The following is a 230,686-nucleotide window of genomic DNA, read 5'->3' on the forward strand; positions in this document are numbered from 1 at the left end:
TTTGCAAGGAACTGCAGCTTTAGGTGAAGCAGTAGCTCGTGATAATAAAGGAATTGGATATGGTGGTGTTGGTTATTTTGCAGTTAGAACAGACGTTAAAATTCTAAAAGTAAAGGCAGACGAAACTGCAGAAGGAATTGCCCCGGCACAAGAAGGAAAAGTTAATTATGAGGCAATTTGGAATGGCACTTATTCTATTTCAAGATATTTATATTGCTACACAAATGGTACACCAGATAAAAAAGTTCAAGATTTTATGGATTTTATATTATCAAAAGAAGGTCAAGATTTAGTTAAGCAAATGGAATATATTCCTTTACCTCAATAAAAAATTATATGGTTGATACTACTAAATCTGTAGATAAAATTAAAAATGAAGATTCTGAATTAAGTAAATCAGAGTCTTCTCTTTATGGAAAAAAGATTTCAATAAATGTTAGAATTAAGGAAAAAATTATTGAATATTTTTTTGCGGCAAATGGAATTGTAGCATTAGTTTTTATTATTCTAATTTTTGTTTTTTTGTTTAGAGAAGGAATACAGGCACTTAACAATGTTGGCATTTTAGACTTTATTTATTTTGATCAAATTCAAATTGATAAATCTGTACAAAGATTATATGAATGGTATCCAACATCAAGTGAAGAACGTTATTCACTTTTACCATTAATTGTGGGAACACTGCTTACTGCAATTCCCGCTACATTAATTTCAACTTTTTTTGGAGTTGCTGCCGGAGTTTATTTATCTGAAATTTCAAATCCCAAAGCCCGAGAATTTTTAAAACCAATGATTGAATTATTTGCAAGTATTCCCACAGTTGTTTTAGGATTTTTAATGCTTGTTGTCGGAGCCTCGGTTTTTGATGATTTATTTCATCCATCAAATAGATTAAATGCATTTATAGCTGCACTGGGTTTATCCTTTGTAATAATTCCAATAATTGCCTCAATGACAGAAGATGCATTACGATCAATTCCGAATGATTTGAGAATGGCATCTTATGGTTTAGGCGCAACAAAATGGCAAACAATTAGCCGGGTAATAATTCCAGCCGGATTTAGCGGAGTTTCCGCAAGTATAATATTAGGTTTCGGCAGAGCAATTGGTGAAACTATGATTGTTTTAATGGCTGCAGGAAATGCTTCAAACATTACAACCGATTTATTTTTAAGCGTTAGAACAATGACAGCAACAATTGCAGCGGAAATGGGTGAAGTTTCACAAGGTTCCGATCATTATTATGCATTATTTTTTATTGGGATAATACTTTTTACGATAACGTTTTTTCTTAATCTTATTGCCGAAATAATAATTAATAAAATGCGAAAGAAAAATATTTTTTAGGTGATTTTTGGATATTTCAAAAAAACATAAAGATTTAACCGGGCAATTTTTTATAGGCTTTACAAAATTTATTTTTTTTCTATTAGGTTTTGTACTTTTACTTGTTCTTGGCAAAATAATTTATGAAGGTATTGGAATAATATCTTTAGAATTTATACTTGATGAACCAAAAAATAATATGACTGAAGGCGGTATTGGTCCAGCAATTTTTGGTACATTAGCTGTAACTACAATTATGGTATTATTATCTGTTCCGGTTGGTGTTTCTGCCGCAATTTATCTATCTCAATATGCAAAAGATACATTCTTTACAAGAATTATTAGAACTGCCGTAAATAATTTAGCTGGTGTTCCATCAATTGTTTTTGGGTTATTCGGTTTAGGTTTTTTTATTTTGTTCATTGGCAGAAATTTAGATGAAGTTTTAGAAACCGGATTATTATGGGGACAACCTTGCTTACTTTGGGCTGCAGCAACTCTTAGTGTTTTAGTTTTGCCTATTGTAATAGTATCAACTCTTGAAGCACTTATAGCAGTACCTAAAAGTCATATTGATGCTTCGTTCGGACTTGGAGCAACAAAATGGCAGACAATTAAAAAAGTTGTAATCCCTCAAGCTAAACCCGGAATTTTAACCGGAACAATTTTAGCAATTAGCCGAGGTGTTGGTGAAACGGCACCCATTTTATTTTTAGGTGCTGCATTTTTTCTCCCAAATTTACCAATTGTTGATTTATGCATTGGCGATTATTGTATTCCGATGATAAATCCATCAGAACAATTTATGTATTTGGCATATCATATTTTCATATTAGCAACGCAGTCATCAAATCCAACTTTAACAATGCCAATTCAGTACGGATCAACATTAGTATTAATTGCTATAACTTTTTTATTAAATATTACTGCTATAATTTTAAGATATAAATACAGAAAGCAATTAGGAAAAATTTAAATTAGAGAAATGTTAAGATGAAGAATACCAAAATATTCACTAAAGATTTATGTTTATATTACGGTGATAAACAAGCGCTAAAAGATATTTCATTGCAGATTCCCGAAAAGCAAGTTACCGCATTTATTGGTCCATCTGGCTGTGGAAAATCTACATTTTTAAGAGTGTTAAATAGAATGAATGATTTAATAGGAAATGTTAATATTACCGGTGAAGTAAATATTGATGGAATTAATATTTATGATAAAAATATAGATGTTGTAAATTTACGTAAACGAATTGGAATGGTTTTCCAAAAATCAAATTTATTTCCAAAAACAATTTATGAAAATATAATTTACGGGCCTTCGATAAACGGAATTAGAGATAAGAAAAAACTGGAAGAAATTGTTGAAAAATCTTTAAAGCAATCTGCAATTTGGGAAGAAGTAAAAGATAGATTGCATGAATCGGCACTAAGTCTTTCCGGCGGGCAGCAGCAGCGTTTATGCATTGCACGTGCATTAGCTGTAAAACCGGATATAATTTTAATGGATGAGCCGGCAAGCGCTTTAGATCCAATTTCTACCGCAAAAATTGAAGAATTGATTCATGAACTTAAAGAAAATTATACAATTGTAATTGTTACACACAATATGCAGCAAGCAGCACGCGTAAGTGATAAAACTGCATTTTTCTATCTTGGTGAATTAATTGAGTTTGACGGAACATCTAAAATTTTTACAAATCCATCAAAAAAACAGACAGAAGATTACATAACCGGTAGATTTGGTTAAAAAAAATTTGAGGCAAAAATGGAAAGACAATTTGAAATTCATCTCGGAAAATTAAGAACGCGAATTATAAAAATGTCAAGTTTGGTTGAAGACCAAATGGAATTGGCAATTCGTGCAATCAATGAAGAAAATCTTGAATTGACAAATTTAATAATTGAGCGTGAAGATAAAATAAATAAGCTTGATAGAAAAATTGAAAAAACATGTCAGAAAATTATTGCACTCAGTCAACCGGTTGCAATTGATTTGAGATTAGTTTTATCTGCATTAACAATAAATACAAATTTGGAAAGAATTGGCGATTTGGCAAAAAATATTGCAAGAAGTTTTCAAAATTTGAAAAAAAAACCAGCATTTATAAATTCTACGCATTTTCATGATATGACAATTATTGTTAAGAAAATGTTAAAAGATGCAATTGATTCATTCAATAATAACGATGCGGAACTTGCTAAAAAAGTTATTGAATCTGACGTTAAACTTGATAATTTATTTGCAGAAAATAGAAAATTGCTAATTAATATTATGAAAGAAAATTCAAATAATATTGATGAAGCTTTAAGTATTTTAGAAATTTGTCGTCATTTAGAAAGAACCGGTGATCACTCTACAAACATTGCTGAAGATGTGTACTTCATTGTTGAAGCTCAACTTATAAAACACAAATATGAAAAGTATATATATTCGGAAATTGAAGATGAAGATGAAGACGATAATTAAATTTTGCAATTTTTAATAAAATTTAATATTTGACAATATTTATTCATTTCCGTACTTTTACAAGTCTAATTAAGATTTAATGGAGAAAAAATGTACGCAGTTGTTGATATTTTAGGACAACAATTTAAAGTTGAAGAAAAAGCTAAATATTATGTACCTAAATTAGATTCTGAAGTTAATAAATCTATTACTTTTGATAATATTTTACTTTTTTCTGATGGAAATACTACATCAATAGGAAATCCATCTGTAAAGGGTGTGAAAGTTAAAGCAAAAGTTTTAGAACATTTAAAAGATGAAAAAGTTATTGTTTTTAAGAAAATAAGAAGAAAATCATACAAATTAAAAAATGGTCATAGACAACAGCTTTCAAGAATAGAAATTACGAATATTTCTACGACCAAATCCAAAGCTGCTGAAAAGGAGAGTGAATAATGGCTCATAAAAAAGGTCAAGGTTCAACCAGAAACGGAAGAGATAGTAATCCTCAGTATCTTGGTGTAAAAAGATTTGGCGGTGAAAAAATTACAGCAGGTTCTATTTTAGTTAGACAAAGAGGAACAAAATTTCATCCCGGTAACAATGTAAAAATTGGAAGTGACGATACATTATTTTCTGTTATCGATGGATTTGTAAAATTTGAAGTAAAAAGAAATAATAGAAAATATATCAGCGTTTACGAAAGTTTAAGTTAAATTTTAATGTTTATCAGAAAATTAAACCCCTCATTTGAGGGGTTTTTTGTTTTTAAAGTTTTTTAAGAATCTAATAAATATTCTTAAAACATTACATATTTTAAAATGTGAAGTTTAATAAAAATTAAAATCCCAATCTATCCATATCTGCAACTAAATCAGTAACTGCTTTAACTGAATTATTAAATAAAGTTTGCTCTTCATCATTCAACGTAACTTCAAGAATTTTTTCGCATCCATTTTCACCTAAAACTGCAGGAACGCCAACATAATATCCATTAACACCGTAATCACCATTTAAGTAAACGCATGATGCTAAAACTCTTTTTTGATCACCTAAAATAGATTCAGCCATTGCAATTGCTGCAGAAGCTGGTGAATAAAATGCTGAACCGGTTTTTAATAATTTCACAACTTCACCGCCAGCCATTTTTGTTCTTTCAACCATTGCATTCATTACTTCTTTGGCTTTTGCAGAATTATTATATTTCCTTTCCAATAATTCCATTACCGGAACGCCGTTTACATTTGCATATCTAACTAGTGGAACCATTGTGTCTCCGTGTCCGCCTAAAACCATAGCATTTACATCTTTTACCGAAACACCTAATTCCCATGCGATGAATGTTGAAAATCTTGATGAATCTAAAACTCCGGCTTGACCAATCACTTTATGATGTGGAAATCCGGAAACTTTTTGGAAAAGTGTAACCATTGCATCTAATGGATTAGAAATAATAATCACAATTGAATTTGGTGCAAATTCTTTAACACCTTCTGCAACAATTTTCATTATTTTTGCATTAGTAACTAATAAATCGTCTCTGCTCATTCCGGGTTTACGAGGTAATCCAGCGGTAACAATAACTAAATCAGAGCCAGCAATTTCGCTGTATTGATTTGCGCCTTTTAAACTTACATCAAATCCATCAATGCGAGATGCTTCCGCAATATCAAGTGTTTTGCCTTGCGGCATATCTTCAACTATATCAAATAAAACAACATCTGCTAATTCTTTAAATGCAATAAGTTGGGCTAAAACGCCACCAATTTGTCCGCCACCAATAAGCGCAATTTTTTTCTTAGCCATTGTGTTCACTCCTTATATTATTTTTAATAAAACCTTACTATCCTAAAATAAGAATTTGTTGTTATAATTACATAATAAAATACTTTAAATATTTGATGAAATTTATTTGGAATAATTTTATTCGAATGGATTTATAAATTAAACGATAGAATTAATTCAGTATTTTCCTTTAAAAACTTATATTCAACATCGTCTGCCAAAGACTTCATAATAAATAAACCGCGTCCGCTTCCTTTTAAAATATTTTCCGGAATTGTTGGATCTGGAATATCTTTCGGATTAAAACCGTTTCCTTCATCCTTAATTGATATTTTAATTTTTCGTTTTAAAATTGAGATGCTTACAAAAATATTTTTATTCGGATTTGAATTATTTCCATGAATAATACTATTTGCAGCAGCTTCAGCAATTGCCATTTCGATGGAATTCTTCTTTTCTTCACTAATATTAATTTCACTTTGAATTGAGTCTAAAATGAAACTTTCTATTTTAGGGAGAAGTTCAGGATTACTCTTAAATTTATGTTTAAAACTTTTACTCACGAGCAATAAAATTCATTTAAATATTGTAAAAAAAATACTTTTTATTGTTAACAATTGCAATTTATTAAATCCGCCAATTTACCGAAAAATATAGATTTGCTAATTCACGTTTTACATTTTCTTCGTTTGAAATAAATTCATACCAGCCGTATAAACCTAAATCTATATTTTGCATTCTAACTAAAAAATTTGTAATAGGTCCCACGCTATTATATTTTGTTGTTAAATATTTTTTATTATCGGCATTGTATCCAAATGTTTGAAGACTAAATAATCTTAAACCAACGCCAATTTTTATTTGAGAATATTTTATGTTGAAAATCGGTTCTAAAAAATATTCAGCTAAATATCTTTCGGGATTATTTGTGAAATTTGACCAAACAAAATCTCCTTGTTCAGAAAGTTTTACATAACCGGAAAAATCCGCAAAAACTTTTTTATATAATTTTAGCGACGTTGAATCTTTTGCAGTAAACTGACGAAATGAAAAACTTTTAATATTTGGAATTACATCTTCAAAATCGTACGATGTATAATTTGCAGAAACTTCAAAAGTATTTTTAGAATATAAATTTGTTCCTAAATATTCTCCGCCCGAACTCAGTTTAATATTTCTTCGTGTATTATTGTTAGAACTTCTTTCGGCAAAAATGTAAACTATGTGATTAATACTTCCCTCAATATTTAAGAAAAAATTAAAAAGGTGATTAAAAGATTTTAAATATGATAAACGCAATATTGATAAAAGCTCGTCACGATCATCAAAATTATCTTCACTCGGAGTATCATAAATTAATTTTCTATGAAGCAATGTAAAAAGTAAATTATCAGAATTTGTGATTGAATAATTTCCTACTGCAGAAATTGTTGTGTACTGCGAATTATTATTTTTTCGTTTTTCAAGCTGAGTGCGTTGATCAAAAATAATATTATTTGAATTTAAAATTTTCTTAGCGGAATATTTTTCATCTCTTTCACTATAATCAATTTTAATTCTACCAAAAAAACTTTCGCTGTTATATTCTGTTATGCCCGAAAAATCGAGCCGAAATTCATTTATCTGCGAATCAAAAGTTGATAATTCAATGTTTGTTAGATTTTTAAATTTTGTAATTCTATCAATATTTCTATATGATGCGCGTCCGCTTAAATCAAAATAAAAATCTGAATTAAATCTTGAATTGAAAATTCTTTCTTCAATAAAATATCTGTTTTCAATTCTGCTTTGAATATTCTTCGAAATATTATAAATGTTTGAAGTTAAAGAATCAGCTTCAAAATAAAAATCTTTTCGTACATTACTGTAATCTCCAGAAATTAAATTTGTTAAGTTTAAATCAAAATCATTTTTAACTTTTATTGATACAAGTCGGTTATAATTTTTTCTTGGAGAAATATCTTCATTTTGAAAATTTAGATTAGATGAAATTTGAAATTCATTTAAATTATATTTTTCTAACAAAATATTTGAACCATAAATTGCACCGCGGTCATCTTCATTTACTTGTTTATTAATTGAATAACCGACGTATGGAATTACTTTAAATTGATCGATCGGAGAATATTTTGTATAAATTGTAGAATGCAAAATTGATGCTTCGTTAATAGCAATTTTTCTGTCGTTGGAATAAATATTATTTTGAGTTAAAACACCAATTTGAAAAGTTGGAACATATTTATATTCTCCAATAAGTGAAAGCGATTGTTCATCTTTAATATTTTTTATTGTTGAACTAACAAGTGAAGAAAAATAATTTTCGTTTAATCCAAAGAAAAAATTATCCGAGTTTTGTGCAATAGCCAATCCGGAATTAAGATCAAGCGTGTTTAATCTTTTTGAAAATGACGTTCTAAAAATATTCCTTTGATATTTAGAATAATTAAAATTTAAACTGTCGCTAATAGTTTGAGAAAACAAGATTGCTGGAAACACCAAAATTAACGCAGATATTTTATTGAATATTTTCACAAAATTATTTTGCACATTGTTTAATCCAGTACAAATACATCACCTTTATCTGGAATTGTAACTTTAGCAAATCCGTTTTCTAAAATTCTATTCTTAAATATTTCTTGCTGATCCAATTCGCCGTGAACAAGAAAAATATTTTTCAACATTTTTTTATCAAAATTATTAACATAAGTAATAAGTTCATTTTCATCGGCGTGTGCACTAAATGAATTTAAAACAATTACTTCTGCTTTAAGTTTATATTCATCGCCAAAAATTTTCACATATTCGTTTTTATCCATTATTTTTCTACCTAATGTATCTTGCGCAGAATAACCAACCATTAAAATTATGTTGTTTGGATTTTCAATATTATTTTTTAGATGATGCAGAATTCTTCCAGCTTCAGCCATTCCGGAGCTTGAAATAATCATTAATGGTCCATTATATGAATTTAATTCTTTGGATTCAGAAACTTCAGAGATATAATTTAATTGATTAAATCCAAATGGATCTTTATTCTTTAAAATAAATTCTTCGGTTTCATTATCAAAGCATTCAGGATGAAGTCTGAAAACTTCAGTTGCATTTACGGAAAGTGGACTATCAACATAAACCGGAATTTTTGGAGCATCGCCTCTTTGAAAAATTCTATGTAAAGCATAAACTAATTCTTGAGTTCTTCCAACACTAAAAGCTGGTACAATAATTTTTGCATTTCGTTGTGCTGCACGGTTAATAACTCTCGCTAGTTGATGTTCAGAATCCTTTGGATTATCATGACTTCTACCACCGTATGTACTTTCGCAAATAAAATAATCTACATCTCTAATTTTTTCTGGATCTCGAAGAATAGGCAAATTTGGTCGTCCCAAATCTCCGCTAAATCCAACTTTAATTTCTTTTCCATTTTCATTTATTGTTAAATGCGAAACTACTGAGCCCAGAATATGTCCGGCATCTGCAAAATATAATTTAATATCAGGAGTAATTTCAATTTCATGATGATAATTTAATCCAACAAAAAGTTTTAAAGTTTTTGAAACATCACTGGGAGTGTAAAGGGGTTCAAATAAATTTTTACCTTGTTTGGATCTTGCTTTATTTACAAACTCAACATCTTTTTCTTGAATATGTGCACTATCTCTAAGCATTATTGTAACTAAGTCTCTTGTAGCAAAAGTCGAATAAATTTTTCCTTTAAATCCCTTACTAACTAGTGTGGGTAAATTTCCAGAGTGATCAATATGTGCGTGAGTTAAAATTACAAAATCAATTTCTTGTGGATCAAAAAAATGAAAATTTCTATTTATTTCAAAAGCCTCTTTTCTTTTCCCTTGATATAATCCGCAATCGACTAAAAATTTTGTGCTTCCGGTTGTAACTAAATGCATTGATCCAGTTACAGTTTTTGCTGCACCAATAAATTGAATTTCCATAAATTTCCCTAGAAAATTTGTTTAAGAAAATATTTTGCTTAAAATAACAAAATTTGAAAATATATTTATAATTAAGTGAATTTCGATTTTATTATATTTAGGTAAAATAAAAATTAAAAATGGATAGTTATGGCAGATTTAAAATTAATTGAAGAAATCAAATCAAAAGCAAAAAATTTAAGAAGAACAATTGTACTTCCCGAAGCACATGATGACAGAGTATTAAAAGCAGCTCAAAAACTAACAAATGAGGGAATTGCAAAAGTTATCACACTTGGAAATGAAGATAAAATTCGTTCAAGAGCAAGAGAATTGGAATGCGATCTTTCCGGAGTTAGAATTATTGATTATGAAAAATCAGAAATGTTTAGTGATTTTTCCAACATATTTTATAATATGAGAAAACACAAAGGTGTTACAATTGAGCAAGCAAGAGAAACTTTAAAGCGCGATTTATTTTTCGGTGCAATGATGGTAAAAGAATCAAAAGCAGATGGATTTGTTGCTGGCTCAACTGCATCTACCGGAGATGTATTACGAGCAGCTTTGCAATGTGTTGGAATGCCTGAGGGGATTTCAATTGTATCAAGTTTCTTTTTGATGATTTTTCCGGAAAGAGTTTTTTCTTTTGCGGATTGTGCAGTTGTTCCAAATCCGGATGCTGCACAGTTAGCTGATATTGCAATTACAACCGCAGAAAATCATAAAAAATTAACCGGAGAAGAACCTTATGTTGCCATGCTTTCTTTCTCAACAAAAGGAAGTGCAAATCACGAATTGGTTGATAAAGTTTTGGAAGCTACATCAATTGCGAAAAGTAAAAAACCGGAATTAATGATTGATGGCGAACTTCAATTTGATGCGGCAATTGTTGAATCGATTGGAAAGAAGAAAGCTCCTGAAAGCAATGTTGCCGGTCGTGCTAATGTTTTGGTTTTCCCGGATTTACAAGCCGGAAATATTGGTTACAAAATTGCACAAAGATTGGGCGGCGCAGAAGCTGTTGGCCCGGTTGTACAAGGATTGAAAAAACCACTATTTGATTTAAGCCGCGGATGCAGTGTTGATGATATCGTTAATACTTCTGCAATTGCTGCTTTGATGGCATAAATAATCTTATGATTTTTAAAATAATGCCGAATTTATTTCGGCATTATCATTTTAAATTAAATCAAAAAATATAATTTCTATAACGAATCTTTTTGTGCAGAAAACCAATTTGCTAAATAATTTTTTTGATCATCTGTAAGTTCTGCTTCGGAATGCATCATAACATAACCTTGCATCGGCATTTCACCGGATTTTACCATTTCAATACATTCATCTAATTTATGCAATTTCTTTTCATTATCATATTCATTCCAAGTTGAAAAATTTAAATGACGTCTTCCCTCATCAATATGATTTTTCAACAGCCAAGAAACTGGCGCAATTTCTGCATACCAAGGATATTTTGTTTCGTATGAATGACAATCATAACATGCATTTTTTAACATTGTTTTTATTTCCGTTGTTGGATTCGAAATTCTAAAAATATCATTTGTGTAATTTATATCCGGAACAGATTTATCAATTCTAATGAATTGAATTACAACAAAAATTCCTAAAATTATTAAAATAGTTTTCTTCATTTGATTCCTTTATTTAATAATTATAAACCTAATTCTGTTTTAACTTCAAGTTTTGCAGCAATTCTGTCTTTATGGGTTAGAAATAAATTATTGCATATTTTTTTGATGTAATGTTCTTCATACATATCCAAATTTCCATCGGCAAAAGCAATTTGCCAAAGATTTTTAATTAGATTGTACTTTTCATTACTATCAAAATTTTTGTTAACAATTTCTGTAAACTCATAAATACTTACAGATTTTTTTACTTCTTCTTTAGATTTGGAAATAAGCAAAGCAATTTCATCATCAGAAAGTTTAAAATTATTTCTCATAATATTAATAATTTTTTTTTCTTCACTTTCGCTAATATTATCATCAATATTTGCAACTTCCAAAAATAATGCGCATGCCGCAACTTTTAGTGCATGTTTTTTTGAAGTTTCATCAGAATTAATTTTGCTGGTATTTAGTGCATTTAAAATAAATTCAAGCATAAGTTTCCTATTAATTCCATAATTATTTTTCTTTAATTCCTTGTAATAATTGTGTTTCTGATTTTACTTTATTTCGTTCATAAAGTTCAACAAGAGATTTTAAATATAGTGAAAGATTTGGATTTACTTGATTCCATTCAAATCTCCAAGTCCAATTTCCGCCTAATTTTCCGGGGAAATTCATTCTTGCTTCTGTTCCTAATCCCAAAATATCTTGCATTGGAATTACAACAAAATTTGCGACTGAAGCATATGCAGTTCTGATTAATTCTTGGGTTAAATTATCGCCATAATAATTTAAATATTTTTGTGTCCACTCATAAACTCCAGTATTGTTTTCTCTTTCTTTCTCAAAAAATCCGGTTGTAGTATCATTATCATGTGAACCTGTATAAACAACACAATTTTTAACATAATTGTGAGGGAGAAAATTTTTATCACCATTTGGTCCAAATGAAAACTGCAAAATTTTCATTCCCGGAAATCCGAAATCATCTCGAAGTTTTTCAACACCAGGTGTAATAACTCCCAAATCCTCTGCAATTATTGGAAGATCTCCAAGATCCTTTTTAATTTCATTAAATAATTCTCTACCCGGAGCTTTTACCCAGCGACCGATTTGTGCAGTTGGTGCGTCACCGGGAATTTCCCAATAAGCTTCCAAACCTCTAAAGTGATCGATTCTTATTATATCAACTAATTCTAACGTTTTTAAAATTCTTTTCTTCCACCAGTTGAAATTATCTTTTTGGATTTCATCCCATTTGTAAAGTGGATTTCCCCAAAGTTGACCGGTTGCTGAAAAATAATCTGGTGGAACTCCAGCTTTAGTTTCAAGTTTTCCATCTTCAGCAACAGAAAATAAATTTTTATTTGCCCAAAGATCAGAACTGTCATAAGCAATAAAAATTGGAATATCACCGACTATTTTTATCCCTTTAGAGTTTGCATAATTTTTCAACTTTTTCCATTGTGAATAAAAAGTATATTGCAGAAATTTTTGGAAATTAAACCGATATTCCAATTTATCTTTCCATTTCTCAACTGAATTATTATTTCTGAAGGCAATATCTTGTTCCCATTCCGTCCATAATTTACCGCCGTGAAATTCTTTAACTGCCATAAATAATGCATAATCATCAAGCCAATATGCATTTTCATTACAGAAATCTCCGCAATTTTGTGAAAATATTTTTCCGGAAATTTTATAATTCTGAAAAGCGATTGAAAGTAATTGAAATTTCACTTCAATAAGTTTTCCAAAATCAATATTATTTTTTTGAAAATGCGGGATACTTTTTAAATCATTTTCAGAAAGCAATCCGTCTTCTTTAAGAAAATCCAAATCTATTAATAATGGATTTCCGGCAAATGTAGAAAAAGATTGATATGGCGAATCTCCATAACCGGTTGGACCTAAAGGGAAAATTTGCCAAAGTTTTTGTCCAGATTCAGCTAAAAAATCAACAAAATGGTAAGCATTTTTTCCAATTGTGCCTATACCGTAATCTCCAGGCAGAGAAGTTGGGTGAAGTAAAATTCCGGCGCTTCTTTCGAATTTCATAATATTTCCTACTTTTATTAAAAAAAATGAAAATTAATATTGAGTTTAATAAATTATTTTTTATTTTCTGTCCACAAAATTTTGGAACTGAATAATAAATTCCGAGCTTAATTTTTTAAATTTTTTATTTGAAATAATTAATCATTTGTTTAATTTTCGTGCCCGATGTTGTCAGTCTTATTCCTACAAATTCATCGGCAAAATTAAAAATACTTTTCAATAACTAATTGACAATCTGTTCATTTTATAAAATTTGAGGCTTTAATGAAAATTAGTCGTTACTATACTGTCGCTAATCAAGATCCTTATTCTACGATAGAATTTGTTAAAAGAACTTCAGAAATCAAAAACCCAAACGGAACCAGTGTTTTCAAAATGGAAGATGTAATGGTTCCAAAATCTTGGTCGCAAGTTGCAACCGATATTATAACTCAAAAATATTTTAGAAAAGCCGGCGTTCCAAAGTTAATAAAAAAATTGAAAGAAAAAGGTGTTCCAAAATGGCTTCAACCATCAGTTGCAGATGATGAGCTATTAAATGAATTGCCGGAAAAAGATAGATTCGGTGGTGAAACTGATTCTCGTCAAGTTTTTAATAGATTAGCTGGAACTTGGACGTATTGGGGTTGGAAGGGAAACTATTTTGATACTGAAGAAGACGCGCAAGCCTTTTATGATGAATTATGTTATATGCTTGCAAATCAAATGGCGGCACCAAATAGTCCGCAGTGGTTTAACACAGGTTTAAATTGGGCTTACGGAATTAACGGTCCGGCACAAGGTCATTATTATGTTGATTATAAAACTGGTGAATTAACTCAAGCTGAAGATGCTTACACACATCCCCAGCCGCATGCGTGTTTTATTCAATCGGTTAAAGATGATTTAGTTAATGAAGATGGAATAATGGATCTTTGGGTTCGTGAAGCAAGATTATTTAAATATGGGTCAGGAACCGGAACAAATTTTTCTAAAATAAGAGGAGCAGATGAACCGTTAAGCGGTGGTGGAAAATCTTCGGGATTGATGTCATTTCTTAAAATTGGTGATAGATCAGCCGGTGCGATAAAATCTGGTGGCACAACACGAAGAGCGGCAAAAATGGTAACTCTTGATATTGATCATCCGGATATTGAAGAATTTATTGATTGGAAACAACACGAAGAACAAAAAGTAGCTGCAATTGTTACTGGATCAAAACTTTGTAATTTACATTTAAATAATATTGTAAAAGCTTGCTATGCGGAACATCCGGAAAATGACAGATTTAATAGAAAAAGTAATAAAAAATTAAACGCAGCAATTATAAATGCAAGAAGATCACAAATTCCGGATAATTATATAGAAAGAGTAATTCAACTTGCAAAATTGGGATTTACTTCAATTGAATTTCCTGAATATAATACTGATTGGAATTCTGAAGCTTACGCAACAGTTTCAGGACAAAATTCAAACAATTCTGTTAGAGTTACAAATGATTTTATGAAAGCTGTAATTGCAGATTCAGATTGGAATTTACACTGGCGAGTTGAATTGAAAAAAGCAGAAAAAGAACAAAGATTGCCTCGAGCATGCAAAACTATAAAAGCACGCGATCTTTGGGCACAAATTGGTTATGCCGCTTGGGCTTCAGCAGATCCGGGACTGCAGTATGATACAACAATAAATGAATGGCATACTTGTATAAATGATGGAAGAATAAATGCATCAAATCCTTGCAGCGAATATATGTTTCTTGATGATACTGCATGTAATCTTGCTTCAATGAATTTAGTTAAATTTTACGATGAAGATAAATCTGTATTTAATATAAAATCTTACCGACATGCGACACGATTATTAACGATGGTTTTGGAAATCAGTGTACTAATGGCACAATATCCAAGTAAATCAGTTGCACAAAATAGTTATGATTACAGAACTTTAGGATTGGGTTATGCAAATTTAGGTTCACTTCTCATGATTCAAGGAATTCCTTATGATAGCAAAGAAGGACAAGCAATTGCTGGAGCATTAACTGCAATTATGCACATGAAAGCATATGCAACATCAGCAGAAATGGCAAAAGAATTAGGACCATTTATTAAGTATGAGAATAATAAAGAAAATATGCAGCGGGTTATAAGAAATCATAAAAGAGCTGCATTTAACGTTCCAGAAGAAGAGTATGAAGGTTTATCAATATACCCAATGGGAATAGATCCAAAATTCTGTCCATCAGATTTGCTCAAAGCTGCACAACAAGATGCAGTAAATGCAGTTGATCTTGGGAAAAAATATGGATTTAGAAATGCACAAGTAACTGTTATTGCTCCAACCGGAACTATTGGTTTGGTAATGGATTGCGATACTACCGGAATTGAACCTGATTATGCTTTAGTGAAATTTAAAAAATTAGCTGGCGGCGGATATTTCAAGATTATTAATCAATCAATCCCTCCGGCATTAAGAAATTTGGGATATAATCAAGAACAAATTAATGAAATTGTGAAATACGCAAAAGGAACTGGCTCATTAGCTGGCTGTCCATATATAAATCCCGAAACATTAAAAGCAAAAGGTTTTACTGAAGAAATTTTGAAAAAAATTGAATCAATGCTTCCATCTGTATTTGAATTAAATTTTGCATTTAACACTCACACAATCGGAATAGATTTTTGCAGAAATGTATTAGGTTTAACTGAAGAACAAATAAATGATTTCAATCTAAATTTACTTGAGCAAATAGGTTTTAAGAAACAAGAAATAGCTTTAGCAAATGATTATGTTTGCGGAACAATGACAACCGAGGGTGCACCTTTCCTAAAGCATGAGCATTATCCGGTTTTTGATACTGCAAACAAATGCGGTAAACGTGGAACAAGATTTATAAAAGCTCATGCTCATATAAATATGATGGCTGCAGCTCAACCATTCATTTCCGGCGCAATTTCAAAAACAATAAATTTACCAAACGAAGCAAAAATTTCTGATATAGAAGATGCATATATGACCTCGTGGAAAATGGGATTGAAAGCTAATGCACTTTATAGAGACGGATCAAAATTATCTCAACCACTGAACTCAACAACAGACGACGCAATTGAAGCAATTGAAGAAGAGGAAGAGAACAATAATGAAATTATTAAAATTGCAGAAAGAATAATTCATAGATATATTGCAAAAAGAAGAAGACTTCCGGATAGAAGAACTGGTTATACGCAAAAGGCAAAAATTGGTGGACAAACAGTTTATATAAGAACCGGAGAATATGAAAATGGTCAACTTGGTGAAATATTTTTGGATATGCATAGAGAAGGCGCTGCAGTAAGAAGTTTGTTGAATAATTTTGCAATTGCAATTTCTCTTGGATTGCAACATGGAGTTCCACTGGAAGAATTTGTTGATGCATTTGTGTTCACAAAGTTTGAGCCAAGCGGCATGGTTACCGGAAATAGAAGAATAAAAATGGCAACTTCAATAATAGATTATATTTTTAGAGAATTAGCTGTAACATATCTTGGAAGAAATGATTTATCACATGTTGAAGAAGACGAATTAACACGCGGTAAAAGTTATGGAAATTTAGTTGAACCAGAATTTATCAGTGAAGAAGTAATAAGTGAAAGAATGATTCATTTGGATCATTCGATTGAAAGAAATTCTCAATCAACAGCAATTTCAAGTAGTGGTAACGGTAACGGAAATGTAATTCATAATCAAGTTGCTCAAATTACAAAAAAGGTTCAGGAGGCACGGATATTAGGTTATACCGGTGATATTTGTCCCGAATGCCAAAGTATGACAATGGTTAGAAATGGCACTTGTCTAAAATGCGAAACTTGTGGGTCAACAACCGGCTGCAGTTAATCCAAATATCCAAAATTGAAAGGGGCGGAAACGCTCCTTTTTAATTTGTAATAATTTCAAAAAAAATATGAATAATATTCAAGAAAATATTGCTTTTATTAATCAAAAAATATTAGAAAAATGTTATGAAATTGGTAGAAATCCGTCAGAAATAACTCTTGTTGCAGTTTCAAAATTACATTCCGTTGAAGAAATTGAAATTGTAAATTCAAAAGGAATTTTAAATTTTGCTGAAAATAAAGCTCAAGAACTTGATGAAAAAAATAAGTTAATAGATAATAAAATAAAATGGCATTTCATTGGTCATCTGCAAACTAATAAAGTGAAAATTGTTGTCCCAATTGCAGAATTTATTCATTCAGTAGATTCAATAAAATTAGCAGAAGAAATTAATAAACGAGCCCAATTTGCAAATAAAATTCAAAGAATTTTATTAGAAGTAAAAACATCTGATGAAGATACAAAATATGGAATTTCTAATTTTGAAGATTTAGAAAAAATTGCAGATTATTGCAAAAAACTTCAAAATATTAAATTGGTTGGATTGATGACAATGGCTCCATACACCGAAAATGAAATACTTATTAGGAAATCATTTAAAAAATTAGCCATTTTTAAAAGCAAATTAATTGATAAAGGAGTTGAAATTCAACACTTATCAATGGGAATGACAAACGATTTTGAAATTGCAATTGAAGAAGGGGCAACAATTTTAAGAATTGGAACTGCAATTTTTGGTGAACGAAATTATTCTCTCAATAAAGTTTAGAATTACTTAAGTTTACAATTCAAAATTTTTGAATAATATGACTGAGCTTTTGCAAAAAATAAATGAAACAATTTCTGAGTTGAGAAAATATAGTTCAAAGGAATATCCTATTGGAATTATATTAGGAACCGGACTTGGCGGATTGGTGAATGATATTATTATTGAACACACAATTGAATATGAAAGAATTCCCCATTTCCCAATTTCAACTGTTGAATCGCATTCTGGTAAATTAATTCTCGGAACAATTAACGGAAAAAATATTGTTGCAATGCAAGGAAGATTTCATTTTTATGAAGGATACAGCATGCAGCAAATTACATATCCGATAAGAGTAATGAAATTTCTTGGAGTGAAAACGTTATTAGTCTCCAATGCTTGCGGAGGAATGAATCCAATTTACAAAAAAGGTGATTTAATGATTATGCATGATCATATAAATCTTCTTGGAGATAATCCTCTAATTGGAAAAAATGAAGATTCTTTAGGACCAAGATTTCCGGATATGAGCGAACCTTACGATAAAAATTTAATAGAACTGACTGAAAAAATTGCATTGGAAAATGGAATAAAAATTCACAAAGGAGTTTATGTTGCAGTTCCTGGACCAAATTTAGAAACAAAAGCAGAATATAGATTTTTACGTGCAACCGGAGCAGATGTTGTTGGAATGTCAACAGTTCCCGAAAATATCGTAGCAAATCATATGGGAATAAAAGTTTTAGGAATTAGTATAATTACGGATGAATGTTTTCCGGATTCGTTAAAACCAGTTGATGTTAATGAAATTATTGAAACTGCAATGAATGCCGAACCAAAAATGACAAAAATATTAAAAGAAGTAATTAAACAAATATGAGTGTTAAAAAATTAAAATATTATTTATCACCTTTACTAATTGCATTACTGATATTTTTATCAAATTTTTTAAATACCCAACTTTTTGGTTCTGAGATTATTAATTTTGTTGTCTGGTTTATTTTATCATTATTTATTTTTGGAGTTGGCTGGTTTACAAATAATACATTAGGCTGGGTTCATGGTGGAAAGATTGTATTTGCAGTAATTGTTGCAATGGCAATTTTAAGCTCTTTACTAATTTCTTTTTTAATGATTATTTTCTTACAGAAAATTTATTATTTGAAAATGTAATTCTTTATTCATTAAGAATAATAATGCTTGGAGTAATGGCATTTTTTGGAATGTCAATTTCAGAAATTTTTACAAAGCAAAAAGAAATTGAAAATCTTAAAAAGCTTGATCACGAAAAAGAAATTTTGGAAGTTAAAAGAAAATCAGAAATGATTGTTAACGAAGCAAATTTAAAAGCAGAAAAAATAATTTTCGAAGCAAACAAAAGAGCATCTGAAATTTTAAACAAATAATTATAAAATTAATGTATGTGTAATTAGAAATTATTTATTCAAGTTATGGAAAAGTACAAACAATATTCAGGTAGTTTAAATTATTCAAAAATTGAAGAAGAGATTTTAGATTTTTGGCAGAAAGAAAATATATTTCAGAAAAGTATTGAACTTAGAGAAGGAAGCAAACCTTTTACATTTTTTGAAGGACCTCCGACTGCTAACGGTAAACCCGGACTTCATCATGTAATGGCAAGAACTTTAAAAGATTTAGTTTGCCGTTATAAAACTTTGCAAGGTTTTAAAGTTAATAGAAAAGCCGGCTGGGATACACACGGACTTCCCGTAGAAATTGAAGTTGAAAAACAATTAGGAATAAAAAGTAAAAGTGAAATTCCGGAATTTGGAGTTGCAAAATATAATGCCGCTTGCAAGGAATCGGTTTTTACTTATAAAGATCTTTGGGAAAAAATGACAAACCGTATGGGATATTGGCTCAGCTTGGAAGATGCTTATATCACTTGCACAAATGAATATATTGAATCAGTTTGGTGGGCGTTAAAAACTTTATTTGATAAAGGATTAATTTTTAAAGATTATAAAATTGTTCCGCAATGTCCGAGATCTGAAACAGTTTTGTCTTCTCACGAACTTGCTCTAGGCTATCGAGATACTAAAGATCCATCAGTTTATGTTTTAATGAAACTTGAAAATTCTGATTTTGCTAAAGACGGAGATACATATTTTTTAGTATGGACAACAACCCCATGGACGCTAATCTCGAATGTGGCATTGGCTGTTGGACCAAATATCGATTATGTGAAAATTAAAACTGAAGGTGTTCACTTAATTTTAGCAAAAGAAAGATTATCCGTAATTCGTGAAGAATATGAAATTATTGAAGAACTAAAAGGTTCGGAACTTGCTGGAATTAGTTACCAACAATTATTTCAATATTTAAAAGTTGATAAAAAAGCATTTTACGTTACAGAAGCAAATTTTGTAAGCACGGAAGACGGTTCCGGAATTGTTCATATTGCCCCGGCTTTTGGTGCAGATGACTATGAATTATCTAAAACTTATAATTTGCCATTTCTTCAGCCGGTAACACGCGGCGGATTATTTACGGAAGAAATTACAGATTATGCCGGAAAATTTGTTAAAGATGCTGATCAAGAAATTATTCAAGCATTAAAATCAAAAGGTCAACTTTATAAAAAGGAAACAATAACTCACTCGTATCCATTCAGTTGGAGATTTGATAATGTTCCCGTAATCTATTACGCTCGCGAATCTTGGTTCATAAAAACAACAGCAATTTCCGATAAAATGGTTGAGTTAAATAAAGAAATAAATTGGTATCCGCCGGAAGTTGGTTCGGGAAGATTTGGTAATTGGCTTGAGGAAAATAAAGATTGGGCTTTATCACGAGATAGATTTTGGGCAACGCCTTTACCAATTTGGGTTACAGAAGTTGGTGAAATGTTTGCTGTTGGAAGTATTGATGAATTAAAAGAAGGATTTGTTGAAAGAAACGGAAATAAAATAAAAGTTTCAGATTTACCAAATGAAGAAATTGATCTACACAAACCTTTTGTTGATGAAATCAAATTTGAGAAAAATGGAAAAATTTATTTTAGAACTCCAGAATTAATTGATGTTTGGTTTGATTCCGGTGCGATGCCATTTGCTCAACATCATTACCCGTTTGAAAATAAAGAGTTATTTGAAAATAATTATCCCGCAGACTTTATTTGTGAAGGAATTGATCAAACTCGCGGATGGTTTTATACTTTACATGCAATTTCAACAATGTTGTTTGAAAAAGTTGCTTTCAAAAATCTTATTGTAAACGAATTAATTTTAGATAAAAACGGAATGAAAATGTCAAAGTCAAAAGGTAATGCTGTTGATCCTTTTGAATTATTTGACAAATACGGAGCTGATGCAACAAGATGGTATTTGGTTACGGGAAGCCCGCCTTGGAGAACTACACTTTTTGATGAAGACGGAATTGTGGAAGTTCAGCGTAAGTTTTTTGGAACGTTAATTAATACTTATTCATTTTTTGCACTTTATGCAAATATTGATAATTTTGATTTTAGTCATGAATTTATTCCGTATGAAGAAAGATCGGAAATTGATAGATGGATAATTGCAAAACTTTCTTCAGTAGTTGAAGATTATCAAAATTACATGGATAATTATGATGTAACAAAAGCCGCAAGATTAGTAAGTGATTTTACTATCGATGAATTATCTAATTGGTATGTAAGAAGAAGCAGACGTAGATTTTGGAAATCGGAAATAAATAAATCAAAAATTTCAGCATACCAAACTTTATATGAATGTTTGATTACTGTTGCAAAATTAACTTCTCCGTTTGCTCCGTTTATTGCGGAAGAAATTTTCCAAAATTTAAATAAAGTTTCAAAATCGGAAATCAGAAAATCTGTTCACTTGGTTGATTTCCCAACCCCGGTTTATAGAAATATCGAACTTGAAGAAAAGATGGAAATTGCTCAAAAAGTTGTATATCTTACACGCGCAATGCGAGCAAAGAATAATTTGAAAGTAAGACAACCATTAAGAAAAATGATGATTGCCGTTGAACCAAAAAGACGTGACGCTGTTAGAAGCATGGGTGATGTAATTCTTGAGGAAGTTAATATTAAAGATTTGGAAGTTTTGGAAGATGATTCCTCGATAGTAAATAAAACAGCTAAAGCTAATTTCAAATCACTAGGTCCCAAGTATGGAAAAATGATGAAATCGTTAGCTCAGCGAATTAAAGATTTTACTAAAGATGAAATAAAGAATCTTGAAAATGAAAAATCTTATACATTTACTTTGGAAGGTAATGAAATAAATCTTACTTTAGATGATGTTGAAATTATCAGCACAGAAATTGAGGGCTGGGTCGTTGAATCGGAAAATGGCGTTACCGTTGCAATTGATAGTGAATTAAATGAAGAATTAATTGGCGAAGGATATGCAAGAGAATTTGTCAATAGAATACAAAATATGAGAAAAAGTGCCGGATTTGAAGTAACAGATAGAATTTCAATAGTTTATTCAACTGATAAAGAATTAAATTCATATATAGAAAATTTTGTGGAATACATAAATAATGAAGTACTCGCAGATAGTTTAATAAACAAGAATGATGGGGGAAATGGTTATAACGAAGAATTGACAATTGGTGAATTTAAATGTAATATAACCATCAATAAGGTAATGTAATATTATTGAGGAGAATTAACATGGCAAAGAAAACAACCGTTAAAACGAAACCATCTTCAGCAAAAGCTGCAAAAAAAACTAAAGATGTTAAAGTAAAAGATACGGCTAAAAAAAATTCGAAAGCAAAAGTTGTTGCTAAGGAAGTTAAAAAATCTGCCGGTAAAACTGATGCAACTAAAAAAAGTGCATCCAAAAAAACTGTGCCGACTAAAGAAACTGTAAAAAAAGTTAGCGCTCCAAGTTTAAAAAAAGGATCAGCTAAAACTCCAACAAAAACAAAAACGGGAAAGAAAATTGAAGTTGTTGTTACTCCGGTAAAACCAAAAGTTCCTAAAAAAATTGTTGGTTATTCTAAAAAAGAATTGGATGAATTTAAAACTGTAATTCTTGATAAAAGAAAAGAAATTATTGAGCAGTTGCAAAATTTAAAAGAACAAATGATGGATGAAACCACTGGACAATATGTAAATGAAAACTCTCCATATTCGTTACATATGGCAGAACAAGGAACCGATGCACAAGAAAGAGAAAAATTATATTTGTGGGCTCAGCGCGAAACAAAATTTTTAGGTTATTTGGAAGATGCACTTCAAAGAATTGATAACGGAACTTACGGAATTTGTATTGATAGTTTGGAATTACCGGAAGGTCCCCACTTAATTCCAAAGAAAAGATTATTAGCAGTACCACATACTCAGCACTGTGTTGATTGTAAAAATAAAAAATCATAAAACTTTTTAGAGAGAATTTTTGAGAGTAATTTTTATTTCATTAATTGTTGTACTTTTAGATCAAATAACAAAATTATTAGTTAAAGGTATTTCAATTCCAAGTTTGGGAATAGATCATCAAGGCATGAGATATGGTGAAAGTATTAATGTAATTGGTGATATTTTTAAATTTACTTTTGTAGAAAATCCCGGGATGGCTTTTGGTATTGAGGTTGATGGTTATGCTAAATTATTACTTTCAATATTTTCGTTAATCGCAAGCATTGGAATAGCAATTTACATATTCAAAGTTAGACGCGAAAAATTGTTATATCGATTTTCACTTGCATTAATTTTGGGCGGTGCAATTGGAAATTTAATTGATAGATTTTTTTACGGCGTAATTTATGAATATGCTCCTTTTTTATATGGTAGAGTTGTTGATTTTCTTCATGTTGATACTTTTGGATTTACAATTTTTGGTAAAACTTATGATAGTTTTCCCATTTTTAATGTTGCTGATTCTGCAGTAACAATTGGAGTTGCAATCATTTTAATTTTCCATAAAAGTATTGAAACAAAGAAAGATTCTCAAAATTCTGAAAATGAAATTAATTCTGATAAACTGGAAACTCAATTAGAGTATGGCAATAGTAACAGAGAAGATAATAAACTTAGTAATAACTGAGGGACAAAGAAAACAAAGGATTGATACTTATTTAGCAAATTGTTTAGAAAATACAACCCGCTCAAGAATTCAAAAACTTATCAAAAATAATTTGATAACCGTAAATGGAAATCTTATAAAATCAAATTATACAATCACTCCCAAAGACGAAATAAAAATCACAATTCCAGTTTCACCAAGACCAGATAAGATCGAACCCGAAGACATTCCTCTAAAAATAATTTATGAAGATGACTATTTAATTATTATTGATAAACCCGCGGGAATGGTGGTTCATCCTTCTTACGGAAATTACACTTCAACAATGGTTCATGCATTACTTCATCACACAAAAAATTTGAGTTCATTTAACGGCGATTATAGAGCTGGAATTGTACACAGAATTGATAAAGACACAACGGGATTATTAGTAATTGCTAAAAGTGAAGAAGTTCATTCTCATTTGGCAAAGCAGTTTGCCGCAAAAACTACGGAAAGAGAATACTGGGCAATTTGCTGGGGAAAGTTTAAAGACTCAACCGGTGAAATTATTGCAAATATTGCAAGAAGTAAAAGTGATAGAAAACTATTTTCTGTTTCTGAATCTGATGGAAAAACTGCTCACACAATTTATACGGTTTTAGAAGAATTTGATTTTTTAAGTTTGATAAAATTGAAATTAATGACCGGAAGAACGCATCAAATACGAGTTCATTTAGCTCATGTAAAACATAATATTTTTGGCGATCACACATACTGTGGAAGAAGAATTAATTATGGTTTCGAACTTCCTAAAATAAGAGCACGTGTAAATAATCTTTTGGAAATAATTGATAGACAAGCACTTCATGCAAAAACTTTGGGATTTATTCATCCGATTTCGAACGAGAAAATGACATTCGTTTCAGAACTGCCGGAAGATTTTAATAATTTATTAATTGAATTAAGAAGTCAGCAACAATAATTTATAAATCTGGAATTATTTTTATTGTTCCTTCCTTTGGGAAACTAATTTTATAATTTTTTTTCTGTTTATTAGTAAGAAAATTTTCTCTCAACCATGGATTATACAATTTCAAAATTTTGTAATTAATTCCGTTAACTTTTGCGAAATCAGCCAAGTTTGAAATTGAGCTATCAACATTTATTTCATATGTTTCAAAAGGTTTGTACAATTCATCATCTTTAATATCAAAGCCATATTCTGTCGGTTTATTCATCATAATTTTTGTTGCAATTACTCTAAAAACATATCTTGAAGTTTCCTCATTCAAAACTAAATTGTAGTAATTATTTGTCTTTTGACGAGAAATTTGTTCATCAATTCCGGTCTTTCCCATATTGTACGAAGCTGCAGCCATTGTCCAACTTCCAAATTTATTATATGCCGACTGCAAATATTTGCATGCCGCTTCGGTTGATTTTTCAACGCTGTATCTTTCATCAACTTCATCATTAATTTCCAAACCAAGTTCTTGTCCGGAACTTTTTATAAATTGCCAAAACCCAACTGCGTTTGATGGTGAAACTAAATTTAGCAAAGTACTTTCGGTAACGCATAAAAATTTAAAATCATCCGGAATATTATTTTTTTTCAAAATTGGTTCAATAATAGGGAACCATCTATTTGCTCTTTTTATTGTAAGAATCATTAATGAATGCCAATAAGTATTTACAATAAATTCTCTATCCAATCTTTCGTAAACTTCAAAATTTTCCAACGGAACTTTTTCGCCGCAGAATTCTAATTCATCCGGAATTTTTGGAGAAACAATTTTATATTCTTTTGGAAATTCTTCTTTTGAAATTATTGAATCTTTCGGGATAAAATTTTGAAAAAGTAAAATTGGAATTGCAATACCAAGAATTATTAGAATTACAGTTTTTAATATTTTAGATTTTTTTATATTATTTTCATTCATATTTCAGTCTCAATAAATTGAAATGCAAGTTTAGTTTTTCATTTTGCAAAAAGCAATTTTCAATTCTTCAATTAGTAGGTTTTATTATCGATTTGCAAATCGGTAATTTAAAATGAAAGCAAAAATTATTAAAATTGAACCAAAACTTAATTGAATAAAATTTGTTTCTTCACCAATTAGAGTAAAAGCAAATAAAACTCCGAGCGGAATTTTTAAATTATTCATAATTGCTAAAATTCCGGTTTCGACTTTTGTAACGCCAATATTCCAAAGAAAAAATCCTATTCCCGATGCGACAATTCCTAAGTAAAGTAATGCTAAAATTTGACTTGAATTAATTTGTAAATTTTTAAAATCTGTGGAAGCTATTGAAAAAATTCCCGTAATTAAAATTGCTCCAAAATATAAAAGTGCAAAAGTTTGATGAGGTTTAATATTAAAATTTTTCTCAATTATTTTTTTATAATAAACTTGTCCAAGTGCAAAACAAAAATTTGAAATTTGAACAAGTAAAATTCCTTTCCAAAATCCGAAAGAAAAATTTTCTTTGTAAACTATTATAAACGATCCGGCAATTGTTAATAAAGCAGTAATCCAATGAAAATAATTAATTTTCTTTTCCCAAATGTCCATGATTAGAACAATAAAAAACGGCGTAAGCAAAGTTAAAATGGCAACTTCGTAAGCTTTCAAAAATTGGAAAGAATATATGTAAGTTAAATACATAATTCCGTATTGAATAATTCCAATAAAAATTAAATGAAAATTAATTTTTGATGAAATATTTTTGATTCGTAAAAATGGAAGAAAAATCAAAAATGAAATTAACAATCTAATAAATGCAACAAAATTTGAATCAAGGGAACTTAAATTTCCCTTAATCAAACTGAATGAAAGCGCCCAAATTATGGAAACAATTATTAAATAGATCATGCGCAAATATAAGTTAAAAATAGTTTATGTTAATTGGTGATTTGAAAAGCGTATAACAATTTTGAAAAGTGAAATTTATTATATTTGTTCTTCAATTATGGAGTTCTAATGTTAATTTATAATACGCTGACAAAAAAGAAAGAAGAATTTATTCCTTTAAATCCGCCAAAAGTTACAATTTATGTTTGTGGTCCAACAATTTATGATTTTTTTCATATCGGAAATGCACGAACTTTTGTTTCTGCAGATATTATTAGAAGATATCTGGAATATAAAAAATATGATGTAAAGTTTGTGATGAACCTTACGGATATTGATGATAAGCTGATTAAAAAATCCAACGAAGAAAATTTACCGGTTGAAAAAATTGCCGAGAAATATGCAGAAGCTTTTTTTGAAGACATTACAAAATTTGGAATTAAGAAAGCAAACATTTATCCCAAGGCAACCGAACACATGCCGGAAATTATTGATTTAATTCAAAAACTTGTTGATAAAAACTTTGCATATAATGTTGATGGAAATGTTTTTTATGATGTAAATAAATTTATTGAATACGGAAAATTAAGTGGAAAAAATTTAGCTGATTTGGAAGCCGGCGCAAGAATTGAAATTAATGAACAAAAGAAAAATCCGTTAGATTTTTCATTGTGGAAAAAAGTTAAACCAAATGAGCCGTATTGGGAAAGTCCTTGGGGAAAAGGAAGACCCGGCTGGCATATAGAATGTTCCGCAATGAGCATGAAACATTTGGGACAAACAATCGATATTCACATTGGCGGAAATGATTTAGTTTTTCCGCATCATGAAAATGAAATTGCGCAAAGTGAAGCTGCTTGCGGAAATGAATTTGTAAAGTATTGGATCCATTGCGGATTTTTAAATATCAACCAAGAAAAAATGTCAAAATCACTTGGTAATTTTTTTACTGCAAGAGAAATTCTTAAAAAATATAATTCTAATGCAATTAGATTCTTTTTCAGTCAAACTCATTTTTCAGGACCTTTAAGTTTTTCGGAAGATTTAATTGAAGGTGCAGAAAAAGGTTTGGAAAAAATTCTAAATCTTGCGCAAAAAATTGAAAATTCAAAACCATCAATTGAGTTGGATTTAAATCCTTTTGAAATTGACAGATATTTGTTTGCGTTTGAAAGTGCGATGGATGATAATTTTAATACATCGCAAGCGCTTGCCGCAATTTATGACTTTGTTAGAGATTTCAATAAATTTTTAACCAAGAATGAAAAAATTTCTAAAGAAGTTTTAGCAAACGCAAAAGATTTTCTAAAATCAACTTTAACAGATGTTTTGGGAATTGAAATATTTACTGAAAATTCTGCAAGAAATTCCAAAGAAGATGAATTGATAAAATTATTTATTGAGTTTAGAACTAAAGCCAAACTTGATAAAAATTATAAACTCGCAGATGAAATTAGAGATAAGTTGAAAGATTTGGGAATAATTTTGGAAGACAGCAAAGAGGGAACTTCCTATAAAATTCTAAGTAAATAAAATTTGTGAAAAATATTTTGATAATTTCTGCAATTGTAATTTTTGCAATTTTTCTTTCTCTTTTAATTTGGAATTATTTTTTCTCTATCTACGAAGTTAAATTTTCCACAAGTTTTCAAAATTCAATACTTAAAACTGATTCTGAAAATTTTATTGAATTTTACGGAATAAATTCATTCGGACAAAATCTTAGTTTTAGAAACTTGGAAATGACATTTGAAATTCTTGAAGGTAAAGAATTAGTGAATGAAATTAAAAAAAAATCTAACAAAGTTTTTATTTCAACAAATCAAATTGAAGGAAAAGTTGTTCTAAAAGTGAATTCAAAATTTTCACTTAATCCGACAATTATTTCAATTAATATTAAAAATTTATAGTAATCGTAAAGAAAAATTTGTCTATTAAATTATACATTGAGTTTACTAATTTGTACAAAATCTTTGAAAATTGATTAAAAAAAGGAAGAAATACATACTTTTTTTGGCTCAAAATTTGAGTTTATAGTTTTGATTTAATACAACGAGGTAAAAAAATGAAAACATATATTTATTTAGCAATCTTCGTTTTTACTTTATCTTTAACCGGATGTTACACAGAAATCGGTTATGATTATGAGCGTGAAGCATATTGGGATAAAGTGGAAAAAAAACAACCGGTTCAATATGAAGAAGATGATACAACACAATATGTTGATGAAGAATTTTCAGATTCAACTGATTATTACTCAGATGAAAATTATGATGGAGAAAATTATAATAACGAAGAATATTATGATGATTCTAGTTATGATTCAAGACCTTACAGATTTTACGATTATTACTATCCCGGTGTAAGCTATAGATTTTATACAAGATATTATGATCCTTGGTGGGATGGATGGTGGTCATGGAGATATTATACATATGATCCATTCTATTTTTCATATTATCCGATTTATAGAAATTATTACTACGGATGGTACGGCGGTGGTTATTATGATTATTATTATCATTATCCGGTAACACATTATTTCAGTAAAACAAAACATAGAACAAATTATGATTCAAGGTTGAGAGATAATAACGGCGGTAGAAATTATATTTCTGATAGAGCAACCAGAAGTTCAGGAACTGCCAACAGAACAACAAGTCTATCAAAAAGTAGAGAAAATATTTCCATAAATAAGGAAAGATCAACAAGAAATTCTTCTGATATAAATATTTCGCGTGAAAGAACGTCTAAATCTTTTGATTCAAAGATTGATTCTAGAAAAATTTCTAGATCTGATAGAAATACAACAAATGATCAAAGTGTAAATAAAAGATCAAGTTCTAAAAATTATGAGAGCAAAAATTCCACAAATGTGGAAAGAGAAAATTCCGTTAGATCAAATTCAGGTGATAGAAGTTCATACAGAACTCAGAAAAGTTATAAAACAAAAAATAGTACAATGAGCAAACCGAATGTTAGGTCATATGATAACAGATCAAGTTCTAATAAAAGCAGCGGCTCAAAAAGTTATTCATCACCTTCAAGATCAAGTAATTCCGGAAGTTCAAGTTATTCAACTCCATCAAGAAGCAGTGGATCAAGTTCCGGCAGCTATTCATCTGGAAGTAGATCAAGCTCTGGAAGTAGTTCATCAAGCGGAACTTCATCAAGAAGCAGTGGAAGTTCAAGTGGCGGAAGCGGAAGAAGAAGATAAATATAGTTTGAATTTCTGTTTAGAATAATGAATTTTTTTGGAGAATATTGTAATGAGAATTAAAAAATATATTTTTATCGGAATTTTGTTGCTCAATTTCTCGAATTTTATTTTTGCACAAAATTATAACGATGCTTATAGATTGAGCGAGCAAACAATTGATTTTGATGCAAAAACTCTTGCTTTTGGAAACAGTTCAATTGCATCATTCGGAAATTTTTCAAGTGCACTTATAAATCCAGCCGGACTTGCAACTATTAAAAAAAGTCTTTTAAATTTTGGAATTAATACAAATTCATTTAAGAATAATGGAGTAATGTTTAATTCTTCAATTGGATCAGAAAAAAGTAACAACAACACAAATCAATTTGGATTAGTATTTCCTCTTCCAACAAAAAAAGGAAGTGCGGTAATTGCTTTTGGATACAACCAAGCTAATGATTATAACGCATTTGTAAAATTTGATGGATTTAATTCCGGCACAAATTCAATGATTCAAGAATTAACAAATGATAATGATGATTTGGCTTATGAATTATATTTAAGTTATCCTACTTATAAACCTAATGGTGATTATGATGGTGATGAAACAAATATTAATGGAAGACTTAATCAAAGCGGTTCAATAGATGAACAAGGAAGTTTAAACAGTTGGGTTATGTCTGGTGCATTTGAAATTTCTAAAAATGTATTTATCGGCGGTACATTAAATTTACTTTCCGGAAATTATAAACGAAACAGATCTTATTGGGAAGACGATGTAAATAATTTTTACAACGGATATTTAGATCCGCAAGATTCAAGTACTTTTGATTTTCAATCATTTTATTTAAATGATATTGTTGATTGGGAAATTAGCGGATATGATTTTCGATTAGGATTACTTTATAAAATGAACGAAATGTTAAATTTTGGTGCAACTATTAAATTCCCAACAAATTATACAATTTCGGAAGTTTATTCGGTTTACGGCGAATCAGAATTTGCTGATGCGGGATATTATGTTGAATATCCCGGTAATGAATATGAATATGGAATTTCCTCTCCAATGGAAATTAGCGGAGGAGTTTCGGCTTCCTTACCTTTTGTAAATCTGAATGCCGGATTGAAATTTATCGATTATTCACAATTGGAATTTACAGACGGTTTTGATGATAATGATCTAGATGATAAAAATGCTGAAATAATTGAATATTTAGAAAATGTTGTGAACTATAATTTCGGTGCAGAAATCACTTTACCATATCCGGCAATGAAATTAAGAGGTGGATTTATTTATCATCCCTCACCATTTATTGGAGATGTTTCAGATTATGATAAAAAATATTTTACAGCCGGTATTGGGTTACCTCTTTCTAAAAACTTAATTATTGATTTTGCATATTTGCACGGATGGTGGAATAATTTCGGAGATAACTACGGAACTAATCTTTCAAGATTTAATCAAGAAATTACACTCAATAAATTTGGAATAACAATAAATTATATATTTATGTAAAATAATTTCTCTTTGATTTGTAAACAAAAGCACCTTATTTTCTTGGGTGCTTTTTTTATTAATAGGAGAATTTTTATAAAAGGAAGAATTGTTAAAATAGAAAGTAAAGATTACTATGTACAAATTTCTGATAACGAATTTTTAAGATGTTCTTTACGCGGAAAATTTAAAAAGGAATTTAATTTAAAAAAAGATAAACTTCTAACACTTGATTTTGCCTCACTTGGTGATTGGGTTGAAGCAAGTAAAATTTCTGATGGAATTGGAGTAATTGAATCAATTTATGAAAGAAAAAATTATTTATCGCGTAAAGCCGGAAAACTAAGAGGATCATTAAAAAGAGGAAAAAGATTAGAGCAAATAATAGCTTCAAATATTGATCAACTTTACATTGTTTCAAGCATAACTTTTCCGGATTTTAATAATAGATTTATTGATAGAGTAATTGTTGCCGCAGAAAGTGCAAATATTGATTTTACGATAATTATTAATAAAATAGATTTAGATATTAATAATTTCTCTAAACACTGGGAACAATTTTATAAATCAATTGGTTATAGCGTTTTAAGAGTAAGTGCAAAAAACGGTGAATCAATTCAGGAATTAAAAGAAAATCTATTAGGAAAAGTTAATTTATTTTGGGGACAATCCGGAGTTGGAAAATCTTCAATATTAAATTCTATGTTTCCGCATTTGGATTTTCGTGTTGGTGAAGTTAGCAATTATTCACAAAAGGGAATTCATACAACCGTAACCGGCGAATTCAAAAAAGTTTCTGAAAATACTTTTATTGTTGATACTCCGGGAATTAGAGAAATAGATCCGTATGGAATAAAGAAAGAAGATTTATCACATTACTTTTTGGAGTTTAAACCTTTTTTGCATAACTGTAAATTTAGCACTTGTAATCATGATCATGAACCGGATTGTGCAATAATTGAAGCTGTTGAGAAAGATTTGATTTCTTTGGAAAGGTATCAGAGTTATTTAAACATTCTCAACACAATAGAAGATGATATGTTTTATTAAGCAAGTTTACATTTCATTTAATAATTTTACACGTATTAATTTTTATAATAATTAGGCAAAATTTAATTGATAAAATACATTTATTTTTTACTGGTAATTTTCATCCTTTCTTGTTCATCCCACGTTGAAAAGGAAGAACTTAAAAAAGAAATTGTTCAAAACAAAACTTCTAATGCTGATAAAGAAACTGCTGCACAATTATTTATTGATGCCTCAATGATGGATATTGAAGGGAAATATGCAGAAGCAATTTTGGATTATCAAGAAGCATTAAGATTAGACCCAAGTGCTGGGATTTATTATGCTCTTGGAAAAGATTTTTTGCGTTTGAGTAAAATTCCTCAAGCGTTACTAAATACAAAAAAAGCTGTTGAGTTAGAGTCACAAAATGTTGAATATCTAACTTTGCTTGGAACTATTTATTCATTTAGCAGAAATATAGATTCCGCAAAAGCTGTTTTCGAAAAAATTGTTGTTTTAGATCCTCAAGATGTAAATGCAAGATTTAATTTAGCTCAACTTAATGAAGCAAACCAGCCACTAAAATCCTTGGAACTTTATAAAGAAATTTTAGCAATTACTGGTCCGGAATGGAATGTTTTATTAAAAATTGCTGAACTTAATGATAGACTTGGTCAAACTGATCAAACTGTAAAAACTGTTGAAGAACTTTTGGAACTTAATCCTTCAAGTTTAGAATTGCAGAAAATGCTTGCTGAATCATACATCAAAACAAATCAATATGAAAAAGCATTAAGTACAGTTAATAATTCTCTGGAAATATTTCCTGATGATATAAATCTAATTGAACTTAAAGGAAATGCATATGTAAAAATGAAAGAATGGGATAAAGGTTCGGAAGAGTATAAAAAGATTTTAACTAAACCAAATATTCCGTTCGAAATTAAAATGAGAATTGGAGCAGCATTTTATGCTGAAAGTTTAAATGATTCTTCACTTTTACCAATTGCGTTTAATGTTCTTGAACAAATTGATAAAGATACAGCCGATTGGCAAATTAATGCTTTTATGGGAGAAATTTGCAATAAGCAAAAAAATGATTCTTTGTCTCAAAAATTTTTTAGAAAAGCAATTGAACTAGCTCCATTAAACAGTGATTTAAGAATTAGGTTTGGACAAATTTTATTTGAAAATGGTGAATACTCAATAGCCGCAAGCGAAATGGAAGATGCTGTTAAAAAGTTTCCAAATGATTTTGTAATTAATTTTATTCTCGGATTATCTTTAGCACAAAGTTCGGATCATACCGGCGCAATTCCATATTTAAAGAAAGCTGTGGAAATAAATCCTAATGATTTGAATTCTACAATGTCATATAGTTTTTCTTTACATCAAGCAAAACAAAGTGATGAAGCGTTGAAATATTTGGAAAGAGCTTTGCGAATTGATTCAAAAAATATTCAAGCGCTAAGCTTAATGGGAATGATTTATGAAAATAGAGATATGTTTCAAAAAAGTGATAGTATTTATGACAAAACTATTTCTATAGATTCTACCGATATTTTAACTTTAAACAATTTTGCATATTCACTTGCAGAGCGTGGAGTTCAATTAGAAAAAGCATTGAAAATGGTAAAAGTTGCAGTTGAAAAAGATCCGGAAAATTCATCATATCTTGATACAATTGGGTGGGTTTATTTTAAGATGAATAAATTTGAAGATGCCAAATATTATATTGAAAAAGCAATTGAATTTGATAATAAAAATGCAACTTTACTTGATCATTTGGGAGATGTATATTACAAACTTGAAAATAAGGAAAAAGCAAAAGTACTTTGGCAAGATGCGCTTAAATTAGATCCCAAAATAGAAAACGTTGAACAAAAAATTTTACAAGGATTGGAGTGACAAACAAGAAAAATTTTATCCTTTACATTTTGCTTATTGTTTCAATTATTAGTTGTGTCCCAAGTAAACCAACTTATGAAGAAGAAATTTTAACAGCAGATAGATTAATAAAAAAGTTAGAAGCGAACAGAAGAAAAATTAAAACGTTTCAAGGTTACGGAATTATTAATGTTGAATCTGAAGAACTTGAAGCAAAAGCAACTTTTGAAGTTTATCTTAAAAAACCCGATTCGCTGAAATTTATAATTTACGGTCCGTTTGGGATTGATCTTGCGCAAGCATTAATAACTTCATCTGAATTTGAATTTTATGACGAGATGAAAAATGTTTTGTACAGAGGTAGAAATGATAATACAATTCTTAATAAAATTTTTCATATTGATTTGAGCTTTAGTGAATTATTTGATGCTTTTGCCGGAGCTGTTAATCTAACAGATAAATTAAGAATTGAACCTGATATTTATAAACTTACGGATGAAGAATATCATTTAACTTACTTGGATACTTTAAATAACAAGCAAAGTTTGTATCAAATACAAATTGGGAATCTCGCAATAAATAATTTTAAACTTTTTAAGAATAAGAAAACATTATTGTTTGATGGTGAATACAAAGATTTTGAAATATTTGATAATGTTGCAATTCCATCAACAGTAATAATTCAGAATAAAGTTAATAACCAAAAAGTTACAATTGATTACCGAAATATTTCCGTAAATGAAGATTTAGGTAATCTTCAACTTGAATTACCAAAAAATGTTAGCGTAAAAATATGGTAAAAAAAGTTCTCCTAATATTTTTATTAATTCCGTTACTCATATTTAGTCAAGATGAAAATAAAATTGGTGACAAAAGTAGTGAGTTGAAAAACATACAAAACCAAATCCAATCTCTTGAAGGTGAACTTTCCGAATTAGCAAAAAAAGAAAAAAATAATCTTTCAGTTTTAAAAAAGTTAGATCAGCAGAATTTACTTTTGAATAAAAGTATAAAAAAACTTGAGAAGGAAGAAAAGCAAAAAGAGCAAAATATTTCTGAACTAAATTATCAGATTCAAAAACACAAATCACGAATTAAAGCATTGCAGAAAGAATATGGTAGTTATTTAGTTTGGATTTATAAACAAGGTGATAATTCTACACTGAAATATTTATTCAATTCAGATTCGTTCAATCAACTTTTAATTCGCTATAAATATTTGGATTACGTTCATAAGGAAAGTGAAAAAAATGTAAATGAATTGCGTGATAATCAGATAAAATTGAATGAAGCGAAAAATTTAGTTGAAACAGAACTTTCTGAAAAAGTAAAATTGAAAAATCAGAAATCATCTGAACAAAATGTTTTAAACAAAAAAAGAGAAGATAAAAAAGTTTTATTAGCTTCGTTAAAAAAAGATAAAAAAAATGTAAATGTTGAAATTGAAGAAAAAAGAAAAATTGAGATCAAAATAAAAAAAATGATTGCAGATTTAATTGAAAAGGAAAGAGAAAAGGAAAGACAATTACGTACTGCAAAATTGAAGGGTGAAATTAAAGATTATGATTTTGATTTCAATTACAGCAGTTTCCAAAATTTTGCACAACTAAAAGGTGTTTTAAGCTGGCCGATTAAATCTCCAAAAGTTGGAAGAAATTTTGGTGAAAACAAAAATGATAAAACAAAAACCGTAACATTAAATTACGGAATTGATATTATTGCAAAAGACGATAGTGAAGTATATGCCGTTGCAGAAGGTGTTGTAAGCGCAATTGAATGGATTCCGGGTTATGGAAGTGTTTTAATAATTACACACAGAGATAACTACAGAACAGTTTACGGTCATATTACAGATATAAGCGTTTTGGAAGGAAATAAAGTTAAAGCCGGCGATTATATTGGAAAAGTAAATGAAAGTCTTGAAGGAAATATTCTGCATTTTGAAATTTGGAATGAAAGAAATTATCAAAATCCGCAAGAATGGCTTGTGAAAAAATAGATGAATATTAATGATTTTATCAAAATATTTATTCAAAAAAATAAAACTTTATTAAGAAATTTTTCTTCCTTAACGGCTCTTCAAATTTCGCAATATATTTTCCCGATTATTACATTTCCTTATTTAGTTAGAGTTTTAGGTCCCGAAGGTTACGGACTTGTATCATTTGCAAATGCATTTATAGGATACTTTACTGTAATTACAGATTATGGTTTTCATCTTTCAGCAACTAAAGATATTTCTATAATAAGAAAAAGTAATCCAGAAAAACTTGAGGAAATTTTTAATTCGGTTCTTGGTGTAAAACTTTTGCTTTTTCTTCTAAGCATTTTGATGATTATTCCGATTCTATTATTTATCCCAAAATTTAATTTCCATGCAATGATTTATTTTGTGTCGTTTCTTGCTGTATTTGGAACAACAATTTTTCCCATTTGGTTTTATCAAGGAATTGAAGAAATGGGATACATTACAAATATCAGCATTGCAGTTAAAGTACTTTGGGTAATATCAATTTTTCTATTTGTGAATTCAAAGGATGATATTATAATTCTTGTAACATTGAATGCAATCAGTTCAATAGTAACTGGAATTATTGGTTTATGGATTGCAAAAATAAAATTTAATTTAAAATTTAAAATCCCTTCAATTGAGCAAATTAAATATCAGCTTACGGATAGCTGGCATTATTTTATTTCTAATGTATCAATAAGTTTATATACAATTTCAAATATTTTTATACTTGGAATTTTTACAAACGATACAATTGTAGGATATTTTTCTGCTGCGGATAAAATTAGATATGCGGTGCAAAATGTTACATCAACAGCAGGAAGAACAATTTTTCCACATTTATCATCAGAATTTCTTAGATCATTAGAAGCCGGATTTAGTTTTATTCGAAAGTATATTTTTTCCATGGGAACTATCGTTTTAGTTTTAAGCATTTTACTATTTGTTTTTTCGGAACAAATTGTAATTTTAGTTTTGGGCATTGAATATCTAAAATCAGTAATAGTACTTAAGGTTTTATCATTTTTACCATTTATAATTTTTGCAAGTAACGTTGCCGGAATTCAAACAATGATTCACCTTGGCTACAAAAAAGAATTTGCAAACATTATAATTGTTGCGGGAGTTTTTAATATCATTTTATCATTTATAATTGTTCCAATTTATTTTGAATTTGGAAGCGCCGTAGCAGTTGTAATTACCGAATTAGTTGTAACTACAAAAATGTTAAGTTTTCTAAAACGAAAAAATATTAATGTTTTTAAGAAAGCAACTTCTGAGTTATGAAATATGATTATTTAATTGTAGGAGCTGGATTTGCCGGAAGTGTTTTTGCAGAAAGAATTGCAAGTCAATTAAATAAAAAAGTTTTAATTGTAGAAAAAAGAAATCACATTGGCGGAAATGCTTATGATGAATTTGATGAACATGGCATTTTAGTCCATAAATACGGTCCGCATATTTTCCACACAAATAGTAAAAAAGTTTTTGATTACCTTTCTCAATTTACGGAATGGAGATTTTACGAACACAGAGTTTTAGCAAAATTAAATGATGAACTTTATCCAATTCCGATAAACAGAACGACAATAAATAAATTATATAATAAAAAATTTACGACTGATGAAGAAGTTGCAGAGTTTTATAATTCGGTTAAAGAAAAAAGATATCCAATAAAAAATTCAGAGGATATAATTGTCAATCAAGTAGGTATTGATTTATACGAAAAGTTCTTTAAATTTTACACAAAGAAACAATGGAATTTGGATCCGGCGGAATTATCACCAACAGTTTGCGGAAGAATTCCGGTAAGAACAAATGATGATGATAGATATTTTACAGACAAATATCAATTTATGCCCAAAGATGGATATACTAAAATGTTTGAAAAAATGTTAGATAATAAGAATATTGAGATTTTACTAAATACAGATTATAAGAAAATTGTAAATGAAATTGATTTTATTAAAATGATATACACCGGACCAATAGATTATTTTTTTGATTATAAATTTGGGAAATTACCGTATCGTTCCATTAAATTTGAGTGGGAGAATTTTAATAAGGAAAAGTTTCAAGATGCTGCAGTTGTAAATCATGTTGATAAAAGCGAGGATTTTACAAGAGTTAGTGAATATAAATATTTAACTGGACAAGAAAAATCTACTACAACAATTAGTAAAGAATTTGCTCAAGTAAATGGAGAACCTTATTATCCAATTCCCACAAATCAAAATGAAGAATTATATAAAAAATATAAAACTGAAGCAGAAAAAATTGAAAATGTATTTTTCTGTGGAAGATTAGCTGAGTATAAATATTATAATATGGATCAGGTGGTTGCCAACTGTTTTTTGGAATACGAGAAAATTGTATGAATGAAACTATAGCGGCTGTTGTTGTAACACATAACCGAATAAAACTTCTTCAAGAATGCATTGAAGCTTTAAGAAATCAAACCAGAAAATTAGATGAAATAATTGTCGTAAATAATGATAGCCAGGATGGCACAAAAGAATGGTTGGATGAACTAAGAGATTTAACAAAAATTCATCAAGAAAATTTAGGCGGTGCAGGAGGTTTTCATAATGGAATGAAACTAGCTTATGAAAAAGGTTATGACTGGATTTGGACTATGGATGATGATTGCTTGCCGGAATTAAATGCTCTTGAAAATTTATTAACAACTGAATTTAAAACTAATGTTATTCTTAATTCAGTTGTTATTGCGAAAACAAATCCTCAACAACTCAATTTTGGTTTGGAAGATTATAAAAATAAAAAATTCTTCAAGACTATTTCAGAAATAAAAGACACAAATATTATTTATGGTGCTAATTTTTTTAATGGTACTTTAATTCATAAAGATGTAATCATAAAAATTGGTTTTCCAAATAGTCTATTTTTTATCTATGGAGATGAATATGAATATTACCTTCGAATTAAAAATTCAAATATTCCAATTTTAACTATTTTATCGTCGTGTGTTAGACATACTGCACAAGTGCATAGATATATCGGGAGAGGAAAATTTTTTTTTAGGTTAAACGAATTTAATAAATTGAGTGTAAAATATGTGCCAAGAAATCTTTTTGTTATTTGTCAATTATTTAAAGAGTACACTTTTAGAAGATTAATAAAAACCTATATATTTGATTTATTAGGCATTATTTTAATTCAAAAAAGAATTTATCTTGCAATTTACTACATTATTTCAATTTTCAATGGAATTTTTCTTTTAAAAAAAATTAAACAAACTGAAAAAGTCTAGGAGAGAAAAGTGATAAATTTTATTTCAAAAATATTTTATTTTTAAGTCAAAAGTGAAACGTTGAAGCTGATTCACTACATAAAGAATTATACTGAAATATTTGTTTTTCAATTTCTTAAATTTTCTCTTCCAAAAGTTAAAAAGCACAAAAACTATTTATTACTAATAAATACAGGTTATATTGGAGATCTTATTGTATCGTCTATTTTACTGGAGAATCCTAAAATATTTAAGGAATATAATAAAATTATATTTCTTATTAAAAGTCAATATTTAGATTTATTTACTAATTATGAAGGGGATATTAAATTTTTTGGCTATAATGAAAAAAAATATCGTTTTTCTATTTTGTATAAATTCAAATTACTTTCCTTATTAAGAGCTGAAGCATTTAAAACATGTATTCAGCTCACAGCAGCAAGGGGAATTCTTAATGAGGAAATTACTCATTTATCTGGCGCTAAGGAACTTATTGCACTAAATTCATTTTGGGAATATCTTGGAAAACACTTAGGTACATATTTCGATAGTAAGTACACTTCAATTATTGCAAAAAAAACTTTAAACGAATATCAGAAACATTTTGAATTGATAGAGGAATTTAATCATGATAAAGTGGAAATAGCTTTTAATAATGGAATTACTTTTGCTGAAAATAAATTATTAAAATTTAACGAACAACTTAATTTGTCAAATTACATTGTAATATCACCATTTTCATCTCAAATGAATAGAGAATGGAAATCAAATTATTTTAAAGAATTAATTGATTATCTGAAAATTGATTATCAAATTGTATTAATTGGATCAAGAAATCAGAAAAACAAAATTGAAAGATTAATTACTGATAAAGGAAATGTATTTAATTTAGCAGGTGAATTGAATTTAAATGAGATTCCAAGTTTATTAAAATACGCAAAATTATTTATTGGTATGGATTCAGGTATGACTCACCTTGCGCTTAAGTTAAATACTCCACTCATTTCAATTATTGGTGGAGGTGAGTTTGGCAGATTTTTTCCGTTCAAATCTACAAATAAAGTAAAATATCTCTATAATAAAATGGATTGTTTTCTATGTCACTGGGAATGTATTAAAAGTGAAATGTTTTGTTTAATTGAGATTACTCCACAAATAGTAATTAACGAAGTAAAAAAAATTTTGTTGGAAAGACATGCTGTTTAAACTTGAAACAATTAGCGAGGATATAGTTGGAAAAAAACTATTTAAAATAAAAAAGAACGATTTCCCATTTGTCATTCAGTACTTAGATTTTAACGTTGCTAATTATTTTTATGAAAAAAATATAGATATGAATTACTTGAATAATTTATTTTTATATCCAGACTCAGCAGCTCTATATTTTTATATAAAATTATTCGTAAATAGAAAATTTAAGAAAATAATTAGCACAGACTTTCAAGAAAATATTTTAAAAGAAATTAATAAAAAGAATGTAAATGTTTATTTATTTGGAGACAAAGAATCTATATTGTATAATGCCATTAAATCTATTAAAAAAAAATATTTTAATATAAATATAGTTGGCTTTTGCAATGGATACAATTTTAGTTCAAGTGAGTTAATAAATGAAATAAACGATTTGAATGTGGATCTATTATTTGTTGGGTTAGGTGTTGGAAGACAAGAGAAATGGATATTAGAAAATTATAAGGAATTGAAAGTAAAAATTGTAATTAGTGTTGGCGGATGGTTTCAATATTTAGCTGAAAATAAAAAACGAGCACCTCGGTTGATTAGGAAATTAAATTTAGAATGGTTGCACAAATTAATTTTTGAATTCCCGCGTGTATGGAAAAGATATTTGATAGGGGTTCCGTTATTTTATTTTAGAATAATTACAAAGAAAATTGTTATAAATTTGGTTGAAAAATGAAAATCCTTTTTATTAATGAATCAACAGTAATAAAAGGCGGTATTGATATTGTTTTAGAAACTGAATTTGACGGATTAAAAAAAAACGGAATTGATGTTGAATTGTTAGATTTCTCACATAAGGATTTTTTAAATAACAGTATTTTAAATAAATTCAAACATACAATTTTATATTTCTCCGAAAGTGAAAGAAACAAAGTCATTGAGCATAAATTAAAATCCTTTAAACCAGACATTATTCATTTTCATAATACATATCCTATTTTAAGAAAACCCTGGTGGATGGAAAAAAAATCTAAAAATTTAAAAGTAGTTCAACATTTACACAACTATTATCCATTTTGCTTAAACTCATTTTTTTTTATTGATGGAAAAATTTGTACCGATTGCTTTATCAATAATAATTTTTCAGATGGAATTCGGAAATCATGTTATGATTATTCTAAATTCAAATCTTTTTTTGCTTCATTTAATCGCCCAGTTCCACATGAATGGATCAAATATTCAACTAATGTTGATCTGTTCTTAGGAGTCAGTAATTTTATTGTTGATAAATATATTGAGTTAGGACTTGATGAAAAAAAAATAAAAAGAATATATAATGGAATAAATATTGAGCAAAATAATCTAGTTTCTAATAATGGCTCTTATGTATTATTCTTGGGGAATATTGTTTATGCAAAAGGCATAAATATTGTATGTGAATTAGCTAAACAAAATCTTGATATTGAGTTTGTTATTGCTGGTTTAGGGCGTGATTTACAATCAGTTAAATCTAAATACAATTTTTTGTCTAATCTGAAATTTATGAATTACTCAGAAGGAGTAAATAAAAAAGAATTACTTATGAATAGTAAATTCTTATTACTTCCTTATTTGAGTTGGGAATCATTCGGGTTAGTAAATATTGAAGCTTTAGCATATGGCAAACCAATTATTACTTCGGGCTTAGGGGGAACCTCAGAATTAATAGAGGATGGTAAAACTGGTTTTATAGTTAAAGGAAATAATTTAAACAGCTATCAAGATGCTGTTAGAAGATTATGGGAAAATAAATCTCAATTTAAAATCGATGAACTTAAACAAAAAGAAATATTGTCTAAATTTTGCGCAGAAAAACATATTGCCAATTTAATTAAACAATATAATTCAATTATATAATATTCGCATAAATTTATGAAAAAGGTAATTATATTTTTAACAATTGTTTTCTGTTCCATTCTTAATGCTCAAGTATTATTAACTAATTACTTTGAAGCTGATAGTGAACTAAGAATGAAATTAAAACTAAATGCAACAGAACTATTGCCCCGGAACGAAATGAAAGGTTTTTTTGACGAAAGCAAAAATGGATATTTTGCATTGCCGTCTAAATCTATAATAATTGGAATTCCGTTTAGTGAAAAATACAGTATTACTTCTAAAGTACTTAACGAAGAGAAGAAAAGATTTGTTCTCGGAGTTAACCCCGAAGTTGTTAAAAATAATAATGAAGAACTTCAATATAATTTTATAAGTCAAAAGATTTATAAGGGAAAACCAAAACCAACAATCGAGGTTAAGGGTTACTTTTGGCTAGGTGAAATTTACTGCGTTAATTTGGAAATAAACCAATATAGTTATGATGATAAAACTTCAATAATTTCACAAATTAATGAGATCGAAATTAAAATAGAATTCAAAGGAAGTAAGAATCTTTCTAAATTCGCATATACTCAAAGTATTCATAATCTAAATTCTTTGATTAACGCAAAATATGCTATCAAATATTCTGGTAAACCTAATAAAATCTTAATTGGAAATGATACTACAAATAACTGGATAGATTACACAAAACAATATTTAAAAATTGGGACTTTAGTAGATGGAATTTATAGATTAACAAAAGATCATCTTGAGCAAAACGGGTTAATAGTACAATCAATAAATCCAAAAACATTTAAACTTTTCTCAAAAGGGAAAGAAATTCCTATTTTTGTTGAAGGTGAGAATGATTTATCTTTTGATAGTGATGATTATATTGAATTTGTTGGTTTAAGAAATTTGGGAGGAAATCATAGAATTGTAAGTAAATATGATGAACCTTATAATGAATATTTAGGACGATATACTGATACTACTATATACTGGCTAACATGGGATGGGGTAGCTGGAAAACGTGTTAATGTTTTTGGGGACAGTGAGGTTACTAATGCTGATACATTAAAGTCTTATACTCAAATCGACCATTATGAAACAAATATTTGGTTCGATTTTGCAACAGTTGATCAAGTGAGAAGAGAAAGTCCATTTTGGAGTGAAAATAAAACATGGAACGAAGGTAACCTTAATATAGGAATTCGTAATAAAAATTTTGTTGTATCTGATATTTATCCAAACAAACCATTTCATATTTATGTAAAGTTACAAGACTTTGCGTCTGATATTTCTAAAAATGCACATTTATTGTCACTCGGATTAAATTCATATGAAAGATGGAGCGATTCAATTTATATTGATAAGTATGAGCAAATTGTACTTGATGCAGAATTTAATTCAAATTTACTTAATTCCGGAAACAACACATTAAAAATAAATTCAATAGCTACTGAATCTTCTATAAATCTTTGTGTTTTTGACTGGTTTGAAATAGAATATGAAAGATATCTTAAGCCAATTGATAATTTCTTAAATTTTTCATTTTCATTTCTTAAAAACAAAGTTGCATATATAGTCATGCTCCAAAATATTTCTGCTGATAATTTTACAATATGGAAATATGGAGACAGTTATAAAAAATTCACATTAAAAAATATTGAAAATGCAATCGTATTTTCTGATACGATTTCCTCTTCAGATAAATACGCTTACTCAAATATTACAAAAATTTTAACTCCAAAAATTTATTACAAAAAACAATTTATAAATCTTAGAAGACCGGATAATAAGTCAGATTACTTGGCTATTACTCATAAAAAATTCTTAACTAAGGTTATAGAATATTCAGAATTTATTTCAAATAGTTATAATTTGTGTACCAGTGTTATTGATATTGATGATATTTATGATGAATTCTCTTACGGCCTTTTTAATCCAGAAGCTATAAAATCCTTTCTTCAATCTACTCATAATTATTGGCAAAATCCTAAACCAAAATATGTTGTTTTGATTGGAGGAGCAACTTACGACTATTATGGGAATAAATTTAAAAATTTGTCATCCGTGAAAGAACGTGTTATTAATTATGTCCCGTCTTTCGGCGCTCCGGTTAGTGATAATTGGTTTGTTACTTGGGATACTACTGGCACTTATATCCCTCAAATGAATATTGGTCGTATCCCCGTTACAAATAATGATGAACTTGAATGGTATTTTGATAAACACAAAACATTTGTAGAGCAAGGGTTTGATGATTGGAATAAAAGATATATATTTTTCTCTAGTGGAGATGCAAAAAATATTTCAGAACTTTCACAATTGAAGGAATCTAATCAGTTTGTTATTGATAATTTTATAAATACAAGACCGATTGGTGGAACCTCGACTCACTTTTACAAAACTGTCGAACCTAAAACTAATTTTGGCCCGTATTCTGAAGAATTTTTTCAAAGTGTAATTGATAAAGGGGCAATGTTTATCTCGTATTTAGGTCATAGTGGAACTCAAATCTGGGATAATACAATTGTTTCTCCTCTACAGTTAAAAAATACTAGAAATAGATATCCAATTGTTTCGGATTTTGGTTGTTCGACTGGAAAATTTGGTGAGCCTGATATCAAGTCTTTTTCGGAATTGTTTACAGTTAACCAAGATGGACAAGCATTAGCATATATTGGAAATACCTCACTTGGATTTTTATCTACCGCAATTAATGCGCCTAAAATATTCTATAAGAAAATATTGCGTGATAGTGTTTATAATGTTAGTGAAGCACTTAATAGGTCAAAACTTGAAATGTTACAAGATTTTGGTTCCACAGGAGTTTATAAATTATTCGCATTGACAAATACTTTGATTGGCGATCCAATAATTTCTTTATCGGTTCCCCAAAAACCAAACTTTGTCATCGAAGAAAAAGATGTTGAAATAAATACTCAATTTCTAAATGATTTACAGGATAATGTTGGAATTAAAATAAAATACCATAATTATGGAAGTGCAATCAATGATTCAATTCACATACAGATTGAGAGTGAATTCAATAACATTAAAAATATAAATAGTTTTAAAGTTGATATTCCCAATTTTGAAGACTCAATTCAACTGAATATTCCAATTAAAAACAAAGCTGGCAGTCATTCGATAAAAGTAAAATTGGATGAATATGATGCATTCGACGAAATATCTGAAAGTGATAATATTTTGAATTTTACATTTAATGTTGGTAGTTCATTAATACGTCCGATTATTGAATATCAGTATGTAAATGGCATTGATAAAAAAATTACTTTTATAAATCCAACTTCCAAACCAAAGGAAGAAATAATAATTTTTGACATTTCTAATAATCTTTCATTTATAAGTTTTTCAAGCCATGAAATTCATTTCGATTCTCTTTTTACAATATATAGTTTTGAAAATATAGAAAAAAATAAAAGATATTTTGGAAGAACAAAAATAAAAGGAGGGAATAATTTTTCAGCTTCATTTTCATTTTTAAATTCTTCTCCAAAATATTTACTAGCTGATAGTGTTAGTTTTTCAAGTTCTATATCAAATAATTTGCATTTTCACAACAATTCAAATTTACTTGACTCAAGTTATGTAACATTTGAGTTATTTTCTGCTGGTTTTGATGATGGTCAAGCTGCAATTATTTCAAGAAATGGTGTGAATTATGTACCAACTCCATTAGTTGGACATCATATAGCTTTATTTAATTCCTTACCTCCTTATGAATTTATCGAATATAAATATTTTAATACTTTAGAAGGTGGGATAAATACTTCAAATTATATACATTTTTTGGATACTTTGACTAATGATTATTTGGTAGCAATTGCAATTTCTGATGAAGGCTCGCCAAGAAGTGATGAATTGAAAGCACAAATTAAATCTTTAGGAAGTCAATTTATTGATCAAGTTGGTTGGAGAAGTTCTTGGGCATTCATTGGTAAAAAAGGAGCAATAATTGGTAGCATGCCTGAAGCTATTTCAAAATCTGGTGACGGTCCAGTTACAATTGATTCAACATTATCATATATTACTGATAATGGAAAATTAATTACAAATATCATCGGTCCCTCCACAAACTGGGAAAATTTAGTTGTTCAAGATTCACTACCGAACAATTCCCAAATTATTTATAAACCAATTCTAATTTCCCAAGTTGATAATTCTGAAGATACGCTTGATGCGTTAAATATTGTTAATGGTGAAGCATCCTTAAGTTTTATCGATGCAAAAAAATATCCTTACATTAAATTTTTAGCTGAATTTAAAGCTGGTGATAATAACACTTCTCCGGTTCTAAAATCTTTAGGTGTTGATTATGATGGAATTCCAGAACTGGCAATCAATTATCAAGTTGTTTCTGTGGAAAATGATACAATCCAGCAAGGTGAAAATGCTAATCTGCAATTTTATGTTTATAATGTTGGCGAATCAAAAGCTGATAGTGTTAAGGTAATTGTTGAAGTTGTAAATTCGGATAATTCAAAAGAGAAAATTTTTGAGCAAATTATTGATTCACTTGGTTCAGAAAAGAGACAGAAATTTAATTTATCTTATAATACTTCAAACTTTAACGGAGCTAAAACTTTTTCAATATCAATTGATCCCGAAAATAAAATAACCGAATTATATGAAGATAATAATTATTTCAACATTCCATTTACAGTAATTGGAGATACGACAAAACCCACACTGGCATTGAGTTTTGACGGAAATGAAATTTTCGATGGTGAATATATTTCCAGTAATCCAAATATAAAAATAGAATTAAATGACCCGAGTTTGGTGCCAATTTCAGATACAACTTCTATTGCAGTTTTTCTGAATAATAAATATGTAAGTTATTTTTCAAATCCAGAAATCCTAAAAATAAATTATTCATCTTCAAATCCAAAAGTTACAGTTGAGTATAATCCAAAATTGGAAGACGGAGAATATATTCTAAAAGTTTTAGGGAAAGATGCTTCGGGAAATTCTGATCAAAATTCCGGCATTACCAAATCATTTAATGTTTTAAGCGAACCGAAATTATTAGAAGTTTATAATTATCCAAATCCGTTTAACAATGATACTTACTTTACTTTTAAGTTAACTCAAATTCCCGATGAAATTAAAATTCGTGTATTTACAGTTGCGGGAAGATTAATTAAAGAAATCAATCTTTCCGGTAATCAGCTTAATTATGATATGAATAAAATTTACTGGGATGGAAAAGATGAAGACGGTGACCCAATCGGCAACGGAGTTTACTTGTATAAAGTAATAATGGATGTAAACGGTGAAAAACAAGACATCACACAAAAATTAGCTGTTGTAAGATGAAAATTATTTTTCGATAATATGTAAAATATTTTAGTATTGTAATTTTATTCTTATTCTATTAGTTATTATTCCATGAAAAATAAATTATTCATTTTATTTTGGATTTCATTTTCAGTATATACTTCCGCACAAATTTTTAGACCAAGTCCAAACGAAGGATTTATTGGCGGTGCTGCCGGTTTAACTTGGATTGATGGAGAACCTTTTTATTCAGTTCATCTTTTCCCGGAACTTTCATTCGCAAAATTTGGAATTGGTTTAGACCTCAATTTGGATTTTGATAAAAACGGAAAATTACGCAATGAGAATTTTAATGAAACTTCAGATTATTTAAGCTTAATACGTTATGTTAGATACGGACAAAAAAGTGATCCTTTTTACTTAAGATTAGGAGCTTTGGACTTTGCTACAATCGGTCATGGAAGCATAATGTATTTGTACAATAATAGTCCAAGTTTTGACTCAAGAAAAGTTGGTTTGGAATTTAACATTGATTTTAATTTTTATGGAGTTGAAGCTGTTTACAGTACTTTTGCAGAATCTGGAATTATTGGATTAAGAACTTATACTCGACCGCTTTTGGCAACCGAAATTGGTGATGTTCCAATTATTGGAGCGTTTGAAATAGGAGCAACTTACACAACGGATTTTAATAAAAATGCCGGAGTTATTGAAGTAAATTATAATCCGGAAAATGATGAATATAAATCAACAAAAAATTTAGGCGCAACTGAAATTATTGGATTTGATTTTAGTCTTCCATTGCTTAGAACTAGTATTGTTAATTCTGATATTTATTATGATTATGCAGAAATTTTAGATTTTGGCAACGGTAGAAGTGCCGGAATTATTCTTGATTTTTATGGTTTAGGTTTAGTTGATGTAAGAACAAAACTTGAAAGAAGATGGAACGGGGTAAATTATTTGCCATCATATTTTAATTCTTTTTATGAATTAGAAAGGTTTCAAATTAATGAAACATCCCATTCAGTAAATAGTAAAATTCAAACTTTACATAATGGAATTAAAGTTGGGAATGGATATTACGGTGAATTGTTAATTTCCGTAATAAATTCGTTTTTTGTTTTCGGAAGTTATCAACGGTATGATAAAAATCCGGATAGCGGCGCATTAAATTTACGAACAGAAATTTCTCCGGAAAATGGAATTTTTGTTGCGCGGGCCGGTTATGATAAATTAAATATCAAGAATGAAAAAGATTTGTTTACATTGGATAACAGATCATTTTTATTTGCAGAAGTTGGCTATAAATTAAATCCTTATATATTGGTTTCAATGGTTTATAATTGGACTTTCACACCAATTAGAGATTTGGATGATAATTTTATAAGATACAAACCGCAAAGAAAAATTGAACCAAGAATTTCATTTATTTATCCATTTAATTTTCAGCAGTAATCCATTTCACAAAAACCGTCAAGATTTATCATTTTCAACTCAATTGGAAATTGCCTTATCAATAAGTATATTTCTTAGCTAAATTTTAAAAGATATAATGGAAAATATTAGAAATTTCTGCATAATTGCTCACATAGATCACGGTAAATCAACTTTGGCAGATATGCTTTTGGATGTTACGGGAACTGTATCTAAAAGAGAAGCCAAAGCCCAGCTTTTGGATGATATGGATTTAGAGCGTGAACGCGGTATTACAATAAAATCTCACGCTATAAAAATGAATTACACGCATTCAGATAATAAATTATATAATCTGAATTTGATTGACACACCCGGACATGTAGATTTTTCCTATGAAGTTTCAAGATCGCTTGCTGCATGTGAAGGTGCTTTACTAGTTGTTGATGCTGCTCAAGGTGTTGAAGCGCAAACAATTAGCAATGTTTATTTAGCTGTTGAAGCCGGACTTGAAATAATCCCAATTATAAATAAAATTGATTTGCCGAGTGCGCGTGTTGATGTTATTAAAAATCAAATTATTGATTTAATTGGCTGTGAAGAAAGCGATATAATTTTGGCAAGTGCAAAAGCAAGAATTGGTTTTGATGAAATTTTAGATGCAATTATTAATAAAATTCCTCCACCGAAAGGTGATCCGAATAAACCTTTACAAGCATTAATTTTTGATTCAGTTTTTGATTCTTACCGCGGTGCAATTGCTTACGTTCGAATTGTAAACGGTGTGCTTAAAACTAAAGATCAAATTAAGTTTTTTGCTAGCAATGCAGTTGTTCAAGCTGAAGAAATCGGAATTTTAGGTTTGAAAAAAATCAAAACTGAAGAATTAAGCACCGGCGATGTTGGTTACGTCATTGGAAGTATTAAAGATGTACACGATACCAAAGTAGGCGATACAATAACTCACGCAAGAAACGGAGCAGAAGCTCCGCTTGCCGGATATAAGAATATTAAACCAATGGTTTTCTCCGGATTGTATCCTTCTGATTCGGACGATTATGAGGACTTAAGAGATGCAATTGAAAAACTTCAACTTAATGATGCATCATTGGCTTTTATTCCGGAAACATCAGCTGCATTGGGATTTGGTTTCCGTTGTGGATTTCTTGGAATGCTCCACATGGAAATTATTCAAGAAAGATTGGAAAGGGAATATAATCAAACAATTGTTACAACTTTACCAAACGTTGAATATCATGCATATAAAAGAAATGGCGAAAAAGTAATTGTAGATAATCCTGCAGAACTTCCACCCGTTGGAGATATTGAAAGAATTGAAGAACCTTATGTAAAATCTCAAATTGTTGTTCCAAGTGAATATTTGGGAAACATCATGAAATTAGCAATGGAGAAAAGGGGAATTTATAAAAATACAACATATATTGATCCAACCAGAGCAGATGTGGAATTTGAATTTCCACTTTCAGAAATTATTTTTGATTTTTTTGATAAATTAAAATCCACAACTCGCGGTTATGCTTCATTTGATTATGAATATATTGGATATAGAACTTCCGATTTAGCAAAGTTGGATATTATGTTAAACGGAGATGTTGTTGATGCGCTTTCGATTATTGTTCATAAAGATAAAGCTTATGATTGGGGGAAAAAAGTTTGCACAAAACTAAAAGATTTAATACCGCGACAAATGTTTGAAATTGCTGTGCAAGCTGCAATTGGTAATAAAATAATTTCGAGAACAAATATTAAAGCTCTCAGAAAAAATGTTCTTGCGAAATGTTACGGCGGAGATATTACAAGAAAGAGAAAACTTCTTGAAAAACAAAAGGAAGGAAAAAAGCGAATGAAACAAGTTGGAAATGTGGAAATTCCCCAAGAAGCATTTCTTGCCGTACTTCAAATTGATGACTAATTTAAAGAGTACGCTTTTACATTTGTTTGCCAAAAAGATTATCTTTACACTTCAGAGGGAAAAAATCGCACTAAATTATTTGAAACAAAAAAAGTAAAATCAACTATAAATAGCTGAAGAATTTTAATTTGGGAAAAAATATGTTTTCAAAAGATGATAAAAACAAAGAAAGGCAAAATAAAAATCGGCACAAAACACCATTAGTTAAATTTTTGGATTTTTGGAAGAATTTATTTTATGCAGCGCTTGCGGCACTATTTATCAAAACATTTTTTATTGAAACTTCAAGAGTACCTACTGGTTCAATGGAACAGACAATAATGGTTGGTGATTTTTTATTTGTAAATAAATTTATATACGGAGCTTCAACACCAAGAAATATTCCTTTTACAAATGTTGTTCTTCCGTATTATCAGTTCCCCGCAATTGATGAACCTGAAAAAGGTGATATTTTTGTTTTTGAATATCCCGGTGATAGAGATGTTATTATCCCGACCGAGGTTTTAAGTTATGTTAAAAGATGCGTAGCAGAACCCGGCGATACAATTGTAATTAAGAATAAAGTAATTTATGTTAACGGAACAGAATTGCATCGTCCGGCGAATATTCAGTATTTGGTACCACAAATTTTACCGAAAAGTTATACAAGACCGGATATTTTTCCAAAAGGAAGCGGATGGAATAAAGACCAATACGGACCGCTTGTAATTCCTAAAAAAGGTGATGTTATTAAATTAACTCCGGAAAATATTGAAACTTATAGAACCCTTATAAATAGAAATTATAAACGAGATGTTGTTAAAGTAATGGCTGGCAAAGTTTATATTGATGGAAAATTAACTTCAGAATATGAAATTCCTCAAGATTATTATTTTGCAATTGGTGATAACAGAGATGATAGTTCCGATAGCAGATATTGGGGATTTGTTCCCAGAGAAAAAATTGTTGGGGAAGCATTAATGATTTATTGGTCTTGGAATCCCGAAATTCCATTTAGTAATTTCTTTAAACTTTTAGGTTCAACAAGATTTAATAGAATTGCAAAATTAGTTCATTAATAAAGTTAAGCGATGAAAAATTTATTAATATTATTTTTAATTGTATTTACAAACGAAATTCTATCTCAGGAAAAATATTTTATTTACTTTAAAGATAAAGGTGATGTTCTTTCCAAAATTGCGGATAAAGAAAAAATTTCAGAGAAATTTCTCTCAAAAAAAAGTATCGAAAGAAGAAAGAAAAATTTAGGAGAAAATTTTTTAACAATTTCCGATATTCCAATTCACCAAGAATATATTGATATTATTCAAGAAAATAAAATAAAAATTTTTCGAAAACTTAAATGGCTAAATGCAGTTAGTGCAAATCTTACACAAAATGAATTTAATCGAATTAAAAATTTTCCTTTCATATCAAAAATTGAAAAGGTTAGAAAATTAAAATCAGAAAAACCTATAGAAAAATCATCAGAAAAAATTCAAACTTTATCAAAATCAAATCAAACATATTCTCTTGATTATGGATCATCTTTAACTCAGAATGAATTGTCAGATATTCCAAAAGTTCATGATATGGGGATTTCTGGTGAGGGTGTAATAATCGGAATTCTTGATACCGGATTTGATTGGAAAACTGTAAAATCATTAAAAGATAAAAATGTAATTGCGGAGCATGATTTTATATTCAACGATAGTTTAACTGCAAATGAAACTGATGAAGATGTAAGTTCACAACATAGCCACGGTACAAGTGTATTTTCAATATTATCCGGATTTGATGAAGGAAAAATTGTTGGACCAGCTTATAATTCGTCGTTTATTTTGGCAAAAACTGAATATGTTCCTTCGGAAACTCATGTTGAAGAAGATAATTACGCAGCTGCTTTAGAATGGATGGATTCAATTGGAGTTGATATTACAACTTCATCTTTAGGATATAGTGAATTTGATAAAACTGAATTTTCTTATACCTATGCAGATATGGATGGAAAAACCACAATTGTAACAAAAGCTGCAGAATTAGCGTTTGAAAAAGGGATCACAGTTATTACTTCTGCGGGAAACGAAGGCAACAGCCTTGGGATTGATTCTATATCATGGTATTATATAACTGCTCCCGGAGATGGATTTAATACTTTAACGATTGGAGCTGTTACAAGCTCAAACGTAATTGCATCATTTAGTTCACGAGGTCCAACTTCAGACGGCAGAATTAAACCGGAAGTTGTTGCACAAGGAGTTTCAGTTTTTCACTCAAATGCGGGAAGTGAAAGTTCTTATTCTTTTGGGAACGGGACATCTTATTCTGCGCCAATTGTTGCGGGAATTGCCGGACAATTATTATCTGCTTTCCCTCATTTATCAAATAAACAAATTAGAGATATAATTATCAAAAGTGGGGATAATCAAGTTAGCCCAAATACAAGTGTTGGGTATGGTTTAGTTTCTGCGCTCAAAGCAATATCCTATCCGAATTTAGAATTTATTGATGATAAATATTTCATAAATAAAATTATTTCAGATTCAATAAGCATTCAAACGAATACTGTTGAATTGATTTCTGAAGGTGGGAATAAATTTTCCGTAAATCAAAAAAGTGGAATTTATTATCAAATCGAATTACCAAATGAAATTTCTTCATCAAATAATAGAATTTATTTTACTTATAAAGATGCACAGAACAATACAATTAGAGATCCGAAAGAAGGATTTTACGAAATCTATTTTGGTGAATTAATTAATGACACAACCGAAGAAATTCCCCAGTCTTTTGAACTTTTACAAAATTATCCTAATCCTTTTAATCATGGTACAATAATTAACTATTCAATTGCGAATGAAAGATTTGAAAATGTTCAGCTAAAAATTTATGATGTTTTAGGAAGAGAAGTAAAAACTTTGGTAAATGAGAATAAGTTGAAAGGGAAATACTCAGTTTATTTTGATTCTCAAAATTTTGCTTCAGGAATTTATTTTTACACACTTCGAACTTCAAATTTTTCTGTTACGAAAAAAATGATGCTTTTAAAGTAAACATGCCAAATATTTTATTTCCAGAACAAATAAGTTATTTAGAAAATTCTCTAATTAAAGTTGATCCATTAATTGAAGAAATGGAAAGGTTTGCAGCAGAAAATAAAATTCCAATTTTGGAAAAGATTTCCGCAAATTTTTTAGAACTTCTACTACATATTTATAGTCCAAAAACATTCTTAGAAATTGGTACAGCCATAGGATGCTCTACAATTAGAGTCGCCAAAATATTACAAAATGAAGAGAAAATTGATTCAATTGAATTAAGCAAAGATAATATCAAACTTGCCAAAGAATTCATTTCCAAATTTGGTTTATCAGAAAAAATTAATTTAATTGAAGGAAATGCATTAGAGATTATTCCAAATTTGAAAAAAGTTTATGATTTTATTTTTCTTGATTCAGATAAAGAAGATTATGAAAAATTATTGAAATTGTGTTATATGAAATTAAAACTTGGAGGAATAATTTTAATAGATAATTTACTATGGAAAGGATTTACAGCTTCAAAAGAAATCCCGGAAAAATTTAAAACCAGTACTGAAAATATTAGAAAATTCAATAAATATTTTTTGAATTTTCCGGGATTAAAATCATCAATTCTGCCAATTGGAGACGGCTTAGGATTAGCCGTTAAAATCAGCGATAAATAATATCACACTTTTCTTTTAAGTGTTTCTGTGTATTCTTCGGCAACTTCTCTTACTGATTTACTTGAAATTAAGAAATGAATATTATCTCTTAATTTGCTCCACTCATCATGCAAGGGACAAGGATGTTCATCGGAGCATTCTTTTAAACCGGTAACACATTTTAAAGTTATAACCGGTCCTTCAATTCGTTCAACAATTTCCAATATTGAACTATCTAAAGCAAGTTTAGTAATTTTAAAACCGCCTCCTCTTCCTTTGTAAGAATCAACATAACCATATTTTGCCATTCGCTGTAAAATTTTTGCCAAATAATGTGAAGGAATATCTTCCTTTTTTGCAATATCGGATGACATAACCAACAAATCGCTCGATTGACGTGCAAGGAATAGAATTGCTCTAATAGCATATTCACCGGTTTTTGTGTAAATCATTCTTAACCTCTTTAAGAAAAATTTTAAATAATTTTATAATTATAAAAATTTATAAGGAGTTTAATATCCGAAAATGAATTTAAGTAAATCGGAACTTTTTATCAAATTAAATTTTGATTTTTGTAAGTTCTAAATAAATCTCTTCATTTTGAGCGGTTAAACTAACTTTCCCTTTAGTAAGATTCTCAACTTCATTTTTAAATAATTCAATTTTATAAGGTTCAATAAAGCAATTAATTTTTGGAGTTCGGTCAAATTTCTCAATGATTTTTTCGCATTCAAATTTTCTGGTTAAATGATGTACTTTACTTGAATCTTCATAATTATAAATAATTTCAATTTTCTGAAATTTAGTAAATTCAATAATTTTCGAAGTTTTTAACACATCAAACGCACATGTTGAATATGCTTTTCCCAGTGGACCAACTCCGAGTTTTACTCCGCCAAAATATCTTACAACAACAACTAAAATATTTGTCAAATTAAAATGATTTATTGCGTTAAAAATTCGTAAACCCGCTGTTCCATTTGGTTCTCCATCATCTGAGTATTTTTCTTCTCCGGAATTTATTTTATATGCATAACAATGATGAGTTGCATCGTAATAATTTTTTTTTAGATTTTTTAATTCATAATTTACATTTTCGTTTGAAGAAATATTAAACGCAAATCCAAAGAAAGAAGATCCTTTTTCTTTAAACTTACTTTCAGAATTTTTAGCAATTGTCAGCATTTTTTCTGAGTAATTCATTGTATTAAATTTTATAAATAATAAAAATTGATTTTCAGCTAACCTTTAACTAATATAATTGTTTGAACAATTCCAAATTTATTTAATGATACAAGATAAAATAATTATTAGAGGTGCAAGAGAGCACAATCTAAAAAATATAAATTTAGAAATTCCGCGAAATTCTTTAACCGTAATTACTGGTTTATCCGGTTCGGGAAAATCTTCATTAGCATTTGATACAATATTTGCCGAAGGGCAGCGAAGATATATTGAATCACTTTCGGTTTATGCTCGGCAATTTTTAGGTCAAATGGAAAAACCCGATGTTGATTTAATTGAAGGATTGAGTCCGGCAATATCAATTGAGCAAAAATCCTCCGGTGGAAATCCAAGATCAACAGTTGGTACGATTACGGAAATTTATGATTTTCTAAGATTACTTTATGCACGTGTAGGAACAGCACACTGTTACAATTGCGGGAATGAAGTTAAGAAGCAATCAAGTGATCAAATTATTGATAAAATTTTAGAAAATTTTGATGGTAAGAAAATTATAATTCTTGCACCGGTTGTACGAGGAAGAAAAGGACACTATCGCGAACTTTTTGAAGATATTCAAAAAGATGGATTTTTAAAAGTTCGTGTTGATGAAGAAATTATTGAACTTACAAAAGAATTTAAAGTTGATCGATATAAAATTCATAATATTGAAATTGTAATTGATAGACTTCAGATTTCGGATAAATCAAGATTTAGATTATCAGAATCGATTGAAGTTGCGTTAAATTTTGGGAATGGAATATTAATAATAAATTCTGAAAGCAAAGATTATGTTTTTAGTCGCCACTATGCTTGTGCAGAATGCGGAATAAGTTACAATGAACTTGCACCAAATTCATTTTCGTTTAATTCGCCTTATGGCTCCTGTACCGAATGCGATGGATTAGGTGAAAAGAAAGATTTAGATGTAAAATTGTTAATTCCAGATTTTGACAAAACAATTAATGAAGGTGCATTAGAACCAATTGGGAAGCCGAGAAAAATTTGGTTTTACAATCAGCTTGAAGCAGTTGGTAAATTTTTCAATTTTGATTACGATACAAAAATCAAAGACTTAACTGATGAACAATTAAATTTAATTCTGCATGGAAGTAAAGAAAAAATTCCTTTTGCGTACACTTTTGGGAATGGGAAAACTGCAAATTATATGCACAAATTTTCCGGTTTGAAAAAGTATGTGCAAAATTATTTTGATAATACTACTTCACCTAAAATTCGAGAATGGGCTGAATCCTTTATGAATTCTCAAGTCTGTTCAACATGCAATGGCGGTAGATTAAAAAAAGAATCTCTTGCGGTAAAAATTAATGGTTTAAATATAAGTGAAGTTTCAAATTTATCAATCGTAAAAACAAAACAATTTTGTGAGAATATTAAACTTGAAGGAAATGCAAAAATTATTGCAAATCAAATTATTAAAGAAATAAATTCCAGATTGGTTTTTCTGTTAAATGTTGGATTGGAATATTTAACGCTTGATAGATCAGCGCGTACACTTTCTGGAGGAGAATCTCAGAGAATTCGTCTCGCAACTCAAATTGGTTCACAGCTTACCGGAGTTCTATACGTTTTGGATGAACCCAGTATTGGTCTTCATCAAAGTGATAATATTAAATTAATTAAATCTCTGCAAGAATTGAGAAATTTAGGAAACACCGTAATTGTTGTTGAGCATGATAAAGAAACTATAATTCACTCTGATTACATTGTGGATCTTGGACCAAAAGCTGGAATTCATGGCGGGGAAATTTGTTTTCACGGAGATAGAAACAGTTTAAGTAAATTTGAAAATAGTAATTCAATTACAATTTCATATTTGTTAAATGAAAGATCAATAAAAACTCCGCTAACAAGAAGAAATAACAGCGAACTTTTTTTAGAAATTATTGGAGCTTCAGGAAATAATTTAAAAAATGTAAATCTGAAAATTCCACTTGGAAAATTTGTTGCTGTAACAGGAGTTAGCGGTTCCGGAAAATCTTCTTTAATTAATGAAACATTAGTAAGAATTTTGATGCGGAAAATTTATAATTCCAAAACTATTCCGCTTGATTATAAAGAAATAAAAGGTTTGGAATATATTGATAAAATAATTGAGATTGATCAATCACCAATTGGTCGAACTCCGAGATCAAACCCGGCAACTTACACAGGATTATTTACATTCATAAGAGATTTGTTTTCACAATTACCGGAATCAAAAATTAGAGGATATTCTCCGGGAAGATTTAGTTTTAATGTTTCCGGAGGAAGATGCGAAGAATGTCAAGGCGATGGATTGAAAAAAATTGAGATGAATTTTCTTCCGGATGTTTATGTAATTTGCGAAGAGTGCAACGGAAAAAGATACAATAGGGAAACATTGGAAGTATTGTACAAAACAAAATCTATAAATGACGTTTTGGAAATGACGATTGAATCTGCTTTAGAATTTTTTGAAGAAATGCCGCGAATAAAAAGAAAATTAAAATCTTTAAATGATGTTGGTTTGGGTTATATAAAACTTGGTCAACAAGCCACAACACTTTCCGGTGGAGAAGCACAAAGAGTAAAATTGGCAACGGAATTAAGCAAAGTCGGAACTGGAAAAACAATTTATATTTTAGATGAACCAACTACCGGACTTCATTTTGAAGATATAAATATTTTGCTTGGAGTTTTAAATAAACTTGTTGATAAAGGAAATACGGTTGTGGTTGTTGAACATAATTTGGATGTGATTAAAGTTGCGGATCATGTTATTGATTTGGGTCCAGGCGGTGGTGAATTTGGTGGAAACATAATTGCCGAAGGTACTCCGGAAGAAATAGTAAAAGACAAAAATAGTTTAACTGGTAAATTCCTTGAACAAGAATTGCAATTAAATTAATTCTAATGAAAAAGATTATTATTCCGAAAAATATTTTAACTGTTGATGAACAAAATAGAATAATTTACAATCACGCTGTAGAAATTGAGAGAAATAGAATTATTAATATTTTTCCAGCTAAAGAAATAGATTTTCAAAAATATGATGGTGAGATTTATAAGTTTTCAAATTTAACTTTAATTCCCGGATTTGTTCAAACCCATGTTCATCTTTGTCAAACAATTTTTAGAGGTTTGGCTGAAGATATGGAACTTCTTGACTGGCTTCAGAAAAAAATATTTCCTTACGAAAATTCACATAATAAAAATTCACTAAGACTTTCTGCACAATTAGGAATTCATGAATTACAAAAAGGCGGAACTACAACAATTTTGGATATGGGAACAATAAATCATCATGAAATAATTTTTGATGAATTAATAAAATCTAATATGCGCGCAATATCCGGCAAATGTATGATGGATATAAATTCACTTTTTCCAAAATTTATTGAAAGCACTGAAGATAGTTTGAATCAATCATATCAGCTTGCAAAAGAATTTCACAATTCAAATAATGGAAAAATTAAATACGGATTTGCGCCAAGATTCGTTTTGTCTTGTTCAGAACATTTGCTGAAAGAAACAAAAAGTATGATGAAAGATTTTTACGGTTCAATTTATCACACGCATTCATCAGAAAATAAAAGTGAAATTGAAGCCGTTAAACACTTGCACAATATGGAAAATATAGAATATTTTGATTCGATAAATATTCTTGGAGATCATACGGTTTTAGCTCATGGAATTCACGTAAATGAAAAGGAAATTGGATTGTTGAAAAATTCTAAAACAAGAATTGCACATTGTCCTTCATCAAATTTAAAACTTGGTTCGGGAATTGCAGATATTCCCAGATATTTAAATGAAAGTATTTCGGTTTCGCTTGGTGCCGATGGCGCGCCGTGTAATAATAATTTGAGTCAATTTACAGAAATGCGATTAGCATCATTAATTCAAAAACCAAAATATTCGCCAACTGCGATGGATGCTTTAACAGTTTTTCGTTTGGCAACAATTGAAGGTGCGAAAGCTTTAAATCTGCAAAATGAAATTGGAAGTATTGAAATGGGTAAAAAAGCCGATTTAGTTTTTTTGGATTTGGAGAAACCAAATCAAACATTAATTGATGAAAATATTTATTCAACAATTATTTTTTCTACGAATAATGAAAATGTAAAAGAAGTAATGATCGACGGCGATTGGGTTGTTCGCAATGGAAAATCTTTAAATTATTATGAAGCTGAATTATACAAAAAAGGTAAAATTGAACTGAATGAATTATTAAAAAGAGTAGAGTTAAATTAAATGAAAATAATTTTTGCAACCGGAAATAAAGGGAAATTACAAGAGGTAAAAGATATTTTTTCTGATACGAAATTTGAAATTATTTCTATGGAAGAAATTGGTTTTACCGATGAAATAATTGAAGACGGAAAAACTTTCGAGGAAAATTCATTTATTAAAGCAGATAGAATTTTTAGTGAATTTAAAATTCCGGTTATTGCAGATGATTCGGGTTTGGCAGTTGATCAGTTAAATGGTGAACCGGGAATTTATTCTGCGCGTTATGCCGGTGAAAGTGTTTCTTATTATGATAACAACATTAAATTGTTAAATGAACTTAAAAATTTTCCCGAACCGCATTTGGCTAAGTTTTTATGTTGTGCAGTTTATGTTGATGAAAAAAATAGAATTTCTGTTTTAGGTGAATTGCCGGGAAAAATTATAAATGAATTTAAAGGTGCACATGGATTTGGTTATGATCCAATTTTTCAACCTGAAGGATTTGATTTAACTTTAGCTCAAATGAATTTGGAAGATAAAAATAGAATTAGTCACAGAGCAAACGCCTTTAATTTTCTGAAGAAGAAAATTGAAGAAGTGAAATCGTTGAGATGTAAAAAAGTGGAAACGTAAAAAGTCAAAAAATAAATTCGTCATAAGTGGATAAGTTTAATCCAATAAATTCATCGTGATTATTATTTTTCAGCAATTACAACTTGAACAATTCCAAAAGTAAGAGAATTTTTTTCAATATTTCTGAATCCAACTTCACTTAAAATTTTTTCCAAACTAATTTTTGAATCAAAAATATTAACTGATTCCGGAAGGTAAGTGTAAGCTTCATTATCTTTTGAAATTAGTTTTCCTATAAGCGGAAGAATTTTCTGAAAATAAAATTGGTAAAGATTTTTAATTAAAAAGTTTTTCGGTAAACGAAATTCCAAAATTGTGACTTTCCCATTTTTTTTGAGAACTCTTAAAAATTCTTCAAATCCTTTCTTAATATCATAAAAATTTCTAACACCAAATGCTACTGTTATATTAGTAAAGTTTTCACTTTTAAGTGGAATTGCTTCAGCAACAGATTGAATTAAATTACCTTTACTCCATTCAACTTTTTCAATAAAATGCGAAAGCATATTTTTGCTAAGATCAACACCAATAATATTTTTTACGCCAAACTTATTTGCAGAAATAGAAAAGTCACCGGTTCCGCAAGCAATATCTAAAAGAATTGCATCCGAAGAAATTTTTGTAAGTTTTAACGCTTTCTTCCTCCAATAAAAGTCTATACCAATACTCAAAAAATGATTAAGAAAATCATATCTATGTGAAATGCTATCAAATATTCTTTTTACTTGTAATTTTTTTTCAATCATAATTTTAGTAATTAATAACTTCGTTGCCCGTATTTTTCTGCCACCAATTAAATAAATATTTTCCAGTTAAAATAGTGAAAATCATAAATACTGCGCCGCCAATTATATCAATAACATAATGATATCTTAAATAAACTGTTGCAATAATTAGAAGAGTTCCATCAACTAAAAAAAATAATTTATTATTGGATTTTAATTTTACCGAAAGAAACATTACGAGCAATGTCATTTGTGTATGTCCGCTTGGGAAAACATCTCTCTGCACAACTTCAAATGGATTTGTAGTTCCACTTGGAATTGATTCTCCGGTATTTATAACTTCTCGAAGAAAATTTGTTAATAATAATCCGGGTAATTCTAAATTTGTTGTTTCAAAATTATGTAAAGTAAATCGTGGACCAACAGCCGGGAGTAAAAAATATCCAACGTATGAAAGTAAAAATCCATATACAATTATAAAAATTATAAAATTGAATTCAGTTGATTTATGTTTTAATTGATATTCAATTCCAAGAATAATTGGAAGAAAGAAAAAAGTTCCATATGCAATTTGTAGAATTTCCGTGAGAACTGGATTTGCAAATTGAAATAGAAAAACTGTAGGATCAAATCCAAATAAAAATCGATCAGCAGCAATTAGCAAATAATCAAAATCTTTTGCATGGATTGAATGGAGTAAAATATAAACTTCTTTGAACGAAAGAAAAATTAATGGAACAACGTAATAGAAATGAATATTATGCCAAATTTTACTTTTTGTAGTTTCAGCTTTATAAGCCAAATAAAAAACTGTAAAAATTAGCAAAAAATTAATAACAACATATAAAAACCAATTTTCAATTGATTGATGAAAAACAAAATTTATAAGTATTAGAAATACATAAAAAAATATTACAACTAGATCTGTTGCATTCAGAAATTTTAGAAAACATTTTTGGAAGTTTATCATTAGGAAATAAATAAAGTTAGAAGTGAAAAATATATTATTAAACCAACAATATCGTTTGTAGTTGTTACAAATGGTCCGGTAGCTATTGCGGGATCGATATTTAATTTATCTAAAATGACCGGAACAATTGCACCAACCATTGTTGCATTAACCATGATAATAAATAGCGATGCAGAAAGAATATATGCAAAATTCAAATCGACTTTAAAAACAAAATAAGTAATTAACAAAAGTGAAACTGTACAAATCAATGAATTTACAAATGCAACTCTCAATTCTTTAAATAATCTTTTGAAAGTATCATTTTTCCAAATATCACCGGCATTAATAGCTTGAACCATTACAATTGCCGATTGGCTTCCGGCACTTCCGCCCATTGCCATTACAATTGGAATAAAAAAACTCGCAATAATTATTTGCTCAATTGAAGCTTGGAAAGATGCTAAAACAACAGCGCTTAGTAATTCACCGGCAAGTGAAACAAATAACCACGGAAGTCTGTTTCGCGAGATTCTAAATGTTGAATAACTAATTTCTTCTTCTTCAGTTAAACCGGCAATTTTCTGAATATCTTCAGAAGCTTCTTCGTGTATAACGTCTTGAATATCGTCGAATGTAATTCTGCCCAACATTCTTCTATGTTCATCAACAACGGGAATTGCAACCAAATCATATTTGTGCATTATATTTGCAACTTCTTCTTGATCCATTTCCGGTGTTACAAATATCAAATCTTCTTGAATAACAGATTTTATTTTCAAATTTAAAGGATTTACTAAAAGAGATTTTAATGTTACAATTCCCAATAATTCATCATTTTCTTTTAAAACATAAATGTGATAAATATGTTCGAATTCTTCGGCATTTTTTCTTACTTCCTCAATTGCATCTTTAATTGTTGCGTTGCTGTTTACGTAAACAAAATTGCTTGTCATAATACCACCGGCAGAATCTTCAGGGTATTTCAGCAATTCTTTTAATTCTTCAGAATCTTCTTTATCTATATTCTTTAAAACTTGCCGGGCAATTGTTTCCGGAAGATCGCTTACAATATCTGTTGCATCATCTGAATAAAGTTCTTCAACAATGTTAGAAATTGTTTTTACATCAATATCTTTAAGAATTTTTTCTCTTAAACTTTCATCGATTTCTAATATTACTTCACCGGCAGTTTCTGTATCAAGTAAAGAAAATGCATATTTTGCGCTTGCCAAATCCAATCGATTTATAATTTCGGCAATATCAGCAGAATGCAAATCAGCAAAAATATTTAATAAACTTTTTTCGGCTTCATTTTCTATTAAACCGGTAATGCTTTCCAAAAGTTCATTATCAACTTGCAGAACAGTTTTTACATTCGATATTTCATTTTCTATTGGCATTTTCTTTTTGAACGAATTCTGTTAAAGTTAGATAATCTTTTACTTCCAATTCCTCAGCACGTTTTTCCATTGGAAAATTATTTGATGAGAAATTATAATTTGCAAATATACTATTCCTTAGTGAATTATTTAAAGTTTTTCTCCTATTTCCAAATGCTGCTTTTACAACTTTTATGAAGATATTTTTATCAATTCCGGTTAATTCTGTTTTATCAAAAATAATATGAATAATTGCCGTTTCTACATTTGGTTTTGGGTAAAATACATTTTTTGAAACTTTTGAAACAATATTAATTGATGAAAAATAGTTGAATATAATTGTTAAAGCTCCATATTCTTTTGTTCTTTTTTTTGCAGTTAATCTTTTTGCTATATCAAGCGGAATTATAAAACAAGCTTCTTTCACAATTTCTTTTTCATCAAGAAGTTTAAATAATATATCTCCGGTAAGATTAAATGGAATATTCCCAATTATTTTTACTGGAGGTTTTATTTTCAATTCATGAAAATTGATTTTTGTAAAATCTGAATTAATAATTTCAGCTTTTGGAAACTGAAATTTCAATTCATCTATTACTCTTGTATCAATTTCTATAGCGCAAAAATTTTCAATTTTTTTATAAATTTCTTTTGATATAAAACCTTTCCCCGAACCAATTTCCAAAACAGAATCTGAGCTTTGAATTTGCAGACATTCTAGCATTTTATCTACAACATTCTTATCAGTCAAATAATTTTGACCAAATTTTTTTAAAGGTTTTATTGGCATCTTTCTTTGATGATAAAATTTACTTTTTTAACTTATAATTATAAATGATAAAATTTATTTACTCCGCACAAAATAACAATAAAAATTAATTTAGAGGAATAACTTGGGAAAAGAATATATAATTTCGGTCGATTTGGGAGGAACAAAAATTCTTTCCGCGTTAATTAATAAAGACAAACAAATTATTGATAGAACCAAAGTTTCCACCGATGTTAAAAAAGGTCCGGAAAATCTTGTACAATCTGTTGCGGAAAGTATAAAAGAATTGCTTGCAAAAGTTGGAATTGATGAAACAAATATTAAAGCTATAGCTTTGGGTGTTCCGGGAACTGTTAATCCGGAAAGTGGAATTATTTCTGTTGCCCCAAATTTGCAAATTGAAAATTTTAACATAAAAAAAGAAATGGAAAAATATTTTAATATTCCTTTACTTTTAGAAAATGATGTAAATATGGCTGCACTGGGAATTAAATATTTTGAATACAAGAATACAATTCAGAATGGATTGGTGGTTTTTCTTGGAACCGGAATTGGAGGTGGATTAATTTTCAACGGACAATTTTACAGAGGTTCATCATTTTTTGCGGGTGAAATTGGACATATGAAAGTTAGATCAAATGGATATTTAGATGGAGACGGAGAAAAATCTACTTTTGAAAATCTTGCGAGCAGAACAGCAATTGTTAATAATATTATTAAAAAATCGGAAAAGAGAAATACTGTTTTGAAAAAAATTATTAAAGAAAAGGAAAAAATAAAAAGTAAGAATCTTCAAAAGGCAATTGAGCAAAAGGATGAATTGGTTATTGAAGAAATTGAAAAAGCTTGCAAAATTGTTGGAACAGTTTTAGGAAGTATTACAACATTGTTAAATTTAGATACAATAGTTTTAGGCGGCGGATTAATTGAAGCAAATGAAAAATTTATGATGGAAAAAATAGATAAAGCATTTAACAATGCTGCAATTAAAGATGCGGCAAAAGTTGTAAATTTAAAAGCTACAAAATTAGGCGATGACGCACCACTATACGGCGGATATGCTTTAGTTGAGGAGTTTATAAAAGATGAAAATTAAATTAATTTTTCTGCTAATTTTATTTATTACCAATTTTTGTTTTGCTCAAACTTCAATAAAAGAAATCAGCCCAAAATTTTTCGTTAAAAATGAATGGAAAAAATATTTTGAAAATGTAAATGTTGATGGAACTTTTCTTTTATATAATTCAACAAAAGATTCGACTAATGTTTATAATTTAGAAAGAACCGAAAAACAATTTCTTCCGGCTTCAACTTTTAAAATTCCTAATTCATTGATTTCATTAGAAACAAAGGCAATTAAAGATGAAAATGAAATTATAAAATGGGATGGCGAAAAAAGATTTATTGATAACTGGAATCAAGATCATAATTTAAAAACAGCAATTAAATATTCTGTGGTTTGGTTTTATCAAGAATTGGCAAGAAGAGTTGGTTTTGAAAAAATGCAAAAATTTCTAAATGAAATTAATTATGGTAATAAAAGACTTGGTGATAAAATTGATACTTTTTGGCTTGAGGGCGAAATTAGAATTAGTGCGGTTGAACAAATTTTATTTTTAAATAAATTTTTAAAAAATGATTTACCGTTTTCTAAACAGAATATGGAAATTGTAAAAAATATTATGCTTGTTGATTCGACAGATTCTTATAAATTGTATGCAAAAACCGGTTGGTCTGCTAGAGTTAAAAATGATAAACAAATCGGCTGGTATGTTGGATTTGTTGAAACAAAAAATGATACTTGGATTTTTGCAATAAACATTGATATAAATAGTGAAAATGATTTACCGCATAGAATAAATATTTGTAGAGAAATTTTGAAATCGGAAAGAATAATAAATTAAGATAAAATAGTTATTCACTTTTACTTACTTCATTTGCAATTCTTTCTAATTCCTCGTTTGATTGTGTCCAATCTATATAACAATTTTCAAGATCAACTTTTACTTTTTCATAATCAAGTTTATTTTGCTTTGCCAAAATAGGATTTGAATAAACTTCTTCTTTCATCATGTCCAATTCTAAATTTGTTTTCAAGGTTTCCAATTTTTCAATTTCATTTTCTACTAAATTAATTTTTGTCTTTAAACTCTTTGTTGCGTTATGAAATTTTTGTCTTCGTTCAGCTTCAAATCTTTTTTGATCTTTTCTAGTAAGTTTGTTCGTTTCATCTAAATTTGCAATTTCATTTTTTTCTGCAGTATCAATTTCTTCCTTTTTTGATAAGTAATAATCAATTCCGCCATAAAAAACTTTTAAGTTATGATCTCTAACTTCAATTACTTTAGTTACAATTGGCTTAAGAAAATCAACATCGTGAGAAACAATTATTAAAGTTCCATTAAATTGAATTAAAGCATTTTGCAAAATTTTCTTTGAATCAAAATCCAAATGGTTTGTAGGTTCATCAAGAATAATTGTGTTTGCTTTTGTAAGCAAAACTTTAGCTAGTCCAACTCGACTTTTTTCACCGCCGGAAAGAACTTTTATTTTTTTGAAAACTTCATCACCGTTAAATAAAAATGCACCTAATAAAGTTCTAAGCTGCCCAATTGTATTTTCAGAATCGCTCTCAAATAATTCTGTGATTATATCATTTTCCAAATTCAAATTATCAACAACATCTTGTGCATAAAAAGAAATTAAAGTGTTGTGACCAAATTCCAAATTTCCAGAAGTTGGTTCAATTCTTTTTGATAAAATTTTGGAAAGTGTAGTTTTGCCAGCACCATTTGGTCCCACTAATGCAATTTTTTCGCTACGTTCAATATCCAAATTAATATTTTCTAAAACATTTAAAGTTCCGTAAGATTTAGAAATATTGTTGATTTTAATCGGTACAACTCCACTAGGCGTAGTATCAAAAAAACGGAAATGAATTTTACTTTCGGTTTCAACCAATTCAATTCTTTCAATTTTATCAAGCTGTTTTATTCTGCTTTGCACTTGTTTAGCTTTTGTTGCTTTATATCTGAATCTTTCAATAAATTGTTCTGTCTGTTTAATTTTTTTTTGCTGTTCGGCAAATTCTAATTTTAATCTTTCAGCGCGTTCTTCTTTAAAATTTAGATACTCATTATAACTGCCTTTGTAAAAGGTTACATTCTTATTATAAATTTCTAGAGTTTTATTGCAGATATTGTTAACAAAATATCTATCATGACTAACAAGAATAATAGCACCTTTATAAGATTTTAGAAATTTCACGAGCCATTGAAGTGAATCAATATCTAAATGGTTTGTAGGTTCATCAAGTAAAATTATATCATTATTTGAAGCTAATATTTTTGCAAGCTCAACTCTCATTTGCCAACCGCCGGAAAGCTCTGAAGTTGATTTTTCAAATTGTTCTTTTGCAAAACCCAATCCCATTAAGATTTTTTCAATATTGGAATTTATTTCATAATAACCAATTTCTTCTTTTTGATGATTTAATTTCCCGATTTGATTAATAACGTCATCATGTTCTTTTCCATGCGATGGAAATTGATGTAGTTTTTCTTGAAGAAAACTCTCTCTTTTATCAATATCAATTATTTGTGGAAGAGAATTTCTAACATCATTAAAAATTGTAGAATTATAAATAGAAATTAATTCTTGGGGAAGGTAGCCGATCTTCAAACTTTTTTTATATAATATCGTTCCGCTTTCTTGAGATTGTTTCCCAGAAAGCATTTTTAGAAAAGTTGATTTTCCGGTACCGTTAGAACCGACCAAAGCAATTTTATCTTGCGGAAGAATTTTGAGATTTACATTTTCAAATAAATTCTCGCCGGTAAATTGTATTGAAAGGTTGTTAATGTCTATCATTTAAGAATTGAAAATTATTTTCGCAGTATTGCAACTTTTGTGTGTCCAATTTGATTTACTTCCATGTCATAAGCAACGATTATGTAAATTCCAGATGAGACTAAATTACCAACTTTATCTTTACAATCCCAATAAGTTGATTTACCGCCAATTGAACGAAATTCTTGAATAACTTTTCCGGAAATATCTAAAATCTTAATTTCAGAATCTTCAATTAATCCATCAATGATTAAATCAACATCGTTTTGTTTTGTAATCTCAATTGGATTTGGATAAACTGAAATATTAGTAAAGTTCTCATTAGGTTTTATAAACATTGTATTAATGGCAGTTAGTCCAAAATCAGTTCCAACATAAACGATTCCATTATTTTCATCTATGGTTATATCTTTAATTATATCAGAAGGAAGCGGTGAATTATTTGTATTATAATTTGCTAATAAAGTTGAACCATCAGCACTCATTAAAAAAATTCCTTTTGCGGTGCCTATCCATTTTTGATTGATTGCATCAACAGAAATTGCATTAATTGTTTCTGATCTAATTGCAAAATATTGATCATTTCTTAAAGAGTTTGGTGAAGATGGATCCGGAATAACATCAATTCCGCTGCTTGTTCCAATAATTATTTCGCCAAATTTATCAATTACTAAATCTCTTATATCTTTACTTCTTAATCCTATGTTTTCAGTAATTCTTCCCCATGTATCATCAGATAGATTTTCTAATGTTCCGTTGTCATTAAAGTAGTAAATTCCTTCTGTAGGTGAATCTCCGCCAATATCTCCGGAAAACCATTTTGTATTATATTGATCAATAACCAATTCTTTTACACTTATAATTGATGAAGTTAGCGGACTTCCTAATTCATAACTAATAATTGAGCCATCACTTTTTAGAACACTTATTGGTTTTTTATCTGCTGCCCAGTAATTTAAAATCCATGTATTTCCATTATCATCTTCCTCAATATCGTTTATTACTAAAAATTCATTTGAATTTGGAATCCCAATTATTCCGCTATTTACTGCATCAAATCTTTGAAATTTTCCATTACTAAATTTTAAAAAACCTCGTCCCCAGCTTGAAAAATAAACAGATTTACCTGATGCGGAAACTCTATGAAAATCATTGAAAATTATTTCCTCTGTATTACTAATATTATAAAGTGACCATTGAGAATTATCAAATTTCATAACTCCAATTCCAGAGCCGTTTTTACCGGTTGCCGACCATAAATTATTTTCATGATCAACAGCTAAAAATATAAACCCGCTTGTTGCTGGACTATTAGGTATAATTGTTCTATTAATTTGCGATGAATAATTTAACAATCCTTTATTACTGCTTACGTAGAAATTATTTTGCTCATCTATTTGAAAGGATTTAAAATCCGCATTGCTTTCATTCACAAAAATATTATCGCTTCCATCATATTTTCTAATTGTGTTTTTGAATAAAGAATAAATTATTTGTTCTCTTGTAATAACTTCCAAAACTTCCGAATTATTATATAGAAAAGTTGACCAATTACCACTTGAATATTTCAACAATCCTTTATCAGTTGCTGCATAAATTTCATTATTAAATTCAGTTAATGCATTTACTTCATTTGCTGGAATCTGTGCAGTGATTGTAATATTTTGCCATGATTCCGGCGCTGTTAAATTTGTTGCTCCAGATTTTTTAATTGCAATTCCGGCTTGAGTGATTACAAAAATTGAACTTCCCAAATAAACTTTTTTTACGGGAGTTTCACTTGCAAAATTTCCAAATTTAAGTATGCTGTCAAAAAAGGAAAAATCAATTGTATTAATTAAAGTTAAACCAAATGCTGTTGATACAAATGCCGTATCATTTCTGAATGAAATATTATTTATACTTTTTATTGATTTATCAGTTTTGAATATTTCCAAAATTGTTTTAATCTCTCCGGTAGAAGGAGTATAAATTATTATGTAACCTTCATTTGTTCCAAGCCATAATTTTTTATTTTGATCACAATTTATTGAAGTGATGTTTTGACTCATCAATCCATCAGATTTTGTCAAAGTTTGATATGAACTATCGGAAAGTGAAAACCCAAAAATTCCACCATCGGTTGATGCCCAAATTGTATTATCAATTTTGCAAGATTGAAATACATTTTTAAACGAGGAATAATTTTGCCAACTTTTTATTGTTTGTGAATATGTTATAATATTTAAGAAAAAAAACAACAATAATTTTTTCATCTGCCACTCAATTCTGTTCTGATTCTGAAAATATATGAATTTAAAAATTTTCATAAAGTCTAAATTTTTCTGACCTATAAAAGAGTAATTATAAATAACGATTTGAAGTTAAGGAATTTTTGATATTATTTAGAATCGATTCATTAACAAAATATTTTCCAAAATTTGCTTCATCATTTCTTAAACCGCCGTGAAAATCTGAACCACCGGAAGCAAGTAAACAATATTCATTTACAATATCCGCATAAAATTTTTGCTGAAATTTTTTATGTGATGAATGAACAACTTCAATTCCGTCAATTCCAAGTTTGATTAATTTATTTAAAATTGATTCTTTCATTTTTCCCGGATGAGCAATAAATGAAAGTCCGCCAGCATCATTAATTATTTTAAATGCACTTTGAGGGGATACGTGAATTTTTCTTTCAAAAGCCGGACCATCATCGCCAATATATTTTTGAAATGCTTGTAAAAAATTTTTTGTAATTCCTTTTTTTAGCAAAGCTTTGGCAATATGAGGTCTACAAATAGGTGAATTTTTAGAAAATTCTAAAACATCATCTATGGTTATTTCAACATTAATTTTGTTTAATTTTTTAATTATTCTTTTGGCGCGTTCAAAGCGTTCATCTCTAAAAAATTTCAAAACTTTATTTAATTCTTTGTCTTTGTAATCAATAAAATATCCTAAAATATGAATTTCAGCACCTTCAATATCAGTGCTAATTTCTACACCGGGAACAACTTCAATCCCAATTTTTCTTCCATATTTTATAGCTTCTTCAATTCCATTAACAGAATCATGATCTGTAATTCCAACAACTGAAATTTGTTTTTTGTGAGCTAAATCTAGCAACTCTTGAGGCGATAGAGCCCCGTCTGAATATGTTGTATGAGTATGTAAATCTGCTTTAATTTTCACAATGAAATATTGGATAGAGTTGCAAAATTTTAGATTGAAAAGTAATGAATTTTATATTAGAAAACATATGAATCGCTAAATTCAAATCTTATGAAAATGAATAATATTTCATTGATTTGATAAATTATTTATGATTTGTGAAAAATTTTCAAATTTTAATGTAAAATAGTGAAAAATATTTTCTTACGTTTTTACATTTAAACATGAAAATTAGATTTTTATAAGACTTACACATCTTCATTTTGTAATTGAACTCTTAAAATATTATCTTTGACAATTATAAATTTATTTATTCATAAACATTAGAATTAAAGGAGAAAAAATGGCTATAAAAGTTGGTATTAATGGTTTTGGAAGAATTGGACGTCAAGTTATCAACGTTCTCGCAGAAAAAGGAATGCTTGGTAAAGAAGTTGATGTTGTAGCTGTAGTTGATGTTAGCACAGACGCGAAATATTTTGCATATCAGTTAAAATATGATTCAGTTCACGGCAAATTTAAAGGTGAATTGGGCAGTGCAAAAAGTGATCCTTCTTTAGCAGATGACGACTTAATTGTTGTTAACGGCGATAAAATTAAATGTGTTATGGCTCAAAAAGATCCTTCACAATTACCTTGGGGTGAATTAGGTGTTGATATAGTTATAGAATCAACCGGATTATTTACAGATTCCGAAAAAGCTAAAGGGCACTTAGCAGCTGGCGCTAAAAAAGTTTTAATCTCTGCTCCGGGAAAAGGTGATGTTAAAACTTTAGTTATGGGTGTTAACGACGATGAATATCAACCGGAAGTTCATAATATTGTATCAAATGCATCTTGCACAACAAACTGTTTAGCTCCAGTTGTTCACGTTTTATTAAAAGAAGGAATTGGTATTGAAAATGGTTTGATGACAACAATTCACTCATATACAGCAACACAAAAAACTGTTGATGGTCCTTCCAAAAAAGATTGGAGAGGTGGACGTGCAGCAGCAATTAATATAATTCCATCATCAACCGGAGCTGCGAAAGCTGTTGGCGAAGTTTTACCAAAAACTAAAGGTAAATTAACCGGAATGTCATTCCGTGTTCCAACTGCAAACGTTTCTGTTGTTGATTTAACTTTCCGTTCTGAAAAAGAAACTTCAATTGAAGAAATTGATGCGTTAATGAAAAAAGCTTCAGAAACTTATTTACAAGGAATATTGGGTTATTCAAATGAAGAAGTTGTTTCTACAGATTTTATTCATGATGAAAGATCTTCAATTTATGATTCGCTTGCAACTTTACAAAATAATCTAAAAGGTGAAAAAAGATTCTTCAAAGTTGTTTCTTGGTATGATAACGAATGGGGTTACTCAAATAGAGTTGTTGATTTATTGTTAAAAATGGGAAAATAAATAAATTGTAATAATTTAACAAAGACGCAGTCAAAATTAATGGCTGCGTTTTTTATATCTATAAACTGAATTCAAGGAATTCGGAGGAGAAAATGGAAAAATTATTTATCGAAGATTTAGACCTTAAAAGTAAAAAAGTTTTAGTTCGTGTTGATTTTAATGTACCGTTAAACGAAAATTTAGAAATTACTGATGATATCAGAATTACATCTGCACTTCCAACAATTGAAAAAATTGTTAAAGATGGCGGAAAAGCAATATTGATGAGCCACTTGGGAAGACCAAAAGGGGGACCAAATCCAAAATATAGTTTAAAACCAACAGCAGTTCGTTTGGGTGAATTGATAGGAAAAGAAGTAAAATTAGCTCCCGATTGTGTTGGTGAAGAAGTGAAAAAAATGGTTGATGATATGAAAGAAGGCGATGTTTTAATATTAGAGAATGTCAGATTTCATGCGGAAGAAGAAAAAAATGTTCCGGAATTTGCAAAGCAATTAGCAGATTTAGGAGAAGTCTACATTAATGATGCATTTGGTTCTGCTCACCGTGCACATGCTTCTACAGAAGGAATAACAAAATATATTTCGCAAAATGCATCTGGTTATTTGATGAAAAAAGAATTGGATTATTTGGGAAGCGCAGTTGAAAATCCTAAACGACCGTTTACAGCAATTTTAGGCGGTGCAAAAATTTCCGGCAAGATTGATGTAATTCAACAATTAATGAGCAAAGTTGATAACTTGATTGTCGGCGGCGGAATGGGCTACACATTTTATAAATCGCAAGGTTTGGAAATTGGAACATCACTTTTAGAAGCTGATAAAGTTGATCTCGCAAAAGAAATTCTTGAAAAAGCAAAAACTTCAGGAGTAAATTTTATGCTTCCGGTTGATGTAGTTGTTGCTCCGGAATTTGATAATTGCTCACTTTCTGATGTAGTTCCGGTTAATGAAATGCCGGCAGATAAAATGGGATTGGATATTGGACCAAAAACAATTGAGAAATTTAAAGAAATAATTTTGGTAAGTAAAACAGTTGTTTGGAACGGACCAATGGGAGTTTTTGAATTTGATAATTTTGCAAAAGGGACAAACGCAATTGCCGAAGCTTTAGTTGAAGCTACAGAAAAAGGTGCAATTACAATAATTGGCGGCGGAGATTCTGCAGCAGCAATTAAAAAAGCCGGATTGGATGAAAAAGTTTCTCACGTTTCTACCGGCGGCGGTGCTTCTTTAGAATATTTAGAAGGTAAAGCTTTACCTGGAGTTGAAGCTCTTACCAATAAATAAATTTGAAACCTTTTAAATCAAATTTAGTCTAATCTTTCAAAACCTCCGGAATTTGTAAACTATTCAAATTCGGAGGTTTAATTTTATACTAATTTATTTTTAATAATATTTTAGTAAATTCCAAAAGTGATTATAAAGATTTAATTTTAGGAAATTTTAATGGCTTATAATGATTATCGACCAAGAGGATTTGGCGGATTTAGTTTTTTTCCTCCGGTTATAAAAAATATTTTAATTATAAATGGAATTGTTTTTTTTATTTCAATTATTGCACAAAATATTGTAATTGGCGGAGTTTTACTTGATAATTTAATCACAAAATATTTTGCATTAATTCCATTCAGTAATACATATTGGAATTTTATGCCTTGGCAATTAATTACATATCAGTTTTTGCATGGCGGATTTTCTCACATATTTTTTAATATGTTGATGTTGTGGATGTTTGGTATGGAAATCGAAAATATTATGGGCTCGAAGAAATTTTTAATTTTCTATTTGCTTGCCGGAGTTGGAGGAGGAATTCTGCAATTATTATTGGGAACCGGTTCGGCTCCAATAATTGGTGCATCCGGAGCTGTTTATGGAGTTATGGTTGCGTTTGCAATGTATTTTCCGGATAGGTTAATTTATATATATTTTCTTATTCCCGTTAAAGCAAAATATTTAATTGTTTTCATGATGGTTATTGAATTTCTTTCCGTTGGTGATGCAAGTTTTGTTGCACATTTAGCTCATTTAGGCGGAGCAATTATCGGATTTTTATTTGTAATTATGGATAGAAAAAACAATTATAATTTTGATAGAATTTTCGAAAGTTTCAAAAGTAAAACAGATTATTCTGATAATTTTTCATTTAAGAAGAAAAAATCACCGTTTAGTTTTGGTAAAAAAGAAGCAGAAGAAGCTGAGTATTATGAAATAAATTCGGCAAATAAAAACGAAGAAAAAATTTCACAAGAAACAATTGATAAAATTTTAGATAAAATTAGTCAAAGTGGTTATCAAAATTTAACAGAAAAAGAAAAGAAAATTCTTTTTGAAGCAAGCAAGAAAAATTAATTTTGTTTTTGTCATTGCGAGGAGTTTACGACGAAGCAATCTGTAAAATATGATAGAACATTTTTATGTTTATATACTAACTAATAAAAACAAAACTGTATTATATACGGGTATTACAAATAATTTACAAAGAAGATTATTCGAACACAAAAATAATTTTGTAGATGGCTTTACAAAAAAATATAATATCCATTATTTAATCTATTTTGAAATTTTTAAAGATTCACTGAACGCTATTAAACGAGAAAAACAAATCAAAGCTGGCTCAAGAAAAAAGAAAATTGAATTGATTGAATCAATAAATCCCAATTGGGAAGACCTCTCTGAAAGGTTTAATATTTTTTAAAGAATCATTTATATTATTATTATGCAACATTTAAATGATTGCTTCATCAAATCAAAATTTGATTTGATTCGCAATGACAGATTCTATCAAACATTTTCAACTCTATTTTTTTTAGTTGTAATTCTAATTTCATTCCAATTTTGCAGTAACCAGAAAAATGTTGATCTTGAAACTCTCTCAAAAGTTTATGTTGATTTATTAGTTGTTGAAGATTTTTATTCGGGTACTGATTCCGTTAAAATTAAAAAAGAAGAAGTTTTTAAAAAGTACGAAATCGATTCAACTTCTTATTTTAATTCTTATAAATCTTTGAAATATAATGACGCAAAATGGAATGAATTTTTTAATCTCTCGCAAGCTTATTTGGATACGTTAAAATCTAAACAGAAGAAGAATTAGCTTTAAGAATTGCTTTTACAATTCTAATTTTTGAGTAACTAACATTTGTTTCAATTCTACTTTTTATTGATTTCAAATCTTCGTTAAAATCCATAATATTTGCTTTTACTAAATCAAATTCTTCTTTCGAGATTAATGAGGAAAAATCCAAATTTGGATAATAACTAATTATTGTTTCAACTTGAATTGATACAATAGATTCCGGCAGTTTAAGCAGTTTTGAAATATCATAAAGTGAATATTTTTTCAGTATCAAATCATAAGTTTGCGAAATATGTTTTGGTAATTTTTTGGCAATCGAATTTTCATTTTCAATAGTTGTATGTTCTTTAATAATTGATAAAAATTCTGGACCAATTTTATTAAACATTCTTTGGTTGAATCCGCTAATCTGCAAAATTGCCGATGAAGATTGAGGTTTATCTTTTACAATTTCTCTCAGAATTTTATCAGAGCAAATTATTTGCGGATTTTGATTAAATTTTTTTGCTGCTAAATCTCTTTCTTCGCGTAATTTATTATATAATTCAAGATTAATTTCATAATGATTATCCTGAACTTCTACATTTTCAAATTCATTTTCTTCAACAAAAAATAATTCTTCCAAGGGATTAAAAACCAATTCATCATTTATTTCTTTCAAAATATTTTTCTTCAATAAAAATTGAATTGATGATTCAATTTCTTGAATTGAATAATGTTTGCAATTTTCAAATGTTGAAATTTTTCTTGCGATATTTGAATTTGAACTTCCTTTTAATATTCCAATCAATCTATTTTCGGTTAAACTTCCTTTAAATTCTTTAAAAGTTCTAATAATAATTTCGTTGATGAATTCATTGTTATTAATATTTTTATTTTTGTTCGAACAATTATCACATTTACCGCATTTGTAATTTTTAGTTTCTTCACCAAAATATTCCAAAATAAATTTAAAACGGCAATCATCGGTATTTACATATTCTAAAACTTGGTCAAGTTTATTTTCAGCTAATTGAATTTTTTTATTAATCTCTGCTTTGTTCAATTTAAGATTTTTGCTCGCAACTCTTTCAGTTAACATAGAAATTTTTTGAACAAACGCTGGTTTATCGTATTCAATAATTCCAATATTATTTAACGTAAATAAAAATTCGTTAATTGTCCTTTTACTGTATCCAAAATTTTGATAAAGAAAATCAAAATTAATTTCTACTTTAGAATTGAAAATTGAATTTCCGAAAATTTTAATTAATTGAATTACAAAATCTTGCAATTCGGAATTAAACATTCCTTTTAAATATTTCTTTAAATCATTTTGAGATAATTTTATTTGAATAAAATGACAGAGTGAATTTTGCGAATGAAGTTTTAGATAATTACTCTCTTCCAAAATTGAAATTATTGAAGGAATCAATCCTTTATGAATTTCTTTGGATTCAATTAATTTTATTAAATCATTTGAAATTTCTAAAAGTTTTTCAGTTTTACTATTTACAGCAATTTTATAAAAATCTAAAATCGCATCATAACATTTTTTAATTTGCTCAACATTTGGATTACTAATTTGAATAAAAAATTCTTGAATTTCTTTATCTCGGTTTGAATAAAATAAAATTGCTTTCGATTCAGAGCCGTCTCTACCAGCTCTTCCGAATTCTTGATATAAATTTTCTATTGAACTTGGAATATTATAATGAATTACCAATCCAATATTTTTTTTATCAATTCCCATTCCGAAAGCATTTGTGGCAACAATAATATTAGTTCTTCCATTTATAAAATTATCTTGAATAATTCTCCTTAATTCATTTGTTAATCCAGCATGATAAAATTCGTTTGTAATTTTTTGCAAATTTAAAAATTGAGAAAGTTGTTCCGCATGTTTTCTTGTAGAAGAATAAATTATTGCAGTAGTTTTATTTCCCCTTAAAATTTCCGCAATTTTCTCTTTTTTATTTTTATCGAACAAAACATTTAGTGAAATATTTTCTCGCTCAAATCCGGTTATATGAACTGAAGGATTTTCAAACTGCAATTGCTCAATTATATCTTTTCTTACTTCGGGAGTTGCGGTTGCAGTAAATGCAGAAATATTTTTCACTTCAATTGCTTGAGTAAAATTTTTAATATTTCTGTAACTCGGTCTAAAATTATGTCCCCATTCGCTAATACAATGTGCTTCATCAATAAATAAAAATTCCGGTTTTAAATTTTTAATTCGTTGAACAAAATTTATGTTGTTAAGTTTTTCGGGAGAAACAAACAGCAATTTTATTTTACTATTTTGCAATTCATTTAGAACTTTTTCTGACTCTGAGAAGTCTAAACTGCTGTTAATGAATGCTGCAATTTTTTGTTTTTGATTCAAGGAATTTACTTGATCTTGCATCAAAGAAATTAGCGGGGAAATTATTATTGAATAAGTTTCGGAAATGATTGATGGCAATTGGTAACAAATTGATTTTCCCGCTCCGGTTGGCATAATTACTAAAACATTTTTTTTATCTAAAATGTCTTTAATTATTTGTTCTTGTCCCGGACGAAAATTTTCAAATCCGAAAAATTCGTGTAATTTTTTTAGCAGCATATTCAATTTTTATTTGTGATACTCATAAAATAATTATCAATCATTTTGTCATTGGATTCTTTTGTTCATTCAGAATGACAAATATTAATTTTAAGAAGTTTAGATTTAGAAAAAACAAAGAATAATTCTATCTTTACGTAAACTTATTACAAATTTAAAGAAATAATGAATTCCATTGAAGTTACAAATCTAACCAAAATATTTAAAACCAAAGCTCTAAATAAAAATGAAATTACAGCTTTGGATAATATTTCATTGAATGTTGAAAAGGGAATTATATTTAGTTTGCTTGGTCCAAACGGTGCCGGTAAAACTACATTGATAAAAATTTTGTTAGGAATTGTTTTCCCAACAAGCGGAACTGCTAAAATTTTAGATCAAGATGTTTCCAATTTTGAAGTGAGAAAAAAAATCGGATATCTTCCGGAAAATCATAAATTCCCAAATTATCTAAATGGTGAAGAAGTTATTGTATATTACGCAAAATTAAATGGATTTGAAATTGATAAAAATTCTCCAAAAATTTCTGAAGTTTTAAATTTGGTGAAAATGGAAAAATGGAGAAAAACCAAAATCAAAAAATATTCTAAAGGAATGATGCAAAGATTAGGTTTAGCACAAGCAATTATTCACGATCCGGAAATTATTTTTCTTGATGAACCAACGGATGGAATTGATCCGGTTGGAAGAAAGGAAATTAGAGATATTTTAAAGGATTTGAAAAATCAAGGAAAAACATTATTTCTCAATAGCCATTTGCTTTCCGAAGTTGAATTAGTTTCCGATAAAGTTGCAATTTTAAATGAAGGAAAATTAATTAAAATCGGAAGTGTTGAAGAACTTACTGTTTCTAAAGAAATCTGTATTATTGAAATTGATGAAAAGTTAAATAATAATTTGATCGAAAATTTGAGCAAATCTTACAAATTTAATTTGAGCAATAATATTATTGAATTGGAAGTTTCGGATAATAAAATTTCAAATGTTTTTATGGATGAATTGCGAAAATCAAATATTAATATTCTAAGTTTTAGTCAGAAAAAAAGTTCGCTGGAAGATATGTTTATCAAATCAATTTCCGAGAAAAATAATAATGAATAATATTTTAACAATTTCCAATTTTACAATTAGAGAAGCAATTTCAAGAAAAATAATTGTAGCTTTTTTCGCAATTTCAACATTTACAATTATAATTTTTGCATTGTTATTCGGATTTGTATCGGCAGAAAATTTCACTCAAATGAACTCAAAAAATATGCCTTTGGATGAAATGTCCGCCGAATTAGTAAAAGGTTTAAAGTTAATTGTTGTTGCTCCACTTTTTGGTGGAGGATTATTTTTATCAATTTTCTCAGCATCAAGTTTTATTCCCAATATGTTGGAAAAGGGAAATATTGATTTACTTCTTTCCAAACCAATTTCACGCACTCAAATAATTTTAGGAAAATTTCTTGGCGGAGTTTTAATCGTTTTTATAAATATTGCTTATTTAATTATATCACTTTGGATTTTAATCGGACTTAAATTTTCAATTTGGGAACCAAGTTTACTTCATAGTATTTTAACAATTACCTTTACATTTGCCTCACTTTATTCACTAATAATTTTTATTGGAATTTTAACACAAAGTTCAGTTTTAGCCATGATGCTTTCGTACTTAATATTTTTTATATTTTCGCCAATTTTAAGTGCAAGAGATTCAATCGGTTATTTTTTTAATAACAAAATCATTAGTTATATAATGGAAGGTCTATATTATATAATTCCGAAAACATCAGAACTTGGCTCAATTACAACTGAACTTTCTTTGGGTTACGGAATTGAAGATTTTCAGCCAATTTTAACTTCGTTAGCATTTTTAATTCTCGTTCTATACTTCAGTATTATCATTTTTAGTAAAAAAGATTATTAATTCATCGAATATTTAATAATTAGAAAGTATTTTTGTGGTATAAAACTTGATTCCTACTCTAATTAATATTTATCACTTTTTAAATACGGTTATGGAAGAAAAAAAATTAAAATTAGAAGATTTGCTTGGTGAAAGTCCGGCAACTGAAAATAAAGATCAAATTGAATATGTTGCAATTATTGGCGCTGGAGTTATGGGACAAGGAATTGCTCAAACAATTGCATCCGCCGGTTTAGATGTAATAATAATTGAAAAGGATCAAAATAATCTTGAGTTGGCAAAGGAAAAAATTCAAAACTCAATGCGTTATGAAATTGAAAGATGGGCAATGACAGAAAGTGAAATGAAATCAATTTTAAGCAGAATTAGATGGAGTTTGGATTTAGCAGAAATTGCAGAATGTGATCTTATAATTGAAGCTATTGTTGAAAATTATCAGTTAAAAAGGATTTTATTCAAAAAGTTAGATGAAATTGCAAATCCGGATACAATTTTTGTTTCTAATACATCTACATTAAGTTTAACGGAAATTGCAGAAGTAACAAACCGAAGAGATAAAATTATTGGTATGCATTTTCTAAATCCGGTTCCAAAAGTTCCGTTAGTTGAATTAGTTAAAGGAATGGATACATCCGATGAAACAGTTGCTAAATCAAAAAAGTTTGCACGTAAAATTGGTAAAACCGCAATTGAAGTTTATGAATATCCGGGCTTTGTTACAACAAGAGCAATAGTTCCGTTGTTAAATGAAGCAATGCACATTTTGCTGGAAGGAATTGCGTCAGCAAAAGATATAGATATTGCAATGAAATTAGGTTACAATTTTAAAATGGGCCCTTTAGAATTGGCTGATTCTATGGGTTTGGATGAAGTTTTAACTTGGATGGAACAACTATGGAAAAAATTAGGTGAGCCAAGATACAGACCTTGTCCGCTTTTAAGAAAATTAGTTAGGGAAAGAAAACTTGGGAAAAAATCCAAAGAAGGATTTTTCAAGTATGATGATGACGGAAATATTATAGAATAATTTAAGGAAATTTTAGTTGAAAATATTAGTATTAAATTGCGGAAGTTCTTCAATCAAATATCAATTGATTGAAACAAATACCAAAGATGCGCTTGCAAAAGGAATGATTGAAAGAATAGGGATGAGCAGTGCAGTGTTGACTCATGAACCAAAAGGGAAAGAGAAAATTAGAATTGTTGGTGAAATTTTGGATCACTCAATTGCAATGGAATATGTGATTGCAGTTTTGTTGAGCCCAAATCATGGTGTAATTTCAAGCAGAGATGAAATTGATGCAATAGGTCACAGAGTTGTACATGGCGGTGAAGATTTCAGCGGATCGGTTTTAATTACTGATGATGTTTTAAAAGCTTTGCGTGAAAATATTGAATTGGCACCGCTTCATAATCCTCCGAATTTAAAAGGAATTGCAGCAGCAAAAGAACATTTACCCAATATTCCTCAATGCGGAATTTTTGATACGGCGTTTCATATGTCAATGCCGCCGCACGCTTATTTATATGGAATTCCATTTAAACTTTATAAAAGATATAAAATTAGAAGATACGGTTTTCACGGAACTTCGCATAGATATGTTTCTTTAAGAGCTGCAGAAATTTTAGGAAAACCATATGAAGAATTAAAAATAATTACTGCTCATCTTGGAAATGGTGCAAGCATGGCAGCGATAAAAAATGGAAAATCGATAGATACTTCAATGGGATTTACACCCTTAGAAGGTTTGTTAATGGGGACAAGAAGCGGTGATTTGGATCCTTCAATCATTACTTACATAATGGGAAAAGAAGAATTATCCATTTCTGAAGCAAACACAATGTTAAACAAACATAGTGGTTTAGTTGGAATTAGTGGTGAAAGCAGTGATATGCGCGAAATTGAACAAGCTGTTGCAGAAGGTGATAAAAAAGCAACTTATGCATTTGATGTTTTTACATACAGAATTAAAAAGTATGTCGGTGCTTACGCTGCAGCTATGGGTGGATTAGATGCTTTAGTTTTTACCGGTGGAATTGGTGAAAATTCTGTAAAAGTAAGAAAAGATGTTTGTAACGATTTAGAATTTTTAGGAATTGAACTAGATGATGAATTAAATAATAACGCAAAAGGTGAAGCAATAATTACGAAGCAAAATACAAAAGCTAAAGTTTTAAGAATTCCTACAAATGAAGAATTAGTTATTGCAATGGATACTGAACAAATTGTTAAGGGAAATCTTTAAGGAATTATAAATTTGGATCTTCAATTAGAAAATAAAATTGTATTAGTTACTGCGGCAAGTACTGGCATTGGCAGATCTATTGCAGAATTATTTTTACATGAAAATTCAAAAGTTGTAATTTGTTCAAGTAATATTGATAAACTTGAAAAAACTTCAAAAGAGATAAAAGAAAAACTTAATAAAGAAATTTTATTTTATAAGTGCGATATAAATAATTTAGATGAAATAGAAAAAACCGTTTCTTTTGTTGAAAGAAAATTAGGAACTATTGATATTTTAGTAAATAATTGCGGCGGACCAATTCCCGGTTATTTTGAAAATCTTTCGGAAGAAAATTGGAATTTTGCATTTGATCAAGTTTTGAAAAGTGCAGTAAGATTTACAAAATTAGTTCTTCCAAAAATGAAAGAAAAAAAATGGGGAAGAATAATTAATATTACTTCAATTTCCGTAAAACAACCGATTGATAATTTATTACTTTCCAATGCGTTCAGAAGTGCGGTTACTGCTTTTGCAAAAACTTTATCAAATCAAGTTGGACAATTTAATATTACAATAAATAATGTAGCTCCAGGTTTAACATTAACCAGAAGACTTGAAGAACTCGCAAAAGTTAGAGCAAAGGAAGCAAATATTTCTAAAGAAGAAATGCTTGTAAAAATGTCTAACGATATTCCTTTAAAAAGATTGGCAAAACCGGAAGAAATTGCTTCATCAGTTATTTATTTAGCTTCTGAGATTGGCGGATATATAAACGGACAAACCATTGTTGTTGACGGCGGATTTAACAAATCAACATATTAATTTATAATTTTTATCATTTCTGTTGATGTGAATCATTTGTAATAATTTTAAATTCTAAAGTTTTTTCTCAATCTTAATCTTGCTTTTACTCATAATCTTAATCTTTTTTAAAGAGTAAGAAAAAGATTAAGATGAAGATTAAGAATAAATTCAAAAATAAATTTTCCTCATAAGTAGAGGACACAAATGATAAAAGAAATAGATATTTCCATCCCACCGGATTTTATTAACGATTACGATTTTATTAAAAAACTTTCCGCAGAAAAACTCAATCTTAATTTTAGTGAAATAAATAATGTTGTAATTTTAAAAAGATCAATAGATTCAAGGCGTAAACCAATTTTTTTTCTTAAAGTAAATGTTTTTGTTAATGAATCGCCAAAAGAAACACAATCAAATTTTAATTTTAATCCGGTAAAAGAGAATAAAAAAGTTATAATAATCGGAAGCGGTCCGGCAGGACTTTTTGCAGCTTTAAAATTAATTGAGTTGGGAATTAAACCAATTATTTTTGAGCGCGGAAAAAATGTTAGAGATCGCCGGTTTGATCTTAAATCAATTATGCAAAATGGAATTGTTAATCCAAATTCAAATTATTGTTTTGGTGAAGGCGGTGCGGGAACTTACAGCGATGGCAAACTTTACACGCGATCAAATAAAAGAGGAAATGTTAGCAGAATTTTAGAATTATTAATTTATCATGGTGCAAATTCGGAAATTGCAATTGATTCTCATCCGCATATTGGATCAAATAAACTTCCCAAAATCATTCAAAATATTAGAGAAACAATTTTAAAATTTAATGGGGATATCCATTTTAATTCCCGAGTTACAGATTTTATTATTTCCGATAATAAAATTAAAGGTGTTATTGTAAATAATTCTGAGGAATATTTTGCTGACTCTGTAATTGTTTCAACCGGACATTCCGCGCGAGATATTTATGAAATATTTAAGAAAAATAATTTAAAATTAGAATCAAAACCTTTTGCAATTGGAGTTAGAATTGAGCATCCGCAAGCCCTGATTGATTCAATTCAATATCATTCAAAAATTCGTCATGAGAATTTACCAGCAGCAAATTACAGTTTAGCTTGTCAAATTAATGATAAAGGAATTTATTCGTTTTGCATGTGCCCGGGCGGAATAATAATCCCCGCTTCAACAAATCAAGGTGAATTAGTTTTAAATGGAATGTCGGTTTCGAAACGGAATTCTCCATTTGCAAATAGCGGTTTGGTTGTTGAAGTAAATGAAAAAGATTGGAAACATTTAAATCATTTTAAAGAATTTTCCGGATTAGAATTTCAAAAAGAAATTGAAGAATTAGCTTTTAAATTCGGTGGAGGAAATCAAACAGCACCGGCTCAAAGAGTTACAGATTTTGTGAAGAATAAAATTTCGCAAAATTTATTAAAATCATCATATGTCCCGGGATTAATATCAGCAAATTTAAATGAACTTTTTTCTAAGCAAATTTCAGAAAGTCTAAAAAAATCATTATTTGAATTCAACAAAAAAATGAAAGGTTATTTTACCGAAGAAGCTCAAATATTAGCAGTTGAATCAAGAACAAGTTCGCCAATTAGAATTCCAAGAGATAAAGAAACACTTATGCACATTGATGTTGAGGGATTATTCCCAGCCGGAGAAGGTGCTGGTTATGCCGGTGGAATTGTGTCTGCCGCAATTGATGGAGAAAGATGTGCGGAAAAATCAGTAAAATTTATTGGGTAAAAACAAATTTATTCCAAAGCTTCTTTTATTGCTGCTTCAACTAATGGCTCCATAATTTTATATCCATCTGCATTTGGGTGAACTCCATCAGCAGAAAATTTTTCCGGTAAACCATTTCTTTCATCAGCCATAGCAGAAAAATAATCTAAATAAATTACATCATTTTCATCGCAATAATTTTTTATCATTTTATTTAATGCCGGAATTTTTTTATTCGGCTTCATACCAACTTTCCATGGATAATCAAATGCCGGAACAACCGATGACAGAATAACTTTAATACCATTCGCTTTTGCAATTTCTGACATAGATTTTAAATTATCCAAAATCATTTCTAATGTTGATGGTCCAGTATTTCCGGCAATATCATTTGTACCAGCTAAAATTACAACAACTTTTGGTTTTAAATTTATTACGTCTTGTCTAAATCGCAATAACATTTGCGGTGTGGTTTGTCCGCTGATTCCTCTATTTATGTATGATTTGTTGGCAAAAAATTCCGGTCGTTGCTCAATCCAGCCTTGTGTAATTGAGTTTCCCATAAATACTATTCGGTCTTCATCGAGGTTAATATTTACAGAATCATTTTCATTTTTAAATCTGCTTAAATTTGCCCAATCTTGCGAAAGTAAAATTTCATTCATAATTAAAAATACTATAATTGTTTTTAATAAAATTTTTGTGAAAAACATTTTTAACCTCTTCCAATTTTATCGAATATTAGTTTGTAAAAATTATTCTCGAAACTTAAAACCAAGTTCGCCAATTATTTTTTTTGCGTGCTCTGCAACTTCTTTTGACTCAAATGAAATTCTAAATGTTCCACCGTTACCTTCACGGATTTTTAAAAGTTCAATATCCTTAATATTTATATTATTCTTATAAAGTTTTGTTGAAATTTTACTAATTACACCGGGTTCATCTTTAACGAAAATAAAAATATCATAAATTGGAGTAAGAAAACCTTTGCTATTTTTTGGAATTTCATCACGATGTTGTCTTGCAGAATTAAAATATTTTTCAATAGTTTTTATATCATCATTGTTGATCCAACTTTTTAATTTTTTAAGTTCATATTCAAATCCCTCAACTGCATTAAGAATTTGATTTTTATTTTTCTCAATAACTGATTTCCAAATATTAAAATCGCTTGATGCAATGCGGGTCATATCTCTAAAACCACCAGCGGCTAAATCAAGAAAGTTATAGTCATCAGTTTTTAAACTTGCAGAATTTACCAAAGCTACAGAAAGTAATTGCGGCAAATGGCTTACACTTGCAGCTATAACATCATGTTGCTTTGCAGGAATTTGAAGAATATTAGCTCCTAATAATTCAATGATATTTTTAAAGTCTTGAAATTTTTTGTCGGCATTTAAATCTTCGGTAACAATATAAACCGTATTCTCAAAAAGTAGAGGATCAGAATTATCAAAGCCGGCAACTTCTTTTCCGGTCATTGGATGTCCACCAATATAAATCCCTTTACTTTTTAATTTTTCCCATTCTTTTTGAAAAATATATTTTACTCCGGAAACATCGGTAAGAATTGTATCATCATTTAAGATTGGAGCAAATTCTTTGAAGAATTTTAAATTGTTTTCTAAAGGAAGGCAAAGAAAAATTAAATCAGAATTTACTGAATCATTAGCATTGAGAAGTATTTCATCAATTACATTTTGATGTAATGCTTTTTCTAAAATATTTGGTTCATCGTAAGCAGAAATAAAAAAATTGCGGTCACTATTTTTTAACGCTTTAGCAATAGAACCGCCAATTAATCCTAATCCAATAATTGAAACTTTCTCAATAATTTTTGTCATTCAAGATAGATGAAAATAAATATTATTAAATAGTTTTTCCAATAGCATTTGCAATTGCACGAAGCTCTTCCATTAGTCCAATAAAAGTATCCGGCAATAAAGCTTGTGGTCCATCGGACAAAGCATTTTCCGGATCATGATGTATTTCAATCATTAATGCATCCGCTCCGGCAGCAACTGCTGCTCTTGCCATCGGAGGAACTTGATCTCTTAATCCAGTAGCGTGCGATGGATCCGCCACAACCGGTAAATGACTTTTCTTATGAACAATTGGAATTGCCGATAAATCAAATGTGTTTCTTGTATAAGTTTCAAAAGTTCTAATTCCTCTTTCGCAGAGAATTACATTTTTATTTCCGCCAGCTAAAATATATTCTGCTGACATTAACCATTCTTCAATTGTTGCAGCCAATCCGCGTTTAACCATTACCGGAACTGTACTTTGAGATAATTCTTTAAGCAATGAAAAGTTTTGCATATTTCTTGCACCGAGTTGAAAAATATCTGTGTATTTGGCAATTAAATCAATTTGATCAATTTGCATAACTTCTGTAATTACCAAAAGTCCAAAATGATCTGCGGCTTGTCGCATAAGTTTTAAACCTTCTTCGCCCATTCCTTGAAATGAATACGGTGATGAACGAGGTTTAAATGCTCCGCCTCTTAATATTTTTGAACCTGATCTTGCAACAACTTCAGCCAGTTTAAATATTTGTTCTTCACTTTCAACTGAGCAAGGTCCAGCCATTACTGCTATTTTGTTTCCGCCGATTTCCACATCTTTAATTTTAAGGACAGTTTTTTCTTCCTTAAAACTTCTACTTGCCAATTTAAATGGAGATGTTATTCTGTAAACATCCGCAACACCTTCAAGAATTCTAATTATCCTTGTATCAAATCCGGGTTTTACTCCAATTGCTCCAAGAATTGTTCTTTGAACTCCCGCAGATTCATGTATTTGAAACCCAAAATCTTCAAGATGTTTTTTTATATTTTTTATTTGTTCTTCAGTTGCATTATTTTCTAAAATTACTACCATCTTAATTTTCCCTCTATGTTTTAATCGTGATATTTTTTTTCACCGGCTGTAATTGCTAAATCCAAATAATCATCCCTTGTTGGAATTGCACAAGAATAATCTGAACTATATGCACAGTATGGATTGAACGCCAAGTTAAAATCAATAGTGTAAATATGATCTTTGTTTGGATCAAGTTCAAATGATAAATATCTTCCCACTCCGTATGATTCTTTTGCAGTTGTTTTATCGGTAAACCAAATGCTGTAATATATTGAACTATCTTGTCCCATATTTGCATACAAATTCAATTTAAATTCTTTACCATCTTTATTAAAAGAAAGATATCCAAATCTTAGTGCGGCTCTTTCTTCACCCTTTGTGCCAAAAATTGGTATGTCAACTTTTTCATCATATTCTGTTATCTTACTTTTAAAGACGAATGATGGATCAACATCAAAATAATTTAAACCATTAAACGGAATTTTTGCTTTATAATTAAAAGGGGAATTGGGATCGTTTTCCATCCACTCATCAGTTAATTCTCTTTTATCTTCAATTGTTTTGATATATTCTTTTTGCTCGGGGGTGTAATTATTGCAAGCAAAAAAAGTTAACAAAATAAAAATAGATGCAAGAAATAATATTAGTTTTTTCATTTAGTATCCTTATTTACTTTTTTCTTTAATTCATTTAATCTATTTAGAGCTTCAAGCGGAGTCATATCATCAACAGAAATTTCAGCAATTTCATTTCTTAAATCATCATCTTTCATTTCAAAAAGATTTATCTGAAATTCATTCTGTTTGAACTTCTGAATTTTTTGTTTTTTGACTTCGTAAGGAGTTAATTCTTTATCTTCCAAATTTATTAAAATTTGCTTCGCGCGTTTAGTAACAAAATCCGGCAATCCCGCCATTTGTGCTACTTGAATTCCATAACTGTGATCAGCTCCGCCGGATGAAACTTTGTGGAGAAAAATTACTTTGTCGTCATATTCTCTAACTTCAACTTTGAAATTTTTTATTCTAGGAAAAATTTCTGCCATTTCGTTCAATTCATGATAATGAGTAGCAAATAATGTTTTTGCATTCACGTTTGGATTTTCATGAAGAAATTCCGTAATTGCCCAAGCAATTGATAGTCCGTCAAAAGTACTTGTTCCTCGACCAATTTCATCAAGCAAAATTAAACTTTTATTTGTTGCATTGTTTAAAATATTTGCGGCTTCCTGCATTTCAACAAGGAATGTACTTTCTCCTGCGGAAATATTATCGCTTGCACCAACGCGCGTATAAATTCTATCTACAATTCCAATTTTTGCTTTTTCTGCCGGAACAAAAGAACCAATTTGTGCAAGCAAAACTATTAATCCAATTTGACGAAGATATACAGATTTTCCCGCCATATTTGGACCGGTTAAAATTATAATTTGAGTTTCGGAATTATTTAGATTATAATCATTCGGTGTAAATTTTTCTCCGGCTGGTAAAATTCTTTCAACAACCGGATGTCTTCCGTTTGTAATTAAAATCTCTTCTTCGTTTGAAATTTCCGGTTTAACATAATTGTATTCATCGGCACATTCTGCAAAGGATAAATAGCAATCAAGCATTCCAATTAACTGAGCATTTTTCTGAATTTTCTCCGCTTCGTTTGCAACTGCTAATCTAACTTCATTAAAAAGTTGATATTCCAAATTGCCGATATTTTCTTCAGCATTTAAAATTTTATCTTCATATTCTTTTAATTCCGGAGTAATAAATCTTTCTCCGTTTACTAAAGTTTGTTTGCGTATATAATTATCCGGAACTTTATTTTTATTTGCATTACTTATTTCAATGTAATATCCAAAAACTTTATTGTAACTAACTTTTAACGAAGAAATATTACTTCTTTCTCGTTCAGTTTTTTGAAGATTTGCAATCCAGCTTTTCGCATTTAATGAAAGATCACGAAGTTCGTCTAATTCTTCATTAAATCCATTACGAATAATTCCTCCATCCGTAATTGAAATAGGCGGATCGTCAACAATTGCCAATTCAACTTTTTCAAAAACTTCATTTAAATCAAAAAGTTTGGAATTAATTATCCCAATAATTTCAGAATTTGATTGATCAAGTAATTGTTTTAGAATAGGAATTTTTTTTATGGAATTTTTTAGAAAAACTAATTCACGAGGATTTGCTCGATTTGTACATACTTTGGAAATTAATCTTTCAAGATCGCCAATTTCTCTAAATTCATTTTGAAGATTTTTTCTTAAACTTTTATTTTTATGAAAATCCTCAACGCATTCCAAACGTTTATCAATTTGTTCTTTATTTCTCAGAGGTGCGTTTATCCACTTCTTTAAAAGTCTTGCGCCCATTGCAGTTTTGGTTTTATCAAGCACAGAAATTAGCGAACCTTCTCTTTGTCCATCCTGCATTGTGTAAAGAATTTCCAAATTTCTTTTTGTCGATAAATCCAAATACATAAATTCTGAAGAATTGTATAAAGAAATTTTTGTTAGATGACCGAGATTTGATTTTTGAGTATCCTTGAGATAATATAGAATTGATCCGGCGGAAATAATTCCAGAAGTTAGATTTTCAATTCCAAAACCTTTTAGAGTTTGAGTTTTAAATTGTTCTTTCAGCAAATCATTTGAATAATCCGAAGTAAAAACCCAATCGTCAATTCGCGTAACTTTACAATTATATTTTGCTTGATTAATAATTTCATTTACTTCTGCAAATTGCTTTTTAGCTACAATAATTTCAGAAGGCTGGATTGTTTCAATTTGTTCACCGACTTTTAATATTTGAGTTTCAAAAGTGAAAAATTCTCCGGTGGAAATATCGCAAAAAGAAATTCCAGCATAATTATCAGAAAGAAAAATTGAAGCTAAATAATTATTTTTTTTATGTTCTAAAAGTTTATCAGAAAAAACAACGCCGGGAGTTACAACTTCAACAACTTCACGTTTAACAATTCCTTTTGCAAATTTTGGATTTTCAGTCTGTTCGCATACAGCAACTCTAAATCCGGCTTTAACTAATTTGGGAAGATAGGAATCAATTGCATGATGAGGAAATCCCGCTAAAGGTACCTCACCGGCTTTGCCATTAGCTCTTTTTGTTAATGTAATACCTAAAACTTTTGAAGCTGTTTTTGCATCATCTTCAAAAGTTTCAAAAAAATCACCAACCCTAAAAAGCAAAACAGTATCCGGGTATTGATTTTTAATTTTATGATATTGAGCCATTAATGGCGTTGCAGACATTTTTTATAATCTAGTTTAAGTAATCAGAAATGAAAATATACCTTATAAACATTTATTTATCAATTTTGAGAATGGTTTGAATTATATAAATAAAAATTCTTGGAATATTTTTGAGATTTATTGAATATTAAAACTGTAGAAAAGTTTGTAAATATTTGTATCTTTTACCAAAGAAAAAATCCTTTCAATATTAGGTAATTGCATGAAAAACTCTTCTTGTTTTAACCTTGTTACTTTCGAATTTCACGTTGCTAAACACTTGCGAGAAAAGTATGAATTAGATGATTTATTTTTTTCTATTACCGGGAATGTTGTTTTTGCAAATTTTAATCAAGTTAGAGTTTTTACTCAAAAGATAAATTCAAAAAGAAATATTTATGATCACCTCTCTCCCGGAGAAGTTAATGCAGCCGGATTGATTGACGAAATATTTCATTTTGCAATAAGAAAATATTTTAAGGAAAATTATCCAAATGCTTTTCCCAATGCAGTTAAAAATATAAATGAAAATTTAGGAGAAAAATCTTTTGAAAATTTACTTCTAAATTTTATAGATGTATTTCCACCTCAAAAAGTGTATAAAAAAGAATTAACACCAAAGGAATATTTAAATCAGTATTCCGGAAACATTCATAACAAAGAAATATTAATTAAAGAATTGATTTTATTACACATTTCAAACTTAAATCCAGCATTCAATAAAATAAAGGAATTGTTTAGTGAAGAATATATTACTGAAAAAGTAAATTACAAATCAGCAATTTTAAGATTGGAAAATTTTTTCAAGAAAGATGAATTCAAAATCGGTAAAAAAAATATTGATTTGTTTTCGTTTTTAAAAATGCCATTTCAAAAACATTCCGGTAGTATTTGGGATCAATTGGAATTTATTAAAAGTGAATGGGGAATTTCTATTGATGTTGAACTGATGAGAAAAATTGAAAGCGGTAAAGATCTCTTTATTGAAAGTTTAAAATTTGAGCAGCAGTTTGGTGACTTTGTTGGTGGCGGTGTTGGTGGAGCTCCTACAATTGTTCCGCAGTACAAAGGAAAATCTATAAGTGCCGAAAGTTTTGTTTTAGGAAAATCAAAATTTAAATTTGCCGAAGAATCAACAAAAGATTATGAGGAATTTGAACAGTTTACTCCAGATACAAACTGGATGCCCAAATTAGTTTTGATTGCTAAAAATATTTACGTTTGGCTTGATCAGCTTTCGAAAAAATACCAAAGAGAAATTAAAACTTTAGATAAAATTCCTATTGAAGAATTAGCACTTTTAAAAAAATGGAATATTAATTCGCTTTGGTTAATTGGAGTTTGGGAAAGAAGTCTTGCTTCTAAAAAAATAAAACATATGATGGGAAATATTGATGCAGTTGCTTCAGCTTATTCACTTTATGATTATGTAATTGCTCATGACATTGGCGGTGAAGAAGCATATAAAGTATTTAATCAAAATGCAAAATCTGTTGGAATAAGATTAGCAAGTGATATGGTTCCAAATCATACCGGTATTTATTCCCGTTGGGTTTTAGAACATCCGGAATATTTTATTCAATTAGATTATCCGCCGTTTCCGAATTATAGTTTTACCGGAACAGATTTATCTGAAAATCCGGAAATAGAAATCAGAATTGAAGATCAATATTGGCAAATGAAAGATGCTGCAGTTGTATTTGAAAGAAAAAATTTGAAAACCGGAGATGTAAAATATATCTACCATGGAAATGATGGAACAAATATGCCGTGGAATGATACTGCTCAATTAAATATGCTTAAAGCAGAAGTAAGGGAAGCGGTTATTCAAAAAATATTTGATGTTGCAAGAAAATTTTCTGTTATACGATTTGATGCAGCAATGACTTTGGCAAAAAAACACTTTTCACGCTTGTGGTATCCGGAACCCGGAAAAGGAGGAGATATTCCATCTCGCGCAGATTTTGCTTTAACTCGAGAAGAATTTGATGAACTTTTTCCCAAAGAATTTTGGAGAGAAGTTGTTGATAGAATAAATGATGAAATGCCTGAAACACTTTTGTTAGCAGAAGCTTTTTGGCTTATGGAAGGTTATTTTGTTAGAACTTTAGGTATGCACAGAGTATACAACAGCGCTTTTATGCATATGATGATGAAAGAAGAAAATGCAAAATATCGTGAATTAATAACAAACACTTTGGAGTTTGAACCGGAAATATTAAAAAGATATGTAAATTTTATGAGTAATCCGGATGAAGAAACCGCAATAAATCAATTTGGAACAGATAATAAATATTTCGGCGTTTTATTATTGATGTGTACTTTACCGGGCTTGCCAATGCTTGCTCATGGACAAATTGAAGGATATACCGAAAAATACGGCATGGAATATCAACGGGCATATTATAATGAAAATCCAAAAGACTGGCTTGTTGAAAGACATGCCAAAGAAATTTTTCCCGTTTTAGGTAAAAGATATTTATTTGCAGAAATTGACAATTTTTGGTTCTATGATTTTTTGGATCAGAAAAAAGTAAACGAAAATGTTTTTGCGTTTAGTAATTCACACAAAAATGAAAAAGCATTAGTGATCTATAATAATAAATTTGAATTGACTTCCGGGTATATAAATTTTTCTCGGCAAAAACTCAAAACTTCAAACTCACATAAATATTTAACAAATATTAATTTTGCAGAAAATTTTAATATTAAAAACAGCGATTTTCATTTCTATATTTTTAAAGATTTTACACATCAAAATGAATATTTATTTTGTGGAAAAGATATTCATCAAAATGGAATGTTTCTTTTATTAAATGGATTTGAATACAGAATATTTTTAAGTTTTGAAGAATTGTATGATCAATCGGGAACTGTTTATAAATTCTATAAAGAAAATTTTGGTAAACCAATTTTAGGAGTTAAAGAAAATCTCGAAGACAAAAAGCTTATTCCAATTCAAAATGCTTTTCAAAATATTTTATCAAATAATGAATTTAGAAAATTATTAAAATCAACTTCTGAAACAACAAATATTAACTCAAATAATGAAGAAACTATAAAAATATTAAATCAGAAATTTTCGCATTTCATCTATCAGTTAAGAAATTATTTTAATGTTGATATAAATTTTGATTTGCTTGAATTCAGTTTTTCACAAAAGCTCAAATCAATATTTGAATTGATTGAAATCGGTCAATTTAAGAAAATAAAATCAAGCAAAAATGACGTTAAAGTAAATGAATTATTCTCTGAAAAATATAAAAATAATTTTGTTTTATTGGTGATTTCAGAAATTATTGAATGTACAAAAAGTATAATTCTAAATAATGAAATCTCTAAATCATTTCCAGAAAATTTAAAACTTACTAAAACAATTCAGAATATTTTAAAAGAATATTTTGATAATGAATTTGAATCAACAAGATATTCAATACTTCTTAACTTTTTAATTTTGAAAAATAATTTTCAAAAAACAAATTTTGATTTTGATGAATTTATGAAAATTAGAAGTGGGAAAAAACTGCTGAATTATTTAATAAATTTTGATGAAAAATTATTGAATGAATTTTTTAAAAATGAATTTTTCCAGACATTTATTGATGTTAATGAATATGAAAATGTTAAATATTTCAGTAAAGAAAGATTGGAAAGTTTTGTTAAGGTTATTCAACTTATTTCAACTATTATGTTTTATGAATCCAAAACAAAAGATCGTATAACTAAAACGCAAATAAGAAATCAAATTTTTAGATTTACTAAAAAAACTATTTTGTTAGAAAATTTTATAAATCAATCAGCATTGAAATCAAAATTTATTTTTTCGCTTTTTATTGAAAATATTAATACACAGCAAAAAATAAATTAGTTTTGTAATTCTTTAGCAAGCATTTCATTAATTGCGGCAGCTGCTTTTCTGCCTTCACCCATTGCGAGAATAACTGTTGCTGCTCCTAAAACAATATCGCCGCCTGCAAATACTTTATCCATAGAAGATTTTTGATTTTCATCAACAATAATATTTCCCCATTTATTTGTTTGCAATTCTGGAGTTGTTTGATGAATTAACGGATTACTTCCATTTCCTATTGCCACTATTACTGTATCAACATCAATAATAAATTCACTTCCATTAATTACAATCGGTTTTCTTCTGCCTGAACTATCCGGTTCGCCTAATTCATAACGCAGACATTCCATTCCTTTAACTTTACCTTTTTCATCACCTAAAATTTTCTTTGCATTTTGTAAAAAGTGAAATTCAATTCCTTCTTCTTTAGCATGCAAAACTTCTTCTTTTCTTGCTGGCATTTCAACTTCAGTTCTTCTGTAAATCACATATACTTTTTCAGCTCCTAATCTTAAAACCATTCTTGCTGCATCCATTGCAACATTACCACCACCAAGAACAGCAACAACTTTTGAAGGATAAATTGGAGTATCAGCTTCTTTTTTATCAAATGCACGCATTAAATTTGCTCTTGTTAAATATTCATTAGCAGAAAAAACTCCCACTAAATTTTCACCTTCAATTCCCATAAATAAAGGTAATCCGGCTCCGGTGCCTACAAATACTGCATCAAACCCATCTTTATCAATTAGATCAGTCAATTTTCTTGTTCTTCCAACAACATAGTTTTTTTGAATTTTCACTCCCATTTTTAATAGAGTTTCAATTTCTTCATCAACAATGCTATTTGGTAAACGAAATTCCGGAATTCCATAACGCATAACTCCACCTAATTTATGGAAAGCTTCAAATATTGTTACATTGTGACCTTCTCTTCTAACATCCGCGGCAACAACAAGCCCAGCTGGACCGCTGCCAACTATAGCAACTTTTTTTCCAGTTTCTGGTTTTACGTAAGGAATTTTGACATTTCCTTGTTCTCTTTCCCAATCGGCAACAAATCTTTCTAATCTTCCAATTGCAACTGATTTATCAACATCTTTCATTGCAATTCCAACCTTACAATTTTCTTGGCATTGAGATTCTTGTGGACAAACTCTTCCACAAATTGCCGGAAGTAAACTTGCTTCTTTAATTACATCAATAGATTGCTGAAATTCTCCGAATGCAATGTGTTTTATAAATCTTGGAATATCAATTTTCACCGGGCATCCATCAATGCAAGTTTGCTTAACGCATTCGAGACATCTTAATGCTTCCACTCGTGCTTCTTCCATCGTATAGCCGATAGCAACTTCTTCTAAATTTTTCCCTCTTATAATTGGATCTTGAGCCGGCATTTCTTGCTGTGGTATTTTTAATCTATCTTTTGCTTTTAGATGATCTATATTATGAATATAATCGTTAAGAATTTTTTTTGCATTTGCACTTAAGATATCAGGTGAATTGTAACTCATTTTTAAAACTCCAATTTATAAACTTTTTTCTTGAATCATTGAATCTAAATAACATGAATGTTTTTCATGCTCAATTTCTTTGTACGAATTTAATCTTGCCATCATATTTTCAAAATCCACTTTATGTCCATCAAATTCTGGTCCATCAACACACACAAATTTAACTTCACCACCTACATTTACTCGGCAACCGCCGCACATTCCGGTTCCATCAACCATAATTGTATTTAAAGAAACTTCAGTGTATACTCCAAAAGGTCTGGTTGTTTCCGAACAAAATTTCATCATAATTGGAGGTCCAATTGCAATAACAAAATCCGGTTTTTCATCTCTTTCGCAAATTTCTTTTAATGGCTGTGTAACTAAAGATTTTCTTCCATAGCTTCCGTCATCAGTACAAATTATTAATTCATCGGCAATTTTTTTCATTTCATCTTCCATAATAATTAGCGCTTTATTTCTTGCGCCAATTATTATTATAACCTTGTTTCCAGCGGCTTTCAGAGCTTCAGCAATTGGATGAAGAGGTGCAACTCCAATTCCTCCGCCAACGCAAACAACCGTTCCATGTTTTTTTATGTGAGTGGGTGTTCCTAATGGTCCAACCAAAACCGGAATATCATCACCAACATTTAATTTTGATAATTCATCGGTTGTTAATCCAACAACTTGAAAAATGATTGTTATTGAACCATCTTCTTTATTTGCATCAGCAATTGTAAGAGGAATTCTTTCTCCCAAATCTTCATCAATTTGTAAAATAATAAATTGTCCTGCTTTTCTTTCCTCGGCAATTAACTTAGCTTCAAGTTTCATTTTGAAAACATTTTCAGAAAGTTTTTCTTTAAATAAAATTTTTGCCATTTAAATTCCTAAATTGTTTGTAAAATTACTTTAGGTTATAAAAAGATATTATCATCTAAAATTAACAATATTTTTTTATTTTTCCATAGAATCTGTTAATAATTATCGAGCAATTTATGGCAAAATGTTTGAAATTGACAAAGATTTTTGAATTTAACAAAGTATGCATTATCTTTTAGCTGTGTTTAATGACTTATTTACAAAATAAGGAGTATCCAAGTGGTAATCGCAATTCCTAAAGAAATCTTACCTGGTGAAAATAGAGTTTCATTAGTTCCGGATGTTGTTTCAAAATTAATTAAAAAAGGTTTTTCTATTAAAGTTGAATCTGATGCCGGTTTAAAAGCAGGATTTACAAATAACCAATATGAAAGTGCCGGAGCTAAAATTGTAAATTCTCTTGATGAACTTTACGATTCAGATATTATTTTAAAAGTACAAAGACCAGTTGAATTTTCAGACGGAAAAAATGAATTAGATTTAATTAAAGAAGGTACATTTTTAATTACTTTGCTTTATCCTTTACATTTTCCTGAGCTTGCTAAACAGTGCGCTGAAAATGGAATAAATGTAATTTCCATGGATGCAATTCCGAGAACAACTCTTGCGCAAAAAATGGATGCTCTAAGTTCGCAAGCAAATATTGCTGGATATAAATCTGTATTAATGGCAGCAAATGAACTTGGAAAAATATTTCCACTAATGATGACTGCTGCCGGAACAATTCAACCAGCGAAAGTAGTAATAATGGGAGCTGGCGTTGCCGGACTTCAAGCTTTAGGAACCGCAAAAAGGTTAGGTGCAATTGTTGAGGTTTCGGATATTCGTCCTTCTGTAAAGGAAGAAGTCCAATCATTGGGTGGTAGGTTTATTGAAGTAGAGACTGATGAAAACATGCAAGATTCCGGAGGTTATGCAAAAGAAGCTTCGGAAGAATTTTTGAAGAAACAAAAAGCATTGATTTTCAAACATGTTACAAATGCAGATATTGTAATTACTACTGCATTGGTTCCTGGAAAAAAATCTCCAATTTTGGTAACTGAAGAAATGGTTAAAGGAATGCGACACGGTTCTGTAATATTAGATATGGCTGTAGAATTTGGAGGTAATTGTGAAATCAGCGAAAAAGGAAAAATCGTAAAAAAATATGGCGTCACAATTATTGGTGAACCTAATCTTCCAAGTTTGGTGCCAACAAATTCAAGTGAAGTTTATAGTAAAAATCTTTTAGCACTTTTAGAACATATTTCTAAAGACGGAAAAATTGAACTAAATCTTGATGATGAAATTGTTAAAGGTGCGCTAATAACATATAACAAAGAAGTAATTCAAGAAAGAACCAAAAATCTATTAAATAATATTTAGGAAATTAAAATGCAGATTCATGAACTTTTAATGCTGATATATGTTTTTGTTCTTGCAATTTTTGTTGGTTTTGAGTTAATAACAAAAGTTCCACCAACTTTGCATACTCCGCTAATGTCCGGATCTAATGCTATTTCCGGAATTACAATTGTTGGGGCACTTCTTAGTGCCGGTCACAATGAATTTGGTTTAAGTACAATTCTTGGAGTGATAGCGTTGATTTTTGCAACAATAAATGTTGTCGGAGGTTATTTAGTTACCGATAGAATGTTAAAAATGTTTAAGAAAAAGTGAGGGAGTTATGGAAGTTTTGACATATATAATTTATTTAGTTGCATCAATCCTTTTTATTTTTGGCATTAAACAACTTGGCTCACCAAAAACAGCAAGGCAAGGAAATTTTATATCTTCATTAGGAATGTTTCTCGCAATAGTAATAACACTTTTTGATCAAAGAGTTTTAACTTTTGAATATATATTAATTGGAATTGTAGTTGGTTCCTTAACTGGAACTTTAATGGCATACAAAGTTCCAATGACTGGAATGCCCCAAATGGTTGGATTACTAAACGGATTTGGCGGCGGGGCATCACTATTAGTTGGATATGCAGAATTTTATCATCTAATAAGAAATTCTGAGAATATTGATATTGCAACCGGAAGTACAATTGCTTTATCTATTTTAATTGGAGGAGTTACATTTACTGGTTCATTTGTTGCTTTTGGAAAACTTCAAGAAATTATTACTGGAAAGGTTGTTAAATATCCGCTTCAAAATCAAATAAATGTTTTGTTATTTCTTGCAGTTGTTGTAGCTGGAGTATTAGTTGTAATGGAACCATATTCTGGAAATTCGTTGTTAATACTAATTGGAACTATCTCATTAGTTTTGGGTGTGCTTTTAGTGTTACCAATCGGAGGCGCAGATATGCCGGTAGCCATTTCATTATTAAATTCATATTCTGGATTAGCAGCTTCAATGACAGGATTTGTGCTTAAAAATAATATGTTAATTATTGCAGGAGCTTTAGTTGGAGCATCAGGAATAATATTAACAATAATTATGTGTAAAGGAATGAATCGTTCATTAATGAATGTTGTACTTGGCGGTTGGGCAGATGCGGGAAGTGGTGGTGCATCTTCGAGTGGTTCGCAAGGAGAAGCAAAATCTATTGATGCTGAGGAATTAGCTATGATGTTAGATTCTGTGCAAAATGTTGTTATTGTTCCGGGTTATGGAATGGCGGTAGCTCAAGCTCAGCATGCTGTTAGAGATTTAACCAACATTCTGGAGAAAAAAGGAATAAATGTAAGATTTGCAATACATCCAGTAGCAGGAAGAATGCCCGGTCATATGAATGTTCTTTTAGCTGAAGCACAAGTTTCTTACGATAAACTTTTTGCATTGGAAGACATTAATGATGATTTCCCCAACGTAGATATTGCCTTTATTGTTGGGGCAAACGACGTAGTTAATCCAGCAGCACGTAATGATAAAAATTCTCCAATATTTGGAATGCCAATTTTAAATGTTGATTACGCAAAAACAGTAATTGTAAATAAAAGATCAATGAATGCTGGTTATGCAGGGATTCAAAATGAATTATTTTTCTATCCAAACACATTAATGTTTTTCGGAAGTGCAAAAGAAGCCATCAATAAGCTAGTGAATGAGCTAAAAGAATTGTAAAAATACTTATTACTTTTAGAGCTGAAATTTAATTTCGGCTTTTAAATTATTAATTGTTGGTTTACAATGTTTTTTAGTATAATTTTCAAAAGTTTTTCATACCATTTACTCGGTAAAAATAATGACTCAAAATCAAAAAAAAATCAATCCAGCCTTTTGGGTTCCTACATTATATTTCTCTGAAGGTTTACCCTTTGTTGCAACTTCTGTTGTATCGGTTTTAATGTATAAAAGTTTGGGATTAAGCGATTCCGATATTGCTTTTTTTACAACTTTAATTATGTGGCCATGGACACTTAAACCTTTATGGGGTCCATTTATAGAAATGTTCAAAACAAAAAAATATTTTGTTGTTGCAACTCAATTTATTGGAGGAATTACTTTTGGCTTATTGGCACTTTCTCTTCCTTTAGATGGATTCTTAAAATATTCACTTGCACTATTTGTAATAATTGCCTTTAATTCTGCAACCCATGATATTGCTGCAGATGGAGTTTATGTAAATTCTTTAGATAATAAAGAACAAGCTAAATATGTTGGATGGCAAGGTGCATTTTATAATGTTGCAAAAATATTATCTCAAGGTGCATTAGTTTATATTGCAGGAAAACTTGAAATTGTTTTAGGTATTGTTGAAGCTTGGATGGTAGTTATGGGAATTATTGGCTCAATACTAATTATTATGGGATTTTATCATCTCAAAATGTTACCTACCGGAGGAACCTCGACTGCTGTTAGTTCAACAAAAGAAGCATTTAAAACATTTAGTGAAGTTGTTAAATCTTTTTTTGCAAAAAAATATATTTATTGGGGGATTGCTTTTATTATTTTGTTCAGAATGTCGGAAGGACAATTGACTAAAATTGTTCCTCTATTTATGCGTGCAGCAAGAGAGAATGGCGGGCTTGGTTTACTTACTTCGGATATTGGAATTGCATATGGTATTTTTGGAGCTACTGCATTTGTTCTTGGTTCAATTGCCGGAGGTTACTTTGTTGCGAAAAGAAAATTAGCAAATTCAATATTAATTTTAGCTGCATTTTTTAACATTCCAAATATCGTTTATACTTACTTAGCTTTTACAGTTCCTGAAAATTTTGCAATTGTTTGTGGTGCAATAACAATTGAATGGTTCGGTTATGGTTTTGGATTTGTTGCTGTCATACTTTTTATGATGCAACAAATTGCTCCTGGACCATATAAAATGGCACATTATGCATTTGCAACAGCAATTATGAATTTAGGTTTTATGCTTCCATCTATGATAAGCGGATTTATTAGTGATTATCTTGGATATAAATATTTTTTTGTTTGGACGATGATTGCTACAATTCCTTCTTTTTTAGTAGCATGGCTTGTTCCATTTAGAGAAGTTGAAGAATAATTTTTAATAAATAAAGGGATAAAATGAAATACGGTTATTTTGATAATAAGAACAGAGAATATGTTATTGATAGACCGGACGTTCCGGTTTCATGGACAAATTATTTAGGGGTTAAAGATCTTTGTACGGTAATTTCACACAATGCCGGAGGATATTCTTTTTACAAATCAACAGAGCATCATAGAGTTACAAGATTTCGCCCAAATGGAGTCCCGCTTGATCGCCCTGGACATTATGTATATATACGTGATGATGAGACCGGAGAATATTGGTCAATCTCTTGGCAGCCGGTTGGCAAAGATTTTACAAAAGCTAAATATACTTGTCGCCATGGAATGTCTTACTCCAAATTTCAATGTGAATTTAATGATATAAATGCGGAACAAATTTTATTCATCCCTTTGGATGATGATGTTGAATTATGGGACATTAAAATTAAAAACAATTCAGGAAGATCGAGAAAACTTAGCGTTTTTTCTTATGTGGAATTTTCATTCCATCATGTTGAAATTGATAATCAAAATTTTCAAATGAGTTTGTACGCCAGCGGTTCAAATTATAAAGACGAAATTATCGAGTATGATTTTTTCTATGAACCATGGACTTTTCATTTCTTTGCATCAAATTTTAATCCGGATAGTTATGATTGTGTAAGAGATTCATTTATCGGTAGTTATAGATCGGAATCAAATCCATTTGCAGTTGAAAATGGAAAATGTTCAAACAGTACTGAACTGGGAGGAAATCATTGCGGATCTTTGCATAAAAAATTAGAATTACAAAGCGGAGAAGAAACAAGACTAATTTATATGCTTGGAGTTGGTTCACGCGAAGAAAAGGGAAGAGAAATAAAAACCAAATATTCTGATTTAAAAAATGTTGATAACGAATTTGATAGATTGAAAAAATATTGGGATACAAAAACATCAAAATTTATATGTAAAACTCCAAATGAAGGTTTGAATACAATGATAAATATTTGGACACTTTACCAAGCTGAAGTTTGTGTAATTTGGTCGAGATTTGCATCGTTTGTAGAAACCGGAGGAAGAGTTGGTTTGGGATATCGCGATACTTCACAAGATATTATGGGCGTTGTGCATACAAATCCCGAAAAAACAAAACAAAGAATTATTGAACTGCTTCAAGGTCATACTAGTTACGGATATGGACTTCATCTTTTTGATCCGGATGTTTTCAAACCAAAAGAAAATAAATTGCCTGGAGTAAAACTTCCAACTGTCGTTCCGACAAAAAATCCAGAAGATATTGTACATGGAATGGAAGATGTTTGTTCTGATGATGCAATTTGGTTAGTTGCTTCAATAAGCGAATGGATTGTAGAAAATGGTGAATTGGATTTTTTTGATAACATAGTTCGTTATGCAAACGGAGGTGAAGGAACGGTTTATGAACATCTCACAAAAATTTTAGATTTCTCTGCAAAGTATGTCGGCAATAATGGAATTTGTCAAGGCCTGCGTGCTGATTGGAATGATTGTCTAAATCTTGGCGGCGGTGAAAGTTCAATGGTTTCATTTATGCATTATTGGGCAATAAATATTTTTATCGAGTCAGCAAAAATTCTTGATAAAAATAATGATGTACTAAAATATTTGGAAATGGCTGAAAAAGTAAAACAGTCATGTGAAAATGAACTTTGGGATGGTGAATGGTATATTAGAGGATTTACAAAATCCGGAAAGAAAATTGGTTCAAATGAAACCGAAGAAGGAAAAGTATTTTTAAATGCACAATCTTGGGCTGTTATGTCTGGTGTTGCAAAAGATGAAAGAGCAGATAAAGCGATGAACGCTGTTGATAAATATTTATATTCAAAATACGGACTTCATTTGTTATGGCCAGCTTATGGGAAGCCAAATGATGAAATTGGATATGTTACAAGAGTTTATAAAGGTATAAAAGAAAATGCGGCAATTTTCAGTCATCCGAATCCATGGGCGGTAATTGCAGAATGCAAATTAGGTAATGGAAATCGTGCAATGAAATATTATGATTCAATTCTTCCATATAATCAAAATGATATTATTGAAATTAGACAATCCGAACCTTATTCATATTGCCAATTTATTATGGGAAAAGATCATACAGCGCATGGAAGAGCCCGTCATCCATGGCTTACCGGAACTGCTTCTTGGTTTTATACCGCAGCTACTAAACATATTTTGGGAATTCAGCCAACTTATAAAGGATTGAAAGTTGATCCGTGTATTCCTTCTGATTGGAAAGAGTTTGAAGTGATAAGAGAATGGCGCGGAGCAGTTTATAACATAAAAGTTGAAAATCCAAATGGATCAGAAAAAGGTGTTAAAACAATAAAAGTTAATGGAAAAATAATTGATGGAATTATTCCTATTTTTTCCAAAGGTGAAAATGTAATTGTTGAAGTTGTTATGTAAAATTATTTTTGAAAAAATTGGATTATTCTTTCTATGAAAAAAATATTTTTAACATTTACGATAATCTATTTTATGGCATTTCAATCATGTTCAACTATTAATCAAATTAATTATGAAAATCCAAACAGATGGAATGAACTTGGCGAAAACTCAAAATTAGATTGGCGCGCAGTTCATCTATTGCATTATAATAGTGATAAACAGTTAGAAGCTTTTTCAAAAAATATTCCTAAACTTGCATCAATGGGAATTAATAAAATTATTTTGGAAATTGATTATAATTTTAATTTTCAATCACATCCCGAATTAAGACAAACCGATAGCGTTATTACAAAGGAAGGTGCAAAAAATTTTACAAAAGTTTGCAGAAAAAATGGAATTGAAATAATTCCCCAATTTCAATGTGTGGGCCATCAATCATGGGCTGAAGAAACTTATAAATTGTTGGAAGTTTATCCGGAGTTTGATTTAACTCCAAATGCATTTCCAAATAATAAAGGTTTATACTGTAGAGAATGGGATGTTGAAAATCCAAAAGTTTATGAAATTGTTTTTGCTTTGCTGGATGACATAATTGATGCATTTGATGCAAAGGCAATGCACGTTGGTATGGATGAAGTATTTCTTTTAGGTTCGGAATTTTCGCCATCAACAAAAGGAAAAGATCCCGCAAAACTTTTTGCAAAAGCTGTAAATGATTTGCATAATTATATTGTGAAAGAAAAAGGTTTAGAAATGCTTATGTGGGGCGATAGATTAATTGATGCAAGCAAAATTAATTACGGCGAATGGGAATCTTCAGCAAACGGAACCAGCGGTGCAATAGATTTAATTCCGAAAGATATAATAATTTGTGATTGGCATTATGAAGATTTTATTGATTATAAAAATCTAAATGCGACCGAATATTTATCGATTCCGATGTTTATTGAAAAGGGATTTAGAGTTTTGCCTACAAGCTGGCGCAGAGTTGAAACAATGAATAACCTAATGTATTATAGTTTAACCTTGGAAAATCCTAAAATGTTAGGTCATTTATTTACTCTTTGGTCTTCAGCAAAAGGTGATGAACTGTTAGCGTATCCGCCAATGGTTGATGGACTTAAAGTAGGAAAACCTTTTTTCAAGAACAAAAATAATTAGAACTTCATTTTAAGAGAATAAAGAATGGCAAAATTTATAAGATTATTTTTAATATTGCTTCTTCCTATCAATATATATTATGCGATTAATGTTGAAGATTTAAATTTAATGCCTTATCCAAAAAGTGTAAATCTTCTCGATGGGAAATTTAGGATTGATGAAAATATTAATTTGGAATTATCGCAAAATTCTGAACGATTGAAAAAATATTCAAATAAATTTTTAATGAGATTGGCAAATCGAACCGGAATATTTCTCAATAATCCTTTTGTAAATGAGTGTAAAAATCCCAATGTAATAGTTGATATTCAACGAATTGGTTTGGTAAAATTGAATGAAGATGAATCTTATGAAATTTTAATAACACAAGAAAATGTAAAAATTTCGGCACTAACTGATATTGGAGCAATAAGAGCTATTGAAACTTTAAATCAATTAATGCTTACTGATGAAAATGGATACTATTTCCCAGCATGTAAAATTATTGATTCACCAAGATTCCCTTGGCGCGGATTGTTGATTGATGTTGGCCGGCATTTTATTCCTATTGAAGTCGTGAAAAGAAATTTGGATGGAATGGCAGCAGTAAAATTAAATGTTTTACATCTTCATTTATCTGATGATCAAGGATTTAGAGTGGAAAGTAAAACTTTCCCAAAGTTAACAGAGCTTGGTTCTGATGGAGATTTTTATACTCAAGAACAAATAAAAGAAATTATTAAATATGCAGATGATATTGGAATTCGTATCATGCCGGAAATAGATGTTCCAAGTCATACAACAGCAATTTTAACTGCTTATCCGGAATTCGGAAGTTTACCTCTTGATTATAAAATTGAAAGAAAATGGGGCGTAATGGATCCGACATTAAATCCCTCACTTGAAGAAACTTATGATTTCCTTGATAAATTATTAAAAGAAATGAGTGAACTTTTTGTTGATGAATATTTTCATATTGGTGGCGATGAAAATAATGGAAATCAATGGAATGCAAATTTGGAAATTCAAAAATTCATGAAAGAAAATAATATACCAGATAATCATGCTTTGCAAGGATATTTTAATAATCGTCTTTTACAAATCTTAACAAAATATGGAAAAAAATTAGTCGGTTGGGATGAAATTTTTCATCCATCAATGCCTAATAATATTGTTATCCAATCATGGCGGGGGAAAGAGGCATTAGTCGAATCTGCAAAAAAAGGATACCAAACTTTTCTTTCGAATGATTATTATATTGATTTAATGCAGACAACAGATTTTCATTATTTAAATGATCCGATACCGGTAGATGCAAATCTAACGGAAGGTCAGAAAAAATTTATTCTTGGCGGAGAAGCAACAATGTGGGGAGAAATGATTTCTGCAGAAACAATGGACTCAAGAATTTGGCCGAGAACAGCAGCAATTGCAGAAAGATTTTGGTCGCCGCAAAATATAAATGATGTTGAAAATATGTACAAGCGTTTGGAATATATTAGTTATTTATTGGAAGAACATGATTTGAAGCATATAAAAAATTATGAAAGAATGTTGAGAAGATTAACAAATAATAATGAAATTGAATCTTTACGAAATTTAATATCCGTAATTGAACCGGTAAAAATTTATCAGAGAAATTATTTGCGTGAACAAACTCAGCAATCACCATTAACAAGAGTGGTTGATGCAGCAACCGCCGATGCAAAAGCTGCAAGGGATTTTAATCAACTTGTTGAAAATTATTTATCTGAAAAAAGTAATATAGAATTGAAAAATAAAATAATTCAGCAATTAAATTTTTGGAAAAATAATCATACAGAATTTTTAGAAGTTGCAAAAAAATCTCCAATTCTGTATGAGATAATTCCAATGTCTGAGAATTTAAAAGATATTTCTCAAATTGGTTTGGAAATCATTGCAGCGATTTCAAATGGGGAAGAAATTGAAAGAATAATAATTTTATCTAAGATTGAAAATTTTAAAAAACCCGTTGCGCAGACTGAATTGATGATTATTAAAGGAATTGAAAATTTAGTTAATCAAATAGAATATTAAATCTGAGAAAAATATGGGCGAACTTAATTGGTTAGACATTTCTGTTATTGTAGCATTTTTCGTTATTATTTTTGGTATTGCGGCATATTACTCAAGAAAAGCTGGAAGCAATACTGGGGAGTTTTTTCTTTCCGGAAGAAACATGCCTTGGTATATTGCTGGAACTGCAATGGTTGCAACAACATTTGCCGCCGATACTCCATTAGCTGTAACAGAATTAGTTGCACAAAATGGCATTGCCGGCAATTGGCTCTGGTGGAATTTAGCAATTGGTGGAATGTTAACTGTTTTTTTCTTTGCAAAATTGTGGCGAAGAGCAAATATTCTTACAGATGTTGAGTTTGTTGAATTGCGATATTCAGGAAAATCTGCTGCATGGTTAAGAGGATTTAGAGCAATATATCTCGGCTTATTTATGAATGCGATTGTAATGGGCTGGGTAAATAAAGCAATGGAAAAAATATTTTCAGTTGTTATTCCAACTTTTGATCCCTTTACACTTGTTGTTATTACAGCTTTAATTATTGCGGTTTATTCAACTGCATCCGGACTTTTAGGAACAGCACGAACAGATAGTTTCCAATTTATTTTTGCAATGGTTGGCTGTATTGTTCTTGCAATAATTATTGTTCAACAACCAGAGATCGGAAGTTTAGAAAATCTTAAAAATAAATTACCGGAATCAACATTAGAATTTTTTCCTTCAATAGGAAATATTGGAGTTGGAAAAGCTGCGAGTGGAGTTTTTGCTATTTCGGTTGGAGCATTTTTTGCACATGTAGTTTTGCAATGGTGGAGTAGTTGGTATCCCGGTGCTGATCCCGGCGGTGGCGGTTATATAGCTCAAAGAATGATGTCTGCAAAAGATGAAAAAAATAGCGTACTTGCAACTCTTTGGTTTACAATTGCGCATTATACAGTTCGCCCTTGGCCTTGGATTATTGTTGCACTTGCTGCATTGGTTTTATTGCCAAGAAGTACTGTTCAAGAATTAAAGAAAGAAAATATAAATTTTTATCAAAGTGCTGAAAAAATTCACACAAAAATTAGTTTATCTGAAGAAGAGCAAAATTTAACAAATAATTCTGAATTCAAGAATTATTATGAAAAATATGAAAACACTGTTGATCCCGGATTGTTGTATCCAAAATTAATGTTAAAATATTTACCTTCCGGATTATTGGGAATGTTAATTGCAGTATTTTTAGCTGCATACATGTCAACAATTGCATCTCAATTAAATTGGGGAACTTCATATTTAATTAATGATTTTTATAGAAGATTCATAAAAAAGGATGGAGATGAAAAACATTATATAAAAATTTCCAGATTTGGAATAATTTTAATGACAGTTTTTTCATTACTTGTTACTAAATATTTTCTTTCAACAATTTCCGGAGCGTGGGAATTTATTATTAACGCGAGCGCAGGAATGGGTGCAGTTCTGATTTTACGATGGTATTGGTGGAGAATTAATGCTTGGTCAGAAATTTCTGCAATGATTGCACCTCTCATTATTTATCCAATTGCAAAATATGGATTTGGTCTTGAATCACCAATTACACTTTACCCGATTGTATTTGGAACAACAATTGTTTGGTTAATAGTTACTTTTATTACAAAACCGGTTGAAGAAAATAAATTAATCGAATTTTATAAAAGAACATTTCCCGGTGGAATTGGTTGGAAAAATATTGCTTCAAAAGCTGGTGAAGTTAAAAGTGAAATGAATTTTGGTAAAGCGTTAGTAAACTGGATTGCTGGAGTAATTTTAATTTATTCATTTTTATTTGGATTAGGAAGTTTACTTTTTGGCTTTTTGACAAACTTTTTGATTTATGGTTTTTTTGCGCTGATTAGTGCAGTAATAATTTTTAGAAATTTAAAATAGAATTTTGGCAATTAGCAATTTGTAAGAAATACATTTGTTAATTGCCACTTTAGAATTTTTATTTTTTATTCAATTCCAACAATGGTTCAAAAATATATTGGAAACCTCTTGTAAATCCTTCCGGTTTTGATCCCGCATGATATGCATCATCGAGCATTCTGAATTTGTATCTGAAATTTTCATAATTTCTGTTCTTCAGAACTTCATCAAATTTAATAATTGACTTAATAAAATTAGGTCTTTCCGGCAATTCTTTTTCTGCACCGGTCATAAAAAGAGAAACATTAAGATCTTTATTTTTTTCGTAAAATTCATTTTCAAAATTAAACATCCAATTATTGCTAAGTTCAAGTGCTGGACTAATAGAAATGTATGCATTAAATAAATCGGGATTAGTGAACATTGCAAATAAAGTAAATGCTCCTCCGGCTGAACTTCCGCCTAAAGCTTTCCATACTTTCGATACTCTAAAATTATTTTCCATATAGGGAATAAAATCATTTTCAACAACTTTTAAAAAATCTTCAGCACCTCCACCAATATTTGATTCGGAAAATGTTGTTGGCAAATAATCATTCATTCTCAAACTTCCATAATCAACATTTCCTTTATATGAAAATCCGACAATAAAAAATTCCGGAATTCTTTTATCATAAAAAAGTCCGCCATAAATACTTGCAAGAAGTGGAAAATCATAGAAGCCGTCAGTAAAATAAATTACTGGATAATACTTTGTTGTATCTTCATAATATGAATATGGATAATTTATAATTAATTCATATTCTACATTATTTAATTTTGATTTTACTTCTCGTATTTCACCAATTTCAAAATGTCTGTATTTTACTGAATCTTGAGAAAAAATCACACAATTCGTTAAATAGAAAAACGCTATAAAATATTTTAGTATGTTTTTGATTTTCATATTTCGCTCACAAATATTAATAAATCATTTTGATGAAAAATGTCTGATAATATTAGCTTGTTCTATTGTTATTAATCCACCAGAATTTGATTTCTCCAAAATATCATCAATTGTAGGAAGAAATTTTTGAATGTTTTCTTCCGAGTCAACAATTTCAATAACTAAAGGCAAATCTTCGGAAAGCCGCAAAACCTTGCTTGTGTGAATTTTACTATTTTTTCCAAAACCCATAATTCCCTTGTAAACTGTTGCTCCGGAAAGGTTTGCTTCTTTTGCAGAAACAACAATTTTTTCATAAACAGGAATTGGTCCAATTTTATCATTCTCGCCGATAAATATTCTTAATAATTGAGCTTTTACATAATTCATACTTAGCTCCTATTTTGAAATTATATAAACAAAATAAATTCCAAGAATTGTAATTGAAACATTTAAAAAAATATTTAATGCAGCAAACAAATATTGAGAATCTTTGAGCAGATTAATTGTTTCAAGTGAGAATGTTGAAAAAGTCGTAAATCCTCCGCAAAAACCAACAGTTAAAAGAAGTTTAATACTGTTAGAAAGAAGTTCTTTATCATCCAAACCGAATATGAAAAATCCTAGTAGAATACTACCCAATATGTTTACAATTAGAGTTCCAAAAGGGAAATAAATTGGGAAATATTTTGATGCAATATCAGAAATTAAATAACGCAAACTTCCGCCAAATCCGGCGCCGAGAAAAACTATAAGAAATTTCATAATATTAAATTTTTATTAGTAAAAAATATTTTTACAAATATACCAACTTTTTTTAAGGTGATTAGTCTAAATATTTAGAAAAAATTTTTTGTGAGGGAAAATCATGAATAAAAAATTAACCGCAATTTTAATAACAATTTTTGTGTTCACTTTTTTAAGTTTTTCATTTGCAAAACAGATGGATAAAAAAGAACTTAATTTGTTGCAGAAGAAAAATTTTAAAGTAAGTTCCGGACAAAATTTAATTGTTAAAACGGATGTTGGCGATATTGTTATAAAATCTTGGGATAAAAATGAAGTTGATATAAAAATTTTCGGGAATAAAAATGCCGAATCAAAAATGGAATTTAGTTTTAATCAAGATGAAAAAAGTATTGAAATTATTGGGGAAAGAGAAGGCGGAAAAATATTCGGTTGGTTTAGTAAAATTGATTTGAAATATGAAATTATGGTTCCAAAAAAATTTAATTTGGATTTGAAAACTTCCGGTGGTGATCTTGTAAGCAAAACAATTGAAGGCAAACTTGATTTGAAAACTTCTGGCGGAGATATTTTTATCGAAAACTCAAGTGGAAAATTAAATGCTTCAACATCGGGTGGTGATATAAATGTTGAAAAATTTAATGGAAATTCTGATGTAGCAACATCCGGCGGTGATATTCAAATAAGTAATGCACTTGGTTTAGTAAATGCCGCAACATCCGGTGGTGATATTGTTGTAAAATCTAATCATGGTGAAGTTAATGCAGAAACTTCCGGCGGAGATGTTTTTTTGGATTATTCCGGGAATGATCAAAATATTAGTCTTTCAACATCCGGCGGTGATATTGACATAGTTGTTCCAAATTCAATAAATGCTGATGTTGAACTTAAAACTTCCGGCGGAAGCATTAGAAATAATAATTCAGAAATGGATATAATTTCTGCAACTAAATCAAAACTTATTGGAAAGTTGAATAACGGCGGAAAAAAAATAATTGCAAAAACTTCTGGTGGTGATATAAAACTCTCGCAAAAATAAATTTACTCATATAACTCCAAATTTAAATGCTGCTTTTATAGCGGCATTTTTTATATTTGTTGAAGTAGGTCATAATCTCATCCATTGTTTAGCGCTTAAAAATTGCTATTTTTAACCCTTAATTATCCACACAATTATGAATTTAAAATGCAGATAAAATCAAAAAACATTTTACTCAAATTATTTTTTGTGTATAAATTTAATTATGTAATTCTGGTATTAGTTTCATTTAATATTTTAACTTTTGCATCGGAGCCAATAATTAAAAGTCTGCAAGTTTATGTTAATGAAAATCTTCATTCATTGCCGGTTGTAAAACTTAAAAGCTCGGATAAACTAAATATTTATTTCGAAGTTGAGTCTGATGAAATTCCTTCATTTGCAATTCATTTTAAAGCTTGTAATAAAAATTGGGAACCGTATGATAATTTGCTTCTTCAAGGAACAGGCGATAATGCGTTGCACAATGTTAATGTCGAAAGACTTCCCAGTACAACCGAAGGTGCTAGTTATTATGTAAGTGAAACTTTTCCAAATAATGATGTTAAATTTAATATTAGTAGTAATTGGATTTTCTTGATAACTGATTCACACGATAAAGAAATTGTTTATGAATTTGGTAAATTTTTTGTGGTTGATAATTTCATACCAATGAAAATCAATATTCAAAATTGGCAAAGAGATGGAAAGATTTCTTCAAATACAGAATTAGACAGAGTTATGCACATAACAACTTCATTTACAATTTCAGATTCACTTGATCCTTTCAGAATAGATTACGTGAATATTATAAAAAATTATGAAATTAATTATGCACAACAAATTGATAAAAGTTCATTCCATGAAAATAAGGGATTTGAATGGGATGGAACAAAATCTTTTACATTTATCTCACGTGATTTTGAACCCGGAAATGAATACAGACAAATTAATCTAAATGACCAAAATAAATATCAGCATCCCCAAACACGCGCACACTTTGATGGAATAGAATATTCAAGGTTTTACGATTTCGGAGAAAAAGATTTAAATGGCAGTTTTAGTTTGATGCAAAAAAATAATCCATATTCTGATTATCTTGTTGCAACTTTTGAATTTAGTCCAACAAATCCAGTTGATGAAGATATTTTTATAGTTGGTTCATTTACAAATTGGGAAGTTCTTCCATGGTACAAATTAGATTTTGACGGAAAAAATTATAAAATCAGTTTGGAGTTAAAAAGAGGAATTTACGATTACCAATTTGTAAGCGGAAATATTAATGGTGAAATTGTAGATAATATTAATTGGCGAATATTTGAAGGAAATTTTTGGCAAACAAATAATAAATATTCCATATTTTTGTATTACAAATCGCCTCAGTTAGGTGAGTACGATCAGATAATTGGTTTCAAGCAAATATTGAGATAAAAATGAAAACCCTTAAAGTTGGAATTCTAGGAACCGGACACTTAGGAAAAATTCACACAAAATTAATTAAAGAAGTTCCGAGAGCAAATTTAGTTGGAGTTTATGATTTAAATTTAGATGCGGCAAAAATTGTTGCAGAAGAAAATCATACAAATTGTTTTAATAATTTAGAAGAATTTTTATCTTCGGTCGAAGCGGTTTCAATAGTTGCCACTACAAGCGCGCATTATGAATTAATTAAAAAAGCATTCGAAAAAAATGTTCACGTTTTTGTGGAAAAACCAATAACAAGTACAATTCCACAAGCAGAAGAAGTTGTGAAAATTGCTGAAGAAAAAAATCTTAAACTTCAAGTTGGTCATATCGAAAGATTTAATTCCGCTCTCTTAAGTTTGGAAAAATATCACCTCGATCCAAAATTTATTCAAACTGATAGATTGGCACAATTCAATCCGCGCGGGACTGATGTTGCGGTTGTGCTGGATCTTATGATCCACGATATTGATATAATTTTAAGTTTGATTAAAAGTAAGGTTAGTGATGTAAGAGCAAGTGGTGTTGCGGTTGTTTCTGAAAGTATTGATATTGCAAATGCAAGAATTGAATTTGAAAATGGTGCAATTGCAAATGTAACTGCAAGCAGAATTTCTCAGAAGAAAATGAGAAAAATGAGAATGTTCCAAAAAGATTCTTATATATCTGTTGATTTTAATTCCGGGGTTTCTGAGGTGTTTAGATTAATTTCTCCAAATGATATGAATCTCGAACATTTTCTATCTTTCGGAGAAATTGGAGTTGGTGAAAACAAAAAATCCGTAATTTATGAACAACCGGAAATTAAAGAAGTAAATGCTTTAAAACATGAACTTCATTTATTTGTTGATTCAGTTTTGGATAATAAACGACCAGTTGTTAGCGGAGCAGACGGATTAGAAGCATTAAAAGTTGCTCAAATTATTTTGGAAAAAATTGAGGAATCAAAGTTAAAATGATGAATAAAAGATTTATACTTTTTGTTTTATTAACTGCAATGTTTTCAGCGTGCAGTTTTTTTAATTCACTTACAAATTTATCTAAATTGAAATTTAAACTTGGAGCAGTAAATAATTTTAAAGTTGGGAATTTATTAATTTCAGAAAAAACACAATTAAACGATTTTGCAACAACTGATATTCTTAAATTAACATCGCAAGTTGTTTCGGGAAATTTTCCGGTTACTTTTACAGTAAATATTTTGGCTCAAAATCCCAATAAATCTAGTTCAAATTTAATTGCGGATATTTCTTTAAAATCATTTCCATGGACTCTTTACATAAATGATAAAAAAACAATTTCCGGTAATATTACAAAACCGATTTCAGTTCCGGCAATAGAAAATTCAACAACAATTCCTTTGGAAATGAAATTGGATTTACTTGAATTTTTTAGCGGTGATGGTTTAAATAATCTTATAAATCTTGCATTAAATTTGGGCGGTGCAAAAGGTTCACCTTCAAATATTAAAATAGTTGCAGAACCGGTTTTAGGAACTCAAATTGGTGATTTAACTTATCCAAGTCCATTAACAATTATAGATAAATCTTTTAATTAACAGAGAATTTTATGAAAATTAAATATGCAGTTGGAGTTGATTTAGGCGGTACAAAAATAAAAATTGGAATAGTTACCGAAGAAGGAAAAATTATTAAGAAAATTTCAATTCCCACACTTGCTGAAGAAGGCGTTGAAAAATCTTTGGGACAAATTAAGAAAGGTATTTCCACATTGCTTAAAGGAAATAAAAATTTAATTGAAGGAATAGGAATTGGATCACCCGGAGTAGTTTCATTAAAAAAAGGAACTGTGGAGAATCCTCCGAATTTACCGGGTTGGGGAAAAGTTCATCTTGGAAAAATTATAAGTAAAGAATTTTCTATTCCCACATTTGTAGAAAATGATGCAAATGCCGCAGCAATTGGAGAATTAATATACGGAGCCGGAAAAAATTTAAGAAGTTTTATTATGATTACACTTGGAACCGGTGTTGGCGGTGGAATAATTATCAATAACAAATTATTTAGAGGTGATACTGGTGGAGCCGGAGAAATTGGTCATGTTACTATTGATCATAACGGAGTAAAATGTAATTGTGGTTCAATTGGATGTTTGGAAGCATATTTGGGAAACAATTATTTTATAAAAGATGTTAAAGAAAAATTAAATGCTAATAAAGATTCGAAAATATTTAAGTTAGTAAATAATGATTTAAATAATCTTACTCCTCAAACGATACATGAGGCATCGCTTCTTGGCGATAAATTTTCTAAAGATTATATAAATTATTTGGGTGTAACTTTAGGTCATGGATTAGCATCAATAGTAAACATTCTTGATATTTGCAATATTATTATTGGCGGTGGAGTTTCCGGATTTGGTAAGCCATTATTTGAAGCGGCGAAGGAATCTCTAAAATCAAGAGTATTAACTTCATTAAAACCTAGAATTGAAATTTATCCGGCTGAATTAAAAAATAATGCCGGAATAAAAGGCGCTTCTTCATTAGTATTTTATGATTAAATTATTTTCAATATTTTGATTATTGTAAAATAATTATTGATACATGAATTTATTAGTTAACTAATCTGAAAATGAAGAAAGCTTTATTTGTATTTATTTTGGGAATTACGTTTTGCAATTTATTTGCACAAAATGTTGATTCACTTTCTTCAATTTCGAAAATTGACACTTCGCAAATCTCAAATCAAATAATTGATTCCGATTCTGCAAAATCAAACTCAAACGAAATTAATGATATAGTTTACAGCAGTGCAACGGATTCGCTGATGTTTAACATTCCAAATAAAAAAATGCAGATTTACGGAAATGGTGAAATAAAGTACAAGCAAACAACATTAAACGGCGGAAAAATAAATGTAAATTTTGAAACAAATGATTTGGAAGCAGAAGGAATAATTGATTCTTCAGATACAAATGCAGTAAATGGTTTGGCACAAACTCCGGTTTTAAAAGAAGGCGATGAAAATTACGAAGGAACAAAACTTCGTTATAATTTCAAAACTAAAAAGGGATTTATTTCTGCGGCAAAAAACAAAAAAGAAGATTCAAGATACGAAGGTAAAAATGTAAGCAAAGTTGATAAGAACACTTATTTTGTTGAAGAAGGAATGTTCACAACTTGCGAAAGTGATACACCGCATACCCACTTTACTGCTGAAGAAATGAAAGTTATTCAGAAAGATAAAATTATTGCTAAATGGATATTCATGCATATTGGCGGAGTACCGGTTCCAATACCAATTCCTTTCGCAGTTTTCCCAAATGAAAAGGGGAGACGTTCCGGTTTAATTGCACCAAATTATGGATATGTGAAAGATAAAGGTCAATACTTTAGAAATTTCGGTTACTTTTTTGCAATTAGTGATTATATGGATTTGACTTTAAACTCAGATTATTATATGCGCGGCGGTTATGGTTTAAGAAGCAGATTTAGATATGCAAAAAGATATGATCTAAACGGAAGTTTAAATGCCGGTTATTCTAAAGTTTTAGTTGGCGAAGATAATGACCCCGATAAAAAAAGAAGTACGGATTGGAATATTTCATTATCCCATAATCAAACTTTTACACCAACTTTGAATTTATCGGCGAATTTAAATTTTCAATCCAGTTCTTACTTAACAAATAACAGCTCAAGTTATGATGATCTTTTAAGACAAAATGTAAGTTCCAATGCTACATTAACAAAAAGATGGGATGAAAGCGGTAATAGTATTAATATAAATTATAGCAGAACTCAAAATTTAAAAACCGGTGATATTACAGAAATTTTGCCAAGTTTAAGTTTTAATAAATCGCAAAGCTATCCATTTAAAAGTGAAACAAGTACTCCGAGTAATCAAAAATGGTATGAGTATATCGGCTATAATTATTCAGCACAATTTAGAAATAACAGAAATAAAATTGATAATAATCTAAAAATTCGAGGCGGAATTCAACATAATATTTCTGTTAGTGCATCTCCAAAATTTAGCTATTTTAATATTACTCCAAGTTTAAGTTATGTAGAAAAATGGTATAACAAAAAAACAAATTATGTTGTTGAAACTGTTCAAGATATTTCAAATTCTCCGAGTTTGTTAAATTCATTTTATAAAACAAGTGATCAAGATACTGTAATTTCAAAAGATAAACATGAAATTAATATGATTCGTACATTCCGTTTTAGTTTGGGAACTTCAACAAAATTGTATGGAATGTTTCAACCGCAATTGTTGGGAATTGATGCTTTTCGTCATACACTAATTCCAAGTATTTCATACAATTATGCTCCGGATTTCTCCGATGCGAAATGGGGTTATTATGATTCTTATACAAAAACAGATGGAACAATTGTAAAATATGATCCGTATGCAAATGAAGTATTTGGTGGCGCAAGCAGAGGAGAATCGCAGAGTATTAATTTTTCTTTAGGCAATGTTTTTGAAATGAAAACTATGAAAGATCCAACAGACACAACCTCAGAAGCGAAAAAAATTACATTATTAAATTTTGATGTTTCTACCGGTTATAATTTTGCGGCAGATAGCAATAAACTTTCCGATTTAAATTTAAATTACAGAACAAATATTAGCAATCTCATAAATTTTTCCGGCTCATCAAGTTATACTTTTTATGATTATATAGACGGGCAAAGAATCAATCAATATCTTGCTGAAAACGGGAAAGGCTTGCTAAGATTAACCCGCTTGCAGTTTTCATTTTCTACAACTCTTTCCGGTGAAAAACTTTCCGGTGAAAACAGAACTGGAAAAAAGATTGATGAGAACGAAGAAGAATTTGCGGCATTTAAGAAAAAAGATAATGTTGGTTTATATGATGAACAAGATACAGATTTTTCAATTCCGTGGAATTTAAGTTTGAATTACACATATAATTTTTCAAAACCAACGCCGGCACCAGGTGAAGTAAATTCAAATCTCGGAATTAATCTCGGGTTCAATCTTACAAAAAATTGGAAATTCGGAATTATGGGAAATTATGATTTTCAAAGAGATGAAATTGCCGCGCCGCGAATTACGGTTTACAGAGATTTAGAATGTTGGGAAATGAATTTTAGCTGGAATCCAATTGGCACTTACACAGGATTTAGATTCGAGATAAGAATGAAAGCCCCGGAATTGCGTGATGTTAAAGTAACAAAAACCGGCGGATGGAATTCAGGAAGATAATTATTAATGAAAATTTATTTAATTGATGGAAATAATTTAATCGGTAAAATTAAATCCGTTCAGAATATTCATCAAAAAACTAAAAATCAATCACGACAAAATCTTGCCAAAATTCTTGATAAATATTTTTCTGATAAAAAAGTTAAAGTTCATCTACACTTTGATGGATTTGAAAATGATCCGATTTCTTCGGCAAAAATGAAAATAATTTATTCAAATAATAAATCAGCTGATTCCGAAATAATAAAAGAAATTGACAATTCTAAAAATCCTAAATTATTAGTTGTTGTAAGTTCTGATTCAAAAATTAATAATTATGCAAAAGTGAATAGCTGCGAAACAATTAAGAGTGAGGATTTTGCAAAACTAATTTTAAAGAGAAAAAATATTTCCGAAGAACAAATTCAAAAAACAATTGCAGAAAATGAAATTAAAAAATTATTCGGAGTTGAATAGTTTGAGAATAATTTTATATCAATTTCATATCACCCAAAAATGGTAATTTTTCTCTAATTGTTTTAACTTCATTCAAGTCGATTTCGCAATAAATTAATTTTTCTTCATTTTCAGCTAAAACCAATTCTTCGCCCATTGCATTAAAAACAGCAGAACATCCGTTATATTCAAAGTACGGATCAGTCCCAATTCTATTGGCTCCAATAACAAAACATTGATTTTCAATTGCACGAGCTTTTAATAAAGTTTTCCAATGTTCAATTCTTTTAATAGGCCAATTTGCAATATTAATTAAAATTTCCGCTCCTTGTTTAGTATTCATTCTAAACAATTCTGGAAATCTTAAATCGTAACAAATTGAAAGTCCAATTTTATTCATATTAATTGTTGAAACAACAATTTCATTGCCCGCAGAATAATTTTCATTTTCTTTTGCTAAAGTAAACGGATGAATTTTTCTATACACAGCTTGAATTATTCCCCAAGAATTAATGTGATATAGAGAATTATAAAATTTGGAATTTTCTTTTTCAATAATTCCGGCAATAATTTCTAATTTTTTTCTTCGCGCAAGTTTGAGAAAATATGTAATTCCGGTTCCGTCAATTTCTTCGGCATTTGCTTTCGCATCCATTGTGAAGCCGGTTAGAGTCATTTCTGGAAAAATTAAACACTCGGTTCCTTTTTCCAAATTAGAAATTAATTTTTCAATTGATAAAATACTTTCTTCTTTATTGTTCCAGCTTGGGCTAAATTGACAAATTGCAATTTTCATTTTATTTCTTAAAATATTTCTAAAAATGTTGATGTTAAATTATTGTAATAATTTATAACTTGTAACGCAAATTTCAATTTTTCTTCTCTAAAATCAAGGAGTTCGAAATGCTAAATTATGTTTGGCTTGCTTTATTAATGTTGGGAATTGGTGTTGCATTAACAACGGACATAATTGAAAAATCCGAAAACAAGTATCAGAATAATGTAAAATTATCTTCACAAATAATTTTGGAAGATTCATCCGGAAATTATAAATCTGGAAAAACTCAAGTTAAAATTATAATTCCAAAAGAAAAATTTAATTCATTCTATAAGACTGAAAGTCAAACTGATATTGAACAAGAAGCTTCATTGACTTTCTCCGATGAAAAAAAATCTGGCTTAATATTTATAAAAGTTGATGAAAACACTCCGGAGTTTTGGAAAAAGATGGCAAAAATATCCGGGAAAGATGATGATTTAACGGGAGAAATATTTATTGGAAATAAAATAAATTCCAAAACATTTTCAGCAGATTTAGTTTTAGAAAATATATCGTTTGCAAAAATGAAGGAAGTAACAAATTCAGCTTTGGATTATGCTGGAATTGCTGTTGATATTGCTTTAGGATTAATTGGAATTATGACTTTATGGCTTGGTGTTATGAAAGTTGCAGAAGAAGCTGGGCTAATAAAAATTATTGCAAACGTTATGAAACCAATTACAAAATTTCTATTTCCTTCAGTGCCTCAAGATCATCCAGCAATGGGTGCAATGATAATGAATATGGCTGCAAATATGCTCGGACTTGGAAATGCAGCAACCCCATTTGGGTTAAAAGCAATGGAAGAACTTGACAAATTAAATCCGAATAAAGGTGTTGCCACAGATGCAATGTGTACATTTTTAGCTGTAAATACAGCCGGGTTAACTCTAATTCCCGCAACAGCAATTGCGGTTAGAGCAGCTTCTGGAAGCAGCGATCCGGCGATTATTATCGGGACTTCAGTATTTGGTGCATCTTGCGCAACAATTGCGGGAATTACATCCGCAAAAATTTTAGAAAAATTTCCACTTAAAGATGGTGGAATTTCCGGTTTACTAAAATCAAGTAAAAAGAGTATAACAATTTTTTCTTTAGCACTAATTTTAATTTTTGTTTTAGCTATTTCTGGTTTAGCAACTACAGTTATGAGCTATTTAAGTTTTCTAAATCCGGAGTTATTCAAAACAATTATTCAAATTATTTCCATTCTTGCAATTCCTATGTTGATTTTTATTTTTATTGGTTATGGTGCAATTAAAAAAGTTAAAATTTATGAAATGTTTATTGAAGGGGCTAAAGAAGGATTTAATGTTGCAATCAGAATAATTCCTTATTTAGTTGCAATGCTTGTTGCAATTGGAATTTTTAGAGCCGGTGGAGCAATGGAAATGTTGATTTACATTTTAACTCCAATTACAAATTTAATTGGAATGCCGGCTGAAGCATTGCCAATGGCTTTAATGCGCCCTCTTTCCGGTTCCGGTTCTTTAGGTGTTATGGCTGAAATTATTGCTACTCATGGTCCGGATTCAATGATTGGAATTTTAGTTTCAACATTTTTCGGAAGCTCCGAAACTACATTTTATGTAATTGCAGTTTACTTTGGAGCAGTAAATATTAGAAAAATTCGTCACGCACTTGCTGCCGGTTTAATTGCAGATATTGCCGGAGTTATTGGTGCAATATTTATAGTAAGATTATTATTTGGATAATATGAAAGTTGTAACCACAAAAAAACTTCCTTCAATTGCAAAAGAATTGCTATTAAAAAATAATATTATTGTTAAGGAATTTTCTTCAAATAGAAATTTAACTCGAACTGAATTAATAAAATTTTGCAAAGATGCAGATGGAATAATTTCGGTTCTTTCCGATAAGTTTGATCAAGAAATTATTGATCAATTGCCAAAATGTAAAATTATTGCAAACTACGCCGTTGGCTTTAATAATATTGATATTTGTTATGCTAAACAAAAGGGAATTGTTGTTACAAACACTCCGGATGTTTTAACCGATGCTACGGCAGAAATTGCAGTTTCATTAATTCTAACTTGCTCAAGGAAAATAATTGAAGCAGAAAATTTTGTTCGAATGAAAAAATTTAAAGGGTGGGAACCACAACTTTTTCTTGGAATTCAACTTACCGGAAAAATGGTAGGAATTGTAGGTGCGGGAAGAATTGGACAAGCTACTGCAAAACGAATGAAATCTTTCGGCTGTGAAATTTTATATTATTCAAAAAATAAAAAATTGGATTTTGAGAAAGAGTTAAACGCAAATAAAGTTTCACTTGAAAAATTGTTGAAAGAATCGGATATAATCTCAATTCACCTTCCGTTAAATTCCGAAACAAAAAATTTACTGAGTAAAGATAAATTAGATTTACTAAAGCCTACTGCAATAGTTATAAATACTGCTCGTGGTGAAATTATTGATGAGAAATATTTGATTTATTTATTGAAAAATAAAAAAATATTTTCAGCTGGTTTTGATGTTTACGAAAATGAACCAAAATTAAATAAATTTCTTTTCAAATTAAATAATGTTGTACTACTTCCTCATATTGGCAGCGCAACTTTGGAAACAAGAAATAAAATGGCAGAGCTTGCTGCAAATAACATTATAAATGTTTTTAATGGAAAAAATGCTTTAACACCGGTTGGATAATTCTTTTTACCCAAATAACTTATAATTTTGAAAGAATTAAAAAACTTTTGATTTGACTGCAAATTCTATTTATTTTGATATATAACTAAATAAAAATTTTTATATGAGAATCGGAATTCCAAAAGAAACATTAAGAGAAGAAAAAAGAGTTGCCATTGCTCCAGCCGGAGTTGATGCATTAGTAAAAGCGGGACATTCAATTTTTATTGAAACTCAAGCCGGAATTGGGAGTCATTTTACTGATCAAGATTATGTTAATGTTGGGGCAGCTATCGTTTACAGTCCAGAAGAAGTTTTTCAGCGTGCGGAACTAATTGCAAAAGTTACACCGCTAACTGACGAAGTAGCAAATTTAATTCAAGAAAATCAAATAATATTTTCTTTTTTGCATTTATCTGTCGGTAAAAAAAATATTATGGAAAAATTGATTGAAAAAAAAGCTGTTGCAATTAGTTATGAATTAATTGAAAAAAATGATCAACTGCCGGTATTACAAACAATTAGTGAAATTGCCGGTCAGCTTGCAATTCAAATTGGAAGTAAATATTTAAAGAGTGATGTACCATCCGGAAGAGGAATTTTATTAGGAGGAATTCCTGGTGTTGCACCTGCTGCAGTTGTAATTCTTGGCGCTGGCGTTGTTGGATTTAATGCCGCCCGAACTGCATATTCATTAGGTGCACAAGTAATTGTTTTGGATACAGATTTGCGAAGATTAAGAAGAATTGAAAATTCAGTTTCAAAAAATATTACCACAGTTGTTGCAAATCCTTTAACAATTGCTAGAGGAATTAAATTTGCCGATTTATTTATCGGTGCAGTTCAAATTAAAGGTGAAAAATCTCCAAATATAATTACTGAAGAAATGGTAAAGTCAATGAAAAAAGGTTCAGTAATTGTTGATGTTTCAATTGATCAAGGAGGTTGTGTTGAAACGAGTTACCCAACTACTTTATCAGATCCAATTTTTATCAAACACGATGTAATTCATTATTGTGTTCCAAATATTCCCGCACTTGTTGCTAGAACTGCAAGTTATGGTTTAACAAATGCTTCTCTTGAATACATTATGAACATTGCCGATAATGGCTTATCTAACGCCTTATTAGGAGATTTGGGATTATCAAGAGGTGTTTGCACATATATGGGAACTTGCACTAATGAAGTTATTGCAGAAACATTTGATCTTGAATATCGTAGGCTTCATATTTTTTCAACGAATTAAAAAGTAAAAAAATGACATCAGAAATATTAAATAGAACACAAAAAGTTACTTGGCGAGAAAAATATAAGTCAAAAGTTTTTTCTTCAGATGATGCGCTTAAAGTTGTAAAATCCGGTGATAAAATTGTAATTCAACCCGGCTGCGCAGCGCCGATGGAACTTATAAAAGCCTTAGTTAGAAAAAAAGATGAACTTAGCGATGTATTATTATATCATATTTTAATTGTTGGCGATCTTCCTTACTTAGCTCCGGGAATGGAAAAACATTTTACTCATAAAGCTTTTTTCATTGGCGGAAATGCAAGAAAATCAGTAAACGAAGGAAGAGCAGAATTTATTCCAATTTTTCTTTCAGAAGTTACAATGTTGTTTAAACGTGGAGTAATTGTTCCGGATATTGCTTTAATAAATGTTTCTCCGCCTGATGAACATGGATTTTGCAGTTATGGAATTGATGTTGGAAATATTAAAACTCCCGCTGAAAAAGCAAGAATAGTAATTGCACAAATTAATGATCAAATGCCGCGCGGTTTAGGAAATAGTTTTATTCATTTAAACAAAATTGATTTTATTGTTGAACAAAGTGAACCATTAATGGAACTTCCACAAGTTGATCCAAATACTTCACAAAATATGTTGGCAAGTTATGATAAAATTGGTCAGTATATTGCTGGAATGATTGAAGATGGATCAACGCTTCAAATGGGAATTGGTGCAATTCCGGATTCTGTAATGAAGAATTTAAAAAATCATAAAGATTTAGGGATTCATACGGAAATGTTCAGCGATGGAATTATTGATTTGGTTGAATCCGGTGTAATTAATGGTGAGAAAAAAACTTTACATCCTGGGAAAATAATTGCCGGCTTTGTTCTCGGCACAAAAAGATCATTTAATTTTATAGATAATAATCCAATATTTGAATTTCATCCACAAGAATATATTAATAATCCATTTATAATTGCTCAGAATAATAAAATGGTTGCAATTAATTCTGCATTGGAAATTGATTTAACCGGTCAAGTTTGTTCAGATTCAATTGGAACAAAATTTTATAGCGGCATTGGCGGACAAGTTGATTTTATTAGAGGTGCGGCTCATTCAGAAGGAGGAAAACCAATTATTGCACTTCCATCAACTACTAAGGATGAAAAAATTTCTCGAATTGTACCAATTTTAAAACCGGGGGCGGGGGTAGTTACATCAAGAGGTGACGTTCATTTTGTTGTAACCGAGTACGGGGTTGCAAATCTTTTTGGTAAAAGCATTCAAGAACGCGTAAAAGCGTTAATAAAAATTGCTCACCCAAAATTTAGAGATGAACTAACTAAATTTGCTAAAGAAACATATTATATTTAGGAAAATATGATTGCAGTAATTGGCGATATCCACGGATGTTATTACACCCTAAAAGAATTGTATTCAAAAATTAAAAATTTATATCCTTCCGCAGAAATTTTTTCTGTTGGTGATTTATTAGACCGCGGACATTATTGTTTGGAATCAGTTGAATTTGTTAAAGAAAACGGAATAAAATTTACACCAGGTAATCATGATTTAATGTTTACGCATTTCTTTAAATCACCCGGAAGTATTTTTGCAAGAACATGGATTCATAATGATAATGGTGAAACTTTAGCTGCTTATGAGTTTGAACCGGATAAAATTTGGGATCATATTGAATTTATTGAGCAACAACCGTATTGGTATAATCATGAAGATGCGTTTATAACACATGCTGGTTTTTCATCATTTTATAAAAAATTTCTTAAAACCGGCTATAAAAAAGATTTAAACTTACTTGGTGAAATTATCGATCATGAAATTGAATCAGATCATGGAGTAATGTGGAATAGGGATAAACTTTTGGATTTAGGTAAACTTCAAATTGTGGGACATACCCATAATCTAGAAGCAAAAATTGATAAATCCGCGCATGCACTATACATAGATACTGGAGCTTTTAGAGGAAATAAATTAAGTGCGGCAATCGTTGAGCACAGCAAAATTATTGAGATTTTATCCGTTAATACTGTTCCAAAAGATATTCATAAAATATAGGCATATATTTTTGACTATTTAATTCGTTTGTTGATAATTAATATTGAAATAGATAATTTTCCATTCCTATTAAAAAGGAGGTTTTATAGCATAATTTTTTACAATAATTAAAATTCTCAATTATTAGGCTTTTTGTACAATTTGAATTTAGAGAATAAAAATAAAATAAATATATCATTTGCATCTCTGGTAGTTTTAATATTATCAGCTTTTGCTTTTATATTTGCTGCCAACTCAAACTCACCAAAGAATTTTGAAAGTGAAAACCAAAATTTAAATTTTGATGAAATTATTTCTGACATTAGTAATTTACATCTAGAAGATTCCGATTCCACAAATTTATTTGGCTCTGATACTACAAGATTTGATTCGTTAAATTTTTCAAATATGTATTATGATTCAACCAAATTTGATTCGATGAAACTTGACTCAACTTATCGTTTAAAGAATTTTAAATATGTAAGAACAGATAACAAATTTTTATCCTTAAAGCCGGAAAGAAAAATTGGCTTTTACGCTTATCCATCTGAAAGATTTGTGAAAAGAACAGTTGAATTAGATTCCACCGGAAGTTTTGTTATAATAAGGGAATTTATTGCGAATAATGAAATAAGATTTCCAATAAAAATCCCGATTGAAGAATATATTGAAATGCGTTTAAAAAATGTTGAAAGAGGTTCTTGGGAAAATTTAGGTTATAAATATGAATTAAAAGAATCTGCTGATGATTTAGGTCAACTTATTAAAGATATTACAAATATAGAAATTCCGTTACCAAGTGTAGGAATCTTAAGCATATTTGGCCCGCCTAAAATAAGTTTAAAAATTTCAGGCGCGGTTGATATTCACGGAGCTTGGAGAAATGAAACAACAGAAGGTGTAACTGCATCGCTTTTGGGAAATACAAGAAATGAACCAGATTTTAAACAACAAGTTCAAATTAATGTTAATGGTTTAATTGGCGATAAATTAACAATTGGTGCTGACTGGAACACAGAAAGAACATTTGAATATGAGAACCAGCTAAAGCTTAATTATAAAGGTTATAAGGATGAAATTGTTCAAAGTGTTGAAGCGGGAAATGTTTCTTTACAGACTTCGCCATTAGTTGGCGGCGGTGAAGCTTTATTTGGAATAAAAGCATTATTTCAATTTGGACCATTTAGTTTAACAGCTTTGGCATCACAAAAGAAAAGTGAAATTGAAGAAGTTGCAGTATCCGGTGGAACTCAAAAAAGTGAATTTGAAATTCATGCATATGATTATTCTCCAAATCATTATTTTGTTGATATAGCTTATGCTGATCCAACTTTAAATTTATTCGAAAAATATTATGCAAATGCAAATCCCGTTGTAGATAACAGATATAAAATTAAAGAAATTGAAGTATGGAAAACAACATCACAAAGAATTGATATTAGTAAAGAGCAAAAAGCAAATGCCTATATTGATCTTGATCCAAGAGAATCGGATACTTCGCTAACACTTTATCCAAATTCTCTTAGAGAAATTACCGGAAATTCAATTCCAGGTAAAAGTATTATTGGAGGAAGATTCGTTCGAATGATAGAAGGTGTGGATTATGATGTAAATATTTATGCCGGTTTTATAAGTTTTAGAACACAAATTAATACCGAAGACGCAATTGCAGTTGCTTATAGAACTGAAGGTGAACCGGGAGCAGTTGACAATTATTACGGAGAATTTTTAAAAGAATTTTCAGATACTTCATCAGTAATCGTTTTGAAATTAGTAAAGCCAGAAGATCTGCAACCCGGAGGAAGTTTTGAAGAAGCTTGGAAATTACAATTAAAAAATATTTATCCAATTGGCGGAAGAGATGTTAACAAAGAAGGATTTAAATTAGATATTAATTATCAAGTTCCGGGACAAGAACCAGTTAGAGAACTGGAAGGAAAAAATATTTTAGAAACATTTGGGTTAGATTTAAGTGATGAAAGTGGAGGAGGAAATCCCGATGGAGCTTTTGATTTTGATCCTGGCAGAACAATTTTTACAAAAACCGGAGAAATAATTTTCCCAAAATTGCAGCCATTCGGAAGAGATTTTCCATTTGCAAAAGAACTTGCATATCAAGCTGTTTATGATACTACAGTAACTTATGCAAAAAATGATAAAGCACAAGATAAATTTATTATTATTGGTGAATATTCTGCTGCTGCATCATCTGTTTATAATATCGGATTTAATGTTGTTGAAAATTCTGTTAAAGTAAGTTTAGATGGAAGACCTTTAGAAAATGGAACTGATTATAGCGTTGATTATAATATTGGTCAAGTAATAATTAGAAATGCAGATGCATTAGTTCCAGGAGCTAATCTCAAAATTACTTACGAGAAAAATGATTTATTTCAACTTGCATCAAAAACACTTTTAGGTTTTAGAGGAATTTATGATGTAAGCGAGAAAACCAAATTTGGTTTTTCTTATTTAAATTTAAATCAAACCACTCTTAGCGACAAAGTAAGAATTGGTGAAGAGCCGCTAAACAATTCTATTTTTGGTTTGGATTTTCAAACCGGAATTGATTTGCCATTTTTAACAAAAGGATTGGATTATCTAATCTCAACGAAAGAAATGTCATCTTTCAATGTTAAAGGTGAATTTGCTTATATGAGTCCGGATCCAAATACAAAAAAGAGTAACATAAAAAGTGATAACGACCAAAGCATTGCTTACATTGATGATTTTGAAGGAGCAAAAAGAATTATACCTATTGGAGTTAACTATACCGGCTGGAAAGATATTAGTATTCCGGATTCAATACCCGGATTAGAGAATTTGGAAAATTCTGAAATTATGGAGCACAAAGCCCACAGTTACTGGTTTAATAGAATCCCATCAAGTATTAGAGTCGATTCTATTTGGGGTAACAGGAAAGATGCGCCAAGAAAAGATAATGATATTACAGTTATGGATTTTATTTTCAATCCAAGCAGAAGAGGAACCTATAATTATAACCCTAATTTAGACAACCGAGAAAGAAATTGGGGCGGAATGATGCGCGGACTTTCATCTTCAGCTGGAAATCTTGTTGAAGAAAATGTTGAATATATTGAATTTTGGGTTGATGTAATTGCTCCCGATCCAAATAAAAAGATTATCATTGATCTCGGTCAAATTAGTGAAGACATTGTACCTAACAATGTTTTTGATACAGAAGATAAAATTGCAAATAATGATATTCTTGATGAAGGTGAAGATACCGGACTTGATGGACTTACAGATGCTCAAGAGATTGAACTTTATGGTGATGTTGATGGAAATGGAGATCCAAGTAATGATAACTTTACATATTCGCCGGGATCTTTTGATTATTCAACAATTAATGGTACAGAGGGAAATGCAAAATTAACCGATGTTGGCGGAAGACTTCCGGATGCTGAAGATTTAAAAGATAGAGATTATACGTTGGATAAAGTTAATAGTTATTTCAGATATGAAATTCCGCTCGATACTTCAAAACAAAACAATCCTTTCATAAGTGGAATTGGTGAAAAAAATTGGCGTCAATTCAGAATTCCGTTGAGACAACCTACAACTCAGATTGGAACCCCCACTTTAACATTAGTTGAAGCAATTAGATTTTGGGTGAGTGGACTTGAATCAACTATGAGAGTAAGATTTGCAGAAATGAATTTAGTTGGAAATCAATGGCAGAAAGTTATTATTCCAGGTAAGGTAAGTGAGAATGATACAACACTTGAAATTGCAACTATCAATTATGAAGATGATCCAAGTTACATTAGTCCTCCCGGAGTTACAAGAGAACGAGATAGAACTCAAACTGAAGAAGTTATTTATAAAAATGAACAAGCATTAAAGTTAAGCATTAGCAAACTTAAAGATGGAGAGAATAGAGAAATTGTAAAATATTTATTTAAACCTCTTGATGTTTTTGACTATAAAGAAATGAAATTATTTATTCGCGGTGATCAAAATGATCTGCCGGGATCAATTTCATATTATGAAGATGAAAATAATTACGGTACGGAAGTTTATTTTAGATTCGGTACTGATACTTCGCACTTTTATGAATATCGAATGCCGGTTACAAAAGGTGATCCCTTAAAAAATGGTTGGAGTGAAATTTCAATATTATTTGAAAAATTAACTGCTATTAAACAAGTAAGAACAGATGTTACTGAATATTATTCAGAAGCTGTTGAAGGACTTGCTGGTCATTCATTTGGTGTTAAAGGAAATCCATCTTTAACTAAAGTAAATTATTTTTCGTTCGGAATAATTAATCCAAACAATAAAGGTATAACTACTGGTGATGTTTCCGGTGAAATTTGGGTTAATGAATTAAGAGTTTTAGGCGCTGATGATACTCCAGGTATGGCATACAGCGGTTCAACACAATTTAAATTGGCAGATTTGTTAACTGTGAGTTTAAACGCAAGTAAAACTGATCCATATTTTCATAAATTAAGTCAACGATTCGGCTCTCGAGTTGATAATTCAAGCTGGAGCGGATCGGTAAATTTGGATGTGCTAAAATTCATTCCATGGAATTTAACCGGTAGCAGTCTAAGTGTAAATTATGCTAGATCGGAAACAGTCTCTAAACCTTTATATGTGCCGGGAACTGATATAAATGTTGATGAAGCTGTAAAGTTAGAAACTGAAAAATTAACAAGAAACGGTTTAAGCGAAACTGAAGCACAAAATATTGCAGATGAAACAATTAGAAAAACTTCACAATCTTTAAATATTTCAGATACTTGGTCGCTATCAAGCATTAAATTTAAATTGCCGAGCAAAAGTTGGTATATAGAAGACATTATAAATAATTTACAATTTTCTTTCAGTTTTAATAAAACATACAGCAGAAATCCGCAAATGATTTTTTCGAGCGGATGGCAGTGGAACGGAAGCGGAAAATATGCACTTAACTTCAGTAAAGAGAATTATATTTTTGCAGCAGATATTCCATTATTAGGAAGCTTAATTGAACTATTTAAAGATTATAAAAATGTAAAAATCTATTTTTCACCCCAAACATTTTCAACGGGACTTTCAGCTTCTCGAAGAAACTCAGCAAGTTTAAGTCGGCAAGAAAGTGCTGCAATAAATACTCAAAGGGATTTTACTGCAAAAAGAGATTTTGGATTCAATTGGAAAATTACTGAAGGTGGACTTTTAAATTTAGGAATTGGATACAATGTAAACGTTGCCTCATCATTTGCACACTTACTTACTATTGATGATTTGGGCAGACCGGAAAGTGATGTTTGGAGAGATATTTTAAATGGACAATATTTCGGGAAAGATTACAGTTATACGCAAAGCTTCAATCTAAAAACTGATCCAAAATTACCACAGTTATGGGATTTGAATAAATATTTGAATATTACACTTGGTTTTACAAATTCATATAATTGGCAGAATAATTTTAAGCAAGATACATTGGGTAGAAGCGGCGGATTTTCAAATAATATTCGTGCTGGATTAAGTATTAAACTAAAATCCTTAACCGCACCATTGTTCATGGAAGAGAAAGTTGTTGGTACTTCAGGAAATGCAAATGCAAGAAATCAAGCAAGAGGAAATGTAAGGAAACCGTCAAATGTAAAAACTGTAAGCGAAGATTCTGATGAAACAGAAAAATCGGAACAAGAAGAATCAGAAAAAGAAGAAATAGAAAAAGGACAAACAGACGAACGAAGAGATGAAAATAAAAAAGAAAAATTAGTTGTTGATGAATTAGAAATTGATTCTATTAAAACCGAACCGGGGACACCAATTTTTTCTACTGCGTTAAATTATTTAAAACTCGCATCCAAATGGTTATTTTTTGACTATGAAAATATTAGTATGGATTTTTCTCAATCTGTTTCTGCAAGTGGAAGTGGAATTAAAGCTAAAGGAACCGGATTTACAAATTTTTGGGGGCTACAATCAATTGATGAAAATGGACCATCAAGATCTTTTATGCTTGGATTAAGTAGAAATATTGGTCCACGCGCACCAAATGGGAATTTATCGGATAACTTTTCCGAAAAAAACTCCTTTGATATTAAAACTTCCAGACCTTTATGGGAAGGAGCTACAGTAAGCTTAAACTGGAATGTCGGTTGGGGAATGAATAAAACCACAAGAATTACAACAGATGAATTTGGTAATGTTCAAATTAATGATATCACCTCAACCGGAACTTTGGATAAATCTTATATGTTTTTACCAATATTCTTTTCAAACTCTGGAATTTCTGAAGTTTATAAACTTTACCAAGCAGATAAAAATAAAAATATTGCAAAAGCTTTTGAAGATGGATTTGAGAGCATGCCGCTATTAGAAAATATTCCAATTTTAAAAGAATTTTCTAAATATATTCCTAGAGCAAATTGGCGATTGGATTGGCGTGGTTTGGAAAAGTTTGAATTTCTAAAAGGAATTGCGAAATCAGTATCGCTAAATCATGCATATAATTCTTCATATACGGAAGGTTGGAAAGTTGATCCAGATGGAAAGAAACAAACTCAAACACAAAGAATTAATTACGGTTTTGCACCACTTCTTGGTATGAACGTTACATTTGATAATATTTGGGGCGGAAACTTAACAAGTGCAGTTAAATATTCAACAAAATCAAGTTTCGATCTCGGGATTACAACAAGAAATATTACAGAATCTTTTACACGGGATATTAATATTACGGCAAGTTTTTCAAAAGCTGGATTTTCACTTCCTATGTTTGGTTTGGATTTAAAGAATGATATCGAAATGTCTTTATCATACACTAGTGCGCAAAACTCTGTTGTAATTTTTGAAATGGATACTGAAGAATTTAGCGAAAAAGGAAAACCGCAAGATGGTACAACAAGAACAATTATTGAACCAAGAATAAAATATACATTAAGTTCAAAAGTTACACTTTCGATATTTTACAAACGTACAGCCGTTGAGCCTGAAGGAGCTTCAAGAATTCCTCCAACCACAACAAATGAAGCTGGTTTGGATGTTCACATAGCAATTCAACCATAAAAAAAATGCAAATGAAAAATTATAAAATTCTCTGGGTTGATGATGAAATCGAAATGCTTCGGTCTCATATTTTATTTTTAAATGAAAAAGGTTACGATGTCAAAACCGTTACAAATGGAAAAGATGCAATTTCTGAAATAAAAAATAGAGAATATGATTTAATATTTTTGGATGAAATGATGCCAGGAATGGGAGGTTTAGAAACACTTTCCGTAATTAAAGAATTGAAACCAAATATTCCGGTTGTTATGGTTACAAAAAGCGAAGAAGAATCTTTAATGAATGATGCAATTGGAAGTAAGATTACAGATTACCTAATAAAATCAGTTGTTCCATCGCAAATATTAATGGTATGTAAAAAAATTCTTGACGGCAAAAAAATTTCCGAAGAATATGTTACTAAAGATTATTTAGAAGATTTTAGTAAAATTTCAAAACGACTTTTAGATAATTTGGATTTTGATGATTGGATTGATATAAATCTCAAAATGGTTAATTGGGATATGGAACTTGACAGCCATAGAGAAGTTGGTTTACAGCAAACTTTATTAGAGCAAAAAAAAGAATGTAATCAAGAATTCTCAAAATATATTGAAAACAATTATGAAAATTGGATTCACAACAAAGGCGGTGAAAATGTTCCGCTTTTAACCACAGATATTGTTGAGCAATTTGTACTTCCTCATTTAGCAAGTGCCGAAGGTCCGGTATTTTTCTTCGTACTTGATTGTCTTCGTTTGGATCAATGGCAACTTATGGAAAAACATTTATTGGAATATTTCTCAATAGAAAAAGATTATTATTATTCCATTTTGCCCACAGCAACTCCGTTTGCAAGAAATTCATTGTTCAGCGGTTTGTATCCTTCTGAAATTGAAAATTATTATCCAGATTTATGGCAGGACAATAAGGATGATGAAAGAAGTCAGAATAAATATGAAAAGGATTTGCTTCAATTTTTACTTGATCGAAAGCGAATAAAATTAGATAATGATTTGAAGTATATGAAAATTATTGATCCGGATGTTGGAAGATCATTTGAGCAAAATATAGTTTCGCATAAGCGAACGCACTTTATGGCAGTAGTTGTAAACTTTTTGGATATGCTTGTTCATGGAAGATCAGATTCTGAATTGATAAAAGAAATTGCACCAAATGAAGCTGCGTTTAGATCGCTTACAAATAGCTGGTTTCAGCATTCATCATTATTTGGAACATTTAGAAATATTGCAAATATGAATAAGGCAAAAATTATAATTACAACTGATCATGGAAGTATTATTACACGAAGAGCCGCAAAAGTTTTTGCCGATAGAGAAACATCAAAAAATCTCAGATTTAAAATTGGAAAGAATTTAAAAGTTGATCCAAAATTTGCAATGCAAATTACAAATCCAAATAAATTTAAATTGCCGAAACATGGAGTAACGGGTAGTTACATTATCGCTAAAGAAGATTATTATTTTATTTATCCCACGGAATACCACAAATATTTAAATCACTATAAAGATACATTTCAGCATGGCGGAATTTCAATGGAAGAAATGATTCTGCCCGTTATAACAATGGAGAGTAAAGTTTAGTTGAAAACTTTATTGCAATCGGAAATTCATGATCTTTCCGAATTAAATAATTTTGCCATTGAAATTTCAAATATCTTAAAAAATGGTGACGTAATTTTTCTTGAAGGAAATTTAGGAAGCGGCAAAACTACTTTGGTAAAATCTATTTGTTTAAATTACGGAATTGAAAATGTTGTTAGTCCGTCTTTTGCAATTGTAAACGAATATTTTGGTAAAGTTCAAATTTATCATTTTGATTTTTATAGAATAAAAAAAATTGAAGAACTTTACGATATTGGTTTTCATGATTATTTGAATAACGATGAAGCAATCAAATTTATTGAATGGGCTGAATTATTTCCTGAAATTTTACCGAATAATTTTTTAAAAATAATTATCAATCAAAATGAAAATGAAGTTAGAAAAATTGAAGTAATCAAAAGTTAATTGATGGAAAAAATACAAAAAATATTGGCAATCGAAACTTCAAATGAATTATGCAGCGCTGCAATAATTTTTGACGAAAATAATTTTGACGAAAGAAATATCTTATTAAAACATGTTCATTCGGAAAAGTTAATTCCAACAATTGAAGAATTATTGAACTCAAATAAAATTTCTACAAAAGAATTAACAAGTGTAGCAGTTTCAATTGGTCCGGGTTCTTTTACTGGATTAAGAATTGGATTAACTGCCGCAAAAGCAATTGCGTTTACTTCAAATTTACCGATAATTCCAGTTCCGACTTTTTCAGCATTAGCTTTAGAAATTTCAGATTATCTAAAATCGAATTCCGAATATTTTATTGTAAATAATGCAAATATTGAGGAGTGTTATTTTTCAAAATTTATTAGTGAAGAATTTGGTTTTAAAGAAATTATAACTCCTAAATTAATTCTGAAAAATGATTTTAACAATTTTATAAATGAAGATTCATTGATTTTTGGAAATATCAAAAATGTAAAAAATATCAAATTGATAAATTCTCCAAGAGCTTCATATATTGGAAAATGGTCTTATTTTTTTGGTAGAGATTTGTTAACTTTTGATTACGATTTTCTTGAACCAAATTATTTAAAAGATTTTAAGATTAAGAGAATGCAATGAAAAAATTATTTTTAGTTTTCACGATATTTATTTTTAACATTTCCATAAATGCACAACTTTCAAAACCTAAAATCTCTGCATTAACAACAGAATTTGATTTTGGAAATGTAAGAGAGGGTGAAATATTAAATCATAAATTTATTGTTCAAAATACCGGCGGTGATGTTTTGCAGATTACTAAAGTGAAAGCATCATGCGGCTGTACTGCGGCGCAGCCTTCCAAAAATGAAATCAAACCGAATGATACAACTTCAATTAATGTTCGTTTTGATACAAATAGAAGAATGGGCAAGCAGCAAAAATATGTTTATATTTTTACCAACGATCCGGAAAATCCGCAATATAGATTGTCGTTTACCGCAAATATTCTTTCGGGAAATACAACTAATCCGCTTTTTCAACCGGAATTAAAACTTTCAAAATATTCTCACAATTTTGGAAATGTTAAAGAAGGTAAAACCTATAAAGTTAATATTGATGTTTCAAATATTGGCAACAGTAATTTGGAGATCAAAGAAATTAAATCTTCTTGCGGATGTACAAAAACTTCATTGCAGAATAAAAATTTGGTTCCGAATGAAAATTCCGAATTGAAAATTGAATTTAATACAAAAGGTTTATTGGGACAAATTGCAAGAACTGTTACAATTGTTTCAAATGATCCTAAAAATCCATCTCGCGTTTTAACGTTAATTGCTAATATTGAAAAGGAATAATTAAATGGCTTGGTTTAAAAGATCCAAACAAAATATTTCTCCCGAAAGTAAAAAATTAGATGTCCCGGACGGGCAATGGATAAAATGCGAAAAGTGCGGTGAAATAATTTATGCACGACAATTAGAAGTAAATGCTTGGGTGTGTTTTAAATGCGATCACCATTTTAGAATTAATAGTGATGAATATATTTCTATTTTATTTGATAATGGTTCCTTTAAAGAACTTGATAAAAAAATGAAATCAGCCGATCCATTAAAATTTGAAGATACAAAATCATACAAAGATAGAATTACTGAAACGATTAAAAAGACCGGATTGAACGATGCTGTAAAAACGGGTTTGGGAACAATCAATGGGAAGAAAGTAAGTTTTGCATGTATGGATTTTAAATTTATTGGCGGAAGTATGGGCTCTGTAGTTGGAGAAAAAATTGCCCGAGCAATAGATAAAGCTTACGAAAATAAAATTCCGATGATTATAATTTCTCAAAGCGGCGGCGCAAGAATGATGGAAGGTGCGTTATCTTTAATGCAAATGGCTAAAACCAGCAGCAGATTAGCTCGATTGGCAGATGCCGGATTGCCATATATTTCTATTTTGGCTGATCCAACAACCGGCGGAACAACCGCAAGTTATGCAATGCTTGGAGATGTTATAATTGCAGAACCGAAAGCATTAATTGGATTTGCCGGACCGCGTGTAATTAAGCAAACAATCGGAAAAGATTTACCTAAAGGATTTCAGCGTTCTGAATTTTTACTTGAAAACGGATTTGTGGATTCTATAGTTCATCGTAAAGATTTGAAGGAAAAAGTAACTCAATTAATTGGCTATATGAATTAGATTTTTAAAAGGAATAAATATTTATTTCTGATTTTTCGCCGCAATTTTCTTTAAAATCGAAATTGTAAAATCAACATCTGTTTTACTATTTTCAATAGAAAAAGAAAATCTTAAAGTTCCTTTTGCATATTCGATAGTTTTCCCGCTTTCCAAAATTACGTGAGAAGGTTTTAACGTTCCCGAAGTACAAGCTGAGCCGGATGATGCGGCAATTCCGTTAATATCTAAAAACATTAAAATTGATTCTGAATCATTTTTATAATATTCCGGATTGAAAGATATACTAAAAATATAAGGTGAGAAATTTTCAAAACTATTTACTAAAATTTTATTTGCAAAATTTAATTTTAGCTGATCAAAAAAATAATTTTTTAATTCACTCACTTTGTCAAAATTATTTTGCATTTCATCATTTACAATTTTTACAGCTTCAGCAAAACCGATAATTCCCGCAACATTTTCTGTCCCGGCTCTTCTGTTTCTTTCTTGACCGCCGCCAAGAATAAATGATTCCATCGGAGTTCTGCTTTTTACATAAGCAATTCCAATTCCTTTCGGTCCATTTATTTTATGTGCGGAAGCCGAAAGTGCATGAATCCCAAGTTCATTTACATCAATTTTAATTTTACCAAAACTTTGAACTGCATCAGTATGGATATAAATATTTTGCGTTTCCAATTTTGTAAAATCAAAAATACTTCCGGTTTCATTATTAAGATGAATTAAAGAAATTAGTGAAGTTTCAGAATTAATTTCTTTTTTAATTTCAGAAATTTTCGGAAGAAATTTATCATCAATATTTATGTAAGTTGAATTATAATTTTCTTTCCCTAATTTTTTAAAAGTATTTAAAATAGAATGATGTTCACCTTTTGAAGTAATTATTTTATTTCTTCCACTTTCCAGAAATTCTGTTTTTGTAATTCCATTTATTATAAAATTATTTGCTTCGGTTCCGCCGCTTGTAAAATAAATTTCACTGGGATCTGCATTTATAAAATTTGCAATTACTTCTCGGGATTCTTCAATCGCTACTCTGACTTTTCTTCCAAAAGAATGAATTGCGGAAGCATTTCCATAATTTTCTGTTAAATACGGAAGCATCTTCTCCAAAACTTTTGGATGGAGTTTAGTTGTTGCGGCGTTATCTAAGTAAATATTCATAATTACTTTAAAGTAATATCTCCGTTTGTTATTTTTTCTAATTTATCACCAATTTTCAAAATCAAAAAACCGTTTGCATCTATATCATAAAAAATTCCGTGTAAAATTTGATTATTTGAATCGATTGTAATATGTTCGCCGATCATTCTGCATTTTTCTCGCCATTCATCTAAAATTCTTTTTGAGTTAGTTTTTAGTTCAACAAGATTAAGTTCAAAATTATTTAATATTTCACTTAAAAACCTTTCACGTGAAATTTCTTTCTTTACTTCAAATTTTAATGAAGTTGGTTTAATTTTATATTCGCCTTCAAACTTTGTTTGGTTTACGTTTATTCCAATTCCAATAATTAATTTTTCCAGTTTTGCCCCATTGTATGTTGATTCAAGTAAAATTCCGCTAACTTTTTTATTTTTTATCAAAATATCATTCGGCCATTTTAGTTCCGTTTTCAACTGAAATAAATTTTCTATGGAATTTGCAACGGCAAGTGATGCAGATAAATTTATGTGATTAATATTAATTCTATCTAATTTTTTATTAAATAACATTGAGAAAGTAAGATTTTGAGCTTTATTACTAAACCACTTTCTGTTCAATCTTCCTTTTCCGTCAATTTGGAATTCGCTTAATAAAACTGTTCCGTTTTCAAAATTTTCACTTTCTTTCATTAAATATTCATTTGTAGAATTTAATTCTTCCACATAAACAAAATTCCTTCCTAAAAACTTAGTTTCTAATTTTAAATCAAATTCTTCGATGTTAAACATAAAACCTCCAAGTTACGACAAATTGACAAAGTTTAAGACAAAAAACAATATTGTGCGCCAATTATACTTAATTATGACAATATGACAAAAAAAAGTAAATTTCAAAAAAAAACCTAAATTATTTAATTATAATAAGTTACGGTTAAATTAAATTTTGGCACATTTTCTGTTAACTAAAGATCAAAAATAATCAAAAATTAAAAAGGAGAACTTAACATGACACTTTTAAGATTTGAACCAATGAGAGATTTTGATCATTTAGCAAACCGTTTTCAAAGATTCATTGATGAATTTCCGGGTTTTACAGCAATTGAAAAAGATAATTTTTCACCAAGAATAGATATTTCCGAAAATGAAAAAAACATTATTGTCGATGCTGAAATTCCGGGAGTTAAAAAAGAAAATTTAAAAATCACATTGCAAGATAACATTTTAACAATTGAAGGTGAAAAGAAAAAAGTAACCAAAGAAAAAGAAAAAAATTATTATCGTGAAGAAAGATCTTACGGAAAATTTAAAAGAAGTTTCACATTGCCGGTTGAAGTTGATTCAAATAATGTTGAAGCAAGATTTGATAACGGAATGTTGGAGATAAAATTGAATAAGCTTGAACCAAAAACCGCAAAAGAAAAAATTATTGAACTAAACTAAATAAGTTAAAAGCGACTCATATTGAGTCGCTTAATTTTTAATTAAGGAGAAATGAAATGGGTAAAATTATAGGAATTGATTTGGGAACAACAAACTCGTGCGTAGCTGTGATGGAAGGTAATGATCCGGTAGTAATACCAAATTCAGAAGGTGGAAGAACAACTCCATCAGTAATAGGTTTTACAAAAAGCGGTGAAAGATTAGTTGGTCAACCGGCAAAAAGACAAGCAGTAACTAATCCAAATAATACAGTTTTTTCCGTTAAAAGATTTATGGGAAGAAGATTTGATGAAGTTGGAACCGAAATAAGAGAAGTGCCATATAAAGTTGTTGCGGGAGATAATGGATCTGCAAGAATTAAAATAGATGAAAGATTATATTCACCCCCGGAAATTAGTGCAATGGTTTTGCAGAAAATGAAAAAAACAGCCGAAGATTATTTGGGTCAAGAAGTAACAGAAGCTGTAATTACTGTTCCGGCTTATTTCAATGATGCACAAAGACAAGCAACAAAAGATGCCGGTGAAATTGCCGGATTATCAGTAAGAAGAATTATAAATGAACCAACAGCTGCAGCACTTGCTTATGGTTTGGATAAAAAACATAAAGAAGAATTGGTTGCTGTTTATGATTTAGGCGGCGGAACTTTTGATATTTCTATTCTTCAATTAGGTGATGGAGTTTTTGAAGTTAAATCAACCAACGGTGATACACATTTGGGTGGTGATGATTTTGATCAAAGATTAATTGATTACTTAGCAAGTGAATTCCAGAAACAAGAAGGAATCGATTTGCGCAAAGATCCTATGGCGTTGCAGAGATTAAAAGAAGGTGCAGAAAAAGCAAAAATTGAGTTGTCTTCAACTACTCAAACTGATGTAAATTTGCCTTTTATAACTGCTACTCAAGATGGTCCTAAACATTTAAATATCACAATTTCTCGAGCAAAGTTTGAACAATTAATTGATGATTTAATTGAAAGATCAGCTGGACCTTGCGAACAAGCAATAAAAGATGCCGGAGTTTCAGCTTCACAAATTGATGAAGTTATCTTAGTTGGTGGTTCTACAAGAGTTCCAAAAGTTCAAGATTTGGTTAGAAAAATATTTGGAAAAGAACCTCATAAAGGCGTAAATCCGGATGAAGTTGTTGCAGTTGGCGCAGCAATTCAAGGCGGTGTTTTAGCTGGTGATGTAAAAGATGTATTGTTGTTGGATGTTACACCACTTTCGTTGGGAATAGAAACTTTGGGCGGAGTGATGACAAAATTGATTGAATCAAATACAACTATTCCAACAAAGAAAAGTGAAGTATTTTCAACTGCGGCTGATAATCAACCGAGTGTAGAAATTCATATTCTTCAAGGCGAGAGATCAATGGCAGCTGATAACAGAACCTTGGGAAGATTCCATTTAGAAGGACTTCCACCGGCACCAAGAGGAATTCCTCAAATTGAAGTTACTTTTGATATTGATGCAAACGGAATTATGCATGTTTCTGCAAAAGATAAAGCTACTGGAAAAGAGCAAAGTATTAGAATTACATCTTCGAGTGGATTGAATAAAGATGAAATTGAAAAAATGAAAAATCAAGCTAAAGAACATGCTGCTGAAGATAAAAAGAAAAAAGAAAGTGTTGATATTAAAAATAGTGCTGATAATTTAGTTTTTCAGACAAAGAAACAAATTGAAGAATTAAAAGATAAATTGCCAGCTGATACAAAATCAAAATTGGAAGCAGAAATTGCTAATGTTGAAGAAGCAATTAAAACAAATAATACAGATACAATCAAAGCTGCAACTGATAAACTAAGTAAAGTTTGGAGTGATGCTGCACAAAATTTATATCAACAACCGGGTGCTCAAGGTCAACCTGGGCAAGGGTTTGATCCAAATGCACAACAATCACAACCAAAATCGGAAGCACCAAAAGACGAAAGTAAAAATGTAGAAGATGCTTCTTATGAAGTTGTTGATGACGATAAATAGAAAATATTATAACGAAATGAATAATTGAAAGTAAAGGAGAAATAAAAATGGAAGAAACAAATTTATTAACAAATGTTGAAGAAAAGAGAAGTTGGGAGGAAGCTCTCGAAAAAGAATCTTGGGTTGCACCATTAATAGATATTTACGAAACAAATGATGATTATTTCATAATTGCGAATATGCCGGGCGTTAACAAAGAAGATGTAAAAATAAAAGTTGAAGACGGCGATTTGGTAATTATGGGAAGAATTAATTACTCAGATGTTTTGAATAAAAAATATTTGTTAAAGGAAATTGATCCAAGTAATTATTACAGAAAATTCAAACTTTCTGATAGTGTGAATGAAGAAAAAATTGTTGCCTCTATTGAGAATGGAAGGTTAACAATCAATCTTCCTAAAGTAGAAAGAGTTAAACCTCGCACAATAGAAATTAAGTAAATCTTAATTACAAACCTCAGTCAAAAGCTGAGGTTTTTTAATTTCGTAAACTTTTATCTTCAATCAAACTTAATTATTTTTATTTATCAAAATTATAAGGATGAGTTTTAAATGTTAGTTTATCCAATTACACAATACGGCGATAAGATTTTAAGAAAAGTAGTTAAACCGGTTAAAGCAATTGATGATGAAATTATTAGAATTGTTAAAAAAATGTTTGAAACAATGAGAAACGCCTATGGAGTTGGATTAGCCGCAAATCAAGTTGGATTAGATAAACAAATTTTTGTTGTTGATGTTTCAACCGTTGAAGATTGCGAAGGTATAAAACCAGTTGCAATGATAAATCCACAAATAATTTTGCAATCCGATGAAAAAATAATTTTGGAAGAAGGATGTTTAAGTTTGCCAAGTCTTAGAGCGGATGTTGAAAGAGCAAAAGATATTAGAATAAAATATTTATCTACAAATGAAGAAGAAGTTGAAATTGAAGCTTCTAATTTTTTTGCAAGAGTTATTCTCCATGAATATGATCATCTAATTGGTAAAATGATTCCAGATAGAATTGCTGAAAGTGAGAAAAAAAAATTATCAAAACTTTTGAAGAAAATTCAAAATAGAGAAGTAGATTGTGATTACCCAGTAACTGAATTAGAAATTTAAAATATGAAAATAATTTTTTTTGCAACTCCAGATTTTGCAATTCCTTCTCTTAAAATTCTTCACGAAAACAATCATGAAATTCTAGCTGTTGTAACTGCACCGGATAAACCTCGCGGGCGTGGGCAGAATTTATCACCAACTCCAACTAAGCAATTTGCTGTTGATAATAACATCAAAGTTTTCACTCCGGAAAATTTAAAAGATGAAAATCTTGTAAAAGATTTAAAAGAATTAAATCCAGATTTATTTGTTGTTGTTGCATTTAGAATATTGCCAAGAAGTATTTACACAATTCCAAAATTTGGATCTTTCAATTTGCACGGATCTTTGCTTCCAAAATATAGAGGAGCTGCCCCGATCCAATGGGCATTGATAAATGGTGATACAGAAACTGGATTAACAACATTTTTTTTGGAAGATAAAGTTGATACGGGAAATATTATTTTAACAGAAAAAGTTGAAATTTTAGGAAGTGATAATTTCGAAACACTTCATGATAAAATGAGTTTGGTTGGTGCAGATTTAACTTTACGAACTGTAAATTTAATTCAAGAAAATAAAATTGAACTTCAAAAGCAAGATGATTCAATTGCAACACCGGCTCCAAAAATAACTAAAGAAATTTGTGAAATTAATTGGAATAAAACCGCGTATCAAATTCATAATTTAGTAAGAGGATTATCTCCATTTCCCGGAGCTTTTTTTTATCATAATGAAAAATTGTATAAGGTTTACTCAACTAAAGTTTTACAAAATTCAGATTTGAAAACTGGCGAAATTTATCAATCTAAAAATGAAATTATAATTGGCACATCTCAAAATTCAATTCAGATTATTGAAATTCAACCGGAAGGACGAAAACGAATGAAAACCGAAGAATTTCTGCGAGGTTATTCTCTTTAATAATACCAAAAATTGTTCTTCAATTATTCTTTCAATGGACTTACAAAATTACTTTAGCTAATTTTAAATATTAAAATTGAGGTAAGTATGAAAGAAAATAATAACAACAATGATTCTAAATATTCCATGGATACACATTTAATTTATGGAAAAAATGTTTCAAACAAATGGGATTATAGCCACCATGTAACTGCACCGATTTCTTCATCCACAACTTTTAGGCTTGATTCTGTTGAGCGCGGTGCAGAAGGTTTTATGCAATTTGCACAAACTGAAGCTCATGGAAATGAACAGCCAATTTTTATTTACGATAGACTCGGCGAACCCAATAAAGATATGCTTGAAGAAAATTTGGCATTTATTGAAAAAGGTGAAATGGCTGTTACATTTGCAAGCGGAATGAGTGCAATTTCCGGAGTTTTAGGAATTCTTACAAAATCCGGTGATGAAATTATTACACACACAACTTTGTATGGATGTACAATTTCGCTTTTTAATAATTGGTATCCGCGGTTAAATATAAAAGTTCATCCGGTTGATTTAACAAATCTCCAAAATATTTATTCCGTACTAAATGAAAACACAAAAGTTATTTATTTTGAAACACCGGCAAATCCCAACTTGGATATTATAAATATTATTGAGTTAAGAAAAATTGTTGATGAAATTAATAAATCAAGAAGCGAAAATAATTTATTAACAATTGTTGTTGATAACACTTTTGCAACTTCATTCAGTCAGAGACCAATAGAATTAGGTTCAGATTTCACTGTTCATTCTTTAACAAAAGGAATGGGCGGATTTGGAACAGATATGGGAGGTGCTGTAATCGGTAAAAATAAATATCGTGACGCACTTCTTCTTTATAGAAAAGATTTCGGAGCTGTGCTAAATACAAAAAGTGCTTGGGCAATTTTAACTTACGGATTGCCGAGTTTGGCACTTCGACAAAAACACCAAATTCAATCATCAATTAAAATTGCAGAATTTTTAGAAAATCATCACAAAGTGGAATTTGTTAAATATCCGGGATTGAAATCTCATCCGCAGTATGAAATTGCAAAAGAACAAATGATAGATTTCTACGGAAATTTTGCACCGGGAAGTTTAATTTATTTTGTACTAAAAGGAAATACTCCGGAAGAAACAAAAAATAATGGTAAAAAGTTAATGGATCATATTGCACAAAATGCTTATACAATGACGTTGGCAGTAAGTTTGGGTCATACAAGAACTTTAATTGAACATCCGGCTTCGATGACACATTCTGTAATTCCAGCTGATAAATTAGTTGAACGTGGAATTGATGCCGGTGGTGTAAGATTAGCAATTGGAATTGAAAATGTAAATGATGTTTTAACCGATTTGGAGGAATCCTTAAAAGTAATTTAGTACTTTAATAAAAGTAGTGAGTGAAAATTTTCATTCACTACATAAATTTTCATTTCAAAAAAATATTTCCGATAATATCAATTATTCACAGATTGAGTGAAATTTGAAATTTCTTTTTATAAGCATTTTATTTTTTTCTTCAAATTTATTTTCTCAAGAAATTGAAAATCTTGAACAGAATGTTGTTGGAATGATTAACTCAAATGGAGAAATTTATTTAGTTCTTGAGAATGGTTTTTTAAAATTAGAAAATGACGAAGCCTATATTGAGTATTACAGAAAAATTTATAATGATTCCACAATTACAAACCCAAATACAGAAATAAAGGAAAATTATTCTCTCAACTTTTTTCCGTATTTAATACCAACTCAAAACGATTTTAAAATTGATTTTGATCAACCGATGAAACTTGGAATTTTAATTGAACTTAAAAGTTCAGAGAAATTCAATTTATCGGACTATGGAAAAACTGTCGTTGATTCAATTAAAAACAAATCAAAGTAAGTAAAAATTATTTACAACTTTTAATTGCAGAACTTCGTTAGTAAATTTCACTTCATTTTTTCAGAATCTAAAATCTTATGGTTATTCACAAATCGAAAATATTAGAAAAATTTCCGGAAATAATTTTTGGCTTCAGTCAAAAAATTAAATTAATTGAAAATGATAAATTTAATTTCAACATGTCAAAATCGATTGGCGATGATGAAAATAAAGTTGAAAGTAATCGAGAAAAATTCTTTAATCATTTAGGATTAAATTCAAAAAATGTTGTAATTGAAAAACAAACTCACAGTGATATTATAAATTTTGTTGAAAGTTTTGAAAAAAACTTAACCGGAGATGCATTAATTACAAAAACTAAAAATTTTGGTTTGGCAGTTTCAACTGCGGATTGCACAAATATTTATTTATATGATTCTAAAGAAAAAGTAATTGCTGCAGTTCATTCCGGTTGGGAAGGAACAGAAAAAAGAATTTTGGAAAAAACCGTACGAAAATTAATTGATGGATTTTCGTGTAATCCAAAAAATTTGGTTGTTTATTTTGGACCTTCAATTTCTCAAAAAAATTATGAAGTTGGAAAAGAATTCGATCAAAAGTTTGAATCAAAATATTTAATTCCAAATGGAGAAAAATATTTACTCGATTTGAAATCTGCAAATAAAGATATTTTGTTGAAATTCGGTGTTCCCGAAAATCAAATTGAAGTTGACGAAATTTGCAGTTTTAGGAATTCTAATTTTCATTCATTTCGAAGAGATAAACAAAATTCCGGTCGGGCTTTTGGCGTAATTGCTATGAAAGGAACAAATGAGTAATTCATTAAAAATTGCTTTGGGATATGTTGCAATTTGTCTTATTTGGGGCTCAACGTGGCTTGCAATAAGGCTGGGATTGGATTCATTAACTCCTTTAATTTCTGCGGGATTGCGTTTTCTTTCAGCTTCAATAATAATTTTTGCAATCGTATTTATCAAAAAAATTGAAATGCATTTGGATTCCAATTCAATAAAAATGTATATTTTTTTAGCATTCTTTTCATTTACAATTCCGTTTGGGTTGGTTTATTGGGCAGAGCAATTCGTGCCAAGTGGATTAGCTTCAGTATTGTTCGGAATCTTTCCATTTTCAGTTTTCGTATTTTCTTGGTTTATTCTCAAAGGAGAATCTGCAGATTTTTTCAAATTGGCAAGTGTAATTTTAGGCTTCATCGGAATTCTAATAATTTTTTCAGATAGTTTAGAATTGGATATTGAAAATCATACTTTAGGATTATTGGCGGTTTTGTTAAGCGCAATAATTCAAGGTTCAAACTCAGTTGTGGTAAAAAAATGGGGAAGTCATCTTCATCCGTTTTCACTAAATGCAATTCCGTTGTTGATTGCCGGAATTTCCATGATTTCGTTAAGTTTCTTTTTCGAAGATTCATCAATTTGGGAATTTAACACAAAAGCAATTTTGTCAATTTCTTACTTAGCTGTTGTTGGAACAATTGCGGCTTTTACAATTTATTATTGGTTGTTAAAGCAAATTAACGCGGTGATTTTAGCGCTTTCATCATTTATAACCCCAATTATTGCATTAATTTTGGGCTGGCTGATTCTTAACGAACAACTTTCTGCAAAAGTTTTAGTTGGGGCACTTTTTGTGTTAATTGGAATTTTATTTGCTAATTTTAAGCAATTAAGAAAATATATTCTTAATAAAAAGGAATTGTAAATGTTAAATGTTGTTCGAATAAAAAATGCGGTTTTTTATGCATATCACGGAGCTTTAAAAGAAGAGCAGTTTATTGGCGGAAAGTTTGAAGCCGATGTTGATATGTTTTTCAGTTTTACGGAAGCTGCCGCAAATGATGATTTATCTAAAACAATAAATTATGATGAAGTATATAAATTTATTAACAAAATAATTCATGAAAAAAAATATTATTTGATAGAAACATTGGCAACAATTATTGCAGATAGTTTATTAAAGACTTATCCCATTTTAGAAAAAGTAAAGGTAAAAGTCAGAAAAAATAATGTTCCCGTCGGCGGAATTATTGAACATGTGGAAGCAGAAGTTGAAAAAGGCAGAAACGAATAAAGTATATATTGGAATTGGCTCAAATGTTGGGAATCGTTTATTAAATTTTAGAAAAACTATAAAATTAATTAGCGAAAATGAAAATATTTCTGACGTAAAAATTTCTTCAATTTATGAAACTTTGCCTTACGGAAATATTGAACAAAATAATTTTTATAATGCAGTAATTTATTTCAACACAAAATTAACTTTGCAAGAACTTTTTGATTTTACAAAATCTATTGAGAAAAAAATCGGTAGAATTAAAAGACAAAATTGGGGACCGCGCGAAATTGATTTGGATATTTTATTATTCAACAAATTGGTTTTTGCCGATGAATATATTTCAATTCCGCATAAAGATTTGGTAAATCGCGATTTTGTTTTGGTACCATTATTGGAATTATCTAAAAATTTGGTAAATCCGGAAACAAAAATTAAGTTAAAAGAATACCTAAATAAATTATCTCATAAATTTATAATTAGTAAATTTGGATTAGAAATTTAGATCAATAATTAGCATTTTTCATTACTTTCATTTTAAAACTATTTTGAAAATATAATTTTGAATACGGAGAATTTTTTGGAACAACCGAGATATATCGCAATTGAAGGTGTAATTGGAGCTGGTAAAACAGCATTAGCTAAAAAATTATCAGAAAAACTTTCGGCAAAATTAGTTTTGGAAGAATTTGAAAACAATCCATTCTTAGAAAAATTTTACGATGACAGAAAACGTTACGCATTTCAAACACAGATGTTTTTTTTAATTAACAGATTTAAGCAACAAGAACAGTTTAACCAAGAAGATCTTTTTACGGAATATTTGGTTTCGGATTATTTTTTCGATAAAGATCAAATTTTTGCATATTTAAATCTTTCTGGTGAAGAACTAAAATTGTATGAAGGAGTTTTTCCCTTGTTGAAAAGAAATTTGCGACAAATCGATTTGGTAATTTTCCTCCAAGCAAGTGTCGATCGTTTAATTTATAATATTAAAAAACGTGGAAGATCGGTCGAGAAAAATTTAACAAGAACATATATTCGTGAATTAAGTGAAGCTTACAATAATTTTTTCTTCAAATACAGTTCAACGCCTTTGCTAATTGTGAACACAACTGAAATTGATTTTGTAAATAAAGAAGATGATTTTGATGAACTCTATAATCAAATTTTTAGAAAAGATAGAGGTTTCATAGAATATTTTAATCCAAAAATAAAAGTATAAAAATGACCGGAATATTTAGATTATTATTTTACATTTTAATTGGCTATATATTTTACAAAAGCTATAAAGTAATTGTAAATATGTTTAGAAATTCTTCAAACAGAAATTCTGAAACAAATATTTTTGATAAGGAAAATGTAAAAAGTAAAATTAACAAAAAAGAAGTTATCGATGCAGAATTTGAAGATATTAATGATAAAGATAACCCGCCTACAGATAAATAAAAAATCTAAGTTTTTGCGAATTTACAAAACAAAGTTAAAAACTTTATTCCATGAAAAAAATTGCCGCAATTGATATTGGTTCAAACTCATTTCACTTAATAATTGCACAAATTTCACAAAACTTAAATTTAGAAATTATTCATCGCGAACGAGAAGTAATACGTTTAAGTGAAAATTTTACAAACGAATCAAAAATAATTTCCATAGAATTAATTGAAAAATCGCTTTTAGTTTTAAATAAATTTTCAGAAATTGCCAAATTACATAAAGCAGAAATATTTGCCGTTGCTACAAGTTCGGTTAGAGAATCTTCAAATCAAAATATATTTATAAAGAAAATTTTTGATGAAACCGGAATCCAAATAAAAGTTATTGATGGAATTGAAGAAGCCAGATTAATTTATTTGGGAATTTCAAATTCCATTAAAATTAAAAATAAAAAATGTCTCTGTATTGATATTGGCGGTGGAAGTACGGAATTTATTATCGGCGAAAATGAAAAAATAATTTTTTCAGAAAGTTTAAAACTCGGTGCAGTTCGCTTAACGCAAATGTTTTTCCCGGATTTTACAATTACGGAATCTAAAATAATTGATTGTAAAAAATATATTGAACAAAATTTAGCAATATCAAAAAGTAAAATTAATTTTGAAGAAACTGATATTGTAATTGGAACTTCCGGAACAATTTTATCTGTGGGAAATCTTATAAATTCTATAAAATTCAAAAAAGTAAATTTGGAAAGTTTGAATAATTTCAAAATTGAGAAAGAAGATTTATTTGAAATTCAGAAAATTATTTTATCGGAAAAAACTTTTGAAGAAAGAAAAAGTATTGCCGGAATTGATGAGAGAAGAGCTGATATTTTTCCCGCCGGAATAATTTTATTAACTACAATTTTTGAGCAATTCAAAATTAAAGAAATGGTAGTTTCCGAATATGCTTTACGCGAGGGAATTATTTTTGACACTTTGAAAAATTAAATTTCTGTCTATCTTTAAAACACTTAGACCAAAATAAATATTTAAATAACAAAATTTGTGAAACTGTACTTAAAAGTATTATTTTTCTTTAATTAATTTTTCGTACTAAATATTGGAAATTATATGCTCTCTCATGTTTATATTAAAAATTTAGAAAATCATATTGGTCAAACCGTAACATTAAAAGGCTGGCTGTTTAATAAAAGGTCTAGCGGAAAAGTAAAATTTTTAATTTTACGTGATGGAAGCGGATATCTGCAATGTATTGTTTTTAAAGGAAATGTTTCCGAAGAAGTGTTTCAATTAGCTGATTCTATTACTCAAGAAAGTAGTTTTGAAATTACGGGAATTGTTAAATCAGAACCGCGTGCAGTTGGTGGTTTTGAGCTTGATGTTACAGATTTAAAATTAATTGGAGATTCGGTTGATTATCCTATTACACCAAAAGATCACGGAATTGAATTTTTAATTGATAAGAGACACTTGTGGATTCGCTCAAAAAGACAAGCAGCAATTTTAAAAATTCGACATCGAATTGTTAAAGCAATAAGAGATTTTTTTGATGAACGAGATTTCACACTTTTTGATCCGCCCATTATTACACCAAATGCATCTGAGGGAACTTCCACACTTTTTGAAATGGAATATTTTGATTTGGGTAAAGCATATTTAACACAATCCGGACAACTATATGCGGAAGCCGGTGCAATGGCTTTGGGCAAAGTTTATACTTTTGGTCCAACGTTTAGAGCGGAAAAATCGAAAACAAGGAGACATTTAACAGAATTTTGGATGGTGGAACCGGAAATGGCTTTTTATAATCTTGATGACGATATGGATTTAGCCGAAGAATTTCTTGAACATATTGTCCAAACAGTTTTAAAGGATTGCAAACCTGAATTGGAAATTTTAGAAAGAGATACTTCAAAATTAGAAAAAGTTGTACGACCATTTCCAAGAGTTTCTTATACGGAAGCCGTGGAAATTTTACGTTCTAAAGGACAAGAATTTGAATGGGGAAATGATCTTGGTGCACCGGATGAAACAGTAATTTCCGAACAATTTGATAAACCGGTTATGGTTCATAGATATCCCGCAGAAATAAAAGCTTTTTATATGAAACGAGATCCGGAAAATCCTAAAGTTGCATTGGCTGTTGATGTTTTAGCTCCCGAAGGTTACGGAGAAATTATCGGCGGAAGCCAAAGAGAAGATAATTTAGATTTAATGTTACAAAGAATAAATGAACATAAATTACCACAGCATTATTTTGAATGGTATTTGGATTTACGAAGATTCGGTTCGGTTCCTCATGCGGGATTTGGTTTAGGTTTAGAAAGAACAGTAACTTGGATTTGTGGAATTGAACATTTACGTGAAACAATTCCTTTCCCAAGAATGATTTACAGAAATACACCTTAATTCTAAAATAAATCTTGAATTTTTATGAAAACTAAAATTGTTTCACTTTTCTTACTATTATTTTTCTCTCCCGAATTTTTATTTGCATCGGAAGGCTCTCACACATTACCGGCAACTTTTATGGTAATTCCTTTTATTGTTCTATTATTAATGATTGCAACCGGACCTCTGTTTTATCATCATTTTTGGGAACATCATTATCCAAAAGTTTCAATAATTTTAGGATTGATAACTGTAATTTATTATTCAGCAGTACTTGGTGATACTCACAGTTTACTTCACACATTAACAGAATATTTAGCATTTATTGCTTTACTTGCATCTCTATTTGTTGCTTCAGGTGGAATTTTAATAAAAATTGATAAAAAATCCACACCACTTTTAAACTCAGTAATTTTATTTTTTGGAGCAGTAATTGCAAATGTTATTGGTACAACCGGTGCATCAATGTTATTGATTAGACCATTTATTAAACTTAACAAAAAACGAATCAAACCTTATCAATTTATATTTTTCATTTTTGCTGTAAGTAATGTTGGAGGAGCATTAACACCTATTGGTGATCCGCCATTATTTTTAGGGTTTTTACGCGGAGTTAATTTCTTTTGGTTTTTTGGTCATATTTGGTATATATGGTTATTAGCTGCATCACTTATTGTAATAATTTTCTACATAATTGATTCAAAAAATATTTTAGAAAATGATCAGGAAAATTATTCAGGTAAAATTGAATTTAAGGGATTCAAAAACGTAATTTATTTGATTGTAATTTTAATTTCGGTATTTATTGATCCGGCAATAATTCCTTGGGTTCCAAGTTTATCTCCGCTACCATTCGGAATTAGAGAAATAATTATGTTTTCAATTGTGTATTTTGCTTATAAAAATGCCGATAAAGAAATTCTTAAAGCAAATGAATTTGATTTTGAACCAATAAAAGAAGTTGCATTTTTGTTTATTGGAATTTTTGCAACAATGATTCCGGCATTGCAATTAATTGCTCATGAGGCAAATGTTTATGGCGATAAGTTAATCCCCGGAATTTTTTATTGGGCAACAGGAAGTTTATCAGCATTCTTAGATAATGCCCCAACTTTTCTAAATTTTCTTAGTGCAGCAATGGGAAAATTTGGTTTGGATGTAAACAAAATTGAACAAGTTCATCAGCTTTCTATTGATTATCCAATTTATCTATCCGCAATTTCAGTGGGAGCTGTATTTTTTGGCGCAATGTCATATATCGGCAACGGTCCAAATTTTATGGTGAAATCAATTTGTGAAAGATCAGGAATTAAAATGCCAAGTTTCTTTGCATATATTGTTAAATATTCAATTCCGGTTTTGCTTCCAATTTTTGCATTAGTTTGGCTATTATTTTATTACGGAGTTTAAATGAGAACATTAGATCAAGTTTTGGAAAAAAAAGTAAACGGACTTTTTTACGGATCACGAGTATTACTTCCTTTTGTCTGCGATATTTTAAAAGCAGTAATTGATGACGAAATCATTTATGATTTCAGTTCTGTTTCAGAAGGTGCGTATTATGAAAAGTTTGATGAATTTACGGAAATTTATTTTTTCGATCATGAAGATATCTTAAGTGATGTTTCCAAATATGAAACAATAAAATTAATTTTGGTTGAAGATGGGGAAGATATTTTTGATATGAAATCGCATAGAAAAATTTCTTTAAATCCATCTGAAAATCATATTTTGGAAATTACTGAAATTGGTGACGATGTTATTTTTATTGAATAGGTTTATAAAGTGATTCCACTTTTTAGCATAAATCAAATCAGAAATGCAGATAAATTTGCAGTAGAAAATTATTCTTTCGCTTCAGTTTTATTAATGGAAAATGCTGCAGAAAGTATAAAAACTGAAATATTTAAAGAATATCCAGATATTAATAAAAAACATAATATTTCAATTATTTGTGGAAAAGGCAATAACGGCGGCGATGGTTTTGCATTAGCAAGAAAATTATCGGTAGAAAATTTTGAAGTAAAAGTTTTAGTTATTCCAAACGAAAATGAAATCTCCGGCGATGCGAAAATCAATTTTGAAATTTTAAAAAGTGTTTCCAAAGATTATAAAAATCTGCATATCAAATTTTTCAAAAAAATATCCGATTTGAATTTTATTAAAAATTCTGATTTCATAGTTGATGCTATTCTTGGTACGGGCTCGCAAGGTGAATTAAAATCTCCGATAAGAGAAATTGTAGAAAATTTAAATAATACTTCTGCAGTAAAAATTTCGATTGATAATCCAACTGGATTAAATTTAGAAAATGCAAGCGGAAATACAATCTTCAGAGCAGATCTCACTGTAACTTTAGCTGAATTAAAAACCGGACTTTTTTATGAAAATGGAAAATTTAATTCGGGTAAAATTGTCAAAGGTTCAATTGGAATTGGCGGAAATTATTTTGATAAATTAGACGTTAAGGAATATTTAATTGAGCCGGAAGATGCAATTTTAGGACTTCCTAAAAAAGTATCAAATTTAAATAAATATTCTGCGGGAAAAGTTTTTGTAATTGCCGGATCTGGAAAAATGTCGGGGGCTGCAGTTTTTGCTATAAACGCCGCAATGATTTCCGGAAGCGGTGCCGGATATTTAGCATTTCCAAAATCTGTAAGAAATTTGGTTCAACCAAAAATGAATTCAGCAATTGTATTTTCATATAATGATAATTATTCGGAAATTTTATCTACAAAAAATCTTGATGAATTATCTGAAAAAATTAATTGGGCAGATTCCGTTTTAATTGGTCCCGGTTTGGGAAGAAATATTGAAACACAAAATTCAGTAGTTGAAATAATTAAGAAAAATCCCAAAACAAAATTTGTAATTGATGCTGACGCAATTTTTAGTTTAGGTAACGGAAATTATAAAAAATTGAATTTAGCAAATTGTGTATTTACACCGCATCATAAAGAATTTGCTGATTTACTTGGAATTGAATTGGAAGAATTAAAATTAAATCTTTTTAAATTCGGTAGAAAATTTGTTGAAGAAACAAAATCTTTTTTGGTACTAAAAGGAGCGTCAACAATTTTATTTAATAAAAATGGGGAGATTTTTATTAACACATCCGGAAATTCCGGTTTGGCAAAATTTGGAAGCGGAGATGTTTTGAGCGGAATAATTTCGTCATTTATAGCTCAGAAAAAAGAATTAGAAAAATCAATAATTTCTTCTGTATATTTGCACGGTTTAACCGCAGATTTAATTTCTGCTAAAGAATCTGAATTCGGCATTACACCGGAAAAAATAATTTCAAACTTTCCAAAAACAATAAAATTTTTGAGAAAATCATTTGTATAATTATATAAAAGAAAATAGACTAAAGGTTTTAACAATCCCTCTAATTCTTTATTGGATAATTTTGTTTATTGCAACAACATTACCTTCAACTCCTTATGTAGATGTTTTTGATATATCAGATAAAATTAAACATTTTGGTGCATATTTAATTTTGGCTGTTTTATTGGGACTCAATCTTCATTTTCAAGAAAAATGGAAAGGTGTTACACAAAATTTTTTAAAATTCACATTTATTATTTGCATTTTTTATGGACTGATTGATGAATTACACCAAATTTTTGTTCCGAATAGATCCGGTGAATTTTTGGATTGGGTTGCAGATTTGATAGGAACAATTGTTGGTATTTTAATTATTAAAATTTTCCTAACAATAATTAAAAATAAATCGACACAAATTGAAACAACTTAGAAAAATTTTTGTATAATTTTTGTGCTATAATTTGACAATAAAAGAATGTTTTTTTATGTTTTAATTCAAATAAATCACATTCTTTCTTATTAGGAGGAAAGCAGTGGCATTACCAAAAAATCCAAAAGTTGATTTAAAATTAAAGTACCGAAGAGTATTTGAAATTAGTATAATCATTGCTCTTTTGCTTTTAATTTTATCGTTTAAGTATTTTCCAAGATTTGAAGGTGATTCTTTAGCAGTTGAAGCACCTCAAGAGTTGGTTGAAGTTGAAGATGTTGATATTACAAAACAAGAAACTGCACCGCCTCCACCACCAAAACCGCCAATTCCGATTGAAGCACCTTCTGATGATGAATTAGAAGATATCGAAATTGAAGATACAGAAATTGATATAAATGAAGAAGTTGCAGCTCCGCCTCCACCTATGAAAGAAGAAGAGGAAGAAGTTCCAGTTGAGTTTTTTGTTGCTGTTGAGGACATGCCGGAACCAATTGGTGGAATTCAAGGAATTCAAGAAAAAATTATTTATCCGGAAATTGCTAAAAGAGCCGGTGTGCAAGGTAGAGTTTATATTAAAGCTTTCGTTGATGAAAGCGGAAATGTTCAGAAAGCTGAAGTTATTAAAGGAATTGGTGCAGGTTGTGATGAAGCCGCTGTCGATGCAGTTATGAAAACAAAATTCAAACCTGGGAAACAAAGAGGTAAACCGGTTAGAGTTCAAGTTTCAATTCCAATTTTATTTAAACTGAACTAAAATTACAATTCAAAAATTAAAGCGTCTTTCGAGACGCTTTTTTTTATCTGCTGAAACAAATTTATATTATTAATGTTTAAACGTTATCACTTTCCAAAGGAGATAACGCCATGCTAAAGAAAAATCCCAGAGTAGATTTAAAACTTAAACATCAAAGAATTTTTGAGATTTCGCTAATATTTTCAATCTTTTTTGTTATTCTCGCATTCAGATTTTTCCCGGAAGTAAAATCACAAACCAAAATTCATAAAATTGAAAATGAAATTATTACAGTTGAAGATGTTTTAATAACAACTGGAATTAAAACTCCACCACCTCCACAATTGCCAATAATCCCCATTGAAATTCCGGAAGATGAGGAAATAATTGATATTGAAATTGGAAATACAGATTTAATTCCAACTGCAAATGTTTCTGATGCAAAAAATTACAGAGAAGAAATTGAAGAAATTGATGACCAACCTCCATTTGTTTGGGTTGAAGAAATGCCAGAAATAATTGGCGGTTTAGCTGCTTTACAAAGTAAAATTATTTATCCGGAAATTGCACAAAAAGCTGGAATAAGCGGCAAAATTTATCTACAAGGTACAATAAATAAATTCGGAAATGTTACTGACATAACTGTACTTAAAGGAATTGGAGCGGGTTGTGATGAAGCTGCAATTGAAGCCTTAAAATCAGTGCAATTTATTCCTGGGAAACAAAGAGGAAAACCAGTAAAAGTAAGAATAACAGTTCCAATTGTTTTTTCACTTCAATAAATTTTTGCACTCATTAATTTGAGTGCAATTTTATAAAAAATAAAAATCCTTCGTTTAAAATTCATATCTTTGCAATTAAATTTTTATGATTATGAATTTTCTTGAACTTTTAAATATTGATTTCAAATATGAGAAAAATTCTCCATACACTTTCTTCTCAATTTCCGAATTAAATTTAAAAGTAAATGCTGGTGAATTTATTACTGTTCTTGGTCCAAACGGTTCTGGCAAATCAACACTGCTTAAACTAATTGCAAATCTTCTCATTCCAAATAATGGTCAAATATTTTTAGATAATAAAAATTATAATAAATATGAACGAAAAGAATTCGCAAAAATTGTTTCATTTGTACCTCAGATAAATAAAATGTTCTTCCAATTTTCTGTTTATGAAATTGTGATGATGGGAAGAACTCCATATCAAAATATTTTTGGAATTGAAAATGAAATAGATAAAGAAAAGGTAAATAACGTTTTGGAATTACTTGAAATTGATCACATTAAAAATAAAGGAATAAATGAAGTTTCTGGTGGTGAAGCTCAGCGAGCATTAATAGCAAGAGCGTTAATTCAAGATCCCAAAATTATTTTATTAGATGAGCCAAATGCGCATTTAGATATTAAACATCAAGTAGCAATTTTTAATATATTGAAAAAATTAAATGATGAGTTTAAATTAACTGTTATGTTAATTTCTCATGAGTTAAATTTGGCAAGCCATTTTAGTAAAAGAATTTTGTTAATGAATAAAGGCAAAATTGAGTTTGATGCTAAACCAAATGAAGTATTGACGGAGCAAAATATCAAATCCATATTTAAAATAAATTCTTCAATTTCTATAAATGAAAAAGAAGAAATTTTCATTAAAATTATTCCTAAATTATAGTTGATGTCAACTCAAATAAAAAATATTTTAATTGTTTCTTCAATTGCTGTAGTAAATACGTTTTTACTTTTTTTCGTAAAGTATTATCAAAATAACCTTTCAATTTCTGAATTTAGTTTAAGCAAAACCGGGAATATATTAAGCATATTTCTGTTGATTGTTTTTGTTGTTGGTGCACTTTTGCTTTTACAGAAAAAGGAAAGTTTTAATCTATTAAAATCAAGGGTGTTAATTACATTTTCGGTTTTATATTTGCTTCCATTATTTGTAATTATCGTTTTTAACTTTGTTGATTTCAAATTTGCCGATGAATTTTTATTTGGATATCCATTAAAAAAAATTATTCCAGCAATTTTATTTGTCTTCAATCAAGCATTTTTTCTGTTTGTTCTTTTTCTTATTTAGTTCACATATTTGGGTTATCCTTTGTTATCTTATTTTTTTTCAAGCGTTGCAGTTGGGTTAATAATAATTATTCTTTTAGGATTTTCATTTATCTATACTTTTTTTACTGATGAATTTCATAACTCAAACAAAAATGCAAAATATGATTATGGAATAATCTTAGGTGCTGCAGTATGGAGCAAAAATAAACCAAGTCCAATTTTTTCTGGAAGAATTGAAAAAGGTGCTGAACTTTTTAAGAAGGGAATTATAAGAAAAATTCAATTAACCGGAGGAAATGCGCCGGGAGAATTGAGCGAAGCAAAAGCTGCCGCAAACTATTTAAGTACTAATCACAATATTCCAAAGCCCAACATTTTAATTGAAGAAAAAACCTCAACCACAAATGAACAAATTAGATTTATAAAAAATATTGTGATGAATGAAAAAAAATCTGAAAAATTTATAATAATTTCTGATCAATTTCATTTGAAACGAGTTGAAGAAATGATTGATTTCTATAATCTTAATGCTGATGTAATTAGTTCAAATTATAAATTGAATATGCAAAAATCATTCTATTACAGATTTAGAGATTGCATAAGTTTGGTGATGTTTTGGTTTTTTGCAATATGATTTTAATGGAGAAAAAATGAAAAATTTTGATGTTATGGAAAAATTTGGTCATGAACAAGTAATTTTTTGTTCGGATAAAGATTCTGGATTGAAAGCAATAATTGCAATTCATGATACAACTTTAGGTCCGGCAATTGGCGGAACCCGAATGTGGAATTATTCAAGCTTTGATGAAGCTTTAAATGATGTCTTAAGATTATCAAGAGGAATGACATACAAAGCTTCAATTTCCGGATTAAATTTTGGCGGTGGAAATGCAGTAATAATTGGGAATCCGGAAACAGATAAATCCGAAAGATTATTTAGAACATTTGGAAAATTTATAGAAGGATTATCGGGTAGATACATAACTGCAGAAGATGTTGGAACAACAGTAAACGATATGGAATATGTTCTGATGGAAACATCATTTGTGACCGGAATTTCTAAAGCTTTAGGCGGATCTGGAGATCCCGCACCTGTCTCTGCTTACGGAGTTTATATGGGAATGAAAGCTTGTGCAAATGCAAAATGGGGTAATGATTCTCTTAGTGGGAAAAGAGTTGTTGTTCAAGGTGCCGGAAGAGTTGCACGTTATTTGTGCGAACATTTATTTAACGAAGGAGCAAAAATTATTATTTCGGATATTGTTGATGAAAAAATTAAAACCGTTCTTGATTCAGTTGATGCAGAAACTGTTGCTCCGGAAAAAATTTATGATGAAGAATGTGAAATCTTTTCTCCATGTGCATTAGGAGCAGTTATAAATGATAAAACTATTCCAAAATTAAAATGTGAAATTATTGCTGGTTCTGCTAACAATCAATTGGAAGATGAAAATAAACACGGCGATATGCTTAAAGAAAAAGGAATTTTATATGCACCGGATTATGTTATAAATGCCGGAGGTTTGATAAATGTTGCTAATGAATTAAAAGGTTACCGTCAAGATCGTGCGCTAAAACAAGCAGATGGTATTTATGATGTTTTGACCAAAGTTATTAGAATTTCAAAAGAACAAAATATCCCAACTCATTTAGCATCAAATCAAATTGCCGAAGAAAGATTGAAACAAATAGGGGGAATAAAAAAAATATATTCCACAAGTTAGGATGAATATCAAAAATTATGAAATCAAAAAGAAGAAAATTAAGAGAAAAAGTTTTGCAAGTTTTGTATGCATACGAAATGGATGCAGCCGGACTTTCAGAAATTATGAGTGATCAACTTTCTGAAATTACATCAGAAGATGATAAAGAATTTTGCAGTAAATTAGTTAATTTGATTATTGCAAATAGAAAACTAATTGAAAGTAAAATTGAAAAACGCCTTGTAAATTGGGACGTTTCAAGAATTGCTGTTGTTGATTTAATTTTGTTAAAAATTGGAGTTGGAGAAATTTTATATATTGAAGACATTCCGCCCAAGGTTACGATAAATGAAATCATTGAAATTGCGAAAGAATATTCTACCGCAAAAAGTGGAAAATTTATAAATGGAATTTTAGATGCAATTCTTGCTGATATTAAATCCGGTGGAAATTTGAAAAAGGCCGGCAGAGGACTTATTGAAAACTCTCTACCAAAACAATAATAAAATAAATTCGGATTCAAATAAGTTTAAAATTTTTGTTTGGACTTTATATGATTTTGCAAATACCTCTTATTCTATTGTTGTTGTAACTTTCATTTTTGCTGTTTACTTCAAAGATATTATTGCAGAAAAATTGCCAATTGGCGATTTGTTTTGGAGTTTGGGAATAAGCATTTCTATGATTCTTACCGGAATAATATCTCCAATTCTTGGTGCAATTGCAGATTACTCAGCCGGGAAAAAGAGATTTTTATTATTCTTCACACTACTTTGTATAATTCCAACTTCACTACTTTATTTTACAAATCAAGGTGATATAATAACCGCGTTAATTCTTTTCATCCTTGCTAATATTGGATTTGAAGCCGCATTGGTTTTTTATGATTCTTTTTTACCGGAAATTGCATCAAGGAAAAATTACGGAAGAGTAAGCGGATACGGATTTGCAATGGGTTATTTAGGCTCACTAATTATTCTTGCTTTATCATTTCCATTTATTGAAAAGGGAAATATTAAAGAAACTTTTCCGCTTGCTGCATTTTTCTTTTTAGTTTTTTCAATACCAATATTTTTATTCTTAAATGACTCAAGAAAAATTGTTGAAAGTAAAATTTCTTATATCAGCATTGGCGTTAACAGAGTATTAAATACAATTAAACATCTTAAAGATTATAAAAATTTAGCATTATTTCTGCTTTCATTTTTCTTTTACATTGAAGGAGTAAATACGGTAATATTTTTTGCGGGAAATTATGCTTCAACAACTTTAAATTTTTCAATGATGGAATTAATTATATTTTTTATTATTGTTCAAACTACTGCAATATTTGGATCAATATTATTTGGAATAATTTCTGATTCAATCGGTCAAAAAAAGTCTATTATAATTTCTTTATTTATTTGGATATTTACAATTATTCTTGCATACTTTACAAGCAGCAACGAAAGTTTTTTAGTTCAAACAATTTCCGAAATATTTAATATTTCTGATCAAGAAACAATGATTAAAAGTTTTTATTTTGTAGGGTTATTAGCCGGTAGCGTGATGGGAGCTACGCAATCAACAAGTAGAAGTTTAATGTCCAAATTAACTCCACAAAGTAAGAAAACGGAATTCTTTGGATTTTATTCATTATTTGGGAAAAGTTCCGCAGTAGTTGGTCCATTGGTTTTTGGCTTTGTAAGTTTTGTATCCGGGAATCAAAGATATGCAATTTTATCAGTAGGAATATTTTTTATAATTGGATTATTAAGTTTAAATTTTGTGAAAGATGTTCAGCCGGAAAACTAATTTTTCGAATATTTAAATGAATATCGTAATAAAAATATTACAACAAAAATAGAAATTACAAACCAAAGCAATCCCCATAAATTTGCAGAAATTCCGGTTAAAAATTCTAAAATTTGTGTATCGGTTTCTCTAATTGTTTGGGTTAACAAATCTTCTTTTATATCAGTAGTAATATACATACAACTAATTAATCCTAAATATTGAAGAAATGGATTAGCGAATTTTTCTGGTACATATCTTGGGATTAAAAACAGTAATATTGAAACAATAATTCCCAGAAAAATTTGTAGGTCACCTTTTACCAAATTAGTTGAAGTTATAAAAGTAATTAACGCAAGAATGTTGAAATACCATTTTTTTAATCTATTTGAAAATGCTGAAATAAAAATTAATGAACCTATTATTAAACTGCCTAAATATCCAGATGAAGCAATAAATAAAGAGCTTCCGCCATCTATTGAAGTTTTTCCAGATAAATTTAAATCGAATGTAAGAAAATTAATTCTTCCTCCGGAAACAATTCCGGCTATTACATGACTAATTTCATGAAAAAAAATTATGAATAATTTAATTGGAAATAAAATTAATGAGTCAAAAAAGAAAAGACTTATTAAAACAAAAAAAATTACAATTCCGAATTGGTTAATAGTAGATTTATTTTTAATCAAGATTTTCTGCAATAAAAGTATTTGAAAAAATTTGATCGAAAGTTAACTTTTTGATTATTAAATATCACAGTAAAAATTTTGGTATAAAAAATTTTCTATAGGTTGATAAAAATATTTAATAATAAAATAAATTTATTGCAATTTTAATATTTATTATGCTATTTCAAAAATTAGAAAAATATAATATTTTACTAAAGAGAAAAATGCGAGTGTAACTCAGTTGGTAGAGTGTCAGCTTCCCAAGCTGAATGCCGCGGGTTCGAATCCCGTCGCTCGCTCAAAATTATAAAATAAAATTTGCATCATAACAACTATTAGATTAAATTTACAGCTCAAATTTTGAATGGGAACTTAGCTCAGCTGGTTCAGAGCACCTGCCTTACAAGCAGGGGGTCATAGGTTCGAATCCTATAGTTCCCACAACATAAACCCTTATAAGATAATTACTTATGAGGGTTTTGTTTTTTAAAGAATGTTAACAGTAGTAAAAATCGTAGTAGTTTTAGAAAAATCTTCAATAAAATTTCACACCCAAATAAACTGTTTTCTAGCGATTTATTCAATCTTTCATTTTGTCATTAAGTCAATTTGACATTTATTTTTTGGTAATTTCTTACTAAATAATATATTTACCAATTTCATAATTTTCCAACTTTCTCATAAATCAAATCAATCAACTTATCACCAAAAAAGGGGAAACGAGGAAGTAGAATAACCAAATCTTGATTAACTGTAGATCAAGTGGTATCTGCAAACATTCCATAAATTATACATTTAAATTAGCATACAGTAATAATTAAAATTCAAATCTAGACGATCACATTATTATTTTTAATTGCTTTTAACTAAATATTATTCAGAAAATGATGCTTACATAACAGTTGCAAAAAATTTATTATCTTAAATTTTTCAGTTGATAAATTTAATTATTGCGAAATATCAAGATAAAATTGGTAATTTACTTTTGAAAACACATTTTAAATTCTTATAACAAAATTTTTGTCGCTTATGTTTAATAAATATTATCTATTATATTTTATAGTTCTTAACTCACTATTTTGCTTAAAAATATTTGGACAGCTTAATAATTCACTTCTCGAAAATGATTTATATAATTTAGCAAGTTACAATGTTAGCTGGGATAGCCCAAGCAAAGACTTTAATGGTTCAATGCCAATTGGAAATGGTGATATTGGATTAAATGTTTGGACAGAAGAAAATGGTGATTTGCTTTTTTATATTGGGAAAACTGATTCTTGGGGTGATAATGGCAGATTATTGAAAATTGGTAAAGTTAGGTTTAAACTATCTCCTTTACCCAAAATCCCATTAAGAAATTTTATTCAAACACTTCATTTAGAAAATTCAACAATAATAATTAAATACGCACAATATGAATTTAAGTTATGGGTTGATGCAAATAATCCCGTAATTACTTTAGAAATAAATAGTGAAAATGAAACTGAGGTAATTGCAGAAATTGAACTATGGCGAACAAAACCAACTGAACTTTCCAGTATTGAAGTCAGCGATGTTATGTTTGATCATAATATTGTAAATAAACAGATTGCACCAACAGTTGTTGAACCGGATTCAGTTTTAAGTAATTTAGAAAATAGTATTGGGTGGTATCATTTTAATAGAAAATCAATAGGTCCAAAATTTACAGCGAAACATCAAGGTTTAGGGAATTTTAATAGAGTAGATCCTTTAGAAAATAGAATTTTTGGAGCAATAATTACATCAAGCAATCCAAAAAAAATAAGTGATACTAAATTGATTTCTGAATCATCAAAAAACCATCTTTTTAATATTTATGTTTCAACCGAGCATCCTTCATCATCAAAACAGTGGCAGAAAAACCTTAAAGAAAAAATAAAATCAATAGAGGAAATTGAGATCGAACAAAGATTACAAAAGCATTGTACTTGGTGGACAGATTTCTGGAATAGAAGTTGTATTTATGTTACTTCAAATTCCGAAGAGGAAAAAAGTAAATCTGAAACATTTAGAATTACGCAGTCATATATTTTACAAAGATATATTAATGCTTGTGGTGGAAGAGGGCAGTATCCGATCAAATTTAACGGTTCAATATTTAATGTACCTTTCAAAGATGCGCCCGGTGATGCTGATTATAGAAGATGGGGACCCGGTTACTGGTGGCAGAATACACGTTTGCCGTATTACACAATGTGCACTTCCGGTGATTACGAATTAATGATGCCTTTATTCAAAATGTATGTGAAAGATTTGTTTGAATTATTTAACTATAGAACAAAATTATATTTTAATATTGATGGAATATTTATTCCCGAATGTATTTATTTCTGGGGAGAAACTTTTACTGAATCATATGGCTTAACTTCATTTGATGAAAGAAAAGATAAACTTCAAGAAAGTAAATGGCATAAATATGAATGGGTTTCTAGTCTTGAACTTATTTATTTAATGTTAGATTATTATGAATATTTAATGGATGAAAATTTTTTGAAAGAATACGTTGTGCCTTTTGCAAATAAAATTATAACTTTCTTTGATCAGTACTATAAAAAAGAAAATGGTAAATTGAAAATGGAGCCGTCGCAATCTGCTGAAACATGGTGGAAATGTACTAATCCTATGCCCGAAATTGCCGGACTACATTCAGTACTTAATAGATTATTAAAACTGAATGAAAACTTGGTTGAAAAAGTATTATTAAATTATTGGCAAAATGTTAAACATAAAATACCGGATTTACCAACTCATGAAATAAATGATATTAAAATGTTTGCTCCAGCCGAAAAATTTGAAGAAAAAATGAATATCGAAAATCCGGAACTTTATGCTGTTTTTCCATTTCAACTGATAAATTTTAATTCTGAAAAAAAAGATCTGGCAATCAATGCTTTTGTTCATCGCATTGATAAAGGTAATTGGGGCTGGCGACAAGATGACTTATTTGCTTCTTATCTAGCTTTAACAGATACAACTAAAAAGTATTTAATTGAGCGAACGAAAAATAAAAATATTGATTCAAGGTTTCCGGCATTTTGGGGACCAAATTATGATTGGACTCCGGATCAAACACATGGCGCAATTATAATGAAGACTCTACAATCAATGATACTTCAGAACGACGGAGAAAATATTTATTTATTGCCTTCTTGGCCTAAAGATTGGAACGTTAAATTTAAATTACACTCGCCTTTTAAAACAGTGATTGACGGACAATATGTTGACGGAACTTTACTCATTAATGAGGTTGTTCCAGAATTTAGATCAAAACAAATACAAATTATTAATTGATGTATTTTCCTAAATGAGATCGAAATGAAAATAATTTTTATGGGTATAATTTTACTAACATCAATTATAAACTGTCAAACAAGCGAAAATATTTTACCAACAAAATCTCAAATCGCATGGGCGGATTGTGAAATTGGAGTTATTATACATCTTGATATCAGTATTTTTAAACCTGAAACATTTGATTTTAATAATAAGGAAACTTTACCAAATCTAAGCGTATTTAATCCATCAAAACTAAATACTGATCAATGGATAAAAGCAGCAAAAGATGCCGGTGCAAAATACGCAATACTTACGGCAAAACATTTAACCGGTTTTACATTGTGGCCTTCAAAAGTTCACGGATATAATGTTGGAAATACGCCTTGGAAAAATAGAAATGGTGATATTGTAAAGGATTTCATTAATTCATGTAAAAAGTATGATATAAAACCTGGTTTGTATTACAACACAAATATTAATACATACATGGACTTAGGTTTTAATCAAGAACTAAACGCCGAACAGCAAAAAATTTTTAATGATACAAATCTAAAACAACTTAAAGAATTATGGACGCAATACGGAGAATTATTTGAAATTTGGTTTGATGGAGGAGTTAAATCAAATGAAATTGGAGGAATAGCAAATGAGGTTATTCAATTAATAAATGATTGTCAACCTAATGCAATTCTATTTCAAGGGCCAATGGAATGTCGTAATTTAATTAGGTGGATTGGAAATGAGGATGGAAGGGCACCATATCCTCATTGGAGTCGCGCAGATGCAGTAACTTCATCTCTTGGATTAGTAAATATTCCAAATCTTCATGGAGATCCTGGTGGGAAAATTTGGTGTCCAGCAGAAGCAGATTTCCCAAATATTAAACAAAATGCATGGAATGGTGGTTGGTTATGGAAAGCAAATCAAGATAGTTTGTTATTTTCTGTAGACGAACTAATAGATAGATATTATACCAGTGTTGGGAAGAATGCAAATATGTTAATTGGAATGGCAATTGACACTTCCGGACAATTTCCCCAGTCTGCCGAAAATATTTTTTCCGAGTTTGGCAAAGAATTAAATAGACTTTTTAAAAATCCTATAGCTTCTTCAAATTTTATAGGTCATGCATTCGAATTGAAAATTTCTGATTCACCTCAATTAATAAAAAATATTGTAATTCAAGAAGATATATCTAAAGGTGAAAGAGTTAGAAAATATTTTATTGAAGCATTCGTCGATGAACGTTGGATAATAATAGCTGACGGAATTTCGATTGGTCATAAACGTATTCATAAAATTGATAATTTAGAAACAACAAAAATAAAATTAAGTATTTCAGAGTATTCTGAAGAACCGATAATTATGAATTTTGCTGTTTTCCCGTAAATCTAAAAACAATTATTTAATTTGAACGTTTTTAAAGCATATCTAAATTATTACTGAATATTTTTATTTTGATTTTATATCCAGACTTTCCTTCACAAATTGTTCTAAATTATTTTTAAAGTTTAAAGATTAATGTTAAAAAAATACTTTTGAAAATCTCGAATTTGAAAAGAATTTTAATCGGATTTTTTTTTAGAACCAAATTCAACTTTAACTAAATTAATTATTGTAACTATTTGTAAATTATAATAAGAATTATCTCTAATATTAATTTTAATTAAATCTTTGCTTTTAATATTAATTTAAATGATCATATTATCAATTGATATTAATAAACACTAACATCGATAGATATTTATAATATAATATAAAATATATTAAATTTAAGAAATTAAAATAGTTGAGACGAAAATGAATAATACTACCAGACGAAAATTTATTAAGAATATTGCGTTAAGTACATTTGCAATTAATTATATTCCATCTATAATTAGAGGAAAAAATGTACCAAGTAATAAATTAAATATAGCTGCAGTTGGTGTAGGCGGAATGGGTGGTGCAAATTTAAGAATGTTAGAGAATGAAAATATTGTAGCATTGTGTGATGTTGATTTCACCTATGCCGCAAATACATTTAAGAGATATCCTAATGCAAAAATTTATAAAGATTATCGCATAATGCTTGAAAAGGAAAAAAATATTGATGCGGTTTTAATTGCAACACCGGATCATACGCATGCTGTTATTACAATGGCTGCAATGCAAGAAGGGAAGCATGTATTTTGTCAAAAACCACTTACGCATAATATTTATGAAGCAAGAAAAATAATGGAAGCAGCAAAGTATTATGGTGTTCAAACTCAAATGGGAAATCAAGGGCATTCTTCTGATCATATAAGAATTTTGAAAGAGTGGATAGAAGATGGTGCAATTGGAAATGTTAGGGAAGTTCATGCATGGACAGATAGACCCGTTGGTGGAGATCCTTGGTCAACATTTTTGATTAAATCAATGCCAACAGAAAAAGTTAAAATTCCAGATGAATTAGATTGGGATTTATGGCTGGGACCCGCAATGTACAGAGATTATCATCCTGATTATCATCCAACAAATTGGAGATCGTGGATTGATTTTGGAACTGGTTCACTGGGAGATATGGGATGTCATATTCTTGATCCAGCTTTTTGGGCATTAGATTTATTTGCTCCAACTTCAATTGAAGCAACATCAACACATTGGGAGCCAGAAATTGCATCTCAAACTTTTCCCAGAGCATCTATCGTTCGATATATTTTCCCGGCAAATGATAAACGGAATGAAATTAAGCTTACATGGTATGACGGAAGATTAATGCCTCCAATTCCGGAAGATTTAGAAATTGGCAGAAATATTCCAGCAAGTGGCGCATTTATAATTGGCGATAAAGGGGTAATTATGCATGGAAGTCATGGAGCAGATAATGTGAGAATTATTCCAGAAAGTAAAATGAAGGAATATAAACTTCCTCCCAAAAAAATACCTAGAATAAAAGGATCGCATGAGGATGATTGGCTACGTGCATGTAAAGAAGGGAAAAATGCAATTCCGGCAAGTTCAAATTTTGAATACGGCGGTGCATTAACTGAGATGGTTTTACTTGGTATGATTGCAATTCAAGTTAAAGATAAAAATTTAAAATGGAATGCAAATGAAATGAAATTTGAAAATAATGATGAAGCAAATAATTTAATAAATACACAATATAGAGAAGGATGGAAATTATAATCTTTCTTAAATTATAAAATATTTACCTAAATTTATTTTGCATTATTTCTGATTTAGAAATAGAAGTTACACAATTTCTCCCTACTAAAATTTTTGAGAAATTATTTTTCTTTAAAAAACTGCGCATATATCTTTTCCAAATAATTACTATCTTTGTCTAAATATTTACCAACTAATAATATAGATGAAAACTACGGAGTTAAATAATGAATAAAGCTCTTACCGACTTTATGAACAAACATATCGTTCCGCCATTAAATCTATTAAGTGAAAATCCTTATTTATCTGCAATTCGTGCAGGTATGGTTGCAGTTGTACCGTTAACAATTGTTGGAAGTATTTTTATAATTATTTCATATTTTCCGTTTAATGGTTGGGATAAAATTATTGAACCATACAGGTCAATTCTTGATATTCCGGTAAGTGCAACATTTGGATTGCTTGCACTGTTTGTTTGTTTTTCAATTGGATATGATTTAGGTAAACAAATGAAGCAAGAGGCAATTATTAGCGCTTCACTTTCTGCATTGATATTTTTGTTAATTCAATTTAATCCTGAAGATGAATTGTTAATTTTTGACAATCTTGGATCTAAAGGAATTTTCACTGCAATTTTGATTGCATTTATTTCTGTTAGTGTTCAAAAATTTTTTACCGATAAAAATTTAGTGTTTCGTTTACCTAAAAATGTTCCGCCCGTTGTTTATGAATCATTTGTTTCGTTAAGTCCGTTATTTTTCTTATTAATATTGTTTTGGGTAATAAGATATGTTTTAGGAATTGATATTAATGGTATTGTTGAATTAATTTTTAGACCGGTAGTATTTGCTTTTAATACTTTACCTGGAATTTTAGTTTACGCATTTTTAGTTACACTTTTATGGTCAGTAGGAATTAACGGTGATAATGCTATGGATGCAATCGCAGCTCCCATATTTCTTCAATATTTAACGGAAAATGTAACGGCAATGTCTTTGAATCAACCGCTGCCTTACATTACTGCGTATGGATTTTTTACAACATTTGTAAATGTTGGTGGAACCGGTGCAACTATTGGACTCGCGTTAATAATGTTGAATTCGAAAGAACCGGGATTTAGAAAAATTTCACGATTCTCACTTCCTACACAAATATTTCAAATTAATGAACCAATATTTTTTGGTTTTCCAATTGTACTAAATCCAATTTTTATGGTCCCGTATATTTTAATTACTTTATTTCTTACTGCCGGAACTTATATTTTAATGGATTTTGATTTGATAAGCAGACCAGTGATAAATGTTCCATGGACAACACCGCCAATTATTGGGCATTATCTTGTTTCGGGAGGTGATTGGCGAGCAGCAGTGTGGGGAGTTATTTCATTAATTTTAGCAATGACTGTATATTTTCCGTTTGCAAAAATTGCTGAAAAAAATAGATTAAATGATGAAGCTGCTGGTAAGTCTCATGAATAGAATTTAAATTAGAAAATAAGGAGTTCAATAAATTTATAATTTAAGGAACTCCTCAAAATTTTTATTTATAATAAATTTCGTTAAGTCTTAATTCTTTTTTGAAATCAGAAATATTTGTTGAATCATTAATTACCAAATTCTCAATGTTCGCCATTTCAGCAAAGTCTTCAATATACTCTTTTGTAATAGCTTTACTAAAAACAGTATGATGAGCGCCGCCCGCAAAAATCCATGCTTCTGCACCAATTTCCAAATTTGGTTTCGGAATCCACATAGCTCTTGCAACCGGCAGATTTGGTAAATCATTATCCGGATTTACAACTTCAACTTCGTTAGTAATTAGCCTGAATCTATTTCCTAAATCAATAAGAGAAACATTTATTGCGTTTCCCGGATTAACATTAAAAACCAACCGCGCTGGATCTTCTTTTCCGCCAATGCCCAAAGGATGTACTTCTAATTTTGGTTTTCCTGAAGCAATTGACGGACAAATTTCTAACATGTGAGATCCTAAAACTTTATCACCATTTAGATTAAAGTGATAAGTATAATCTTCCATAAATGAACTTCCACCTTCAAGTCCGTTTGCCATTATTTTTACTGCGCGAACCAATGAAGAAGTTTTCCAATCACCTTCAGCACCGAACCCAAAGCCATCATTCATTAATCTTTGAACAGCAATTCCGGGTAGTTGTTTTAATCCATGCAAATCTTCAAACGTTGTTGTAAATGCTTTGAAATTTCCATTTGTCAAAAATTTTCGTAAACCTAGTTCAATTCTTGCGGCATCTAAAACACTATGAAATTTTGGTCCATTTTTTTTAGCTTCATCAGAAAATGTATATAAATCAAAATATTCATCAACCAAATTATTTATTTCTGATTCTTCAACTTGATTTACAACTTTTACTAAATCTCCAACTCCAAATCCATTAACTGAAAATCCCAACTGAATTTGTCCGCTAACTTTATTTCCTTCGGTTACGGCAACTTCGCGCATATTATCTCCAAAGCGAGCAATTTTCATATTTTGCATATCAGCCCATGCAGAAGCAACCCTCATCCACATTGCAATTTTTTCTTGAACTTTTTTATTACTCCAATGACCAACAACAACTTTTCTATTTTTTTTCATTCTTGTGCAAATGAATCCAAATTCCCTATCTCCATGTGCAGCTTGGTTGAGGTTCATAAAATCCATATCAATTGAATCCCAAGGAATTTCTTGATTGAATTGTGTATGCAAATGAAGAAATGGCTTCTGTAAAATATTCAAACCATTAATCCACATTTTTGCCGGTGAGAATGTGTGCATCCAAAATATTAATCCGATGCAATTTGGATTAACGTTTGCATCACTAATTATATTATAAATTTTTTCGGGAGTTGTAACAACTATTTTAAAAATAATTGGCAAAGGAAGATTTTTAGAATCATTTAAGTTATTAACAATTTTCTGAGAATTTTCTGCAACCTTTTTAAGTGTTTCTTCACCATATAAATGTTGACTTCCGGTTATAAACCATACTTCAAGATTTTTAAAATTCATAATTTTATCCAGAGTTTATTTCAAATTTTATTTTTGACCGTAATAGGAATTTGGGCCGTGTTTTCTTTCGTAATGTTTATTGGAAATATATTTTGGTAAATCTTTTAATTTTGGATTTAACTGAAAAGATTTTAAATTCATTTCTGCTATTCTTTCAAGAATCAAAGAATTTTTTACAGAGTCATTTGCATTTTTACCGAAAACAAATGGCGCATGACCAGCAACTAATATAGCCGGATTATTTAGTGGATTTGAATCTTGTAATGTTTCTATAATTAATTTTCCAGTATTCAATTCATAATCATTTTGTACTTCTCTCTTTTTAAGAAAACGAGTAACCGGAATTGTTCCGTTGAAATGATCTGCGTGAGTTGTTCCAATACAATTTATGGATTTGCATGCTTGCGAAAAAATAGTTGCGTAATTACTGTGTGTATGTGTAATTCCACCAATTTGCGGAAATGCTTTGTAAATTTCTAAATGTGTGGGAGTATCCGAAGATGGTCTATTTTTTCCTTCAACAATTTTTCCATTTAAATCAACAACAACCATATCAATAATTTTGATTTTTTCATATTCAATTCCGCTTGGTTTAATAACAACTAATCCGCTTTCTCTATCTATTCCGCTTACGTTTCCCCAAGTTAGTATCACGAGTCCATATTTCACTAAATCTAAATTTGCATTTAAAACATCTTTTTTTAATTGAGATAAATTCAATTTTTACTCCTTAAGGAATTCTTAATTTCAAGTAATTCTTTCATTACGTTGTATAAATTTCCTTGCCATTCTTTTGTCCCAAAAGAATCATGCAATTGGGTATAGAGTTGATAAAGCTCTTTATAAATTTTAACATTTTCCGAATTTGGGAAATATGTTTTATCAATTCCAGTCATTTTATTTTTAGCTTCATCAATATTTTCATATCCACCTTTATCTTTACCAGCAGCAACAGTTGAGCTTATTGCGGCACCTAATGCTGGTGTTTGTTCACTTTTTGAAACTTTCATCGGGCGATTTGTAACATCCGCATAAATTTGCATTAGAAGTTTATTTTTAATCGCAAGTCCGCCGCAATTAACTATATCGTTAATAGTAACATTATTGTCTTCTATTCTATTTATGATAGTTAAAGCACCAAATGCCGTTGCCTCAATTAATGCACGATAGATTTCATGAGCTTGTGTATGTAAAGTTTGACCAATTAGTAAACCGGTCAACCTAACATCAACAAGAACGGTCCTATTGCCATTATTCCAATCCAAAGCCAATAAACCGGTTTCACCAGGATTTAATTTATTTGCAGCAGTTTCAAGATTTACAAATTTTTCATCAACTGTTTTTCCGTAAGACTCCGGTACAAGATTATTTACAAACCAAAGAAAAATATCTCCAACAGCAGATTGACCGGCTTCAATTCCGTAAAATCCTTCCATAACCGAATTAGAAACAATTCCACAAACTCCGGGAATATCATTTAATTTTTCTTTCATTGATGAAATCATAATATCGCAAGTGCTTGTGCCTAAAATTTTTACAAGTGTACCTTCGGAAATTCCGGCACCAATCGCTCCAAGATGTGCATCAAACGCACCAACGGAAATTACTACATCTGTTGAAAGTCCAAGTTTATCTGCCCATTCTCTAGAAAGATTTCCAACAGCATACTCAGTAGAATATGCTTGATTAAACAAATTTGAAAGCATATTTCCAAAATTTGGTGAAAGTTCATCTAGAAAATCTTTATCCGGTAAACCTCCCCAAGCATCATTAAACATTGCTTTGTGTCCGGCAGCGCAAATACTTCTTTTTATTTTTTTTGGATTTAATTCACCAATTAAATTTGCCGGAATCCAATCGCAAATTTCTACCCAACTGTAAGATGAATTGTAAACTTCCGGATTAGTATTTTTGCAGTGAAGAATTTTGCTCCACCACCATTCCGATGAATAAGTTCCGCCAATTTTTGCCAAATAGTTTGGTCTAATTTTAGATGCTAATTCTGTAATTTGAACTGCTTCATTAAAGCTTGTATGATCTTTCCATAACCAAACAAAAGAGGCTAAATTATTTTTGAATCTTTCATCAAAACATAAGGGATTTCCATTTTCATCAACCGGCATAGGACTACTTCCGGTTGTATCAACGCCAATACTTATAATATCATTCGGACTAAAATTTTCCACTGTATTTTTTGCTTTTTCAATAGATCCCTTAACAGTTGTTTCAATTCCAATTAAATAATCATCTGGATTTTGGCGGGCCAAATTTGGATCATTTTTGTCAAGTAGAATTCCAGCATCACCACTTGGATAATTAAATACATGAGAAGCAATTTCATATCCGTTGCTAATATCAACAATTAAACTTCTGCAAGAGTTAGTTCCAAAATCCAGACCTATTGAATATTTATTCATCATATCCTCTTCGATTTATCAACCATTAAAAAAGATATATGCAATAATTATAATTACCATTACCAATACCGAAGTAAAAATATCAACTCCGGACCAACTTTTGCGAGATTCCAACTTATGTTCTGCAGTGGTTGTTTCATAAGTTAACCCGCTAATTTTTTCATAATCAGGTTCTTCAGTTGAATAACTAACAATAAACATAACTGCAAGACTTACAAGAAATATTAGTAATCCATAATATTGAAAGAAAATATTGTTAATAATCCAAAAGAATGAACCTTCGGAGTAAGTAAAATTTGTGCCCAATTTTACGGGGGTATCGATCGCAAGTCTAAATAATCCTAATGCAAATCCAGTATAGAGTGCAGCTAAAGCGCCTTTACCATTTAATCTTTTATTAAAAATTCCGGCAAAGAAAACCACAAAGATCGGTGGGGCTAAATAAGCTTGAACACCTTGTAAATAATCATATAATCCTTTTCCACCTTGAATTACCGGAAGCCAAAGCAATCCGATTAATACCATGACAGAAGTTGCAACACGACCAACCCAAACTAATTTTTCTTGTGAAACATTTGGTTTTAATCTTGAATAAAAATCTATTGTAAATAAAGTTGAACATGCATTGAAAACTCCGGCAAGTGAACTCATCAATGCGGCTAATAATCCGGCAACAACAAGGCCTCTAATTCCTACCGGAAGAATATGTGCAACCATAAGTGGAAAGGCTTGCTGAGCATTTTCTCTAATTATTTGTCCATCTTGACCAATTAATTCAGCTTGAAGTGCTGGGACTTTACCACTTACCGCTAAAGCATAAGAAATTATTCCGGGAATGATAAAAATAAAAACCGGTAACAATTTGAAGAAAGCTGCAGCAATTGAACCTCTTCTAGCTTCAGTTTCACCATTTGCAGAAAGAGCTCTTTGAACTATATATTGATCAGTTGTCCAATACCATAATCCAATAATAGGAGCGGCAAATAACATTCCTATCCAAGGATAATTATCATTAAAGTACCAAGCCATTTTACCAGATTCTTTAATTGGTGCCCAAGTTCCTTCAATTCCAGCTGGTACTAAAGGTTTCCATAAGTTAAACATTTCTGTTCCAACAATTTCCTTTAGCTCAGCCCATCCTCCGATTACATCCAATCCAAAGTATGTTACTAAAGCTGAACCGATTATTAAAATAATTGTTTGAAGAGCTTCAGTGTAAGCAACAGCTGCCATTCCACCAACAACAGTATACAATCCGGTTATAATGATTACTAAGATTGAACCAATCCAAAAACTATCCATTCCCATGAAATTAATTTCAGGAAGTAAAACTGAAAAAACAATTCCACCGGCAAATACACCAACAGCAATTTTTGTTAAGACATATGCAACCAATGAAATTGCTGATAAAACAGTTCTTGCATGCGGATTAAATCTTTTTTCTAAAAATTCCGGCATTGTAAAGACTTTAGAGCGAAGATAAAAGGGAACCATCACCCAACCTAAAACAAGTAAACACCAAGCATGCAATTCGTAATGAGCCATAGCAACTCCGTCTGTAGCTCCAGAACCTGCTAATCCAACCAAATGTTCTGATCCAATATTTGAAGCAAAAATTGAAGCTCCAACAATAAACCAGCCTAAATGTCGACCAGCAAGAAAATAATCTGCAGAAGTATTTTTTTGTTTTTTTATAACCCACCAGGCTAAACCTAAAATAATTGAAAAATACCCGGCAATAACAATCCAATCAATTGTATTTAGTACAGACATTTGCACTCCTTGTATGGTGAAATTTAATAACGTTTAAGTAAAATTTACCTTATTTATTTATAGATAATTCTTATTTTCAATTTAGTTAATTAATTACATTTTGCTGTTAATATTATTTCAAAATAAATTTAATAAAAAACCTATTTACGTTATTGTTTAACCATTTTACGCAACAAATTTTTTTATTAAAAATAATTCATTTTGATTACATCCTTTAAAATTCATTCAAATTGACAAATTTTTCATACATTGAAAAAGTAAGTTCAGTTTAATTTTTCAAATTATCAAATAGTTAAAAAGGTTATCATTTTTATAATCAAAAATTTTTTAAACCTAATTAATGTTTAAAATCAGCATTATAATTTTGGTATATATTTTGTTTTGTTGATTTTAAACTGATGGAATAATTTATGTTAAATGTGAAAATTAGATTTTTAATTTTAATCGGTGTTTGCTTTGTTAATAAAAATATTACTGCCCAACAGAATTTTTTTCTTGATGATTGGAAATCTAAATCAATAGAAATTCCAACAACATATTCAAATATTGAACAGACTTCTTCAATTTCTGATTTAACAATAACAGTTGATTTTGGTGATACTTTAACAAAAATCCCCCAATATATTTATGGAAATAATGCAAATACATATTCTACAATTATGTGGAATAATTCAAAACTAGTTAAAGATTTAAGAAACCTAAATCCTCGTATTTTGAGATATCCCGGAGGAAATCTTTCTAATGAATATTTTTTTGACAGAGCTCCAAATAAAAAACCAACTGACATTCCCAACGATATAAATGTTTGGTATGGTAAAAACACCGAAAACTGGACATTGTCTATCGATAATTATTACAGATTACTTGATTCCGTAAATTCTACAGGAATTATTACTGTAAATTATGCTTATGCTCGTTATGGATTATCTGATAATCCGGTAGCGCAAGCTGCTCATTATGCTGCAGAATGGGTGAGATACGATAACGGGAAAACAAAATTTTGGGAAATTGGTAATGAAAATTACGGAAGCTGGAATAAAGGTTACGAAATTGATCAAACATTAAACAAAGATGGACAACCAAAATTTATTAATGGTGAATTGTACGGTCAACATGCATTAATTTTTATTGATTCAATGAAATCTGCAGCAAAAGAAATTGGTCACGAAATATTTATTGGATTGCAAGCTTACGAAGAAGAAACATCTTGGGATGCAATTCAGACATCTTGGAATGAAAAAATGATGCCAGTTGTGGGGAATATTCCGGATTTTTATATTGTTCACAGCTATTATACACCCTATGATCAAAATTCTAATGCTGCTGTAATATTAGATTCATATCAAAAAACTGCTAATTACAAAAACCAAGTTCATAAAGATTTAAATGAATTTGGACTAGATCCTAAACCAATTGCACTTACCGAATATAATATTTTTGCTGTTGGTTCTAAACAAATGGTTTCACATATCAACGGAATGCATGGAACTTTAGTTATTGGCGAAGCTATTAAACAAGGTTACGGTTTAGTTAACAGATGGGATTTAGCAAACGGATGGAGCGATGGCAATGATCATGGAATGTTTTCAAGGAGTGAACCAAACGTGAGTGATTTTACACCATATCCAATATTTTATCATATGACTTTTTTCCAGAAATATTTTGGGGATTCAATGGTGAAATGTGAAGTTGGAAATGAAAAAAATACTTCTAAAAAAAATATTGTAGCATTTGCTACAACTTTTGATTCTGAACATGCGGGACTTGCACTAATAAATAAATCCTCAGAAAATAAAATTGTTAATTTTGATTTGAAAAATTTTGAAATTGGAGAAAGAATTTTCTGGTATCAGCTTCAAGATGATTTTGGAAACGGATCATTTTCGAGTAAAGTTTTTGTTAATGGAATTGGTCCCGAACAAATATCTGGTGGTCCAAATAATTATTGGGAAATTTCACCATACTCATATGAGGTTGATGACTCTTTAAAAATTGAATGTCCGCCGTTTTCTGCACTTTATATTCTTATTCAAGGTGAAACGTTGGTAAATGTTGATAACCAAATTAATAATTCAAAATTAAATAATTATTATCTAAGTCAAAATTATCCTAATCCCTTTAACGCTACTACAAATATTAACTACAAAGTAAATGTTAAATCGTTAATCCGTTTAGATGTTTTTGATGTTTTGGGAAGAGAAGTTGCCACTTTAGTAAATGAAATTCAAAATCCGGGTAATTATAAAATTCATTTTGATGGAAGTAATATTCCTGCTGGAATTTACTTTTATCAACTAAAAACGGAAAACTTTTCACAAACGAAAAAAATAATTTTACTCAAATAATGTGATGTGAAAATAAATTTATAATTGATTATCTAATTTCTCCATATTACAATTGTGAAAATTAAATAAAGTCAAAATTTATTTTTATTGAATTATTCTCCAAAATCTATTTCTTAAAAAATCACATTTCTTGTTAAACATTCAATTACAATTTTTCAAAATGTATTCAGACCGATATCAACTTAAAATATTTGTTATAAAAAATTGTTGCAATAAATGAAACTTTAACGTAATTTAAAACCGTTTCAATTGTTCAATAAATGTTTGAGAAATTTTCATTAGTAAATTTTAGAAGAAATCTCTTACTGAAATTTACTTTTCAATCGATGAGATTCTATGAAAATCCAATCTGAAATTTTATTCAAAATTACATCAATTCTTTTCTTACTTTTTTATCAAATCATATTATCACAACCATCCGGTGGACCTTACGGACCAACGCAATTAAATTATGATCTTCCAAAAGTTTCTGGGAAAATAATTTATGTTTCTCCAAGCGGTGATAAAAATGGCTCCGGTGAAAATTTAGAAAATCCAACAACGTTAAAGTCTGCGATTGAAAAAATTAATTCCGGTGATGCAATTATTTTAAGAGGCGGAATTTATAGAGCCGGAAATTTAGTTTTTAATCAAAAAATAATTATGCAGCCTTACCAAGATGAACATCCAATTTTAAAAGGAACATTTATTGCAGAAAATTGGGAAAATTTGGGAAACGGATTGTGGGTAACTAAATGGGAATATTTATTTCCATCTAAACCGGATTCTTGGTGGAGAAGAAATCGTGAAGGGAAAATTACGGCTCAACATAAATTCAATAATGATATGGTTTTTATTGATGGTAAATTTCTTCAATCTGCCGGCTGGGAAGGCGAGGTTGATGAAAATTCTTTTTTTATAGATTATGAGAATAAAAATGTTTATATCGGAATTGATCCGACGAAAAAACTAATTGAAATTACAGCTTTTAATGCAGCTTTAATTCGTACTACAAAAGATGTAAATGGAAAAATTTCAGATAAAAAAGGTCCGGAAATTCACGGAATAACATTTACACAATATGCTTACAGAGCAATAGAGATAGAAGGAACAGAACCGGAAGGTTTAGCAAACCCAGCAGATTTTGGTAAAGATGTTGTTGGAACCACATTCGAAAATTGTACAATTTCTTATTGCTCAAGAGTTGCGGCATATATTCGTGGAGATAATTTAACATTAAAAAATTGCTTGATTTCAGATACAAGTACGGAAGGAATATATATTCTTAGTTCATCAGATGTTCTGCTTGAAAAAAATATTTTCAGAAGAAATAATATTGAGCAAATTACCGGATACTATCCAGCAGCCGTAAAAATATTTAATCAAACTTATCGCGTTACTTGTAATGATAATTTGGTGATTGAGCATCCTTACTCAAATGGAATTTGGTACGATGTTGGAAATGTGGATGGAGTTTTTATAAATAATTGGATTCAAGATGTTGGATATGTAAACACACAAGTTAACGAAAACCAAGTCTGGCCGAGTCAAAACGGATTCTTTTTTGAAATATCACAAAAAGCAATTTGTACCGGAAATGTTTTTGTAAATTGTGATCATGCGATTTTAGTTCTCAATAGTTTCGATGTGAAAATTTATCAAAACACATTTGTAAATAGTATGGTTGTAATTGGTAGGGATTCAAGAAGTGCACAAGGTGATCATTTTGGCTGGCATCCAAGCACAGGACCGGATGTTGATGAAAGAAATAATCATATATTTGTGAATAACCTTTTAACTGCTGATGAAAATTTTCATCGTCCACTTTTCTTGGCTTGGCAATCTGAAAAACTTTGCGGAAAATTAAGTGATCCACAACTTAAAGAATTTGATAATAATGTTTATGTTCGCAAAAATTCAAATGAAAAAAATCCACTTATTTGGTGGGGACCATCACAAAACGAAAAATGTTTTTCATCATATTATAATTTGGAAAGTTTCACAATTCAAAATCCTAATTTTGAAAAGAGTGGAATTGATTTAGCTAATTATAATGGACCATTATTTAAAAATTCAATTTTAGGAAATTATCAATTATTGAAAAATTTTCCGTTTTCCAAAAACTCAAAAGAGTTACCAAAGGAAATAAACAATTATTTTAATCATAAAAACAAATTTATTGGCGCAGTGAAACCTATTGAATAATTACTTTTTCTCATAAAATATTCAAAAAATATGAAATATAGAAAACTCGGAAGAACCGGCTGGGAAGTATCGGAAATAAGTTTTGGAGCATGGGCAATCGGCGGCGATTGGGGAAATGTGAATGATAAAGAATCGCTGCAAACTTTACATTTTGCAGTTGAAAATGGAATTAATTTTTTTGATACTGCCGATGTTTACGGTTCCGGAAAAAGTGAGAAATTAATTTCTCAAATTAAAAAAATCTACAAAGATAAAATTATTGTTGCAACGAAAGCTGGAAGAAAATTAAATCCGCATAATTCAAAAGGTTATAACAACAAAAAAACTCTTCAAGATTTTATTGAACAAAGTTTGAAAAATTTAGAAGTTGATTCGATTGATTTGCTTCAACTTCATTGTCCGCCGACAGATGTTTATTACATTCCAGAAGTTTTTGAATATTTAGAAGATTTTGTTAAAGATGGTAAATTAAAATATTACGGAGTAAGTGTAGAAAAAGTTGAAGAAGCGCTTAAAGCAATTGAATATCCAAATGTTCAAACAGTTCAAATAATTTTTAATATGTTTAGACAAAGACCAGCAGAATTATTTTTCGATCAGGCAAAAAAGAAAAATATTGGAATCCTTGCCCGCGTTCCATTAGCATCGGGATTGTTAACCGGAAGAATAAATAAGCAAACTGAATTTCTAAAAAATGATCATAGAAATTATAATAGAAACGGTGAAGCTTTTGATAAAGGCGAAACATTTTCCGGAGTAAATTTTGATTTAGCATTGCAAGCAGTTGAAGAAATTAAAGAAATTTGTCCCAGTAATTTTTCACTTACGCAATTTGCATTAAAATGGATTTTAGAATTTGATGCAGTCTCTTGTGCAATTCCCGGTGGAAAAAATATTATTCAAGTTAGAGAAAATTTATTAACTTCAAATTTAGAAAGTTTAGATAAAGTAACTTTTGAAAAAGTAAATTTGATATACGAGAAATTAATTAAAACGCAAGTGCATCAAATATGGTAAAAATTATTTTAAAGAAAATTTTATCAGTGATTAGAATAAAAGTTTGAGTAAGCAAACAATATAGATATTTTTACAAAACATTTTTTTAAGTATTGTTAATTACTGATATTTGGAGTAAGTATGAAGAAAATTACAATTGTAGACGTTGCAAAAAAAGCCGGAGTATCAAAGGGAACGGTTTCTGCAGTGATAAATGCAAAAAATTCGGTTAAGCCAGCAACACGAGATTTAATTTTAAGCGTTATGAAAGAATTAAATTTTCGTCCCCAAGGCATTGCCAGAAAATTAAAAAACGGAGATGTTGATAAAACAATTGGGCTAGTTATTAAAAATTTGAGTTACCCGTATTACACATCTATTGCATATGGCGTTAAAGCTTATGCTAACAGCAAAGGATATTCTGTGATCATAACTAGTTCTGAAAATAATCATGAAAGCGAAGTAAAATTCTCTCACATATTTTCTACCAAAGATATTAAGGGAACGATTATAGCTCCGGTTGTGGAAGGTACATCCGAAATTGAACATTTGTTTAAGTTGAAAATGATTAATTATCCATTCGTATTGTTAGAAGATGTAAAAGGAATTCAAGCAAACGTTGTTGCAATTGATAACTTAAAAGCAATTAAAAATGCAGTGAAATATTTAATTGATTCTGGTCATACAAAAATTGTACATTTTGCGGGACCATCACAATCATCTCACACAGTTGAAAGAGTAGAAGGATTTCGCCATGCATTTAGCGAACGAACTTTAGTTTTTAATAAAGATATGATTGTATATATTGGTTCAAATTATGAAGAGAGTTTTGATAAAACAAAAGAGTATTTCAAGAATTTAAAGAAAAAAGATTACCCAACCGCAATTGTATGTTTTAATGATCAACAAGCGCTTGGTGTAATGATGGCTTTGGTTGAATTAAAGATTAAAATTCCGGATGATATAAGTATAGTTGGAAATGATGATATTTTTTACTCAAGAATTTATCCAGTTCCCTTAACAACTATAAAAGCACCTTTACATGAAATTGGTGTTAAAGCAGCTGAAATTCTTATTCGTAATATTGAATCGCACGAAATTTTACCTATTGAAAAAATAGAATTAAAGACTGAACTAATAATTCGTGAATCAACAAAAGTATTTAAATAAAATTCAGTTTCAGGCGTAAGTGAAATAAAAAATATTTGAATTATAAAAATATAATCTAAATATTAATTTGATTACCTTAAATGTTTAAGAATTGTAATAGTTATTTTGATTTTTTGAGAAACTTGAAATTTTATGAAAAAAATTACAATTGATACAGTTGCTAAACATGCTGGAGTTTCAAAAAGTACAGTTTCGGCGGTAATAAATGCAAAAGGGAATGTAAAACAAATTACTAGGGATCATATTCTCAATATTATGAAAGAGTTGAATTTTCGGCCTACAGGTATTGCACGCAATTTAAAGAATAAAGCTCTTGAAAAATCAATTGGAATAATAATTAAAGATCTTAGATACCCATTTTTTACTTCTATTGCATTTGGAGCAATGGAATACGCAAATAGTAAAGGATATTCAACTTTCATTGTCAGTTCGGAAAATGATCACGAAACAGAAAAAAAATATTTACAATTGTTTTCCTTCACAGGAATAAAAGGTGCAATAATTGCTCCAATTGTCAAACCCGAGTCTGAAATTGAACATCTTTTTAAATTAAAAATGATCAATTATCCTTTTGTTTTATTGGCAGATGTTCAAGGGATTCAAGCAAATGTTGTTGCAATTGATAATATTAGAGCAATAAGAAGAGCAGTAAAATTTTTAATCGATTGTGGTCATAAAAAAATAATACATTTTGCTGGAGATCCTTATTCATCTCATACAAAGGAACGTATCGATGGATTTAAGGAGGCCTTTAGTGAAAGTAATTTAATATTTGAAAAAAAAATGGTGATTCCAATCGGTTCGTTCTATAATGAAAGTTTTACAAATTCGATGAAATATTTTAAAGGCATCAAACAAAAAGATTTACCAACAGCTATTGTATGTTTCAATGATCAACAGGCTGTTGCGGTAATGGCGGCATTAAAGGAATTAAACATTAAAGTTCCAGATGATATTTCAATTATAGGTAATGATGATATTTCCTATGCTGATATTTATCCAATTCCATTAACAACAATACGTGCGCCACAACACGAGATTGGCAAACGAGCTGCAGAAATTTTGATAAGAAATATTGAGTCCACTTTAATATTACCAATGGAAAAGTTATTACTGGATACGGAATTTATTATCAGAGAGTCTACAAAAAATCATCCAATTTATTAAGTCTATTTTTTCTATTTATTTCAAAAGTTTTTTTGTCTAATTATTAAAGAAATTAAGATTGCCTCGATTTTGAATTATACTCTATTGTTAATGGGTTTATATAAAATTTCTTAATTATATCGTTAATTTGTTTTTACATTTCGTCGAATTTATTAACAAAGTTATTGACATTTAAAATTATATTTACTAATCTTGTATATAAAAATCGAACTATCAAACCGGTTCAATTGTTCATGATATGGTATAATAATGGATAAAAGTTTTATAAATGAAAGTAAATTTATGTTTAAAAATTGAAATGATTTTGACTATAACAGTGAATAGATTAAAGTAAGTTTAATCCTATATACTTTGGTAACAAAAAGTATCATGTATTTGCTATACTACACATGAGGTAACATGATCAAAAATAAAATACATCAGTACAAAATAGAAAGCGTATTAAAAGAAATACGTAAATGTTTTGTAAACCAAGAAAAGCTAATTCGAAAAACAGAATTACTTCCAATCCACATCGAAAGATACAATTCAAAAAAAAATCAAGATATAGAATTCAACTTACAAGCAAGAAAATATAAGTTATGGAAATAAATAAATGAACGAAAAAGCAGAAATAATAAATAGTGTAGATATGCAAGACTATAAAAATCCAAATTTAAGAGTTGGTGATAGAGTAGAAGATTTATTGAGCAGAATGAGTTTGGAAGAAAAGATAGCTCAAATGATGTGTATATGGAATCAGAAAAAAGAATTGATATTAGATGAGAATGGAAATCTTGACTATGAAATGATGAAAAAGAACATACCAAACGGATTAGGTCAAATAGGTAGAATAAGTGATACAAATGGTGGACTAAGTCCGATAGAGATGGCAGAATTTGCAAACTCGCTTCAGAAATTTTTTGTAGAAGAAACAAGATTAGGCATACCGGTAATAATCCACGAAGAATGCTTGCATGGATTAGCTGGAAAAGAAGCGACAAGCTATCCACAACCGATTGGATTAGGAGCAACATTTAATCCGAAACTAGTAGAAGAAATATACTCGTCAATTGCCGAAGATACGAGAAAGAGAGGAGCTCACCAAGCACTTACACCTGTATTAGATGTTGCAAGAGATCCGAGATGGGGAAGAGTTGAAGAAACTTTTGGAGAGGATCCCTACCTAATAGGTGAAATGAGTAAAGCAGCAATTAGAGGATTTCAGGGCGATAGAACGTTTAAGGAAAAGAATAAAGTCTTAGCAACACTTAAACACTTTGCAGCACATGGACAACCTGAATCTGGATCAAACTGCGGACCTGCAAACTTTTCCGAGAGAGTACTGAGAGATGTATTTCTGGCACCATTTAAGGAAGTAATAGAAGAAGAGAAACCATATTCTGTAATGGCATCATATAATGAAATAGATGGCATACCATCACATGCAAATAAATGGCTGTTAAGAAAAGTTTTAAGAGAGGAATGGGGATTTAAAGGATTTGTTGTATCAGATTATTATGCAATAACAGAACTAAGTAATAAAGAAGAAACAGTAAGTCATAGTGTAGCGGCAGATAAGAAAGAAGCAGCATTACTAGCAGCAGAAGCTGGAGTGAATATTGAACTTCCGGAAATAGATTGCTATCCGAATCTAAAGGATTTGGTAATAAGTGGAAAAATAAGCGAAACATTAATTGATGAGTTAGTAAAACCAATGCTGGAAGCAAAGTTTGAGATGGGATTGTTTGAAGATCCGTATGTAGATCCAATGCTGTTACAGAATGAACACAAATTAGAGAATGACAGAAAAATTGCCTTGAAAGCTGCTCAAGAAACAATTACTTTGCTAAAGAATGAGAACAAACTTCTCCCGATAAAAATAAAAGAAAAAAGTAAAATAGCAGTAATAGGACCAAATGCAGATAGAAGAATGTTGGGTGGATACAGTGGAACACCCAAATTTTATACAACAGTTTTAGAGGGAATAAAAAATAAAGTAAAAGACAAATTTGAAATTGTATATAGTGAAGGATGTAAGATAACAATTGGAGGATCGTGGAATGAAGACACGGTAGTTCCATCTGATCCGGAAGAAGATAATAGACTTATAAAAGAAGCAGTAGAAATAGCGGGAAAGTCGGATGTTGTAATATTAGCAATTGGTGGAAATGAACAAACATCAAGAGAAGCGTGGAGTAAGATACATTTAGGAGATAGAACAAACTTAGATTTGGTTGGAAGACAGAATGAGTTATTGAAAGAAATACAAAAACCGGGAAACCAATAGTAGTTGTTTTGTTTAACGGAAGACCAAAATCGATAAGTTATATATCAGAAACAGTACCATCAATATTGGAGTGCTGGTATTTGGGACAAGAGACCGGAAATGCAGTAGCGGATGTAATATTTGGGGATGTGAATCCAAGTGGAAAATTGCCAATATCAATACCAAGATCGGTGGGACATATACCATGTCATTACAATCATAAACCATCATCAAGAAGAGGGTATTTGTTTGATGATATAACACCGCTATATCCATTTGGGTTTGGACTAAGTTACACAAACTTCAAAATAACAGACATAAAAGTTGACAAAGAAAAAATCACTGAAAATGAAAAAGTAAGTGTAACAGTAAAAGTAAAGAATGAAGGAGAATTGAAAGGAACAGAAGTAGTGCAGATGTACATAAGGGACAAAGTAAGTTCAGTAACCAGACCGGTGAAAGAGTTGAAAGGGTTTAGAAAAATAGAGTTAGAAGCCGGAGAAGAAAAAGAAATAATATTTGAGATAACGAAGAAAGAATTATCATTTACAAATGTAGATATGAGATACACAGTAGAACCAGGTGAATTTGAAATAATGGTTGGCAATTCTTCGGATGATGTTGATTTAATTAAAACAGTAATTACGGTTGAAAAACAATAAACTAAACATCAAAATTGTTGGGGATTATGGAAAATAATAACGTAAAATTAACAGAATCAGTATTATCATTAAAAGAAAAAATAGGGTATAGTTTAGGAGATGCAGCTTCAAATATTTATTTCCAGACATTTATTATTTTCTTATTAAACTTTTACACAGATGTATTTGGTTTACCGGCTGCAGCAGTTGGTACGATGTTTTTAATTACGAGAATATTCGATGCCGTTAACGACCCAATTATGGGGACAATTGCAGATAGGACAAATACTAAATGGGGAAAATTCAGACCATTTGTTTTCTTCTTTGGAATACCGTTTGTAATTATGGGGGTTTTAACTTTTACAACTCCTGATTATGATGTTTCCGGTAAACTAATTTATGCTTACATCACATACAACCTACTAATGGTAATGTACACAATTGTAAATGTACCATATTCAGCACTTATGGCGGTAATAACTCCGAATTCACTTGAGAGAACAGAATTAAGTTCATTCAGATTTGTTGCAGCTTTTGTTGGTGGATTGATAGTACAAGGATCAACAATATATTTGGTAAAATATTTTGGGAATGGAAACGATGCAGTTGGCTGGCAGTACGCAATGGGCATTTTGGGATTACTCGCATTAACATTTTTATTCATAACATTTGTAACCACAAAGGAAAGAGTACAGCCGCCGAAAAATCAAAAAATTGAAGTAAAGAAAGATTTAAAAGATCTATTTTCGAACAAAGCGTGGTTACTGATAGCCGGAGCAACAGTATTTCAGTTAATATTTATAGTTGTAAGAAGTTCCTCAATAGTTTACTACTTCAAATATTATATATTGGATCAAAAGCTAAATTTATTTGGTACGGTAATAGATTTGCCTTATGAAACATTCACATCAACATTTTTGCTGACTGGAACAATTTTTAATATTATTGGCGCAATTTTAACAAAATGGATATCCAAAAAATTTGACAAGAGAAATACTTATGTGGGATGTTTGTTAATAAGTGCAGTAGGAAGTATAGCATTTTATTTCTTGTCACCACAAAGTGTGATACTAATATTTTTAATTAATATTTTAATTTCGTTTGCATGGGGACCAGTTTCAGTATTACAATGGGCAATGTACACAGATGCGGCAGATTATTCGGAATGGAAAAATAATAGAAGAGCTACCGGATTATTGATGGCAGCATCATTATTTGCATTAAAATTAGGATTAACAGTTGGCGGTGCATTAGTAGGATATATTCTTGCATATTATGGTTATGTAGCCAATGAAACACAGACTCCGGAAACAATAAATGGAATGATATTACTTATGAGCTTATATCCGGCAGTATTTGGAATAATTGGTGCGGGATTAATGTTTTTCTATCCCTTAACAAATAAAATGATGTTAAAAATAGAACACGATTTAACACAAAGAAGAATTTAAATTTATTTCATTTTACATATTAAGAGGGCAGAATATGATAAAAATTATTTACCAAATTAAAAAAAACACTTTGTGGGCATTGATTTTATTTTCTTTAATATTATTTAATTCAAATTTATTTGCTCAGTCGGGATCAATAAGAGGACAAGTTTTTGAAAAAGATACAAATGATCCGCTTGTTGGCGCAAATTTAATAGTTAAAGGAACAACACTTGGTGCTTCAACAGATTTTGATGGAAAGTTTCTTATAAGAAATGTGCCAATGGGTAACCACACTTTAACTGTTACATATATTGGTTACAATCAAGTAAGTAAAGAAATAACAATTACTGCAAATAGAACTTTAGAATTAGAATTCTCACTTGAACCGCAAGTTTTAGAAGGTGAAACCGTAACAATTTCTGCTCAGGCAAAAGGGCAAGTTTCAGCAATTCAGCAACAATTAACAGCAGATCAAATTACAAATGTTGTTTCAGAAGAAAGAATTCAAGAACTACCGGATTTTAATGCTGCATCAGTATTGAGCAGATTGCCGGGCATTTCTACAACACAAAGTTCCGGTGAAGATAATAAAATCGTAATTCGTGGATTGTCACCAAAATATAATTCAATAGAAGTTGAAGGTGTAAAATTATCTTCAACGGGAAGTTCACAAATTGGACTTTCGTCTAATCCAGGTGCAGGATCTGGTGGTGTTTCTAATGATAGAAGCGTTGACCTAACTATGATTTCTCCATACATGATTAGAATGATTTCAGTTTATAAATCTTTAACACCTGATATGAACGCTAATTCATTGGGCGGAACCGTTAATATGGAATTAAGAGAAGCTCCCTCAGAATTGCATTGGAATTTAATGTATCAACAAGGTTATACTGCAAAGAGCGGAACACTTGGAAATTTTAGAGCAGTTGCTTCTGGAAGCAATAGGTTTTTTGATGATCAGCTTGGAATTTATGCATTAGTAAATCTTGAATCATATGATAGAAATTCTGATAATTTGGATGCGTCATATGATATTCCAGCTGGAGAGACTTATGTTGATCCAGCAACCGGTTTTCAACCAGTTCAAGTAAATTCTGTTACATTTAACAGACATTTAGAAAATAGAAAACGATATGGGGGAAATTTAATTCTGGATTATAAAATCCCAGACGGTTCTTTAAAATTTGTGAACATGATTGCTAGAATAAATTCGGATTATACAGATCATCGCCAAACAATTAATTATGATCAAGGCAGAATGAATTGGACATTACGACAAGGAGAAAATATTACGGATCAACAAATGCATTCATTAAAATTTGATTATGATTTAGGTTATGCTGCACTAGATTTATCTGTTAGTTATACTGCTTCAAGAAACTCCCTTGATAAATCTCCCGAATTTAATTTTAATCAGGTTGATGCATTACAAGCTGGTGTACCAAGAGATAATGTAATTCCAGAAGATTTAATTTATTTACTCACAAATTTTAAAGGTGATAGTGCAGTAATTTTAAATAATGCAAATCTTTATAGCAACGAATATAAAGAAGATAAAATTACTTATAAAGCTGATTTAGAGTTCCCATTCTTTTTAGGATCTTCTTTAAGTGGATTTGTAAAATTTGGTGGACAAATTTATAATCAGACAAATGAAACTGATCAAGAAGTACCATACTTAGCATTTAATGGAAATGCAACAAGCACAAGTACTGATATTCAAGCTAATTTGATGAGAACAATCATGAATGAATTTGGAGTTTCAGTAAGTGAAGATGGTAAACTTACTGGTAAAACATTTCTAAATGATGATGAAGAATTGTTTGATCCATTTTTAGAAGATAAATATGGCAGTGTTTATTATGTGTCATCACCCGGACCTTTAAATAATATTCTAGATTATATTATTGGAAAGCCGGAGTTTGATGCTTCAAATAGTCAATATAGTTCTGGTGCTCAAGGTGGATGGTATGATGGGCCATATCAACAATTAATTAATGATTATGAATATAAAGAAAATTATTATGCTGCATATGGAATGACAAAATTAAATTTTTGGGATTTTATGGTAATAGGTGGAATAAGATTTGAAAAACTAGATAATGAATATTTTGCATATAATGCAAGAGATCAGAGAAATCCGCAATCACAAATAATGTATGATACAAATTCTGTAAAATCAAATGAATACTTGCTTCCTATGGCACAAATAAAATATGAACCTTTTAAATGGCTGGATGTTAGATATGCATATACTCATACTTTATCAAGACCCGATTATCATGCACTTAGTCCCAAATTTTCAATAACCCAAGGAAACCAAGTATATACGGGAAATCCTGATTTAAAACCGGCAAAATCAATGAATCAAGATTTAAATATAACTTTTCACTCAAATGAAATTGGTCTTTTTTCGATTGGAGGATTTTACAAAAAAATTGAAAATTTTGTTTATAATGCTTCATATCGTTTAGACCTTGCAGAAGATGCCAGGATTGATGCACTCTCAAGATATCAAATTGTAAGAAACGGGACATTAGTTGTTACTCCCATTTTAACTTCGGGTAAATCTGATGCAACTGTTTTTAGACCTTTAAATAATCCATATGATGCAACGGTAAAAGGACTTGAATTAGATTTTCAACACAATTTTTGGTACTTGCCTACACCATTTAACAATTTTGTTATTGGAATGAATTATGCAAACATTTCCTCAGAAACGACATATCCTTGGTATGATGTAGAAGTTAGAATTGTTGGGCGAGAAAGAATTACAGAATTTATTGATAGTGCCTCAACGGGAAGATTGATTGATCAACCGAAGCATATTTTTAATGCTTATTTAGGTTATGATTATCAAGGATTTTCCTCAAGACTTTCTTTTTTATTTCAAGATAACTCGGCTAGAGGAAATGGCGGACGTAATCCTGAATTGGATTCGTATACAACAGAATATTTCCGTATTGATTTTGCAGCACGCCAAAAACTACCGATTTGGAATAGTGAATTATTCTTAGATGTAAGCAATCTAAATGGTTCAAACACAAGCTGGATACAAAGATCAATAGAAGGATATTTGGGTATTCAAAATTATGGATTAACAGCAAACTTAGGATTTAGAATAGTTTTTTAAGTAAATAATTTTAACTCATCAAAGGAGTAATATATGAAGAAAATAACACAAATTATTTATGTTTTACTATTTCTGAGTATCATTTCAATGGCACAGAAAGATACCGTTTATGTTCTTGGATTATATGAGTCCGGTGGAACTTATGGAACATTGAACACTGCTATTGAAACGGCAATAACAAACGGTACAATAAATAATACTGTTTTTAAGCTTACACCATATGAAGTATATGTTTTAAGCAGAAGTATTTATTTAGATCATAATCAGAATTTAGAAATTTTTGCTCCAAAAGCAGGAACAACTCAAGAATCAGCTCCACCGCAAATTGTTTGGACTGAAGAAGGAATTGATAGAGCGTATATTATTCAAGGATATGGTGATATTATTATAAAAAATGTGTGGATTAGATATGCAGATATTTTAGGCAGTAAGGTAAGCAGTTCCATAGTTTTTGAAAATCAGGATGCAGCAAATGATCCAGAACAAGGTGATTTTGAAGGCTGCATTTTTGATTATTGTGGAATTGGAGCTGAAGCAGGTGGTGCGGTAACTGTTAAAGCAGATCATTTTGTTGGAAATTTTCAGAACTGTTTCTTCAGAAATTTATCTGATAATCATTTCAGATATTATGGTCGTGCAGTTTCATTCCCATACGAAAGTACAGGTTGGCACTACGATAAATTATTATTTGAAAATTGTTCATTTACAAATCTTGCGAGAATTGTTATGCAAGAGGGCAATGAATATAGTGATAATGTACATATAAATCATTGTACGTTGATCAATTCTTTAGAATGGGTTTTTCAATCTGCCGGATGGATAAGAAATGCTTCTATAACAAATTCTATCTTTATCAATCCAAACATGTTGGGTTACCGTGCATTAGACGTTTGTGATGATAATCAAACATTTGATGATTTTCAGGCAGGATTATGCGATCCTCCAGGTGGCGGACTAATAAATGGAATTACAGAAGTTGATTCATTTGGATTTACAGTACCTTTCACTGATTTTGATAGAAAAATTTTTATTGGTAATAATGTTTACACTTTTACTGATTATATGCTAGATTGGTATACTGGTTGCGGTTGGTGCCAGGAACAGCATAGACAAAGGCAAGACATTGAACTATATAATCCTCCTCCAATGTTAGGAGAAAATGAAATTTCTTTTATTGATTCAGTAGATGATCAAGGAAACAAAGTATTTAAAAAGTTAAATGTTGATTGGGCAACAATTTATGAGGAAGACCCAGGATTTATCGTTGAACCAGTAAATCAAGATACATTTTTATTATTTGTTGAATACAAATGGAGTACAGCTGCAGATGTTGATTGGTCTTACCGTCCGGATGTTGGCTTAAATCAGATTTGGCCTTTACCAGAAAATTTAGCATATAATAATACTGCATATCAAACAGCAGCTATGGGTAATTTTCCACTTGGAGATTTAAACTGGTATCCTGAACAACTTTCTGCTTGGGAAGCACAAAGAGAATCTGAATGGGCAACTATTAATAATTGGTTAGAAACAGGTGGACCAACAGATGTTAATGAAGAAAATAAATTAATTCCCATTGATTATGTATTAAATCAAAATTATCCAAATCCTTTTAATCCTACTACCAATATTGAATATTCAATTCCGATTTCTGGTCATGTTTCCTTAAAAGTATTTAATAGTTTAGGTGAAGAAGTTACAACTTTAATTTATGCAAATCAAAAACCAGGAAATTATATAGTAACATTTGATGGAACAGGATTAGCAAGTGGAATTTATATGTATCAATTGCAGTCAGAAAATGTTACTATCAGCAAAAAATTTGTATTGATTAAATAATGCAGCAAGTTTTCAAATTTATTAAATAAGAAGCAAATATATGTTTTTACAATGTAAACCTTTAGGTAATAAAACAATTAAAAAATATTTTACACAACGCAAGGAGGAAAAACGTGTTTAAAAAACTAATTATATTGTTTATTCTAATTCTATCTTCAAATTTACTAGCACAAACAATTGTTTTGTCTGATGAATTTGATAATGGAGACAGCAAATGGAATACCGGTTGGATTGATGCATCAACAACATCAGTTACTGTGTCAATTGATAATACAGGTAAACTTTCAGGAGCTAACTCCTACAAAATTGCGGTTACAAATGGTGGTGTTGAAATGTGGCGCGTACAAAGAGTTTCTGCATTACCGCTTAAAGCCGGACATCAATATACAATTTCGTTTATGGCTGTTGCAGATAAGGATAATGCAGGTATCAATGTGTTATTTGAAATTGCGGGAGATCCATACACAAAGCGTATTGATGATACAGTTACTGTAAATACCACTCCTCAAACTTATTCTATTACAATGACAGCAACAGAAAACGTTTCGGATAATTTTGCAAAACTTATGTTTGGATCTGCAAGAAATAATAATACAACCATTTGGATTGATGCAATTGTAGTTACAGAAATGGTTGATCCAACTTTGATAACTCAGTGGGGGTTGTCAAAAGAATATAATGTAAATTGGCCAATTCTGAATACTAGTTCTACAGCTCCGGGCGATGCATCAATAGGCGGAGCAGCAGTAAGTGGTTGGAAAGGATTACAAGGCGGATTTGGACAGGATGTAGAAATAAGTACAACAAAAGCAATAATAGTAAAAGGACAGATAGAATTTGTAGGAGCAGATGCAGGTGATGCATACACGCCAATCCGATATGCATTAACATATCAAGATAGTAATACAACATTACAATATGCATTAACAGATTCAGCGACATGGTCACATAGAGGAAATCATTTTGGATATGAATTCACACCGAGAACGGGAGCCGGAGTTATGGCTAACGGAGCTGGCGGTGGTGGAACAGTATGGACAGTAAATAATGGAAACTGGGCAAGTACATATAGTAATGGCGGAAAACCAATAATAGCAGTAAATCAAGCTCCAAGAAATGCACAGATAATAGCAGGGAAGTATAATGTAGCAATATCAGTACAAGCGATTAATGATACAACAAATGAAGTAAGATGGTATATGATAGAGACAAGTAATAAGTATTGGTATGGAGGAGTAGTACAAGGACCAGCAACAACGAAGAAGTTCAACAGTATCATCTTTGGAGTAAATGAAGTACCGTTTACAGAGTTTAAAGTTATAGGAATGAAAGTTGACAAAGGTGATCCGATAGTTATACCAGAAGCACCATGGCAGTCATATTATGTAGATCAGTGGGGATTATCAAAAGAATATAATGTAAATTGGCCAATATTGAATGATAGTACGACACTGGTTGGCGATGCATCAATAGGCGGAGCAGCAGTAAGTGGTTGGAAAGGATTACAAGGCGGATTTGGACAGGATGTAGAAATAAGTACAACAAAAGCAATAATAGTAAAAGGACAGATAGAATTTGTAGGAGCAGATGCAGGTGATGCATACACGCCAATCCGATATGCATTAACATATCAAGATAGTAATACAACATTACAATATGCATTAACAGATTCAGCGACATGGTCACATAGAGGAAATCATTTTGGATATGAATTCACACCGAGAACGGGAGCCGGAGTTATGGCTAACGGAGCTGGCGGTGGTGGAACAGTATGGACAGTAAATAATGGAAACTGGGCAAGTACATATAGTAATGGCGGAAAACCAATAATAGCAGTAAATCAAGCTCCAAGAAATGCACAGATAATAGCAGGAAGTATAATGTAGCAATATCAGTACAAGCGATTAATGATACAACAAATGAAGTAAGATGGTATATGATAGAGACAAGTAATAAGTATTGGTATGGAGGAGTAGTACAAGGACCAGCAACAACGAAGAAGTTCAACAGTATCATCTTTGGAGTAAATGAAGTACCGTTTACAGAGTTTAAAGTTATAGGAATGAAAGTTGACAAAGGTGATCCGATAGTTATACCAGAAGCACCATGGCAGTCATATTATGTAGATCAGTGGGGATTATCAAAAGAATATAATGTAAATTGGCCAATATTGAATGATAGTACGACACTGGTTGGCGATGCATCAATAGGCGGAGCAGCAGTAAGTGGTTGGAAAGGATTACAAGGCGGATTTGGACAGGATGTAGAAATAAGTACAACAAAAGCAATAATAGTAAAAGGACAGATAGAATTTGTAGGAGCAGATGCAGGTGATGCATACACGCCAATCCGATATGCATTAACATATCAAGATAGTAATACAACATTACAATATGCATTAACAGATTCAGCGACATGGTCACATAGAGGAAATCATTTTGGATATGAATTCACACCGAGAACGGGAGCCGGAGTTATGGCTAACGGAGCTGGCGGTGGTGGAACAGTATGGACAGTAAATAATGGAAACTGGGCAAGTACATATAGTAATGGCGGAAAACCAATAATAGCAGTAAATCAAGCTCCAAGAAATGCACAGATAATAGCAGGGAAGTATAATGTAGCAATATCAGTACAAGCGATTAATGATACAACAAATGAAGTAAGATGGTATATGATAGAGACAAGTAATAAGTATTGGTATGGAGGAGTAGTACAAGGACCAGCAACAACGAAGAAGTTCAACAGTATCATCTTTGGAGTAAATGAAGTACCGTTTACAGAGTTTAAAGTTATAGGAATGAAAGTAGATAAAGGAAATCCAATAGTAGTACCAAAAGCACCATGGCAAAATTTTTATGTTGATACTTGGGGAATATATGGTGGAAATAGTGGTGGTTGGTCCTTAAGACCTGGTGATCTAACGGGTAATGTTGATTATAATGGAACTGCAGTACCAAATGGATTAGCTGTTGTTAGAGGTGATTTGGGATTGATTAACCCAGAACCAGGTGTTGATGTTTTCGTACTAAAAGGAAATATAAATTTAACGGGTGGTAGTTTTGAAGGTTCAGCTAGTTTAAGATTTGGATTATTCAATGGAGAAGGTGGAACAATAGTGATCGATTCTTCTATGGATTCAAGTAATGCTTGGACAGGTTCAGAAGCAACAAATATTGGTTATTTGTTTATTCCACAGGAAGGTACAAACAGCGGTGTTACTTGGGCTTCTGGAAGTGGAACTTTCGGTAGAATTACTTATGGTCTATGGAATGCTTATGAAGATGGAACTGCTTTAGGTAATTTAGGTCCAATTCAAACAGCAGGCGGAGCAGGAACATATAAATTTGAAATTTGTGTTGCTCCAAAAACTGATGGTACTTCACAAGTTTTGTGGACATTAAAGAAAAATGATGGTTCATATTATATGGAAGGAAATGCAATTGATAATGCCCCAGTAACATCTTTTAACAGTTTTATTCTGGGAATTGGACAAGGTGCTACGGCAACTTCATTGCATTTAACAGATATACAAGCAACTATGACAGATAAAGTAATTATTACGGATGTTGAATCACCAATTTCTGGAATCCCTACATCATATACTTTGGGTCAAAATTATCCTAACCCATTTAACCCAACTACAACAATAGAATTTGCATTACCAAAAGATAGTGAAGTTAAAATGGTAGTATATGATATTTTAGGAAGAGAAGTTGCAAATTTAATTAAAGGCGATTTAAAAGCTGGTTATCATCAAATTAATTTTAATGCTTCAAACTTAGCTTCTGGTATTTATTTCTATTCAATTAAAGCTGGAGATTTTACAAGTGCCAAGAAGTTAGTTTTAATGAAATAATTCATTTGGGCTTCAAATATTTGAAGCTCATATTTTATTTTGATTCTCATTACTGATATGACCGCATTCCTATAATATGCCTCCATTATAGAGTGCGGTCATGTTTATAATATAAATACTTTTGGAGATATCTACTAATTTTCAGTTTGATATAATTTTATTAAGTAAGCTGAAAAAAAAACAAATAAACCTAAATGAAAAACTTAACAAAATTGAAATTCCTAATTTTTTTATTATCAGTTATTTTTATTCAATGTGAAACCAAAGAAAATGGTTATACTAAAAATATTCCTCACCTAGATAAGAAAGAAGGCGCAATACAATTAATTGTTGATGATAAACCGTTTCTAATTCTTGGCGGTGAGCTTGGAAATTCATCATTTACAAGTTTAGAATATATGAAACCAATCTGGCAAAAATTAAAATTGATGAATTTAAATACTATACTCGTTCCAATTTATTGGGAACTGATCGAACCTACTGAAGGTAAATTTGATTTTGATTTATTTGATGAATTACTTAGCGAATCAAGAAAAAATAATTTTAAACTTATAATTTTATGGTTCGGTTCATGGAAGAATAGTATGTCAAGTCACGCACCAGCTTGGGTTAAAACAAATCAAGAAAGATTTCCTCGTGTGAAAGATGATAAAGGAAAAAGTCAAGAAATTTTAACTCCCTTTTCTAATGAGAATTTAAATGCGGATATTAAAGCATTCCAAGCATTGATGAAACATATTAAGGAAATTGATGAAAACGAAAATACCGTAATAATGATTCAACCGGAAAATGAAATAGGCATGCTTGGCTCAGCAAGAGATTATCATCCGTTAGCAAATGAAAAGTTCAATGAAAATGTTCCTTCAGAATTAATGCAATATTTAATCAAAAATAAAAATAAACTCGTTTCGGAATTTTTAAAAGTTTGGGAGGAAAATGGATTAAATGAAACTGGAACTTGGGAAGCAATTTTTGGGAAAAGTATTTATACTGATGAAATATTCATGTCTTATTATTTTGCTAAATACACGGAAGCTGTTACTAAAGCCGGAAAAGAGATTTATCCTTTGCCAATGTTTGTAAATGCTGCGCTGAATGCACCGAACAAATTCCCCGGTGAATATCCAAGTGCCGGACCTCTTCCTCATTTGATGGATATTTGGAAATTCGCTACGCCATCTATAGATTTTCTTTCACCGGATTTTTACAATCCAAATTTTAAACATTGGTGCGATTTATTTACACGTCAAGGAAATCCGTTATTTATTCCTGAACATCGCTTTGATAACACAGTTGCGGCAAAATCAATTTATGCGTTTGGACATTATGAAGCGATTGGCTTTTCACCTTTTTCTATTGAATCAACAAATAATGCTGAAAATGAACCAATAGGAAAAATTTATGATTTAATAAATCAGTTAACCCCAATAATTACTGAGTATCACGGGAAAGAAAAAATCGACGGAGTTATTTTAGATAAAACTAATATTGAGAATAAACTTATCTTCGGGAAATACGAATTTACAATAAAACATAGTTACACATTAGGTTATGAACCTAACTCTAAAAATGATGATTGGGAAATGAGCGGCGCATTAATAATTCAAACAAATGATAATGAATTTTTTATTGCTGGTTTCGGTTTCGTAATTACATTTAAAAATTTGGAAAATCCAGAATCATACGTTGGAATATTAAAAACAGAAGAAGGAAAATTTGAGAATAATAAATGGAAAGTTATTAGACACTTAAACGGTGATCAAACTCATCAAGGAAGACACATACGCGCATTTGTTGAAGATTGTTCTATTCAAAGATTTGAACTTTATGATTACAAATAATATCATAAAGAAATTCTAAATCATATGAAGAAAGCATATTTTATATTTTTGTTTTGCTTAATACAATCTAAAATAATTTTAGCTATTGATTTAAATTTAAATAAACAAAAATGGATTGGTACTTGGAGCACAGCTCTGCAATTGGTCGAAACAGGAAACAATCCTCCGCCACCAGGTTTAGCAAATAATACAATTCGACAAATTGTACGTGTTTCAATCGGCGGAGAAAGTATTCGATTGAAATTATCTAATGAGTTTAGTACAAATCAAGTAATATTAAAAGAAGTTCATATTGCACTTTCTTTGGGAAACGGAATTATCGATTCTTTATCAAGTAAGCAATTATTATTCAACGGCAATAAAGAATTTACCATAAATGCAGGAGGAACAGTAACTTCTGATCCAGTTCAATTTTCATTAACAAAATTAACTGATGTTGCTATAACAATTTATTTTGGCAATACCTCAGCTGATATTACCGGACATCCTGGTTCAAGAACAACTTCATATATTCTTACCGGAAATCAAATTGATAAAATTGATTTTTCTGAAGCGGTAAAAACTGATCATTGGTATGTTATAAATACTATTGATGTTTTGACTTCTGATACAACTTACGCAGTTGCAATTCTCGGAAATTCAATTACTGATGGACGTGGATCTGGAACTAATAAACAAAATCGTTGGCCGGATGAGCTTGCAAAAAGATTGCAAAATAATTCAAGTACAAATCAAGTTGCAGTTCTTAATTCCGGAATCGGTGGAAATTGTGTGCTCGGTAATTGCTTGGGTCCATCAGCAATAAGCAGATTTGAAAGAGATATTTTAAATCAAAGTGGAATTAAATGGGTAATAATTTTTGAGGGAATTAATGATATTGGAAATGCGTGGAATACAGATGTTGGTGATAGACTAATTGAAGCTTACAAAGGAATGATAAATGCAGCTCATGCAAAGGGAATTTATGCTTACGGTGCCACAATACTTCCTATGAAAGGACATTCTTATTTCTCTGAATCTCATGAATCAATTAGACAAAAAGTTAATAGTTGGATACGTTATGGCGGATTATTTGATGATGTTATTGATCTTGATTTAGCTTTACGAAATCCTTTGGACACTTTAAGTTTATTGCCCGAAGCTGATACCGGTGATCATCTTCATCCTAATGAAAATGGGCATAGAATGATTGCAGATGCAGTCGACCTAAGTTTATTTTTAAAGAAAGATTCCTTGAATTATTCAAGCAAAAATGAAACACATTATTATGAAATAGAATGTGGTAAAGTTGGTTTGAACTGGAATGTTGTAAATGATTTCCAATCTTCAAATGAAAAATATGTTACGGTAAAAAACGGAATGCAAAGTTTAAATTCCGCACCTATCGATAGTTTAAGTATTATCGAAATTCCATTTAATATTGATTCGACGGGAACATTTTCAGTTTATGTCAGAGTGAATTGTGCAACTTATGATGATGATTCTTTTTGGTTAAGTTTTGATAATTCGGATTTTCAATTGCAGAATGGATTGGTTACTAGTGGATGGGAATGGAAAAAAATAAATGATTTTAACTTAGTTACAGATGAACATATTTTAAAAATTGCTTTTCGAGAAGATGGAGCAAAACTTGATAAAGTTTGCATAAAAAATTCATTTTATCCGCCAAGTGGATTGGGTGAACAAGCTGAGAATCTTTGTGAATTGACAAATATTTTTAATTCAAAACAAAAAACATTTGGGTTTAAGTTATATCAAAATTTCCCAAATCCTTTTAATCCATTTACAAATATTAATTATTCTGTCCCGACAAAAACTTTTGTTACAATAAAAGTTTATGATGTTTTGGGGAATGAAGTTGCAAATCTTGTAAATGAAACAAAAAATGCGGGAAGTTATAATGTTGCGTTTGATGGAAATTATTTATCAAGCGGAGTTTATTTATATCAACTAAAATCTGAAAAATTTTCCGAAACTAAAAAGTTAATTTTAATTAAGTAACAATTAAATAATAATATTTCATCTAAACTGTTGACGAAAATGAAAAAACTTTTAATATTATTCATTCTACTTTTTACAATTTATACAGATGCTCAATCAATTTTAATCAATGAAGTATTGTCTTCAAACAAAGTTACGATATTGGACGAAGATGGTGAGCCCTCGGACTGGATTGAAATTTATAACAACATTGAAAATGAAATAAATCTACAAAATTATTTCTTAAGTGATGATTCATTAAATCTAAAAAAATGGCAGTTTGAAAATCGAGTATTAGCACCACAAGAATATCTTTTAATTTTTGCTTCAGATAAAGATACTGTTATGAATTATCATCATACTAACTTTAAAATTAGTGCAAACGGTGAAAAAATAATTCTAAGTGATTCAAACCAAATTATTGATCAAGTTAATGTTCCGAAATTAACAAACGATATTTCTTACGGAAGAATTTTTAATGATTTTAGCAATTGGGAAATTCAAAATCCCACACCGGGATTTGAAAATAGCGATGAAGAAATTACTCAATTTGCTGATAGTGTAGTAACATCAATGCCGAGCGGTGTTTATTCATCTGCAATTTCTGTTGAATTATCTGCTGAAGAAAGTGAAATATATTATACTCTTGATGGAAGTGATCCCGATACGAGTTCAACAAAATATACAGCACCAATTGATATTGTAAAAAATACAATTGTGAAAACTATAAGTTATAAGGAAAATCTTAAGCCTTCTCATGTTAGTCATAATAGCTATTTTATTGATGTTGATACAGATTTGCCTATTATTTCTTTAATAACCGATCCAGTTAATTTATTTAGTGACAGCCTTGGAATTTATGCCAATGGTCCAGGTTGGACTCCAAACCCACCACATCATGGTGCAAATTTTTGGATGGATTGGGAACGTCCCGCGCATGTTCAATTTTTTGAAGATGATAAAAATTTAGGATTTTCAGAAAATTGTGGAATTGAAATTTACGGTGCTTATACAAGATCATTCGCACAAAAATCTTTTTCAGTAAAATTTAAAGAGCCATATAATTCATCAGCGCTTGAGTATGAATTATTTCCGGGTTTTGACATTAAAACTTTCAAATCTTTTATTTTGAGAAATTCCGGAAATGATTTTCAGTTTACACATTTTAGAGATGCAATGATGCAATCGCTGATAAAAGATCTGGATATTGATTATTTGGAGTATCGTCCCGCAGCTACTTACATTAACGGTGAGTATTGGGGAATTTACAATATTCGCGAAAAAATAAGTGAACATTATATTGCAAATCGACATGGTGTAAAAGCGGACAGCATTGATATGCTTGAAGGAAATATGGAAGTTATTCATGGCGATTCTTTACACTATGAAGAGCTTATAAATTTTATTAGCAATAATGTTTTGACAACAGATGAAGCTTACAAATATATAGATAAAAAGATTGATATAGATAATTGCTTACTTTATTTTGCTGCTGAGGTTTATTATAACAGTCAAGATTGGCCAGCAAATAATATTAAATATTGGCGTGAACGAAAAGAAAATGGTAAGTGGAAATGGATATTATTCGATTTGGATTTTGGATTCAATCTTTATGAAACTTCGGGACAATCGGAAAATCATTTAACATATTTATTATCTGGAATTGAAACGCGTCCGGGCTCTAATCCACCTTGGTCAACTTTGCTTCCAAGAAAAATTTTAGAAAATCCAAAAATCAAAAATAAATTTATTAATCTAATTTCTGATTTGTTGAACTCAAACTTTAAAAGTGATCGGGTAGTGAGTTTAATAAATCAAATGAAAAACCGTTTATCTGTTGAGGGTCCAAAACACAGAAAAAGATGGGGAATTAGCGATTTTACATTTAATGATCATGTTCAAAGAATGACTAAATTTGCACAAGAACGACCAAATTATTTACGGGGATTTGTAAGAAATTTTTTCAACACTGGTGAAGATGGACAAATTACAATTAATTCTTCAAAAGGCGGAAGAATAAAAATAAATTCTCTAAACCTTGATTCTAATAATTATCCATGGATTGGAAAATATTTTTTCAATGTTCCAATTGAAGTTATTGCTATTCCAGATAATGGATATAAATTTGACGGATGGAGCGAAGACTATTTTTCAACAGAAACAAAAATATCTTTAAATGTTGCACGTTCAACATTTTTAACCGCCAATTTTTCTGTGGATAGTTCTACAGCAAATGAAATTGTAATAAACGAAATAAACTATAATTCTTTGGATGAATTTGATTCCGGTGACTGGATTGAATTGTATAACAGAAAAGATTCTGAAATAGATTTAAGTAATTGGTATTTCTCCGATAGCGATACATCACACAAATTTATTTTTCCATCAGAGACTAAAATTGCACCAAAGAGTTTTATGGTATTGGTTGAAAACGACAGTTTATTTACCAGTAAATTTCCCGAAGTTGAAAATTATTTGGGTGAATTAGGATTTGGCTTTAACGGTTCCGGAGAATTCATGAAATTGGTAGATGCTGATGAAAAGGTTGTTGATTCATTAACTTATGACGATAATTTACCTTGGCCAATTGAAGCTGACGGAAAAGGAAATACATTAGAATTAGTTGATGCAGACACAGATAATTCAATTGGTGTAAGTTGGAAAGCTTCAACAAATAATGGAACGCCGGGAAAAGTTAATTCAGTTTTAGTTTCAATTGAAGAGGAAAAGTCAGCCAATTTAAAAAATGAATTTTCATTATTGCAAAATTATCCTAATCCATTTAATCCAATAACAATAATAGAATACTCAATTCCATTCAGTGATATTAGAGAAATATCAAATGTGAGTTTAGTTATATATGATATTTTGGGTAAAGTAGTTAAAGTTTTAGTCAGCGAAAAACAAAACTCTGGTAATTACAAAGTCGAGTTTAATGCTGAAAATCTTTCATCTGGAATTTATTTCTACACATTAAAAGCCGGGAATTTTATTCATTCAAAAAAAATGATTTTATTAAAGTAAAAATAGAGAAAAATGAAAACATCAAAACTTAAAAGTATTATTCTGTTATTTGTTATTTGTCAAACGAATTTAATATTTCCCCAAGTAAAATTACCAAAGTTGATTAGTGATGGTATGATATTACAACGTGATGTTGAAGTTAAAGTTTGGGGCTGGGCTTCAGCAAATGAAAATATTGAAATTAATTTTCTCGATAAAAATTTCAAAACAGTTGCAGATGAAAATGGAAATTGGGAAATAGTAATTCCTAAGCAGCAAGCCGGTGGACCATATGAATTAAAAATTTCTGCAAAAAATTCTATTTTGGTTAAAGATATTTTATTTGGTGATGTTTGGGTTTGTTCGGGTCAATCAAATATGGAATTTCCAATGAAGCGCGTGAGTTGGAATTATCCCGGCGAAATTGAAAACTCTGAAAATAATTTTATTCGAGAATTTGCAGTTCCTCAAAAATATAATTTTAAAGTTGCAGAAAAAGATTTTTCACATGGAAGTTGGAAAAGTGCTAATCTGGAAAATATTCCAAACTTTTCAGCAGTTGCATATTTTTTTGCAAAGAAAATTTATGAGAAATATAAAATTCCAGTTGGGATAATAAATGCAAGTCTTGGCGGTTCCCGTATTGAATCTTGGATGAGTGAAGATGCTTTGCAAAAATTTCCACATCATCTAAATGAAGCTTTGATGTTTAGAGATGATAATCTAATTAAAAAAATTGAAGATTCTGATATTGCCCGATCCAATGCTTGGTATAATTTATTACGACAAAAAGATGAAGGTTATAAAGATCAAAAAAATATTTGGTACAAAACGAACTTAGAAATTAGTGACTGGAAAAAAATGAATGTTCCAGGTTATTGGGCTGATACTGAAATAGGTAAAGTAAATGGAGTTGTTTGGTTTAAAAAGAATGTAAATATTCCATTGGAGTTAGTAGGTAAATATGCAAAATTAATTTTGGGAAGAATTGTTGATGCTGATTCGGTTTTTGTAAACGGAAAATATGTTGGATCAGTTGGTTATCAATATCCGCCAAGAAGGTATGAGATTCCGAAAGATATATTAAATGCTGGTGAAAATGAAATTACAATTCGCGTTATAAGCAATGCTGGTATGGGTGGCTTTGTGCTTGATAAAGATTATGAAATTGAGTTTGATAATACTTCAATTAGTTTGGAAGGGGAGTGGAATTATAAACTTGGTGCAATAATGCCGGAATTGGGAAGTCAAACTTTCATTAGATGGAAACCGATGGGTTTGTATAACAGTATGATTTCACCCTTGCATAATTATAAAATTAAAGGATTTGCTTGGTATCAAGGTGAATCAAATACTTGGAATCCTTCTGAATATTCTAATCTTTTATCAACAATGATTTCTGATTGGCGCACAAAATGGAGTAATAATAATTTGCCATTTATCGTTATCCAACTCCCTAATTTTATGGAAGAAAAAAATGAACCATCTGAAAGCAGTTGGGCAGCTTTTAGAGAAGTTCAACTTGATGCATTAAAAATACCAAATACTGGTTTAGTTGTTACAATTGATTTAGGTGAATGGAATGATATTCATCCATTAAATAAAAAAGATGTTGGTGAAAGATTGTTTCAATCTGCGGAAAAAATTGCATATAAAAATAATTCTGTAATAAATTCGGGACCAATTTATAAATCTATGAAAATTGAAGGGAACAAAATCATTCTAACCTTTGACAATATTGGCGATAGGTTGATTTCGAAAAACCATGAAGAACTTAAGGAATTTGCAATTTGCGGAAATGATAAGAAATTTATTTGGGCACATGCAAAAATTGAAAATGATAAAGTTATTGTTTGGAACGATAACATTAAAAATCCAGTAGCTGTTAGATATGCTTGGGCAGATAACCCAAGTAAAGCAAATTTATATAATAGTGCTGGTCTACCAGCATCACCTTTTAGAACAGATAAATACTAAATTATTAGAGATAAAAATATGTCCATCAATAATAATATGATAAAAAAATACTTCCCAATATTTTTATTATTTTCATTAACGATTTCGTTTGCACAATCTGTTTCTGTTAATGGAAGAATAACTGCCTCAAGAGTTCCAGTAACAGAAGTATTAGTAACTTTCATTGATAATTCAGATACAACCAAGCAATATTCTACTTTAACAAATTCGCAAGGTTATTATTCAACCAGTATAATAACGACAATAGAATCATTCGAAAAAAATATTCCCACAAGTTTTAGGCTTGGACAAAGTTATCCGAATCCGTTTTCTTCAACAACCGCAATACCTTATACATTGGATAAAGAATCAAATATAAATGTTAATATTTATGATATTTTGGGAAGAGTTATAAGAGAATTTGAAATTGGAATGGAATCTGTTGGAAGTCATAATTTATTGTGGGATGGAAAAAATAATTCCGGGAAATTAGTATCAAACGGAATTTATTTTTACCAGTTTTCAGTAAATGGGAATTCTCAAATTAGAAAAATGATTTTCAATAAAAATGGAAGTAGTTCATTTTCAATTCCAAATATATTTACTTTTTCTGAAAATCAATTCTTGCAAAAAATTAAAAAAACTAAAATTACAGATACAACATCATTCACAATTCTCTTGAAAAATACAAATAATACAACGCCATTAATTGTTGAAAACAAATTAGAAAATATTGTGATAAGGAAAGATACTTCAATAAATTTTTCTGTTACATCAAAACCGGTGGCAACATTTAATTTGGATAGCTCACATCAAATTATTAGAGGATTTGGCGCATCAAATATTTTACTTTGGCGTCCGGATATGACAAATGCAGAAATTGAAACAGCATTCGGAACCGGTGATGGTCAACTTGGATTTAATATTCTTAGACTAATGGTTGAAGCAGATAGCAATCGTTGGGGATTGTATTTATCTACTGCTAAAAAAGCTCAAGAAATGGGTGCTTTAATAATTGCTTCACCTTGGCACGCACCTAGTAATATGACTGAAACAGTAAATAGTATAAGTAGAGTTAAACATGATATGTATGCTGGTTATGCAACTCATCTAAATAATTATATAAAATTTATGACTTCAAACGGGATTGATCTTTATGGAATATCAGTTCAAAATGAACCCGATATTACGGATCAGTGGACAAGTTGGACATCTGATGAGATTTTTGATTTCATGAAAAATTATGCTGATAAAATAATTGGAACCCGAGTTATGACTCCGGAATCTTTTCAATTTAAACAATCATATTTAAATCCAATTTTAAATGATTCTGCAGCTTGCGCAAATACTGATATAGTTTGCGGACATATTTACGGCGGCGGAATTGCTAAATATCCTTTGGCATTTGAAAAAAGCAAAGAAGTTTGGATGACTGAATATTTAATAAATAGTCCCGGAAGTGGTGCTAATATGGATACATCTTTAATCGGAGCAATGGCAACTGCTAAAAGCATAAATGACTGTATGCTTGTAAATATGAACACATATATTTGGTGGTATTTGGTTAGGTATTACGGACCGATTTGCGATGGAACATATTTGCGAAAAGGTGAAGTAACTAAAAAAGGTTATGTGATGTCGCAGTTTGCAAAATATATTCGTCCGGGATTTGTTAGAGTTGAAAGTAGTATAAGTCCAATTAATAGTACAATTTTAGTTAGTGCGTATAAATATCCGGAAAGTGATAAAATTGTAATAGTTGCAATAAATAATTCAACTGCTACTATCGAGCAATATTTTAGAATTCGTGGAATTGGAAAAATTTCATCGCTTATTCCAATTACAACATCAGGATCAAAAAATTGTGGAAGCGGTACAGAGCTTTCGATTACTGATGGAAATTTCAAATATAATATGGAACCACAGAGTATAACAACATTTATTACAAATTAGAAATTTTATATGACTTATTATTTTATAGCAGAATATTATCAGGTGAAAATACTATTGCAAATATAATTGTAATTAATAGAAACAATAAGTTAACATAAGAAAATTTTAGGAGATATGAATGAAAAAATTAAATAAAATAATTTTCATTCTCTTAATTATAATAAATATAAATTTTGCAAAAAGTGAAGATATTATTTCAAAGAATAAATTATCAAATTCGTTTGCAATAGTTGAAAATAAAATTACTTCACAAATAATTATTAGTTCTTCAGATTTTCAAGGAGTTCATAAAGTTGCGAGATGGCTTCAGAGAGATATCGAAAAAGTATCAAACATAAAACCGGAAATAAAAATTGATAACAACAGTAAAGTTAAAAATGCAATAATAATTGGAACTATCAATCAAAGTAAAATTATTGATCAGTTAATTTCAGCAAGAAAAATAGACGAAAATGAATTATTAAATAAGTGGGAAAAATTTGTAATTCAAATCGTTGAAAATCCCTTGCCAAATATTGAAAGAGCATTGATAATAGTCGGTAGCGATAAGCGGGGAACAATTTATGGAATGCTTGAACTGTCTAAAATTATTGGTGTTTCACCTTGGTATTGGGGGGCTGATGTTCAAATAAAAAAGAAAAAAAATATTTATTTCAATAAATTATTTTACACAAATGGAGAACCAAAAGTAAAATACAGAGGAATATTTATCAACGATGAAGCGCCGGCACTTTCCGGTTGGGCAAATGAAAAATTCGGTACAGATAAATTTAATCACAAATTTTATGAAAATGTTTTTGAATTAATTTTACGATTAAAAGGAAATTTTCTTTGGCCGGCAATGTGGGGAAGAGCGTTCTACGATGACGATAGTTTGAACGGAAAAATTGCAGACGAATTAGGAATTGTGATCGGAACTTCACATCATGAACCAATGATGCGCGCTCACGATGAATGGCGAAGATATGGAAGTGGTAAATGGAATTATGCAACGAATGAAAATGAGTTGAAAAAGTTTTGGCGTGATGGAATTAAGAAAACAAAATATTATGATAAAATTATAACTCTTGCTATGCGTGGGGATGGCGATGAAGCAATGAGTGAAGATGCTAATGTAAGTTTACTTGAAAAAATTGTACATGATCAAAGAGAAATTATTTTTGATGAAATGCAAAAACCGTTGGAAGAAATTCCGCAAGTATGGGCATTGTATAAAGAAGTTCAAGAATATTATGATAAAGGAATGAAAGTCCCAGATGATGTTACAATTTTACTTTGCGATGATAATTGGGGGAACTTAAGAAAACTCCCAAAACTTAATGAGCCAAAAAGAAAAGGCGGATTCGGAATTTATTATCATTACGATTACGTTGGTGGCCCGCGTAATTACAAATGGTTAAATACAAACCAAATAGAGCGTGTTTATGAGCAGATGAATTTAGCTTTTAATTACGGTGCTGATAAAATATGGGTTGTAAATGTTGGAGATATAAAACCAATGGAATTTCCCATTTCATTCTTTCTAGATTATGCATGGGGTCCCACAAAAATAAATTCTGAAAATCTTAATGAATATTATGTTACTTGGTCGAAAGAGCAATTTGGTGAAAAATTTCAAAATGATATTGCTGATATTTTAAAATTATATACCAAATATAATTCTCGAAGAAAACCGGAATTATTATCACCTGAAACATATAATCTCACAAACTACCGTGAATTTGAAACTATTGTGAATGAATACAATAGTTTACTAATCAATACACAAAATATTTACGATCAAATTCAAAAAGAAAATAAAGATGCATTTTACCAATTAGTTTTACATCCGGTGGAAGCATGTGCAAACTTAAATGAACTTTATTATATCGCCGCAAAAAATAAACTCTATGCAAAGCAAGGAAGAATTTTAACAAATGAATTAGCAAAAAAAGTAAAGGAATTATTTGAGAAGGATAAATCGATAACAAATTATTACAACAATATTTTAGCTGATGGAAAATGGAATCATATGATGGATCAAACCCATATTGGGTATACAAATTGGCAGCAACCGGATTCCAACAAAATGCCGAATATAGTTGAAATTAGTAATTCTGAAAATGCAGAAGTCGGAATATACATTGAAGGAAACGAGAATAGTTCAGAAACTTTAACTTTCCCTAAATATAATAATCTAAATCAACAAATTTATTATTTGGAGATTTATAATAAGGGGAAGAAATCTTTTGATTTCAATATTCTGAAAAGTGCTGAATGGATTAACCTAACTAAATTATCCGGAAGCATAAAAGATGAAGTAAGAATTTTCGTTGAAATTGATTGGAAAAATATTCCAAATGGAATATATAGAGAATTTATAATTGTACAATCTTTAGATAAAGAAATTAGAATAAATTTAGAAATTCAAAACAATAAGTTATATGAAAATATATCAAATAGATTTATTGAGAATAATGGAGTTATTTCAATACATGCAGAGAATTTTAACAAGAAAATAGAAAATGATAAAATTGATTTTGAGATTATCCCAAATCTTGGAAGAACTGCTTCAAGTGTAATATCGGTGCCGGTATCAGAAGCAGTAGAAGAAATTAATAACGCTTCACCACATTTAGAATATGATATATTTTCATTTTCAAAGGACAGTGCAAAAGTTAAATTATATTTTTCACCGACACTAAATTTTGCGAATAATACAAATGGAATTAGATATGCAATTTCTGTGGATGATGAAATTCCCCAATTCAAAAATATAACGTCAAATCCAAATCCACCGGACTTAAATTACGATAGAGTTTGGAATAAATGGGTCGCAGAAAATATTAACATTCAAGAAACAAAACATTTCATAAAAGAAAATGGAAATCATACTTTAAAAGTTTGGTTTGTTGATCCGGGAATTGTTCTTCAAAAAATTGTTATGGATTTTGGTGGATTAAAAGAAAGTTATTTAGGACCAGCAGAAAGTAGAATTTATAAATCAAATTAATATTTATTGATAAAAAATATGAATGAACTTTTAGAACAAATCAGCATTTGTGTAGAAAGAGGAAAGATAAATTCGAAATCTCCATACCCAAAAGATTTAGTTGGACAAGATGGAGCTGATGAAATAACGGTTCAAGCGTTATCAAAAAATATTTTACCCTCAGAAATTCTTACAGCTTGCAACAATGCAATGCAGAGAATAGGAAATCGTTACAGCCGAAATGAAGTTTTTGTACCGGAATTACTTATGGCAGCAAAAGCTATGCATGCAGTAATGGCACATTTAAAACCATATTTTAAAACGGGAGAAGTTAATTCCAAAGGAAAATTTATTATTGGTACAGTTGCCGGAGATTTGCATGATATTGGCAAGAATTTAGTTTCAATGGTTGTTGAAGGCAATGGCTGGGAAGTAATTGATTTAGGCGTTGATGTAAAAACTTCGAAATTTATTTCCACTATTGAAGCTAACCCAAACTGCATAATTGGACTAAGTGCTTTACTTACTACAACAATGGCAAATATGGCAGTAACCGTGAAAGAAATAAAATCAAAATATCCATATAATATTGTAATTGTTGGAGGAGCTCCTTTATCAAGTGAAAGTGCTGAAAAAATGGGAGCTGATGGTTATGCTTCAAATCCTCAAAGCGCTGTAACGTTTTTAAATGAAATTATTTCAAGGAATTAAAAATGTTAACGATAAAAGAATTATTGAATCAAAAGAAAGTACTTGTGTCTGATGGAGCTTGGGGAACTTTTCTTCATAAGCAAGGATTACAGCCGGGAGAATGCCCGGAATTATGGAATGCTACAAATCATGATAAAGTTTTTAATATTGCAAAAAGTTATATAGATGCCAGTGCAGACATAATTTTAACAAATAGTTTTGGAGGAAGTCCATTCAAACTTTCGCATTATGAATTGCAAGAAAGAACTTATGAACTAAATAAACTTGCTGCCGAAATATCAAGAGAAGCTGCCGGAGATGATAAATTAGTTTTAGGTTCAATTGGTCCTACTGGAATTATTTTAATGATGGGTGAAGTTACCGAAGATGAACTTTATGAAGGATTTAAAATTCAAGCTAAAGGACTAATTGATGGCGGAGTAAATGCAATTTGCATCGAAACCATGTCAGCACTTGACGAAGCGATTCAAGCAATTAAAGCCGTAAAATCAATTAGTAATATTGAAATTGTCTGTACATTCACTTTTGAAAAAATGGTTGACGGAAGTTATAAAACTATGATGGGAACTTCACCAACAGAAATGGTAAAAGAATTAAGCGAAATTGGAGTAGATGTAATAGGTGCAAATTGCGGTAACGGATTTGAAAACATGATTGAAATTGTAAAAGAAATTAGAAGTATTGAAAAAAATATTCCAATATTAATTCATGCAAATGCGGGAATGCCAATATTGGTAGATGAAAAAACTGTATTCCAGGAATCGCCCGAATTTATGGCTTCATTAGTTGGTGAACTTAAAAACTGCGGTGCAAATATTATTGGCGGTTGCTGCGGAACAACTCCCGAACATATTAGAGCAATTGCTCAGAAACTTAAAAGTATTTAATGAAAATTATTAATCAAGAATTAGTTGAAAATAATTTATTTGTTTTAAAATTTGATCAATCTGAAATTGAAATTGATAAAGAAAAAATTGCAGATGAAATTGGTTATGCAAATGGTATTCTACCAGAAAATATTGATGATTTGTTGAATCAAATTATTATGGAATCAAAAAGTAGAATTCATATTGAAGCTGGTTACAAAATTGGTGAATTAAAACAATATAGTAAAAATATATTATTCGACAATACTGAATTCAATGTTGATAAAATTATATTTAATCAATTTCTTGAAGCTAATAATGCTGCAATATTTGTTTGCACAATTGGAAATGAGATGGAATTATGGTCGAAGAAAAATACTGCAGAAGGAGATTTGTTGCGTGGTTATTTAATAGATGTTACAGCTTCAACAATTGTAGAAAATGTAGCTGATTTGTTGCATGATTTTATTGGGAAAACATTTATTGAAAAAGATTGGAAAATTACAAATAGATATAGCCCGGGTTATTGTAATTGGCAAGTAAATGAACAGCAAAACTTATTTTCATTACTTCCGAAAAATTTCTGCAATATTAAATTGAGTGATTCATCCTTAATGAATCCAATAAAATCAATAAGCGGAATAATCGGCATAGGTAAAAATGTTAAGTATAGAGAATATTTTTGCGAAAGATGCGGAATTAAAGATTGCACACAAAGAGTATATCTGCAAAGGAAAAAGAAATCAAAAATTTAAATTATGCGAAAAAAAAATGACTGATAAGAATTGGGAAATTTTATTACGAGTAATTAATGGCGAAAAAATAAATCCATTGCCAATTGGATTTATAATTGATAGCCCGTGGTTGCCAAATTGGTTTGGTGTTAATATTATTGATTATTTTTCTAATGATGAAATCTGGCTTAACGCAAATTTGAAAGCTATTGAAGAATTTCCCGATGCAATGTTTCTTCCAGGCTTTTGGAGCGAATATGGAATGTGTACAGAACCTTCTGCATTTGGTTCAAAAGGAACTTTTCCAATAAATGAATTTCCGCATGCGCATCGCGTAATTAATTCTGTCGAAGAAATTGATGATTTGGTAATTCCAAATCCGGAAACTGATGGATTGCTTCCTTTTGTTTTAAATAGATTAAAATTGGCGCAACTAAAAATTGAAACGAAAGGTCACAAAAATAGATTTGCTGTTGCACGCGGTCCGTTAAATATCGCAACTTATTTAATGGGGACAACTGAATTACTAACAACGATGATGATGGATCCGGGAAAAGTTCATTTGCTTATGCAGAAAATTACTGAGTTTTTAAAATCATGGATTAAGCTTCAAATGGAAACTTTCCCAAGCATTGACGGCATTTTTATGCTTGATGATATTATCGGATTTATGAGCGCAGATGATTTTTCAGTTTTTGGGTTACCATATTTTAAAGATATTTATAATCAAAACGTTTCAGTGAAATTTTTGCATAATGATGCACCTTGTCGTGAATCTGCACCGCTTTTGAATGAAATGGGAATCAATCTATTTAATATGGGATTTGATGTTTCGTTAAATGAATTGAAAGAATTGACAAACAATAAAATTACTTTGTTAGGTAATCTTCCACCAAGAGATGTTTTAGCTGCGGGAACTAAAGATGAAGTTTACGCAAAAACGAAAGAATTAATTAATTCTTTAAGTGATACTTCAAAAATAATACTATCATGCGGAGGTGGAATGCCACCGAATGTTTGCTCAGAAAATATAAATTCATTTATTAGCGCAGCAAAATGTTAATTGGATTTATGTCTGTACAAAAAATTAAAAATATTGTTTTTAATTCTTTCAAAAATGGAAAAAGAATAGTTGCTCCACTTGTTGGGTTTCAGGGCATTAAATTAGCCGAATCATCAATAAAAATAGCACAACAAAATAGCTATGAACATTTTAAAGTTGTAAAATCTAATTATGAGAAATTCAATCCGGATGCAATTATTATATGACAAGTGAAGTTAATGCATTAATTACTGAAACAACAATTCCGATATTAAGTTGAATTTTCAAAAAGAATTCCTAAAGAAATATTCTAATTGCGAATATTTTTCCGATCGGAATATTCTAAATGAAAATGTTAATGAAATAGAAAATGAAGTTTTGTTATTCAATGTTATAAAAAATGATCCAAATTTTAACTTAAGTACGGGATGTGATTCACATTTGGTTAAACTTATTAAAAAGTTGAACTTTTATAGATGTTTGGAAAAAAAATCAAATAAATAAATCATTAGGAGATTAAATGAAAAAGAAAATATTTTTATTATTTAGTACATTTTTAACTATTGTAACAATCATGAGTTCTAAGGCGCAAGTAAATGAGTATAACGTTAAGTTAAAGGAGGTTTTTAAGGATCATTATTTAATTGGAAATGCATTAAATACTTGGCAAATATTAGGCAAAGATCCCAAAGCAATTGAATTAGTAAAACAGCATTTCAATAGTATCACTCCAGAAAATATGATGAAGTGGGAAAATATTCATCCTAAACCAAATCAGTATAATTTTGAACCGGTTGATAGTTTTGTTGCTTTCGGTGAAAAAAATAGAATGTTTATTATTGGTCATACTTTGTTATGGCATGCACAAACACCAAAGTGGGTTTTTGAAGATGAAGTAGGAAAATTAGTTTCCCGTGATACTTTATTAAGTAGATTGAAAAATCATATTCATACTGTCGTTGGAAGATATAAAGGAAGAATTCATGGTTGGGATGTGGTGAATGAAGCAATTGAAGACAATGGTGATTTAAGAAAATCAAAATGGTATCAAATTATTGGTGAAGACTATATGGAGAAAGCATTTGAATATGCACATGAAGCTGATCCCAATGTTGAATTATACTATAATGATTATAATATGTGGCACAAAGGTAAAGTTAAAAAAGTAATTGAAATAGTAAATTCATTGCAAACAAAAAATATTAAGATTGATGGAGTTGGACTACAAGGGCATTGGGGATTGGATTATCCAAGTAATGAGGAAATTGATTTTGCATTATCAGAATATTCAAAACTAAATATAAAATTAATGATAACAGAATTAGATGTTCAAGTTCTACCACTTCCCGAAGGAAACATTGGAGCAGATATATCAAAGAATTTTGAACTTCAACAAAAATATAATCCATTTCCAAAAGAATTCCCGGATTCAATGCAAGTTAAATTGGGTAAACGTTATGAAGACTTTTTCAACCTATTTAATAAGTATAAAGAAAAAATTACTCGTGTAACTTTTTGGGGAGTTACTGATGCGCATTCATGGCACAACGGATGGCCAATTAGAGGTAGAACAGCATATCCATTGTTATTTGATAGAAATTATCTTCCTAAACCAGCTTTTGATTTTGTAATAAAAACAGTTAAATAAATTATCTTAAAATTCTGGTGAAATATGAGATTAAAATTTCTTCAAATAATATTTTTATTTCTTTTTATTAGCAATGTAAATGCAGAAAGTGGTTATAGACTTTGGCTAAGATATGATTTAATAAAAGATGCAAAAGTTTTAGAAAATTATAAAAAAGATATTAATGGAATTTTAGCGCTTGGAAATTCTGAATCAATAAAAATCTCTTCACTGGAATTAGTTGATGGAATAAGGGGATTGATGGATATTGAAGTTCTTCCGTTTTATCAAGTAATTCTAAATGGAACAATTGTAATTGGAAACTATAATGAAGATTTAATAAAAAAAAATATTTCCAAAAGTGAAATTGCACAAATTAATGATGAAGGATTTCTAATAAAGTCAATTTTTGAGGAGAATAAAAAATTCATAATAATTACTGCAAAAACTGATATTGGAGTTTTGTATGGTTCGTTCCATTTTTTAAGTTTACTTCAAACTCAGCAAAGTATAGAAAATCTTGATATTAAAAGTTCACCAAAAATTAAATTACGCGTATTAAACCATTGGGATAATTTAGATAGAACTGTTGAAAGAGGTTATGCTGGATTTTCAATATGGGATTGGCATAAACTTCCTAAATATATTGATAAACGCTATATTGATTATGCCAGAGCCAATGCCAGCATAGGAATTAACGGAACGGTTTTAACAAATGTTAATGCTAATGCTCTTGTACTTACAAAAAATTATTTGAATAAAGTGAAAGCATTAGCTGATGTATTTCGTCCATATGGAATTAAAGTATATTTAACTGCAAGATTTAGTGCTCCAATAGAAATTGGAGGATTAAAAACTGCTGATCCTTTGGATGAAAATGTAATAATTTGGTGGAAAGAAAAAGTTCAAGAAATTTATTCTTACATTCCGGATTTTGGCGGATTTTTAGTTAAGGCAAATTCTGAAGGTCAACCCGGACCACAAAATTATAATAGAACTCATGCGGATGGTGCAAATTTATTAGCTGATGTATTGAAGCCATTTAAAGGTGTTGTTATGTGGCGTGCCTTTGTTTACAGTAATGAAAATCCTGAAGATCGTGCAAAGCAAGCTGTAATTGAGTTTAAACCCTTTGATGGAAAATTTAGAGAAAATGTTCTTATCCAATCTAAAAATGGTGCAATTGATTTTCAACCTCGCGAACCATTTCATCCACTTTTCGGGACAATGCCAAATACTAATTTGATGATGGAATTTCAAATTACACAAGAATATTTGGGACAAGCTACACATTTAGTTTATCTCGCACCGTTATTCAAGGAATGTTTGGATTCCGATACTTATGCAAAAGGGAAAAATTCTTTTGTGAAATATATTATTGATGGTAGCTTCAGCAATAATAAAATCAGTGCGATTGCCGGTGTTGCAAATATTGGAAATGATATAAATTGGACAGGACATTTATTTGGTCAAGCAAATTGGTTTACATTTGGAAAATTAGCATGGAATTATAATTTGACTTCTGAACAAATTTCGCAAGATTGGTTAAGAATGACTTTTTCAAATGATGAAAAGTTTGTTAATTCAATTTCTGAAATAATGATAAATTCTAGAGAAAATCTTGTTGATTATATGACACCTTTAGGATTGCATCATATTATGGGATGGGATCATCATTACGGACCAGCACCATGGATTAAAGATAAACCGCGTGCTGATTGGACTTCGGTATATTATCACAAAGCAGATAGTTTAGGAATTGGATTTGATCGAACAGAAAAGGGAAGTGATGCAGTTTCTCAATACAATAAAGAAGTATCGAAAATATTTAATGATATTGAGGAATGTCCCGAAGAATATTTGCTTTGGTTCCATCATGTTCCGTGGGATTTTAAATTAAAAAATGGTAACAAACTTTGGGATGAACTTTGCTACAGATATTATGATGGTGTAAATTCAGTTAATAAAATGATTGAAAAATGGAATTTATTAGAGAATGTTATGGATTGTGAAAGATTTAATCATGTAAAAATGTTATTGGATATTCAAAAAGATGAAGCGATTTGGTGGAGAAATGCGTGTGTGCTTTATTTTCAAACATTTTCTAAAATGGAAATTCCGAACAATTTAGAAAAACCAAATCAAACTTTAGAATATTATCAAAATTTAAAATTCCCTTATGCACCGGGAATAAAACCAGCTTGGTAAAATTTTACAATTAAAATATTGATCGAATTATTCCTAGTTCTAAACCTCGCAATTCTGCTAAACCTCTTAATCTGCCGACTAAAGAATAACCGGGATAAATTCCCGTTCTATCTTTATCGGGAAAAAGTAAATGACCATGATCCGGTCGCATTGGCATTCTAAAATCTTTTCTGCCATTTTCAATTCTTCTTTTTTGTTCGAGTAAAAATTCTTTAACAATATTATATAAATCAATTTCACCTTCAAGGTGATATGTTTCTTGAAAATCTCCTTGCGAATTTCTTTTAACATTTCTTAAGTGAATGAAATTAACTCGATTTGAAAATTGTTTAGCCATCTCAACTAAATCATTATTCACACTTACGCCAAGTGAACCAGAACAAAAAGTTATTCCATTTGAATTAGAATTGTAAGCATTCAAGATTTGATTGATATCTTTTTCATTTCCAACTACTCTTGGTAAACCCAATAATGACCAAGGCGGATCATCGGGATGAATTGCAAGGTTAACTTTATATTCTTCTGCTATTGGAGCAATTTCAGAAATAAAATAATATAAATTTTCTCTAAGCTCTTTATCTCCAATTTCTTCATATTCACTTAAAGCAATTTTAAAATCATCAAGTGAATATGCGTCCAACGAGCCGGGCAAACCATAAAGAATTGTTGAAATTAATTTATCTATTGCTGAGTTATCAAGTTGAAGAAAATATTTTTTTGCTTCATCAATTTGAGTTTGCGAATATTCATTTTCAGCAATTTTTCGTTTTAGAATAAATAAGTCAAAAGCTCTAAATGCTACTGAATTAAATTTAGATGTTATTGAACCATCTTCATTTACAACTTTTAAATCCGTTCTTGACCAATCAAGTATTGGCATAAAGTTGTAACAGATGGTATCGATTCCACATTTTGCTATGTTTTGAATTGATATTTTATAATTCTCAATTAACGATTTATAATTATTTTTCCTTTTTTTTATATTTTCATGAACCGGAAGACTTTCAACAACCGACCATGTAAATCCTTCTAATTCAATTAGACCTTTTCTCCTTAAAATATCATCTTCTTGCCAAATATCACCTACGGGAATTTGATGCAATGCAGAAACAATTCCGGTTGCACTGGTCTGTTTAATTTCTTTAAGTGAGTACGGATCATTTGGACCAAACCATCGCCAAGTTTGTTGAAATGCCATAAAAATACTTTCTAAATATTTTGATTATACACCACTAAATATACTAAAGCCGCCATCAATAGGAATAATTGTGCCGGTAACAAATTTTGAAGCATCGCTGGCGAGATAGAGAATAGAACCTATTAATTCATCTGGTTCTCCAAATCTTTTAAATGGAGTCATATGAATAATATCATTCCCTCTTTGAGTAAGAGTTCCATCTTGTTCAGTCAATAAAGTTCTGTTTTGATCTGTTAATAGAAATCCCGGGGCAATTGCATTAACGCGAATTCCATTCCCAAATTTTTGTGCCAACTCAACAGCCATCCATTTTGTAAAATTATCTACAGAAGCTTTTGCCGCTGAATATCCTACAACCCTTGTAATAGTACGGAAGGTTGCCATTGAAGAAATATTGATTATTGATCCATTTTTTTGATTTGACATTGTTTTACCAAAAATAAGTGTTGGCAAAACTGTTCCATAGAAATTTAAATTTGTAACTTTTTGAAGTTCTTCAATCTTTAAATCAAATATAGTTTGATCAAGTCCAATAGTTGCACCGGGAATATTTCCGCCAGCAGCATTAACTAAAATATCAATAGTTCCGTATTTTTCTAAAACTTGCTGATTTACATCATCAAGACTTTTTTCTTCTAAAACGTTACATTGAATTCCGCTAACTTCACTTCCAAATATTTTAAGGTGTTCAACCTTTTTTTTAAGATTAGATTCATTAATATCAAGTAAAACAACTTTTACACCAGCTTGTAAAAATCCTTTTGCCATTTCACCGGCAAGAACACCGCCACCACCGGTTAACAATGCAACTTTATCTTGTAAATTGAATAATTTATTTAAGAATTCCATTTATTCCTTTCAAACTGCGATGAAATTCTGAAGAGAAAATCATCGCATTAAATTTTACGAAAATCAAATATTATCGTTAATAATCATTTCATACAATTCTTGTTTACCACTTGTTCTATTTGGTTCTCCGGTGGCGATAGCAATTTCACGTAAATCTTCTAATCCTAATTTGCCTTCTTCAAATTCCTTACCTTTTCCGGTATTATAGCTTGAATATCTTTCATTTAATAATTTTAAATAATCTGAATTATTTAAAACTTTATCTGCAATTAATAGTGTTCTTGCAAAAACATCCATTCCGGAAATATGAGAAATAAATAAATCTTCAAGATCAGTTGAATTTCTTCGAGTTTTTGCATCAAAATTAATTCCGCCAGTTTTGAATCCACCAGCTTGAAGAATTACCAACATTGCTTCTGTAATTTCAAATAAGTTAATTGGGAATTGATCAGTATCCCATCCGTTTTGGTAATCTCCACGATTTGCATCAATACTACCAAGTAATCCTGCATTGGCTGCAACTTGTAATTCATGTTGAAAAGTATGACTTGCTAATGTGGCATGATTAACTTCAATATTTAATTTGAAATCATTCATCAAATCAAATTCACGCAGGAAAGCAATTACTGTTGCAACATCAAAATCATACTGATGTTTCATTGGTTCCATCGGTTTTGGTTCAATTAAAAAAGTTCCGGTAAAACCATTTTTGCGTCCATATTCTTTTGCTTTATTTAAGAATATTCCCAAATGTTCAATTTCTTTTTTCATATTAGTGTTTAACAAAGACATGTAACCTTCACGTCCGCCCCAGAAAACATAATTCTCACCACCAAGTGTCACTGTTGCATCAATTGCATTTTTTACTTGTGTTGCGGCATAAGTTAAAACATTAAAATCGGGATTTGTTGAAGCTCCATTCATGTAACGTGGATTTGAAAATAAATTCGCAGTTCCCCAAAGTAATTTCACACCGGATTCTTTTTGTTTTTGTTGAGCATAATCGACAATTGTTTTTAATCTTGCTTCACTCTCAATAATTGTACTTCCTTCTTCAACTATATCAAAATCGTGAAAACAGTAAAACGGAGCACCGATTTTTGTTATAAATTCAAAAGCTGCATCCATTTTTTCTTTAGCTTTTTGAATTGGATCTGAATTTGTTAACCATGGATATTTTTTTGTATCGCTGCCAAACGGATCTGCGCCATTAGCGCCGAAAGAATGCCAATAAGCAATTGCAAAACGGAAATATTCTTTCATTGTTTTTCCTGCAACTACTTTATTTTCATCGTAATATTTGAATGCCATTGGATTCTTTGAATCTTTCCCTTCATATTGTATTTTACCAATACCTTTGAAAAATTCTTTTTCGCCAACTGATAAATTATTTCCCATTTTATACTCTCTTTTTTTATTGTGAAATTCAGATAAAATAAATATAATTAAATAGTGTAAAAAATACAATATGTATTGTGTTAAATATACACTAAGGAGAAATAAAAATTGACTGCGAGTTCTTCAGAAATTATTAAAAATTTATCTATTGATTGTGTTGTTTTTGGATTTGAAAAAAGTAAGCTTGAAGTGTTACTTATTAAAAGAAAATTAAATCCAGAAAAAGGAAATTGGGCATTACCTGGTGGATTCGTGTTAAAAACAGAAACCTTAGATCAAGCTGCGGTAAGAATTCTTGAAGAAACTAGTAATGTAAAAAATATCTATTTAGAGCAAGTTCATACATTTAGTAAAATTGATAGATTCCCCTTACGAAGAGTAATAAGTGTAGCTTATTTTGCGTTAATAAATCCGGAAAAACATTTTCTTAAGCCCGGAACAGATACCTCAGATGTGCAATGGTTTAACATAAATGAAAATATAAATTTGCCTTTTGATCACTCTGAAATTTTAACAAAATCTTTAAATCTTCTTCGACAAAAAGTAAGAAACAAACCAATTGGGTTTGAACTTCTTCCAGAAAAATTTTCACTAACTCAATTGCAAAATTTATATGAATGTATTTTAGGAGAAAGTTTAGATAAACGTAACTTTAGAAAAAGAATAATGTCACTCAAAATGCTTTCACAATTGAATGATTTTCAAAAAGGTGTTTCACATCGTGCAGCACGTTTATATAAATTCAATTCAAAAGCATACAACGAACTAAAAAACAAAGGTTTTAATTTTCAAATTTAATTGAGATAAACATGACAAAAAATTATTTACTCGGATATGATATTGGTAGTTCATCTGTTAAGGTTTCTATTATTGATAGTGAAACAGGCGAACTTGTTGGTTCAGCTTTTTCTCCGGAAACTGAAATGAAAATAAATGCGTCAGAAATTGGCTGGGCAGAGCAGCATCCAAATGAATGGTGGAAAAATTTAGTAATTGCAAATAAAAAAGCTTTGCAAAAAATAAATGCAAATAATTATGAAATAAGCGGAATTGGTATTTCGTATCAAATGCATGGATTGGTTATGGTTGATAAAACTCATACTGTAATTCATCCATCAATTATTTGGTGTGATAGTCGTGCCGTAGAAATTGGTGATAATGCATTTAATAATCTTGGTGCGGATTATTGTCTTGGTAACTGTTTAAATTCTCCAGGAAATTTTACTGCATCAAAATTAAAATGGGTTAAAGAAAACAAACCGGAAATTTATTCTAAAATTTATAAAGTTATGCTTCCCGGTGATTTTATTGCTCATAAATTATCCGGTGAAATTAATACTACAATTTCCGGATTAAGCGAAGGAATTTTTTGGGATTTTAAAAACAACAATTTAGCCGATCAACTATTTGAATATTACGGAATTGAAAAAAATATGATTCCGGATATTGTGCCAACATTTTCCGTACAAGGGAAATTGAAAAAGGAAGCTGCAGAAGAATTGGGGATAAAATCCGGAATTCCAATTTCATATAGAGCAGGTGATCAACCTAATAATGCATTTTCGCTTAATGTTTTAAATCCCGGCGAAATTGCTGCAACAGCCGGAACTTCCGGAGTGGTTTATGGAATTGTTGAAGATAATTCATACGATAAATTTTCAAGAGTTAATAGTTTTGCTCATGTAAATTACTCAAATGAAAAACCAATAAAAGGTGTTTTGCTTTGCATTAACGGAACGGGAATAATGTATAGCTGGCTTAGAAATGAAGCAATGCACTCAAGTGAATCCTACGAAAGTTTAAATCAATTAGCATCAGAAATTAATGTTGGTTCAGATGGTGTTTTAGTTCTTCCTTTTGGAAATGGAGCAGAACGTGTTTTGAGAAATCAAAATATTGGCGCAAATATTTTCGGAATTAATTTTAATAATCATTCGCGAAATCATATAATTAGAGCGGCACAAGAAGGTATTGCATTTACTTTCAGATATGGCATTGATATTATGAAAGAAATGGGAATTGCTGTAAATACAATGCGTGCCGGAAAAGCTAATATGTTTTTAAGTGATATTTTTTCTGAAGCTGTCTCTAATTCAACAAATTCTGTTGTGGAATTATATAATACTGATGGCGCACAGGGTGCTGCTCGTGGTGCTGGCGTTGGTTCTGGAATTTATAATTCATTTGATGAAGCATTTATTGGATTTAAGAAATTAAAAATTGTAGAACCAAATCAAGAATTAGTAAAAAAATATGATGAAGTTTACAACAAGTGGAAAAATAAATTAAATCAATTTTTAGTTGTGTAAATTTATTGTTGAGTAAATTTTGTTTTGGAGAAATTAATGAGCAACAAAGTTGTAACATTTGGTGAAATTATGTTGAGATTATCAACCGAAGGATTTTCACGATTTGTACAATCACAAAAATTTGATGTTACGTTTGGCGGAGGCGAAGCTAATGTAGCTGTTGCTCTTTCCAATTACGGATTGGAAAGTTCTTTTGTAACAAAATTACCTAAGCACGAAATTGGGCAATCTGCTGTTAATCATTTAAGAAGATTTGGTGTAAATACAAATTACATTTCAAGAGGCGGTGATAGAATAGGGATTTATTTTTTGGAAACCGGTGCGAGCCAAAGAGCTTCCAAAGTAATTTATGATAGGTCAAATTCTGCAATTGCTAATGTTGAACAAAAAGATTTTAATTGGGATGAAATTTTTGAAAACTGCAATTGGTTTCATTGGACGGGAATTACTCCAGCTATTGGGAAGAAAACACAAATTGTTTTAGAAGATGCACTCAAAATTGCAAAATCAAAAAATATTAAAATTAGTTGTGATTTAAATTTTAGAAAAAAAATGTGGACTTCCGAAGAAGCCCAAAAAGTTATGATTCCATTAATGGAATATGTAGATGTTTGCATTGCCAATGAAGAAGATGCTGAAAAAAGTTTAGGCGAAAAACTTGGCAAAACTGAAATTGAAAAAGCCTCAATTGATGAAGAAGGATATATCAAAACTGCTGAATTACTTAAGAATAAATATAATTTTGATGCTGTTGCAATTACGTTACGAGAAAGTTATTCTGCATCAAAGAATGGTTGGAGTGCAATTTTATTTGATGATAAAGATTGCGTGAAACCATATCGATCAAAAAAATATGATATTGAAATTGTTGATAGAGTTGGCGGTGGCGATTCTTTTGCAAGCGGATTAATTTACGGTTTATTAAAATATAAAAATTCAAAAGAAGCATTAGAGTTTGCTGTTGGAGCTTCATGTTTGAAACATTCAATTCCAGGAGATTTTAATTTAGTTAGTGTTGATGAAGTTGAAAAATTAATAAAGGGAGACGGCTCCGGAAGAGTTGAGAGATAATATCTTTTAATTTTATAACTTTTGAATAAATTAGAATTTAGAGTAATTATCATATCAATCACAATGTTTTTAATTTTGCAGAAGATTAAATTTTAATATACAGATTTGAAAATTATGATTTGAGATTAAATTTTAATAAATTGGCAAAGAACCAATAAAATTCAAGTTAAGAAATTGGATAAAATAAAAGTCTTATCTAAAAAATTTTTTAATTTACTTCAACGACCACATTATAAAATCGCTTTAATTTATTTAATTATTTCTTTTCTTTGGATTATCTTCTCAGATAAAATTGCTTACGAAGCTTTTTCATCTCTTGAATCATTCAAATATATTCAGTCAGTTAAAGGTTTGTTTTTTATCATCGCAACTTCATTGCTAATTTTTCTTTTAATAAGAAATGATTACAGAACAATTAAAGAAAAAAATAATCAACTAAATGATAGTAAAATAAAAATGCAACTTGCATTTGATTCATCAAATATTGGCACTTACGAATTTGACATTGAAAATGATTTGGTTTACTTTGATGAAAAATCGCAAGAAATTTTTGGAGTTAAAAAAAGTCAATTAAAATCTCATGAAATATTAAATCAAATTCATCCAAATGATTTGCAAATGGCAACAGAATCTTTAGAAAAAGCTATTCGTAATGAAAATGAAATAAAATCAATTGCCACTTTTAGAATAATGAGAAATAATGAAATCCGCTGGATTGATTCAACTATTATAATGTATACTAATGAAGACAAGAAATCTTTAAAAAATAAGTGGGGAATTGGAACCTTTTTAGATATTACCGATAAAAAAAAATCAACCGAACAACTTACAATTTTGCAATATGCTATTGAAAATGCAAATATTGGAATATTTAAAATTGATGAAGAAGGAAATATAAATTATACAAATCAATTTGCATGCGATTATTTGGGATATACCAAAGAAGAAATTTCTAATTTAAATATTTCTGATATTGATAGAACAATGATTCCGGAAAGATTTAAAAAACATAGAAAATTTGTTAAAGAAAATATTTATAATACTATTGAAACAACTCACACAAAAAAAGACGGAACCTCATTTCCGGTAGAAGTTACAGTAAATTATTTTTCTTACGAAAACCAATTACTGGCAATTTCTTTTTCTAAGGATATTACAGAGCGAAAACAATCAGCAGAAAAAATATTACGAGAAAAAAATATATTAAGATTGTTTATTCAATACGCACCAGCAGCAATTGCAATGTTTGATAATGAAATGAAATACGTTTCTGTTAGTAAAAGATATTGTTTGGATTATAATATTTCCGATGAAAATATTATTGGAAAAAGTCATTATGAAATTTTTCCGGAAATCGGAGATAATTGGAAACAAATTCACAAACAATGTTTAGCTGGAAAAACCGAAAAATGTGACGAAGACCAATTCCTAAGAATGGATGGAAATATTGATTGGGTTCGTTGGGAAATTCGTCCTTGGTACGAAAATAAAGATCAAATTGGCGGAATAATTTTATTTTCGGAATTAATTACAAATCAGAAAAATGCCGAAGAAAAAATTAGATTAAGTGAGGAAAGATTAAAGGTTGCACTGCAAGGAGCAGATTTGGGAACATACGATTGGAACGTTGAAACTAATGAAGTTATTTACGATGAAAGATGGGCAGAAATGTTAGGATTAAATGTTAATGAAATTTCAAAATCTTTTGATACTTGGGTGAATTTGGTTAATCAAGAAGATTATTTATATGTTCAAAAAAAACTTGAAGATCATATGAATGGATTAACTGAATTTTATGAAGCAGAATATAGAATTAAACATAAAAACGGAAATTGGATTTGGATTTTAGATAAAGGAAAAGTTGTTGAAAAAAATGTAAATGGCAAACCCCAAAGAGTTGCGGGAACACATATGGATATTTCTGCAAGAAAAGAAGCAGAAATCGAACTCAATAAAACTAAAGATCAACTAAGAGCACTTTTTGCAAATATTGATAATGTTAGAGAAGATGAACGAAAAAATTTAGCTCGTGAACTGCATGATGAACTTGGGCAAGTTTTAACATCGTTAAATATGAATTTGAGTTTGCTTAAAAATAATATTGAAAATAATTTATTTGATAATAATCAGTTGATTTCTGAATTAACTGAAATGAGCGAGATTATTGATGAATCAAAAATAAATATGAAAAAATTAATTCGTTCATTAAGACCGGAATATTTAGATAATTTGGGTTTGATTCCAGCTATAAATCATCTTATAGAAGAATTTAATAAGAATAAAAGTGTTTGCATAAACCTAAATTGTAATTTTGATGAAATAAATTTTGATCCCAAAAAAGAAAATATATTATATCGCGTTGTTCAAGAAACTTTGACTAATATTATTAAACATGCCAAAGCTTCAAAGGTAGAAGTCAATTTATTCATTGATGATAGCAAATTGTTTGTAAATATTAGTGATGACGGAATTGGAATAAATTCGACAGATTACTATAAAGAAAATTCTTTTGGAATAATCGGAATGAGAGAAAGATTATCTCAAATAGGAAGTGATTTAGAAATTGTAAGCGAGCAAAAAAAAGGTACAAAAATCAGTTTTGAAATTTCTATGTAAATTTTTTGTAGACTTTTACTTCAAATATTTGTTTATATGTATCGTTAACATTTGAAAATTTTACATGATGTTCCAATAATCAATTATTTTGAGAATTTTTCAACAATTACGCTCTTAGGATTCTTGGATTCTTAATACAAAAAAAATGAAGTGATAAAAGATACTTGAATCTTTTTAATATGGAGTTTAAAATGATTAAAGTAATTATAGCAGATGATCACAAACTAATTAGAGCTGGATTAAGAAAATTATTTGAACATGAAATTGATATTGAAATTGCTGCAGAAACAGAAGACCCAAATAAAATAATAGATTTAGTTAAAAATATTTCAGCTGATATTTTATTGTTGGATTTGCAATTTCCGGGAAAGAGCGGATTAGATATTTTAAAGGATGTAAAAATTGTAAATCCAAAATTACACGTTTTAATTTTAAGTATGCATCCGGAAGAACGATATGCAATTAGAGCGCTAAAATCCGGAGCAAGCGGATATATATCAAAAGATTCGGATCCCGATCAAATTTTAGAAGCAATAAGAAAAATTTATTCCGGTAGAAAATTTATAAGTCCGGAACTTTCCGAACAATTACTTTTTAGTATGGATTCAAACAAACCGCTTCACGAATATTTATCCGATAGAGAATTTCAAATTTTACATTTAATTGCAAAAGGAAAAACGCAAACAAATATTGCAGAAGAACTTTCTTTAAGTGTTAGCACTGTAAATACATATCGTGCAAGAATTTTAGATAAATTAAATTTGAAAACTACTTCGGATTTAATTCATTATGCAATTGAAAATAGATTAGTTGATTAGTAAATCTTCTAAAAATTAAATGTAGTAATTTTACTACATAAAAATCATTCGTTATACTATATTTTTTAAGATATGCAAATCTTAATTTCGTTAAAATTCAAATTCGGAAAATTATGACAATTCTTATTGTGGATGATTCAACAAATATTAGAAAGGCGTTGGTAAAATCATTAAATTCTTTAGTTCCGCAAGTTAAGAAAATTATTCAAAAAGAAGACATAGATGATGCAATAGCAACAATTGAAAAGGAAAAACCGGATATTATGATTTTGGATTTAATGCTAAAATCCGGAACTGGTTTAGATCTTTTAAAAGCCATAAAGTTAAAAGAAAACAGACCCATGACGATTTTATATTCAAATTTTTTAGATAGCCAGTATAAATCTTCAGCAAAAAAACTTGGTGTTGAAGAATATTTTGATAAATCAGATGATATTTTCAAGTTGGTTGATATTATAAAAAAATATATTAAATAATAATTTGTAGGATAATTGCTACAGATCACATCTTAGAATTTCTACAAAACATTCGCATTTTAAGCTATACCTAATCTTTCTCTAATGACTTACTTTAGTTAGCGTGAATCAACAAATCTAAAATTATGAATAGTGAAATTGTAATAGTTCAAGAAAAATTAGCTTTGGTAATGCAGACTGTTCAAAAAATTATTAAAGCATTATTTCATTCAACGCCAATACTAATGGATTTCCAAAATATTAATTATGATGAAACCAACACTTTTACAAAAATTATAATATTAGATCAAACAATTTTTGATAAGAATTTTAATTTAATAATCGGAAAACTTAAACTGAACTTTCCTAATGCATCATTTATAATTGCTACTTTGGATAATAGTCAGTTTTTGGAAAACTTGATTTCTCAAATAGAATCGGTTGAATTATTAAATCTGTGGAATACAAATAATTCGATTACAAAACAAATTATTTCGTGTATTGGAAACAAAGTAAATTTTGGAACAGCCACTTTATGAAAAATTTAAATATTCTTATTGTAGATGATAGTTTTGAAAAAAAGAAAATAATTATAGATACAATAAATTCAATTAATCATTATTCGTATAAAATTTCTGAAACATCAACACTTCAAAATCTTCATAAATTAATTTCCAGTTATAACATTGATGTAATTTTGTTAAATTCTAAAATTGCTGGTTGGAATGGAATAAGCTCTTATAATAATCTCGAAAAAGAATTTCCGCATATTGGTAAAATTATAATTATTGATCATGAGGATGATCCAATACTTGACGTTCTTTTAAAAAATTCCTCCAGCAATTATTTGATCATTGATAAGTTTAACAAAGATGAATTCTTCAAAACAATACATTCTGTTGAGAAATGGAAAAATAAGTTGCAAGAAATAAGTAATACAAAAAGTTTTTTTCAAGCTACCATTGATTCTTTAAATGAGTTAATTGCAATTATTGACGAAAGCGGGAAAATTATTTATACAAATAAATCGTGGCAAATTTTTTCTTCATCATTTAGTGAACCAAATAAATTTGGTATCGGAGAAATTTATTTCGATATTTTAAATAAAATTTCCGTTGATGATTTTTCTTTAAGTATTACAAGTACTGCAATCAAAGACATTTTAAATGAAGAAAAAATTAATTTCAATATTGAATTACCAGTTAAAATAAATGAAAGAGAATTATGGTATTCACTTAATTTAACTTCATTTAATGAAAATGGTGAGAAAAGAATTGTTGCTGCACATCAAAATATTACACATTTAAAGGAAGCTGAAAAAGCCAAAGAAATAAGTGAAAAAGTTTTTAAACATTCAATAGACTTTTTATTTATCAGTGGTTTAGATGGATATCTTAAAGAAATTAATTCTACTTGGACCAAATCCTTAGGATGGAAAAATAAAGAACTGCTATCAAAACCTTGGGTTGAATTCATTCACCAAGATGATATTAATATTACGAAAAGTATAATTGGCGGAAGAATAAACGAAACTGAATGCATTCAGTTTACAAACCGCATAATGTGTAAAGATAATAGTTTTAGATGGCTTACTTGGAATTTATATTCTTACCCTCAAGATAATATAATTTTTGGTGTTGCAAGAGATATTACGGATAATAAAAGAATTGAATTGGAATTATTGAGAAGTCAAAAAAATGCAGAAAAATCTGATAGACTTAAATCAGAGTTTTTAACCCAAATTTCTCATGAAATTAGAACTCCACTAAATTCATTATTAGGTTTTGCATCGTTAATAAAATTAG

At 29.8% G+C, this 230,686-nt stretch carries 182 protein-coding genes, 2 tRNA genes and 1 pseudogene (2 of these 185 cut by a window edge); 144 read left to right on the forward strand and 41 right to left on the reverse strand.

Annotated features, from left to right (window positions below; genetic code table 11):
* The 7 genes from IPM32_11150 to rpmA all read left to right on the forward strand — a co-directional run.
* A protein-coding gene (locus IPM32_11150; GenBank protein MBK8945809.1) for a phosphate ABC transporter substrate-binding protein crosses the window boundary here: on the forward strand, window positions 1–328 show its end. It extends 569 nt beyond the left edge of the window; only the last 328 of its 897 coding nucleotides appear in the window; the start codon falls outside the window, past its left edge; its stop codon occupies window positions 326–328.
* A gap of 8 nt (window positions 329–336) precedes the next feature.
* Entirely contained in the window at window positions 337–1,347 is a 1,011-nt protein-coding gene (pstC, locus tag IPM32_11155; protein MBK8945810.1) for a phosphate ABC transporter permease subunit PstC, read from the forward strand.
* A 7-nt stretch (window positions 1,348–1,354) separates the two neighbouring features.
* Entirely contained in the window at window positions 1,355–2,302 is a 948-nt protein-coding gene (gene pstA, locus IPM32_11160; GenBank protein ID MBK8945811.1) for a phosphate ABC transporter permease PstA, read from the forward strand.
* A gap of 17 nt (window positions 2,303–2,319) precedes the next feature.
* A complete protein-coding gene (locus IPM32_11165; GenBank protein MBK8945812.1) occupies window positions 2,320–3,078 on the forward strand; it encodes a phosphate ABC transporter ATP-binding protein in 759 nt (252 codons plus the stop codon).
* An 18-nt stretch (window positions 3,079–3,096) separates the two neighbouring features.
* Window positions 3,097–3,798, forward strand: a complete 702-nt coding sequence (phoU, locus tag IPM32_11170; protein MBK8945813.1) for a phosphate signaling complex protein PhoU — start codon at window positions 3,097–3,099, stop codon at window positions 3,796–3,798.
* Between the two features lie 90 nt (window positions 3,799–3,888).
* Complete coding sequence (gene rplU, locus IPM32_11175; GenBank protein ID MBK8945814.1) at window positions 3,889–4,233, forward strand: 50S ribosomal protein L21; 345 nt, start codon at window positions 3,889–3,891, stop codon at window positions 4,231–4,233.
* Window positions 4,233–4,493: a 50S ribosomal protein L27 gene (gene rpmA, locus IPM32_11180; GenBank protein ID MBK8945815.1), complete on the forward strand. Its 261-nt coding sequence runs from the start codon at window positions 4,233–4,235 to the stop codon at window positions 4,491–4,493. Before rplU ends, rpmA begins: the two co-directional genes overlap by 1 nt.
* 124 nt (window positions 4,494–4,617) lie before the next feature.
* Here rpmA and mdh read toward each other — a convergent pair whose 3' ends face one another.
* The 4 genes from mdh to IPM32_11200 all read right to left on the reverse strand — a co-directional run bounded on the left by mdh (window position 4,618) and on the right by IPM32_11200 (window position 9,515).
* Window positions 4,618–5,583 carry a malate dehydrogenase gene (gene mdh / locus IPM32_11185; GenBank protein MBK8945816.1) on the reverse strand — a complete coding sequence of 322 codons (966 nt, stop codon included), beginning with the start codon at window positions 5,581–5,583 and terminating at the stop codon, window positions 4,618–4,620.
* A gap of 131 nt (window positions 5,584–5,714) precedes the next feature.
* Window positions 5,715–6,125 carry an ATP-binding protein gene (locus IPM32_11190; protein MBK8945817.1) on the reverse strand — a complete coding sequence of 137 codons (411 nt, stop codon included), beginning with the start codon at window positions 6,123–6,125 and terminating at the stop codon, window positions 5,715–5,717.
* Between the two features lie 64 nt (window positions 6,126–6,189).
* Window positions 6,190–8,109 carry a hypothetical protein gene (locus tag IPM32_11195; GenBank protein MBK8945818.1) on the reverse strand — a complete coding sequence of 640 codons (1,920 nt, stop codon included), beginning with the start codon at window positions 8,107–8,109 and terminating at the stop codon, window positions 6,190–6,192.
* Window positions 8,110–8,114: 5 nt separating this feature from the next.
* Complete coding sequence (locus IPM32_11200; protein MBK8945819.1) at window positions 8,115–9,515, reverse strand: MBL fold metallo-hydrolase; 1,401 nt, start codon at window positions 9,513–9,515, stop codon at window positions 8,115–8,117.
* Window positions 9,516–9,644: 129 nt separating this feature from the next.
* Between IPM32_11200 and pta the strand changes: the two genes are divergently transcribed.
* Window positions 9,645–10,625 (forward strand): phosphate acetyltransferase, encoded by a 981-nt coding sequence (gene pta, locus IPM32_11205; protein ID MBK8945820.1) that lies wholly within the window; start codon window positions 9,645–9,647, stop codon window positions 10,623–10,625.
* Between the two features lie 77 nt (window positions 10,626–10,702).
* Here the strand turns inward: pta and IPM32_11210 are convergent, their stop codons facing one another.
* The 3 genes from IPM32_11210 to malQ are packed head-to-tail and all read right to left on the reverse strand — an operon-like array spanning window position 10,703 to window position 13,186.
* Window positions 10,703–11,146 (reverse strand): heme-binding domain-containing protein, encoded by a 444-nt coding sequence (locus IPM32_11210; protein MBK8945821.1) that lies wholly within the window; start codon window positions 11,144–11,146, stop codon window positions 10,703–10,705.
* Between the two features lie 20 nt (window positions 11,147–11,166).
* Window positions 11,167–11,622, reverse strand: coding sequence for a TerB family tellurite resistance protein (locus IPM32_11215; GenBank protein MBK8945822.1), 456 nt, complete (start codon window positions 11,620–11,622; stop codon window positions 11,167–11,169).
* Between the two features lie 22 nt (window positions 11,623–11,644).
* Window positions 11,645–13,186 carry a 4-alpha-glucanotransferase gene (malQ, locus tag IPM32_11220; GenBank protein MBK8945823.1) on the reverse strand — a complete coding sequence of 514 codons (1,542 nt, stop codon included), beginning with the start codon at window positions 13,184–13,186 and terminating at the stop codon, window positions 11,645–11,647.
* Between the two features lie 264 nt (window positions 13,187–13,450).
* Here malQ and IPM32_11225 point away from each other — a divergent pair, with 264 nt between their 5' ends.
* The 9 genes from IPM32_11225 (at window position 13,451) to IPM32_11265 (ending at window position 24,752) form a co-directional block, all read left to right on the forward strand.
* The gene (locus IPM32_11225; protein MBK8945824.1) at window positions 13,451–17,035 is read left to right on the forward strand and encodes a vitamin B12-dependent ribonucleotide reductase; all 3,585 of its coding nucleotides are present in this window, start codon (window positions 13,451–13,453) and stop codon (window positions 17,033–17,035) included.
* Window positions 17,036–17,102: 67 nt separating this feature from the next.
* A complete protein-coding gene (locus IPM32_11230) occupies window positions 17,103–17,804 on the forward strand; it encodes a YggS family pyridoxal phosphate-dependent enzyme (GenBank protein MBK8945825.1) in 702 nt (233 codons plus the stop codon).
* A 37-nt stretch (window positions 17,805–17,841) separates the two neighbouring features.
* Window positions 17,842–18,663, forward strand: a complete 822-nt coding sequence (locus IPM32_11235; protein ID MBK8945826.1) for a purine-nucleoside phosphorylase — start codon at window positions 17,842–17,844, stop codon at window positions 18,661–18,663.
* Window positions 18,660–18,956, forward strand: a complete 297-nt coding sequence (locus IPM32_11240; protein MBK8945827.1) for a hypothetical protein — start codon at window positions 18,660–18,662, stop codon at window positions 18,954–18,956. Before IPM32_11235 ends, IPM32_11240 begins: the two co-directional genes overlap by 4 nt.
* A 23-nt stretch (window positions 18,957–18,979) precedes the next feature.
* Entirely contained in the window at window positions 18,980–19,189 is a 210-nt protein-coding gene (locus IPM32_11245) for a hypothetical protein (protein MBK8945828.1), read from the forward strand.
* 45 nt (window positions 19,190–19,234) lie between these two features.
* Window positions 19,235–22,411, forward strand: a complete 3,177-nt coding sequence (locus IPM32_11250) for an isoleucine--tRNA ligase (GenBank protein MBK8945829.1) — start codon at window positions 19,235–19,237, stop codon at window positions 22,409–22,411.
* Window positions 22,412–22,431: 20 nt separating this feature from the next.
* The gene (locus IPM32_11255) at window positions 22,432–23,142 is read left to right on the forward strand and encodes a conjugal transfer protein TraR (protein MBK8945830.1); all 711 of its coding nucleotides are present in this window, start codon (window positions 22,432–22,434) and stop codon (window positions 23,140–23,142) included.
* Window positions 23,143–23,161: 19 nt separating this feature from the next.
* Window positions 23,162–23,809, forward strand: a complete 648-nt coding sequence (locus IPM32_11260) for a signal peptidase II (GenBank protein MBK8945831.1) — start codon at window positions 23,162–23,164, stop codon at window positions 23,807–23,809.
* On the forward strand, window positions 23,766–24,752 hold the full coding sequence (locus IPM32_11265; protein MBK8945832.1) for an RluA family pseudouridine synthase: 987 nt from the start codon (window positions 23,766–23,768) through the stop codon (window positions 24,750–24,752). Before IPM32_11260 ends, IPM32_11265 begins: the two co-directional genes overlap by 44 nt.
* Before the next feature lies 1 nt (window position 24,753).
* On the opposite strand, the gene IPM32_11270 is transcribed toward IPM32_11265, so the two are convergent.
* Window positions 24,754–25,710 carry a lytic transglycosylase domain-containing protein gene (locus IPM32_11270; GenBank protein ID MBK8945833.1) on the reverse strand — a complete coding sequence of 319 codons (957 nt, stop codon included), beginning with the start codon at window positions 25,708–25,710 and terminating at the stop codon, window positions 24,754–24,756.
* Between the two features lie 84 nt (window positions 25,711–25,794).
* A complete protein-coding gene (locus tag IPM32_11275) occupies window positions 25,795–26,643 on the reverse strand; it encodes an EamA family transporter (GenBank protein ID MBK8945834.1) in 849 nt (282 codons plus the stop codon).
* A 108-nt stretch (window positions 26,644–26,751) separates the two neighbouring features.
* Between IPM32_11275 and IPM32_11280 the strand changes: the two genes are divergently transcribed.
* From IPM32_11280 to IPM32_11375, 20 genes are all read left to right on the forward strand, one after another.
* A complete protein-coding gene (locus tag IPM32_11280) occupies window positions 26,752–28,155 on the forward strand; it encodes a cysteine--tRNA ligase (protein MBK8945835.1) in 1,404 nt (467 codons plus the stop codon).
* 5 nt (window positions 28,156–28,160) lie between these two features.
* The gene (locus IPM32_11285) at window positions 28,161–28,532 is read left to right on the forward strand and encodes a hypothetical protein (protein ID MBK8945836.1); all 372 of its coding nucleotides are present in this window, start codon (window positions 28,161–28,163) and stop codon (window positions 28,530–28,532) included.
* A gap of 155 nt (window positions 28,533–28,687) precedes the next feature.
* Window positions 28,688–29,839, forward strand: coding sequence for a hypothetical protein (locus IPM32_11290; GenBank protein MBK8945837.1), 1,152 nt, complete (start codon window positions 28,688–28,690; stop codon window positions 29,837–29,839).
* A 52-nt stretch (window positions 29,840–29,891) separates the two neighbouring features.
* Window positions 29,892–31,337: a hypothetical protein gene (locus IPM32_11295; GenBank protein MBK8945838.1), complete on the forward strand. Its 1,446-nt coding sequence runs from the start codon at window positions 29,892–29,894 to the stop codon at window positions 31,335–31,337.
* A gap of 87 nt (window positions 31,338–31,424) precedes the next feature.
* A complete protein-coding gene (gene rsgA / locus IPM32_11300) occupies window positions 31,425–32,366 on the forward strand; it encodes a ribosome small subunit-dependent GTPase A (GenBank protein MBK8945839.1) in 942 nt (313 codons plus the stop codon).
* A 66-nt stretch (window positions 32,367–32,432) separates the two neighbouring features.
* The gene (locus tag IPM32_11305) at window positions 32,433–34,235 is read left to right on the forward strand and encodes a tetratricopeptide repeat protein (GenBank protein ID MBK8945840.1); all 1,803 of its coding nucleotides are present in this window, start codon (window positions 32,433–32,435) and stop codon (window positions 34,233–34,235) included.
* Window positions 34,232–35,014 carry a DUF4292 domain-containing protein gene (locus IPM32_11310; protein MBK8945841.1) on the forward strand — a complete coding sequence of 261 codons (783 nt, stop codon included), beginning with the start codon at window positions 34,232–34,234 and terminating at the stop codon, window positions 35,012–35,014. Before IPM32_11305 ends, IPM32_11310 begins: the two co-directional genes overlap by 4 nt.
* The gene (locus IPM32_11315; GenBank protein MBK8945842.1) at window positions 35,008–36,213 is read left to right on the forward strand and encodes a peptidoglycan DD-metalloendopeptidase family protein; all 1,206 of its coding nucleotides are present in this window, start codon (window positions 35,008–35,010) and stop codon (window positions 36,211–36,213) included. The genes IPM32_11310 and IPM32_11315 overlap by 7 nt, the downstream gene beginning before the upstream one ends.
* The gene (locus IPM32_11320) at window positions 36,214–37,512 is read left to right on the forward strand and encodes a flippase (GenBank protein MBK8945843.1); all 1,299 of its coding nucleotides are present in this window, start codon (window positions 36,214–36,216) and stop codon (window positions 37,510–37,512) included.
* On the forward strand, window positions 37,509–38,603 hold the full coding sequence (gene glf, locus IPM32_11325) for a UDP-galactopyranose mutase (protein MBK8945844.1): 1,095 nt from the start codon (window positions 37,509–37,511) through the stop codon (window positions 38,601–38,603). Before IPM32_11320 ends, glf begins: the two co-directional genes overlap by 4 nt.
* Complete coding sequence (locus tag IPM32_11330) at window positions 38,600–39,496, forward strand: glycosyltransferase (protein MBK8945845.1); 897 nt, start codon at window positions 38,600–38,602, stop codon at window positions 39,494–39,496. The genes glf and IPM32_11330 overlap by 4 nt, the downstream gene beginning before the upstream one ends.
* 60 nt (window positions 39,497–39,556) lie before the next feature.
* Window positions 39,557–40,681: a glycosyltransferase family 9 protein gene (locus tag IPM32_11335; protein MBK8945846.1), complete on the forward strand. Its 1,125-nt coding sequence runs from the start codon at window positions 39,557–39,559 to the stop codon at window positions 40,679–40,681.
* Window positions 40,671–41,393 carry a WecB/TagA/CpsF family glycosyltransferase gene (locus IPM32_11340; GenBank protein MBK8945847.1) on the forward strand — a complete coding sequence of 241 codons (723 nt, stop codon included), beginning with the start codon at window positions 40,671–40,673 and terminating at the stop codon, window positions 41,391–41,393. The genes IPM32_11335 and IPM32_11340 overlap by 11 nt, the downstream gene beginning before the upstream one ends.
* Entirely contained in the window at window positions 41,390–42,553 is a 1,164-nt protein-coding gene (locus IPM32_11345; GenBank protein ID MBK8945848.1) for a glycosyltransferase family 4 protein, read from the forward strand. The genes IPM32_11340 and IPM32_11345 overlap by 4 nt, the downstream gene beginning before the upstream one ends.
* Window positions 42,554–42,568: 15 nt before the next feature.
* Complete coding sequence (locus tag IPM32_11350; protein MBK8945849.1) at window positions 42,569–47,866, forward strand: T9SS type A sorting domain-containing protein; 5,298 nt, start codon at window positions 42,569–42,571, stop codon at window positions 47,864–47,866.
* A 72-nt stretch (window positions 47,867–47,938) separates the two neighbouring features.
* The gene (locus IPM32_11355; protein ID MBK8945850.1) at window positions 47,939–49,285 is read left to right on the forward strand and encodes a hypothetical protein; all 1,347 of its coding nucleotides are present in this window, start codon (window positions 47,939–47,941) and stop codon (window positions 49,283–49,285) included.
* Between the two features lie 97 nt (window positions 49,286–49,382).
* On the forward strand, window positions 49,383–51,176 hold the full coding sequence (lepA, locus tag IPM32_11360) for an elongation factor 4 (protein MBK8945851.1): 1,794 nt from the start codon (window positions 49,383–49,385) through the stop codon (window positions 51,174–51,176).
* Window positions 51,177–51,316: 140 nt separating this feature from the next.
* A complete protein-coding gene (gene lepB / locus IPM32_11365; GenBank protein MBK8945852.1) occupies window positions 51,317–52,234 on the forward strand; it encodes a signal peptidase I in 918 nt (305 codons plus the stop codon).
* 12 nt (window positions 52,235–52,246) lie between these two features.
* Window positions 52,247–54,208 (forward strand): S8 family peptidase, encoded by a 1,962-nt coding sequence (locus tag IPM32_11370; GenBank protein MBK8945853.1) that lies wholly within the window; start codon window positions 52,247–52,249, stop codon window positions 54,206–54,208.
* A 2-nt stretch (window positions 54,209–54,210) separates the two neighbouring features.
* Entirely contained in the window at window positions 54,211–54,861 is a 651-nt protein-coding gene (locus tag IPM32_11375; protein MBK8945854.1) for an O-methyltransferase, read from the forward strand.
* Between the two features lie 2 nt (window positions 54,862–54,863).
* On the opposite strand, the gene IPM32_11380 is transcribed toward IPM32_11375, so the two are convergent.
* Together IPM32_11380 and IPM32_11385 are read right to left on the reverse strand one after the other, a co-directional pair.
* Window positions 54,864–55,292, reverse strand: coding sequence for an Rrf2 family transcriptional regulator (locus IPM32_11380; protein ID MBK8945855.1), 429 nt, complete (start codon window positions 55,290–55,292; stop codon window positions 54,864–54,866).
* 106 nt (window positions 55,293–55,398) lie between these two features.
* A complete protein-coding gene (locus IPM32_11385; GenBank protein ID MBK8945856.1) occupies window positions 55,399–56,043 on the reverse strand; it encodes a YigZ family protein in 645 nt (214 codons plus the stop codon).
* A gap of 85 nt (window positions 56,044–56,128) precedes the next feature.
* Between IPM32_11385 and uvrA the strand changes: the two genes are divergently transcribed.
* Genes uvrA through rdgB form a run of 3 tightly spaced genes read left to right on the forward strand, consistent with a single transcriptional unit; the run spans window position 56,129 to window position 60,912 of the window.
* The gene (gene uvrA, locus IPM32_11390) at window positions 56,129–58,954 is read left to right on the forward strand and encodes an excinuclease ABC subunit UvrA (protein MBK8945857.1); all 2,826 of its coding nucleotides are present in this window, start codon (window positions 56,129–56,131) and stop codon (window positions 58,952–58,954) included.
* A gap of 5 nt (window positions 58,955–58,959) precedes the next feature.
* A complete protein-coding gene (locus tag IPM32_11395; GenBank protein MBK8945858.1) occupies window positions 58,960–60,300 on the forward strand; it encodes an amidohydrolase family protein in 1,341 nt (446 codons plus the stop codon).
* Window positions 60,301–60,912, forward strand: coding sequence for an RdgB/HAM1 family non-canonical purine NTP pyrophosphatase (gene rdgB / locus IPM32_11400; GenBank protein ID MBK8945859.1), 612 nt, complete (start codon window positions 60,301–60,303; stop codon window positions 60,910–60,912). It begins immediately after the preceding gene.
* 62 nt (window positions 60,913–60,974) lie between these two features.
* On the opposite strand, the gene ubiE is transcribed toward rdgB, so the two are convergent.
* The 4 genes from ubiE to rsmA all read right to left on the reverse strand — a co-directional run bounded on the left by ubiE (window position 60,975) and on the right by rsmA (window position 64,758).
* Window positions 60,975–61,658 carry a bifunctional demethylmenaquinone methyltransferase/2-methoxy-6-polyprenyl-1,4-benzoquinol methylase UbiE gene (gene ubiE / locus IPM32_11405; GenBank protein MBK8945860.1) on the reverse strand — a complete coding sequence of 228 codons (684 nt, stop codon included), beginning with the start codon at window positions 61,656–61,658 and terminating at the stop codon, window positions 60,975–60,977.
* 4 nt (window positions 61,659–61,662) lie between these two features.
* On the reverse strand, window positions 61,663–62,439 hold the full coding sequence (locus tag IPM32_11410; protein MBK8945861.1) for a phosphatase PAP2 family protein: 777 nt from the start codon (window positions 62,437–62,439) through the stop codon (window positions 61,663–61,665).
* A 167-nt stretch (window positions 62,440–62,606) separates the two neighbouring features.
* The gene (gene mgtE, locus IPM32_11415) at window positions 62,607–63,989 is read right to left on the reverse strand and encodes a magnesium transporter (GenBank protein MBK8945862.1); all 1,383 of its coding nucleotides are present in this window, start codon (window positions 63,987–63,989) and stop codon (window positions 62,607–62,609) included.
* The gene (gene rsmA / locus IPM32_11420; GenBank protein ID MBK8945863.1) at window positions 63,973–64,758 is read right to left on the reverse strand and encodes a ribosomal RNA small subunit methyltransferase A; all 786 of its coding nucleotides are present in this window, start codon (window positions 64,756–64,758) and stop codon (window positions 63,973–63,975) included. The genes mgtE and rsmA overlap by 17 nt, the downstream gene beginning before the upstream one ends.
* A 103-nt stretch (window positions 64,759–64,861) precedes the next feature.
* On the opposite strand from rsmA, the gene IPM32_11425 reads away from it, so the two are divergent.
* Together IPM32_11425 and blaOXA are read left to right on the forward strand one after the other, a co-directional pair.
* The gene (locus IPM32_11425) at window positions 64,862–65,833 is read left to right on the forward strand and encodes an ROK family protein (protein ID MBK8945864.1); all 972 of its coding nucleotides are present in this window, start codon (window positions 64,862–64,864) and stop codon (window positions 65,831–65,833) included.
* Window positions 65,823–66,641 (forward strand): class D beta-lactamase, encoded by an 819-nt coding sequence (gene blaOXA, locus IPM32_11430; protein MBK8945865.1) that lies wholly within the window; start codon window positions 65,823–65,825, stop codon window positions 66,639–66,641. Before IPM32_11425 ends, blaOXA begins: the two co-directional genes overlap by 11 nt.
* 10 nt (window positions 66,642–66,651) lie before the next feature.
* On the opposite strand, the gene IPM32_11435 is transcribed toward blaOXA, so the two are convergent.
* The 3 genes from IPM32_11435 to IPM32_11445 all read right to left on the reverse strand — a co-directional run bounded on the left by IPM32_11435 (window position 66,652) and on the right by IPM32_11445 (window position 71,757).
* The gene (locus tag IPM32_11435; GenBank protein ID MBK8945866.1) at window positions 66,652–68,607 is read right to left on the reverse strand and encodes an ABC-F family ATP-binding cassette domain-containing protein; all 1,956 of its coding nucleotides are present in this window, start codon (window positions 68,605–68,607) and stop codon (window positions 66,652–66,654) included.
* 14 nt (window positions 68,608–68,621) lie between these two features.
* Window positions 68,622–70,841, reverse strand: a complete 2,220-nt coding sequence (locus IPM32_11440) for a hypothetical protein (GenBank protein MBK8945867.1) — start codon at window positions 70,839–70,841, stop codon at window positions 68,622–68,624.
* An 88-nt stretch (window positions 70,842–70,929) separates the two neighbouring features.
* A complete protein-coding gene (locus tag IPM32_11445; protein ID MBK8945868.1) occupies window positions 70,930–71,757 on the reverse strand; it encodes a PHP domain-containing protein in 828 nt (275 codons plus the stop codon).
* Window positions 71,758–72,085: 328 nt separating this feature from the next.
* Here IPM32_11445 and gap point away from each other — a divergent pair, with 328 nt between their 5' ends.
* The 5 genes from gap to IPM32_11470 all read left to right on the forward strand — a co-directional run bounded on the left by gap (window position 72,086) and on the right by IPM32_11470 (window position 76,240).
* On the forward strand, window positions 72,086–73,144 hold the full coding sequence (gap, locus tag IPM32_11450) for a type I glyceraldehyde-3-phosphate dehydrogenase (protein MBK8945869.1): 1,059 nt from the start codon (window positions 72,086–72,088) through the stop codon (window positions 73,142–73,144).
* A 92-nt stretch (window positions 73,145–73,236) separates the two neighbouring features.
* On the forward strand, window positions 73,237–74,433 hold the full coding sequence (locus IPM32_11455) for a phosphoglycerate kinase (GenBank protein MBK8945870.1): 1,197 nt from the start codon (window positions 73,237–73,239) through the stop codon (window positions 74,431–74,433).
* Between the two features lie 159 nt (window positions 74,434–74,592).
* Complete coding sequence (locus IPM32_11460) at window positions 74,593–75,495, forward strand: rhomboid family intramembrane serine protease (protein ID MBK8945871.1); 903 nt, start codon at window positions 74,593–74,595, stop codon at window positions 75,493–75,495.
* Between the two features lie 49 nt (window positions 75,496–75,544).
* On the forward strand, window positions 75,545–75,841 hold the full coding sequence (locus IPM32_11465) for a GIY-YIG nuclease family protein (GenBank protein ID MBK8945872.1): 297 nt from the start codon (window positions 75,545–75,547) through the stop codon (window positions 75,839–75,841).
* Window positions 75,842–75,862: 21 nt separating this feature from the next.
* Complete coding sequence (locus IPM32_11470) at window positions 75,863–76,240, forward strand: hypothetical protein (GenBank protein MBK8945873.1); 378 nt, start codon at window positions 75,863–75,865, stop codon at window positions 76,238–76,240.
* Here IPM32_11470 and IPM32_11475 read toward each other — a convergent pair.
* On the reverse strand, window positions 76,221–78,809 hold the full coding sequence (locus IPM32_11475; GenBank protein MBK8945874.1) for a RecQ family ATP-dependent DNA helicase: 2,589 nt from the start codon (window positions 78,807–78,809) through the stop codon (window positions 76,221–76,223). The two genes, IPM32_11470 and IPM32_11475, sit on opposite strands and share 20 nt — an antisense overlap.
* Before the next feature lie 165 nt (window positions 78,810–78,974).
* On the opposite strand from IPM32_11475, the gene IPM32_11480 reads away from it, so the two are divergent.
* From IPM32_11480 to IPM32_11505, 6 genes are all read left to right on the forward strand, one after another.
* Window positions 78,975–79,910 carry an ABC transporter ATP-binding protein gene (locus IPM32_11480; GenBank protein ID MBK8945875.1) on the forward strand — a complete coding sequence of 312 codons (936 nt, stop codon included), beginning with the start codon at window positions 78,975–78,977 and terminating at the stop codon, window positions 79,908–79,910.
* On the forward strand, window positions 79,903–80,721 hold the full coding sequence (locus IPM32_11485) for an ABC transporter permease (GenBank protein ID MBK8945876.1): 819 nt from the start codon (window positions 79,903–79,905) through the stop codon (window positions 80,719–80,721). Before IPM32_11480 ends, IPM32_11485 begins: the two co-directional genes overlap by 8 nt.
* A 91-nt stretch (window positions 80,722–80,812) precedes the next feature.
* Complete coding sequence (locus IPM32_11490) at window positions 80,813–81,748, forward strand: NAD(P)-binding domain-containing protein (protein ID MBK8945877.1); 936 nt, start codon at window positions 80,813–80,815, stop codon at window positions 81,746–81,748.
* A gap of 16 nt (window positions 81,749–81,764) precedes the next feature.
* Complete coding sequence (locus IPM32_11495; GenBank protein ID MBK8945878.1) at window positions 81,765–82,967, forward strand: acetate kinase; 1,203 nt, start codon at window positions 81,765–81,767, stop codon at window positions 82,965–82,967.
* A gap of 12 nt (window positions 82,968–82,979) precedes the next feature.
* The gene (locus IPM32_11500; GenBank protein MBK8945879.1) at window positions 82,980–83,771 is read left to right on the forward strand and encodes an SDR family oxidoreductase; all 792 of its coding nucleotides are present in this window, start codon (window positions 82,980–82,982) and stop codon (window positions 83,769–83,771) included.
* 186 nt (window positions 83,772–83,957) lie between these two features.
* The gene (locus IPM32_11505) at window positions 83,958–85,508 is read left to right on the forward strand and encodes an FAD-binding protein (GenBank protein ID MBK8945880.1); all 1,551 of its coding nucleotides are present in this window, start codon (window positions 83,958–83,960) and stop codon (window positions 85,506–85,508) included.
* A gap of 8 nt (window positions 85,509–85,516) precedes the next feature.
* On the opposite strand, the gene IPM32_11510 is transcribed toward IPM32_11505, so the two are convergent.
* From IPM32_11510 to mutS, 5 genes are read right to left on the reverse strand one after another with little or no spacing between them, the layout of a single operon-like run.
* On the reverse strand, window positions 85,517–86,200 hold the full coding sequence (locus IPM32_11510) for an SGNH/GDSL hydrolase family protein (GenBank protein ID MBK8945881.1): 684 nt from the start codon (window positions 86,198–86,200) through the stop codon (window positions 85,517–85,519).
* A 42-nt stretch (window positions 86,201–86,242) separates the two neighbouring features.
* Window positions 86,243–87,331 (reverse strand): prephenate dehydrogenase/arogenate dehydrogenase family protein, encoded by a 1,089-nt coding sequence (locus IPM32_11515; GenBank protein ID MBK8945882.1) that lies wholly within the window; start codon window positions 87,329–87,331, stop codon window positions 86,243–86,245.
* Window positions 87,332–87,356: 25 nt separating this feature from the next.
* Window positions 87,357–88,370, reverse strand: a complete 1,014-nt coding sequence (aroF, locus tag IPM32_11520; protein ID MBK8945883.1) for a 3-deoxy-7-phosphoheptulonate synthase — start codon at window positions 88,368–88,370, stop codon at window positions 87,357–87,359.
* 20 nt (window positions 88,371–88,390) lie between these two features.
* Complete coding sequence (locus IPM32_11525; GenBank protein ID MBK8945884.1) at window positions 88,391–89,008, reverse strand: DUF1684 domain-containing protein; 618 nt, start codon at window positions 89,006–89,008, stop codon at window positions 88,391–88,393.
* Entirely contained in the window at window positions 89,005–91,599 is a 2,595-nt protein-coding gene (gene mutS / locus IPM32_11530; protein MBK8945885.1) for a DNA mismatch repair protein MutS, read from the reverse strand. Before mutS ends, IPM32_11525 begins: the two co-directional genes overlap by 4 nt.
* 220 nt (window positions 91,600–91,819) lie before the next feature.
* Between mutS and IPM32_11535 the strand changes: the two genes are divergently transcribed.
* The gene (locus IPM32_11535; protein MBK8945886.1) at window positions 91,820–95,464 is read left to right on the forward strand and encodes an alpha-amylase; all 3,645 of its coding nucleotides are present in this window, start codon (window positions 91,820–91,822) and stop codon (window positions 95,462–95,464) included.
* On the opposite strand, the gene gltA is transcribed toward IPM32_11535, so the two are convergent.
* A complete protein-coding gene (gene gltA, locus IPM32_11540) occupies window positions 95,461–96,963 on the reverse strand; it encodes an NADPH-dependent glutamate synthase (protein MBK8945887.1) in 1,503 nt (500 codons plus the stop codon). The two genes, IPM32_11535 and gltA, sit on opposite strands and share 4 nt — an antisense overlap.
* Before the next feature lie 15 nt (window positions 96,964–96,978).
* On the reverse strand, window positions 96,979–97,827 hold the full coding sequence (locus IPM32_11545; GenBank protein MBK8945888.1) for a sulfide/dihydroorotate dehydrogenase-like FAD/NAD-binding protein: 849 nt from the start codon (window positions 97,825–97,827) through the stop codon (window positions 96,979–96,981).
* A 219-nt stretch (window positions 97,828–98,046) separates the two neighbouring features.
* On the opposite strand from IPM32_11545, the gene IPM32_11550 reads away from it, so the two are divergent.
* The 8 genes from IPM32_11550 to IPM32_11585 all read left to right on the forward strand — a co-directional run bounded on the left by IPM32_11550 (window position 98,047) and on the right by IPM32_11585 (window position 109,757).
* Window positions 98,047–99,192, forward strand: a complete 1,146-nt coding sequence (locus IPM32_11550) for a Re/Si-specific NAD(P)(+) transhydrogenase subunit alpha (GenBank protein ID MBK8945889.1) — start codon at window positions 98,047–98,049, stop codon at window positions 99,190–99,192.
* 9 nt (window positions 99,193–99,201) lie between these two features.
* Window positions 99,202–99,486, forward strand: a complete 285-nt coding sequence (locus IPM32_11555) for an NAD(P) transhydrogenase subunit alpha (GenBank protein MBK8945890.1) — start codon at window positions 99,202–99,204, stop codon at window positions 99,484–99,486.
* A gap of 7 nt (window positions 99,487–99,493) precedes the next feature.
* Complete coding sequence (locus tag IPM32_11560) at window positions 99,494–100,882, forward strand: NAD(P)(+) transhydrogenase (Re/Si-specific) subunit beta (protein MBK8945891.1); 1,389 nt, start codon at window positions 99,494–99,496, stop codon at window positions 100,880–100,882.
* A gap of 121 nt (window positions 100,883–101,003) precedes the next feature.
* Complete coding sequence (locus tag IPM32_11565) at window positions 101,004–102,266, forward strand: MFS transporter (GenBank protein ID MBK8945892.1); 1,263 nt, start codon at window positions 101,004–101,006, stop codon at window positions 102,264–102,266.
* A 23-nt stretch (window positions 102,267–102,289) separates the two neighbouring features.
* Window positions 102,290–104,686 (forward strand): N,N'-diacetylchitobiose phosphorylase, encoded by a 2,397-nt coding sequence (locus IPM32_11570; protein MBK8945893.1) that lies wholly within the window; start codon window positions 102,290–102,292, stop codon window positions 104,684–104,686.
* Between the two features lie 33 nt (window positions 104,687–104,719).
* Window positions 104,720–105,829 carry a family 20 glycosylhydrolase gene (locus tag IPM32_11575; GenBank protein ID MBK8945894.1) on the forward strand — a complete coding sequence of 370 codons (1,110 nt, stop codon included), beginning with the start codon at window positions 104,720–104,722 and terminating at the stop codon, window positions 105,827–105,829.
* 24 nt (window positions 105,830–105,853) lie between these two features.
* Complete coding sequence (locus tag IPM32_11580; protein ID MBK8945895.1) at window positions 105,854–107,866, forward strand: family 20 glycosylhydrolase; 2,013 nt, start codon at window positions 105,854–105,856, stop codon at window positions 107,864–107,866.
* Window positions 107,867–107,879: 13 nt separating this feature from the next.
* Entirely contained in the window at window positions 107,880–109,757 is a 1,878-nt protein-coding gene (locus tag IPM32_11585) for a Na+:solute symporter (protein ID MBK8945896.1), read from the forward strand.
* Between the two features lie 58 nt (window positions 109,758–109,815).
* Here IPM32_11585 and IPM32_11590 read toward each other — a convergent pair whose 3' ends face one another.
* The 3 genes from IPM32_11590 to crcB are packed head-to-tail and all read right to left on the reverse strand — an operon-like array spanning window position 109,816 to window position 111,429.
* Window positions 109,816–110,682: an alpha/beta hydrolase gene (locus IPM32_11590; protein ID MBK8945897.1), complete on the reverse strand. Its 867-nt coding sequence runs from the start codon at window positions 110,680–110,682 to the stop codon at window positions 109,816–109,818.
* Window positions 110,683–110,706: 24 nt separating this feature from the next.
* On the reverse strand, window positions 110,707–111,051 hold the full coding sequence (locus IPM32_11595; protein MBK8945898.1) for a DUF190 domain-containing protein: 345 nt from the start codon (window positions 111,049–111,051) through the stop codon (window positions 110,707–110,709).
* 9 nt (window positions 111,052–111,060) lie between these two features.
* A complete protein-coding gene (gene crcB, locus IPM32_11600) occupies window positions 111,061–111,429 on the reverse strand; it encodes a fluoride efflux transporter CrcB (protein ID MBK8945899.1) in 369 nt (122 codons plus the stop codon).
* A 100-nt stretch (window positions 111,430–111,529) separates the two neighbouring features.
* Between crcB and IPM32_11605 the strand changes: the two genes are divergently transcribed.
* The 7 genes from IPM32_11605 (at window position 111,530) to IPM32_11635 (ending at window position 119,541) form a co-directional block, all read left to right on the forward strand.
* Window positions 111,530–112,447: a DUF4097 family beta strand repeat protein gene (locus IPM32_11605; GenBank protein ID MBK8945900.1), complete on the forward strand. Its 918-nt coding sequence runs from the start codon at window positions 111,530–111,532 to the stop codon at window positions 112,445–112,447.
* A 147-nt stretch (window positions 112,448–112,594) separates the two neighbouring features.
* Entirely contained in the window at window positions 112,595–113,857 is a 1,263-nt protein-coding gene (locus tag IPM32_11610) for a DUF5103 domain-containing protein (GenBank protein ID MBK8945901.1), read from the forward strand.
* Between the two features lie 2 nt (window positions 113,858–113,859).
* Window positions 113,860–114,849 carry a Gfo/Idh/MocA family oxidoreductase gene (locus tag IPM32_11615; GenBank protein MBK8945902.1) on the forward strand — a complete coding sequence of 330 codons (990 nt, stop codon included), beginning with the start codon at window positions 113,860–113,862 and terminating at the stop codon, window positions 114,847–114,849.
* Window positions 114,846–115,448: a hypothetical protein gene (locus IPM32_11620; protein ID MBK8945903.1), complete on the forward strand. Its 603-nt coding sequence runs from the start codon at window positions 114,846–114,848 to the stop codon at window positions 115,446–115,448. The genes IPM32_11615 and IPM32_11620 overlap by 4 nt, the downstream gene beginning before the upstream one ends.
* Window positions 115,449–115,459: 11 nt before the next feature.
* Window positions 115,460–116,413: an ROK family protein gene (locus IPM32_11625; GenBank protein MBK8945904.1), complete on the forward strand. Its 954-nt coding sequence runs from the start codon at window positions 115,460–115,462 to the stop codon at window positions 116,411–116,413.
* Between the two features lie 71 nt (window positions 116,414–116,484).
* Complete coding sequence (locus tag IPM32_11630) at window positions 116,485–119,085, forward strand: LPS-assembly protein LptD (GenBank protein MBK8945905.1); 2,601 nt, start codon at window positions 116,485–116,487, stop codon at window positions 119,083–119,085.
* Window positions 119,086–119,091: 6 nt separating this feature from the next.
* Window positions 119,092–119,541, forward strand: a complete 450-nt coding sequence (locus IPM32_11635) for an NYN domain-containing protein (GenBank protein ID MBK8945906.1) — start codon at window positions 119,092–119,094, stop codon at window positions 119,539–119,541.
* A 13-nt stretch (window positions 119,542–119,554) separates the two neighbouring features.
* Here the strand turns inward: IPM32_11635 and IPM32_11640 are convergent, their stop codons facing one another.
* Entirely contained in the window at window positions 119,555–120,316 is a 762-nt protein-coding gene (locus IPM32_11640; protein ID MBK8945907.1) for a hypothetical protein, read from the reverse strand.
* A 107-nt stretch (window positions 120,317–120,423) separates the two neighbouring features.
* Here IPM32_11640 and IPM32_11645 point away from each other — a divergent pair, with 107 nt between their 5' ends.
* From IPM32_11645 to IPM32_11695, 11 genes are all read left to right on the forward strand, one after another.
* Complete coding sequence (locus tag IPM32_11645) at window positions 120,424–122,055, forward strand: spore maturation protein (GenBank protein MBK8945908.1); 1,632 nt, start codon at window positions 120,424–120,426, stop codon at window positions 122,053–122,055.
* Between the two features lies 1 nt (window position 122,056).
* Complete coding sequence (locus IPM32_11650) at window positions 122,057–123,010, forward strand: D-glycerate dehydrogenase (protein ID MBK8945909.1); 954 nt, start codon at window positions 122,057–122,059, stop codon at window positions 123,008–123,010.
* Window positions 123,011–123,113: 103 nt separating this feature from the next.
* A complete protein-coding gene (locus tag IPM32_11655; protein ID MBK8945910.1) occupies window positions 123,114–124,235 on the forward strand; it encodes an alanine dehydrogenase in 1,122 nt (373 codons plus the stop codon).
* An 11-nt stretch (window positions 124,236–124,246) separates the two neighbouring features.
* A complete protein-coding gene (locus IPM32_11660) occupies window positions 124,247–125,593 on the forward strand; it encodes an acetyl-CoA hydrolase/transferase family protein (GenBank protein ID MBK8945911.1) in 1,347 nt (448 codons plus the stop codon).
* 6 nt (window positions 125,594–125,599) lie between these two features.
* Window positions 125,600–126,295 carry a metallophosphoesterase gene (locus IPM32_11665; protein MBK8945912.1) on the forward strand — a complete coding sequence of 232 codons (696 nt, stop codon included), beginning with the start codon at window positions 125,600–125,602 and terminating at the stop codon, window positions 126,293–126,295.
* Window positions 126,296–126,427: 132 nt separating this feature from the next.
* Window positions 126,428–133,306, forward strand: coding sequence for a cell surface protein SprA (sprA, locus tag IPM32_11670; GenBank protein MBK8945913.1), 6,879 nt, complete (start codon window positions 126,428–126,430; stop codon window positions 133,304–133,306).
* 11 nt (window positions 133,307–133,317) lie between these two features.
* On the forward strand, window positions 133,318–134,889 hold the full coding sequence (locus tag IPM32_11675; protein MBK8945914.1) for a bifunctional response regulator/alkaline phosphatase family protein: 1,572 nt from the start codon (window positions 133,318–133,320) through the stop codon (window positions 134,887–134,889).
* Window positions 134,890–135,315 carry a tRNA (adenosine(37)-N6)-threonylcarbamoyltransferase complex ATPase subunit type 1 TsaE gene (gene tsaE / locus IPM32_11680; protein ID MBK8945915.1) on the forward strand — a complete coding sequence of 142 codons (426 nt, stop codon included), beginning with the start codon at window positions 134,890–134,892 and terminating at the stop codon, window positions 135,313–135,315.
* 3 nt (window positions 135,316–135,318) lie between these two features.
* Window positions 135,319–135,975, forward strand: a complete 657-nt coding sequence (gene tsaB / locus IPM32_11685) for a tRNA (adenosine(37)-N6)-threonylcarbamoyltransferase complex dimerization subunit type 1 TsaB (protein ID MBK8945916.1) — start codon at window positions 135,319–135,321, stop codon at window positions 135,973–135,975.
* Window positions 135,972–136,691 carry a DUF1573 domain-containing protein gene (locus IPM32_11690; GenBank protein ID MBK8945917.1) on the forward strand — a complete coding sequence of 240 codons (720 nt, stop codon included), beginning with the start codon at window positions 135,972–135,974 and terminating at the stop codon, window positions 136,689–136,691. The genes tsaB and IPM32_11690 overlap by 4 nt, the downstream gene beginning before the upstream one ends.
* Before the next feature lie 4 nt (window positions 136,692–136,695).
* Window positions 136,696–137,535, forward strand: a complete 840-nt coding sequence (locus IPM32_11695; GenBank protein ID MBK8945918.1) for an acetyl-CoA carboxylase carboxyltransferase subunit beta — start codon at window positions 136,696–136,698, stop codon at window positions 137,533–137,535.
* Window positions 137,536–137,556: 21 nt separating this feature from the next.
* On the opposite strand, the gene IPM32_11700 is transcribed toward IPM32_11695, so the two are convergent.
* Both IPM32_11700 and IPM32_11705 read right to left on the reverse strand, forming a co-directional pair.
* Complete coding sequence (locus IPM32_11700) at window positions 137,557–138,699, reverse strand: cysteine desulfurase (protein MBK8945919.1); 1,143 nt, start codon at window positions 138,697–138,699, stop codon at window positions 137,557–137,559.
* Window positions 138,700–138,701: 2 nt separating this feature from the next.
* Window positions 138,702–139,469: a biotin--[acetyl-CoA-carboxylase] ligase gene (locus tag IPM32_11705; GenBank protein ID MBK8945920.1), complete on the reverse strand. Its 768-nt coding sequence runs from the start codon at window positions 139,467–139,469 to the stop codon at window positions 138,702–138,704.
* A gap of 216 nt (window positions 139,470–139,685) precedes the next feature.
* On the opposite strand from IPM32_11705, the gene IPM32_11710 reads away from it, so the two are divergent.
* The 22 genes from IPM32_11710 to IPM32_11815 all read left to right on the forward strand — a co-directional run bounded on the left by IPM32_11710 (window position 139,686) and on the right by IPM32_11815 (window position 158,081).
* Entirely contained in the window at window positions 139,686–140,120 is a 435-nt protein-coding gene (locus IPM32_11710; protein ID MBK8945921.1) for an Hsp20/alpha crystallin family protein, read from the forward strand.
* Between the two features lie 56 nt (window positions 140,121–140,176).
* Window positions 140,177–142,108, forward strand: a complete 1,932-nt coding sequence (gene dnaK / locus IPM32_11715; protein ID MBK8945922.1) for a molecular chaperone DnaK — start codon at window positions 140,177–140,179, stop codon at window positions 142,106–142,108.
* 47 nt (window positions 142,109–142,155) lie between these two features.
* Window positions 142,156–142,548 carry an Hsp20/alpha crystallin family protein gene (locus IPM32_11720; GenBank protein ID MBK8945923.1) on the forward strand — a complete coding sequence of 131 codons (393 nt, stop codon included), beginning with the start codon at window positions 142,156–142,158 and terminating at the stop codon, window positions 142,546–142,548.
* 111 nt (window positions 142,549–142,659) lie between these two features.
* The gene (def, locus tag IPM32_11725) at window positions 142,660–143,211 is read left to right on the forward strand and encodes a peptide deformylase (protein ID MBK8945924.1); all 552 of its coding nucleotides are present in this window, start codon (window positions 142,660–142,662) and stop codon (window positions 143,209–143,211) included.
* Window positions 143,212–143,214: 3 nt separating this feature from the next.
* A complete protein-coding gene (locus IPM32_11730; protein ID MBK8945925.1) occupies window positions 143,215–144,114 on the forward strand; it encodes a methionyl-tRNA formyltransferase in 900 nt (299 codons plus the stop codon).
* Window positions 144,115–144,201: 87 nt separating this feature from the next.
* Window positions 144,202–145,506 (forward strand): aminotransferase class I/II-fold pyridoxal phosphate-dependent enzyme, encoded by a 1,305-nt coding sequence (locus IPM32_11735; protein MBK8945926.1) that lies wholly within the window; start codon window positions 144,202–144,204, stop codon window positions 145,504–145,506.
* A 103-nt stretch (window positions 145,507–145,609) separates the two neighbouring features.
* Entirely contained in the window at window positions 145,610–146,011 is a 402-nt protein-coding gene (locus tag IPM32_11740; GenBank protein ID MBK8945927.1) for a hypothetical protein, read from the forward strand.
* 77 nt (window positions 146,012–146,088) lie between these two features.
* Window positions 146,089–146,829: a peptidoglycan editing factor PgeF gene (gene pgeF, locus IPM32_11745; GenBank protein ID MBK8945928.1), complete on the forward strand. Its 741-nt coding sequence runs from the start codon at window positions 146,089–146,091 to the stop codon at window positions 146,827–146,829.
* The gene (locus IPM32_11750) at window positions 146,822–147,730 is read left to right on the forward strand and encodes a DMT family transporter (protein MBK8945929.1); all 909 of its coding nucleotides are present in this window, start codon (window positions 146,822–146,824) and stop codon (window positions 147,728–147,730) included. The genes pgeF and IPM32_11750 overlap by 8 nt, the downstream gene beginning before the upstream one ends.
* Complete coding sequence (folB, locus tag IPM32_11755; GenBank protein ID MBK8945930.1) at window positions 147,731–148,099, forward strand: dihydroneopterin aldolase; 369 nt, start codon at window positions 147,731–147,733, stop codon at window positions 148,097–148,099.
* On the forward strand, window positions 148,062–148,586 hold the full coding sequence (folK, locus tag IPM32_11760) for a 2-amino-4-hydroxy-6-hydroxymethyldihydropteridine diphosphokinase (GenBank protein MBK8945931.1): 525 nt from the start codon (window positions 148,062–148,064) through the stop codon (window positions 148,584–148,586). The genes folB and folK overlap by 38 nt, the downstream gene beginning before the upstream one ends.
* Before the next feature lie 75 nt (window positions 148,587–148,661).
* Complete coding sequence (locus IPM32_11765; protein MBK8945932.1) at window positions 148,662–149,306, forward strand: deoxynucleoside kinase; 645 nt, start codon at window positions 148,662–148,664, stop codon at window positions 149,304–149,306.
* 2 nt (window positions 149,307–149,308) lie between these two features.
* A complete protein-coding gene (locus IPM32_11770) occupies window positions 149,309–149,530 on the forward strand; it encodes a hypothetical protein (GenBank protein ID MBK8945933.1) in 222 nt (73 codons plus the stop codon).
* Between the two features lie 50 nt (window positions 149,531–149,580).
* Window positions 149,581–150,513, forward strand: coding sequence for a Ppx/GppA family phosphatase (locus IPM32_11775; GenBank protein ID MBK8945934.1), 933 nt, complete (start codon window positions 149,581–149,583; stop codon window positions 150,511–150,513).
* Between the two features lie 123 nt (window positions 150,514–150,636).
* Complete coding sequence (gene asnS, locus IPM32_11780) at window positions 150,637–151,935, forward strand: asparagine--tRNA ligase (protein MBK8945935.1); 1,299 nt, start codon at window positions 150,637–150,639, stop codon at window positions 151,933–151,935.
* A 24-nt stretch (window positions 151,936–151,959) separates the two neighbouring features.
* Entirely contained in the window at window positions 151,960–153,327 is a 1,368-nt protein-coding gene (locus IPM32_11785) for a sodium:proton antiporter (GenBank protein MBK8945936.1), read from the forward strand.
* Window positions 153,328–153,693 (forward strand): hypothetical protein, encoded by a 366-nt coding sequence (locus tag IPM32_11790; GenBank protein ID MBK8945937.1) that lies wholly within the window; start codon window positions 153,328–153,330, stop codon window positions 153,691–153,693.
* Between the two features lie 9 nt (window positions 153,694–153,702).
* Window positions 153,703–155,268 carry an NAD(P)H-hydrate dehydratase gene (locus IPM32_11795; GenBank protein ID MBK8945938.1) on the forward strand — a complete coding sequence of 522 codons (1,566 nt, stop codon included), beginning with the start codon at window positions 153,703–153,705 and terminating at the stop codon, window positions 155,266–155,268.
* Window positions 155,261–155,677 (forward strand): VanZ family protein, encoded by a 417-nt coding sequence (gene vanZ, locus IPM32_11800; GenBank protein MBK8945939.1) that lies wholly within the window; start codon window positions 155,261–155,263, stop codon window positions 155,675–155,677. The genes IPM32_11795 and vanZ overlap by 8 nt, the downstream gene beginning before the upstream one ends.
* Window positions 155,678–155,780: 103 nt before the next feature.
* Complete coding sequence (locus IPM32_11805) at window positions 155,781–156,434, forward strand: energy transducer TonB (GenBank protein MBK8945940.1); 654 nt, start codon at window positions 155,781–155,783, stop codon at window positions 156,432–156,434.
* A gap of 110 nt (window positions 156,435–156,544) precedes the next feature.
* Window positions 156,545–157,195: an energy transducer TonB gene (locus IPM32_11810; protein MBK8945941.1), complete on the forward strand. Its 651-nt coding sequence runs from the start codon at window positions 156,545–156,547 to the stop codon at window positions 157,193–157,195.
* An 85-nt stretch (window positions 157,196–157,280) separates the two neighbouring features.
* Complete coding sequence (locus IPM32_11815; protein ID MBK8945942.1) at window positions 157,281–158,081, forward strand: ABC transporter ATP-binding protein; 801 nt, start codon at window positions 157,281–157,283, stop codon at window positions 158,079–158,081.
* A gap of 86 nt (window positions 158,082–158,167) precedes the next feature.
* Here IPM32_11815 and IPM32_11820 read toward each other — a convergent pair whose 3' ends face one another.
* Window positions 158,168–158,449: a hypothetical protein gene (locus tag IPM32_11820; protein ID MBK8945943.1), complete on the reverse strand. Its 282-nt coding sequence runs from the start codon at window positions 158,447–158,449 to the stop codon at window positions 158,168–158,170.
* A gap of 58 nt (window positions 158,450–158,507) precedes the next feature.
* Between IPM32_11820 and IPM32_11825 the strand changes: the two genes are divergently transcribed.
* The 4 genes from IPM32_11825 to IPM32_11840 are packed head-to-tail and all read left to right on the forward strand — an operon-like array spanning window position 158,508 to window position 161,964.
* Window positions 158,508–159,101: a YdcF family protein gene (locus IPM32_11825; GenBank protein ID MBK8945944.1), complete on the forward strand. Its 594-nt coding sequence runs from the start codon at window positions 158,508–158,510 to the stop codon at window positions 159,099–159,101.
* Between the two features lie 16 nt (window positions 159,102–159,117).
* Window positions 159,118–160,191, forward strand: a complete 1,074-nt coding sequence (locus tag IPM32_11830) for a Glu/Leu/Phe/Val dehydrogenase (protein MBK8945945.1) — start codon at window positions 159,118–159,120, stop codon at window positions 160,189–160,191.
* A gap of 17 nt (window positions 160,192–160,208) precedes the next feature.
* Entirely contained in the window at window positions 160,209–160,673 is a 465-nt protein-coding gene (gene nusB / locus IPM32_11835; protein ID MBK8945946.1) for a transcription antitermination factor NusB, read from the forward strand.
* Window positions 160,674–160,677: 4 nt separating this feature from the next.
* Window positions 160,678–161,964 (forward strand): MFS transporter, encoded by a 1,287-nt coding sequence (locus tag IPM32_11840; protein MBK8945947.1) that lies wholly within the window; start codon window positions 160,678–160,680, stop codon window positions 161,962–161,964.
* Here IPM32_11840 and IPM32_11845 read toward each other — a convergent pair.
* Window positions 161,961–162,632 carry a M50 family metallopeptidase gene (locus IPM32_11845; GenBank protein MBK8945948.1) on the reverse strand — a complete coding sequence of 224 codons (672 nt, stop codon included), beginning with the start codon at window positions 162,630–162,632 and terminating at the stop codon, window positions 161,961–161,963. The genes IPM32_11840 and IPM32_11845 overlap by 4 nt on opposite strands.
* 205 nt (window positions 162,633–162,837) lie before the next feature.
* Here IPM32_11845 and IPM32_11850 point away from each other — a divergent pair.
* The 6 genes from IPM32_11850 (at window position 162,838) to IPM32_11875 (ending at window position 170,518) form a co-directional block, all read left to right on the forward strand.
* Window positions 162,838–162,910: transfer RNA gene (locus IPM32_11850), tRNA-Gly, on the forward strand.
* Between the two features lie 67 nt (window positions 162,911–162,977).
* A tRNA-Val gene (locus IPM32_11855) sits at window positions 162,978–163,052 on the forward strand.
* A gap of 588 nt (window positions 163,053–163,640) precedes the next feature.
* Window positions 163,641–165,923 (forward strand): hypothetical protein, encoded by a 2,283-nt coding sequence (locus tag IPM32_11860; protein MBK8945949.1) that lies wholly within the window; start codon window positions 163,641–163,643, stop codon window positions 165,921–165,923.
* A 24-nt stretch (window positions 165,924–165,947) separates the two neighbouring features.
* Window positions 165,948–167,297: an alpha-L-fucosidase gene (locus IPM32_11865; GenBank protein ID MBK8945950.1), complete on the forward strand. Its 1,350-nt coding sequence runs from the start codon at window positions 165,948–165,950 to the stop codon at window positions 167,295–167,297.
* Between the two features lie 411 nt (window positions 167,298–167,708).
* Entirely contained in the window at window positions 167,709–169,061 is a 1,353-nt protein-coding gene (locus IPM32_11870) for a Gfo/Idh/MocA family oxidoreductase (protein MBK8945951.1), read from the forward strand.
* A 206-nt stretch (window positions 169,062–169,267) separates the two neighbouring features.
* Window positions 169,268–170,518: a PTS sugar transporter subunit IIC gene (locus tag IPM32_11875; protein ID MBK8945952.1), complete on the forward strand. Its 1,251-nt coding sequence runs from the start codon at window positions 169,268–169,270 to the stop codon at window positions 170,516–170,518.
* 61 nt (window positions 170,519–170,579) lie between these two features.
* Here the strand turns inward: IPM32_11875 and araA are convergent, their stop codons facing one another.
* The 4 genes from araA to IPM32_11895 are packed head-to-tail and all read right to left on the reverse strand — an operon-like array spanning window position 170,580 to window position 176,257.
* Window positions 170,580–172,070, reverse strand: coding sequence for an L-arabinose isomerase (gene araA, locus IPM32_11880; GenBank protein MBK8945953.1), 1,491 nt, complete (start codon window positions 172,068–172,070; stop codon window positions 170,580–170,582).
* A 24-nt stretch (window positions 172,071–172,094) separates the two neighbouring features.
* Entirely contained in the window at window positions 172,095–172,787 is a 693-nt protein-coding gene (locus IPM32_11885; protein MBK8945954.1) for an L-ribulose-5-phosphate 4-epimerase, read from the reverse strand.
* Entirely contained in the window at window positions 172,784–174,484 is a 1,701-nt protein-coding gene (locus tag IPM32_11890) for a ribulokinase (GenBank protein MBK8945955.1), read from the reverse strand. Before IPM32_11890 ends, IPM32_11885 begins: the two co-directional genes overlap by 4 nt.
* 18 nt (window positions 174,485–174,502) lie before the next feature.
* Entirely contained in the window at window positions 174,503–176,257 is a 1,755-nt protein-coding gene (locus tag IPM32_11895) for a sodium/solute symporter (GenBank protein MBK8945956.1), read from the reverse strand.
* A 410-nt stretch (window positions 176,258–176,667) separates the two neighbouring features.
* Here IPM32_11895 and IPM32_11900 point away from each other — a divergent pair, with 410 nt between their 5' ends.
* The 24 genes and pseudogenes from IPM32_11900 (at window position 176,668) to IPM32_12015 (ending at window position 218,167) form a co-directional block, all read left to right on the forward strand.
* Complete coding sequence (locus IPM32_11900) at window positions 176,668–178,602, forward strand: T9SS type A sorting domain-containing protein (GenBank protein ID MBK8945957.1); 1,935 nt, start codon at window positions 176,668–176,670, stop codon at window positions 178,600–178,602.
* A gap of 336 nt (window positions 178,603–178,938) precedes the next feature.
* Window positions 178,939–180,786, forward strand: coding sequence for a right-handed parallel beta-helix repeat-containing protein (locus IPM32_11905; protein ID MBK8945958.1), 1,848 nt, complete (start codon window positions 178,939–178,941; stop codon window positions 180,784–180,786).
* A 30-nt stretch (window positions 180,787–180,816) separates the two neighbouring features.
* The gene (locus IPM32_11910) at window positions 180,817–181,803 is read left to right on the forward strand and encodes an aldo/keto reductase (protein MBK8945959.1); all 987 of its coding nucleotides are present in this window, start codon (window positions 180,817–180,819) and stop codon (window positions 181,801–181,803) included.
* A gap of 120 nt (window positions 181,804–181,923) precedes the next feature.
* Window positions 181,924–182,952 carry a LacI family DNA-binding transcriptional regulator gene (locus tag IPM32_11915; GenBank protein MBK8945960.1) on the forward strand — a complete coding sequence of 343 codons (1,029 nt, stop codon included), beginning with the start codon at window positions 181,924–181,926 and terminating at the stop codon, window positions 182,950–182,952.
* A 132-nt stretch (window positions 182,953–183,084) separates the two neighbouring features.
* The gene (locus IPM32_11920; protein MBK8945961.1) at window positions 183,085–184,119 is read left to right on the forward strand and encodes a LacI family DNA-binding transcriptional regulator; all 1,035 of its coding nucleotides are present in this window, start codon (window positions 183,085–183,087) and stop codon (window positions 184,117–184,119) included.
* A gap of 595 nt (window positions 184,120–184,714) precedes the next feature.
* A pseudogene (locus IPM32_11925) lies at window positions 184,715–187,029 on the forward strand (glycoside hydrolase family 3 C-terminal domain-containing protein).
* Window positions 187,030–187,055: 26 nt separating this feature from the next.
* Window positions 187,056–188,459: an MFS transporter gene (locus IPM32_11930; protein ID MBK8945962.1), complete on the forward strand. Its 1,404-nt coding sequence runs from the start codon at window positions 187,056–187,058 to the stop codon at window positions 188,457–188,459.
* A gap of 34 nt (window positions 188,460–188,493) precedes the next feature.
* Window positions 188,494–191,577: a TonB-dependent receptor gene (locus tag IPM32_11935; protein MBK8945963.1), complete on the forward strand. Its 3,084-nt coding sequence runs from the start codon at window positions 188,494–188,496 to the stop codon at window positions 191,575–191,577.
* A 33-nt stretch (window positions 191,578–191,610) separates the two neighbouring features.
* Window positions 191,611–193,416, forward strand: a complete 1,806-nt coding sequence (locus IPM32_11940) for a T9SS type A sorting domain-containing protein (GenBank protein MBK8945964.1) — start codon at window positions 191,611–191,613, stop codon at window positions 193,414–193,416.
* 113 nt (window positions 193,417–193,529) lie between these two features.
* Window positions 193,530–195,302, forward strand: coding sequence for a carbohydrate binding domain-containing protein (locus tag IPM32_11945; protein MBK8945965.1), 1,773 nt, complete (start codon window positions 193,530–193,532; stop codon window positions 195,300–195,302).
* Between the two features lie 50 nt (window positions 195,303–195,352).
* Window positions 195,353–197,275 carry a T9SS type A sorting domain-containing protein gene (locus IPM32_11950; GenBank protein ID MBK8945966.1) on the forward strand — a complete coding sequence of 641 codons (1,923 nt, stop codon included), beginning with the start codon at window positions 195,353–195,355 and terminating at the stop codon, window positions 197,273–197,275.
* A gap of 194 nt (window positions 197,276–197,469) precedes the next feature.
* Window positions 197,470–199,116 (forward strand): DUF5597 domain-containing protein, encoded by a 1,647-nt coding sequence (locus IPM32_11955; protein ID MBK8945967.1) that lies wholly within the window; start codon window positions 197,470–197,472, stop codon window positions 199,114–199,116.
* A 24-nt stretch (window positions 199,117–199,140) separates the two neighbouring features.
* Entirely contained in the window at window positions 199,141–201,117 is a 1,977-nt protein-coding gene (locus IPM32_11960; GenBank protein MBK8945968.1) for a T9SS type A sorting domain-containing protein, read from the forward strand.
* Between the two features lie 39 nt (window positions 201,118–201,156).
* Window positions 201,157–204,120 carry a CotH kinase family protein gene (locus IPM32_11965; protein MBK8945969.1) on the forward strand — a complete coding sequence of 988 codons (2,964 nt, stop codon included), beginning with the start codon at window positions 201,157–201,159 and terminating at the stop codon, window positions 204,118–204,120.
* A 12-nt stretch (window positions 204,121–204,132) separates the two neighbouring features.
* Window positions 204,133–206,076, forward strand: coding sequence for a sialate O-acetylesterase (locus IPM32_11970; GenBank protein MBK8945970.1), 1,944 nt, complete (start codon window positions 204,133–204,135; stop codon window positions 206,074–206,076).
* Window positions 206,077–206,094: 18 nt separating this feature from the next.
* Window positions 206,095–208,008, forward strand: a complete 1,914-nt coding sequence (locus IPM32_11975; GenBank protein ID MBK8945971.1) for a T9SS type A sorting domain-containing protein — start codon at window positions 206,095–206,097, stop codon at window positions 208,006–208,008.
* Window positions 208,009–208,126: 118 nt separating this feature from the next.
* Complete coding sequence (locus tag IPM32_11980; protein MBK8945972.1) at window positions 208,127–211,000, forward strand: glycosyl hydrolase 115 family protein; 2,874 nt, start codon at window positions 208,127–208,129, stop codon at window positions 210,998–211,000.
* 18 nt (window positions 211,001–211,018) lie between these two features.
* Entirely contained in the window at window positions 211,019–211,690 is a 672-nt protein-coding gene (locus IPM32_11985; GenBank protein MBK8945973.1) for a cobalamin-dependent protein, read from the forward strand.
* A 2-nt stretch (window positions 211,691–211,692) separates the two neighbouring features.
* Window positions 211,693–212,577, forward strand: a complete 885-nt coding sequence (locus IPM32_11990; protein MBK8945974.1) for a homocysteine S-methyltransferase family protein — start codon at window positions 211,693–211,695, stop codon at window positions 212,575–212,577.
* A complete protein-coding gene (locus IPM32_11995; GenBank protein ID MBK8945975.1) occupies window positions 212,577–213,311 on the forward strand; it encodes a hypothetical protein in 735 nt (244 codons plus the stop codon). Before IPM32_11990 ends, IPM32_11995 begins: the two co-directional genes overlap by 1 nt.
* A gap of 16 nt (window positions 213,312–213,327) precedes the next feature.
* Window positions 213,328–214,353 carry a uroporphyrinogen decarboxylase gene (locus IPM32_12000; GenBank protein ID MBK8945976.1) on the forward strand — a complete coding sequence of 342 codons (1,026 nt, stop codon included), beginning with the start codon at window positions 213,328–213,330 and terminating at the stop codon, window positions 214,351–214,353.
* A gap of 8 nt (window positions 214,354–214,361) precedes the next feature.
* A complete protein-coding gene (locus IPM32_12005; protein MBK8945977.1) occupies window positions 214,362–214,559 on the forward strand; it encodes a hypothetical protein in 198 nt (65 codons plus the stop codon).
* 293 nt (window positions 214,560–214,852) lie between these two features.
* Complete coding sequence (locus IPM32_12010) at window positions 214,853–215,980, forward strand: endo-1,4-beta-xylanase (GenBank protein ID MBK8945978.1); 1,128 nt, start codon at window positions 214,853–214,855, stop codon at window positions 215,978–215,980.
* Window positions 215,981–216,004: 24 nt separating this feature from the next.
* Window positions 216,005–218,167: an alpha-glucuronidase gene (locus IPM32_12015; protein MBK8945979.1), complete on the forward strand. Its 2,163-nt coding sequence runs from the start codon at window positions 216,005–216,007 to the stop codon at window positions 218,165–218,167.
* 10 nt (window positions 218,168–218,177) lie between these two features.
* Here IPM32_12015 and uxuA read toward each other — a convergent pair whose 3' ends face one another.
* From uxuA to xylA, 3 genes are all read right to left on the reverse strand, one after another.
* The gene (gene uxuA / locus IPM32_12020) at window positions 218,178–219,365 is read right to left on the reverse strand and encodes a mannonate dehydratase (GenBank protein ID MBK8945980.1); all 1,188 of its coding nucleotides are present in this window, start codon (window positions 219,363–219,365) and stop codon (window positions 218,178–218,180) included.
* Between the two features lie 24 nt (window positions 219,366–219,389).
* A complete protein-coding gene (locus IPM32_12025) occupies window positions 219,390–220,214 on the reverse strand; it encodes an SDR family oxidoreductase (GenBank protein MBK8945981.1) in 825 nt (274 codons plus the stop codon).
* 63 nt (window positions 220,215–220,277) lie between these two features.
* On the reverse strand, window positions 220,278–221,612 hold the full coding sequence (gene xylA, locus IPM32_12030; GenBank protein ID MBK8945982.1) for a xylose isomerase: 1,335 nt from the start codon (window positions 221,610–221,612) through the stop codon (window positions 220,278–220,280).
* A gap of 108 nt (window positions 221,613–221,720) precedes the next feature.
* Between xylA and IPM32_12035 the strand changes: the two genes are divergently transcribed.
* The 8 genes from IPM32_12035 to IPM32_12070 all read left to right on the forward strand — a co-directional run.
* Complete coding sequence (locus IPM32_12035) at window positions 221,721–222,410, forward strand: NUDIX hydrolase (protein MBK8945983.1); 690 nt, start codon at window positions 221,721–221,723, stop codon at window positions 222,408–222,410.
* Window positions 222,411–222,421: 11 nt separating this feature from the next.
* Entirely contained in the window at window positions 222,422–223,921 is a 1,500-nt protein-coding gene (locus IPM32_12040) for a carbohydrate kinase (GenBank protein MBK8945984.1), read from the forward strand.
* Window positions 223,922–223,957: 36 nt separating this feature from the next.
* A complete protein-coding gene (locus IPM32_12045; protein ID MBK8945985.1) occupies window positions 223,958–224,992 on the forward strand; it encodes a sugar kinase in 1,035 nt (344 codons plus the stop codon).
* Between the two features lie 174 nt (window positions 224,993–225,166).
* On the forward strand, window positions 225,167–227,608 hold the full coding sequence (locus tag IPM32_12050; GenBank protein MBK8945986.1) for a PAS domain S-box protein: 2,442 nt from the start codon (window positions 225,167–225,169) through the stop codon (window positions 227,606–227,608).
* Window positions 227,609–227,799: 191 nt separating this feature from the next.
* Window positions 227,800–228,426 carry a response regulator transcription factor gene (locus IPM32_12055; protein ID MBK8945987.1) on the forward strand — a complete coding sequence of 209 codons (627 nt, stop codon included), beginning with the start codon at window positions 227,800–227,802 and terminating at the stop codon, window positions 228,424–228,426.
* A gap of 113 nt (window positions 228,427–228,539) precedes the next feature.
* The gene (locus IPM32_12060) at window positions 228,540–228,902 is read left to right on the forward strand and encodes a response regulator transcription factor (GenBank protein MBK8945988.1); all 363 of its coding nucleotides are present in this window, start codon (window positions 228,540–228,542) and stop codon (window positions 228,900–228,902) included.
* Between the two features lie 125 nt (window positions 228,903–229,027).
* Window positions 229,028–229,420, forward strand: coding sequence for a hypothetical protein (locus IPM32_12065; GenBank protein ID MBK8945989.1), 393 nt, complete (start codon window positions 229,028–229,030; stop codon window positions 229,418–229,420).
* A protein-coding gene (locus tag IPM32_12070) for a PAS domain S-box protein (protein ID MBK8945990.1) crosses the window boundary here: on the forward strand, window positions 229,417–230,686 show its 5' portion. The gene runs 587 nt beyond the window's last position; the window shows 1,270 of its 1,857 coding nt (coding positions 1–1,270); its start codon is at window positions 229,417–229,419; its stop codon lies beyond the right edge, outside the window. The genes IPM32_12065 and IPM32_12070 overlap by 4 nt, the downstream gene beginning before the upstream one ends.

The sequence above is a fragment of the Ignavibacteriota bacterium genome, from assembly GCA_016716225.1.
GTDB lineage: Bacteria > Bacteroidota > Ignavibacteria > Ignavibacteriales > Melioribacteraceae.

What these genes read in the sequence shown, in the direction of transcription:
- pstC (MBK8945810.1), top strand. Translation starts at nt 337, where the DNA reads ATGGTTGATACTACTAAATCTGTAGATAAAATTAAAAATGAAGATTCT.
- IPM32_11165 (MBK8945812.1), top strand. Translation starts at nt 2,320, where the DNA reads ATGAAGAATACCAAAATATTCACTAAAGATTTATGTTTATATTACGGT.
- phoU (MBK8945813.1), top strand. Translation starts at nt 3,097, where the DNA reads ATGGAAAGACAATTTGAAATTCATCTCGGAAAATTAAGAACGCGAATT.
- rplU (MBK8945814.1), top strand. Translation starts at nt 3,889, where the DNA reads ATGTACGCAGTTGTTGATATTTTAGGACAACAATTTAAAGTTGAAGAA.
- rpmA (MBK8945815.1), top strand. Translation starts at nt 4,233, where the DNA reads ATGGCTCATAAAAAAGGTCAAGGTTCAACCAGAAACGGAAGAGATAGT.
- mdh (MBK8945816.1), bottom strand. Translation starts at nt 5,583, where the DNA reads ATGGCTAAGAAAAAAATTGCGCTTATTGGTGGCGGACAAATTGGTGGC.
- IPM32_11200 (MBK8945819.1), bottom strand. Translation starts at nt 9,515, where the DNA reads ATGGAAATTCAATTTATTGGTGCAGCAAAAACTGTAACTGGATCAATG.
- pta (MBK8945820.1), top strand. Translation starts at nt 9,645, where the DNA reads ATGGCAGATTTAAAATTAATTGAAGAAATCAAATCAAAAGCAAAAAAT.
- IPM32_11210 (MBK8945821.1), bottom strand. Translation starts at nt 11,146, where the DNA reads ATGAAGAAAACTATTTTAATAATTTTAGGAATTTTTGTTGTAATTCAA.
- IPM32_11215 (MBK8945822.1), bottom strand. Translation starts at nt 11,622, where the DNA reads ATGCTTGAATTTATTTTAAATGCACTAAATACCAGCAAAATTAATTCT.
- malQ (MBK8945823.1), bottom strand. Translation starts at nt 13,186, where the DNA reads ATGAAATTCGAAAGAAGCGCCGGAATTTTACTTCACCCAACTTCTCTG.
- IPM32_11225 (MBK8945824.1), top strand. Translation starts at nt 13,451, where the DNA reads ATGAAAATTAGTCGTTACTATACTGTCGCTAATCAAGATCCTTATTCT.
- IPM32_11230 (MBK8945825.1), top strand. Translation starts at nt 17,103, where the DNA reads ATGAATAATATTCAAGAAAATATTGCTTTTATTAATCAAAAAATATTA.
- IPM32_11235 (MBK8945826.1), top strand. Translation starts at nt 17,842, where the DNA reads ATGACTGAGCTTTTGCAAAAAATAAATGAAACAATTTCTGAGTTGAGA.
- IPM32_11240 (MBK8945827.1), top strand. Translation starts at nt 18,660, where the DNA reads ATGAGTGTTAAAAAATTAAAATATTATTTATCACCTTTACTAATTGCA.
- IPM32_11245 (MBK8945828.1), top strand. Translation starts at nt 18,980, where the DNA reads ATGCTTGGAGTAATGGCATTTTTTGGAATGTCAATTTCAGAAATTTTT.
- IPM32_11250 (MBK8945829.1), top strand. Translation starts at nt 19,235, where the DNA reads ATGGAAAAGTACAAACAATATTCAGGTAGTTTAAATTATTCAAAAATT.
- IPM32_11255 (MBK8945830.1), top strand. Translation starts at nt 22,432, where the DNA reads ATGGCAAAGAAAACAACCGTTAAAACGAAACCATCTTCAGCAAAAGCT.
- IPM32_11265 (MBK8945832.1), top strand. Translation starts at nt 23,766, where the DNA reads ATGGCAATAGTAACAGAGAAGATAATAAACTTAGTAATAACTGAGGGA.
- IPM32_11270 (MBK8945833.1), bottom strand. Translation starts at nt 25,710, where the DNA reads ATGAATGAAAATAATATAAAAAAATCTAAAATATTAAAAACTGTAATT.
- IPM32_11275 (MBK8945834.1), bottom strand. Translation starts at nt 26,643, where the DNA reads ATGATCTATTTAATAATTGTTTCCATAATTTGGGCGCTTTCATTCAGT.
- IPM32_11280 (MBK8945835.1), top strand. Translation starts at nt 26,752, where the DNA reads ATGTTAATTTATAATACGCTGACAAAAAAGAAAGAAGAATTTATTCCT.
- IPM32_11290 (MBK8945837.1), top strand. Translation starts at nt 28,688, where the DNA reads ATGAAAACATATATTTATTTAGCAATCTTCGTTTTTACTTTATCTTTA.
- IPM32_11295 (MBK8945838.1), top strand. Translation starts at nt 29,892, where the DNA reads ATGAGAATTAAAAAATATATTTTTATCGGAATTTTGTTGCTCAATTTC.
- IPM32_11315 (MBK8945842.1), top strand. Translation starts at nt 35,008, where the DNA reads ATGGTAAAAAAAGTTCTCCTAATATTTTTATTAATTCCGTTACTCATA.
- IPM32_11320 (MBK8945843.1), top strand. Translation starts at nt 36,214, where the DNA reads ATGAATATTAATGATTTTATCAAAATATTTATTCAAAAAAATAAAACT.
- glf (MBK8945844.1), top strand. Translation starts at nt 37,509, where the DNA reads ATGAAATATGATTATTTAATTGTAGGAGCTGGATTTGCCGGAAGTGTT.
- IPM32_11330 (MBK8945845.1), top strand. Translation starts at nt 38,600, where the DNA reads ATGAATGAAACTATAGCGGCTGTTGTTGTAACACATAACCGAATAAAA.
- IPM32_11340 (MBK8945847.1), top strand. Translation starts at nt 40,671, where the DNA reads ATGCTGTTTAAACTTGAAACAATTAGCGAGGATATAGTTGGAAAAAAA.
- IPM32_11345 (MBK8945848.1), top strand. Translation starts at nt 41,390, where the DNA reads ATGAAAATCCTTTTTATTAATGAATCAACAGTAATAAAAGGCGGTATT.
- IPM32_11350 (MBK8945849.1), top strand. Translation starts at nt 42,569, where the DNA reads ATGAAAAAGGTAATTATATTTTTAACAATTGTTTTCTGTTCCATTCTT.
- IPM32_11355 (MBK8945850.1), top strand. Translation starts at nt 47,939, where the DNA reads ATGAAAAATAAATTATTCATTTTATTTTGGATTTCATTTTCAGTATAT.
- lepA (MBK8945851.1), top strand. Translation starts at nt 49,383, where the DNA reads ATGGAAAATATTAGAAATTTCTGCATAATTGCTCACATAGATCACGGT.
- lepB (MBK8945852.1), top strand. Translation starts at nt 51,317, where the DNA reads ATGTTTTCAAAAGATGATAAAAACAAAGAAAGGCAAAATAAAAATCGG.
- IPM32_11370 (MBK8945853.1), top strand. Translation starts at nt 52,247, where the DNA reads ATGAAAAATTTATTAATATTATTTTTAATTGTATTTACAAACGAAATT.
- IPM32_11375 (MBK8945854.1), top strand. Translation starts at nt 54,211, where the DNA reads ATGCCAAATATTTTATTTCCAGAACAAATAAGTTATTTAGAAAATTCT.
- IPM32_11380 (MBK8945855.1), bottom strand. Translation starts at nt 55,292, where the DNA reads ATGATTTACACAAAAACCGGTGAATATGCTATTAGAGCAATTCTATTC.
- IPM32_11385 (MBK8945856.1), bottom strand. Translation starts at nt 56,043, where the DNA reads ATGAATTACTCAGAAAAAATGCTGACAATTGCTAAAAATTCTGAAAGT.
- uvrA (MBK8945857.1), top strand. Translation starts at nt 56,129, where the DNA reads ATGATACAAGATAAAATAATTATTAGAGGTGCAAGAGAGCACAATCTA.
- IPM32_11395 (MBK8945858.1), top strand. Translation starts at nt 58,960, where the DNA reads ATGAAAAAGATTATTATTCCGAAAAATATTTTAACTGTTGATGAACAA.
- rdgB (MBK8945859.1), top strand. Translation starts at nt 60,301, where the DNA reads ATGAAAATAATTTTTGCAACCGGAAATAAAGGGAAATTACAAGAGGTA.
- ubiE (MBK8945860.1), bottom strand. Translation starts at nt 61,658, where the DNA reads ATGATTGAAAAAAAATTACAAGTAAAAAGAATATTTGATAGCATTTCA.
- mgtE (MBK8945862.1), bottom strand. Translation starts at nt 63,989, where the DNA reads ATGCCAATAGAAAATGAAATATCGAATGTAAAAACTGTTCTGCAAGTT.
- rsmA (MBK8945863.1), bottom strand. Translation starts at nt 64,758, where the DNA reads ATGCCAATAAAACCTTTAAAAAAATTTGGTCAAAATTATTTGACTGAT.
- blaOXA (MBK8945865.1), top strand. Translation starts at nt 65,823, where the DNA reads ATGAAAATTAAATTAATTTTTCTGCTAATTTTATTTATTACCAATTTT.
- IPM32_11435 (MBK8945866.1), bottom strand. Translation starts at nt 68,607, where the DNA reads ATGATAGACATTAACAACCTTTCAATACAATTTACCGGCGAGAATTTA.
- IPM32_11440 (MBK8945867.1), bottom strand. Translation starts at nt 70,841, where the DNA reads ATGAAAAAATTATTGTTGTTTTTTTTCTTAAATATTATAACATATTCA.
- gap (MBK8945869.1), top strand. Translation starts at nt 72,086, where the DNA reads ATGGCTATAAAAGTTGGTATTAATGGTTTTGGAAGAATTGGACGTCAA.
- IPM32_11455 (MBK8945870.1), top strand. Translation starts at nt 73,237, where the DNA reads ATGGAAAAATTATTTATCGAAGATTTAGACCTTAAAAGTAAAAAAGTT.
- IPM32_11460 (MBK8945871.1), top strand. Translation starts at nt 74,593, where the DNA reads ATGGCTTATAATGATTATCGACCAAGAGGATTTGGCGGATTTAGTTTT.
- IPM32_11465 (MBK8945872.1), top strand. Translation starts at nt 75,545, where the DNA reads ATGATAGAACATTTTTATGTTTATATACTAACTAATAAAAACAAAACT.
- IPM32_11470 (MBK8945873.1), top strand. Translation starts at nt 75,863, where the DNA reads ATGCAACATTTAAATGATTGCTTCATCAAATCAAAATTTGATTTGATT.
- IPM32_11475 (MBK8945874.1), bottom strand. Translation starts at nt 78,809, where the DNA reads ATGCTGCTAAAAAAATTACACGAATTTTTCGGATTTGAAAATTTTCGT.
- IPM32_11480 (MBK8945875.1), top strand. Translation starts at nt 78,975, where the DNA reads ATGAATTCCATTGAAGTTACAAATCTAACCAAAATATTTAAAACCAAA.
- IPM32_11485 (MBK8945876.1), top strand. Translation starts at nt 79,903, where the DNA reads ATGAATAATATTTTAACAATTTCCAATTTTACAATTAGAGAAGCAATT.
- IPM32_11490 (MBK8945877.1), top strand. Translation starts at nt 80,813, where the DNA reads ATGGAAGAAAAAAAATTAAAATTAGAAGATTTGCTTGGTGAAAGTCCG.
- IPM32_11505 (MBK8945880.1), top strand. Translation starts at nt 83,958, where the DNA reads ATGATAAAAGAAATAGATATTTCCATCCCACCGGATTTTATTAACGAT.
- IPM32_11510 (MBK8945881.1), bottom strand. Translation starts at nt 86,200, where the DNA reads ATGTTTTTCACAAAAATTTTATTAAAAACAATTATAGTATTTTTAATT.
- IPM32_11515 (MBK8945882.1), bottom strand. Translation starts at nt 87,331, where the DNA reads ATGACAAAAATTATTGAGAAAGTTTCAATTATTGGATTAGGATTAATT.
- aroF (MBK8945883.1), bottom strand. Translation starts at nt 88,370, where the DNA reads ATGGTAGTAATTTTAGAAAATAATGCAACTGAAGAACAAATAAAAAAT.
- IPM32_11525 (MBK8945884.1), bottom strand. Translation starts at nt 89,008, where the DNA reads ATGAAAAAACTAATATTATTTCTTGCATCTATTTTTATTTTGTTAACT.
- mutS (MBK8945885.1), bottom strand. Translation starts at nt 91,599, where the DNA reads ATGGCTCAATATCATAAAATTAAAAATCAATACCCGGATACTGTTTTG.
- IPM32_11535 (MBK8945886.1), top strand. Translation starts at nt 91,820, where the DNA reads ATGAAAAACTCTTCTTGTTTTAACCTTGTTACTTTCGAATTTCACGTT.
- gltA (MBK8945887.1), bottom strand. Translation starts at nt 96,963, where the DNA reads ATGAGTTACAATTCACCTGATATCTTAAGTGCAAATGCAAAAAAAATT.
- IPM32_11545 (MBK8945888.1), bottom strand. Translation starts at nt 97,827, where the DNA reads ATGGCAAAAATTTTATTTAAAGAAAAACTTTCTGAAAATGTTTTCAAA.
- IPM32_11555 (MBK8945890.1), top strand. Translation starts at nt 99,202, where the DNA reads ATGCAGATTCATGAACTTTTAATGCTGATATATGTTTTTGTTCTTGCA.
- IPM32_11560 (MBK8945891.1), top strand. Translation starts at nt 99,494, where the DNA reads ATGGAAGTTTTGACATATATAATTTATTTAGTTGCATCAATCCTTTTT.
- IPM32_11565 (MBK8945892.1), top strand. Translation starts at nt 101,004, where the DNA reads ATGACTCAAAATCAAAAAAAAATCAATCCAGCCTTTTGGGTTCCTACA.
- IPM32_11570 (MBK8945893.1), top strand. Translation starts at nt 102,290, where the DNA reads ATGAAATACGGTTATTTTGATAATAAGAACAGAGAATATGTTATTGAT.
- IPM32_11575 (MBK8945894.1), top strand. Translation starts at nt 104,720, where the DNA reads ATGAAAAAAATATTTTTAACATTTACGATAATCTATTTTATGGCATTT.
- IPM32_11580 (MBK8945895.1), top strand. Translation starts at nt 105,854, where the DNA reads ATGGCAAAATTTATAAGATTATTTTTAATATTGCTTCTTCCTATCAAT.
- IPM32_11585 (MBK8945896.1), top strand. Translation starts at nt 107,880, where the DNA reads ATGGGCGAACTTAATTGGTTAGACATTTCTGTTATTGTAGCATTTTTC.
- IPM32_11590 (MBK8945897.1), bottom strand. Translation starts at nt 110,682, where the DNA reads ATGAAAATCAAAAACATACTAAAATATTTTATAGCGTTTTTCTATTTA.
- IPM32_11595 (MBK8945898.1), bottom strand. Translation starts at nt 111,051, where the DNA reads ATGAATTATGTAAAAGCTCAATTATTAAGAATATTTATCGGCGAGAAT.
- IPM32_11605 (MBK8945900.1), top strand. Translation starts at nt 111,530, where the DNA reads ATGAATAAAAAATTAACCGCAATTTTAATAACAATTTTTGTGTTCACT.
- IPM32_11610 (MBK8945901.1), top strand. Translation starts at nt 112,595, where the DNA reads ATGCAGATAAAATCAAAAAACATTTTACTCAAATTATTTTTTGTGTAT.
- IPM32_11615 (MBK8945902.1), top strand. Translation starts at nt 113,860, where the DNA reads ATGAAAACCCTTAAAGTTGGAATTCTAGGAACCGGACACTTAGGAAAA.
- IPM32_11620 (MBK8945903.1), top strand. Translation starts at nt 114,846, where the DNA reads ATGATGAATAAAAGATTTATACTTTTTGTTTTATTAACTGCAATGTTT.
- IPM32_11625 (MBK8945904.1), top strand. Translation starts at nt 115,460, where the DNA reads ATGAAAATTAAATATGCAGTTGGAGTTGATTTAGGCGGTACAAAAATA.
- IPM32_11630 (MBK8945905.1), top strand. Translation starts at nt 116,485, where the DNA reads ATGAAGAAAGCTTTATTTGTATTTATTTTGGGAATTACGTTTTGCAAT.
- IPM32_11635 (MBK8945906.1), top strand. Translation starts at nt 119,092, where the DNA reads ATGAAAATTTATTTAATTGATGGAAATAATTTAATCGGTAAAATTAAA.
- IPM32_11640 (MBK8945907.1), bottom strand. Translation starts at nt 120,316, where the DNA reads ATGAAAATTGCAATTTGTCAATTTAGCCCAAGCTGGAACAATAAAGAA.
- IPM32_11645 (MBK8945908.1), top strand. Translation starts at nt 120,424, where the DNA reads ATGCTAAATTATGTTTGGCTTGCTTTATTAATGTTGGGAATTGGTGTT.
- IPM32_11650 (MBK8945909.1), top strand. Translation starts at nt 122,057, where the DNA reads ATGAAAGTTGTAACCACAAAAAAACTTCCTTCAATTGCAAAAGAATTG.
- IPM32_11655 (MBK8945910.1), top strand. Translation starts at nt 123,114, where the DNA reads ATGAGAATCGGAATTCCAAAAGAAACATTAAGAGAAGAAAAAAGAGTT.
- IPM32_11660 (MBK8945911.1), top strand. Translation starts at nt 124,247, where the DNA reads ATGACATCAGAAATATTAAATAGAACACAAAAAGTTACTTGGCGAGAA.
- IPM32_11665 (MBK8945912.1), top strand. Translation starts at nt 125,600, where the DNA reads ATGATTGCAGTAATTGGCGATATCCACGGATGTTATTACACCCTAAAA.
- IPM32_11675 (MBK8945914.1), top strand. Translation starts at nt 133,318, where the DNA reads ATGAAAAATTATAAAATTCTCTGGGTTGATGATGAAATCGAAATGCTT.
- tsaB (MBK8945916.1), top strand. Translation starts at nt 135,319, where the DNA reads ATGGAAAAAATACAAAAAATATTGGCAATCGAAACTTCAAATGAATTA.
- IPM32_11690 (MBK8945917.1), top strand. Translation starts at nt 135,972, where the DNA reads ATGAAAAAATTATTTTTAGTTTTCACGATATTTATTTTTAACATTTCC.
- IPM32_11695 (MBK8945918.1), top strand. Translation starts at nt 136,696, where the DNA reads ATGGCTTGGTTTAAAAGATCCAAACAAAATATTTCTCCCGAAAGTAAA.
- IPM32_11700 (MBK8945919.1), bottom strand. Translation starts at nt 138,699, where the DNA reads ATGAATATTTACTTAGATAACGCCGCAACAACTAAACTCCATCCAAAA.
- IPM32_11705 (MBK8945920.1), bottom strand. Translation starts at nt 139,469, where the DNA reads ATGTTTAACATCGAAGAATTTGATTTAAAATTAGAAACTAAGTTTTTA.
- IPM32_11710 (MBK8945921.1), top strand. Translation starts at nt 139,686, where the DNA reads ATGACACTTTTAAGATTTGAACCAATGAGAGATTTTGATCATTTAGCA.
- dnaK (MBK8945922.1), top strand. Translation starts at nt 140,177, where the DNA reads ATGGGTAAAATTATAGGAATTGATTTGGGAACAACAAACTCGTGCGTA.
- IPM32_11720 (MBK8945923.1), top strand. Translation starts at nt 142,156, where the DNA reads ATGGAAGAAACAAATTTATTAACAAATGTTGAAGAAAAGAGAAGTTGG.
- def (MBK8945924.1), top strand. Translation starts at nt 142,660, where the DNA reads ATGTTAGTTTATCCAATTACACAATACGGCGATAAGATTTTAAGAAAA.
- IPM32_11730 (MBK8945925.1), top strand. Translation starts at nt 143,215, where the DNA reads ATGAAAATAATTTTTTTTGCAACTCCAGATTTTGCAATTCCTTCTCTT.
- IPM32_11735 (MBK8945926.1), top strand. Translation starts at nt 144,202, where the DNA reads ATGAAAGAAAATAATAACAACAATGATTCTAAATATTCCATGGATACA.
- pgeF (MBK8945928.1), top strand. Translation starts at nt 146,089, where the DNA reads ATGGTTATTCACAAATCGAAAATATTAGAAAAATTTCCGGAAATAATT.
- IPM32_11750 (MBK8945929.1), top strand. Translation starts at nt 146,822, where the DNA reads ATGAGTAATTCATTAAAAATTGCTTTGGGATATGTTGCAATTTGTCTT.
- folB (MBK8945930.1), top strand. Translation starts at nt 147,731, where the DNA reads ATGTTAAATGTTGTTCGAATAAAAAATGCGGTTTTTTATGCATATCAC.
- folK (MBK8945931.1), top strand. Translation starts at nt 148,062, where the DNA reads ATGTGGAAGCAGAAGTTGAAAAAGGCAGAAACGAATAAAGTATATATT.
- IPM32_11770 (MBK8945933.1), top strand. Translation starts at nt 149,309, where the DNA reads ATGACCGGAATATTTAGATTATTATTTTACATTTTAATTGGCTATATA.
- IPM32_11775 (MBK8945934.1), top strand. Translation starts at nt 149,581, where the DNA reads ATGAAAAAAATTGCCGCAATTGATATTGGTTCAAACTCATTTCACTTA.
- asnS (MBK8945935.1), top strand. Translation starts at nt 150,637, where the DNA reads ATGCTCTCTCATGTTTATATTAAAAATTTAGAAAATCATATTGGTCAA.
- IPM32_11785 (MBK8945936.1), top strand. Translation starts at nt 151,960, where the DNA reads ATGAAAACTAAAATTGTTTCACTTTTCTTACTATTATTTTTCTCTCCC.
- IPM32_11790 (MBK8945937.1), top strand. Translation starts at nt 153,328, where the DNA reads ATGAGAACATTAGATCAAGTTTTGGAAAAAAAAGTAAACGGACTTTTT.
- IPM32_11810 (MBK8945941.1), top strand. Translation starts at nt 156,545, where the DNA reads ATGCTAAAGAAAAATCCCAGAGTAGATTTAAAACTTAAACATCAAAGA.
- IPM32_11815 (MBK8945942.1), top strand. Translation starts at nt 157,281, where the DNA reads ATGATTATGAATTTTCTTGAACTTTTAAATATTGATTTCAAATATGAG.
- IPM32_11830 (MBK8945945.1), top strand. Translation starts at nt 159,118, where the DNA reads ATGAAAAATTTTGATGTTATGGAAAAATTTGGTCATGAACAAGTAATT.
- nusB (MBK8945946.1), top strand. Translation starts at nt 160,209, where the DNA reads ATGAAATCAAAAAGAAGAAAATTAAGAGAAAAAGTTTTGCAAGTTTTG.
- IPM32_11860 (MBK8945949.1), top strand. Translation starts at nt 163,641, where the DNA reads ATGTTTAATAAATATTATCTATTATATTTTATAGTTCTTAACTCACTA.
- IPM32_11865 (MBK8945950.1), top strand. Translation starts at nt 165,948, where the DNA reads ATGAAAATAATTTTTATGGGTATAATTTTACTAACATCAATTATAAAC.
- IPM32_11870 (MBK8945951.1), top strand. Translation starts at nt 167,709, where the DNA reads ATGAATAATACTACCAGACGAAAATTTATTAAGAATATTGCGTTAAGT.
- IPM32_11875 (MBK8945952.1), top strand. Translation starts at nt 169,268, where the DNA reads ATGAATAAAGCTCTTACCGACTTTATGAACAAACATATCGTTCCGCCA.
- IPM32_11890 (MBK8945955.1), bottom strand. Translation starts at nt 174,484, where the DNA reads ATGAATAAATATTCAATAGGTCTGGATTTTGGAACTAACTCTTGCAGA.
- IPM32_11895 (MBK8945956.1), bottom strand. Translation starts at nt 176,257, where the DNA reads ATGTCTGTACTAAATACAATTGATTGGATTGTTATTGCCGGGTATTTT.
- IPM32_11900 (MBK8945957.1), top strand. Translation starts at nt 176,668, where the DNA reads ATGTTAAATGTGAAAATTAGATTTTTAATTTTAATCGGTGTTTGCTTT.
- IPM32_11905 (MBK8945958.1), top strand. Translation starts at nt 178,939, where the DNA reads ATGAAAATCCAATCTGAAATTTTATTCAAAATTACATCAATTCTTTTC.
- IPM32_11910 (MBK8945959.1), top strand. Translation starts at nt 180,817, where the DNA reads ATGAAATATAGAAAACTCGGAAGAACCGGCTGGGAAGTATCGGAAATA.
- IPM32_11915 (MBK8945960.1), top strand. Translation starts at nt 181,924, where the DNA reads ATGAAGAAAATTACAATTGTAGACGTTGCAAAAAAAGCCGGAGTATCA.
- IPM32_11920 (MBK8945961.1), top strand. Translation starts at nt 183,085, where the DNA reads ATGAAAAAAATTACAATTGATACAGTTGCTAAACATGCTGGAGTTTCA.
- IPM32_11930 (MBK8945962.1), top strand. Translation starts at nt 187,056, where the DNA reads ATGGAAAATAATAACGTAAAATTAACAGAATCAGTATTATCATTAAAA.
- IPM32_11935 (MBK8945963.1), top strand. Translation starts at nt 188,494, where the DNA reads ATGATAAAAATTATTTACCAAATTAAAAAAAACACTTTGTGGGCATTG.
- IPM32_11940 (MBK8945964.1), top strand. Translation starts at nt 191,611, where the DNA reads ATGAAGAAAATAACACAAATTATTTATGTTTTACTATTTCTGAGTATC.
- IPM32_11950 (MBK8945966.1), top strand. Translation starts at nt 195,353, where the DNA reads ATGATAGAGACAAGTAATAAGTATTGGTATGGAGGAGTAGTACAAGGA.
- IPM32_11955 (MBK8945967.1), top strand. Translation starts at nt 197,470, where the DNA reads ATGAAAAACTTAACAAAATTGAAATTCCTAATTTTTTTATTATCAGTT.
- IPM32_11960 (MBK8945968.1), top strand. Translation starts at nt 199,141, where the DNA reads ATGAAGAAAGCATATTTTATATTTTTGTTTTGCTTAATACAATCTAAA.
- IPM32_11965 (MBK8945969.1), top strand. Translation starts at nt 201,157, where the DNA reads ATGAAAAAACTTTTAATATTATTCATTCTACTTTTTACAATTTATACA.
- IPM32_11970 (MBK8945970.1), top strand. Translation starts at nt 204,133, where the DNA reads ATGAAAACATCAAAACTTAAAAGTATTATTCTGTTATTTGTTATTTGT.
- IPM32_11975 (MBK8945971.1), top strand. Translation starts at nt 206,095, where the DNA reads ATGTCCATCAATAATAATATGATAAAAAAATACTTCCCAATATTTTTA.
- IPM32_11980 (MBK8945972.1), top strand. Translation starts at nt 208,127, where the DNA reads ATGAAAAAATTAAATAAAATAATTTTCATTCTCTTAATTATAATAAAT.
- IPM32_11985 (MBK8945973.1), top strand. Translation starts at nt 211,019, where the DNA reads ATGAATGAACTTTTAGAACAAATCAGCATTTGTGTAGAAAGAGGAAAG.
- IPM32_11990 (MBK8945974.1), top strand. Translation starts at nt 211,693, where the DNA reads ATGTTAACGATAAAAGAATTATTGAATCAAAAGAAAGTACTTGTGTCT.
- IPM32_11995 (MBK8945975.1), top strand. Translation starts at nt 212,577, where the DNA reads ATGAAAATTATTAATCAAGAATTAGTTGAAAATAATTTATTTGTTTTA.
- IPM32_12000 (MBK8945976.1), top strand. Translation starts at nt 213,328, where the DNA reads ATGACTGATAAGAATTGGGAAATTTTATTACGAGTAATTAATGGCGAA.
- IPM32_12005 (MBK8945977.1), top strand. Translation starts at nt 214,362, where the DNA reads ATGTCTGTACAAAAAATTAAAAATATTGTTTTTAATTCTTTCAAAAAT.
- IPM32_12010 (MBK8945978.1), top strand. Translation starts at nt 214,853, where the DNA reads ATGAAAAAGAAAATATTTTTATTATTTAGTACATTTTTAACTATTGTA.
- IPM32_12015 (MBK8945979.1), top strand. Translation starts at nt 216,005, where the DNA reads ATGAGATTAAAATTTCTTCAAATAATATTTTTATTTCTTTTTATTAGC.
- uxuA (MBK8945980.1), bottom strand. Translation starts at nt 219,365, where the DNA reads ATGGCATTTCAACAAACTTGGCGATGGTTTGGTCCAAATGATCCGTAC.
- IPM32_12025 (MBK8945981.1), bottom strand. Translation starts at nt 220,214, where the DNA reads ATGGAATTCTTAAATAAATTATTCAATTTACAAGATAAAGTTGCATTG.
- xylA (MBK8945982.1), bottom strand. Translation starts at nt 221,612, where the DNA reads ATGGGAAATAATTTATCAGTTGGCGAAAAAGAATTTTTCAAAGGTATT.
- IPM32_12040 (MBK8945984.1), top strand. Translation starts at nt 222,422, where the DNA reads ATGACAAAAAATTATTTACTCGGATATGATATTGGTAGTTCATCTGTT.
- IPM32_12045 (MBK8945985.1), top strand. Translation starts at nt 223,958, where the DNA reads ATGAGCAACAAAGTTGTAACATTTGGTGAAATTATGTTGAGATTATCA.
- IPM32_12055 (MBK8945987.1), top strand. Translation starts at nt 227,800, where the DNA reads ATGATTAAAGTAATTATAGCAGATGATCACAAACTAATTAGAGCTGGA.
- IPM32_12060 (MBK8945988.1), top strand. Translation starts at nt 228,540, where the DNA reads ATGACAATTCTTATTGTGGATGATTCAACAAATATTAGAAAGGCGTTG.
- IPM32_12065 (MBK8945989.1), top strand. Translation starts at nt 229,028, where the DNA reads ATGAATAGTGAAATTGTAATAGTTCAAGAAAAATTAGCTTTGGTAATG.